The sequence below is a fragment of the Brevundimonas naejangsanensis genome (genome assembly GCF_000635915.2).
Classification (GTDB): domain Bacteria; phylum Pseudomonadota; class Alphaproteobacteria; order Caulobacterales; family Caulobacteraceae; genus Brevundimonas; species Brevundimonas sanguinis.
The window spans coordinates 1990736-2211018 of sequence record NZ_CP015614.1; the positions used below are offsets into that span (position 1 = coordinate 1990736).

The 220283-nt window shown below is 68.4% G+C and carries 220 protein-coding genes, 3 tRNA genes and 1 pseudogene (2 of these 224 running past the window's edge); 94 read left to right on the top strand and 130 right to left on the bottom strand.

What is annotated here, in order from left to right:
- A protein-coding gene (locus DA69_RS09460) for a hypothetical protein (protein ID WP_025978480.1) crosses the window boundary here: on the bottom strand, positions 1-2228 show its 5' portion. The gene continues 601 nt to the left of window position 1, outside the view; the window shows 2228 of its 2829 coding nt (coding positions 1-2228); it begins with the start codon at positions 2226-2228; its stop codon lies beyond the left edge, outside the window.
- 147 nt (positions 2229-2375) lie between these two features.
- Here DA69_RS09460 and DA69_RS09465 point away from each other — a divergent pair, with 147 nt between their 5' ends.
- Complete coding sequence (locus tag DA69_RS09465; protein WP_025978481.1) at positions 2376-2828, top strand: DUF983 domain-containing protein; 453 nt, start codon at positions 2376-2378, stop codon at positions 2826-2828.
- Between the two features lie 56 nt (positions 2829-2884).
- Here DA69_RS09465 and DA69_RS09470 read toward each other — a convergent pair whose 3' ends face one another.
- The 4 genes from DA69_RS09470 to DA69_RS09485 all read right to left on the bottom strand — a co-directional run bounded on the left by DA69_RS09470 (position 2885) and on the right by DA69_RS09485 (position 6785).
- Positions 2885-5260 carry a TonB-dependent receptor gene (locus DA69_RS09470; protein WP_025978482.1) on the bottom strand — a complete coding sequence of 792 codons (2376 nt, stop codon included), beginning with the start codon at positions 5258-5260 and terminating at the stop codon, positions 2885-2887.
- 117 nt (positions 5261-5377) lie between these two features.
- A complete protein-coding gene (locus tag DA69_RS09475) occupies positions 5378-5611 on the bottom strand; it encodes a hypothetical protein (protein ID WP_025978483.1) in 234 nt (77 codons plus the stop codon).
- 37 nt (positions 5612-5648) lie between these two features.
- Positions 5649-6137, bottom strand: a complete 489-nt coding sequence (locus tag DA69_RS09480) for a hypothetical protein (protein WP_025978484.1) — start codon at positions 6135-6137, stop codon at positions 5649-5651.
- A gap of 78 nt (positions 6138-6215) precedes the next feature.
- Positions 6216-6785: a helix-turn-helix domain-containing protein gene (locus DA69_RS09485; protein WP_025978485.1), complete on the bottom strand. Its 570-nt coding sequence runs from the start codon at positions 6783-6785 to the stop codon at positions 6216-6218.
- 87 nt (positions 6786-6872) lie between these two features.
- On the opposite strand from DA69_RS09485, the gene DA69_RS09490 reads away from it, so the two are divergent.
- On the top strand, positions 6873-7661 hold the full coding sequence (locus DA69_RS09490; protein ID WP_025978486.1) for a prepilin peptidase: 789 nt from the start codon (positions 6873-6875) through the stop codon (positions 7659-7661).
- Here DA69_RS09490 and DA69_RS15025 read toward each other — a convergent pair.
- Positions 7658-8539 (bottom strand): hypothetical protein, encoded by an 882-nt coding sequence (locus DA69_RS15025; protein ID WP_025978487.1) that lies wholly within the window; start codon positions 8537-8539, stop codon positions 7658-7660. The two genes, DA69_RS09490 and DA69_RS15025, sit on opposite strands and share 4 nt — an antisense overlap.
- A 293-nt stretch (positions 8540-8832) precedes the next feature.
- On the opposite strand from DA69_RS15025, the gene DA69_RS09500 reads away from it, so the two are divergent.
- A complete protein-coding gene (locus DA69_RS09500; RefSeq protein WP_082891526.1) occupies positions 8833-9393 on the top strand; it encodes an OmpA family protein in 561 nt (186 codons plus the stop codon).
- 222 nt (positions 9394-9615) lie between these two features.
- Here the strand turns inward: DA69_RS09500 and cueR are convergent, their stop codons facing one another.
- The 3 genes from cueR to DA69_RS09515 form a co-directional block, all read right to left on the bottom strand.
- Positions 9616-10020: a Cu(I)-responsive transcriptional regulator gene (gene cueR / locus DA69_RS09505; RefSeq protein WP_025978489.1), complete on the bottom strand. Its 405-nt coding sequence runs from the start codon at positions 10018-10020 to the stop codon at positions 9616-9618.
- Positions 10017-12509, bottom strand: a complete 2493-nt coding sequence (locus DA69_RS09510) for a heavy metal translocating P-type ATPase (RefSeq protein WP_025978490.1) — start codon at positions 12507-12509, stop codon at positions 10017-10019. Before DA69_RS09510 ends, cueR begins: the two co-directional genes overlap by 4 nt.
- Positions 12510-12905: 396 nt before the next feature.
- Positions 12906-12982, bottom strand: a tRNA-Arg gene (locus DA69_RS09515).
- Positions 12983-13266: 284 nt separating this feature from the next.
- On the opposite strand from DA69_RS09515, the gene DA69_RS09520 reads away from it, so the two are divergent.
- Entirely contained in the window at positions 13267-15792 is a 2526-nt protein-coding gene (locus DA69_RS09520) for a helicase-related protein (RefSeq protein WP_025978491.1), read from the top strand.
- On the top strand, positions 15789-16064 hold the full coding sequence (locus DA69_RS09525; protein WP_025978492.1) for an RNA-binding S4 domain-containing protein: 276 nt from the start codon (positions 15789-15791) through the stop codon (positions 16062-16064). The genes DA69_RS09520 and DA69_RS09525 overlap by 4 nt, the downstream gene beginning before the upstream one ends.
- A 33-nt stretch (positions 16065-16097) precedes the next feature.
- Here the strand turns inward: DA69_RS09525 and DA69_RS09530 are convergent, their stop codons facing one another.
- Entirely contained in the window at positions 16098-16748 is a 651-nt protein-coding gene (locus DA69_RS09530) for a YceI family protein (RefSeq protein WP_025978493.1), read from the bottom strand.
- A 168-nt stretch (positions 16749-16916) separates the two neighbouring features.
- Here DA69_RS09530 and fdxA point away from each other — a divergent pair, with 168 nt between their 5' ends.
- Positions 16917-17258 (top strand): ferredoxin FdxA, encoded by a 342-nt coding sequence (gene fdxA, locus DA69_RS09535; protein ID WP_003166185.1) that lies wholly within the window; start codon positions 16917-16919, stop codon positions 17256-17258.
- A gap of 308 nt (positions 17259-17566) precedes the next feature.
- Positions 17567-18109 carry a CarD family transcriptional regulator gene (locus DA69_RS09540; protein WP_025978494.1) on the top strand — a complete coding sequence of 181 codons (543 nt, stop codon included), beginning with the start codon at positions 17567-17569 and terminating at the stop codon, positions 18107-18109.
- Between the two features lie 75 nt (positions 18110-18184).
- Here DA69_RS09540 and DA69_RS09545 read toward each other — a convergent pair whose 3' ends face one another.
- A complete protein-coding gene (locus DA69_RS09545) occupies positions 18185-18670 on the bottom strand; it encodes a DUF3617 domain-containing protein (protein ID WP_235599143.1) in 486 nt (161 codons plus the stop codon).
- Between the two features lie 228 nt (positions 18671-18898).
- On the opposite strand from DA69_RS09545, the gene rpmB reads away from it, so the two are divergent.
- The 3 genes from rpmB to DA69_RS09560 all read left to right on the top strand — a co-directional run bounded on the left by rpmB (position 18899) and on the right by DA69_RS09560 (position 24388).
- A complete protein-coding gene (rpmB, locus tag DA69_RS09550) occupies positions 18899-19195 on the top strand; it encodes a 50S ribosomal protein L28 (protein WP_003170390.1) in 297 nt (98 codons plus the stop codon).
- Between the two features lie 105 nt (positions 19196-19300).
- Positions 19301-20998, top strand: a complete 1698-nt coding sequence (locus DA69_RS09555; protein ID WP_025978496.1) for a M1 family metallopeptidase — start codon at positions 19301-19303, stop codon at positions 20996-20998.
- 510 nt (positions 20999-21508) lie between these two features.
- On the top strand, positions 21509-24388 hold the full coding sequence (locus DA69_RS09560; RefSeq protein WP_235599144.1) for a TonB-dependent receptor domain-containing protein: 2880 nt from the start codon (positions 21509-21511) through the stop codon (positions 24386-24388).
- 107 nt (positions 24389-24495) lie between these two features.
- Here DA69_RS09560 and DA69_RS09565 read toward each other — a convergent pair whose 3' ends face one another.
- From DA69_RS09565 to DA69_RS09580, 4 genes are all read right to left on the bottom strand, one after another.
- Positions 24496-25068 (bottom strand): HNH endonuclease, encoded by a 573-nt coding sequence (locus tag DA69_RS09565; protein WP_201105680.1) that lies wholly within the window; start codon positions 25066-25068, stop codon positions 24496-24498.
- A 137-nt stretch (positions 25069-25205) separates the two neighbouring features.
- Positions 25206-25604: an ASCH domain-containing protein gene (locus DA69_RS09570; protein ID WP_025978499.1), complete on the bottom strand. Its 399-nt coding sequence runs from the start codon at positions 25602-25604 to the stop codon at positions 25206-25208.
- A 21-nt stretch (positions 25605-25625) separates the two neighbouring features.
- The gene (locus DA69_RS09575; protein ID WP_025978500.1) at positions 25626-26288 is read right to left on the bottom strand and encodes a trimeric intracellular cation channel family protein; all 663 of its coding nucleotides are present in this window, start codon (positions 26286-26288) and stop codon (positions 25626-25628) included.
- A 60-nt stretch (positions 26289-26348) separates the two neighbouring features.
- Complete coding sequence (locus tag DA69_RS09580) at positions 26349-27002, bottom strand: DNA-3-methyladenine glycosylase family protein (RefSeq protein ID WP_025978501.1); 654 nt, start codon at positions 27000-27002, stop codon at positions 26349-26351.
- Positions 27003-27046: 44 nt separating this feature from the next.
- On the opposite strand from DA69_RS09580, the gene DA69_RS09585 reads away from it, so the two are divergent.
- Both DA69_RS09585 and gluQRS read left to right on the top strand, forming a co-directional pair.
- On the top strand, positions 27047-28180 hold the full coding sequence (locus tag DA69_RS09585) for a JmjC domain-containing protein (protein ID WP_025978502.1): 1134 nt from the start codon (positions 27047-27049) through the stop codon (positions 28178-28180).
- 17 nt (positions 28181-28197) lie between these two features.
- Complete coding sequence (gene gluQRS, locus DA69_RS09590) at positions 28198-29046, top strand: tRNA glutamyl-Q(34) synthetase GluQRS (RefSeq protein ID WP_025978503.1); 849 nt, start codon at positions 28198-28200, stop codon at positions 29044-29046.
- Positions 29047-29126: 80 nt separating this feature from the next.
- Here the strand turns inward: gluQRS and DA69_RS09595 are convergent, their stop codons facing one another.
- Positions 29127-29330, bottom strand: coding sequence for a cold-shock protein (locus DA69_RS09595; RefSeq protein WP_003170380.1), 204 nt, complete (start codon positions 29328-29330; stop codon positions 29127-29129).
- A 198-nt stretch (positions 29331-29528) separates the two neighbouring features.
- Positions 29529-30326 carry an extensin family protein gene (locus DA69_RS09600; protein ID WP_064108288.1) on the bottom strand — a complete coding sequence of 266 codons (798 nt, stop codon included), beginning with the start codon at positions 30324-30326 and terminating at the stop codon, positions 29529-29531.
- Positions 30327-30418: 92 nt separating this feature from the next.
- Here DA69_RS09600 and ppk2 point away from each other — a divergent pair, with 92 nt between their 5' ends.
- Entirely contained in the window at positions 30419-31162 is a 744-nt protein-coding gene (gene ppk2 / locus DA69_RS09605) for a polyphosphate kinase 2 (protein WP_025978505.1), read from the top strand.
- 6 nt (positions 31163-31168) lie between these two features.
- Here ppk2 and DA69_RS09610 read toward each other — a convergent pair whose 3' ends face one another.
- Positions 31169-31807 carry a hypothetical protein gene (locus DA69_RS09610; protein WP_051582138.1) on the bottom strand — a complete coding sequence of 213 codons (639 nt, stop codon included), beginning with the start codon at positions 31805-31807 and terminating at the stop codon, positions 31169-31171.
- A 174-nt stretch (positions 31808-31981) separates the two neighbouring features.
- Between DA69_RS09610 and DA69_RS09615 the strand changes: the two genes are divergently transcribed.
- Both DA69_RS09615 and DA69_RS09620 read left to right on the top strand, forming a co-directional pair.
- A complete protein-coding gene (locus DA69_RS09615; RefSeq protein ID WP_025978507.1) occupies positions 31982-33001 on the top strand; it encodes a UbiA family prenyltransferase in 1020 nt (339 codons plus the stop codon).
- A gap of 25 nt (positions 33002-33026) precedes the next feature.
- Positions 33027-33869, top strand: a complete 843-nt coding sequence (locus DA69_RS09620; RefSeq protein WP_025978508.1) for a DUF3298 and DUF4163 domain-containing protein — start codon at positions 33027-33029, stop codon at positions 33867-33869.
- Between the two features lie 159 nt (positions 33870-34028).
- On the opposite strand, the gene DA69_RS09625 is transcribed toward DA69_RS09620, so the two are convergent.
- Together DA69_RS09625 and DA69_RS09630 are read right to left on the bottom strand one after the other, a co-directional pair.
- On the bottom strand, positions 34029-34226 hold the full coding sequence (locus DA69_RS09625) for a helix-turn-helix transcriptional regulator (RefSeq protein WP_025978509.1): 198 nt from the start codon (positions 34224-34226) through the stop codon (positions 34029-34031).
- Positions 34226-34633: a hypothetical protein gene (locus DA69_RS09630; protein WP_025978510.1), complete on the bottom strand. Its 408-nt coding sequence runs from the start codon at positions 34631-34633 to the stop codon at positions 34226-34228. The genes DA69_RS09625 and DA69_RS09630 overlap by 1 nt, the downstream gene beginning before the upstream one ends.
- A 124-nt stretch (positions 34634-34757) precedes the next feature.
- Here DA69_RS09630 and DA69_RS09635 point away from each other — a divergent pair, with 124 nt between their 5' ends.
- Together DA69_RS09635 and DA69_RS09640 are read left to right on the top strand one after the other, a co-directional pair.
- The gene (locus DA69_RS09635) at positions 34758-35330 is read left to right on the top strand and encodes a hypothetical protein (protein ID WP_134582389.1); all 573 of its coding nucleotides are present in this window, start codon (positions 34758-34760) and stop codon (positions 35328-35330) included.
- Entirely contained in the window at positions 35317-35982 is a 666-nt protein-coding gene (locus DA69_RS09640) for a class I SAM-dependent methyltransferase (RefSeq protein ID WP_025978512.1), read from the top strand. Before DA69_RS09635 ends, DA69_RS09640 begins: the two co-directional genes overlap by 14 nt.
- Positions 35983-35989: 7 nt before the next feature.
- Here DA69_RS09640 and DA69_RS09645 read toward each other — a convergent pair whose 3' ends face one another.
- A complete protein-coding gene (locus DA69_RS09645) occupies positions 35990-36562 on the bottom strand; it encodes an NADPH-dependent FMN reductase (RefSeq protein ID WP_025978513.1) in 573 nt (190 codons plus the stop codon).
- A 77-nt stretch (positions 36563-36639) separates the two neighbouring features.
- Complete coding sequence (gene pncB, locus DA69_RS09650; protein ID WP_025978514.1) at positions 36640-37950, bottom strand: nicotinate phosphoribosyltransferase; 1311 nt, start codon at positions 37948-37950, stop codon at positions 36640-36642.
- A 242-nt stretch (positions 37951-38192) separates the two neighbouring features.
- Here pncB and DA69_RS09655 point away from each other — a divergent pair, with 242 nt between their 5' ends.
- The 3 genes from DA69_RS09655 (at position 38193) to DA69_RS09665 (ending at position 41776) form a co-directional block, all read left to right on the top strand.
- Positions 38193-38606: a CBS domain-containing protein gene (locus DA69_RS09655; RefSeq protein WP_025978515.1), complete on the top strand. Its 414-nt coding sequence runs from the start codon at positions 38193-38195 to the stop codon at positions 38604-38606.
- Positions 38607-38695: 89 nt separating this feature from the next.
- Complete coding sequence (locus DA69_RS09660; RefSeq protein ID WP_025978516.1) at positions 38696-39286, top strand: hypothetical protein; 591 nt, start codon at positions 38696-38698, stop codon at positions 39284-39286.
- A 102-nt stretch (positions 39287-39388) separates the two neighbouring features.
- Complete coding sequence (locus tag DA69_RS09665) at positions 39389-41776, top strand: ATP-binding protein (RefSeq protein WP_025978517.1); 2388 nt, start codon at positions 39389-39391, stop codon at positions 41774-41776.
- Here the strand turns inward: DA69_RS09665 and DA69_RS09670 are convergent.
- From DA69_RS09670 to DA69_RS09735, 14 genes are all read right to left on the bottom strand, one after another.
- The gene (locus DA69_RS09670) at positions 41761-42294 is read right to left on the bottom strand and encodes a periplasmic heavy metal sensor (RefSeq protein ID WP_025978518.1); all 534 of its coding nucleotides are present in this window, start codon (positions 42292-42294) and stop codon (positions 41761-41763) included. The genes DA69_RS09665 and DA69_RS09670 overlap by 16 nt on opposite strands.
- 2 nt (positions 42295-42296) lie before the next feature.
- The gene (locus tag DA69_RS09675; RefSeq protein ID WP_029972722.1) at positions 42297-42737 is read right to left on the bottom strand and encodes a hypothetical protein; all 441 of its coding nucleotides are present in this window, start codon (positions 42735-42737) and stop codon (positions 42297-42299) included.
- A gap of 9 nt (positions 42738-42746) precedes the next feature.
- Complete coding sequence (locus tag DA69_RS09680) at positions 42747-43322, bottom strand: RNA polymerase sigma factor (RefSeq protein ID WP_025978520.1); 576 nt, start codon at positions 43320-43322, stop codon at positions 42747-42749.
- 62 nt (positions 43323-43384) lie between these two features.
- Positions 43385-44038 (bottom strand): hypothetical protein, encoded by a 654-nt coding sequence (locus tag DA69_RS09685; protein WP_025978521.1) that lies wholly within the window; start codon positions 44036-44038, stop codon positions 43385-43387.
- A gap of 67 nt (positions 44039-44105) precedes the next feature.
- Complete coding sequence (locus DA69_RS09690; protein ID WP_025978522.1) at positions 44106-46991, bottom strand: bifunctional [glutamine synthetase] adenylyltransferase/[glutamine synthetase]-adenylyl-L-tyrosine phosphorylase; 2886 nt, start codon at positions 46989-46991, stop codon at positions 44106-44108.
- Positions 46988-48403 carry a sensor histidine kinase gene (locus DA69_RS09695; protein WP_025978523.1) on the bottom strand — a complete coding sequence of 472 codons (1416 nt, stop codon included), beginning with the start codon at positions 48401-48403 and terminating at the stop codon, positions 46988-46990. Before DA69_RS09695 ends, DA69_RS09690 begins: the two co-directional genes overlap by 4 nt.
- Positions 48400-48798 (bottom strand): endonuclease domain-containing protein, encoded by a 399-nt coding sequence (locus tag DA69_RS09700; protein ID WP_025978524.1) that lies wholly within the window; start codon positions 48796-48798, stop codon positions 48400-48402. The genes DA69_RS09695 and DA69_RS09700 overlap by 4 nt, the downstream gene beginning before the upstream one ends.
- Positions 48799-48875: 77 nt before the next feature.
- Positions 48876-49547 carry a response regulator transcription factor gene (locus DA69_RS09705; protein WP_025978525.1) on the bottom strand — a complete coding sequence of 224 codons (672 nt, stop codon included), beginning with the start codon at positions 49545-49547 and terminating at the stop codon, positions 48876-48878.
- A gap of 65 nt (positions 49548-49612) precedes the next feature.
- The gene (locus DA69_RS09710) at positions 49613-51160 is read right to left on the bottom strand and encodes a Do family serine endopeptidase (RefSeq protein WP_025978526.1); all 1548 of its coding nucleotides are present in this window, start codon (positions 51158-51160) and stop codon (positions 49613-49615) included.
- 170 nt (positions 51161-51330) lie between these two features.
- A complete protein-coding gene (locus DA69_RS09715) occupies positions 51331-51810 on the bottom strand; it encodes a cytochrome c-type biogenesis protein (protein WP_025978527.1) in 480 nt (159 codons plus the stop codon).
- Complete coding sequence (locus tag DA69_RS09720) at positions 51807-53816, bottom strand: heme lyase CcmF/NrfE family subunit (protein ID WP_025978528.1); 2010 nt, start codon at positions 53814-53816, stop codon at positions 51807-51809. Before DA69_RS09720 ends, DA69_RS09715 begins: the two co-directional genes overlap by 4 nt.
- Positions 53817-53819: 3 nt before the next feature.
- Positions 53820-54311 carry a cytochrome c maturation protein CcmE gene (gene ccmE, locus DA69_RS09725; protein ID WP_025978529.1) on the bottom strand — a complete coding sequence of 164 codons (492 nt, stop codon included), beginning with the start codon at positions 54309-54311 and terminating at the stop codon, positions 53820-53822.
- 66 nt (positions 54312-54377) lie between these two features.
- Positions 54378-55196 carry a c-type cytochrome biogenesis protein CcmI gene (gene ccmI, locus DA69_RS09730; protein WP_025978530.1) on the bottom strand — a complete coding sequence of 273 codons (819 nt, stop codon included), beginning with the start codon at positions 55194-55196 and terminating at the stop codon, positions 54378-54380.
- A gap of 18 nt (positions 55197-55214) precedes the next feature.
- Positions 55215-56558 (bottom strand): hypothetical protein, encoded by a 1344-nt coding sequence (locus tag DA69_RS09735; protein WP_025978531.1) that lies wholly within the window; start codon positions 56556-56558, stop codon positions 55215-55217.
- A 318-nt stretch (positions 56559-56876) separates the two neighbouring features.
- Here DA69_RS09735 and DA69_RS14400 point away from each other — a divergent pair, with 318 nt between their 5' ends.
- Complete coding sequence (locus DA69_RS14400; protein ID WP_082891484.1) at positions 56877-57329, top strand: GNAT family N-acetyltransferase; 453 nt, start codon at positions 56877-56879, stop codon at positions 57327-57329.
- 113 nt (positions 57330-57442) lie between these two features.
- Here DA69_RS14400 and DA69_RS09740 read toward each other — a convergent pair whose 3' ends face one another.
- Genes DA69_RS09740 through DA69_RS09750 form a run of 3 tightly spaced genes read right to left on the bottom strand, consistent with a single transcriptional unit; the run spans position 57443 to position 59957 of the window.
- Positions 57443-58915 carry a sensor histidine kinase gene (locus DA69_RS09740; protein WP_025978532.1) on the bottom strand — a complete coding sequence of 491 codons (1473 nt, stop codon included), beginning with the start codon at positions 58913-58915 and terminating at the stop codon, positions 57443-57445.
- A 10-nt stretch (positions 58916-58925) separates the two neighbouring features.
- Positions 58926-59606: a response regulator transcription factor gene (locus DA69_RS09745; RefSeq protein ID WP_003169901.1), complete on the bottom strand. Its 681-nt coding sequence runs from the start codon at positions 59604-59606 to the stop codon at positions 58926-58928.
- A complete protein-coding gene (locus DA69_RS09750; RefSeq protein ID WP_025978533.1) occupies positions 59607-59957 on the bottom strand; it encodes a hypothetical protein in 351 nt (116 codons plus the stop codon).
- A 265-nt stretch (positions 59958-60222) separates the two neighbouring features.
- Between DA69_RS09750 and DA69_RS09755 the strand changes: the two genes are divergently transcribed.
- Entirely contained in the window at positions 60223-60597 is a 375-nt protein-coding gene (locus DA69_RS09755) for a hypothetical protein (RefSeq protein ID WP_025978534.1), read from the top strand.
- Positions 60598-60677: 80 nt separating this feature from the next.
- On the opposite strand, the gene DA69_RS09760 is transcribed toward DA69_RS09755, so the two are convergent.
- Genes DA69_RS09760 through DA69_RS09770 form a run of 3 tightly spaced genes read right to left on the bottom strand, consistent with a single transcriptional unit; the run spans position 60678 to position 62433 of the window.
- Positions 60678-61277 carry a nucleotidyltransferase family protein gene (locus tag DA69_RS09760; protein ID WP_029972725.1) on the bottom strand — a complete coding sequence of 200 codons (600 nt, stop codon included), beginning with the start codon at positions 61275-61277 and terminating at the stop codon, positions 60678-60680.
- A complete protein-coding gene (thiD, locus tag DA69_RS09765; RefSeq protein WP_029972727.1) occupies positions 61274-62092 on the bottom strand; it encodes a bifunctional hydroxymethylpyrimidine kinase/phosphomethylpyrimidine kinase in 819 nt (272 codons plus the stop codon). The genes DA69_RS09760 and thiD overlap by 4 nt, the downstream gene beginning before the upstream one ends.
- Positions 62092-62433 (bottom strand): DMT family transporter, encoded by a 342-nt coding sequence (locus DA69_RS09770; RefSeq protein WP_025978537.1) that lies wholly within the window; start codon positions 62431-62433, stop codon positions 62092-62094. Before DA69_RS09770 ends, thiD begins: the two co-directional genes overlap by 1 nt.
- A 283-nt stretch (positions 62434-62716) precedes the next feature.
- Between DA69_RS09770 and DA69_RS09775 the strand changes: the two genes are divergently transcribed.
- On the top strand, positions 62717-63163 hold the full coding sequence (locus DA69_RS09775; protein WP_051582139.1) for an SRPBCC domain-containing protein: 447 nt from the start codon (positions 62717-62719) through the stop codon (positions 63161-63163).
- Positions 63164-63166: 3 nt separating this feature from the next.
- Here the strand turns inward: DA69_RS09775 and folP are convergent, their stop codons facing one another.
- Entirely contained in the window at positions 63167-63997 is an 831-nt protein-coding gene (gene folP / locus DA69_RS09780; RefSeq protein WP_025978539.1) for a dihydropteroate synthase, read from the bottom strand.
- A 261-nt stretch (positions 63998-64258) separates the two neighbouring features.
- Here folP and DA69_RS14740 point away from each other — a divergent pair, with 261 nt between their 5' ends.
- Both DA69_RS14740 and rnk read left to right on the top strand, forming a co-directional pair.
- The gene (locus DA69_RS14740; RefSeq protein WP_167309529.1) at positions 64259-64426 is read left to right on the top strand and encodes a hypothetical protein; all 168 of its coding nucleotides are present in this window, start codon (positions 64259-64261) and stop codon (positions 64424-64426) included.
- 41 nt (positions 64427-64467) lie between these two features.
- Positions 64468-64875 (top strand): nucleoside diphosphate kinase regulator, encoded by a 408-nt coding sequence (gene rnk / locus DA69_RS09785; RefSeq protein WP_025978540.1) that lies wholly within the window; start codon positions 64468-64470, stop codon positions 64873-64875.
- A 71-nt stretch (positions 64876-64946) separates the two neighbouring features.
- Here rnk and ftsH read toward each other — a convergent pair whose 3' ends face one another.
- From ftsH to DA69_RS09870, 17 genes are all read right to left on the bottom strand, one after another.
- Positions 64947-66881 (bottom strand): ATP-dependent zinc metalloprotease FtsH, encoded by a 1935-nt coding sequence (gene ftsH / locus DA69_RS09790; protein ID WP_025978541.1) that lies wholly within the window; start codon positions 66879-66881, stop codon positions 64947-64949.
- A gap of 42 nt (positions 66882-66923) precedes the next feature.
- Positions 66924-68315 carry a tRNA lysidine(34) synthetase TilS gene (tilS, locus tag DA69_RS14790; RefSeq protein ID WP_025978542.1) on the bottom strand — a complete coding sequence of 464 codons (1392 nt, stop codon included), beginning with the start codon at positions 68313-68315 and terminating at the stop codon, positions 66924-66926.
- Entirely contained in the window at positions 68315-69163 is an 849-nt protein-coding gene (locus DA69_RS09800; RefSeq protein WP_025978543.1) for a tol-pal system protein, read from the bottom strand. The genes tilS and DA69_RS09800 overlap by 1 nt, the downstream gene beginning before the upstream one ends.
- A 43-nt stretch (positions 69164-69206) precedes the next feature.
- Positions 69207-70355, bottom strand: a complete 1149-nt coding sequence (locus DA69_RS09805) for a DUF3667 domain-containing protein (RefSeq protein ID WP_025978544.1) — start codon at positions 70353-70355, stop codon at positions 69207-69209.
- A gap of 107 nt (positions 70356-70462) precedes the next feature.
- A complete protein-coding gene (pal, locus tag DA69_RS09810; RefSeq protein ID WP_025978545.1) occupies positions 70463-71017 on the bottom strand; it encodes a peptidoglycan-associated lipoprotein Pal in 555 nt (184 codons plus the stop codon).
- 151 nt (positions 71018-71168) lie between these two features.
- Positions 71169-72551: a Tol-Pal system beta propeller repeat protein TolB gene (gene tolB / locus DA69_RS09815; protein WP_025978546.1), complete on the bottom strand. Its 1383-nt coding sequence runs from the start codon at positions 72549-72551 to the stop codon at positions 71169-71171.
- A gap of 124 nt (positions 72552-72675) precedes the next feature.
- The gene (locus DA69_RS14745; protein WP_025978547.1) at positions 72676-73542 is read right to left on the bottom strand and encodes a hypothetical protein; all 867 of its coding nucleotides are present in this window, start codon (positions 73540-73542) and stop codon (positions 72676-72678) included.
- A 6-nt stretch (positions 73543-73548) separates the two neighbouring features.
- Entirely contained in the window at positions 73549-74013 is a 465-nt protein-coding gene (locus tag DA69_RS09825; RefSeq protein WP_025978548.1) for an ExbD/TolR family protein, read from the bottom strand.
- 3 nt (positions 74014-74016) lie between these two features.
- A complete protein-coding gene (gene tolQ, locus DA69_RS09830) occupies positions 74017-74772 on the bottom strand; it encodes a protein TolQ (RefSeq protein ID WP_025978549.1) in 756 nt (251 codons plus the stop codon).
- Positions 74773-75074: 302 nt separating this feature from the next.
- Positions 75075-75524 (bottom strand): tol-pal system-associated acyl-CoA thioesterase, encoded by a 450-nt coding sequence (gene ybgC / locus DA69_RS09835; protein WP_025978550.1) that lies wholly within the window; start codon positions 75522-75524, stop codon positions 75075-75077.
- Between the two features lie 6 nt (positions 75525-75530).
- A complete protein-coding gene (locus DA69_RS09840; protein ID WP_227157509.1) occupies positions 75531-75881 on the bottom strand; it encodes a hypothetical protein in 351 nt (116 codons plus the stop codon).
- 104 nt (positions 75882-75985) lie between these two features.
- Positions 75986-77017, bottom strand: coding sequence for a Holliday junction branch migration DNA helicase RuvB (ruvB, locus tag DA69_RS09845; RefSeq protein WP_025978551.1), 1032 nt, complete (start codon positions 77015-77017; stop codon positions 75986-75988).
- Positions 77018-77198: 181 nt separating this feature from the next.
- Positions 77199-77825 (bottom strand): Holliday junction branch migration protein RuvA, encoded by a 627-nt coding sequence (ruvA, locus tag DA69_RS09850; protein WP_025978552.1) that lies wholly within the window; start codon positions 77823-77825, stop codon positions 77199-77201.
- Complete coding sequence (gene ruvC / locus DA69_RS09855; RefSeq protein ID WP_025978553.1) at positions 77822-78334, bottom strand: crossover junction endodeoxyribonuclease RuvC; 513 nt, start codon at positions 78332-78334, stop codon at positions 77822-77824. Before ruvC ends, ruvA begins: the two co-directional genes overlap by 4 nt.
- Positions 78335-78404: 70 nt before the next feature.
- The gene (locus DA69_RS09860; RefSeq protein ID WP_025978554.1) at positions 78405-79127 is read right to left on the bottom strand and encodes an MgtC/SapB family protein; all 723 of its coding nucleotides are present in this window, start codon (positions 79125-79127) and stop codon (positions 78405-78407) included.
- Positions 79128-79186: 59 nt separating this feature from the next.
- Entirely contained in the window at positions 79187-79888 is a 702-nt protein-coding gene (locus DA69_RS09865; protein ID WP_025978555.1) for an MgtC/SapB family protein, read from the bottom strand.
- The gene (locus DA69_RS09870) at positions 79881-80399 is read right to left on the bottom strand and encodes a hemerythrin domain-containing protein (protein ID WP_025978556.1); all 519 of its coding nucleotides are present in this window, start codon (positions 80397-80399) and stop codon (positions 79881-79883) included. The genes DA69_RS09865 and DA69_RS09870 overlap by 8 nt, the downstream gene beginning before the upstream one ends.
- 238 nt (positions 80400-80637) lie before the next feature.
- Here DA69_RS09870 and DA69_RS09875 point away from each other — a divergent pair, with 238 nt between their 5' ends.
- Positions 80638-81225, top strand: coding sequence for a hypothetical protein (locus tag DA69_RS09875; protein WP_145915921.1), 588 nt, complete (start codon positions 80638-80640; stop codon positions 81223-81225).
- Between the two features lie 3 nt (positions 81226-81228).
- Here DA69_RS09875 and DA69_RS09880 read toward each other — a convergent pair whose 3' ends face one another.
- On the bottom strand, positions 81229-82002 hold the full coding sequence (locus DA69_RS09880) for a YebC/PmpR family DNA-binding transcriptional regulator (protein ID WP_025978558.1): 774 nt from the start codon (positions 82000-82002) through the stop codon (positions 81229-81231).
- A 125-nt stretch (positions 82003-82127) separates the two neighbouring features.
- Between DA69_RS09880 and DA69_RS09885 the strand changes: the two genes are divergently transcribed.
- The gene (locus tag DA69_RS09885; protein ID WP_025978559.1) at positions 82128-82337 is read left to right on the top strand and encodes a hypothetical protein; all 210 of its coding nucleotides are present in this window, start codon (positions 82128-82130) and stop codon (positions 82335-82337) included.
- Between the two features lie 178 nt (positions 82338-82515).
- Here DA69_RS09885 and DA69_RS09890 read toward each other — a convergent pair whose 3' ends face one another.
- The 3 genes from DA69_RS09890 to DA69_RS09900 are packed head-to-tail and all read right to left on the bottom strand — an operon-like array spanning position 82516 to position 85377.
- A complete protein-coding gene (locus DA69_RS09890) occupies positions 82516-83361 on the bottom strand; it encodes a ribokinase (protein ID WP_025978560.1) in 846 nt (281 codons plus the stop codon).
- The gene (locus DA69_RS09895) at positions 83358-84293 is read right to left on the bottom strand and encodes a nucleoside hydrolase (protein ID WP_025978561.1); all 936 of its coding nucleotides are present in this window, start codon (positions 84291-84293) and stop codon (positions 83358-83360) included. Before DA69_RS09895 ends, DA69_RS09890 begins: the two co-directional genes overlap by 4 nt.
- A gap of 52 nt (positions 84294-84345) precedes the next feature.
- Positions 84346-85377, bottom strand: a complete 1032-nt coding sequence (locus DA69_RS09900; protein ID WP_025978562.1) for a S1/P1 Nuclease — start codon at positions 85375-85377, stop codon at positions 84346-84348.
- A 394-nt stretch (positions 85378-85771) separates the two neighbouring features.
- On the opposite strand from DA69_RS09900, the gene DA69_RS09905 reads away from it, so the two are divergent.
- Positions 85772-86335, top strand: a complete 564-nt coding sequence (locus tag DA69_RS09905) for a 3D domain-containing protein (protein WP_025978563.1) — start codon at positions 85772-85774, stop codon at positions 86333-86335.
- 224 nt (positions 86336-86559) lie between these two features.
- On the opposite strand, the gene DA69_RS09910 is transcribed toward DA69_RS09905, so the two are convergent.
- The 3 genes from DA69_RS09910 to DA69_RS09920 all read right to left on the bottom strand — a co-directional run bounded on the left by DA69_RS09910 (position 86560) and on the right by DA69_RS09920 (position 89921).
- Positions 86560-86880: an Mpo1-like protein gene (locus DA69_RS09910; RefSeq protein ID WP_025978564.1), complete on the bottom strand. Its 321-nt coding sequence runs from the start codon at positions 86878-86880 to the stop codon at positions 86560-86562.
- 180 nt (positions 86881-87060) lie between these two features.
- The gene (locus tag DA69_RS09915) at positions 87061-89058 is read right to left on the bottom strand and encodes a DEAD/DEAH box helicase (protein WP_025978565.1); all 1998 of its coding nucleotides are present in this window, start codon (positions 89056-89058) and stop codon (positions 87061-87063) included.
- A 173-nt stretch (positions 89059-89231) separates the two neighbouring features.
- Complete coding sequence (locus DA69_RS09920; RefSeq protein ID WP_025978566.1) at positions 89232-89921, bottom strand: winged helix-turn-helix transcriptional regulator; 690 nt, start codon at positions 89919-89921, stop codon at positions 89232-89234.
- A 93-nt stretch (positions 89922-90014) separates the two neighbouring features.
- On the opposite strand from DA69_RS09920, the gene DA69_RS09925 reads away from it, so the two are divergent.
- The 4 genes from DA69_RS09925 to DA69_RS09940 all read left to right on the top strand — a co-directional run bounded on the left by DA69_RS09925 (position 90015) and on the right by DA69_RS09940 (position 91983).
- On the top strand, positions 90015-90458 hold the full coding sequence (locus DA69_RS09925; RefSeq protein ID WP_025978567.1) for a VOC family protein: 444 nt from the start codon (positions 90015-90017) through the stop codon (positions 90456-90458).
- A gap of 3 nt (positions 90459-90461) precedes the next feature.
- Positions 90462-90938 carry an SRPBCC family protein gene (locus DA69_RS09930; protein WP_025978568.1) on the top strand — a complete coding sequence of 159 codons (477 nt, stop codon included), beginning with the start codon at positions 90462-90464 and terminating at the stop codon, positions 90936-90938.
- The gene (locus tag DA69_RS09935; RefSeq protein WP_025978569.1) at positions 90935-91429 is read left to right on the top strand and encodes a VOC family protein; all 495 of its coding nucleotides are present in this window, start codon (positions 90935-90937) and stop codon (positions 91427-91429) included. Before DA69_RS09930 ends, DA69_RS09935 begins: the two co-directional genes overlap by 4 nt.
- Before the next feature lie 200 nt (positions 91430-91629).
- Positions 91630-91983 carry a DUF1428 domain-containing protein gene (locus tag DA69_RS09940; protein ID WP_024353667.1) on the top strand — a complete coding sequence of 118 codons (354 nt, stop codon included), beginning with the start codon at positions 91630-91632 and terminating at the stop codon, positions 91981-91983.
- A 213-nt stretch (positions 91984-92196) separates the two neighbouring features.
- Here the strand turns inward: DA69_RS09940 and rpoD are convergent, their stop codons facing one another.
- Entirely contained in the window at positions 92197-94119 is a 1923-nt protein-coding gene (gene rpoD, locus DA69_RS09945; RefSeq protein WP_024353668.1) for an RNA polymerase sigma factor RpoD, read from the bottom strand.
- A 75-nt stretch (positions 94120-94194) separates the two neighbouring features.
- The gene (gene dnaG, locus DA69_RS09950) at positions 94195-96069 is read right to left on the bottom strand and encodes a DNA primase (protein ID WP_025978570.1); all 1875 of its coding nucleotides are present in this window, start codon (positions 96067-96069) and stop codon (positions 94195-94197) included.
- A gap of 172 nt (positions 96070-96241) precedes the next feature.
- On the opposite strand from dnaG, the gene DA69_RS09955 reads away from it, so the two are divergent.
- Together DA69_RS09955 and DA69_RS09960 are read left to right on the top strand one after the other, a co-directional pair.
- Complete coding sequence (locus tag DA69_RS09955) at positions 96242-97453, top strand: patatin-like phospholipase family protein (protein ID WP_025978571.1); 1212 nt, start codon at positions 96242-96244, stop codon at positions 97451-97453.
- Positions 97454-97639: 186 nt separating this feature from the next.
- Entirely contained in the window at positions 97640-97903 is a 264-nt protein-coding gene (locus DA69_RS09960) for a hypothetical protein (RefSeq protein WP_025978572.1), read from the top strand.
- 6 nt (positions 97904-97909) lie between these two features.
- Here the strand turns inward: DA69_RS09960 and DA69_RS09965 are convergent, their stop codons facing one another.
- The 4 genes from DA69_RS09965 to DA69_RS09980 form a co-directional block, all read right to left on the bottom strand.
- Complete coding sequence (locus DA69_RS09965) at positions 97910-98878, bottom strand: hypothetical protein (protein WP_025978573.1); 969 nt, start codon at positions 98876-98878, stop codon at positions 97910-97912.
- Positions 98879-100039 carry a glutamine-hydrolyzing carbamoyl-phosphate synthase small subunit gene (gene carA / locus DA69_RS09970; RefSeq protein WP_025978574.1) on the bottom strand — a complete coding sequence of 387 codons (1161 nt, stop codon included), beginning with the start codon at positions 100037-100039 and terminating at the stop codon, positions 98879-98881.
- A gap of 86 nt (positions 100040-100125) precedes the next feature.
- Positions 100126-101433, bottom strand: coding sequence for an amino acid permease (locus DA69_RS09975; RefSeq protein WP_025978575.1), 1308 nt, complete (start codon positions 101431-101433; stop codon positions 100126-100128).
- 9 nt (positions 101434-101442) lie between these two features.
- Positions 101443-102156, bottom strand: a complete 714-nt coding sequence (locus DA69_RS09980) for an SDR family NAD(P)-dependent oxidoreductase (protein WP_025978576.1) — start codon at positions 102154-102156, stop codon at positions 101443-101445.
- Between the two features lie 133 nt (positions 102157-102289).
- Between DA69_RS09980 and DA69_RS09985 the strand changes: the two genes are divergently transcribed.
- From DA69_RS09985 to trxB, 11 genes are all read left to right on the top strand, one after another.
- Positions 102290-102988 (top strand): HAD family hydrolase, encoded by a 699-nt coding sequence (locus DA69_RS09985; protein ID WP_025978577.1) that lies wholly within the window; start codon positions 102290-102292, stop codon positions 102986-102988.
- A gap of 223 nt (positions 102989-103211) precedes the next feature.
- Complete coding sequence (locus DA69_RS09990; RefSeq protein ID WP_025978578.1) at positions 103212-106571, top strand: TonB-dependent receptor domain-containing protein; 3360 nt, start codon at positions 103212-103214, stop codon at positions 106569-106571.
- Positions 106572-106744: 173 nt separating this feature from the next.
- Positions 106745-107065, top strand: coding sequence for a ribonuclease E inhibitor RraB (locus DA69_RS09995; protein WP_003166071.1), 321 nt, complete (start codon positions 106745-106747; stop codon positions 107063-107065).
- A 10-nt stretch (positions 107066-107075) separates the two neighbouring features.
- Positions 107076-110375: a carbamoyl-phosphate synthase large subunit gene (gene carB, locus DA69_RS10000; RefSeq protein WP_025978579.1), complete on the top strand. Its 3300-nt coding sequence runs from the start codon at positions 107076-107078 to the stop codon at positions 110373-110375.
- Between the two features lie 385 nt (positions 110376-110760).
- Positions 110761-112077 (top strand): amidohydrolase, encoded by a 1317-nt coding sequence (locus DA69_RS10010; RefSeq protein WP_025978581.1) that lies wholly within the window; start codon positions 110761-110763, stop codon positions 112075-112077.
- A 70-nt stretch (positions 112078-112147) separates the two neighbouring features.
- The gene (locus DA69_RS10015) at positions 112148-112354 is read left to right on the top strand and encodes a hypothetical protein (RefSeq protein ID WP_025978582.1); all 207 of its coding nucleotides are present in this window, start codon (positions 112148-112150) and stop codon (positions 112352-112354) included.
- 42 nt (positions 112355-112396) lie between these two features.
- Positions 112397-112597, top strand: coding sequence for a hypothetical protein (locus DA69_RS10020; RefSeq protein ID WP_025978583.1), 201 nt, complete (start codon positions 112397-112399; stop codon positions 112595-112597).
- A gap of 189 nt (positions 112598-112786) precedes the next feature.
- Positions 112787-113260: a transcription elongation factor GreA gene (gene greA, locus DA69_RS10025; RefSeq protein WP_003170051.1), complete on the top strand. Its 474-nt coding sequence runs from the start codon at positions 112787-112789 to the stop codon at positions 113258-113260.
- Between the two features lie 157 nt (positions 113261-113417).
- Positions 113418-114395, top strand: a complete 978-nt coding sequence (locus DA69_RS10030) for a mitochondrial fission ELM1 family protein (protein WP_025978584.1) — start codon at positions 113418-113420, stop codon at positions 114393-114395.
- A 158-nt stretch (positions 114396-114553) separates the two neighbouring features.
- Positions 114554-114895 carry a hypothetical protein gene (locus DA69_RS10035; protein WP_134582324.1) on the top strand — a complete coding sequence of 114 codons (342 nt, stop codon included), beginning with the start codon at positions 114554-114556 and terminating at the stop codon, positions 114893-114895.
- A gap of 76 nt (positions 114896-114971) precedes the next feature.
- Entirely contained in the window at positions 114972-115979 is a 1008-nt protein-coding gene (gene trxB / locus DA69_RS10040; RefSeq protein ID WP_025978586.1) for a thioredoxin-disulfide reductase, read from the top strand.
- 9 nt (positions 115980-115988) lie between these two features.
- Here the strand turns inward: trxB and DA69_RS10045 are convergent, their stop codons facing one another.
- The 4 genes from DA69_RS10045 to DA69_RS10060 form a co-directional block, all read right to left on the bottom strand.
- Positions 115989-117236 (bottom strand): cell wall hydrolase, encoded by a 1248-nt coding sequence (locus DA69_RS10045; protein ID WP_227157434.1) that lies wholly within the window; start codon positions 117234-117236, stop codon positions 115989-115991.
- Between the two features lie 72 nt (positions 117237-117308).
- Complete coding sequence (locus DA69_RS10050) at positions 117309-117785, bottom strand: Dps family protein (RefSeq protein ID WP_025978588.1); 477 nt, start codon at positions 117783-117785, stop codon at positions 117309-117311.
- Positions 117786-117953: 168 nt separating this feature from the next.
- Positions 117954-118316 carry a DUF6481 family protein gene (locus DA69_RS10055; protein ID WP_025978589.1) on the bottom strand — a complete coding sequence of 121 codons (363 nt, stop codon included), beginning with the start codon at positions 118314-118316 and terminating at the stop codon, positions 117954-117956.
- A gap of 221 nt (positions 118317-118537) precedes the next feature.
- On the bottom strand, positions 118538-118735 hold the full coding sequence (locus DA69_RS10060; protein ID WP_025978590.1) for a hypothetical protein: 198 nt from the start codon (positions 118733-118735) through the stop codon (positions 118538-118540).
- 427 nt (positions 118736-119162) lie between these two features.
- On the opposite strand from DA69_RS10060, the gene DA69_RS10065 reads away from it, so the two are divergent.
- Entirely contained in the window at positions 119163-120245 is a 1083-nt protein-coding gene (locus DA69_RS10065) for a cell wall hydrolase (RefSeq protein WP_025978591.1), read from the top strand.
- Positions 120246-120251: 6 nt separating this feature from the next.
- On the opposite strand, the gene DA69_RS10070 is transcribed toward DA69_RS10065, so the two are convergent.
- From DA69_RS10070 to DA69_RS10115, 10 genes are all read right to left on the bottom strand, one after another.
- Positions 120252-120461, bottom strand: a complete 210-nt coding sequence (locus tag DA69_RS10070; protein WP_029972735.1) for a hypothetical protein — start codon at positions 120459-120461, stop codon at positions 120252-120254.
- 90 nt (positions 120462-120551) lie between these two features.
- On the bottom strand, positions 120552-121427 hold the full coding sequence (gene nadC / locus DA69_RS10075) for a carboxylating nicotinate-nucleotide diphosphorylase (protein ID WP_029972737.1): 876 nt from the start codon (positions 121425-121427) through the stop codon (positions 120552-120554).
- On the bottom strand, positions 121428-123008 hold the full coding sequence (locus tag DA69_RS10080; RefSeq protein WP_025978593.1) for an L-aspartate oxidase: 1581 nt from the start codon (positions 123006-123008) through the stop codon (positions 121428-121430).
- 3 nt (positions 123009-123011) lie between these two features.
- A complete protein-coding gene (locus DA69_RS10085) occupies positions 123012-123866 on the bottom strand; it encodes a metalloprotease (protein WP_025978594.1) in 855 nt (284 codons plus the stop codon).
- Between the two features lie 160 nt (positions 123867-124026).
- Positions 124027-125106: a quinolinate synthase NadA gene (gene nadA, locus DA69_RS10090; protein ID WP_025978595.1), complete on the bottom strand. Its 1080-nt coding sequence runs from the start codon at positions 125104-125106 to the stop codon at positions 124027-124029.
- A gap of 166 nt (positions 125107-125272) precedes the next feature.
- Entirely contained in the window at positions 125273-125899 is a 627-nt protein-coding gene (gene pgsA, locus DA69_RS10095; RefSeq protein WP_025978596.1) for a CDP-diacylglycerol--glycerol-3-phosphate 3-phosphatidyltransferase, read from the bottom strand.
- A gap of 79 nt (positions 125900-125978) precedes the next feature.
- Positions 125979-126593 (bottom strand): carbonic anhydrase, encoded by a 615-nt coding sequence (locus DA69_RS10100; protein ID WP_029972740.1) that lies wholly within the window; start codon positions 126591-126593, stop codon positions 125979-125981.
- Positions 126594-126647: 54 nt separating this feature from the next.
- Complete coding sequence (uvrC, locus tag DA69_RS10105; RefSeq protein WP_025978598.1) at positions 126648-128546, bottom strand: excinuclease ABC subunit UvrC; 1899 nt, start codon at positions 128544-128546, stop codon at positions 126648-126650.
- Positions 128547-128562: 16 nt separating this feature from the next.
- Positions 128563-129009 carry a DMT family transporter gene (locus tag DA69_RS10110; RefSeq protein WP_025978599.1) on the bottom strand — a complete coding sequence of 149 codons (447 nt, stop codon included), beginning with the start codon at positions 129007-129009 and terminating at the stop codon, positions 128563-128565.
- An 8-nt stretch (positions 129010-129017) separates the two neighbouring features.
- Entirely contained in the window at positions 129018-129491 is a 474-nt protein-coding gene (locus tag DA69_RS10115) for an NUDIX domain-containing protein (RefSeq protein ID WP_025978600.1), read from the bottom strand.
- Between the two features lie 154 nt (positions 129492-129645).
- Between DA69_RS10115 and DA69_RS10120 the strand changes: the two genes are divergently transcribed.
- From DA69_RS10120 to DA69_RS10145, 6 genes are all read left to right on the top strand, one after another.
- Complete coding sequence (locus DA69_RS10120) at positions 129646-130434, top strand: SDR family oxidoreductase (protein ID WP_025978601.1); 789 nt, start codon at positions 129646-129648, stop codon at positions 130432-130434.
- Between the two features lie 90 nt (positions 130435-130524).
- Positions 130525-131061, top strand: coding sequence for a 6-pyruvoyl trahydropterin synthase family protein (locus DA69_RS10125; protein WP_025978602.1), 537 nt, complete (start codon positions 130525-130527; stop codon positions 131059-131061).
- The gene (locus DA69_RS10130; RefSeq protein ID WP_025978603.1) at positions 131058-131447 is read left to right on the top strand and encodes a dihydroneopterin aldolase; all 390 of its coding nucleotides are present in this window, start codon (positions 131058-131060) and stop codon (positions 131445-131447) included. The genes DA69_RS10125 and DA69_RS10130 overlap by 4 nt, the downstream gene beginning before the upstream one ends.
- Before the next feature lie 57 nt (positions 131448-131504).
- A complete protein-coding gene (locus tag DA69_RS10135) occupies positions 131505-131879 on the top strand; it encodes a serine/threonine protein kinase (RefSeq protein ID WP_025978604.1) in 375 nt (124 codons plus the stop codon).
- Positions 131880-131892: 13 nt separating this feature from the next.
- Positions 131893-132267 carry a membrane protein gene (locus DA69_RS10140; protein ID WP_025978605.1) on the top strand — a complete coding sequence of 125 codons (375 nt, stop codon included), beginning with the start codon at positions 131893-131895 and terminating at the stop codon, positions 132265-132267.
- 26 nt (positions 132268-132293) lie between these two features.
- Positions 132294-132584: a GNAT family N-acetyltransferase gene (locus DA69_RS10145; RefSeq protein ID WP_025978606.1), complete on the top strand. Its 291-nt coding sequence runs from the start codon at positions 132294-132296 to the stop codon at positions 132582-132584.
- 101 nt (positions 132585-132685) lie between these two features.
- On the opposite strand, the gene DA69_RS10150 is transcribed toward DA69_RS10145, so the two are convergent.
- Positions 132686-133012 (bottom strand): hypothetical protein, encoded by a 327-nt coding sequence (locus DA69_RS10150; RefSeq protein ID WP_025978607.1) that lies wholly within the window; start codon positions 133010-133012, stop codon positions 132686-132688.
- 197 nt (positions 133013-133209) lie between these two features.
- Between DA69_RS10150 and DA69_RS10155 the strand changes: the two genes are divergently transcribed.
- Positions 133210-133428 carry a hypothetical protein gene (locus DA69_RS10155; protein WP_025978608.1) on the top strand — a complete coding sequence of 73 codons (219 nt, stop codon included), beginning with the start codon at positions 133210-133212 and terminating at the stop codon, positions 133426-133428.
- A 6-nt stretch (positions 133429-133434) separates the two neighbouring features.
- Here DA69_RS10155 and DA69_RS10160 read toward each other — a convergent pair whose 3' ends face one another.
- The 4 genes from DA69_RS10160 to DA69_RS10175 all read right to left on the bottom strand — a co-directional run bounded on the left by DA69_RS10160 (position 133435) and on the right by DA69_RS10175 (position 137500).
- Positions 133435-134655 carry a dicarboxylate/amino acid:cation symporter gene (locus DA69_RS10160; protein ID WP_235599145.1) on the bottom strand — a complete coding sequence of 407 codons (1221 nt, stop codon included), beginning with the start codon at positions 134653-134655 and terminating at the stop codon, positions 133435-133437.
- A 102-nt stretch (positions 134656-134757) separates the two neighbouring features.
- The gene (locus DA69_RS10165) at positions 134758-135687 is read right to left on the bottom strand and encodes a DUF6999 family protein (protein ID WP_025978610.1); all 930 of its coding nucleotides are present in this window, start codon (positions 135685-135687) and stop codon (positions 134758-134760) included.
- Positions 135684-136424 (bottom strand): iron-containing redox enzyme family protein, encoded by a 741-nt coding sequence (locus DA69_RS10170; RefSeq protein WP_145915922.1) that lies wholly within the window; start codon positions 136422-136424, stop codon positions 135684-135686. Before DA69_RS10170 ends, DA69_RS10165 begins: the two co-directional genes overlap by 4 nt.
- Positions 136364-137500: a beta-ketoacyl-ACP synthase III gene (locus tag DA69_RS10175; protein WP_025978612.1), complete on the bottom strand. Its 1137-nt coding sequence runs from the start codon at positions 137498-137500 to the stop codon at positions 136364-136366. Before DA69_RS10175 ends, DA69_RS10170 begins: the two co-directional genes overlap by 61 nt.
- A gap of 129 nt (positions 137501-137629) precedes the next feature.
- On the opposite strand from DA69_RS10175, the gene uvrB reads away from it, so the two are divergent.
- On the top strand, positions 137630-139957 hold the full coding sequence (gene uvrB, locus DA69_RS10180; RefSeq protein ID WP_025978613.1) for an excinuclease ABC subunit UvrB: 2328 nt from the start codon (positions 137630-137632) through the stop codon (positions 139955-139957).
- Positions 139958-139978: 21 nt separating this feature from the next.
- Here the strand turns inward: uvrB and DA69_RS10185 are convergent, their stop codons facing one another.
- Complete coding sequence (locus DA69_RS10185) at positions 139979-142609, bottom strand: M14 family metallopeptidase (protein ID WP_025978614.1); 2631 nt, start codon at positions 142607-142609, stop codon at positions 139979-139981.
- Between the two features lie 92 nt (positions 142610-142701).
- Here DA69_RS10185 and DA69_RS10190 point away from each other — a divergent pair.
- The 5 genes and pseudogenes from DA69_RS10190 to DA69_RS10210 all read left to right on the top strand — a co-directional run bounded on the left by DA69_RS10190 (position 142702) and on the right by DA69_RS10210 (position 146390).
- A pseudogene (locus tag DA69_RS10190) lies at positions 142702-143078 on the top strand (PadR family transcriptional regulator).
- 19 nt (positions 143079-143097) lie between these two features.
- Entirely contained in the window at positions 143098-144225 is a 1128-nt protein-coding gene (locus DA69_RS10195) for a hypothetical protein (protein ID WP_025978616.1), read from the top strand.
- 72 nt (positions 144226-144297) lie between these two features.
- Positions 144298-145404, top strand: a complete 1107-nt coding sequence (locus DA69_RS10200) for a bifunctional transcriptional activator/DNA repair enzyme AdaA (RefSeq protein WP_025978617.1) — start codon at positions 144298-144300, stop codon at positions 145402-145404.
- Positions 145385-145948 carry a methylated-DNA--[protein]-cysteine S-methyltransferase gene (locus DA69_RS10205; RefSeq protein WP_025978618.1) on the top strand — a complete coding sequence of 188 codons (564 nt, stop codon included), beginning with the start codon at positions 145385-145387 and terminating at the stop codon, positions 145946-145948. The genes DA69_RS10200 and DA69_RS10205 overlap by 20 nt, the downstream gene beginning before the upstream one ends.
- 40 nt (positions 145949-145988) lie before the next feature.
- Entirely contained in the window at positions 145989-146390 is a 402-nt protein-coding gene (locus tag DA69_RS10210) for a host attachment family protein (RefSeq protein ID WP_025978619.1), read from the top strand.
- A gap of 128 nt (positions 146391-146518) precedes the next feature.
- Here DA69_RS10210 and ilvA read toward each other — a convergent pair whose 3' ends face one another.
- The 4 genes from ilvA to DA69_RS10230 all read right to left on the bottom strand — a co-directional run bounded on the left by ilvA (position 146519) and on the right by DA69_RS10230 (position 153098).
- On the bottom strand, positions 146519-148039 hold the full coding sequence (gene ilvA / locus DA69_RS10215; protein ID WP_327020088.1) for a threonine ammonia-lyase, biosynthetic: 1521 nt from the start codon (positions 148037-148039) through the stop codon (positions 146519-146521).
- 96 nt (positions 148040-148135) lie between these two features.
- A complete protein-coding gene (locus DA69_RS10220; protein WP_025978621.1) occupies positions 148136-148663 on the bottom strand; it encodes a GNAT family N-acetyltransferase in 528 nt (175 codons plus the stop codon).
- Positions 148660-150744 carry a S46 family peptidase gene (locus tag DA69_RS10225; protein WP_025978622.1) on the bottom strand — a complete coding sequence of 695 codons (2085 nt, stop codon included), beginning with the start codon at positions 150742-150744 and terminating at the stop codon, positions 148660-148662. Before DA69_RS10225 ends, DA69_RS10220 begins: the two co-directional genes overlap by 4 nt.
- A 260-nt stretch (positions 150745-151004) precedes the next feature.
- Positions 151005-153098 (bottom strand): S46 family peptidase, encoded by a 2094-nt coding sequence (locus DA69_RS10230; RefSeq protein WP_025978623.1) that lies wholly within the window; start codon positions 153096-153098, stop codon positions 151005-151007.
- 183 nt (positions 153099-153281) lie between these two features.
- Between DA69_RS10230 and DA69_RS10235 the strand changes: the two genes are divergently transcribed.
- Genes DA69_RS10235 through DA69_RS10245 form a run of 3 tightly spaced genes read left to right on the top strand, consistent with a single transcriptional unit; the run spans position 153282 to position 156258 of the window.
- Positions 153282-154454: an ABC transporter permease gene (locus tag DA69_RS10235; protein ID WP_025978624.1), complete on the top strand. Its 1173-nt coding sequence runs from the start codon at positions 153282-153284 to the stop codon at positions 154452-154454.
- Positions 154451-155218, top strand: a complete 768-nt coding sequence (locus DA69_RS10240) for an ABC transporter ATP-binding protein (protein ID WP_025978625.1) — start codon at positions 154451-154453, stop codon at positions 155216-155218. Before DA69_RS10235 ends, DA69_RS10240 begins: the two co-directional genes overlap by 4 nt.
- Positions 155219-155241: 23 nt before the next feature.
- Positions 155242-156258 carry an HlyD family secretion protein gene (locus tag DA69_RS10245; protein ID WP_024353724.1) on the top strand — a complete coding sequence of 339 codons (1017 nt, stop codon included), beginning with the start codon at positions 155242-155244 and terminating at the stop codon, positions 156256-156258.
- A 198-nt stretch (positions 156259-156456) separates the two neighbouring features.
- Here the strand turns inward: DA69_RS10245 and DA69_RS10250 are convergent, their stop codons facing one another.
- On the bottom strand, positions 156457-157254 hold the full coding sequence (locus DA69_RS10250) for a crotonase/enoyl-CoA hydratase family protein (RefSeq protein ID WP_025978626.1): 798 nt from the start codon (positions 157252-157254) through the stop codon (positions 156457-156459).
- A 126-nt stretch (positions 157255-157380) separates the two neighbouring features.
- On the bottom strand, positions 157381-157542 hold the full coding sequence (locus DA69_RS14750; protein WP_167309526.1) for a hypothetical protein: 162 nt from the start codon (positions 157540-157542) through the stop codon (positions 157381-157383).
- Positions 157543-157708: 166 nt separating this feature from the next.
- On the opposite strand from DA69_RS14750, the gene DA69_RS10255 reads away from it, so the two are divergent.
- Together DA69_RS10255 and DA69_RS10260 are read left to right on the top strand one after the other, a co-directional pair.
- Positions 157709-157927, top strand: coding sequence for a DUF1289 domain-containing protein (locus tag DA69_RS10255; RefSeq protein ID WP_025978627.1), 219 nt, complete (start codon positions 157709-157711; stop codon positions 157925-157927).
- An 88-nt stretch (positions 157928-158015) separates the two neighbouring features.
- On the top strand, positions 158016-158507 hold the full coding sequence (locus DA69_RS10260; RefSeq protein ID WP_025978628.1) for a retropepsin-like aspartic protease family protein: 492 nt from the start codon (positions 158016-158018) through the stop codon (positions 158505-158507).
- Between the two features lie 21 nt (positions 158508-158528).
- On the opposite strand, the gene DA69_RS10265 is transcribed toward DA69_RS10260, so the two are convergent.
- Positions 158529-159368: an LD-carboxypeptidase gene (locus DA69_RS10265; RefSeq protein WP_025978629.1), complete on the bottom strand. Its 840-nt coding sequence runs from the start codon at positions 159366-159368 to the stop codon at positions 158529-158531.
- 76 nt (positions 159369-159444) lie between these two features.
- On the opposite strand from DA69_RS10265, the gene DA69_RS10270 reads away from it, so the two are divergent.
- Both DA69_RS10270 and DA69_RS10275 read left to right on the top strand, forming a co-directional pair.
- On the top strand, positions 159445-160833 hold the full coding sequence (locus DA69_RS10270) for a UDP-N-acetylmuramate--L-alanine ligase (protein ID WP_025978630.1): 1389 nt from the start codon (positions 159445-159447) through the stop codon (positions 160831-160833).
- A gap of 118 nt (positions 160834-160951) precedes the next feature.
- Positions 160952-162553, top strand: coding sequence for an ATP-binding protein (locus DA69_RS10275; protein ID WP_025978631.1), 1602 nt, complete (start codon positions 160952-160954; stop codon positions 162551-162553).
- Between the two features lie 13 nt (positions 162554-162566).
- On the opposite strand, the gene DA69_RS10280 is transcribed toward DA69_RS10275, so the two are convergent.
- The 4 genes from DA69_RS10280 to DA69_RS10295 all read right to left on the bottom strand — a co-directional run bounded on the left by DA69_RS10280 (position 162567) and on the right by DA69_RS10295 (position 167417).
- Positions 162567-163244: a Fe2+-dependent dioxygenase gene (locus tag DA69_RS10280; RefSeq protein WP_025978632.1), complete on the bottom strand. Its 678-nt coding sequence runs from the start codon at positions 163242-163244 to the stop codon at positions 162567-162569.
- Between the two features lie 82 nt (positions 163245-163326).
- A complete protein-coding gene (locus DA69_RS10285; protein WP_025978633.1) occupies positions 163327-165624 on the bottom strand; it encodes a TonB-dependent receptor in 2298 nt (765 codons plus the stop codon).
- A gap of 112 nt (positions 165625-165736) precedes the next feature.
- Positions 165737-166951, bottom strand: coding sequence for an NAD(P)/FAD-dependent oxidoreductase (locus tag DA69_RS10290; protein ID WP_025978634.1), 1215 nt, complete (start codon positions 166949-166951; stop codon positions 165737-165739).
- A 112-nt stretch (positions 166952-167063) separates the two neighbouring features.
- Positions 167064-167417 carry an endonuclease domain-containing protein gene (locus DA69_RS10295; RefSeq protein WP_025978635.1) on the bottom strand — a complete coding sequence of 118 codons (354 nt, stop codon included), beginning with the start codon at positions 167415-167417 and terminating at the stop codon, positions 167064-167066.
- A 98-nt stretch (positions 167418-167515) separates the two neighbouring features.
- Between DA69_RS10295 and DA69_RS10300 the strand changes: the two genes are divergently transcribed.
- The 13 genes from DA69_RS10300 (at position 167516) to DA69_RS10360 (ending at position 180283) form a co-directional block, all read left to right on the top strand.
- Positions 167516-167812, top strand: coding sequence for a YerC/YecD family TrpR-related protein (locus DA69_RS10300; protein ID WP_025978636.1), 297 nt, complete (start codon positions 167516-167518; stop codon positions 167810-167812).
- Positions 167813-167821: 9 nt separating this feature from the next.
- Complete coding sequence (hisG, locus tag DA69_RS10305; RefSeq protein WP_025978637.1) at positions 167822-168703, top strand: ATP phosphoribosyltransferase; 882 nt, start codon at positions 167822-167824, stop codon at positions 168701-168703.
- Positions 168703-170010: a histidinol dehydrogenase gene (hisD, locus tag DA69_RS10310; protein WP_064108290.1), complete on the top strand. Its 1308-nt coding sequence runs from the start codon at positions 168703-168705 to the stop codon at positions 170008-170010. Before hisG ends, hisD begins: the two co-directional genes overlap by 1 nt.
- 160 nt (positions 170011-170170) lie before the next feature.
- On the top strand, positions 170171-171604 hold the full coding sequence (hisB, locus tag DA69_RS10315) for an imidazoleglycerol-phosphate dehydratase HisB (RefSeq protein ID WP_025976216.1): 1434 nt from the start codon (positions 170171-170173) through the stop codon (positions 171602-171604).
- Positions 171605-171788: 184 nt separating this feature from the next.
- The gene (gene hisH / locus DA69_RS10320; RefSeq protein WP_025976215.1) at positions 171789-172388 is read left to right on the top strand and encodes an imidazole glycerol phosphate synthase subunit HisH; all 600 of its coding nucleotides are present in this window, start codon (positions 171789-171791) and stop codon (positions 172386-172388) included.
- Positions 172385-173119 carry a 1-(5-phosphoribosyl)-5-[(5-phosphoribosylamino)methylideneamino]imidazole-4-carboxamide isomerase gene (gene hisA, locus DA69_RS10325; RefSeq protein ID WP_025976214.1) on the top strand — a complete coding sequence of 245 codons (735 nt, stop codon included), beginning with the start codon at positions 172385-172387 and terminating at the stop codon, positions 173117-173119. The genes hisH and hisA overlap by 4 nt, the downstream gene beginning before the upstream one ends.
- A 28-nt stretch (positions 173120-173147) precedes the next feature.
- Positions 173148-173915 carry an imidazole glycerol phosphate synthase subunit HisF gene (gene hisF / locus DA69_RS10330; protein ID WP_025976213.1) on the top strand — a complete coding sequence of 256 codons (768 nt, stop codon included), beginning with the start codon at positions 173148-173150 and terminating at the stop codon, positions 173913-173915.
- A gap of 160 nt (positions 173916-174075) precedes the next feature.
- Positions 174076-174702: a bifunctional phosphoribosyl-AMP cyclohydrolase/phosphoribosyl-ATP diphosphatase HisIE gene (hisIE, locus tag DA69_RS10335; RefSeq protein WP_025976212.1), complete on the top strand. Its 627-nt coding sequence runs from the start codon at positions 174076-174078 to the stop codon at positions 174700-174702.
- A gap of 41 nt (positions 174703-174743) precedes the next feature.
- Positions 174744-176198: a glucose-6-phosphate dehydrogenase gene (gene zwf / locus DA69_RS10340; protein ID WP_025976211.1), complete on the top strand. Its 1455-nt coding sequence runs from the start codon at positions 174744-174746 to the stop codon at positions 176196-176198.
- Positions 176199-176370: 172 nt separating this feature from the next.
- Entirely contained in the window at positions 176371-177072 is a 702-nt protein-coding gene (gene pgl, locus DA69_RS10345) for a 6-phosphogluconolactonase (RefSeq protein ID WP_025976210.1), read from the top strand.
- Positions 177072-178961, top strand: coding sequence for a phosphogluconate dehydratase (gene edd, locus DA69_RS10350; RefSeq protein ID WP_025976209.1), 1890 nt, complete (start codon positions 177072-177074; stop codon positions 178959-178961). The genes pgl and edd overlap by 1 nt, the downstream gene beginning before the upstream one ends.
- Before the next feature lie 11 nt (positions 178962-178972).
- Positions 178973-179941: a glucokinase gene (glk, locus tag DA69_RS10355; protein ID WP_029972284.1), complete on the top strand. Its 969-nt coding sequence runs from the start codon at positions 178973-178975 to the stop codon at positions 179939-179941.
- A 72-nt stretch (positions 179942-180013) separates the two neighbouring features.
- Complete coding sequence (locus DA69_RS10360) at positions 180014-180283, top strand: hypothetical protein (protein WP_025976207.1); 270 nt, start codon at positions 180014-180016, stop codon at positions 180281-180283.
- 84 nt (positions 180284-180367) lie between these two features.
- Here the strand turns inward: DA69_RS10360 and hmgA are convergent, their stop codons facing one another.
- The 3 genes from hmgA to DA69_RS10375 all read right to left on the bottom strand — a co-directional run bounded on the left by hmgA (position 180368) and on the right by DA69_RS10375 (position 185313).
- On the bottom strand, positions 180368-181663 hold the full coding sequence (gene hmgA / locus DA69_RS10365) for a homogentisate 1,2-dioxygenase (RefSeq protein WP_025976206.1): 1296 nt from the start codon (positions 181661-181663) through the stop codon (positions 180368-180370).
- A gap of 135 nt (positions 181664-181798) precedes the next feature.
- Positions 181799-183607 carry a translation elongation factor 4 gene (gene lepA / locus DA69_RS10370; RefSeq protein ID WP_025976205.1) on the bottom strand — a complete coding sequence of 603 codons (1809 nt, stop codon included), beginning with the start codon at positions 183605-183607 and terminating at the stop codon, positions 181799-181801.
- 176 nt (positions 183608-183783) lie between these two features.
- Positions 183784-185313 (bottom strand): S10 family peptidase, encoded by a 1530-nt coding sequence (locus tag DA69_RS10375; RefSeq protein WP_025976204.1) that lies wholly within the window; start codon positions 185311-185313, stop codon positions 183784-183786.
- 529 nt (positions 185314-185842) lie between these two features.
- Here DA69_RS10375 and DA69_RS10380 point away from each other — a divergent pair.
- Positions 185843-186025 carry a hypothetical protein gene (locus DA69_RS10380; RefSeq protein ID WP_025976203.1) on the top strand — a complete coding sequence of 61 codons (183 nt, stop codon included), beginning with the start codon at positions 185843-185845 and terminating at the stop codon, positions 186023-186025.
- 140 nt (positions 186026-186165) lie between these two features.
- Complete coding sequence (locus DA69_RS10385; RefSeq protein WP_025976202.1) at positions 186166-186543, top strand: hypothetical protein; 378 nt, start codon at positions 186166-186168, stop codon at positions 186541-186543.
- 229 nt (positions 186544-186772) lie between these two features.
- Here the strand turns inward: DA69_RS10385 and DA69_RS15115 are convergent, their stop codons facing one another.
- Together DA69_RS15115 and DA69_RS15120 are read right to left on the bottom strand one after the other, a co-directional pair.
- Positions 186773-187219 (bottom strand): IPTL-CTERM sorting domain-containing protein, encoded by a 447-nt coding sequence (locus DA69_RS15115; RefSeq protein WP_419177571.1) that lies wholly within the window; start codon positions 187217-187219, stop codon positions 186773-186775.
- Positions 187220-187375: 156 nt separating this feature from the next.
- Positions 187376-187831 (bottom strand): IPTL-CTERM sorting domain-containing protein, encoded by a 456-nt coding sequence (locus DA69_RS15120; RefSeq protein WP_082891488.1) that lies wholly within the window; start codon positions 187829-187831, stop codon positions 187376-187378.
- Positions 187832-187922: 91 nt separating this feature from the next.
- Between DA69_RS15120 and DA69_RS10400 the strand changes: the two genes are divergently transcribed.
- From DA69_RS10400 to DA69_RS14605, 4 genes are all read left to right on the top strand, one after another.
- Positions 187923-188174: a peptidoglycan-binding domain-containing protein gene (locus tag DA69_RS10400; protein ID WP_025976199.1), complete on the top strand. Its 252-nt coding sequence runs from the start codon at positions 187923-187925 to the stop codon at positions 188172-188174.
- A 303-nt stretch (positions 188175-188477) separates the two neighbouring features.
- Entirely contained in the window at positions 188478-188861 is a 384-nt protein-coding gene (locus tag DA69_RS10405; protein ID WP_025976198.1) for a hypothetical protein, read from the top strand.
- 400 nt (positions 188862-189261) lie between these two features.
- A complete protein-coding gene (locus DA69_RS10410; RefSeq protein ID WP_025976197.1) occupies positions 189262-189831 on the top strand; it encodes a hypothetical protein in 570 nt (189 codons plus the stop codon).
- A 462-nt stretch (positions 189832-190293) separates the two neighbouring features.
- Positions 190294-190992, top strand: a complete 699-nt coding sequence (locus tag DA69_RS14605) for a DUF6624 domain-containing protein (RefSeq protein WP_145915924.1) — start codon at positions 190294-190296, stop codon at positions 190990-190992.
- Between the two features lie 82 nt (positions 190993-191074).
- Here the strand turns inward: DA69_RS14605 and DA69_RS10415 are convergent, their stop codons facing one another.
- The 5 genes from DA69_RS10415 to cpdR all read right to left on the bottom strand — a co-directional run bounded on the left by DA69_RS10415 (position 191075) and on the right by cpdR (position 193059).
- The gene (locus tag DA69_RS10415; protein ID WP_025976196.1) at positions 191075-191452 is read right to left on the bottom strand and encodes a hypothetical protein; all 378 of its coding nucleotides are present in this window, start codon (positions 191450-191452) and stop codon (positions 191075-191077) included.
- A gap of 358 nt (positions 191453-191810) precedes the next feature.
- Positions 191811-192002: a hypothetical protein gene (locus DA69_RS10420; RefSeq protein WP_025976195.1), complete on the bottom strand. Its 192-nt coding sequence runs from the start codon at positions 192000-192002 to the stop codon at positions 191811-191813.
- Between the two features lie 84 nt (positions 192003-192086).
- Positions 192087-192359, bottom strand: a complete 273-nt coding sequence (locus DA69_RS10425) for a hypothetical protein (protein ID WP_025976194.1) — start codon at positions 192357-192359, stop codon at positions 192087-192089.
- A gap of 153 nt (positions 192360-192512) precedes the next feature.
- Positions 192513-192587, bottom strand: a tRNA-Val gene (locus DA69_RS10430).
- A gap of 115 nt (positions 192588-192702) precedes the next feature.
- The gene (gene cpdR / locus DA69_RS10435) at positions 192703-193059 is read right to left on the bottom strand and encodes a cell cycle two-component system response regulator CpdR (protein ID WP_025976193.1); all 357 of its coding nucleotides are present in this window, start codon (positions 193057-193059) and stop codon (positions 192703-192705) included.
- 122 nt (positions 193060-193181) lie between these two features.
- Between cpdR and DA69_RS10440 the strand changes: the two genes are divergently transcribed.
- The gene (locus DA69_RS10440) at positions 193182-194003 is read left to right on the top strand and encodes an N-formylglutamate amidohydrolase (RefSeq protein ID WP_025976192.1); all 822 of its coding nucleotides are present in this window, start codon (positions 193182-193184) and stop codon (positions 194001-194003) included.
- A gap of 240 nt (positions 194004-194243) precedes the next feature.
- Here DA69_RS10440 and DA69_RS10445 read toward each other — a convergent pair whose 3' ends face one another.
- Positions 194244-194930: a DUF599 domain-containing protein gene (locus DA69_RS10445; RefSeq protein ID WP_025976191.1), complete on the bottom strand. Its 687-nt coding sequence runs from the start codon at positions 194928-194930 to the stop codon at positions 194244-194246.
- A 126-nt stretch (positions 194931-195056) separates the two neighbouring features.
- Here DA69_RS10445 and ppa point away from each other — a divergent pair, with 126 nt between their 5' ends.
- The gene (gene ppa / locus DA69_RS10450; RefSeq protein WP_025976190.1) at positions 195057-195614 is read left to right on the top strand and encodes an inorganic diphosphatase; all 558 of its coding nucleotides are present in this window, start codon (positions 195057-195059) and stop codon (positions 195612-195614) included.
- Between the two features lie 272 nt (positions 195615-195886).
- On the opposite strand, the gene DA69_RS10455 is transcribed toward ppa, so the two are convergent.
- Together DA69_RS10455 and DA69_RS10460 are read right to left on the bottom strand one after the other, a co-directional pair.
- On the bottom strand, positions 195887-196561 hold the full coding sequence (locus tag DA69_RS10455; protein ID WP_025976189.1) for a bifunctional 4-hydroxy-2-oxoglutarate aldolase/2-dehydro-3-deoxy-phosphogluconate aldolase: 675 nt from the start codon (positions 196559-196561) through the stop codon (positions 195887-195889).
- Positions 196562-196592: 31 nt separating this feature from the next.
- Positions 196593-197432, bottom strand: coding sequence for an alpha/beta hydrolase (locus DA69_RS10460; RefSeq protein ID WP_025976188.1), 840 nt, complete (start codon positions 197430-197432; stop codon positions 196593-196595).
- A 50-nt stretch (positions 197433-197482) separates the two neighbouring features.
- Between DA69_RS10460 and DA69_RS10465 the strand changes: the two genes are divergently transcribed.
- From DA69_RS10465 to DA69_RS10485, 5 genes are all read left to right on the top strand, one after another.
- Positions 197483-197743, top strand: a complete 261-nt coding sequence (locus DA69_RS10465; protein WP_003167792.1) for an Lrp/AsnC ligand binding domain-containing protein — start codon at positions 197483-197485, stop codon at positions 197741-197743.
- A 112-nt stretch (positions 197744-197855) separates the two neighbouring features.
- On the top strand, positions 197856-200723 hold the full coding sequence (locus DA69_RS10470; protein WP_025976187.1) for a M16 family metallopeptidase: 2868 nt from the start codon (positions 197856-197858) through the stop codon (positions 200721-200723).
- Between the two features lie 125 nt (positions 200724-200848).
- Positions 200849-201598 (top strand): NYN domain-containing protein, encoded by a 750-nt coding sequence (locus DA69_RS10475; RefSeq protein ID WP_029972282.1) that lies wholly within the window; start codon positions 200849-200851, stop codon positions 201596-201598.
- Positions 201599-201645: 47 nt separating this feature from the next.
- Entirely contained in the window at positions 201646-203526 is a 1881-nt protein-coding gene (gene cobT / locus DA69_RS10480) for a cobaltochelatase subunit CobT (RefSeq protein WP_025976185.1), read from the top strand.
- Positions 203523-204491, top strand: coding sequence for an esterase-like activity of phytase family protein (locus tag DA69_RS10485; protein ID WP_025976184.1), 969 nt, complete (start codon positions 203523-203525; stop codon positions 204489-204491). Before cobT ends, DA69_RS10485 begins: the two co-directional genes overlap by 4 nt.
- Positions 204492-204644: 153 nt before the next feature.
- Here the strand turns inward: DA69_RS10485 and queG are convergent, their stop codons facing one another.
- From queG to DA69_RS10500, 3 genes are all read right to left on the bottom strand, one after another.
- Positions 204645-205760, bottom strand: a complete 1116-nt coding sequence (gene queG / locus DA69_RS10490; protein WP_025976183.1) for a tRNA epoxyqueuosine(34) reductase QueG — start codon at positions 205758-205760, stop codon at positions 204645-204647.
- 25 nt (positions 205761-205785) lie between these two features.
- Positions 205786-206472: a glutathione S-transferase family protein gene (locus tag DA69_RS10495; RefSeq protein WP_025976182.1), complete on the bottom strand. Its 687-nt coding sequence runs from the start codon at positions 206470-206472 to the stop codon at positions 205786-205788.
- Positions 206473-206536: 64 nt separating this feature from the next.
- Complete coding sequence (locus DA69_RS10500) at positions 206537-207586, bottom strand: cation diffusion facilitator family transporter (RefSeq protein ID WP_025976181.1); 1050 nt, start codon at positions 207584-207586, stop codon at positions 206537-206539.
- A 130-nt stretch (positions 207587-207716) separates the two neighbouring features.
- Here DA69_RS10500 and DA69_RS10505 point away from each other — a divergent pair, with 130 nt between their 5' ends.
- Complete coding sequence (locus DA69_RS10505; protein WP_025976180.1) at positions 207717-208523, top strand: undecaprenyl-diphosphate phosphatase; 807 nt, start codon at positions 207717-207719, stop codon at positions 208521-208523.
- A gap of 163 nt (positions 208524-208686) precedes the next feature.
- Here DA69_RS10505 and DA69_RS10510 read toward each other — a convergent pair whose 3' ends face one another.
- Positions 208687-209658 carry a complex I NDUFA9 subunit family protein gene (locus tag DA69_RS10510; RefSeq protein WP_025976179.1) on the bottom strand — a complete coding sequence of 324 codons (972 nt, stop codon included), beginning with the start codon at positions 209656-209658 and terminating at the stop codon, positions 208687-208689.
- Positions 209659-209785: 127 nt separating this feature from the next.
- Positions 209786-211453 carry an amidohydrolase gene (locus tag DA69_RS10515; RefSeq protein WP_025976178.1) on the bottom strand — a complete coding sequence of 556 codons (1668 nt, stop codon included), beginning with the start codon at positions 211451-211453 and terminating at the stop codon, positions 209786-209788.
- A gap of 74 nt (positions 211454-211527) precedes the next feature.
- On the opposite strand from DA69_RS10515, the gene DA69_RS10520 reads away from it, so the two are divergent.
- Positions 211528-211959 carry a DUF488 family protein gene (locus DA69_RS10520; protein ID WP_025976177.1) on the top strand — a complete coding sequence of 144 codons (432 nt, stop codon included), beginning with the start codon at positions 211528-211530 and terminating at the stop codon, positions 211957-211959.
- A gap of 1 nt (position 211960) precedes the next feature.
- Here the strand turns inward: DA69_RS10520 and DA69_RS10525 are convergent, their stop codons facing one another.
- From DA69_RS10525 to DA69_RS10560, 8 genes are all read right to left on the bottom strand, one after another.
- On the bottom strand, positions 211961-213925 hold the full coding sequence (locus tag DA69_RS10525) for a M1 family metallopeptidase (RefSeq protein WP_025976176.1): 1965 nt from the start codon (positions 213923-213925) through the stop codon (positions 211961-211963).
- A gap of 52 nt (positions 213926-213977) precedes the next feature.
- Positions 213978-215237, bottom strand: coding sequence for a multidrug effflux MFS transporter (locus DA69_RS10530; protein ID WP_025976175.1), 1260 nt, complete (start codon positions 215235-215237; stop codon positions 213978-213980).
- A 111-nt stretch (positions 215238-215348) separates the two neighbouring features.
- Positions 215349-216458 (bottom strand): HlyD family secretion protein, encoded by a 1110-nt coding sequence (locus DA69_RS10535; protein WP_029972280.1) that lies wholly within the window; start codon positions 216456-216458, stop codon positions 215349-215351.
- A 13-nt stretch (positions 216459-216471) separates the two neighbouring features.
- Complete coding sequence (locus tag DA69_RS10540; protein WP_025976173.1) at positions 216472-218172, bottom strand: MFS transporter; 1701 nt, start codon at positions 218170-218172, stop codon at positions 216472-216474.
- Positions 218169-218729, bottom strand: coding sequence for a TetR family transcriptional regulator (locus DA69_RS10545; protein ID WP_025976172.1), 561 nt, complete (start codon positions 218727-218729; stop codon positions 218169-218171). The genes DA69_RS10540 and DA69_RS10545 overlap by 4 nt, the downstream gene beginning before the upstream one ends.
- A 138-nt stretch (positions 218730-218867) precedes the next feature.
- Positions 218868-218952 (bottom strand) — tRNA-Leu (locus DA69_RS10550).
- An 89-nt stretch (positions 218953-219041) separates the two neighbouring features.
- Complete coding sequence (locus tag DA69_RS10555; RefSeq protein WP_025976171.1) at positions 219042-220049, bottom strand: fumarylacetoacetate hydrolase family protein; 1008 nt, start codon at positions 220047-220049, stop codon at positions 219042-219044.
- Between the two features lie 59 nt (positions 220050-220108).
- On the bottom strand, positions 220109-220283 hold the 3' portion of the coding sequence (locus tag DA69_RS10560) for a hypothetical protein (protein ID WP_025976170.1). The gene runs 125 nt beyond the window's last position; only the last 175 of its 300 coding nucleotides appear in the window; its start codon lies off the right edge, out of view — the gene reads right to left on this strand; its stop codon occupies positions 220109-220111.

The following is a 220283-nucleotide window of genomic DNA, read 5'->3' on the forward strand; positions in this document are numbered from 1 at the left end:
CCGTCCAGCCGGTTCTCGGCCTGATACTTCAGCAGCTCCGCCGCCTGATCCAGCAGGTCGACGTCGATCAGGCGCCGCGCCAGCCGGCGCACCATTTCGTCGCCGTCGGCGCCGACGGGCGTCAGTTCTCGGAAGTCGAAGAACAGGGCCAGCGCCTGCACCGGCTGCAGACCGTCCGCCGCGCCTTCCAGGAACAAGGCGCGGAAGGCGTTGTCGAGATCAGCCTGAAGCCGGTCGCCGCCCGGCAGGGTGACGATCTTCGGCCCCGCCGTCTTCAGCGTGGTCAGAGCCTCGCGATAGCGGCCCTGCGAGAGATAAAGCTCGCCCAGAGTGCGGATCACCGCCAGCTCGGTCGCATCTCCGCGCCAGCGCCATTTCAGCGCCTCCAGCTGGGCGGCGGCGGCGTCCGCCTTCAGCGTCCCCTTGGCCATCTCCAGCTTGATGACGCCCAGGCGCGCGGGCGTGGCGACGCCGTCCAGCGGGGCGCGCGCCACCGCCTTGTACACCGCCAGAGCCCGGTCGGGCTTCTCGTCCAGTTCGAACAGGCGCGCCTGCACCAGGCGGGCGGTCAGTTGACCGGGGGCCGAGACGTTCGGCTGGCTGAAGACATAGGCCAGCAATTCGCGCGCGGCGTCGGCGTCGCCGGTCTCGACCGCCGCCATCGCATGGGCGGCGCCGAAGCGCGCGCGCCATTCGGGAGCGAAGCCGTCGACCACCCCTGCGCCGGCCGCGAACAGCCGCCGCGCATTGGTCCAGTCGCCCTGCTGGGCCGCGATATAGCCCTGCCACACCTTGGTCGAGGGATCGCCCGCCAGGGCGCCGGACGAGAAGTCGGCCTCCGCCTCGTTAAACCGGCCGATGGAGGCGCGGGCGGCGCCGCGCAGGCCGCGCACCTCGGCCACGCCCTGCATGGCGGGCGTCTGTTTGATCAGGGCGTTCAGCACCCCGACCGCTTCGAACCCCAGACCATGCCCGACCAGGAAGCGGGCATAGGCCAGCCGCGCCTCGATCGGGGCGCGCGGGTCTTCGACGGCGCGGCCGCTTTCGCGTTCGGCGGCGTCCTGCAGCGCGCGGTGGCGGGCGATGAAGCCCCCCTCGCCCGCATCGGCGGACCAGTCGGCCGGGATCAGCGCCGGACGAGACGCCGCGCGCGGCGCGTCGGCGCCTTCAGCCGCCCGTTCCAGCCCGGCGGTCGGCGAGGACAGCGTCAGGCCGCGCGGCCTTGTCACCGTCACCAGATCGCCGTCGGCGGTGACGCTCAGATCGTCGGTCGGGGTCTCGACCGCCAGGCCGTGGGCGGTCGGGAGGAAGCCGGCGTCCACCGTACGCCGTCCGGTCTTCAGCCCCTTGCCCGGGGCCAGGGCGGTGACGGCGGCGAAGCGGTCGCCGATCATCGGGTCGGTCAGCCAGACGGTGCGGGTCGCCCCGGCCATGCGGGCGGTCAGCGACGCCTTGACCGCGTCGTCGCGCTCGATGTCCACGCCGCTGGGCGCAGGGGCGGTTCCGCCGATGGTCACGACCCAGGTCGAGCCCTCGGCGCGGGCGGCCACGGCCTGACCCGGCTCGACCGGAATGCGCACGGCGGTGAAGTCAGGCCCGGCGGCCCAGCGGGCGCCGTTCAGGCCCTCGCCCTTCATCTGCATGCGGGCGGCGTGGTCGAACACGGCCCAGACCGCCTCGCCGCGCCGGAAGACGGCGGCGCCGACCGGCCCGTTCCAGGCGAAACGCATCACCGTCTGCTGGCCTTTGACCTCGGCCGCCACCGGCACCGCCCCGCCGATCGGCACCGGCGAGCGGCGCAGACCGTCGCCGTCCTTGGCCGGCGCATAGAGGTTCAGCCAGACGGCGCCGTCCGCGGACCCGCTGGTCGCGCCCGCCCCCTCGGCCAGGATCAGGACCAGTTCGGTCGCGCCCTGGGCGGCGCGGGTCTCGATCTTCTCCAGCCCCTTGGGCGGATCGACGCGCAGGCGGCTGACGTCGGGAGCGGCGGTCGTGCCGATGCGGACCACGACCGTGCGGCCGTCCCGACGCACCCGTGCGCGCGCCCCGACGACCCCGGCGAACTCGATCCTGGTGAAGCCCGCATTGGCGCCGATGCGTATCTCGACTGGAGCGCCCGCCTGGGCCAGCGACGGCGCCGGAGCCAGAGGCGCGAAGACGACGACGCCCGCCGCGGCGGCCGCCACGGTCGTCTGCAGAACGCGCTTCTTGGCGGGGGCCCCGGACATATCGCGCGCATGCTCGCGCGAAGGGCTTTAATCGTCGTTAACGGGGCCTGACGCGAGGGTCTGTCGCGGATAGGACAAAACACCCGCTTGCTTCCCTGTGACGAACGGCCGACATCATGGACATCGTTCGCCGCAGGAACAGCTTTAGTGTCCGATCCCGTCTATCCTCCGATCAGCCCCGTGAAGACCGGCGTTCGCGCCCGCTGCCCCCGCTGCGGCCAGGGTCCCGTGTTCAAGGGCTATCTGAGCCTGCGCGAGTCTTGCCCCGAATGCGGGCTGGACTACAAGTTCGCCGATCCGGCGGACGGCCCGGCCTTCTTCGTCATGTGCGCCGTCGGCGTCGTCGGCATGATCGCCTTCATGATCTTCGAGTTCACCGTTCATCCGCCGGTCTGGGTCCACTTCCTGGTGACCTTCCCGGTGCTGGCGGCCATGTGCCTGTCGGTGCTGCGCCCCTTCAAGGGCTGGATGGTGTCCGAGCAGTATTTCCACAAGGCTGAGGAGGCGACCTTCGTCAGCGTCGGCAAACATGGCGAAGGCTATGGCTGGCGCGGCCAGGCCGAGCGCGCGGCCAAGGCTGCGGCCCGCGACAAGGACTGATCCGACCGAGAATTTAAAAAGGACGCCAGCATCGCCGGCGTCCTTTTTTCATGGCCTCAGCGCATGACCCGCAGAGTCACGCCCACCGTGCGCGGCGCGCCCAGGAAGGCGCCCAGGGTGCCCGTCTGGAACGGGGCGCCGAAGGCCACCTGGCGATAGTCCTGATCGAACAGATTGCGGCCCCACAGCTCGACGCTCCACGCATCGTCCCGCGCCAGGGCGACGCGGCCGTCCACCAGCCAGAAGCCCGGCTGGCTCTTGGCCGGATCGAGGTCCGAGCCGGTGTTGTATTCCGACGAATATTTGGCCGCCAACGTCACCCGTCCGGTCAAGCCGGCCGTCACCGGCCGCTCATAGGTTCCGGCCAGCGATCCGCTCCACAGGGGAGCGAAGTTCATCCGCTTGCCCGCCAGCAGCGGCAGGCCCGGCACGGCGTCGTCGCCATACTCCGTCTGGGCGTAGGTCAGGCCGCCCTGCAGCGACAGACCCTCGAACGGCAGGAACATGAAGTCCGCCTCGACGCCCTTGGCCCGCACCTCGGGGATGGAGCGGACCAGGAAGGTCGTGCCCAGGAAGGTGTTCAGCTGGAAGTCGTCATAGGTCTGGCGGAAGGCGGCGGCCGAGACCAGCAGGCGCCGGTCCAGCATCACGCTCTTGATCCCCGCTTCGAAGGCGTCGGCGCTCTCGGCCGGGAAGGCGCGCGAGGCGTCGGGGACCAGATTGGTCTGTCCCCGGTCCAGGTTGAAGCCGCCGTTCTTACGCCCTCGCGACCAGGAGGCGTAGAGGCGCGTTCCTTCGGCCGCCTTGAACTCGGCGCGGGCCATGCCGGTCCAGGCCTCGTCCTTGACCGTCTCGGACTGGCTCAGGCCGTTGAAGGCGGGGTTCGACCACGGCAGGCACAGGATGGCGTTGCGGACGCCGTTGGCCAGGGCGGCGGCGCAGGCGCGCCCGCCGTCGGTGTTGTGATAGGCGGCCGTCATCTCCTTGGTCTCATGGGTGCGGCGCAGGCCCCCGGTCAGGGTCAGGCGGTCGGTCACGGCGTAGGAGACCTGGCCGAACAGGGCGGCGCTGCGGGCCGTCTGCCAATAGCGGTCCAGCTGACCCTCGCCCTCGACGAAGCTTTGGCCGACGGGAAGCCCCGTGATGCCGGACACGAAGGCCGGGTCGCCCAGCGGGTTCGACGCCGAGCGCGACAGCAGGCGGCTGACATAGCCTTCGTAATCGGCGCCGTAGAACAGGCTGTCGCGACGGGTCAGCTTCTCATCGGCGAAGAAGGCGCCGGCCGACCAGTCCAGCTTTCCGTTCTGGCCCGACAGGCGGAACTCCTGCGTCAGGGTGCGGAAGCGGTTCGACCAGCTGCCGTCGTCCGGGCGATAGGCCAGGTCGGCCGAGGTGAAGTCCCAGTCCTGACTGATGACGCCGCGCCAGTCGCGCACCGCCGAGGTGCTTTCCAACGTCGCCCAGCCCAGATCGGCGTTCAGGTGCAGCGCCAGCCCCTTGTCGCGGATGCGGGTGTTGGTGTCGCGGTTCGAATAAGCCACGCGATCCCACGGCTTCGGCGTCGCCGCCACGCCGCCGTCGGGCGCAAAGGTCGCCAGCAGGGGCGCCGTCGCGCCTGTCACCAGCTGAACGCCGACGCAGCAGCGCTCGTCCCGCTCGGTCCAGTCTGCGGTCAGGCGGGCGGTCAGGTCCGGCGTGGCGCGCCACAGCAGCTGACCGCGCACGGTGTCATAGTGTTCGCTCTGATCGTCGGTCGAGGTGCGCGGCCCCTCCCCCGTCTTCACGTCATAGAGGCCGTCGCGGCGACGCGCGGCGGCATACAGCCGCCCGGCCAGAACCTCGTCCACGATCGGGCCGGTCAGGGAGACGGAGCCGCCGTGCGTTCCATAGTCGCCGAAGGTCGCCTCGCCCGCCATGCGCGCGTCGAACGACGGGGCGGCGGTGACGACGTTGATGACGCCCGCCGAGGTGTTCTTGCCGAACAGGGTCGCCTGCGGACCCTTGAGCACCTCGATGCGCTCGACCTCGCCCAGATCGCCCAGCGCCGCCCCGTTGCGCGGGCGGTAAACGCCGTCGATCATGACGCCGACCGAGCTCTCCACGCCCGGATTGTCGCCTACCGTGCCGACGCCGCGGATGCGGGCGGTGGTGAAGGTCTGGTTCGAGGTCGAGGCCACGATCAGGCCCGGCGCCAGGATCTGCAGATCCTTGATGTCGCGCACGCCGACGCCGTCCAGCAGGGGCTGGCTCGCCACCGTCAGCGACAACGGCGTCGCCGCCAGCGGCGCCTCGCGGCGCTCGGCCGTCACCACGATCTCGGACACCTGGGTCGGGCCGGTGTCTATAGGCGCTTCGGCCAGAACAGGCGCGGCGAAAGCAAGCACGGACAGAGAGGCGGACGCGAGAGACGCGGCGCGAACGGCGAAATTCATGGGAGGAAAAACCGCTTTGCGGAGCGACGGCGCAAGGCTTCGTCGCGGACTGTCAACGGCTGTAACAGTCCGGTCGGCAGGACGAAACCCTGGCCGACCATCATCAAATGATGACTTTTAGGCGCGCCCCGCCAGCGGTCCCGAGGCGCGCGGAGCGAAGCTGTGCTCCACCCGGCTGCGATGGGCGTCGACGTCGTTACGAACCCCGCCGCCGATGCGGCACAGCTGCTCCAGCCCGCGCCCGCCGCCGCTTTCGTGTGATGTGATCAGGTCCAGAAGGCGCTCCGCCTCGGCCAGGGTCTCAGGCCGCTGCTCCAGCAGCCAGACCTCAAGCGCCCCCAGTTCAGCCATCAGCCCCCCCGCACGAACGGAGGCCTCAAGCCGTTTGTCATTCCATTGACGAAGCAGCGCGCGGGCCGCCTCCATCGTCCACTGTTGAGCCATGTCGCCCCCCAAAGGCGAAGCGTCGGGCGGCTTCGATTTCCCAGACGCCGAAGAAAAATGTCAGTGACGTCAGGAACCAGAGGACCCAGATCAACGTCATCGCGGCCCAGGCCAGACTGGTCGAGGTCAAGAACGGCGCGACGTAGACCAAGGTCGACACCAGGTGCAGCGCAGCGGCCATCACGATCCACCACCGCCCCGCCCGCTCGGCGATCAACCACAGGGCGAGGAAGGCCGTCGTATCGATGATGACCACGCCGAACTCAAACCCCTGCGGGCTCGCGTCATCGACCGCGTAGGACAAGGTCAGAGCCATCAGGACGACGCCGGCGGCCGCACGGTCCCAGGTCCTTCCCCGCCAGAGCAGCAGGAAAAGGCCCGCCAGACTGAACGCCAGCAATGCGAACTGCAGTGCGAGCTGCACAGGGGTCATCGACGTCTCCGCTCGGCCCGATCAGTCGTCAGGCGCTTAAATCCCTTTGATCATGCGCATCTCCGCCCATCATAAGCGTCAGCGCAGGCTATGGATCATCTCCAGGACGGGAGGAATTAAACTGATCGCAGCGGCTGCGAGCAGAATCCACGCCAGCGCCCCGCCCAGGATCAACAGCAGAACAGAGCCGCCGACCGTGCGTGGCCGACGCCAGCGCCCCAGGCCTACATAGCTCCCATAGAAGGGAACCGGCCAGGGTGTCTTCCCGTCCTCGACACGTTCGGAACCTGCAAGGACGCCATGTTCTGAGCCCAGAAACGGCTCGGACGACAGGGGCGGCGATTGCCGTGAGTAGGAATTACTCAGCAGGCGGGCCGCCTGCTGGCGGTCGGAAACGCCCAGCTTCTCATAGGCGCGATGCAGGTGGTTCTGAACGGTGCGGGGCGACAGGTTCAGTTGCTGGGCGATCTCCTTGTCGCCCAGACGTTCCGCTACGAGCAGAAGAATTTCCCGTTCGCGCGGCGTCAATTTGTCGATCGCCGAAACTATGGTCACAAAACCCGAATATCCATTTGAAAGGTCGCGCGTCCAGTCTTCAGCGACGCCCGCGACGGATAGGTCGTTAGGTGTCGCCGCGATGCGACACAACCTTTGCGTTTCAGCATTTCCATTGCATGTCGTCGGAGGATCGCCGCACTAGGAGCCGAGACTGGATAAGAAGACAGAGGGAAGCGCATGCTGGCGACGTTGATGGGCGGCCTGGGACTGATCGTGGGCAGCTTTCTGGGCCTGGTCAGCCTGCGTCTGCCCAAGGGCCAGGATGTCGTCGTGCAGCGCTCCCGTTGCGGGTCATGCGAGCGCCCCCTGAAGCCCTGGCGGCTGATCCCGGTCGTCAGTTGGGCGATGACGCGCGGGAAGTGCAGCGACTGCGGCGCGGCCATTCCTGTGCGCTATCCCCTGATCGAGCTGGCCGCCGCCGCCATCGGCGTCTGGGCGGCGCTGCGCTTCGACGATCCCGCCTGGGCGCTGGCGGGCGCGGTGTTGGGCTGGCAGCTGCTGCTGATCGCCATCATCGACGCCGAGCATTTCTGGCTGCCGGACGCCCTGACTCTGCCGCTGTTTCTCAGCGGCCTGTTCGCGGCTGTGGCGCTGGACCCCGCCAATGTGCAGAGCGGCCTGCAATGGTCGCTGGTCGGCCCGCTGAAGACGCCCTTGATCGGGGCGGCGGCGGGCTTCGGCGGCCTATGGCTGCTGGCCTTTATCTATAAGCGCCTGCGCGGTCGCGACGGGCTGGGCGGGGGCGATCCTTTCCTGTTGGGCGCGATCGGCGCCTGGGTCGGCTGGATGGGCCTGCCCAGCGTGCTGCTGTGGGCGTCCTTGAGCGGCCTGAGCCTCGTCGCGGCCAAGGTCGTCCTGCGCCGCCCCGTCGCCGGAACCGACCGCCTGCCGTTCGGCGTCTTTCTGGCCATCGGCGCCTGGCTGACCTGGCTTTACGGCCCCCTCGGGCTCGGCGTGACCGGCTAGAGGGACAGCAGGTCGGACCAGCGCCAGCGCCCGCCGCTACCCAGCGCCACGCGCGGCGCGCCCGGCTGGTCGCTGAGCGTCAGCAATACATAGCCGTTCACGGTCTCGGCCTTACAGGCGCGCGGCGAGAAACCGACCGTGACGGCGATGGCCTGTCGCACCCCGGCCAGCCCCTTGCCTGCCTCGCCGGGGCTTTGCAGCCAGTCGCCGTTCCACATCAGGATCGCCCGGCCCGAGGCGCCGGAGGTGCGATAGGCCTGTCCGATCGCGGCGTTGATCCGCGCATCATTGCGCAGGGCGTTCTGGATGCGCTTGACCATGTCGCACCCCTGCCCTGAACCGCCCCCTGCGCCTGAACCGGAGCCGCCGCCCGAGCCGCCCGACCCGGAGCCCGCCCCGCCGCCTCCGCCCGTCCCCTGCCCCGCGGTCAAGGCGCCGCTGAGCGCGCCGTCTCCCAACAGCACGAAGGACACGCTGGGTTCCGGCGCCGAGATCGGCAGCGGCTCGACCTGCGGCGCCACAGGCGTCGGACGAGGGGGGCGAGGCGTCGGCGGCGTCGGGGCAGCGGCCCGCGCCTTCTGGGGCGTTTTCGCCGGAACCGGAACGGGCGTCGCAACCGCGGGGGCGGCAGGCGCCGGTTCAGGCTGAGGCGCGGGCGCGGCCTCGGCGCCTCCCGCCGGCGCATCGCCCGGCGCCGGCTCTGAAGGCGCGGGCGGGGGCGGCTCGACCAGGATCACCTCGACCGGCGGCGGCGGCGGCGGCGCGACGACGGGCTTGACCGGAGCCGTCATCATCATCGCCAGGATCAGGCCATGCGCCGCGATGCTGGCCGCAACCGGCAGGACCCCGGACCGTTTACGCCTCGACGCCCGCCTCACTACCTGGCGCCTGTTCCGCTGCAGGTTCCGCGAACGCCCGATGGTGACATTTGCAACAAGGCTCCTCGCCGTTCAGATCGCGAGAAACTGATCACCTGAGAACGTCAGGAAAAAGGCGTCAGGCGAGGAAGGGAGAATAACAAGAACGTCGGTTCTTTATATTTTTTTACAGTCAAGCTGAACCTTTTCACTTCTTCGCGCGTCTTTGCTCCGCCGTTTTGCAACCGACATCGGTGCGGCGCGTAACATCCCCGGAGTTGGGCCGGGCACGAAGGAGACTTGATTTGATCAATTTGGCATCTAGGACCGCTGTTATCGGCGCCGTCGCCGTTCTCGGCATCGCCGTCAGCGGCTGCGCCAGCCATCGGTTCGTCCGCGACAACGTCCAGGTCGTGAACGAGCGCGTAGACGGCGTCGACGCTCATCTGACGCAGGTCGAAGGCACGGCGGGCGAAGCCCTTGCCCGCGCCAACGCCGCGCACAAACTGGCCCAAGGCAAATTCCTGTACGAAGTCGTTCTGTCGGACGACTCGGTGAAATTCCCGGTCAACCACACCGAACTGTCGCCGGAAGCCGAACAGCGCCTGGCCGAACTGGTCCAGCGCCTGCGCGCCGAGAACGCCAACGTGTACCTGGAGATCCAGGGCCACACCGACTCGACCGGCACCGACCAGATCAACGAGCGTCTTGGCCAAGAACGCGCCGAAGCGGTGCGTCGCTTCCTGAGCGATCAGGGCATCGCCCTGAACCGCATGGCGACCATCTCCTACGGCGCCTCAAAGCCGGTGGCTCCCAACAACACCCGTGAAGGCCGCGCCCAGAACCGCCGCGTCGCCATCATGGTTCTGGCCTAACAGCCAAGAGCGAAATCGGCTGAGTTGGACGCATGCCCAACTCAACTCAGATATTTGCTCCAAGTAGTTCTGGACCCTTGTTCCGGGTGCGGTCGATTCCGACTGACCCGCAAAGGGTCTAGCCATTCGCTCCGGCCTCCTGCCCCGGCTGGAACGAGAAACGGCGGCGTCCCGCGAGGGGCGCCGCCGTTGTCATTCTGACGTTCAGCTTCAGTCCGCGCGCTATTGCTGACCGGCGGATCCGCCCGCCAGATCCGACAGGATGGGACAGTCCGGACGTTCGTCCCCGGCGCAGCATTGGGCCAGGTAGCGCAGGGTGTCGGCCATCTCGCGCATTTCGCGGATGCGGGCGTCCAGATCCTCCAGATGTTTCTGCGCCATCGCCTTGACCTCGCGGCTGGGCCGGGCCTCGTCGCGCCACAGGGACAGCAGGCGGCTGATCTCCTCAATTGAAAAGCCCAGCCCCCGCGCCCGGCGGATGAAGCGCAGGTCGTTCAGGTCGCGCTCTGAAAAGTCGCGGTAATTCCCCTCGGTGCGGTCCGCAGGGCGGATCAGCCCTTGCGCCTCATAATAGCGGATCATCTTGGCCGAGACGCCGGTCGCCTCAGCAGCCTTGCCGATGTTCATCGCGCGGCTCCCTTCGCGCTGCCGATATGGGGTTTGAAGGCGCGCAGGCGCAGGGCGTTCAGCACCACGCTGACGCTGGACAGGGCCATGGCCCCCGCCGCCAGCATGGGCGACAGCATCAGGCCGAAGACCGGATACAGCACCCCCGCCGCCACCGGGATCAGCAGCACGTTGTAGCCGAAGGCCCAGGCCAGGTTCTGGCGGATGTTGTTCATCGTCGCCCGCGACAGGCCGATGGCGCTGACCGCGCCGCGCAGGTCGCCGCCGGTCAGGACCACGTCCGCGCTCTCGATCGCCACGTCCGAGCCGCCCCCGACCGCAAGACCAACGTCCGCCGCCGCCAGAGCCGGGGCGTCGTTCACCCCGTCGCCGACGAAGGCGACCCTGCGCCCGCCCTTTTTAAGCGCCTCGATCACCGCCACCTTGCCGTCCGGCATGACCTCGGCGTGGACTTCGTCAATGCCCAGACGACGCGACACGGCGGCGGCGGTGCGGCTGTTGTCGCCGCTGATGACCGCCACCTTCAGCCCCAGCTCATGCAGGGCGGCGATCGCCTCGGCCGTCGTCGCCTTGACCGGGTCGGCCACGGCGATGATGGCGGCCAGTCGACCGTCCACGGCGGCGTAGAGCGGCGTCTTGCCCTCGTCGCCCAGACGGGCCGCCGCCTCGGCGAACAGGGCAACGTCGCAGCCCAACTCGGCCATGTAGCGGTCGGCGCCGACCGCGACGCGCGCCCCGTCAACCAGACCCGTCACGCCTTTGCCGGGGATGGAGGCGAAGTCCAGCGGCCGGGCCACCGTCGCGCCGCGCGCCTCGGCCGCAGCGACCAGGGCGCGGGCCACCGGGTGCTCAGACAGGCTTTCCAGCGCCGCCACCTGGGCCAGCACCGTCGCCTCGTCAAAGCCCTCGGCCGTGACCAGATCGGTCAATGTCGGCTTGCCCTCGGTCAGGGTGCCGGTCTTGTCGAAGGCGACGACGTCCACGCCCTGCAGGGCCTGAAGCGCCTCGCCCTTGCGGAACAGCACGCCCAGCTCGGCCGCTCGGCCCACGCCCACCATGATGGAGGTCGGCGTCGCCAGCCCCATGGCGCACGGACAGGCGATGATCAGCACGGCCACCGCGCTGACCAGCGCCATGCCCAGCGACGGCGACGGCCCGAACAGGAACCACGCCAAGAAGGTCAGGGCGGCGATGGCCATGACGGCGGGCACGAACCAGCCCGTCACCTTGTCCACCAGCGCCTGGATCGGCAGCTTGGCCCCTTGGGCGGCCTCGACCATCTTGACGATCTGGGCCAGCACGGTCTGGGCGCCGACCTGACGCGCCTCGAAACGGAAGGCGCCGGTGGTGTTCAGCGTGCCGCCCGTGACCTTGCCGCCGGCGGTCTTCTCGACTGGGATCGGCTCGCCCGTCAGCATGGATTCATCGACAAAGGAGGCCCCGTCCGTGACCACGCCGTCGACCGGCACTCGCTCACCGGGGCGCACCACGACCACGTCGCCGACCTTGACCGCATCGACGGCCACGTCCTGCTCGACGCCGTCGCGCACCACGCGCGCAGTCTTGGCCTGAAGCGACATCAGGCGGCGGATCGCCTGGCCCGTGCGGCCCTTGGCCCGCGCCTCGATCCAGCGCCCGACCAGGATCAGGGTGACGATCACCGCCGCCGCTTCGAAATAGATGTTGGCCGTGCCCGCAGGCAGCCACTGCGGGGCAAACGTAGCCACCGTCGAGAAGGTCCACGCCGCCGTCGCGCCCAGCACGACGAGGGAGTTCATGTCCGGCGCCCAGCGCAGCAGGGCGGGCACGCCCTTGCGGTAGAAGATGATCCCCGGAACGAACAGCACGAAGGTCGCCAGCACGAAGCTGATGACCTTCCAGTTGAAGGCGCCGATCGTCTCGCCGATCCAGTGGTGCATCCCCGGCACGAAGTGCGAGCCCATCTCCAGCACGAACAGCGGCAGGGTCGCCGCGCCCGCGATCAGCACCGCCCGGCCCAGCTTCCTGATCTCGGCGTCGCGAGCGGCCTGTTCGCGGTCGCTGGCGTCCGGCCCGGCGTTCTCGGGCGTGTCCAGCACATAGCCGGCCTGTTCCACGGCGGCGGCCAGATCCTGAAACGTCGTCGTCCCCGACAGGAAGCGCACGGTCGCCCGCTCGGTCGCCAGATTGACGCTGGCCGACAGCACCCCCGGCACGGCGGCCAGCGCCTTTTCCACGCGGCCGACACAGGACGCGCACGTCATGCCCCGCACAGGATAGGCGACCTCCTCCTGCATCGGCTCATAGCCTGCGCTCTTGATCGCGGCGGCCACGGCGGCGGCGGAACCGTCAGGCGACAGCGACACCTGCGCCCGCTCGGCGGCCAGATTGACCTGCGCGTGCGTGACGCCCGGCACGGCGCGGATGGCCTTTTCGACCCGGCCCACGCAGCTGGCGCAGGTCATGCCCAGCACGGGTATATCCAGTGTTCTGAAGCCTTCGGCGGCCATGGCGTCGTCCTCGCAAACCTTTGACGACGACACTGCTAAACCTTCCCATCAAGGGAAGGTCAACAGTCAGGAAACCCGCCGCGGAGGCTGGGGTTAGAGAGGCCCCGGAGTGCGCCATAACGTTCACCCGCGTCTCATAAGGGACAAGCGGATCGCCGATCGCCGCATGACGCACGAAGCCGATGATATGGGCGGCGATGTCAGCGTTGCGCGCGCCCGACCATAAGGCACCGAAGCCTCAACGAGGTCGCTCGCCACACCCGCGAAGCAAGCCAAGTCGCCCTCGCCGATGACGCCATGACGATGCTTGAAAAGGCCGAAACGACTACAAGCGGTGTCTAACCAGTTAGACACCTCGCCCTATGTACCTGATTTAACACACGAAAAAGCGAGGGGTGGCGACCCCGGGAGGACTCCAACCTCCGACCTCGGCTTTAGGAAAGCCTTGCTCTATGCAGCTGAGCTACGGGGCCACGCGCGTCTGCCTAAAGGAGGTTGAGGCGTCAGGGAAGCCCCTGCGAAAACGGAGCGCTCGGCGACGATCGCGCGAGGGTTCGGCGTTGTGGTTAAGGCGCGTTAAGCTACTATCCCTAGTAGGGAACAAAGCCTGAATCGGTGAACGTCGCCGATTCGGTCATGATTCGTTTCGCCCGTGTTCCAGGGCGCGGTAAGGTTCCGCTTACCATTCCTCGCTTCCGCTTTCTTCCTGTCGGTCCCGCTTGTGCAAGCGGGCGGGGTTCGCCACCTTGGGCGGGTCATGAGCGATCGGTCCGCAGGCATGGCTCCATCGCGCGTCACGGCGATCCTGGGCCCCACCAACACTGGCAAGACCCACTTGGCGGTGGAGCGGATGCTGGGCCATGGCTCGGGCATGATCGGCCTGCCGCTGCGGCTGCTGGCGCGCGAGATCTATGAGCGGATCGTCAGGCGGCGCGGGGCGGCCTGCGTCGCCCTGATCACTGGCGAGGAGAAGATCGTCCCGCCGCGCCCCGCCTTCTTCGTCTGTACGGTCGAGGCCATGCCGCTGGAGCGGTCGGTCGACTTCCTGGCGGTGGACGAGATCCAGCTGGTCGCCGACCCCGAGCGGGGCCACGTCTTCACGCAAAGGCTGCTGCACGCGCGCGGCCGGTTCGAGACCATGTTCCTGGGCGCCGGGACGATGGCGCCGCTGATGCGGTCGCTGGTTCCGGATGCGGAGATCGTGACCCGCGACCGTCTGTCGACGCTGTCTTACGCCGGGTCGAAGAAGCTGACCCGCCTGCCTCGCCGCAGCGCCGTCGTCGCCTTTTCGACCGAGCAGGTCTACGCCATCGCCGAGTTGCTGCGCCGTCAGAGGGGCGGGGCGGCCGTAGTCATGGGCTCGCTGTCCCCCCGCACCCGCAACGCCCAAGTCGAGCTGTTCCAGTCTGGCGAGGTGGACTTCCTGGTCGCCACCGACGCCATCGGCATGGGGCTGAACATGGACGTGGACCATGTGGCCTTTGCGGGCCTGCGGAAGTTCGACGGGCGGCGCACGCGCTGGCTGCACGCCGCCGAGATCGGCCAGATCGCGGGGCGGGCCGGGCGGCACCTGCGCGACGGGACCTTCGGCGTCACGGGCGAGGCGGAAGAGCTGGACGAGGACCTGGTCGAACAGGTGGTCGAGCATCGCTTCGATCCGGTCGAGGCGGCCGAGTGGCGCAGCGGACGGCTGGATTTCGACACCCTGCCCGACCTGCTGCGCTCGCTTACGGTGACGCCGGATCGTCATGGGTTGCGGCTGACGGCGCAGGCGCTGGACGAGACCCTGCTGCGGCGCTTTGCGGTCGATGAGGACGTCAGGAAGATCGCCCGCTCGCGCGGCGCTCTGATGCGTTTGTGGGAGGCGTGCCAGCTGCCGGACTTCCAGAAGACGACGCTGGACGAGCACGCCCGCCTGTCGAAGGAGATCTTCACCGCCCTGACCAGCCGACGCGGGCGGCTGACCGAGGACTGGGTGGCGCCGCGTTTCAACGACCTGGACCGCGACGACGGCCAGATCGACCAGCTTTCGGCGCGGCTGTCGGGGGTGCGGACGCTGAGCTACATCGCCAACCGGCCCGACTGGATGGCGGGCGCGCAGGAGTGGCGCGACAAGACCAAGGCGCTGGAGGAGCGGCTCAGCGACGTGCTGCACGAGCGGCTGACGGCGCGCTTCGTCGACCGGCGCACGGCGGCCCTGATGCGAGCGCTGCATGTGCGCTCGGACGTGCTGGCGGGCGTGGCCGACGACGGCGAGGTGACGGTCGAGGGCGAGGTGGTCGGCCATCTGGACGGGGTGCGCTTCACCGTCGACGCGGGCGGCTCGGCCCTGGCCGACCGGGCGCTGCGACAGGCCGCGACGCGCGCCGTCGGGCCCGAGGTGGCGCGGCGGCTGGGACGACTGGCGGCGGACGAGGACGCGGCCTTCGGCGTCACGCCCGACGGCGGAGTTCTGTGGACCGGGGCCCTGACCGGCCGCATCGTCAACGAAGACCCCTTCTCGCCACGCGTGCGGCTGCTGGGCGAGCTGGGGCCGGCGCCGGCGCGCGAGCGGGCCGAGCGGCGCATGGAGGCCTGGCTGGCGGGCGAGGCCGGACGCGCGCTGAAGCCGCTGAAACGGCTGCGCCATGCGATCGAGAGCGGCGCCCTGACCGGCCTGCCGCGCGGCCTGGCCTTCCGCCTGATCGAGGCGGGCGGCCTGATCCCCCGACGCGAGGTCGAGCGCGACCTGGCGGCGCTGAGCCAGCATGAGCGGCGCACGCTGAAGACCTTCGCCATCCGCGTCGGCGCCCATTCGGTCTGGCTGCCGGGCGTGACGAAGCCGCGCGGCGCGGCGCTGGCCCAGGCCTTTCTGCCCCGCGAGGCGGCCAACGGCCTGGCAGGCGAGGGCCTGCTGCCCCTGCCGGAGCCGGCGCCCTCGGCGCGCGCTCTGTCCGCCTTCGGCCGACGCGCGGTCGACCGCTGGACAGCGCCGGTCGAGGCGCTGGAAGCTCTCGCTGACGCGGCGCGGGCGGCGGGCAAGGAGCCGCTGTCAGCAGAAGCGCTGGATGCGCTCGGCTGGACGGCGGATCAGGCCAAGGCGATCCAGGCCGCCCTGCGTACGCCGCGCGCCGAGCGGGCGCCGCGCCCCGGCACGCCCACGCCGCCGCCCAAGGATTCGCCCTTCGCCGCCCTCGCCCAGCTGACCCAGCTGGCGCGCCCGGCCCCCTCAGCCACGCCCAAGACGGCGCGCAGACCCCGGCGACGCCCCCGCAGAGCGGCGGCCGGCAAGACCGCCGAATGAGCGTGGAGAGCTGTCGCATCGACCTCTGGCTGTGGCGGGCGCGCTTCGCCAAGACCCGCAGCCTGGCCGCCTCTATGGTCGAGAAGGGCGCGATCCGCCTCACGCACAACGGCGTCCAGACGCGCCTCGACAAGCCGAGCCGCAGCGTTCACCCCGGCGACGAGGTGCTGTTCGCCCAGGGCGGGCGGCTGGTCGCCGTGCGCGTGGTGCAGACGGGCGAAAGGCGCGGCCCGCCAGAGGAAGCGCGCGCCCTGTATGAGGCGCTGGACTAACCCCTCTCCTCCCCCTGCAATGGGGAGGAGAACTCAGCCCTGCGGCTTCACGAACTCGCCTTCGATGTGCAGCTTCACCTCGTCGCCCAGCGCGGGCAGGCCGAAGTTGATGCCGAAGTCGGACCGCTTGATCGTCGCCTCGCCGTCGAACCCGGCCTTGTAGCCGCCGCGCGTCGGACCGGCCTGATTGAACTCGACCTCCATCACGACCGAACGGGTCACGCCGCGCAACGTCAGATCGCCGTGAACCGTCGCCTCGCCGGGCTCGTTGGCGTCGATCACGATCCGCGTCGAGCGGAAGGTGGCGACCGGATGGTTGGCGGTGTCGAAGAAATCCGCCGTCTGCAGGTGTTTGTTCAGGCCGTCGGAGTTGGACGCCACGTCCGTCAGCGGAATGGTGGCGGTCAGGGTGCTGGCGGACGGATTGGCGGGATCCAGCTTCAGCTCGGCCTGCACGTTCACGAACTGACCGACATAGGTCGAGAAGCCCAGATGATCGACCGACCAGGTGATCTTGCCGTGCGCGGAATCCAGCTTGTAGTCGCCAGCCTGCACTTCGGCCGGGACCTTGGTCATGGCGGCCTGGGCTACGACCGCGCCGCCTGTCAGCAGGCTAAGCGCAACGCCGGCGGCGCCGATGCGGCCGAGAGCCGAGCGAGGGATGAAACCTTGATTGAAAGTCATAGGGCTGCCTCCAGGAAGACGATGATTCGGCGTTGGCGAAAGGAAGCGCGGCCCGGCGCCGTCGGGCCTGAACAGCGTTGCAACAGCGCCGTCGGTTGACAGTTGGTTCCGTCGGGGCCATGTGCCCGCCCTCGACCTCCTCGCTGCCACAGGCCCGCCCGAAACGCCATGACCTACATCGTCACCGACGCCTGCGTGAAATGTAAGTTCATGGACTGCGTCGAGGTGTGTCCGGTGGACTGCTTCTACGAGGGCGAGAACTTCCTGGTTATCGCGCCCGACGAATGCATCGACTGCGGCGTGTGCGAGCCCGAGTGCCCCGTCGACGCCATCGTCCCCGACACCGAGGACGAGCCGGATGGCAAGTGGCTGCAGGTCAACGCCGAATACGCCAAGGTCTGGCCCAACATCACGGTCAAGGGCGTCCCCCCGGCGGACCGCGAGCAGTACGAACGCGAAACGGGCAAGTTCGAGAAGTATTTCAGCCCCAAGCCGGGCAAAGGCTCCTAAGAACGCGCCACATTGCAGTCACAATGTGCCAGTCGTCGCCGACGGCCCTGTGGATGTTTTGAGATTTCCTAATTTTATGATAGGTTCCTCCCTATTCGAAACGGGCGGTACCGCAAGTCTGCGCGCCGCCCGCATTTACGACAGAACCTCGCCGCGAGGACGGGGTCGGCCAGAGGTTCGGTGATCCTTTTTCGCGTCTGACAATACCACCTCCGCTCAACCGCCTGGCTCCCTGCCCGGCGGCCGGGCGGATTTTGCTTTGAAAGACACGGCGGAGATCTCGCCCTTCGGTTCGGGAAAGGAATGACATGACGAGCAAGACCGGTCTGGAATTCAAGGTTGGCGATGCGGTGGTCTATCCCGCGCACGGCGTCGGCAAGGTCGCCGCGATCGAGACTCAGGAAGTCGCCGGCATGGCGCTCGAGGTCTACGTCGTGACCTTCGAGCACGAAAAAATGACCCTGCGCGTCCCGACCAAAAAGGCCAAGACCGCCGGTCTGCGCACCCTGGCCGCCGACGACACCGTGTCCAAGGCCCTGACGACCCTGAAGGGCCGCGCCCGCGTCAAGCGCACCATGTGGTCGCGTCGCGCCCAGGAATATGAAGCCAAGATCAACTCGGGCGACCTGATCTCGATCGCCGAAGTGGTCCGCGATCTGCACCGCGCCGACACCCAGCCGGAACAGTCCTATTCGGAGCGTCAGCTCTATGAATCGGCTCTGGACCGCATGGCCCGTGAAGTCGCCGCTGCGAACAAGATCGACAAGGACGCCGCCATGGCTCTGCTGGGCAAGTCGCTCAGCGCCAAGAAGCCGGTGGCTCCTGCGGCCGAAGAGGCTGAAGCCGCCTGATCCAAGGCGCCCGCCGATAATGAAAAAGGCCCGGCTGCGACGCCGGGCCTTTTGTTTTGGGTCGAACCGCTGAGTTTAGAAATACTCCGCACCGGCCGGGCATTGGGCGGCCAGCCGCCGCGCCGTGATGCTGGCGGGGATGTAGGGCGTCCCGCGCGCCAGCTGGGCGCCGCCGTTGAAGCGGAAGGCCTGCTCCTCATAGGTCCCGTTCAGACGCACGTTGATGCGCCGGCCCTTGCGATCCTGACAGCTGCCTTCAAAGCGGGCCTTGCCGTCGCCGACCTCGCGCGTGGGGTAGGTGCAGCGCCATTTACGCGTCGACAGGCCGCCGAAGAAGCGGTTGATCTCGCTGGGACGAACGCATTTCTGCTCGGTGTCGCGAGCGCCCATCACGCTCGTAGTGTATTCCCAATAACCGGGCAGGACCTCGGATTGGGCGGCCGACTGGGCTTGGGGCGCCGACGCGGGCGCGGCCAGCATAACAGCGCCCGCGACCATGGGGGCGGCGACGGCCATCAGCTTGGCCAGGTTGGGCAGGGTCTTCATGGATTTGCCGTTCATGGGACTCATCATGGGGTCTCTATATAGTCAGGGCTTGAACGGCTGCTGAACGAAGGTGATCCCTCGCCTTCACAATGACTCGACGCGTACTGCGCCACGACTCCGGCCTTGACGCCCGATGATTCATTCCTCTATACGGCCACCTCTCGCGTAGGCCTCCTTGGCTTGCCGCGCCCCTGTTTCATGCGTCCGCGCCGGTATTGCGGATGTGACCTTGAGGATCTTCAGATGTCGCGTCGCTGCGAACTCACCGGTATCGGCCCCATGGTCGGCAATCACGTGAGCCACTCCAACATCAAGACCAAGCGTCGTTTCCTGCCGTCGTTGAAGACGGTCAAGGTTCAGTCGGACGCTCTGGGCCAAACCTTCTCGCTGCGTATCTCGAACGCCGCGCTTCGCACCCTGGACTTCAAGGGCGGCCTGGACGCCTTCATCGTCAAGGCGCGCGACGAGCAGCTGTCGATCGCCGCCCTGCGCATCAAGCGTCAGGTCCGCGCCAAGCTGGCCGAGCAAGCCGCCGCCTGATTGGCGTCAGCTGACGGATTTTGAAGAGGCCGGTGGAAACACCGGCCTTTTTCTTTTGAGCGCGCTCCCGCTACCCTCACGGCTCGTCCAGCCGGAGCCTCAGCCTTGCGCCCCCTCGCCGCCCTCTGCCTGACCACGGCCCTATTGTCGTCCCCAGCCTTCGCACAGGAGGCCGCGCGCGAAACCTCCGCCTTCACCCTGTCCAGCGGCACGCCGCGCACGGCGGAGCAACTGGCCCTGCGTTTCGACAAGGCTGACCTGTCCTTCAAACTGCTGCCCGAGACGCAGTCGCTGGAAGGCGTCGCCGTTCTAGACTTCACCGCCACAGCGTCGACAGCGGCGGTCGTGGTCGAGTTGGACGCCGTCTTCGCCATCGCCGCCGTCACCGTGGACGGTCAGGCGGTCGCCGACTGGTCCAACCCCGAGGGGCGGCTGACCATCCCCCTGCCCCGCCCTCTTAAGACCGGGGAGACGGCCAGCGTCCGCATCGTTTACGCCGGCCGCCCGCATCAGGCCAAGCGCGCACCCTGGGACGGCGGCTTCGTCTGGACGACCACGCCCGACGGCCAGCCGTGGATCGCCAGCGCGGTTCAGGGCGAGGGCTGCGATCTGTTCTGGCCCTGCATCGATCATCCGCAGGGCGAGCCGGAGCAGGTGGATCTGCACATCACCATCCCCTCGACCCTCAGCGCCCCCGCCAACGGGCGCTTTCTGGGCAAGAGCGACAATGGCGACGGCACGACGACCTGGAACTGGACGACGCGCCAGCCCGACACCTACGCCATCAGCCTGAACGTCGGCCCCTATGTGGAGATGGCCGCCGACTATCACAGCCGGTTCGGCAATGTGATTCCCTTGCGCTTCTGGCGCCTGGCATCCGCTGATCCGGCCAAGGCGCAGCGCCTGTTCGACGAATTCCCGCAGATACTCGATTTCTATGAGGCGACCATCGGCCCCTTCCCCTTCGGCGACGAGAAGATGGGGGTGGTCGAGACCCCGCACCTGGGCATGGAGCACCAGACCATCAACGCCTATGGCAACGGCTATAAGCTGGACGGCAAGGGCTACGACTGGCTGCTGCAGCACGAACTGGCGCACGAATGGTTCGGAAATCAGCTGACCAACGCCGACTGGGACGACATGTGGCTGCACGAAGGGTTCGGCACATACATGCAGCCCCTCTACGCCCGCTGGCTGAACGGCGAGCGGGCCATGCAGGCCGAACTTCAGACCATGCGGCTGACCCTGGCGAACCGCTTCCCGGTCGTGTCCGGCCAGTCGCAGGACGCGGCGACCGTCTATCACGACAAGACCGGCCCGGCGCTGGATCTCTACTATAAGGGCGCGCTGATCGCCCACACCCTGCGCCTCTACATCCGCGACGACGCCTTCTATGAGAGCCTGCGCCGCCTGGTGTACGGCCGCGCCGACCCCAAGCCGGGGAACTTCCAGCCGCGCTACGCCACGACCCGCGAGTATATGGCCATCGTCAATGAGGTGACCGGCCGCGACCTGGGCTGGTTCTTCGACGCCTACCTCTATCAGGCCGCCCTGCCCGACCTTGTCATGTCGCGGCAGGACGACCAGGTCACTCTGGAGTGGAAGACCGGAAACGGCCGCCCCTTCCCCCTGCCGGTCGAGGTCGAGGTGGACGGCGAGCCGCTCGCCTTGCCCATGACCAACGGCCGCGCGACCTTCACCGCCCCCGAAAGCGCGCACATCCTGCTGGACCCCGGCTCGAAATTACTGAGACGGTTAGAATATCTGGAGGCGTGGAAAGCCTCGCAGGCGAAGACGAACTAGCGCCTGCGCGACACTCGCACCGGCCAGGGCGCCCGTTGCCCTATGCCTTGAGCAAGACCTCTAGGCGCGCCAGGCTAGCTGCGCCCGCTTTGTCGAAAGACGGCGGATGTGAGTTCCCATCGTCCCCAATCCCACGACAGGCTCGACGCAAGCCTGTCGCCTCCAGGCAGTTTACCGGGGCTAGAGCGATCCGTCCTTCTTGCGCCGCCGCACGGGCCGCCACCCGCGCGGGCCGCCCGAATGTGGCAAATGTGTCAAAGCGACGAAAATAAAGCGCAAAAAAGGCAAGACTCGACTTCTGGACCTAAACATGGCTTTTTCCGGGCGCTGTCATATGGCTATAGCTAAGCTCACGTCGACGATTGTGACGTACGGTAGCGGCCCAGGCTGGGGAAGAACCTTCAGCAATAATGGGCGCGCGTTCTTCAATGGGGGCCTCTTTTGAAAAAGAGATTTATGCGCGAGCAGTTGCTCGCAACGACAATAATCGGGGGAGCTGCGCTGGGCTTCATGGCGGCCACGCCTGTCATGGCGCAATCTGTCAGCGAGGAAGTGTCCGAGGTCAGCGCGATCGTCGTGACCGGCTCGCGCATCCGCCAGCCGGGCTATGAGGCGGCCAGCCCGATCTCATCGGTAGGGGCCGAAGAGATCGCCCTGGAGCAACCGGTCGCGGTCGAAGAACTGGTCAAGGACCTGCCGGCCGCCGTTCCGGCTGTCGGTTCGGCCACCAACAACGGCTCGGGCGGCGGCGCGACCATCAACCTGCGCGGCCTGGGCACCAACCGTACGCTGGTGCTGATCAACGGCCGCCGCGTTGTGCCGTTCAACCTGGCCGGCGTCGTCGACACCAACACCATCCCGGTGGCGCTGGTCGAGCGCATCGACGTCGTCTCGGGCGGCGCCTCGGCCGTGTACGGCGCTGACGCCGTCGCCGGCGTCGTCAACTTCATCCTCAAGGACAACTTCGAAGGGGTGGAGTTTGCTTCATCCTACGGCATGTCCGAAGAAAACGACGCCATCCGTCGTAAAGTCGACCTGACCATCGGCGGCAACTTCGCCGACGACCGCGGCAACGCCGTCGTCAGCTTCGGCTACACCAAGACCGACCCGCTGTATCAGGATCAGCGTCCGTGGGGCCTGGTCGCGCGCTCGTCGAACACTGGCGCTCCGCTCGGTTCGGGCACCTCGGTCCCCGGCCGCTTTGGCGTGACGCCCGTCGCTGGCGGGACCCCGCTGCCGTCCGGCGCCGAAATCAATCCGGCCACTGGCGCCCTGATCGGCGCGGGCTCGCCCGGCTACAACTCGGCGGGTTATAACTACAACCCGTTCAACCTGTATCAGACGCCGCTGAGCCGTTATCAGATCAACGCCCTGGGATCCTACAAGATCAGCCCGGCGGCCGAGGTCTACAGCCACCTGACCTACGTCCAGAGCAACGTCTCGCTGGACAACGCTCCGACCGGGACGTTCGGCAACACCTACAGCGTGCCGATCGGCAACCCGCTCATCCCTGAACCGATGCGCCAGCAGCTCTGCGCGGCGCGCGGCATCCCGGCCGCCAGCTGCGTCCCCGGCGCCGCCGGTTCCACCATCGTTCCGCTGACCATCAACCGTCGCTTCACCGAGATGGGCAGCCGCCCGGTGGACTATGAGAACAAGACGGTTCAACTGCTGGCCGGCATCCGCGGCGACATCGGCGCCAGCTGGAACTACGACGTCTACGCCTCGCACGGCGAGACCGAGCAGCTGGTGACGCGTCGTGACTGGGGCTCGCTCTCCAAGCTGCGCAATGCGCTGAACACGACCTCGGCCACCCAGTGTATCGCTCCGGGCACCACCACCCCGGTGGCCGGCTGCGTGCCGATCAACGTCTTCGGCGCCGAAGGCTCGATCACCCAAGCGATGATCGACTACATCAACCTGGCCTCGATCAATAAGACCTCGATCGACCAGGACGTGATCTCGGGCTCGATCTCGGGCGTCCTGCCTGAGCAGCTGAGCAGCCCGTGGGCCGCCCGCCCGATCGCGACGGCCTTCGGCCTGGAATGGCGTCGTTCCGGCGCCGCCACGCGCGCCGATGCTCCGTCCCAGATCAACGGCGAAGTCCTGGGCACCGGGGCCCCGGTTCCGGATCGTGAAGGCCAGTTCGAAATGCGCGAAGCCTTCGCCGAACTGTCGATCCCGCTGGTCGAGAACCTGCCCTTCGTCCAGAGCCTGAACCTGGAAGCGGGCTACCGCTACACCGAGTTTGAAGCCTCGGGCGCCAAGACCGACTACGGCAGCTACAAGATCGGCGGCGACTGGTCGCCGATCGAGGACGTCCGCGTCCGCGCCATGTTCCAGCGCGCCACCCGCGCCCCGAACATCGGCGAGTTGTTCAACCCGCAGGTCACCGGCCTGAGCAACCTGGCCGTCGACCCCTGCCAAGGCGCCAGCATCAACGCGGGCCAAGCCACCGCGGCCGGCACGCTCAGCAATCTGTGCCGTCTGACGGGCGTTCCGACCGCAGCCGTCGGCTTCGTCGCGCCGCCGAACTCGGGCCAGGTCAACGTGCTCACCGGCGGCAACCCGAACCTGGGGCCGGAAGAAGCCGACACCTGGACCATCGGCGCCGTCTGGCAACCGGCCTTCGTGCCGAGCCTGCGTCTGAGCCTGGACTACTACGACATCAAGATCGACAAGACCGTCAGCAGCAACAGCGTCAATGACGTCATCCAGGGCTGCTACAGCACGGCTTTGAACCCGAGCTTGACGTTCAACGAGTTCTGTCAGCTCATCGGCCGCAACACGGCCAACGGCACGCTGAACGGCGTTGAATCCCCGGGCGTGGCCCTGCTGCTGTCCAACCTGGGCAATGAGCGGGTGTCGGGCTTCGACCTGGCGGCCAACTATCGCGTCGAACTGTCGGACTACGGCTTCGGCGACGTCGGCCGGATCGACCTGAGCGTCAACGGCAACATCGTCACCAAGAACGAGAGCCAGGCCACCCCGTCGTCGATCCTGCGCGACTGCGTCGGCTTCTACTCGACCTCGTGCGGCGAGCCGCGCCTGAAGCAGCGTTGGACCAGCCGTGCGACCTGGTCGCTGGGCGACTACGCCGCCTCGCTGCAGTGGCGTCACCTGGACGGCGCCGTGGTCGAACCGGGCACCGGCAACTGGTACGCCCCCTACGCCAAGATCGACGCCTACAACTACTTCGATCTGACCGCGCGTTGGGACCTCACCGAAACCGTGCGCTTCACGGCGACGGTCAACAACCTGCTGAACGAGGCGCCCCCCGAGGTCGGCTCGAACATCGGCACCACGGCGTCCAACAACGGGAACACCTTCCCGCAGACCTATGATGCGATTGGCCGCTACTACACCTTCGGCCTGCGTCTGAAGTTCTAATCGGAACGAAGGTCAAACAGGGCGACGGGAAGCATTCGCTTTCCGTCGCTTCTGGAGCTGAAAACTTCAAGGCTCGCCTCGGCGGGCCTTTTTTCATGCCGCCCGGCCTAGGGTTCCAGCTCGATGTCCCAGTAGAGATAGTCGAGCCAGCTCTGGTGCAGGAAGTGCGGCGGGAAACGACGTCCCGCCTGTTGCAGCTGCCAGGCGCTGGGTTGGTGGGCGGTGCGGCGCAGGGGCATCTGCGCCTGGCCGGGCGTGCGGCCGCCCTTCTTCAGGTTGCAGGGTCCGCAAGCGGCGACGATGTTCTGCCACGTCGTGCGCCCGCCGCGCGAGCGCGGGATGACGTGATCGAAGGTCAGGTCCTGGGACGTGCCCGGCTCGCCGCAGTACTGACAGGCGAAACCGTCGCGCAGGAAGACGTTGAAACGGGTGAAGGCCGGCTTGCGGTCCTGGTCCACATAGGACTTCAGGCAGACCACGCTGGGCAGCTGCATCTCCAGCGAGGGGCTTCGCACGACCTTGTCATAGGTGGCGACCACGTCGACGCGGTCCTGCCACACGGCCTTGACCACCTCTTCCCAGGGCCAAAGCGACAAAGGGAAGTAGGACAAGGGCCTGAAATCGGCGTTCAGCACCAGGGCTGGAAAGCCGGACGGCGGACGGGTCAGGACCTGCATCAGGCCCTCCCGCAGATACGGGGGGTTATCGACGCGACAGGACTGAAGACACGTCTCCTTCCTTGGTCTGATGGCGAAACCCTACGCCTGATTCTCCCGCATCGCCATGACAGATACGGCGCGTTTTCGTGACGCGGCGGTCAGAACTCCTCGACCAGTTCAAAGCGTTCGCAGACCACCTTCATGCCCGGCGCCCAGGTGCCTTCGCGGCGGAAATAGGCCTCATGGGCGTGGTGCCACCATTCGTAGCTCAGGTCGCCCTCCCCCTCGGCCCGGGCGAAGTCCTCGCTAACCTGCTCGAAGGGCATGATCTCGACCTCGGTCGTACGGATCGCGCAGCGAGGAACGCCGGCGCCGTCCAGAATGACGCTGACCTCGCCCACGGTCGGCATGATGTCGGCCTCGCACGACGCCAGCGACGAACAGGTCGCGCGCTTGCCGCCGGCCAGCACCAGGGCCAGCAATTCATCAGCCAGTTCAGGGCTGTCGCCAAAGGGCCAACGGGGCGCGGCTGCATAGGCGGCAGGAAGGTCGTTCATCTGCGTTCTCGTCAGTTGGGTTCAATATCGCGAAGCGGCGGTTGGGAAGGCGGGCAGGCTCCAGCCCCATTTCAGAGCGCCGGCCCGCACGCCGAACCCGGCCACGACAGCCACCGCCACAGCGGGCCATGTGGGAAGGCTCACGGCCTTCAGCCCGACGAACAGGGCCGCCGAGACCAGGGCGGCGGTGATGTTCAGCTCGCGCCGCAGCAGGATGGAGGGCTGGTGCGCCAGCACGTCGCGCACAATGCCGCCGAAACAGGCTGTCAGCACGCCCATGACGATGCAGATCAACGGCGTCACGCCATAGGACGCCGCCTTGGCCGCCCCCATGACGCCATAGGCCGCCAGCCCGACCGCATCCAGCCACAGCAAGGCCCGGAACCGCCACGAGCGCGCGCCCAGCAGCCAGAAGCCGACGGCCACCGCCACACAAACCGCCACATAGACCCAGTCCTGCACCCAGAAGACCGGCGCCCCGATCAACAGGTCGCGCAGGGTGCCCCCGCCCATGCCGGTGACGGCGGCGAAAAAGGCAAAGGTCAGAACATCGTGCTTGGCCCGGGACGCCGCCAGGGCGCCGGTGGCGGCGAACACGGCCACGCCCGCGAAATCCAGCAGCGGCAGCACCGCAGCCGGACGAACCAGGTCTGCGCCCGCGATCGGCTCCAACATCGTCATCATCCCCAGGGCGCCGCCGGGCGCCGTCTTCGGGGTCGCCCCCAGCCTTCATGAAGACGAGGATCAGGCGCCCTCGTCCAGCGCGATTTCGCCGCGCCGAACGCCACCATACCACCCCCAGAGCAAATGCGCCGCCACCGCGCGATGCGGCCGCCAGATCTCGGCCCGGGCGTAGGCCTGTTTCTCATTTGGACGGTCCTCGGCGCGGTCCGCCCAGCGCATGGCCTCCTGCAGGGCCACGTCGCCGCCGGGGAAGACGTCCTGTCGCCCCTCGCAGAACATCAGGAAGGTCTCGGCCGTCCACCGCCCCACCCCCTTGATGGCCACAAGGGCGGCGATGGCCTCGGCGTCGTCCAACCGCTCCAGATGGTCGAAGTCGATATGACCCTCGGTCTGGGCGCGGGCGATCTCATGGCCGTACTTCGCCTTCTGGCCGGACAAGCCGAAGCTCCGCAGCGTCTCGACATCGCGCGCCAGAACCGCCTCGGGCGTCACCTGCCCGTCCAGCCCCTCGACCACCCGTCTCCAGATCGAGGCGGCGGCCGCCACCGAAACCTGCTGCTCGACAATCATGCGGAACAGGCCCTCATAGCCGCCGGGCCTCAACCGCCATTCAAACACGGGCGTCGAGGCGTGGGCGCGCGCCAGGGCCGGATCGGCGGCGGCCAGAGCCTCGCGGGCGGCGGCGACGGAGGCGGGAGACGGAGCAAGGGCCATGGGATCGTATCGACAGAAAAACGGCGCCGCTTTAGCATCGCGCCATGCGTACCTTGGACGATCTTCTCCACCCGATCACGCCTGATCGTTTCTTCGCCGAATTCCACGGCCGAAAACCGCTGCATATCCCCGCGGAAGCAGGCGCCGCCAAGCGGGCCCTGCTGGACTGGTCGACGTTCAACGGCCTGCTGAACCAGCCCTCGATCTGGACGGCCCAGAGCCTGAAACTGGTGCAGAACACCCAGCCCGTGCCGCCCGAACGCTATTGCCGCACCGTCCAGACCCAATCCGGGCCGGCCTTCCGCCCCGATCCGGCCAAGGTGGCGCTGTTCGTCGCCGAGGGGGCCAGCCTGATCGCCGGCGACGTGCAGGATCTGACCCAGCCGATCGCCGAACTGTCCTCGATCCTCGGCCGCACCTTCGCCGCCAGTGCGGGCGCCAATATCTATTGCTCGTTCAAGGGGGTGCAGGCTTTCGGCGCCCATTTCGACCTGACGGATGTCTTCGCCGTTCAGACCGAGGGCGAGAAACTGTGGCGCATCTATGAGAACCGCGCCGACGCCCCGGTCGAGATGCCGTCCGACGTCGGCGACATGCGCCGCTGGTTCGACCAGACCAAGGGCCGCCTGCTGGCCGAGGTGATGATGCGGCCGGGCGACGTGCTTTACCTGCCGCGCGGCTGCTACCACGACGCCCTGGCCCAGGACGCGGCGTCGCTGCACATCACCTTCTCCATCGCCGCCTTGCATGGCCGCATCCTTTTCAACCTGCTGGAACAGGCCGCCATGCAGGACCCCGCCTTCCGGGCCTATCTGCCGCCATCCGGTCAGGACGGCGGCCGCGCCCTGCAACAGCACCTGGCGGGCCTGGGGCAGCGGCTGGCGCAACTGGCCGCCTCATCCGCCTTCCGCGATGAGATCGCCATGGCGCAGGAACGGCTGACGCCGCGCGCCCATCGCTTCACCCTGCCCCATCGCGAAGCGCTGACCCGCTACAGCCGCACCGCCATGACGGCCCCCGCCTACGCCGGGCCTGTGGCCCACGCCATGCACTGGGCGCTGTCGCAGCACGTCTTCAGCCTTGAAGACCTGATCGCCCAGTTCGACTTCGTGTCCGAGGTCGACATCCGCGCCGCCGTGGATCAGGCGGAGAAAGCAGGAGCGTTGAAGCGGGTCTGACCCGTTTCGCCGACGCCATGTTCGTCACCCGTTTCGCGCCTTCACCTACCGGCCGTCTGCACAAGGGCCATGCCTTCTCGGCCCTGACGGCCTGGCGGGCGGCGAAGGATGCGGGCGGGCGCTTCCTGCTGCGGATCGAGGACATCGACCCGACGCGATGTCGGCCCGAGTTCGAGGTCGGGATCTTCGAGGATCTGGCCTGGCTGGGGCTGGATTGGGAGACGCCGGTGCGGCGCCAGTCCGATCACCTGGCCGACTACGCCGCCGTGGTCGAGGCGCTGGAGCGGCGAGGCCTGCTCTACCGCTGTTTCCGCACCCGCAAGGAGATATTGGACGCCATCGGCGATGCGCCTCACGGCCCCGCCGAGGCCGCCCGGCCCGGCCCGCACCCGGCCGACGAGGAGGCGCGCCTGCTGGCTGAAGGGCGCCCCTTCGCCTGGCGGCTGTCGCTGGATCGCGCCAGGGAGGCGCTGGGCGGCGCCGCCTGGGACGGCTTGAACTTCATCGAGGAAGGCTCAGGCCCCGACGGCGAAAGCGGGCGCATCAAGGCGCGGCCGGAGACGGCGGGCGACGTCGTGCTGGCCCGCAAGGACGCGGGAACGGCCTATCACCTGGCGGTGACGCACGACGACGCCCTGCAGAAGGTCAGCCATGTCATTCGCGGCCAGGACCTGTTCGAAGCGACCCATATCCAGCGGTTGATCCAGGCCCTGATGGGCTGGCCCGCGCCCGTTTATCGCCACCACCGCCTCCTGGCCGGACCGGACGGCCGCCGCTACGCCAAGCGCGACCGCTCCGTCACCCTGGCCGAGTTGCGGGCGAGCGGCCTGACGCCGGATCGCCTGCGGGCGGAGCTGACGCCATGAGTTCACGGCAAGCGCCCAACAAAAAAGACGCGGAGGTCGCCCTCCGCGTCTCTTCGTAGAATCCTTTAGGATTCTTGGCCTTAGAGAACCTTGAGGTCCACAGCCGAGGTCTTGCCGCGCTGGGTTTCCAGCTCGTATTCGACCTTGGCGTTTTCATCGAGGCCCACCAGACCAGCCTTCTGAACGGCGGTGATGTGGACGAAAACGTCCGAGCCGCCGGTGTCGGGTTGAATGAAGCCGAAGCCCTTGGTGGGGTTGAACCACTTGACCGTGCCGGTCGCCATATTGCGTCTCCGTAAACGCGCTTTTCCAGGCGGACGTCCTTGCAGGATCGCCCGTCAGCCCATCTGGACAAGCTCGTTCAGGCGAAGGAGCAAGACGCGGGTTTGGACCCCACGTGAAATCCGGACTGCGCCGATGTTGTCACCCGACTATCCACAGCGGTCAACTGTAAAGCGAATCTGGAACGACGGCCTTTACAGTTAATCTCGGGTCCTTGCGCACACGCCTGTGGCGGCGGCGTCTAGATGAAAGTGGTCCCGATGCGCAGCATTATAGTCCGGCGTCAGGACATTTTTGAACAACTTGCACCCGCCGTCGCGCAGACGCCGAAGAAAGATTGCGCCTTCGCGTCCTGTCGGCCCCAAACCGTCCCAATCCTCCGCCACCGACACCCGGCGGCCATCCGAAAGCCTTACCCCGCTGACGTCCAGGGCGTTGGCGCGCGCATGCTGGCTGGGCCGCGCGGCCGCATCGCGCGAGCCATAGACTCGGCGGCAGGCGAAGGTCCCCAGGTTGTCGATCCGCGTCGCCTGCGACCCAAGGATGTCGCGCGACGCCGGCTGCACTATCTCGCGATCCCACAGAAACAGACGCGCGGCCATGGGGCAGCGCATGACCACCCCCGCCGGATTGAGCGGCGTCTGCTCGCCGCCGGAAATCCTGATCGCGCCGCGCACCACGCAGAAGCCGCCGTCATCCTGATCCGGGACCCGCGACGCGGTCACGCCGGCTTGCCGCAGCAGGGTCAGGCATTGAGCCGTCAGTTGATCGGCGCGTTGCGCCGTGTCCGCGTCGGACACCTCCAACGCCGCGAGCTTGGCGGCGGTCGCCGCGCCGATCGGCTGACGCAGGTCCAGAGGCTTCCAGGGGAGGTCCTGAGCCGGCGCGAAGGCGTCCACGAGCGCGAACAAGCCGCAGGCGGCCAGGATCGCCGCCCATAGTCCGCTCCACAGATCCGCAACAGGGGTCGCACGCGTCGCCATAGGGGGCCAATGCATCGAACCGCGCGTTGATCCTTCAAGCCGGCCGCCTCTGGCGCGTCCGGCGAAATAGCCGCAAGGTCGATACATCACGACACGGGGACACGCCGATGGCCAAGGACGACTATGCCGACATCCTCGAAGCCCTGCAGATCCAGATGGTCGAGACCCAGGCCTGGGCCATCGAACAGGGGTTGAAGGTCGTCATCGTCTTCGAAGGGCGCGACGCCGCCGGCAAGGACGGGGCGATCAAGCGGATGACCGAGTATATGGCGCCGCGCCAGACGCGGGTGGTCGCCCTGCCCAAGCCGACCGAGCGCGAGACGACCCAATGGTATTTCCAGCGCTACGCCGCCCATCTGCCGGCGGCGGGGGAAATCGTGATCTTCAACCGCTCCTGGTACAACCGGGCCGGGGTCGAGCCGGTCATGGGTTTCTGCACGCCCGCGCAGCACGAGCGCTTTTTGCACGACGCTCCGCACTTCGAGCGGATGCTGACCCAGTCGGGGACCCTGCTGATCAAGCTGTGGCTGGACATCAGCCGCGACGAACAAGCCCGCCGTCTGGAGGAGCGCGTCGACCATCCGCTGAAACGCTTCAAGGTCTCAGCCCTGGACGCCGAGGCTCAGGCCCGCTGGAGCGCCTATTCCGCCGCCCGCGATGAAATGCTGAATCGCACCCATGTCGACTATGCCCCCTGGACCGTAGTGGCGACTGACAAGAAGAAGACAGCGCGGCTGAACATCATGCGCCACGTCCTGCGCCGTCTGGACCGGCCCGGTCTGGAATGCCGCGAACCGGACCCTGCGGTCGTCTTTTCCGCCGATGCGGCGCAGGGGCGACTGGCGCAATAGGCGTCGTCAGCCGCCGAACAGACGCCGGTTCCTGTCGACGAAGGCGCGCATGGCCCGCACCAGCGGCCCGCCTTCGCGCCCTTTCAGATAGGCCCAGCCGGCGCCCGCCCCGATCAGGGCGCCGATGGCGTCGACGATCAGGTCCCACATGGTGTCGACCAGGCCGGACTTCTGGGTGTTGAGGCCGAACACTTGGTCCAGCATGAACTCCCAGATCTCCCACAGGGCGCCGATGGTCACGGCGAAGCAGAAGGCGAAGAAGGCCACCGTCAGGGACGCCGCCTTCAGCTGGCTTCCCTGCACCAGCATCAGCATCAGCAGGGCGCCGACCAGGCCGAAGGCCACGGCCGAACCGCCGTGCAGCACCACGTCCCACCACCAGTAGCGCTCGTAGAAATCGCCCAGTTCGCCCAGGAACAGGGTGGCGCACAGGAAGACGGCGATGGCGGTGACGAAGCCGATCGGCAGATTCAGCCCCACGCGCGGCGCCAGCCAGAAGGGAACCAGGGTCAGCAGAAAGGTCCCGACGCCGACGAAGGTGACGCTGAACTCCCCCGTCAGAAAGCCCCCGACGGCCGCCCCCAGCAGCACCATCCAGGTCAAAAGCAGCAGCCACGGTAAAGGAGCTCTTGTGCGCGTCGTCATCCGTCCTGTCCGCCCGGCTGCTGTTCCCGATCACGACCCTGATCTGGACGGCTCGGGCGCGCAAGCCCGGCCTCTCCGATCCCCTCGCCTGTCTGGCCGGTGAAAGACCTTATGCAACGGCGATCTGATGCAGCCTCTTCACCCCGCGCCGCCTTGGGGGCTAAGACCAGAGGCATGAACACAGCCCCGCTTCCCGACGCCGCTGGCCAGAACTGGGTCGATCGGCATGCGCCCGAGCGTCTGAAGCCCTGGCTGAAGCTGGGCCGCTTCGACCGGCCGATCGGGACGTGGCTGCTGCTGCTGCCTGGATGGCAGGGGATCATGCTGGCGCTGAACCAGTACGACCGGCCGTTCGGCGGCTATGAGCTGTGGCTGGTCGTCGGCTTCGCCATCGGCGCCGCCCTGATGCGCGGGGCGGGCTGTGCGGTGAACGACATCGTCGACCGCGACTTCGACGCCCAGGTCGCGCGCACCGCTTTGCGGCCTATTCCGGCAGGCCAGATCAGCGTCAAGCAGGCGTGGGCCTTCGTCGGCGGCCTCAGCCTCATCAGCCTGTGCATCCTGCTGACGATGAACCTGATGTCGGTGCTGCTGGGCGCCCTGTCGCTGGGGCTGGTGGCGGCCTATCCCTTCATGAAGCGCATCACCTGGTGGCCGCAGGCCTGGCTAGGCCTGACCTTCAACTGGGGCGCCCTGCTGGGCTTCGCCGCCGCGACGGGCGGGCTGTTCGCGCTCGGCTGGCTCTATGTGCTGCAGGTCAAGCTCAGCGGCGACAGCTACTGGATGGCCGAGGGTCTGAACCGCATGGGGAACCTGGCCCTGTCGGCGGGGCTGCTCTATGCGGGCGGGCTGTTCTGGACCCTGGGTTACGACACCATCTATGCGCTTCAGGACATCGAGGACGACGTCATGGCCGGGGTAAAGTCCTCGGCACGAGCGCTGGGCGGCAAGGTGAAGGAAGGCGTGGCCGTCTTTTACATCCTGGCCGTGGCCCTGGCGGGGGCGGCGGGCTACGTCGCGGGCCTGGCGCCGGTCTTCTATGTCGGTCTGGCGCTCTACGCCCTGCATTTCGTCTGGCAGGTGCGGCGGTTGCGGCCGGACGATCCGAAGCTGTCCCTGCGTCTTTTCAAATCAAATCGCGATGCGGGGTTGATCCTTCTGGCCGCCATAGCGTTCAACGGCCTAGCTTTCTGATCGAACCGTTCCAAAGGAGCCCGGCATGATCCCTTCGCGCCCCCTTCGCGTCCTTCTCGTCACCGCCGCCGTCGCGGCCTCGCTCGCCGCGTGCCAGCGCAATGAGAAGAAGGAGGCCCCGGCCGCGCCGGCCGCCTCCGCCCACGCCGTCGAAGGGCCGCTGAAGTACGACAGCGCCACGCCCTACGCCAAGGTCAGCCTGAGCCTGCCGGAGGCCGTGCTGTCCTATCCGGCGCTGTACACTCCGCTGTACCGCGACGAGGTGGCCAAGCTGAAGGAATACGCCGAGGGCGCCCAGGCCGACCGCACCGAGGCCGGCTCGCCCGAAGGCATGCCCCCCTATGAGAAGACCATCGTCTACGGCGCCCCGATCGAGACCGGCCGCCTGTTCAGCCTGATGCGGACCGACTTCGACTATTCGGGCGGCGCCCACCCGAACACGGTCGCCACCGGCCTGCTGTGGGACAAGAGCGAAGGCCGCCGCATCGCCGCCGCCGACCTGTTCGCCGACAAGGCCGACAAGACCAATCTGGAGCGCGCCCTGTGCCAGGCGGTGAACACCGCCAAGACCAAACGCCCCGGCGCCACGCCCGTCTCGACCACCAGCGGAACGTGGACCTGTCCCAAGCTGAAGGACGTGGCCGTGACGCTGGCTCCGGGCTCCACGCCGGGCAAGGCGGGCGGCCTGACCTTCCTGCTGGACGCCTATGCGGTCGGTCCCTATGTCGAGGGCGCCTACTACCTGACCTTGCCGCTGTCGGCCTTCCAGAGCGCCCTGTCGCCGGAGTATGCAGCCGAGTTCGCAGGCGCTCCGACCAAGGCAGGCGACGTGACCGAGGACTTGCGCCTGAAAGCGCCGGCCGCCTGATCAGGGCGCCCAATCGTTCCGGTTGGTCGATCATGATGAAGCGCCGGGCGTCGTCGACGCGTTTCAGCGTCACGCCCGGCGCCGTCGCCGTGCGCCCACGTCTCCCCCGGTGACGGTGACGCGGGCGATTATGAAGTAAGGTTATCCTGACTTGACGCGTCAGGCATGCGGGTTCTCGAAGATGTCCTCGACCGGCTGTTCGAACAGGGCGGCGATGCGATAGGCCAAGTCCAGCGAAGGGTCGTGCTTTTCAGTCTCCAAAGCATTGACCGCCTGGCGCGACACGCCCAGCGCCTGACCCAGTTGCTCCTGGGTCCAGTTCCTCTCGGCGCGCAGCAGTTTCAGCTTGTTCTTCATCAGTTCGATGACCGGATGAAGGACGAGACCAGGCCGAACGCAGCCCAGAACAGCGGATAGATCAGCCAGGCCGGCAGATGCGGCGCCCCGGCGAAACTCTCGCCGAAGCCCCAGAAGGTCGCCGCCGCCATCGCCAGCCCCGAGGCGATGATGAACTGCTTGGCCGTGACCATGCGCACGAACTCGTCGCTGTCGCGCATCAGGGCCAGGGTGGCCCAGATTTGCCCCACCACGGGGGCGACGACCATAGCGGCGAGCGCCCAACCGACAGGCCTGCCGATGACGCCATCGAACAGGTCCGTGGTCATCATCGCCACGCAGATCGCCACATAGGCCGCCATAAAGCCGAACGTGCGCAGGACGTAGCGGCGTCCCGCCGGAACGTGTTGCTTAGAAAGGGCCGGCATAGCAGGTGCTCCTGACTTTATGTCACGAAAACCTGACACCAGCCTTATGTCATGTCAACCTGACTTTTTATCAGCCTGTGCTGACTTTATTGCCAGAGGCTTCGGCGCCCCCTAGCTTGCCCTCATGCGTAGTCTCCTCGCCCTCGTCGCCGCTTTCCTGTCGACAGCCGCGCCGCTTTCAGCGGTCGCCTCCGCCCCCGCGCCATTTCACGCGGAAGACGTGCGCGGCGCACGCGACTACAGGGACCTGCCGCGCCTCGACGGGGCGCGCATTCGCGCCTGGCGGCAGTTGTCGGTGGCCGAGATCACCTTGCCGACCGCCGCCGTGGCCGAAGGCGCCGCTTCTGAAGGCGCCCTTCGCATGCAGGGCCAGATCAGCCACCTGGACTATGTGGTGCGCCCTGCCGTCGCGCCGATCGACATGGCGCGGCATTATGAAGACGCCCTGCGCGAGGGCGGTTATGAGACCGTCTTCGCCTGCACCGGCATCGCCCGCTGCGGTTCCGGCATGAGCGCCTTAATCCTTCTGAGCGACACCGTGGCCCCGGCCGGGTTCGCCGACGGCGTGTTCAACGATCAGGTCAGAGTGATCGTGGCGCGCAAGGGTTCGACCTGGGTGCTGCTGCACATGACGCGCGGGCCGGACCGGTCGCTGGTCTATCAGGCCGTCGTCGAGGGCGCCCGTGAGCTCGACTAGGCGCATCGCCGACCCTGCCCGTTTCATTCGCGACAACACCCGTCTTCAGCCCGTCTCGCACACGCCCGAAATCGCCCTGTGGCTGGCAGACGAGGTCACGCCCATCTGGCGCCTGACGGAAGAAGAGCTTGGCGAGATGGGCCTGCCGCCTCCGTTCTGGGCCTTCGCCTGGGCGGGCGGACAGGCGTTGGCGCGCTGGCTGCTGGACCATCCGGAGGCTGTAGCGGGGCGCCGGGTGCTGGACCTGGCCGCTGGATCGGGCCTCGTCGGGATCGCGGCGATGAAGGCCGGCGCCGCCTCGGTCCTGGCCGCCGACATCGACCCCTTCTGCGCCGCCGCCGTGGCCGCGAACGCGCAGGCCAACGGCGTCCAGATCGCCTTCACCGCCGACAATCTGCTGGAGGCGCCGTCTGCGTCGTTCGACCTGATCTGCGCCGGGGACGTCTTCTATGAGGGGCCGATGGCGCAGACGATGCTGGCATGGCTGAAGCAGGCGCGCTCAGCCGGAACAAGCGTGTTGGTCGGCGACCCCGGCCGCACCTATTTCCCTAAGGAAGGGCTCAGCCTGCTGGCGGAATACCGGGTGCCCACGACGCGCGAGCTGGAGGAGCAGGAGGTCAAGCGCACGCGGGTCTGGTCGCTGGACGCCTGACGCCCCCTCAGGCGCCGCGCGGCAGGACGGTCAGCACCCGCGCCATATGCTGGTGGAAGGCTTCCATATAGTCGCGCAGGAACTGTTCGGTGCCGGGGACGCTGACGTTTCCGTCATCGTCGATCAGGTCCGGCTTGAACTGGATGTAGGCCTCGACCGCGTTCATCTGCGGGGCCTGGAGGAAGCCCAGGATCGGGCGCAGGGCCTGTTGACCGACCGCCGTGCCGATGGCGCCGGGCGAGGCGCCGATGACCGCCGTCGGCTTGTTCTTGAAGACATTGGTCCCATAGGGCCGGCTGGCCCAGTCCAGCGCGTTCTTCAGCCCGCCGGGGATGGAGCGGTTGTATTCCGGCGTGACGATCAGGATGGCGTCGGAGCCCTTGATCGCCGCCTTGAAGTCGTTGGCGACGGCCGGATAGTCGGCGTCGTAGTCAGAGGAATAGAGCGGCAGGTCGGCGAAGCTGATCTCGCTCATGTTCAGCTTGTCCGGCGCCAATCGAACCAGCGCCTTGGCCAGTTTGCGGTTGATCGAGCCCTTGGCCAGGCTGCCGATGATGTAGCCGACGTTATAGGTGGTCATGACAGGCGTCCTGCTGGGTAAGGGCCGCGTCCACGGCCGCTGGCGAGTCAATGCCCAGCCAAGCTTGGCGGTTCCGTTCAGACGCGCACGGCCTGCCGCCCCCGTCCCGCCTCGCCGAAGACGCGCAGATAGCGTTCGATCTCGGCGCGGTCGCCGGTGGCCTTTTCGACATTGTCCGACAGCTTGACGGCCGGGCGGCCCGCCGCCTGCGTCACCTTGCACACCAGCGACAGGGGCAGAAGTTCAGGCGCCTCGACCGGCGCGCAGTCGCGGAAGTCGTTGGTCAGATTGGTGCCCCAGCCGAAGCTGGTGCGCACCCGGCCCTTGAAGTGGGCGTGGGCCGCCTCGATGCCGTCCACGTCCAGCCCATCGGCCAGGACCAGCAGTCGTTCGCGCGGGTCGCGGCCCTTGGACGCCCACCACTTCATGATGATCTCGCCGCCCTCGATCGGCGGAGCGGAATCGGGGCGGAAGCCCTTCCAGTCGGCCAGCCAGTCGGGCGCGTCGTTCAGAAACGCCTGCGTGCCGAAAGCGTCCGGCAGCGCGATCAGCAGATTGCCGTCATAGGCGGCGCGCCATTCCTCCAGCACCCGATAGGGCGCGGCGCGCAGAGCCGCCTCGTCCTCGCCCGCCATCGCCGCCAGCACCATCGGCAGTTCGTGGCCGTTGGTGCCGATGGCCTCAAGGTCGTTGTTCATGGCCAGCAGGACGTTGGAGGTGCCGATGAAGGCGCTTCCCAGCCCCTCCTTCAGCGCTTCGACGCACCAGCCCTGCCACAGGAAGCCGTGGCGGCGGCGCGTTCCGAAGTCGGACAGGGACAGCGGCTCCAGCTGTCGCAGGCGCTCGATCTTGCTCCACAGCTTGGTCTTGGCGCGCGAATAGAGGATGTCCAGTTCGAACCGGCCCATTCGGCGCAAGGCCCGGCGGCTGCGCAGCTCGTTCAGGATCGACAGGGCGGGGATTTCCCACAGGGTGACATCGGCCCAGCTTCCCGAAAACTCGAGCCGGTACTGACCGTCGGCGCTGCGCGAGAGGTCGTATTCCGGCAGACGATATTCGGCCAGCCACGCCAGAAAGTCCGGGCTGAAGATCGACTTCACCCCGTAGAAGGTGTTGCCGCCCAGCCAGATCAGCTCGCGGTTGGTGAAGCGCAAGGAGCGGGCGTGGTCCAGCTGGGCGCGCAGTTCGGCCTCGTCCACCTCTTCGGCCAGGCGCACCGAAGTCGTGCGGTTGATGACCGAGAACGTCACCGGCACGTCGCGGAACCGCCGCCAGATCAGCTGCAGCATCAGCAGCTTGTAGAAGTCGGTGTCCAGCAGGCTGCGGACGATGGGGTCCAGGCGCCAGCCGTGATCATAGGCCCGCTTGGCCAGGTCGATGTTCGCCATGCCCGATCAATCCGCCTTTTATTTCACCGGTTCGCCTGACGCAGGGCGCGTCGCCCCCCTGCCTATCACACACAAGCTCGGCCGCCAGGCTGCGCCTCCGCTAACATATTGGGCGCGCCGCGATCGATTACGATGGCGGGCGTCCTGGCGAACGTCGCCAACACGCCTGCGGTGGAACTGCACGCCTCGCGCGCGGGTTTCCCCGCAGGGCCGCCACGAGCCCCTTTCACCGGGAGAACGCCATGAAGATTCGCGACGTGATGAGCAAGGACGTGCAGGTCGCCCGCCCCGAAGACACCCTGCAGGCCGTCGCCGGACGCATGGCGGCGGGCGACTTCGGCTTTATCCCCGTGGCCGACGGCGACCGGCTGATCGGCGCCCTGACCGACCGCGATATCGTCGTGCGCGGCGTAGCCTCTGGGGCCGGGCCGAACGCGCGGGTGCTGGACGTGCTGTCGCGCGACGCCCTTGTGGTGCGGGCCGACGATGATTTGAAGGTCGCCCTGGACCTGATGTCGTCGCGTCAGATCCGCCGCTTGCCGGTGGTGGACAAGGACGGCCGCCTGGTCGGGGTGGTGTCGCTAGGCGACCTGTCCACACGGGTCAAGGAACGCTACGCCGGAGAGGCGCTGGAAGAGATTTCCCGCCCCGGCTGACGGCTTTAAGGCCCGCTAACCATGTCGCGGAACCCCGCGATAACAGCTGACGCGCCATGCTGCCTCTTTGATTTTCAGGAGAGACCGGCATGGCGCGCGCCCAGTTCCAGAAGGGCCAGAAGGTCTGGGTCGAAAGCGTCGGCGTCTGGGCCCAGGTCGAGAAGGTCAATCCGGTCTGGGCCAAGGGCTTCGACGAGCCCGTCCGCATCACCTACGACGTGGGTCTGGGGCGTGAATTCGCCGGCGCCGAGCTGCAACTGCCCGCTGAGGACCGCGCGGCCACAGCCATAGGCGACTGGCGCATCCTGCGCGCGCGCAACAAGTGGCAGGACGCCGCCGATTGCGCCCACCATCCCTTCCCCGGCAGCTATCCGGTCGTGGTCACCGACAAGGCCGACTGGGGCGGCTGGCGCGTGCCCGGCGCCGAATACGACCGCGATCCTCAGCGCATCGAGTTCCAGTCCCGCCTGATCGCCGCCGCGCCTGACCTGATGGATCTGGCGCGCGAACTGCTGGCGTCGGTGGCCGAGGCCCCGGAAGACGCCCCGCCCGAGACCGTGCGCCTGGCGCGCCGGGCCCAGACGGTGCTGCGTCGGATCACCGACGTGCTCGCCCCTCCGCACGAAGCCGCGCGAACCGGGCCCGGCGAGGCCGCCCCGCCTTTCGAAACCGAGGCTTAGCGGCCAAGCGCAGCCTTGAGGCCCCCTCCCGGCCGCCGACCCTCGACAGGAGTCGGCGACACAGCCTAGATTCTTCGCTGAATCGGCACAGGAGGTCGCCTTTTGCAGGGCATAGAGCGGCGCAGCTATGGGCCGGGCCGCAGGGCCACGGACCGACAGGGCGCGCGATCCGCTCCCTGGGCGCGCATCCTTGCGCTCGCCGTCGCCATTGCGCTTGTGGCTTACGCCCTGCTGGTCCTGCGCGAAGCCGACCGGCCCCGCCGCGAAGCCGAGGCCGCCCGCATCGAAGCCCTCAGCCTGGAAGCCCGCCTGGCCGCCTCGCAGGTCGAGGCCCAGGCCAACCGCGCCGCCCTGGCCCTGCGCGCAGGCGCCCGCGCCCTGAACCAGACGCCCGCTCAGCCCGCCGCCGCCCTTGATCATGCGCGCGGTCTGGCGCCCGAAGCCGCCTTCATGATCGTGGACCCGCAGGGCCAGATTCTGGCCGCCAGCGGCGCGCGCCTGTCCGCCCCCGCCGCCGCTATCTCCGCCGTCCAGCTGGGCGAGGACGGCATGACCCAGAGCGTCACGGCGGGCGGCGGCGCGATCCTGCTGGCCCGCACGCCCCTGCCTGAACTCAAGCCCAGCCTGAGGGACGTGACCCTGTCGGTCATGCCGGCGGGCCATACCCCGGCCGAGCCGGGCCGCGCGGTCAAGGGACCGGACGGACAGGCGCGCTCGGCCGCCGTCGCGCCCATCGGCGACACCGGGCTGGCCGTGGTGGCCGCCCTGCCCCGCGCCCACGGCCTGGCCGCCTGGCTGGAAGACGCCTGGATGCTGGCCGGGCCCTTGCTGCTCGTGGTGCTGATGCTGGCCGTCATCGCCGTTCAGAACAGCCGCCAGATGCGGGCAGGCCGTCGCTGGGCCGAGACCGAGCGGCGCTTCCGCGTGGCGGTCGAGGCCGCTCGTTGCGGCATATGGGAGTGGGACATCAGTCGCGGCGAGATGGTCCTGTCCGACTATATGGCCGCCCTTCTGGAGGTCGAGGAGGGCACGCGGCTGACGACGCAGGCTCTGATCGAGCGCGTCCACCCCTCCTATCGCGACGTGCTGCATCAGGCCCTGGACGAAGCGGCCGTCAGCGGCGCGTTCGAGGCCGCCTTCCCGATTCCGCTGAAATCGGGCGGCGTCCGGTGGATCGACGCGCGCGGCCAGTCGCGCCAGCCCCGCCGCGACGGCGCCTTCGTCAGCCTGATGGGCGTGGCGCTGGACGTGACCGACGCGCGCCGCACCAAGGCGCAGGCCCAGGCCGCCGAGGGTCGGTTGCGCGACGCGATCGAGAGCGTGTCGGACGCATTCGTCCTGTTCGACCGACGCGGCCGTCTGATCCTGTGGAATCAGGGCTTTCAGGACGCCTTCGCCTTTCCGCCCGGCGTCGTTCGGCGCGGCGCGCTGAAGGACGAGCTCAACCGCATCGCCGCCGACGCCATCAAGTCCGAGCGTCCCTCCGTCGAAGGCCGCGCAGGCGTACGCGAGGTCGAGCTGAAGGATGGCCGCTGGCTGCAGATGGCTGAGCGCTTCACCGGCGACGGGGGCACGGTGGTGATCTGCGCCGACATCACCGTCGTCCGCCGCCAGGAGGCCGAGCGCCGCCGCGCCGCCGATGAACTGCGCGCCATGGTCGAAGAGCTGGAGGCCAGCCAGGACAAGCTGTCCCTGCTCGCGCGCAAATATGAGGTCGCCATGACCCGCGCCGAAGACGCCAACCGCGCCAAGTCCGAGTTCTTGGCCAATATGAGCCATGAACTGCGCACGCCGCTGAACGCCATCAACGGCTTCTCGGAGATCATGGCGGGCGAGATGTTCGGGCCGCTGGGCGACCCTCGTTACAAGGGTTACGCCGCCGACATCCACGCCTCGGGCCAGCACTTGCTCAGCCTGATCAACGACATCCTCGACATGGCCAAGATCGAGGCGGGCAAGCTGACCCTGCACTATGAGGCGGTGGCGCTGGACGTGCTGTGCGGCGAGGCGGTGCGGCTGATGCGCGGCAAGGCCCTGGAGTCCCAGTTGCGGCTGGCCCTATCCTGTCCGGACGGCCTGCGCGTCGAGGCCGATCAGCGAGGCCTGAAACAGGTCCTGCTGAACCTGATCTCAAACGCCGTGAAGTTCACGCCCGAGGGCGGGGCGGTCCGGGTCAGCGTGGTTCCCCGAGACGATGAGACGGTGCGCATCGCCGTGGCCGACACCGGCATCGGCATCTCGGCGGACGACCTGGCGCGCCTGGCCCAGCCGTTCGAACAGGTCGAAGGCCAGCATTCCAAATCGACGCAGGGCACGGGTCTTGGCCTGGCCCTGACCAAGTCGCTGATCGAGCTGCATCGCGGCCGGATGACGATCGACAGCGAGCCGGGACGCGGCACCACCGTCTGGTTCGACCTGCCCGTCAAAGCCCCGCAAGGCGCCATGAAGCCTGTGGACGGCCCGGTTCAGCGGGTTCAGCGCGCGGCCTGATCCCCCGCCGCATCGCCCGCCTTGTGCGCCGGATGCTGCGTCTCGGACGCCGCGCCCTTGTCGCGCGCTTTCGACTTATGACGCGACAGGATCGGCGCCAGGGCCTTTCTATCGGCCGCCGACAGCCGCCCCAGAGTCTCGACGGCCCCGGCTTCCAGCCGCGCCCGCCCGCGCATCTCCGACGCGCGCGAGCGTTCCAGCAGGGCGGCGACCGCCACGGCGTCAAAGCCGTCCGACGCCGTCATGGCGATGGCCTCGCGCCGCGCGGCGCGAGCGTCCTCGAAGTCTGGCCGCGCCTCAAGGGCGCTGGCGCGCAGCTCGCCCTTGACCTGATCGCGCACGGCGGGCGGCAAGGCCTCGACCACGGCCCAGACGGGCTCGCTGCGGCCCGGCCGGCGCCCTTCCGCCGCCTGCTCCTGCGCCTTGCGCGACAGCACCCAAGCGGTGCCCCCGCCGACAACGGCGAAGATGTTGAGCGCGACCGAGGCCGCCAGGGCGATCTTCAGACCCTTGTTCATACCTATCCCCCCAGGCCAGCGGCCAGGATCTCCGCGTCGTCCGGCGCCGTCAGACTGGCCTGATACAAGACGGTGTCGGCCCTGATTTCCGCCGTCATCTGACTGGTCAGCACCATGCCGAAAGCCACGCCCGCACAGGCGGCGGCGGCCCAGCCTGCGCCCGACATCCACGCGAACGGCCCCAACAGCCCTCGGCGCCGCCCAAGATGGGCGCCCGCCGCATCAGCGATGACCCGCTCGCGCAGGGCGTGCGACGGCGCCGGACGCGGCGCGGCATCCAGAAAAGCGTCCAGCAAGTCCGCCTCGCCCAGAACCCGCCCTGCGCGCGGATCGGCGACCAACAACCGGCGCGCGGCCTCGCGCTCCGCTTCGGGCCAGCGGCGCAGGTCCGCGCCATAGGCGTCGGCCAGATGCTCAAAACGTTCCAGGTCCATCGTCGTCATCTTCAGCCCTTATCTCCCCGTCGCCTTCACGACGCCCTGCGGCGCGATGTCCGCCAGCGCCGTCCGCAAGGCCCGCCGCCCGCGTGACAACAGGCTTTCCAGCGCCTCCACGCTGATCTCCATCAGGGCGGCGGCCTCGATATTGCCCAGCTCCTGATAGTGGCACAGGACGATGGCCTCGCGCTGGCGCGGGGGCAGGCGCGACAGGGCCGCCTGAACCTGGGCGCCCGTCTCCGCGGCCAGCAGGCCCCGGTCCGGCGCCGGGCCGTCGTCGATATGGTCAGGCATGACGTCCGTCGCGATCTCGCGGCGGCGGCGCAGGCGGTCGTAACAGAGGTTGAGGGCCACGCGATGCAGCCAGGTGTCGAAGCGCGCCTGACCGGGCGTCCAGCGCGGCGCCTGTTTCCAGGCTCTGAGCATCGCCTCCTGAGCCACGTCCTCAGCCTCCGCCGCGTCGCCCAGCATCCGCTGAGCGAGCGACAACATGCGCGGCAGCTTGCGCGCGACCATGGCCTGAACGGCGGCAGGATCGCCCGCGCCCACGCGCTTCACCAGGTCCTCGTCGGGGTCGGCGACCTTCGCCAATCACGCCTCTTTGCTTGGCTGCAACAAGGGCGAGCGGTCCAGCCGCCGTCCCCGACATCACCTTACTCCGAAACGGGCGCCGAAGGCGACGCCGTCCCCTGCGGGCGCTCGGCCGACGGACGCTGCATCCGGCGCATCTCGCGCTTCTGACGCATCTCGGCGCGGCCCGCCTGCATGGCGGCGCGGCGTTCGTCGACGCTCAGCATCCCGTCGCGGTTCGCATCCATGCGGGTGAAGCTTTCCGTCGCCTTGCGCTCCGCTTCGGCGATGACGATGGGAAAGCGGTCCGCGCCGCCGCGCGCGGCGTGGCCCCCCATGCGCCCCTGCTTCATGCCGCCTCGTGCATGGCCCCAGCGGCCGGCGGCCATCCGGCCTTCTCCGCGCGCCTGCTGGCGCGGCGCCTCGAACTCGGCGCGGCTGATGGAGCCGTCCTTATCGGCGTCCAGGCGATCGAACTGGGCGGCGCGACGTTCGGCGCGGCGGGCCTGAGCATGGGCGCGCATTTCCTCGGCCGTCACCTGACCGTCTCCGTTGGCGTCGGCGGCCCGCAACCGCTCGACGCGGCGCTGAACAAAGTCAGCCTGACTGATCGGCTGACCCGCAGACTGGGCCATGCGCGCCTGGCGTCCCGTTTCCGGCGTGGTCTGCGCCGCAGCGGCGCCGCCCAGCGTCAGCATGAGGGCGGATACGGCGGCGGCGGCGAATATGGTCTTCATCTCGATGGTCTCCTGGGGCGAAGCCGCCCCGAAAGCATCCCTGTCGAGAGATAGAACGGCGACCGGATCAGTTTCCGTCGCTGATCGGCGGCAGAACCGAATCAAAGGCCCGCCGCGCGCGTAGCCGCAGATCGATCAGCTGCGCCTTCAGCGTGTCGAAATCCGGCGCCCCGACCGCTGCGGCCAGACGCTGCTGAAAGCCTGGCGGCTCCTCATCGGGGTCGTTTTTATCTTCAAAGGCGCAGGCGGTCAGTTGCGACAGCTGCTGATGCATGCGCCAGCTGTCGGCCAGCACGGGGTCGTCCTTCAGCGCCTCCAGCGTCGAGACGGTCAGGGGCCGGCCCGCCGCCCCCGCCATCAGCTGGCGGTACTGGCCGACGAACTCGGCGTCCACCTGAGCCCCCGCCGACAGCTTCAGATCCCAGAACCCCTTAGCCGCCCGTTCGCGCTCCATCAGATCGCGCATGGCCCGCACTTCGCGCGCGGTTTGCACCGCGTCCCTGGGCCGCCGCAAGGCCTCCTCCAGCGCCGCCGTGACCTCGGCGCCGAATGCCTCATCGCTGGCCCAGACCACGCGCGCGCGGGTCAGGGCCATGAACTCCCAGGTGTCGGCCTCTTCGGCGTAATAGGCGCGCAGGGTCTCCAGCCGCACCGACACCGGCCCCTTAGAGCCCGTAGGGCGCAGGCGCATGTCGACCTCATACAGGCCGCCCTCGGCGGTGTGGGCGGACAGGGCGGCGATGAACCGCTGGGTGAAGCGGCCGTAAAAGGCCTCGGCGCTCCAGCCGCGCCCGGCGGATGCGGCCTCAGGCGGCGCCGCATAGACGGTCATCAGGTCCAGGTCCGAGCCCGCCGACATCTCGCGCGAGCCCGCCTTGCCCAGGGCGACGACGGCGGCCGCGCCGTCCAGCGCCCCGCCGAGGCGCTCGGCCTCCTTCAAGGCCGCCGGGGCCAGCGCCCGCATACAGGCGTCGGCCAGATCGGTGTTGGCGCGCCCGGCCTCCTCCGGCCCCGCGCGGCCGGTGATGGTGTGCATGCCGATGCGAAAGACCTGCTCGCGATGCTGGCGACGCACGACGTTCATCGCCTCCTCGAAATCGCTCGCGGCGGCGGCCTCGGCCAGAAGCTGGGCGACGACGCCCGAGTCGGTGTCCAGATCCGTCAGGAAGCGCGCGTCCAGCACGCCGTCCAGCGCCTGCGGACGCCGCCCCAGCATCCGGGCCAGCCGTGGCGCAAAGGCCATCACCTCGACCACCAGTTCGAACAGCTTGGGCTGGTTCAGGAACAGGGCCTGCACCTGCACACCCGCACTCAGCCCTGCGAAGAAGACGGCGAACCGGCGGAAGGCCGCGTCCGGCGCCCCCGTCTTGGCCACCGCCGTCAGCAGTTGCGGCGCCAGCCGGGTGAACAGCTCGCGTCCGCGCGCCGTCCGGGTCGCCTGAATGCGGCCGTGGTGCCAGCTGCGGATCGTGTCGGACACGCTGGCGGGCTCGGAAAAGCCCATGCGGGCCAACGTCGCCAGCGTGCCGGGGTCGTTCTCCACCCCGGTGAAGACGAGGCTGCCATAGGGCGAGGACAGGTCTTCACCGCCTTCGAACAGTTCGCCATAGCGGGCGTTGACGCGCATCAGCAGGCGCTCGATCCCGGCGTCGAAGGCCGCCAGATCGCCCTGTCCGGTCAGAGCCGCCACATCGGCGCGGCGGTCGGGATCGACGGGCAGGATATGCGTCTGTTCGTCCGCCAGCATCTGGGCCCGATGCTCCAGCGCGCGCAAGGTCACATAGGCGGCGCGCAGTTCATCGCGCGCCTCAGGGCTGACGTGCCCCGCCTTGGTCAGGGCGTCCAGCGCCTCCAGCGTGCGCGGCGAGCGCAAGGCCCGGTTGCGGCCTCCCAGGATCAGCTGCTGAGTCTGGACGTAGAACTCGATCTCTCGGATGCCGCCGCGACCCAGCTTCAGGTTGGCGCCCGCCGCCTCCAGCCCCTCGCCGGTCTTGTGGACGTGGATCTGCTTCTTGATCGACTGGATGTCGAGCACCGCCTGATAGTCCAGACTGCGGCGCCAGATGTAGGGGACCAGCGCCTTCAGGAAACCGGCGCCCTCGGCCGCGTCGCCGGCGCAGACGCGGGCCTTGATGAAGGCCGCTCGCTCCCAGTTCTGGCCGACGGATTCATAGTAGGCCAGGGCCATCGGCGCCGCGACCGCCGGCGGGGTCGACGACGGGTCGGGCCGCAGCCGCAGATCGACCCTGAAGACGTAACCGTCCGCCGTCCGCTCGCTCAGAAGGGCGGTCAGCCCCTGCGCCAGACGGTTGACGAAGCCCTGCATTTCGACGCCCTCGGACAGGGCGGCCTCCAATACCTCCGGCTCGTAGAAGAGCGACAGGTCGATGTCCGAGGAATAGTTCAGCTCGAAGGCCCCGCCCTTGCCCATCGCCAGGACGAACAGGCCCGGAACCGGCCCGCGCGGGTCGTCGGGCGCCGAGATCAGCCGCCCGCGCCTGCGCCAGTCGTCGGCCAGTATTCTGAGCGCCGCGCGCGCCGCCGCGTCGGCGAACCGCGACAGGGCGCCCGTCACCTGATCCAGATCCCAGACTCCGCCCAGATCGCACAGGGCCGTCAGCAGATGCAGTTCCGCCTTCAGATGACGCAGCGGCGCCTTGGCCTCGTCCGGCGCGCCGGTCAGGGCTTCCATCGCCGCCAGAATTTCCGCCAGCCGCGCCTCGGGGTCGCTGTCCAGCGTCCGCCGCAACCGATCCGGCCAGCGCCGCGCCAGCCCGGCCAGATAGGGCGAGGCGGCGAACACCGGCAGCAAGGCCCCCCACGCCGCATCCAGCGTCGCGCGCCAGCCATCGGCGCCCGCCGCCTCGATCAGTCGTTCATGCAGGCGCGCCGCCGCCTGTGCGTCGCGGACGGGGCCGCAGGGCTGCAACCGCGCCGCCAGACCTTGGCTCACGCCTCGGCCTCGGGCGGGCGCGTCGCTGGGGGCAGGATCAGGGCCACGCGCAGGCCCGGCCCGCGTCCGTCATAGACGCCCGGGCCTTCGTCCAGCTGGATGCGGCCGCCGTGCGCCTCGGCCACCGCTGTCACCAGCGACAGGCCCAGGCCCGACCCCGGCTCGGTGCGGCTGTTGTCCAGGCGCACGAAGCGTTGCAGCACCCGTTCGCGATCCTCGTCCGGCACGCCCGGCCCGTTGTCGGTGACGGAAAACTCTACATCGCCGGACGAGCGCCGCCGCGCGCGGAACATCACAGCCCCGCCCTCGGGCGTATATTTGATGGCGTTGTCGATCAGATTCGCCAGGGCCTGGGCCAGGAAGGGCTGGTTGCCCTCGATCAACAGCCCCTTCTCGATCTCGGCGGCGAACTCCAGCCCCTTGTCCTCGCCCGCCGGTTCGTAAAGCTCGGCCATGTCGGCAGCCAGATCGGCGGCGTCGAACACACTCGGCTCGGGCGAACCGCCCGACTGAAGGCGGGCGATGGCCAGGACGGTGTTGAAGGTCTTGAGCAGGGCGTCCGCCTCGTCCAGCGCCACGCTGAGGGCGTCGACGCCCGAGGTCCGCCCCGCCTCGGCGTCAATCAGGGCCACCTCCATCTTGGCCTTCATCCGGTTCAGCGGCGTGCGCAGGTCGTGGGCGATGGCGTCGCCGGCATGGCGGATCGAGGCCATCGAGCCTTCCAGCCGATCCAGCATGCCGTTCAGACCCTCGGCCAACTCGTCCAATTCGTCGCCGGAATGGCGGATCGGCACGCGCGCCTTCAGGTCGCCCTCCTGCACCGCCGTGACCACGCGGTTCAGCCCGGCCATGACCCGCTCGACCCTGCGGCTGATCCACAGCCCGCCGCCCACGCCCAGCAACAGCACCATGACCATCGCCCCCCACAGGGCTTGGGTCAGCCGCGCCAGATAGGCCTCGATGTCGCCGATGTCCTCGCCCACGAACAGGTGTTCGCCGCCCGACAGCGGGGTGTCGATGCCGATCGATTGGCGGCGCCGGACGCGACCGTCTTCATCCGTGTCGGTCAGGCGGAAACTGTCCCACTGCCCCGGCTTCACCCCGTCGGGCACGTCGGTGATGTTGGCGGTGATGATGCGGCCCTCGGCGTCCTTGAAGACGTAGAGATACGGCCCGTTGCGGATCGCCCGTTCGACCAGCGCCTGATTGAGGGCGTCTCGGCCGCGTGTGCGATAGATGGCGGTCAGGCTGTCGATCTCGCCCTGAACGCTGGCCTCCGCCCGCATCCGCGCCTCTGACGCCGAGGCGAAATAGACATAGGCCAGCACCGCGCTGGCCGTCGCCACGAACAGCGCCAGAAACAGCAGCGTCAGCCGAAAGGGCGTGCGGCGGAAAAGGGAGGGCAGTTTCACTTTGGCTTATCTCCCTCCCCTTCATGGGGAGGGTGGTCGCGCAGCGACCGGGTGGGGGGGGCCTCAAGCGCGCCCATTATGCCCCCCATCACGCCGTCCAGATCATCGCGAACGGCGGCGTTGTCGAACCTCAGCGTCGTGAACCCTTCGCCTGCCAGCACGGCGTTCCTCATCTTGTCCCTGTTCGCCCGCGCCTCGACCGTGTGGGTGACGCCGTCCACCTCTATGACCAAGCGCCGGTCGAAACAGACGAAGTCGAGATAATAGCCGCGAAACGGCGCCTGCCGCCGAAAATGAAACCCTTGAGTGCGCAACAACTTCAACTGCACCCACAAGCGCGCCTCGGGCGGCGTCAGGGCCTTTCGCATGGCGCGGGCTCGAGCAATGATCGCCATGATCTGCAAGCCCTCCCCACCCGACCGGCTGCGCCGGCCACCCTCCCCATCAAGGGGAGGGAGAAAGATTGCGCGCCTTACGCCTCCAGCCGGTACCCTGCGCCGCGCACGGTCTGCAGCATGGCCCTGTCGAAACCCTTGTCGATCTTGGAGCGCAGGCGGCTGATGTGCACGTCGATGACGTTGGTCTGAGGGTCGAAGTGGTATTCCCAGACCTTCTCCAGCAGCATGGTGCGCGTCACCGACTGGCCCGCGTGGCGCATCAGGAACTCCAGCAGCTGGAACTCGCGCGGCTGCAGGTCGATCTCCTGGCCGTCGCGGTGGACGGTGCGGGCGATCAGATTCATCTCCAGGTCGCCGACCTTGAGCACGGTCTGGACCCCGCCGGTCTCGCGTCGGCGCGACAGGGCCTCGACCCGGGCGACCAGTTCGGCCAGGGCGTAGGGTTTGACCAGATAGTCGTCGCCGCCGGCCTTCAGGCCCGTCACGCGGTCCTCGACCTCGCCCAGAGCGGACAGGAACAGCACCGGCGTCTGGTCGCCGCCCTTGCGGATGGTTTCGACCATGCCGACGCCGTCCAGGCGCGGCATCATGCGGTCCACGACATAGACGTCGTAGCCGCCTTTCTGCGATTCCAGCAGGCCGAAGGCGCCGTCCACGGCGTGGGTGACCTCGTGCCCGGCCTCGCTCAGGCCGCGCACCATGGCGGTCGCGGCTTCAGCATCGTCCTCAACCACCAGAATACGCATGCAGCCTCCCAAAAAAGATTCGGCGGCGATGTTAGCGCATCGCCGCCGATCCCGTGAGTTACGCCTTATTCAGACTTGGCGAAGGGCAGAACCACCGATGAGTTGGTTCCCTGCACCCGGATGAGCAGGAAGACTCCCGGCCGTCCCGCCGAGCGCGCCTCGTCCACGGCCGCCTTGAAGTCGGCGTCGGAACGGACCACGCGGTTGTTGGCGCGCTGGATGACCGTGCCGACGGGCATACGCATCTTGCCCGCTTCCGAACGCGGGGCCACGGCGGTGACCACTACGCCCTGCATGTCGTCGGGGATGGAGTAGCGCTGACGCAGAGCCGAGGTGATCGGCGTGACTGTCAGGCCCTCGATCGATTGACCGACAGCCGCGCCGTCTTCGCCGGGTTGCTGGGCGCTTGAACCCTGATCGCCGTTCAGCTCGGCTTCCGACGGACGGGTGCCCGCGCGAATGTTCAGCGTCTGGCGTTTGCCGTCCCGCAGGACTTCAAGCCGCAGCGTATCGCCAGGCTTGGCGCGGGCGACGCGACGGGTCAGCTCGGTCGAGCTATCGACCGCCTCGCCGTTGACGCTGACGACCACGTCGCCGATCTGCATCCCGCCGCGCTCGCCCGGCGCGCCGGCCGTGACCTCGGCGACATAGGCGCCCTTGACGTCTTCGTTCAGGCCCAGGGCGGCGGCCGCCTCCTTGGACAGGGTCTGGATCTGCACGCCCAGATAGCCGCGCTGGACCGTCTCGCCGCGCATCAGCTTGTCGGTGACGGCCTTGGCCGTGGTCGCGGGAATGGCGAAGCCGATGCCGACCGAGCCGCCCGACGGCGAGAAGATCGCCGTGTTCACGCCGATGACGCGGCCGTAGATGTCGAAGGTCGGACCGCCGGAGTTGCCGCGGTTGATGGCCGCGTCGATCTGCAGATATTCGTTGTAGCCGATCGGATCGATGTCGCGCGACTTGGCCGAGACGATGCCGGCCGTCGCCGTGCCGCCCAGGCCGAAGGGGTTGCCCACGGCGATGACCCAGTCGCCGACGCGCGGCTCGGCGGCTTCTTCAAAGCTGACGAAGGGGAAGGCCGAACCTTCGACCTTGATGACGGCCAGGTCTGTGCCTTCGTCGCGGCCGATCAGCTTGGCCTTGAGTTCGCGGCCGTCGCTGAGCTTGACCGAGATCTCCTCGGCGTTCTCCACCACGTGATTGTTGGTGACGATGAAGCCGTCGGCCGAGATGAAGAAGCCCGAACCCGCGCCGGCGGCTAGCTGAGTGTTGTCTTCCTCGCCTTCACCCGAGCCGCCCGGCGCGCCGGGGATCGGCACGGCGCCGAAGCCGGGGATCTGGAACACGCCGCGCGGGCGCTGGACGCGGGTCTTGACGTCGATCTGCACAACGGCGGGGGCGACCTGCTGGAAGATGTCGGCGAAGCTGAGCGGTGCGCCCTGCGGCGGGGCGAACGCCAACGCTCCGGCCCCGGCCGAGGGAACCAGCTGTCCGACCTTGGCTGCCGGCGCCGCCTCGGCGCCCGGCCAGGTGATGACCCCGCCCGCCGTCGCGGCGGCGGCGAAGGTCAGGCCGACAGCGGCCCCCAGAATGAACTCCTTGCGTTTCAGCATCGTCGTCCTTGCAGTCTTTTACTGGCGTTCACGGAAAGCTCCGTTCGCCCATGGATATAGGGCGTCAAGGCTCAAGCCAATGCACGCCGTCGCAATGATTGACTTTGATCATCGTTCCGCATGTGGCGCGTCTGCGTCAGGAAGGCGGCGAAGGCTTTCCAAACGGATAGCTAGGCCTTTTCGTCGTCGCCCGTCAGGGCGGCCAGGGCGCGCTCTTCTTCAGGCGTCAGCGGCGCGGCTTCCGCAGTCTCGCTACGGCGTGCGCGCAGGACCAGCACGACGCCCGCCCCCGCCGCTAGCGCAAACGGGCCGAACCACAACAGCCAGGTGCCGATCCGAACCGGCGGCTGGAACAGCACGTAATCGCCATAGCGCCGGATCAGGTCGTCCTTGATCTGGGCGTCGGTCTTTCCCGCCGCGATCTGCTCGCGCACCAGACCGCGCAGGTCCGCGGCGATGCCTGCCGGGCTGTCGGCGATCGATTCATGCTGACAGACGACGCAGCGGATGTCGCCGAACAGGGCGCGGGCGCGGGCTTCCTGCGCCGGGTCCGTCAGCGGCCGGTCAGGCGCCGGCGGCGGCTCGGCCAGAGCCGGCGCAGTTGCACTGGCCAGCAGGGCCGCGGCGAACAGGGCGGCGGCGCGCCTCATGCCTGCGCCTCCACGGGCTCGGCCGGCTTGGCGGCCTTCTTGACGCGCGAACCCGCCCCGACGCGCAGGCGACGGTCCAGCAGGGAGATCAGCCCGCCTAGCGCCATCAGCGCCGGTCCCAGAAAGATCAGCCGCGCCCACGGATTGTAGTAGATGCGCACGATCCAGGCGCGTTCTCCCGTCTCCGTCGCCGCCCGGTCGCCCATGACGGCGTAGACGTCGTCCAGCCCGCGGAAGTCGAGGCCGACCTCGGTCGTCGTCTGGCCGCCCGCCGGGAAGAAGCGACGCTCGGCGGTGATGACGCGCTCAGGCGCGCGGCCGTCGACGGACATGATGGTCAGGCGGCCTTGCTCAGCCAGATAGTTCGGCCCCTCGATGACCTGCACCGCGTCCAGCCGCGCCTTCCACGGCCCGGCGGCGACTTCCCCGCCCAGCGGCAGGGCGGCGGCGGCCTCGGCCTTGAAGCTGGTCTCGACGACGGCGCCCAGGATGAAAACGCCCAGACCCGCGTGGGCCAACGCCATGCCCCAGGCGCCCAGCGGCAGGCCCTTGGCGCGGCGCAGAGTCTCGCTCAAGGGCGCGCCCAGGGCCTTGGTCCGCACGCCCAGTTCGGCCAGCGCGCCGAGGATCAGCCACGCCCCGACGCCCAGCCCTGCGGCGGCCAGCGCCTTCTTGGGCTCGAACAGGAAGAAGGCGGCGACGGCGGCGGCCAAGGCCAAGCCAGCGGCCAGCCAAAGGCGCTGCAGGGCGCCCTTCAGATCGCCTCGCTTCCACGCCAGCAGCGGCCCGGCGGGCAGGATCAGGCAGGCGACGATCATCAGCGGATTGAAGACGGCGTTGAAATAGGGCGGGCCGACCGAGATGGTCGCGTCGGTCACGGCCTCCAGGATCAGCGGATAAAGTGTGCCCAGCAGCACCGTCGCCGCCGCCGCCGTCAGGAACAGGTTGTTCAGCACCAGCGCGCCTTCGCGGCTGATCGGCGCGAAGGCCGCGCCCGACCGGATCGCCGGGGCGCGAAGGGCGAACAGGATGAAGGCCGCGCCCGCCGCCAGCCCCAGAATGGCCAGCAGCATCATCCCCCGCTGGGGATCGACGGCGAAGGCGTGAACGCTGGTCAACACGCCCGAGCGCACCAGAAACGCGCCCAGCATGGAGAAGGTGAAGGCCAGAATGGCGAGGAACACCGTCCAGCCCGCCAGCGCCCCGCGCCGCTCGGTGACGATGGCCGAGTGCAGCAGAGCCGCGCCCGCCAGCCACGGCATGAAGCTGGCGTTCTCGACCGGATCCCAGAACCACCAGCCGCCCCAGCCCAGCTCGTAATAGGCCCAGAAAGAGCCCAGCGCGATGCCGACCGTCAGCAAGGCCCAGGACGCCAGCGCCCACGGCCGCACCCAGCGCCCCCACGCCGGATCGACCCGCTTCTCGATCAGGGCGGCGACCGCCAGCGAGAAGCAGACGGAAAAGCCGACATAGCCGCCGTACAGCAGCGGCGGATGCACGGCCAAGGCTGGGTCCTGCAGCAGGGGGTTCAGCGACGCGCCCTGCACCGGGGCCGGGTCCAGCCGGAAGAAGGGGTTGGAGGTGAAGGCGGCGAAGGCCAGAAACAGGCTCGACAGGCCCGCCTGCACGGCCACGGCCGAGGTCTTCAGCCCGAACGGCAGGCCGCGCGCCAGGGCCAGCGCCCCGCCGAAGACCGTCATCACCAGACACCACAGCAGCAGGGAGCCTTCATGGCTGCCCCAGGCGGCGGCGACCTTGTAGAAGACCGGCTTGTCGGTGTGGCTGTTCATGGCCACGTTCGACACCGAGAAGTCCGACACCACGAAGGCGTAGATCAGGGCGCCGAAGGCCAACAGGATCGCCCCGGCCGAGGCCAGCATGGCGCCGCCGCCGGCGCCCGCCAGCACGGGGCTGAGCCGCAGCCGCCCCGCCGTGGTCAGCGCCAGGCTGAGGACCGACAGCGCCAGCGCCAGGATCAGGGCGAAGGCGCCCAGTTCGACGATCAAGGCTTAAGTCCCCTGCTGCGCGGCGACGGCGGGCGCCGCCGCATCGTCAGGCCGCCACTCGCCCTTTTCCTTCAGCCGGTCGGCGACTTCGCGCGGCATGTAGGTCTCGTCGTGTTTGGCCAGCACCTGGCTGGCCTCGAACACGCGGTCGGGGCGGAACGACCCTTGCGCCACGATGCCCTGCCCCTCGCGGAACAGGTCGGGCAGGTCGCCCTGATAGATCACCTGCGCCGTCGCCCCGTTGTCGGTGACGACGAAGACGACCGAGCCGTCGGCGGCCTTCTGCACGCTGCCGGCCTCGACCAGACCGCCCAGACGGATCATCTGCCCGGCAGGCACCTTCTGCGGCGTCACTTCCGAGGGGGAGTAGAAGAAGGTCACATTGTCCTTCATCGCCCACAGCGACAGGCCGACGGCCAGGGCCAGCACGGGCGCCGCGGCGATGACGACCCACAGGCGACGGCGCGCCTTGGGCGATTTGGGCAACCAGCTCATGTCAACGATCCGAGTGCGGCGAAAAAGCCGTCGCATATAGGGCGAGGTTCAGGGCGGGCCAAAGCGTCATCGCGCGGCCTCGGTCAGGCGTTTCTGCAGATCCGCCCGGCGCGGGTCGGACGGCGCCAGCGCGGCGATCAGCGGCGACCACATGGCCTCGGCCTCAGCCACGTCGCCGCGCGCCAGGGCGGCGTCGCCCAGATAGAAGCGCGCCCCCAACTGATCCGGGTCCAGCTTGACCGCCTGACGGAAGGCCGCCTCGGCGTCGCCGTCGACCGCGCCGTCATTGGCCCGCACCAGGCTCTCGCCCAGGCGCGCCCAGCTTTGGGCGTCGTCCGGCTGGATGGCCAGGGCGCGGCGGAAGGCCGAGGCCGCGCCGATGGGGTCGCCCGCCTCGAACCGGGCAGCGCCCAGCATGGTCAGGGCCAGACGGTCGTCGGGCCGGTCCTTGACCACCTGCCCCAGCACGGCCGCGACCTGAGCCGGCTCCAGCGCCTCGGGCGTCGAGGCCCATTCGCGCACGCGGGTCTCATAGGCCTGATCCTTCATTCCCGGCGCGCCGAAGACGGCATAAAGGCCCAGCGACGCGGCGGCCGCGGCTCCGATCCCGCCCAGCACCCAATAGCGGTCGGCCGGGCACGACACCGGACGGCGATCCGCGCGCTGAGCGGCCAGCAGGCGACGGCCCGCTTCGGCTCGCGCGGCGGTCCAACTCGCCTCGTCCAGCAGGCCCCGCGCCTTCAGCCGGTCCAGCTCGGCCAGTTCGCGTGCGCCCGCGTCGCGGTCGGCCACGCTCTCAGCCTGCGCCCCGCGCCGGGCGGCGGACAGCACGGCCAGCCCCGCCAGGGCGGTCACAAGCGCCGTCATGATCCAGAAGATCGTCATGGCCGCCGCTGTAGCGGATCAGGCGGCCGGAGGCGAGGCGCGCGACGACGCACCCGTGTTTGATCTGGCGATAGCCAGCCGCCGCCGCACGGTGCGCGACGCGTCTTTAGCGCCCAGCAGGCCCAGCAGTTCGGCGGTCAGGCCGATCCGTTTGCGCGCCACGCCTTCGTCGCGCGTCTGGCCGTCGTTCAGTTGCTCGATCGCCTCATCAGCCCAGGTCGCCAGCCGTCCCGTCAGGGCCTCGGCGGTCTGACGGCGCTCGGCCTCGCAGCCGAAGACGGTCGCCATGGGCCGCACCTGACCCGTCAGCGTCAGCAGGACCCGCGCCCGCGCCGCCGCCGCCGCATCCGGCAGTTGGCTCAACAGAGGGGTCGGCCGCGTCATCCGTCCCACCAGAGGCGTGCGCTGAACCGGCAGGACCGCGTCCAGCGCCTTCTCGGCCGCATCGAAATGCTCAGACAGACGAAGCGCAATCCTCAGGCGCGCCTGACGCACGGCCTTAGCCCAGGCGCTGTCGGGCCGCAGCGGCAGGACGGCGTCGATTTCCGTCAGGATTTCGGCGCACCAGGTCAGGGCCGCCGTCAGCCGCCTGCCCTGGGCGTCGTCCTCAAGGCTCTGGGCGGCGATGTCGGCCGCGCGATGGGCCAGCGCCGATATGATGCGGTCGATCAGCAGATCAGCCTCGTCGCGGCCCGGCGTCGCCTCGCGCCCCGACGCTCCGATCAGGGCCAGCACCCGCAGCATCATCCGCGCTTCGACCATATGGGCGAAAAGGATCTCCAGCAGCCGCTCGACCCCGCCCGGCCCGGCCGACGAGGCCTGCCGCAGGGCCAGCTTCAGCTCCGCCAGTTCGGCGCCGCTGGGCCGCCCGGTCCAGGCCGACAGATGCGGCAACGCCCGCCGCGCCACCGGCGCCAGGTCCAGACACGCCGCCAACGCCTCGATCCGGTCGGGCGCGGCGCCGGGCCACACGGCCTCGGGCGCATCTCGCAGCACCACGGCGGCGCTGTGGCACAGGCGGTCGGCGACCATGCGCGACAGGTCGTCGTCACGGTCCAGTTGCGGCAACAGCTCCGGCTCGCCTCGCGTCGCCACGCGCCATAGCCGTGCGGGCAGGCCGGCAGGAAAACTCAGCCCCTCCAGCGCATCGGCGCGCGCCCGGAACAGCGGCGCCAGCGGACCGAAGGCGACCTCGCGGCGGCGGCGATCCAACTGCTCGACCTCGACCAGTTCGCGCAGGGCGGCCGCCCGATCCCCCGCCATCGTGCCCGCCAGCCCCAGCAACTGAGGCAGGGCCCGGTCCGGACACCGTTCGATCAAATGAGCCAGAGCGGCCCGCTGGGCGACCGACAGGTCCGCCATCCACGCATCCTCCGGCCCCACTCAAATACCGGCCAAGACCCCAAGAGTGGCCCGACGCGGGTTAACAAGGGCTTTTGAGGATGAATGTCGAACGCGTCCTATCTGCGAGCCGAAATCGGCCCTCGGCGCCTAAGTCGGGGACTGTAATCGACCCATTGCCGCCATTGACCAAGTGCGCGCAGCAACCTTAGAACCCAATATATATCAGAAGGAGATTTATGCTCAGGGGCTTACAATCCTGACCGCAAATAGCGGTCTCGCGTCGGCGCCATAGGATGGTCGCCGTGCCTCTTTGCATATCTATTCTTCGGAGTTCTCATGAAGAACGATGACGTCGTGATCCGGCCATATGTGCCAGAAGACGATCTTAAAAAGCTGTCGCGCATTTGGCTTGATGCTTCCCTATTGGCTCATCCTTTTATCGGCGAACAGCGCTTGCGTGATCAACAAGCTCTTATCGAAAACGAGTATCTGCCTAATGCCGAGACTTGGGTAGCGTGCGTTGAAGATGATCCTAGCGGCTTTATAAGCCTGATGGATACTTTTATCGGGGGAATCTTCGTTTCTCCCGCCCAGCAAGGGCGCGGTATAGGCCGTCAGCTCATAACCCACGCTCTGAACCTTGCTGGTGAGCTCGAGCTTGAGGTTTACACCGACAATCAGCAGGCCATGAATTTCTACGCCAGCATCGGCTTTCAGGAGTTGTCACGCCGTGCTTGTGATGATGATGGCCATGCTTTTGAAAATGCTCGTCTTCGCCTAGTCGGATAAGAGTGAGTCGGGCGGCAAGAACTGCCGCCCGACGATCATTCTGGACTTTAGAATACCCAAGCGGCCTGTCTGGAAACCCCCGACGCAGACCTGCGCAACAGCCGCCTTGTCCCTCACCCCTCGGCGGCGGGCAACTCCAGCACCACCTTCAGCCCGCCCAGGCTGCTGTCGCCCAAGGTGACGCGGCCGCCGTAGGCGCGGGTCAGTTCGTCAACGATCGACAGGCCCAGCCCCGTGCCGGGGGTGTCCTCGTCCATGCGGGTGCCGCGTTTCAGGGCGGTGTCGCGCTGGTCGGCGGGCAGGCCGGGGCCGTCGTCCTCGACCACGGCGATCAGTTGGCCTGGCATGGAGGGACCGGCCGAGACCCGCACCCGGCGGCGGCACCATTTGGCGGCGTTCTCCAGCAGGTTGCCGAAGATTTCCTGCAGGTCCTGGCGCTCGCCCAGGAAGGCCAGATCGTCAGGAGCGCGCCAGTCGATCTCGACGCCTTTCTGTTCGAACACCCGCTCCAGCATGACCGCCATCTCGTCCAGCACCTCGCTGACGTCGGTGCGTTCGCCCAGGCCGTGGGCGGCGCGGGCGGCGGCGCGAGCGCGGCGCAAGTGATGGTCGACCTGGTCCTGCATCACCTTCGTCTGCTTGCGCACCATGTCGGGCAGCACGCCCTCCTGGGTCCCGGCCTCGGCCAGCATGACGGCCAGCGGCGTCTTCAACGCATGGGCCAGGTTGCCGACGTGGGTGCGCTGGCGTTCAACCGTCTCCTGATTGTGCGCCAGCAGGCGGTTGACCTGTTCGGCCAGGGGCTGGATTTCCAGCGGATAACCGCCCTCGACCCGGTGCGAGCGGCCTTGTCGCACATTGGAAATCTCGTCGCCCAGATCGAACAGGGGGCGCAGGCCCACCCGCACCTGAATGAACACCGCCGCGACGAGGCCGGCGCCCAAGAGCAACATGGCGATCCAGGTCACGGTGGCGAACTGGCGCGTGTCGGCGTCAACGTCGGACCGGTCGATCCCGGCGAAGAAGACGACCGGCTGCTGGCGGCCGGGCAGTTGTTTCATGCTGGCGGCGATGCGCAGCGGCTCGCCCTTGGGGCCGTCTTCGGCGTTGTAGCTGATAGTCTGACCGAAAGCGCTGCGCAGGCGGTCAGACAGGTCGGGGGCGTACTCCAGGTCGGCATTGGCCAGCGACGCAGAGCGCGCCAGCACATGCAGCGCGCCTTGAGGCCCCGGCTCGGCGACCATCCAGTATTTTCCCGACAGCAGGCGCTGGGTGCGGGCGTCCCGTATTTCGCCCACGAACACCTCGCGCTCGGGCGTGATGACGGAGGCGACGACGGTCTCGTCGATGGTGTCGCTCAGGGTGTTGCCGAGGCGGCGCAGGGCCGATTCCTGGAACACGGCCGTCAGCACCACCGCCGCCGCCGCCAAGCCGACCAGGATCCAGGCGGCGGCCAGCCAGATCAGACGCCGCGTCAGCGAACGGCCGGGCCGCCCGAACCACCGACCCCATTCGCGCCGGGCCGACGAACGCTCGGCGCCATCGGCCCCAGACTCGATCTCGGCCTCGGTGATCGGCTCGGTCATCAGCGAGCGATCAGGCCGCGTCGCTCTCGCCGGCCAGCGGCGACAGGCGATAACCCAGCCCGCGCACGGTCTCGATACGGTCCGCGCCGATCTTCTTTCTCAGGCGGCCGACGAAGACCTCAATGGTGTTCGAGTCGCGGTCGAAATCCTGATCGTACAGGTGTTCGACCAGTTCGGTGCGGCTGATGACCCGGCCCTGATGCATCATCAGATAGTGCAGCAGCCGGTATTCCAGCGAGGTCAACCGCAGCGGTTCCCCGTTGACCGTAGCGCGCGCTGCGCGCGGGTCCAGCCTCAGCCCCCCGCAGGTCAGGGTCGCCGCCGCATGGCCGGCCGAGCGGCGCAGCAGGGCGCGCAGGCGGGCCAGCAGCTCCTCGGTGTGGAAGGGCTTGGTCAGATAGTCGTCGGCCCCGGCGTCGAAGCCCGCCACCTTGTCCGACCAGGCGCCGCGCGCGGTCAGGATCAGCACCGGCGTCGCCTTGCCTTCGCGGCGCCAGCGCTCCAGCACGGACACGCCGTCGATCTTGGGCAGGCCTAGGTCCAGCACCACCACGTCATAGGGTTCGGTGTCGCCCAGGAACCAGGCTTCCTCGCCGTCCGGCGCATGGTCGACGGCGTAGCCGGCGTCGGTCAGGGCGGTCTTCAACTGGCGCGACAGATCGACGTCGTCCTCGACAAGCAGCACCCGCATTCAGTCGTCTCCGCGAACCCGGCCGGATCGGCCGTCAACCTGTATGTCCGACACGCGTCCGCCGGGATACTCCCAGCGCACCACATAGTCGCCGCCGCGCTCCTGCACGCCCAGCATGCGGCCGGGGCGGCCCGACTGGACGCGACGGGCGACGTCGCCGGGGTTGGCGCGCGGGCTCGACCGGGGCTCATCACGCAGCCCCTGACCCGGATAGTTGCGGGGCGCCTCGCGACGATCCTGAGAACGGCTTTCGTCGCGGTCCCGATCACGGCCGCGCGACTGGGCCGCCGCGTCCGTCAGGGGGACGATGGCGATCAGACCGGCCAGAAGGAGGGCTCGAATACGCATCATGCTCGTCTTCTAGACAGGGGCCTCTGAACGGCGGCTGAACGTGCAGTCTATCGCTGTTCCTCTGAACAAGGAACGCGCGCCCGAGGAATCTCCGTCGCTGTCGCCCTCGCGCCTGATCAGAAGCGCTCCCGCCCGAGAAGGTGACAAAGTTCTCATGCTGATGAACGCCGACTGAAACGCGCCGTTCAGGCGGGGATCAGGCTCAGGGTGGTCTTGTGAGGTCAACGCAGCCCGATCGGTTGCGAAGACCCGAAGGAGTTCGATCATGAAGACCCTGCTGATCCCCGTCCTGGCCGCCACGGTCGCCGCGACCGCCCTGCCCGCCGCGGCGCAATCCTATGATCGTCACGGCCCCTCGCGCGGTCCCGCCTATGAGCAGAACTATGGCGGCTGGCAGTCGGTCAGCCAGCGCAAATACAACCTGGACCGCCGCATCGACCAGGGCGTCCGCACCCGCCAGCTGAGCTCACGCGAAGCCTCGCGCCTCAAGGATGAGTTGGACGGCCTGGTCCGTCTTGAGCGTAACTATACCCGTGGCGGCCTGACCCGCTGGGAGCGCCAGGACCTGGATCGTCGCTATGACCGCCTGTCGGCCAAGATCCGGCTGGAGCGCCGCGACCACAACAACCGTCACTACTGAGACGGTTCAGCATCAGGGCCTCATCCCTCCCTGTCAGGGGCTCTGCCGAGGGCGCGATCCGAAAGGGTCGCGCCCTTATTCTATGCCGGTTCGATCACCGTGATTTCGGGCCAGCGCCCGCGCGCATTGGCGATCACCCGGTCCCAGCCCTTGGCCAGGCCTCGCGTGGGATTGGGCCGGATCACCATATCGAACACGTCCTGCAGGCCGAAGGGGGCGACGACGCTGATCGCATCGTCCTTCTCCAGCCGCACCCCCAGGGCGAAGGCCGGGGCGACAAAGCGGGCCGGGGCGTCGTCGGTGCAGGTCAGCGGCTCATATGTTTCGCCGAACTTGCCCTCGAACCACAGATGGACTCGCGCCTGGTTGCGGACCTCGACGATGTCGCGAAACTCCGGCGCGAACGCCGCTGCGACCCGCTTGATGATCACGTCCTCGGCGTCCCAGGAGGTGTCGCGGTCGAAATAGCCGATGTCGTAATCCTTGACGCCATAGCCCGGCGCCCGGCCGGTCCGCTCATTCCACACCGACTGGTAGACCGCCCCCGAAAACAGCCGCCAGTCCGGCAGGTCCAGGTCGCGCATCACGCCCAGCACATGCATCAAGCCCGCATTGGCGCGGACGATCTCGGTCAGGCGGGTCTCTAGCTCCGCAGCCGTCGTCACCCCCTCTACGCTCATCGCAGGGGCCATCCGTGATCCAGCGGGCCGTGACCCTGACCCAGTCCCGGCGCGCGGCGGATGGCTTCGGCGACATAGGCCCAGGCTTCAGCCACCGCCGTCGTCAGGGGCAGGCCCTTGGCTATGCCCGCCGCGCAGGCGCTGGCCAGGGTGCAGCCGGTGCCGTGGGTATGGCGGGTCTGCACCCGCTCGCTTTCCAACACCGTCTCGCCGTCGGCGGTCAGCAGCAGGTCGGTCACCGTCTCGCCGGGCACATGGCCGCCCTTCATCAACACCGCGCGAGCGCCCATCGCCAGCAAGGCTTCGCCCGCGCGGCGCTGACCATCCAGATCGAGGACCGCGATCCCGGTCAGAGCCTCGGCCTCGGGCGCATTGGGGGTCAGCAGGGCCGCGCGCGGGACCATCAAGCGCCGCACCGCCTCGACCGCCGCCTCGGCCAGCAGAGGCGAGCCGCCCTTGGCGATCATCACCGGATCGACCACGGCTGGCACGCCGCCCGCATAGTCGATCAGACCGGCGACCGTTTCGACCACCTCAACCGAGCCCAGCATGCCGGTCTTCAGGGCGTCCGCGCCGATATCGTCCAGGACCGCCCTGGCCTGCGCCTCGATCACGTCCAGCGGCACAGGATGCACGCCGTGAACGCCCAGGGTGTTCTGAACGGTGATGGCGGTGATCGCCGTGGCGGCGAACCCGCCCAGCATGGTTACGGCTTTGATATCCGCCTGTATGCCCGCGCCGCCGCCGGAGTCCGATCCCGCCAGGATCAGCACCCGGCCCAGCGGCTTCGTCGCCGCTTCGACGAGAGAGGTCATCAGTGGGCCCCCGAAAACAGCTTCAACCCGACAATGCCCGCCACGATCAGCAGGATGCAGACGGCCCGCACCGCCGTCGCCGGCTCGCCATAGACGGCGATCCCGACCGCCGCCGCCCCGACCGCGCCGATGCCGGTCCAGACCGCATAGGCCGTGCCTACCGGCAGCTTCTGGGTCGCCGCCCACAGGCCGATCATGCTCGCCGCCAGGGCGAGCGCCACGCCCAGCGAAACCAACGGTCGCTGAAGGCCGACGTACTTGACGCCGGACGCCCACCCCACCTCGAAAAGCCCCGCCACGACGAGGACCAACCAGGGATTCAGGGACAGCAACCAGGACATGACGGCTGCATGGCTGATGGCGAAGCGTCAGACAAGGGATCACGCATCGAAAGGCTCCGCACTTTCAGCTCAGGCGGCCAGGATGGAAAGGTTGTGCTAAAACAACGTGCAAATGAACGATGCTACCCAGAAAGCAAGTGAGCGCACAAAGTTATTGCAACGTTCTGTGGGGTTTTTGGCAAAATCTGGTAAAATTTCCGCAACAACTGCAGCCGCATAAGCGTTGCCATGCCGGAATTATGATAGAGAGGGCTTTATGGAAGCTCCTGTGGTGAAGACTGGGATGTTGATCCGTCGGCCCGCCGACGAAGTCTACCAGGCCTTTACCGAGCCGGGCGTGACTTCGTGGTTCTGGTTCACCCACGCAGATCGACGGATGTCGCCCGGCGCCCAGTTGACCTGGACCTGGGGCATGTACGGCGTCGCCACGCGCGTTCTGGTAAAGGCGCTCGAGCCCAATCGCCGCATCCTGATCGACTGGAATCTGGACGACGATCCGACCGAAGTGGAATGGACGTTCGAAGAGCGCGGCCCGGCGACCTGGGTCGAGGTTTCGAACCGCGGCTTTCCCGCCTCCGACGCAGGGGTAAAGGCGGCGCTCGAAGCGATGGAAGGCTTCACCCTGGCGCTGGCGGGCGCCAAGATATGGCTGGAGCGCGCCATCGAGCCGACCTTCATCCTGGACCGGTTCCCTGATCAGGTCCTGCCGAGCTGGAAGCCTAAACTCTAAGCCCTAACTTCCAGCCGCGCCCTCGACCGCCGCCTGAAGCTGCAAGGCCTGAACCGTCTCGCGCACGTCGTGGACGCGCACCATCCGTGCGCCGCGCCGCGCCGCCGCCAGCGCCAGCGCCAGCGAACCGCCCAGCCGATCCGCCGCATCCAGCGCCGTCGCGTCCACTCCCTGGATCATCCGTTTGCGGCTGGCCGCGTAAAGGATCGGAAAGCCCAGCGCGACCAAAGCCTCCAATCGCGCCGTCAGCGTCAGATTATGCGCCGTCGTCTTGGCGAAGCCGAGGCCGGGGTCCAGCCAGATCCTGTCGCGCGCCACGCCCGCCGCCACCGCCGCTTCGGCGCGAGCGGCCAGATGGGCCGTGACCTCGGCGACCACATCGTCATAGCGAGGGTCGTCCTGCATGGTCTTGGGCGCGCCCTTCATATGCATCAGCACCACCTCGCAGCCCAGTTCGGCCGCTGTGGATAGACTGTCCGGCCCATGGCCGAGCGCCGAGACGTCGTTCCACATCGTCGCCCCGGCGGCGACGGCGGCGCGGGCCACGGCCGGCTTCATCGTGTCGATGCTGATCGGCCCGTCCCAGTGCGCGCGCAGGGCGACGATCAAGGGCAGGGTGCGGGCCGCCTCTTCGTCCTCGCCGACGGGATCAGAGCCCGGCCGAGTGCTTTCGCCGCCGATGTCGAGCACGTCAGCGCCCTGCGCGATCAATCGCAGGGCGTGCTCAAGCGCGGACTCCAGCGTCGTCAGCCGCCCCCCGTCGGAAAAACTGTCGGGCGTGACGTTGACGATGCCCATGACCAGGGGCCGCTTCACGGGGGATTGAAGGCTCATGCGACGATGACTCCGCGAGCGCCGGTTTGACTTTCGCTGCGCTGGGGTTCAGCCTCTAACGGCAATGAAACGCTTCGTCAGCCAGGCTCGACGCCTCACCCACGCGGGACGCCGCGTCGAAGGCTCTTAACCCGTAGCGGTCTGCCACGCGCGCGCCCGCGCCGGGCGCCCGCTACGGGACCCCGTTGCACGCTTTCGGTTCCCTTTTTTTATCATCGCAGAAACAGGCCGGTCGGCGACCGGACCAAGAGACTTTGCGCCATGACCACCGAAATTCATAACCACAGCCTGCCGGCTGCACCTCAGCCCGACGCCGGCGGGGCCGAGATTATTCCTTTCCGGCGCCCTAGCGCGCCCGACAGCGGGCCGCCGCTCGCGCCGGATCCTGACGACCATCAACCCGACGACGACGGCCCCTCAGCCGCCTGAGCGCGTCGGCCCTATCGCTTTTTTCGAGAACGAGACGTTCCATGACCACCCCTCGCAAGGGCGCCCTGCCCGCCATCACGCTTCGCAGCGACGACTTCGACGCCCTGGACCGCCTGGTCGGCGACCTGCCCGGCTCAGGCCCCGCCGGCTTGCTGCAACAGGAGTTGGACCGCGCCAAGGTGTGCGAACCCAAGGCCATGCCCAAGAACGTCGTGACCCTGAACCGCTGGCTGCACTATTCGGACGACCACAGCCCCGAAGTGCGGCGTGTCCAGTTGGTCCTGCCCAAGGAAGCCGACATCGACGCCGGGCGCGTCTCCATCCTGTCCTACGTCGGCGCGGGCCTGATCGGCCTGAAGGAAGGCCAGTCCATCACGTGGCCTGATCCGTCCGGCGCTGCGCGCAAGCTGACCCTGGTCAAGCTGGAAGACCCCGAGCCAGCGAACTAAGTCGAGGCCTGAATTAAAGAAGGGGCGCGCCCATCGGACGCGCCCCTTTTTCGTGGCTGCTATATCGCCGTTCAGACCGCGGGAGCCGGTTCAGCCGGCGCCGCAGGCTCGTCCTCCGGCGTGGCTGGGACGGACAGCGACGGGCCGGCGACCGTGTCGTTTTCCTCATCCCGCTTGGGCGGCTGGCCCTTTTCCAGCAGGTCCCGGATCTCGTCGCCCGACAGAGTCTCGTACTCCAACAGGGCCTGCGACAGCTTCTCGTGGTCGCTCGCCTTGTCGGTCAGGATGCGGCGCGCCTCTTCCCAGCCTTCGGTGACGATGCGGCGGACCTCTTCGTCGATGATGCGGGCCGTCTCTTCAGAGACGTTCTGGCTGCGCGAGACCGAGTGGCCCAGGAAAACCTCCTCCTGGTTCTCACCATAGGCCACCGTGCCCAGACGCTCCGAGAAGCCCCAGCGCGTGACCATGGCGCGCGCCAGCTTCGTGGCCTGCTCGATGTCCGAGCTGGCGCCCGAGGTGATGCTCTCCGGCCCGAAGATCAACTCTTCGGCGACGCGGCCGCCGGCCATGATGGCGATGCGGTCGATCATCTGCTGGAACTTCATGGAGTAGCGGTCGCCTTCCGGCAACTGCATCACCATGCCGAGCGCCCGGCCGCGCGGGACGATGGTCGCCTTGTGCACCGGGTCGGCCATCTTGACGTTGATGGCGACGATGGCGTGGCCGGCCTCGTGATAGGCGGTCAGGCGGCGCTCTTCCTCGTTCATGGCCATGGACTTCCGCTCGGAGCCCATCATGACCTTGTCCTTGGCGTCCTCGAAGTCGCGGTGCGTGACCATGCGACGGTCCTTGCGGGCCGCCATCAGGGCCGCCTCGTTGACCAGATTGGCCAGGTCGGCGCCCGAGAAGCCCGGCGTGCCGCGCGCCAGCGTCTTGACGTTGACGTCGGCGGCCAGGGGCACGTCCTTCATGTGGACGCGCAGGATGCGCTCGCGGCCCGAGACGTCGGGATTGGGCACCACGACCTGACGGTCGAAGCGGCCCGGACGCAGCAGGGCCGGGTCCAGCACGTCGGGACGGTTGGTCGCGGCGATCAGGATGATGTTCTCAGACGCCTCGAAGCCGTCCATCTCGACCAGCAGCTGATTCAGGGTCTGCTCGCGCTCGTCGTTGCCGCCGCCCAGGCCCGCGCCGCGGTGACGACCGACGGCGTCGATCTCATCGATGAAGATGATGCAGGGGGCATTCTTCTTGGCCTGTTCGAACATGTCGCGCACGCGGCTGGCGCCGACGCCGACGAACATTTCCACGAAGTCCGAACCCGAGATCGAGAAGAAGGGCACGCCCGCCTCGCCCGCCACCGCGCGCGCCAGCAGGGTCTTGCCGGTGCCCGGAGGGCCGACCAGCAGGGCGCCCTTGGGAATCTTGCCGCCCAGACGCTGGAACTTGGCCGGGTCCTTCAGGAAGTCGACGACCTCTTGCAGTTCGTCCTTGGCCTCGTCCACGCCGGCGACGTCGTCGAAGGTCTTGCGGCCCTTGTGCTCGGTCAGCAGCTTGGCCTTGGACTTGCCGAAGCCCATGGCGCCCTTCGCCCCGCCCTGCATGCGGTTCATGATGAACAGCCAGAAGGCGACGATCAGGGCCACCGGCAGCAACAGGCCCAGCAGGCCCGACCACCACGGCTGGCGGGTGCTCTTGACCTCGACGTCGCCGCCGCTGGTGCGGATCTGGTTCAGCAGGTCGACGTTCGGCACCGGCGTCACGGCGTTGAACTTGACGCCGTCCTTCTTCTCGCCGGTCATGGCGTCGCCGCGCACGACCACGGATTTGATCTGCTGCGCCTCGACGGCGGTCATCAGCTCCGAATAGGTCAGGGTCTCAGGGCGTCCGGCGGCGCCGTCCTTGGCGCCGGGCATGGCCGGGCCGCCGTTCTGGCTGATCGCGGCGTAGACGCTCACCAGTCCCAACAGGATCACGGCCCAGATGGCGAAATTGCGCAGGTTCATTCGGTCCTCGGTTCCTCGACAGGGCCGCGCTGGGCTCGTCGATCAGCAGTCTTCGCCTGAAAATAGGTCAGACGGCGGCGTTTCGCCATGAAGGGTTTGAAAGAGTCCGGCTTCCTGCGTCGTTTCGCCCTCGGCAGGAGGCAGAGCCAAGGCCAATCGGCGCAGGCCCAGCGCCCTGACCTGCGCCGCGCGCCAGGCCAGCCGCGCCCGCCCCGCGCCGTCAATCAGCACCGGTGCGGCGGCCCGGGCGGCGGGCGGCAGACCAGACAAAGCCGCCCGCTCCTGGTCCGACAGTTGCGCCAACCGCCCGGCCGCCGCGTCCACGCGCAGACCGGGCTGATCGGTCGTGATCTCAAAGCGCCCGTCCCAGACGGCGGCGACGCCCGGCGTCAGGTCGAGCGGCGCGACTGGACGACGCCGCCATTCGCCCGGCTCGCGCATCGCTCGAACGCGGGCGCCGGACGCCTCGATGCGGGCGCCGCACAGCACGGCGGTGAAATCCTCTCCGGACGCCAGCCGGGATTGAAGAACCGCCAGCCGGTCCCCGCGCGGCGGCGTCGCGCCTCCGCCTGCACAGAGCAGGACGGCGGCCAGCGCCGAGGCGGATGCGTCGCGCGACAGAGGCAAAACCCCGGCCCATGCCGGATCGCTGTCACTCCCCCTTCCCCCTTGAGGAGCAAAGGGCCGGGGATGGGGGTGGGCGCGCGACGCCTGGGAAGGAGCCTCAAGAGACGGCGCCGTCACCCGCGCCTGAGCGGAAGGCACAGCGTCCACACCCCCGCCCCCCTCTCCCCCCTCGAGGGGGAGGGCTTTAGAAAGGGCCGCCCGCGCCCGGCCTCGTCCATAGCGCACGTCGGCGTTGGCCGGGTCTTCCAGCCACGACAGTCCGCGCGCGCGCAGATGATCACGCAACGCCTCGCGTCGCTCCTCCAGCACCGGACGCAGCAGCATCAGCCCGCGCCCCTGCGGCCAGGCGGGCGACGGCGACCAGCGGCGCAGGCGCCCCAGCGTCGCGCCCTCGGCCCGCATCCACTCGCCCTCGGCGACGTCATCGGCGGTGTGGCCGGTCAGGATGACGCGCGCCCCCGCATCCCGCGCCGCCTCGGCCAGCAGGGCCTGGCGCGCCGCCCGCGCCCGCGCCGGAAGCCCGGCGCCGCCTCGCGCCTGCGCCCAGACCAGACCGCGCCAGTCGGCGCCCGCCGCGCGCGCTGCCTCGGCGGCGAACCGCGTCCAGGCCGCGCTGTCGGGATTGAGGTTGTGATCGACCGTCAAGGCCAGCAGCCCCCGCCCCCTCGCGCGCGCCCATTCGGCGGCGAGGTCCAGCAAAGCCATGGAGTCGCCCCCGCCCGACAGGGCAAGGGCGACCGGCTCAGGTCCAATGTGGTTCAGACGCGCGTCCAGCCGGGCGAAGACCCGACTGGCCAGATCGCTCATCAGCTGCAGCTGGCGCGCGTCCGCAGCTGGGTCGCGCGGGTCTTCTGCGCCGCCGTGGCCGCCTCGGCGTAGCGGCGGCCGAACTCGGTCAGGGCGCCGCAGGCCTGGGTCGCGCGATCGGTGGCGCGCAGGGCCTCGGCCAGCTTCAGCGTCGTCTCGGGCGCCCACGGCGTGCGCGGCCAGCCGTTCAGAGCCGCGGCATAGGCCTGAACCGCCGCGGCGTTGTCGCGCGCGGCGACGTGCAGGTCGCCCAGACGGCTGTTGGCTTCGCGCGCCTGGGGCGTGTTCGGCCAGGTGACGATGACGGTCTCCAGCGCGCGGCCGCCACGCACGGCGTCCTCGCCCGCCAGACGCATGGCGGCCTGCAGGTCCTGCGCCGCGTCGCCGGTCGGCGAGTTGGCGACCACCGGGCCGTTCAGTTCAGCGGCTTCCTCAGCAGCCTTCTCGGCGCGCTCGACCCGGCCTTCAAGATCGCGCAGGCGACGGCTCAACTGCGTATTCTCGCGCGTCGCCTCGTCAAGTTGGAACGTCAGCCGCTCGCTGTCGGCGTTCATGCGCTGGAACGTCTGTTCCACGTCGCCCAGACGGCGCTCTAGAATCGAGACCTGCCCCTGCAGGGCCACGACCTCGGGGTCCAGCTCGACCAGAACCGGCTCTCCGGCGGCGTTGCGCTGGGTCAGGGCGCGCTCAAGACGGCGGACGTTGCGATCCAGCTGGTCCAGGCGGCGCTTGTCCCACTGGATCGGCTCCATCGGCTGGACCTGGGCGACGACGGCGCCCCCGATCAACGTCAGGCCGATCGCCGTCAGGACGGCGGGTTTCGTAAGGCGGAAAGGCGTCTTCAGCATGGCTCTGTCGTCCCACCGATTTGCGGCGACGGCAAGGCCCAGATCAATGTCCGAAGCCTAGATAAAGGATGGAGACGATGAACAGCGTCGCCGCGATCTCGCAGAAGATCAGCAGCACCACCGTCCGCCACAGGGTCGAGAAGACCGACAGGCTGTAGGCGCCCTTCAGCTGGGCGAACATGTGCACCGGCACGATCAGGGCCGCGATGACGCCGACGGCTCCGCCCGCCCCCTTCAGCGTCGTCGCCACGACGACGACCGCCATCAACAAGAGCGACATGAAGGTCAGGGAGTAAAGCACGAAGACCCCATGGTCGTAGAGCGTGAAGCCTCGCTTCCACAGGAACATCAGGGCCACGAACGGGATCGACAACGGCACCAGCAGGAAGGCGAATTTGTAGATGGTCTGCTGCAGCTTGTAGAGCGCCAGGTCAGGGTTCTTCAGCTTCTTGGCGATCGTCTTGGTCAGGCCGCCGGTCTTGCCGTCCTCTCCGGCGCTCGCGGCCATGTCAGCCACCTGAGCCTGCCAGCTTCCCGGAGCCAGACCGTCCTTGCGCCCCTCGACGGCGTCCTTCTGCAGGCGCTCAAGTCTCGCCTTCTCGTTGATCAGCCCCGCTTCGGCCGCAGCCAGCACGCCGGCGGCCACCCCGGCCCGAGCGCCGCTGTCGACAGGCGGGGGCGATCCGTCAACGGGCTGCGAAGCCGTCTGTGCGAGGTCCGCCTCTTTCCGCGCGGCGGCGACGGCCGCTTCGGCGGCGGTCACAGCCTCTTTCTGAGCCTCGATCTGCTGGGGCAGGGACGCCAACGGCACCTCCCGCTCGGGCATGAAGCTGAGCGCGAAGAACATGACGAAAAGGGTAAACAGAAACATCGCCAGCGGCGACACATAGCGCGTCCGCCTGCCTTCAACCCACTCGCGCGTCAGCCGCCCAGGGTTGACGATCAGCAGCGGCAGGGTCCGCCACAGCCGGCCGTCGAAATGCATGACCCCGTGCAGCAGCTCTTCGCCCAGATGCAGCAGGGTGCGGTGGACGTGGGCCGGCTGACCGCAGTTGGAGCAAAACCGGCCCGTGACCTCTGCGCCGCAGTCGGCGCACACGCTACGAGGCTGACCCGCTTGGCCGATCGGCTTCTCGATCGCTCCAGCGATGACGCCTGCCGTCATGGCCCCGCCTGCCGCCTCCAGATCCATACCGCGCCTCCCCCCGTTTCAAGGCGGACTTTGATCCTCACTGGGCGCAAAGAAAAGAGGCGCCGGCTTGCGCCGACGCCTCGATCCCTCAGTTCTTCGCCTGCGGCTTAGCGCGGGGCGCCCGACACGATGGCCGTGCGGCCGTTGCGGTTCTGGGCCCAGGCCGCCTCATTGGAGCCTTCAGCGATCGGACGTTCCTTGCCGAAGCTGATGGTGTCGATGCGGCTGGCGGCGACGCCGCGGCTGATCAGGTAAGAGCGAATGGCCTCGGCGCGACGGGCGCCCAGGGCCAGGTTGTATTCGCGCGTGCCGCGCTCGTCGGCGTTGCCTTCGATGCGGACGGTCACCTGCGGGTAGCGGGCCAGCCAGGCGGCCTGCGCGTCCAGACGCGGCTGGGCCTCGGAACGCACCGAATAGGAGTCCAGGTCGAAGTAGACGCGGTCGCCGACGTTGACGACGAAGTCCTGTTCCGAGCCCGGCGCGGCGGCGCCGACGTTGCCGCCGGTGACCGGGGTGCTCGGCGCGGTCGGATACTGCGGCCCGGTGGCGGGCGGAGGGGTTTCGGTCGGGACGGCGGGCTCGACCTTGGGCTTGGTGCAGGCGGCCAGCGAGGTCACGGCCACGCCGACGGCGGCGAGCCGGATCAGGGTGGAGGCGTTCATGTAATTCTCCTTCTCATTCGGTTCGAGGCCGATGCCTCTAGCTTAGCTGTATTTCACGGCTGCTACAGCGCTATGCAGCGGTACGCTAGCGGTGATAACGCACAGTTTATGGCAATGGCTCCGCTACCGACGCAGCGACGGCGAATCCGCGTTACGCCGGGCAGGAATCCGGGCCTTGACCGATGCCCAGATTGACCGGCGGCGCATCCAGCAGCCCCGACCAGGCGGGGTCGGAACCGCGCCCGTCATAGCCCGCCTGAGACACGACGCGGCCCGACAGATCCACCGTCCACAGACGGGTGTCGCCGCCCGGGCTCTGACGCGCGAAGGCGATATAGCGGCCGTTCGGCGCCCACGACGGACCTTCCTCGAAATAGGAGGACGACAGGATGCGCTCGCCGGTGCCGTCGGACTTCATCACGCCGATGTGGAAACGGCCGCCCTGCTGCTTGGTGAAGGCGATCAGGTCGCCGCGCGGGCTCCAGGCCGGGGCGGTGTAGAGGCCGCCGCCACGGCTGATCGGGCGCTGGCCCGAGCCGTCGGCCCGCATGGTGTAGAGGCGCGCCGAGCCCGAACGGTCCGAGGTGAAGACGATCTGATTGCCGTCGGGGCTGAACGACGGCGAGGTGTCGATGCCCGGATCGGTCGTCAGGCGAGACAGCTGACGGCTGCGCAGGTTCATCACATAAACGTCGGTGTTGCCGCCCCGGATGATCGAGAAGGCCATCTTCGATCCGTCGTTCGAGAAGCGCGGCGCCAACACCTGGCCGTCGAACTCGCCCAGGCTTTCGCGGCGGCCGGTCGACAGATTGTAGAGGTAGATGCGGCTGTAGTCCCTGCCCAGGGCCACATAGGTCACTTCATCGGGGTTCGAGGCCGAGAAGCGCGGCGACATGATCACCTCGTCGCCCTGGGTCAGGAAGACGGGGTTGTAGCCGTCCTGATCCACGATGGTCAGGCGCGACAGCTTGTTCAGCTGGGTGCCGCTTTCCGAAACGAACAGGACGCGCGAATCGAAGAAGCCCGCCTCGCCCGTCAGGCGCTGATAGACCACGTCCGAGATCTTGTGCGCGATGCGGCGCCACTGCTCCGACGTGGCGGTGAACTGGTAGGAAACCAGCTGGCACTGGCGGTAGGGGTCGTACAGACGGAAGCCCACGTCGATCCGACCGTCCGCGCGCGGCGTCACGCCGCCGTACAGCACCGCCTGGGCGCCGATGGAGGTCCACTGCGGAAAGTTCGGCGCATTGGCCAGGGTCAGGCCCGTCTCGACAAAGCTGGCCGGGTTCAGCGGATCGAAGAAGCCCGACCGCTTCAGATTGCCGCTGATGACGCCCGAAATCTGCGACCCGTTCTGGCCGGTGAAAGGCACGACGGCGATCTGCAGCGGGCGCAGGACGCCCTCATCGACCACCACGTCCTGCATCGGCGCCGACGAGGGGGCCGTCGACTGGGCCTGCACCGATCCGCCCAGCGCCAGAGGGGCGGTCAACGCCAACGCAGCGGCCGAGGCGAGAAAACGGTTCAGGCGCATGGGTCATTCCTTCGCAGATCGTGACAGGGTCGGGCCCGGTCGCCCCTCATAGCATCGGCGCGACCGACAATCGCCAGCTTCACAAGGATTTGGGCGACTTTGGGGTGATAGACGGCCTTAGCCCCTAACGGTTCCCGCATTGGCGCTTGGTTTCAAAGCGGAACGGCACGTCCTGGGCCTGGAAACCGTTCGGCACGGTGAAGGGCGAGGTCGCTCGCAAGGCCCGCTGCATGGCGTCGGACGCCGCCCGCCAGGTCGGATCGTTCTGCACGTCCTGAAGGCGCGGCGTGCCGATGATCTGGCCGTCGGCGCTCAGGCGCACGGTGACGCGGATGACCAGATCGTCCATGCCCGGCATGTCGCAGTTGATGTTCCAGTTCGGCGTCACCTGGGCGCCCAGGGCGGCCAATTGCGGGCCGGTGGCGCGCGGCGCGGCGCCCGCTCCCTGCTGGCCCGCGGCCGGACGGCCGGAATTCTGGGTCGGCCGCGGCGGTCCAGCCAGGGCGTCCAGGTCCAGACCCGGCACCGGGCGTGCCGGGCGCGCCGGCGTCGCGGGCGCCTTCTTTTCGGGCGGAGCAGGCGTAGGCCGAGGCGGCGAGGTCGGCGCCTTTTTTTCCGGCGGATTCGGCGTCGGGCGCGGAGTCGGCGCCGGCGTCGGAGCCTTCTTTTGCGGCGGCGTCGGCGTCGGGCGCGGCGCGGGCGGCGTCGGGCGCGGCTGCGGCTGCGGCGCTGGCGGGGTCGGCTCAGGTTCCGGCGGCGTCGGTTCCGGCAAGGTCTCGACCGGCGCGGTCTCCCCGTCGTCAGGCGAGGGTTCTTCCTGCGGATTGTCGGCCGGGGCGGCGGCGATCTCGATGTCCGAGACGATCGACACCGGCACCGAGTTCACCAGCGGCTTCAGCTCGTCCTTCGACGACCACGATACGAGGGCAAGCGCCACCACCCCCGCGTGCAGGGCGATGGAGCCGAGGATGGCGGGACTGGGGCGGCGCAAGGTCCGTCAGCCCTCCGTCGGCTCGTCGGCGGCGGTGTCGGTGATCAGGTTCAGCTTGGTGAAGCCCGAGGCCGACAGGCGGGCCATCACCCGCGCCACGGCCTGATACGGCGCGCGGCCGTCGGCGCGGATGAAGATCGGCTTCTCGCGCGCCTTGTCGCCGCCTTCTTCAGCCACGCGCAGGGCCAGCTGCTCCCAGCGGACCTCGCCCTCGCCGATGAAGATGGCGCCGTTCTGGTCGATGCTGACCGTGACGGGCTTGTCGGTCGTCTCGACCGCGCTGGCCTCGGTCTTGGGCAGTTCCAGCGGCACCCCGACCGTCAGCAGCGGCGCCGAGATCATGAAGATGATCAACAGCACCAGCATGACGTCCACCAGAGGCGTGACGTTGATCTCGCTCAGCGGCCGTTTCCGGCTACGGCGACGGCCGCGTCCGCGCGCTTCTCCGCCGCCTCCTCCACCCAGGGCCATGGATCAGGCGCCCCGGCGCAGGTTCAGGTCCGCAGACGGCGGCGGGGGCGGAGGCGGCGGGGTCGCAGGCGCGCCCAGACGACGGGCGATGGCCGATTGCAGATCGTCCGCAAAGGCTTCCAGACGCCCGGTGAACTTGCCCGCCGACACCGAGAAGGCGTTGAAGGCGATATAGGCCGGAATCGCCGCCGCCAGACCGATGGCCGTGGCGAACAGGGCTTCGGCGATGGCCGGGGCCACGGTGGTCAGATTGGTGTTGCCCGCCGCCGCAATGCTGTCGAAGGCGTTCATGATCCCCCACACCGTCCCGAACAGGCCGATGAAGGGCGAAGCGGTGGCGACCACCGACAGCACGCCCAGGCCGTTCTCGATCTTCTGGCTCTCGCGGGCGATGACGGAATCCAGGGCGCGGTCGATGCGGGCGATCAGCATGGAGCCTTGCGTGTCGGTCATGGCGCCGCGCGCGCGCGCCTCGCGCCAGTCCTGCAGCGTCAGCACCAGCATGCGCGGCAGCGGGTCGGCCGGCTGCGGCCCGGCCTGGGCGGCGACCTCTTCCAGCGAGCGGCCGCCTTCAACCTGCTTTTCGAACTCGGTCGCGCGGGCGTTCATGCGCGAGAAACGCACCGCCTTGTCGATGATGATGGTCCAGGACCAGACCGAAGCCACGGCCAGGCCGATCATCACCGTCTTCACCACCCAGTCGGCGGTCATGAACAGCTCGATGGGGTTCAGCAGAGAGGCGTCGACGGGCGGTGTCATGCGTGGTCCTTGGCGAAGGGTCCGATCAGTCCGCCAGTTGCACCGGGCGGACATGGCGGTTTCATGGCGGCGGTCTAACCGGCGTCGCGCCCGGCGTCATCAGGCGAAAGGGTGACAACCTCGTTATTGAGGAAACAAGCGCTCCCCCTCTCCCTCCCCTTCATGGGGAGGGTGGTCGCGCAGCGACCGGGCGGGGAGGGCCGGGTGGTCTTAGCCTCAGCGTCTGAATAGCCTCGCCGCCCCCACCCGGCTTCGGCTTCGCCTCAGCCACCCTCCCCATGAGGGGGAGGGAGAAGTTGCGCCTATTCCGTCCCTGAGAGCCAGGGCGTGACCAGTTCCACCAGCCGCTTCGTCGGCCGCCGAGGCCGTCCGTCCAGGTGGATGCAGACGGCGACGACATCCGCCCGGCATAAGGCCTCTCCGTCCCGCTCGACCGTCTGGCGGATGATCAGGCGCGGTCCCTTGATCGCCTCATAGCGGGTGCGCACCACCAGGGCGTCGTCGATGCGCGCCGGCTTCAGATATTTGATCGTCAGGTCCGAGACGACGAAGGCCAGCGGCTCATCCTGCTCCAGCAGGTCCGCATGGCCCACCCCGGCCAGACGCAAAAAGTCCGACCGTCCCCGCTCGAAATAGCGGACATAGTTGGCGTGGTAGACCAGGCCGGTGAAGTCCGTGTCCTCATAATAAACGCGCACGGGCAACAGGTGGTCGCGGCCGTCGAAACGGCCTGCGCTGGGTTGATCGGTCATGGTCGGTCAGCTCTTGCCAGCGGCGGGAACAGGGGCGTCGAACCCCGGACAATAGCGCGATTTCAGCGTCGCGAACTCGCCGGTCAGCGGATCGTGGCTCATCAGGATGCGGTTGGGCCGCGAGACGAAGGCCACCGCCTCCTTGCGGCCCTTCAGCCCGGCGTAGCCGCAGGCCGCCCGGCCGCGCCCGGCCTCGACATAGCGCACCTCGGCCTCCGCCCCCATCTGCTCGCGCACCTGAGACAAAGCCCGCTCCGCCGGCGTCGTCTGACGCGGCCCGAAGCGCGCGCCCTGATTGACGGCATAGAGGCTGAACCCGCCCAGCACCACGACAGCCGCGCCAAGCGCGACGATCATCCGGTTCATCCTGCGAGGGTGGGCCAAAACCGCCTCCTTCTGGGAAAACGGAGGATGACCGGCTTCGCCGCCGAGGTGAAGCCCTGTTGCGAAAGAGTCGCGGCTTATTTGCCGAACAGGTCCGGGGCGGCGGCGGGCGGCGCGGCGGGCGTCTCCAGCCCAAGGTGCTCATAGGCCCTGGCGCAGGCCATCCGGCCTCGCGGCGTGCGCTGGATGAAGCCCTGTTGCAGCAGATAGGGTTCGATCACGTCCTCGACCGCGTCGCGCGCCTCGGCGATGGCGGCCGCCAGCGTGTCCATGCCGACCGGCCCGCCGCCATAGTTTTCGATCAGGGCCTTGAGGAAGCGGCGGTCCAGGCTGTCCAGTCCGGCCTCGTCCACCTCCAGCCGCGCCAGCGCCCGCGCCGCCGCCAGTTGGTCGATGGGGGTCCCTTCCGCATCGGCGAAGTCCCGCACCCGGCGCAGCAGGCGCCCGGCGATGCGCGGCGTGCCCCGCGCCCGGCGCGCGATCTCCATAGCCCCGTCCTCGGTGATGGCCGCGCCCATCTTGCGCGCCGCGCCCCGGATCACCGCGGTCAGCTCGTCCGGGGTGTAGAATTCCAGCCGAAGGGGGATTCCGAATCGGTCGCGCAGAGGCGTCGCCAGCAGGCCCGCCCGCGTCGTCGCCCCGACCAGGGTGAAGGGCGCCAGATCGATGCGCACGCTGCGCGCCGACGGCCCTTCGCCGATGATCAGGTCCAGCACATGGTCTTCCATCGCCGGATAAAGGATTTCCTCCACCTGCGGGGCCATGCGGTGGATCTCGTCGATGAACAGGACGTCGCGCGGTTCGAGGTTGGTCAGGATCGCCGCCAGATCCCCCGCCTTGGCCAGAATGGGGCCGGAGGTGGCGCGGAAACCCACGCCCAGCTCGCGCGCCACGATCTGCGCCAGCGTCGTCTTGCCCAGCCCCGGAGGCCCGAACAGCAGAACGTGGTCCAGCGCCTCCGAGCGGCCGCGCGCCGCGTCGATGAAGACCTTCAGATTGCCCTTGGCCGCCGACTGGCCGACGAACTCGGACAGGGTCTGGGGCCTCAGGGCGCGGTCGTACTGTTCGCCGGGCGCGGGCGCGGGCGAGATGATGCGGTCGTCGGTCATAGGCGCCGTCCTCCCTTCTCCCTTGAGGGGAGAAGGTGGCTCGCGCAGCGAGACGGATGAGGGTGAGGCCCGACACGGGCGCAACCTTTTCCGGAAGAGCGCGCGGACACAGCACCCTCATCCGAGCGCCTCCGGCGCCCCCCTTCTCCCCTCAAGGGAGAAGGAAGCGAGAGGGCGGCCCTCATCGTCCCAGCTCCTGCAGGGCCGTGCGGATGACCAGCGGCAGTTCGGCCTCCTCGCCCAACTTGATCAGGGCGTGATCGACGGCGCGGCGGGCGTTGACCTCGGCGATGCCCAGGCCCAGCAGGGCGGCGACCGCCTCGCCCGTGACGCTGGGCGGCGGCGGGGCGGCGACGGCGGCTTCGGCGTGGACGCCGGGCGCGGTCGGGGCGAAGACGCCGTCGGTCAGGCTCTTGCCCTTCAGTTCGGTAACGATGCGCAGGGCCAGCTTGGGCCCCACGCCGTTGGCGCGGCCCACGGCGGCCTTGTCTTCGCGCGCGACGGCGGCGGCCAGCTCGGCGGGCGGCAGCACGTCCAGCACGCCCAGCGCCGCCTTCGGCCCCACCCCCTGGATGGTCTGCAACAGGGTGAAGACCTTGCGCTCGTCGCGGGTCAGGAAACCATAGAGGCGCGGTCCCTGATCCTGGCTCCACTGGCTATGGATGAACAGGGTGGTCTCGTCGCCCGGCGCCGGCAGGCGGCCCAGCGTCCGCGCCCCGCAGGTTGCGACATAACCCACCCCCCCGCAGTCGATCAGGCATTCCGCCTCCCCGACTTCGGCCAGAATCCCACGCAGACGACCGATCATGCCGCCCCTCTCACTGCTATCGTCTTGAACCGCCGATGGTGGGCGTGGGTGACGGCCACGGCCAGCGCATCGGCGGCGTCGGCCTTCACTTCGCCGGAAGCGGGCAGCAGCCGCTTCACCATGAAAGCGATCTGGCTCTTGTCCGCCTGGCCGGCCCCCACCACCGCCTTCTTGATCAGGGTCGGGGCGTACTCAGCGACCGAAAGGCCCGCCCGCGCCGGGGCCAGCATGACCGCCGCCCGCGCATGGCCCAGCTTCAGCGTCGAGGCCGGATTGACGTTGACGAAGACCTCTTCGATCGCCGCCTCGTCGCAGTCATAGGCGGCGCAGACCTCGCCGACCTGCTCCAGCAGATGCAGCAGCCGTTCGGAGAAGGGCGCCTTCTCGCTGGGCGCGACGACGCCGTGCGCGATCCAGCGCAGGCGGCTGCCCTCGCTTTCGATGACGCCCCAGCCGGTGCGGCGCAGGCCGGGGTCGAGCCCCAGGATCCGAGTCGTTTCGTTCGCCATCCGTTCCTATTGCCCCAAAGAGGGTTAGCGAACAATGACCGGGCGTTTTGTCAGAAGGTCGCTCGTCCGCTCAGTCGTCTCGGGGCATGACTGAAAAGCCCGCCAGGCCTGCCTGTTCGGCCAGGACGCTGGACAGGGCGTCGACCTGCAGCGGCATGGGTCCGCGCGCCTTGACGTGGTGTTCATGGATCAGGCCGTCGGGGCTGACGACGTGACCGATGCGGGTCGGTCTCAACCCCTTGTCGGCCAGCAAGGCGCGTAGCACCTTCTCGTCCGGAGCCGCGCCGCGCGTCCAGCGCAGGGTGACGTCCATCACGCCGACATGCGGCAGGCGCGCATCCAGAAAGCGCAGGATGGCCAGCACCAGCAGGGTCGCCCCCGCCGCAATCAGCCCCAGCTTCCACAGGCCGACGCCGAACATGACCCCGATGGCCGAGGTGGTCCACAGCGAGGCCGCCGTGGTCAGGCCGTGCACCGAGAAGCGCTCGCGGAAGATGACCCCGGCGCACAGAAAGCCGATGCCGGTCAGGATGCCGTGCGCCATGCGCGTCGGGTCGATCACCAGACGCTGCTCCGGCAGGGCGACGAACCCCCAGCTGGCTTGGTGCATGGCCGCCAGCATCAGCACACAAGACGTCATGCACACCAGGATATGGGTGCGGAACCCCGCCGGATGGCCGTGATAGGTCCGCTCGATCCCGATCAGGCCGCCTGCGATCATGGCGGCCGCCGCCGGCGCCAGCAGGCTCAGATCCTCGACGCCCCAATGCGTCACGCCCCAGTCAATCTGCATGTCACAACCGCTCCCAACGACCGTTCAGGTTGAACCGCGCCGGGGCGCCGGGCAAGTCGTCAGTCGGCGCGCGGATCCAGCACATAGCCGCAGACGGAAGGCAGGGCCGACAGCCGCGCCGCCAAGGCCTTCAGCGCGCCTTCGCCCTCGATGCGGACGCGCCAGCTGCGGCGCACCACGGCGCCCTCGTCGATCAGTTCGAAGCGATCGGGGGCAGGCGCCGGGTCCAAGGCGCGCAGGGCGGCCTCGACCTCCGCCTCCGGCGAGGGGGCGTCGCGGCGCCATCGTACCTCCACGTCCGCCAGGGTGCGATCCGGCAGGCGAGCGTTCACCACCCTGAGCGAGATCAGGATCAGGCCCGTAATCACCGTCCCTGCCGCGCCCAGACCGAACAGCCCCGCCCCGAACAGCAGGCCGATGGCCGAGGTGATCCACAACGACGCCGCCGTCGTCAGACCGTGAATGGAGAAGCCCGTGCGGAAGATGACGCCTGCGCACAGGAAACCGATCCCAGTCAGCACCCCGTGGGCCATGCGGGTGGGATCAGTGACGATGTTCTCGTCCGGCAGGGCCCGGAAGGCCCAATCGGCTTGCGTCATGGCCGCCAGCATCAACAGGCACGACGCCAGGCTGACCAGGATGTGGGTGCGGAACCCCGCCGCCCGGCCCCGCCACTCGCGTTCAAAGCCGATCGCGCCGCCGGCGACCAGCGCCCCGGCGATGGGCAGGACGATCGTTTCCAGCCAGGCCGCGTCAACCATGCTGTTCGACGTAGGCTTCGGGGTCCTTGTTGACCGGCTTGACCCCGGTGATGTGACGCGCCTGGAAGGCGGCGTAGCGCACGCCGAGCTCATGACGCGTCTTCAGGTCGGCGTTGATGCGGAAATCCGTCAGCCCCTGACGCTCTTCCTCGCCCATGTGCTTGGAGTTGACGACGTTGGCCTCGCCCACCGCCTCGAACCAGGCCTTGCTGCCGACCTTGTGCTGGGCCACGGCCTTGACCGCGTCGCGCAGTTTGTTGTGATCTTCGATGGCGTCCTCGGTCTCGCCCTCGACCGTCCCGTCCTCGGCGTCGTTGGCCCCCTCGCCCAGCTTCAGCAACTGGGGATAGAAATGCTGTTCCTCGGCCTCGGCGTGGGCGTCCAGGAACGCCGACAGCCGCCCCCACACCGCCTCCAGCGCCTCTACGTCCTTGCCGTCGATCTGCTCGATGAGCGAGAAGAGACGCCGCTGTTCGGCGTGGTCGTCGAGGATCAGCTGGGTGATATCCATGGCGTAAAGCTCCCTAGCGGCCAGGCTTGACCCTCTAGAAGCCGTGGTGACGCTTGTGAGTTCCCGGCTCCCGCGACGGCGAGAATTGAGGCATAATGGCGGCTTGGAACAACGTCGGAGCCGTCCCATGTCTCCTCGTATCCCTCGCTTGCTTGTCATCGCCGGTCTGAGCCTGGCGGCCGCAGCGAGCGCCACCGCGTCCGCCGCCTCATTCCCCCAAGATGCTCGCGCCGACTTCATGAGCCGCTGCCGCGAGCGCGCCCTGGCGCAGAATCCTGGCGTCGACTGGGCCGACTCCTACTGCGCCGAAACCTGGCCGGCAGTGACGCGCTCCAATCCCCTGGTCGACGCCATCCTGGCCCCGTTCGTCGAGGGAACGCCCGCCGCGCTGGATCCCGCCGACGTGAAGGCGCGGACCACCGCCGTGCGCTGGCTGCCCGCCCGCCCTGGCGCCCAGGCGTTCGAAGGCGCGATCGGACCGGTGAAGGCCGTGGCGCGTCGCGCACCGGGCGCTGTGCTGGAGTTGAGCTGGACCGCCGTCGGCGAACCCGTGCCCTATGAGGTCGTGGAGGCCTTGCGGACGCGCGGCGCTGTCGTCGTCCCGGTCGGGTGCTACGCCTTCGGCGCCGGCGAATCCAACACCGTCTACAGCGTCGAGGCGGCGGGACACGTCCCCTTCGCCATGACCGTCTATCGACGCGAGGCGCCGACAGGCGCCGCTTGGTCCACCCTGACGATCACGGCGGACGCGGAACGACGCATCCCGACGCTCGACGGCCTCAGGGCCGCCGAGCCCGATTCAGATTGGTCTGCGGACTGCAGCTAGGGATCAGCCCGCGTATTTGGCTGCGTCTTCGTCCGAGATGTTCTCGTTGGAATAGACCTGCTGCACGTCGTCCTCGGCGTCCAGCGCGTCCAGAAGCTTGAACAGGACGCCCACGGAGTCGCCCGCCAGGTCGATTTCCGATTGCGGCTTCCAGACGATGGAGGTCGATTTGGGGTCGCCCAGAACCTTGGACATGGCCTCCGCGACCTCGTTCAGGTCCTCGAAGGCGGTCCAGATGGTGTGGCCCGGCGCGTCCTCATAGATGTCCGGCTTGACCAGGTCGCTCTCGACATCCTGGGCGCCGGCCTCGATGGCGGCTTCCATGACGGCGTCCTCGGTGCCCGCTTCAGCGGGGTAATGGATCTTGCCCACCCGGTCCCACATGAAGGTGACCGAGCCGCTCTCGCCCAACGCCCCGCCGTTCTTGGCGAAGGCCGAGCGCACGCCCGAAGCGGCGCGGTTGCGGTTGTCGGTCAGGACTTCGACGATGACCTGGACGCCGCCGGGGCCGCGGCCCTCGTAGCGGATCTCCTCCATCGCATCGACTTCGCCGCCCGAGGCCTTCTTGATGGCGCGCTCGATGTTGTCCTTCGGCATCGATTCGGCCTTGGCGTTGTTCACCGCCAGGCGCAGCCGGGGGTTCATCGCCGGGTCGGGCATGCCCGACTTGGCCGCCACGGTGATTTCCCGTGACAGGCGCGAAAAGAGCTTGGAGCGCACGGCATCGGCGCGCCCCTTGCGGTGCATAATGTTCTTGAATTTCGAATGGCCGGCCATGGTCTCACCCGACAGGAATTTGTAAGTTGGGGCAGGTCCTTTAATGGACAGGCTCCCTTCTGTCACCTGAGGGGAACCGCCGAACCGCGCCGGGGATTAAGCGCGGGCATGATTGGGAGACGCCGATGGCCGCCGCTGACGACACCTATCTGGACGACGCCTATGACGAAGGCATCGACCACGCCCATGCCGGCGAGATCGTACAATGGTACGCAAAGCGCCCGGTGACGGTCTCCACCGCCGCCGCCACCAGCTCCCTGGTCGGCGCCTTCGCCCTGGGGGTTCTGACCACCATCGGCGCCCTGGCCGTCATGCGTCTGTACGACCGGGACTAAGGCTCAGATTTCTTCGTCCCCGTCTCGGGGCGGGTGGCTGAGGCCGTCAGGTCGAAGCGGGGTGGGGGCGGCTTGGTGATGAGGGCGCGCGACTGAATAGCCAAGCCCTCCCCACCCGGTCTCCGCTTCGCTGCGACCACCCTCCCCGGGACGGGGAGGGAGAAAGGCGGCGCTTGTTTTATTTCCCCATCAGGGCCTCGACTTCAGCGCGGTCGCCCAGCGACGGCTGCGCGCCCGGTCGGGTCGCCGCCAGCGCCCCGGCCGCACAGGCGAAATGCAGCGCGTCGTTCGGCGTCATGCCCTCCAGCAGCGCGACCGTGATCGCTCCGACAAAGGCGTCGCCCGCCCCTACCGCATCGACAGCCTTGATGCGCGGCGGCGTGGCCCAGGCCATCTCGACCCCGCGTCGATACATGACCGCCCCGCGCGCGCCTTTGGTCACCACCACCATGCCCCCGCCGACGTGCAGGGCGTCGCCGTAGAAGGCGGCCTCCGTCTCATTGACCACCAGCAGGTCGGCCCGGCGCAGCAGCGCCTCCGACACCGGCGCGGCCGGCGCCAGGTTGACGCAGACGAAGTCCGTCGCCCGCCCGACCGCCGCCTCGACCGTCTCGATCGGCAGCTCAAGCTGGGCGATCAGCGGGCATTCGATGCGCGCAGGCAGTTGTTCCGGCGTGGCGAAGTGGTTGGCGCCGGCGGCCACGGTGATCTGGTTCTCGCCGGTCGGATCGACGGTGATCAGCGCCACCCCGGTGGGGGCCGCAATGTCCGTCTCCACCCCCGACAGGTCGACGCCATGCGCCAGCACCAGGGCGACCGCCGCGCCGGACATCTCGTCATCGCCCACGCGTCCGATCAGCCTGACCTCCGCGCCCAGCCGGCGCGCCGCCAGCGCCTGATTGGCGCCCTTGCCGCCGGGATGGCGGGACAGGCTGGCTCCCGTCACCGTCTCGCCCGGCGCGGGCAGAGACGGCGCGGCCGCCACGAAGTCCAGATTGATCGAGCCGACGACGGTGATCCTCATGCGCCTTCTCCCAAACGCTGCTTGATCAGGGCGAAGATTCCGGCCGCATCGGCCTTGGTCGCCCAGAAGTGGTTGGCGTTCGCCGCCTCGACGCGGAACTCGACCGCCGTGTGGCCGCGGGTCAGCTCGCTTTCGGTCTCCACCGCGATTCGGCAGGGGGCCAGTTCGAACAGCTCCGGCTTCAGCAGCCAGGCCACCGTGCAGGGGTCATGCAGAGGCCCGGCGTCCCAGCCGACGATCTGACGCTCCACCCGCTGGGAGAAGCGCAGCATGGCCGCAGCCGTCCTCGCCGAGGCCGTGGGCAGGGCCTCTATGGCCGCGATCCGTTCCTCCGTCGCGCGCACCTGGTGGGTGGCGTCCAGCCCCATGACGATCATGCGGCAGCCGGAGGCGAAGACCTCGGCCGCCGCGTCCGGGTCGGCCCAGATGTTGAACTCGGCCGAGGCGGTGATGTTGCCGCCCTCGGCGCGCGCCCCGCCCATGGCCACCACCGGTCCCAGATGCGCCGCCAGCGCCGGTTCGGCCTGCATGGCCAGCGCCAGATTGGTCATCGGCCCCATGACCGCCACGGCCACGGAGCCCGCCGGACGCGCCATCACCTGCTGCACGATGGCGCCCGCCGCCGTCCCCTCGGCGACCGGGGCCACGGGTTCGAACGGCGTCAGGTCGCCGAGCCCCTCAGCTCCATGAAACTCGCCCGCCCCGGCCGGGGCGCGGCGCAGGGGCCGTTCGGCGCCGGCATAGACCGGCACGTCCTCGCGCCCGGCGATCTGGCGCAGGATCCGGGCGTTGCGGGCGGTCTTGGCGGCGCTGACGTTGCCGCCGACCGTGGTCACGGCCAGCAGGTCGAGGTCAGGCGAGGCGAAGGCGGTCAGCAACCCGGTGGCGTCGTCCACGCCCGGGTCGCAATCAATGATCAGGCTCTGTTTCACCGGCCTGATGTGCCGCCTGCCGCGGCGCGAATCAATCGCGCTTCGCCTGAGATCAGTCTTCGCCGACCATCGAGGTCCAGGGATCGACGCGTCCAGCCTCGACCTCGGCGACCTTGACGGCGGGCCAGCCGATGCTGCTGCTGGCCGACACGCGCCAGGCGGCCGACACGAAGTCGCGCAGTTCCGACGCGCCCGCCGCCAGCCGCTCGGTGACGAAGACCGCGCCGCGCGGGTCCGTGTCCTTGAACGCGCCCGCCTTTTCCATGCGATAGAAGGGGATGACCGTCGCCAGGGTGGCGTTCAGGTGCGAGGCCGTGCGGGCCCGCACGTCGAAGCCTTCGATGCTCATCGGGATCATGGCCGCCTCAACCGCATCCTGACGCAGGGTTCGGCTGGTGAAGGCGCCTTCAAAGTCGCCGTGGGTGCTGCGCGAGGTGGTGAAACGCTCCGGATTGGTCTCGCCGGCCCAGCCGTTGAAGTGGATGGTCGTGTGGTGCGGCTGGGCCGCGTCGCCGACGAAGTGGCTCAACACCCCGATGTCGCGCAGGATCAACTGCTCGCGGCGCTGACGGTCGGCGCGGTACCAGGCCTGTTTGGCCAGGTCCGGCTCGCGCGCCTCGGCGGCGCTCAGCACGCGCCAATAGGCGAAGTCGCGCTCCAGGTTCTGCCAGGCGTCCATGATGGCGTAGGGCAGATAGCCCGCCTTATCCACGTCCAGACCGGCGCGGATCAGGGCGGCGTCGTATTCCGATTTCAGGCGCGGCAGATCGGCCATGGTCATACCGCGCGCGTCCATCACCCGGCCCTGATCGTCCATGTCGACGAAATGGGCGGTGTCGCGCTCGCGGTCGTGGGGCTGGCCGGCGCCCTTCCAGCGATCCGGCTCGCGCGAATATTCGCCGACGTCGGCGGCGGCCCCGGCCGTGCGCAGGAAGGCGGGCAGATCGCCCGGCAGGTGGCGCATCGCCGCCACGCCGATCACCCGATGGCCCGAACTGCCCCACGCCTCGACCTGAACGGCGGGCGCCGCGACCAGCATCAGGGCGGCGGCGGAAATCATCAGTCGTTTGACTTGTCGGTTCATGGGGCGACGCCATCGGAAATTTCAGAAGGGGAAACGACGGCTTATCCCATTCCCGCGCCCGCCTCTACCCGCCCCGGGCGACAGCCGAAGCGCCCATCACGCCGCCGTTATCTTGTCGTTATCGCCAGCTTTTCTTGCCAATAAAGTGTTAGCGAGAACGATCAAGTCGTTAACGACGCAGACGCTCGTCAAAGTATAGAACTTAAATCGGGTCAATACTGATATGATATAGTCATGATAGTCTGAGACCGACCGGCGATAGACTAGCCCCATTTGCGCCTTATCCACTATCGATACAGCCACTGATCTCATTCGCCGCAATTGCGCCGTAATTGGCCGTCAAAAACCGCCGTGCCGGAGCGTGTCGGGACCGGTGCTGCGTGAAGTTTGAACGATGTTGAGCACGGCCGCCGCGCTTGCCATGTTGTGGACCATGGCCTTCTCCGGGTCCGGAGAGCCTGTCCCGTACGAAACCGCCGTCGTCCGCGACGCCGCAATCGTAGAAGCCGCCGCGACGGCCCCTGGTTCCATCAAACCCGTCGAAACGGCGGATTTGTCGGCCGAACAGCTTGAGCTGATGGCCGGCGATCCCGACTGGCGCGCCTCGGCCCGCCTCTATCACGCCGGCGGCGGCGGAGCGACGGGCAACGATTCCCTGGGCTGCCGACCGATTCCGATGCGCACGGTCGCGGTCGACCCGCGCGTCATCCCGCGCCGCACCAAGCTGTTCATCCGCGAGACCGTGGGTCTGCGCATGAGCGACGGCACGGTGCACGACGGCTACTGGTATGCGTCCGACACCGGCGGCGCGATCAAGGGCGCCAAGGTCGACCTCTACACCGGCCACGGCCGCGGCTCGATGCAGCAGGCCCGGACCCTGAACATGAAGACCCTGACCATCGCCGACGCGGGCGATTTCGACGGCTGCCCCCCGGCGTGGGAAACGGCCTCGAACTAAGGCCTTTGAGCCTGACGACAAAAAGGGCGGCCGGATCGAACCGGCCGCCCTTTTTCGTTCTCCTCCCTACGCAGTGGGGAGATGGCGCGGCGCCGAAGGCGACGTGACGGAGGGGCTGCTTGGTTCCGCGACCTAAAAACTGACCGCCTGCACAGGACTCGCCGTCCCGGCCCCTCCACCGCTTCGCGGTCCCCCTCCCCATTGCATGGGGAGGAAAGCGTCAGTCAGAACTTCCGCTTGCCGCTGACCGTCTCGAGGAACAGACGGAAATCGCCCATCAGGCTCCACAGCGGATATTTGAACGTCGCCGGCCGGTTCTTCTCGAAGAAGAAATGTCCGACCCAGGCGAAGCCGTAGCCGACCAGCGGCATGGCCAGCAGCCACCAGGCGTTGCGCGTCGCCACAAACGCCACGAACGCCGCGATCACCAGCCCCGTCCCGACCACATGGATGCGGCGGCACGTCCGGTTGGAATGCTCATGAATATAATAGGGGTAGAAGGCCTCGAACGAGGCGTACCGCCCTTGGGGTTGCTCGATGCTCATGGCCCCAGCCTGCCCCCGGATCGCGCCGGGGGCAAGAGAGCCCCTCTTCCGGTCATCCCGGAAGCGGCGCCGCCGCTATCCGGGACGGCTCGGAATACGAACATCAGCCCCCTGGGCGGTCCCCGGCCTACGCCTCGCCAGAGAGGCTTCGGCCGGGATGGCGGAAACAACCGCGGGTGTTTAAGCCCGCTTGCCCTTCGGCCCCTTGGCGAAAGGCTTGGCGCCCGCCTTGAAGTCCGGTTTGCCCTTGAAGCCCGGCTTGGGCGTGAACGGCTTCTTGTCGTTCCTGTCCTTGAAGCTCGGCTTCTTGCTGAAACCGCCTTCGCCCGGCGTCGCATCCGCGCGGGGCGCATAGGGCTTCTTCTTGAAGGGGCGTTCGCCATCCGCGCTGCGGGCCGCGTCGCCGTCAGGGCTCCACGGCTTCTTCTTGAACGGCGGGCGGCTCTGGCCGTCCTCGTCGCGGCGGAAGGGCTTCTTGGCGTAGGGGCGAGCGTCGCCGTCCCGTTCAGCATTGCGGTTGCGCGCGCCCTTCATCGACCCGGGCGTGGGCGCCTCGGACGGGGTGATGCGGGCCTCTTCCTTGCTCATCTCAGCCAAGCGGGCGAAGGCGTCGGCGTGGCTCAGAGCGATCTCAAACCGCGTTTCCTCCGGGAAGGTGCGGATCGAGCCGATCTGCTGCTTGGTCACGCCGCCGATGCGGCAGATCAGCGGGATCAGCCATTTCGGGTCGGCGTTGCGGTTGCGGCCGATGTCCAGGCGGAACCAGCGGACCTCGTCCGGTTGCAGGCGGTCGCCCGGCCAGGGGGCGGGGGCGTAGTCGTCGCCGCCCGCCGCATCGCGTTCGCGGCGCGGCTTGCGCTGCGGGCCTTCGCCCGGATCGCTCAGATCTTCGGGCGCCGGCAGGTTCTTGCGCAGCAGCACCAGCAGGGCGCGGGCCAGATCGTCCGGCGTGCGCTCCTTGACCAGCGTCTCGATCAGGCCAGCATCCTCGTCCGAGCCTTCCTCGGCGAAGACGGGCGCGGCCAGCAGGCGCTGTTCGTCCTGAGCGCGGATCTCCTCGGCGGTCGGCGCGCCGGACCAGACGGCCTCGACCCCGGCCGAACCCAGCAGCATCTCGGCCTTGCGGCGACGGCTGTGCGGGACCAGCAGGACGGAGATCCCCTTCTTGCCCGCACGGCCGGTGCGGCCCGAACGGTGCAGCATGGTCGCCTTGTTGATCGGCAGTTCGGCGTGGATCACCAGACCCAGATCGGGCAGGTCCAGGCCGCGCGCGGCCACGTCGGTGGCGACGCAGACGCGGGCGCGGCGATCACGCAAAGCCTGCAGCGCCTCATTGCGCTCGCGCTGGCCCATCTCGCCCGACAGCGACACCGAGGCGAAGCCGCGCTCGACCAGCGAGGCCTGAAGGTGACGCACCGAATCCCGCGTCGAGCAGAAGACCAGCACGCCCGGCGCCTCGAAATAGCGCAGCACGTTGACCACGGCGCGCTCGATCTCGTTCGGCGCGATGCGCATGGCGCGATATTCGATGTCGTTGTGCGGCTGGCTGCGGTCGACGGTGTCGATACGCACCGCGTCCTTCTGATAGCGTTTGGCCAGGATCGCGATATCGCGGGCGATGGTGGCCGAGAACAACAGGGTCCGGCGCTCCTCCGGCGCCTGCTCGAGGATGTATTCCAGGTCCTCGCGGAAGCCCATGTCCAGCATTTCGTCGGCTTCATCCAGCACGACGACACGGGCGGCCGACAGGTCCAGCGCCCCGCGATCGATGTGGTCCTTCAGACGGCCCGGCGTGCCGACCACGACGTGGGCGCCGTGGTTCAGGGCGCGGGCTTCCTTGCGGGCGTCCATGCCGCCGACGCAGGTGACGATCTTGGCGCCCGCCTCGGCATAGAGCCATTCCAGCTCGGCCGCGACCTGCAGCGCCAGTTCGCGCGTCGGGGCGATGGCCAGCATCAGCGGCGTATCCGCCTGACCGAACCGCTCAGCCTCGCCCAGCAGGGTCGGCGCCGCGGCCAGGCCGAAGGCCACCGTCTTGCCCGACCCGGTCTGGGCCGAGACCAGCAGATCCGCCTCGCCATGGCCTTCCAGCACGGCCGCCTGGACCGGCGTGGGCTCAAGATAGCCCTTGTTCAGCAAGGCGCGGTCAAGCGCGGGATGGATCGCGGGAAAGGGCATGAAGGGCCTGGAAATTCAGATGAGGCGACCGTTAAACGGCCGCGCCCGGCGAGGCGTCGCAGCCTGCCGGGCGTCGGGGAAGGCGCTCCCTATACACGAATAAGGGCGCCGGTGGGGCCGATTTTCACAAATCGACCGACGTTCACCACCGGATTGGGAAACAGGTCAGCCCCCTACCCGGCCTTGGCCGGCAGGTGGAAGAAGTCTACGAACCGCTCGAACATCGCCCGATCGCCCTCGATCGCCATCGTCCCCTCGCCTTCCAGAACCACCAGCGGCGCCTTGCCGTAAACGGCGGCCGCAACCGCCTGGGCCGGGGCGCGCACCACCACGTCGCAAGCCTCGACCTCGCCGCGCCGAGCGTCGATGACCCCGTCCGCGACAGTCACGACCATACGATCCTCGCCCAGCACAAAACCCAGCCGCATCTTCGCATCCAGCGCGCGCACAGGATCGAACATCGTCTTGAACGACTGCATGATGGAGACGGCGCTGATCGGCAGGGTCGGGTCGTGCTGGGGCGAGCGCGCGGCCCAGCGGCCCAGCACCATGAAGACCGGTTCGATCTCATAGCCCCAGTCGGTCAGCTCATAGACCTGAACCGAGGCGGGCGGCGGCAGCTTGCGGCGCTGGATCACGCCCGAGGCCTCCAGCCCCTCCAGCCTCTGGGTCAGCACATTGGCCGACAGGCCGCACAGATCTTTTCGCAGGTCGCTGAAACGGCGCGGCCCCATCATGAGTTCTCTGATGACCAGCAAGGCCCACCGCTCGCCCACCAGATCCAGCCCGTGCGCCGCGCCGCAGGCGTCGTGATAGCGCCGGGATCGGGATTCGGACTTATTGGTTACTTTTTCTAACTTCATGGTTGACTAACATAACATCAAGGCGCAGAACGACCAACATCATAGAGCAGGCCGTCCAGGGAGGGAGGGCCGCGCAAGGGAGGACCACCGCCGATGCCCAAGCTGATCTTCATCAACCTGCCCGTCGCCGACCTGGCGCGCTCCGTCGCCTTCTATGAGGCGGTGGGGGCGAAGAAGAACCCGATGTTCTCGGACGAGACGGCGGCCTGCATGGTCTTTTCCGACACCATCCACGCCATGCTGCTGACGCATGAGAAGTGGGCCACCTTCACCGACCGCGCCATCCCCGACGCCCACAAGACGGCCCAGGTGCTGCTCTGCCTGTCCGAGGACAGCCGCGAGGCCGTCGACGCCGTCGTTGATCGCGCAGCCAAGGCCGGCGGCCAGGCCGACCCCAGCGCCAAACAGGACTACGGCTTCATGTACGGCCGCAGCTACGCCGACCCCGACGGCCACATCTGGGAGATCATGTGGATGGACCCGGAAGCCGCCGCGCAAGGTCCGGAAGGCTTCGCCGCTCAGGTCGGCGGGGGCTGAGCCGTGAGCGGCCTCTACGAACTCGCCGTCAGCCGCTTCATCAAGGCCCCGCCAGAGAGGGTGTGGCGCGCCTGGACCCGGCACGGGACCGAATGGTTCACGCCTCGCCCGTGGCGCACGGTGTCGGTCGACCATGACTTGCGCCCCGGCGGCCGCGCCGATGTCGTCATGGAGTCGCCCGAGGGCGAGCGGCATGAGTATCGCGGCGTGGTGCTGCAGGTGGAGACGGGCCGCCGCCTGGTGACGACCAGCGCCTTCACCGAGGGCTGGATTCCGCAGCCCGGCGACATGAACTTCGTCCGCATCGACACGTTCGAGCCCGAGGGCGACGGCACGCGCTACACCGCCCGCGCCCGCCACTGGAGCGAGCAAGCCATGCTGACCCACCGCGACATGGGTTTCGAGACCGGGTGGGGCGCCGCCGCCGACCAACTGGCTCAGGTCGCCGAAAACCTCACCCCGCAGGAGAGCGCGTCATGAACGACAAGATCATTCCCTGTATCTGGTACGATCTCGGCCAGGCGAAGAAGGCGGCCGAGTTCTACGTCTCGCTCGGCCTGCCCGACAGCCGCATCGACCGCGTCGTCGCCAGCCCGGCTGACAATCCCTCCAATCCTGAAGGCGCCGAACTGGTGGTCGAGTTCACCCTGGCCGACAGGCGCTACATGGGGCTGAACGGCGGCCCGATCTTCCCCCAGACCGAGGCCGTGTCTTTCATGATCATGACCGATGATCAGGCCGAGACCGACCGCCTGTGGGACGCCATCGTCGGCAACGGCGGGGCCGAAAGCGCCTGCGGCTGGTGCAAGGACCGCTGGGGCGTGAACTGGCAGATCACGCCGCGTCGCCTGATGGCCTTCTACGACGATCCCAACCCCGCCCGCGCCAAGGCCGCCTTCGAGGCGATGATGACCATGCACAAGATCGACATCGCCGCCCTGGACGCCGCCGCAGACGCGGCTTCTTCCTAGTGGGCCGCGGTCAGAAGGCTCCGCCTTCTCGACCCGACGCGGCCTGTTCTAGTGGGCCGCGGTCAGAAGGCTCCGCCTTCTCGACCCGACGCGGCCTGAATGATCAGTTGCTTCCCGCCACGACACGACCGCCCCGCCCCTCAAGCAGCGAGCCGCCGCGCGGCGAGCGATAGGGGCCAACCTCCGAAGGAGAAACCAAGATGACCTACATCACCGGCTTCCTGACCCCCGTGAAGGTCGAGAACAAGGACCGCTACATCGAGTCCGCCCGCGTCGCCTGGCCGCTGTTCAAGGGCTACGGCGCTCTGGCCCATGTCGAGAACTGGGGCGTAGACGTGCCCGACGGCAAGGTCACCAGCTTCCCCATGTCGGTGAAGCTGGAGGACGGCGAGGTCGTCGTCTTCTCCTGGCTGATCTGGCCCGACAAGAAGACCGCCGACGACGCCTGGGCCAAGATGCAGGACGACCCCGCCATGGCGAATATGGACATGCCCTTCGACGGCAAGCGCATGATGTGGGGCGGCTTCGAGACCATCTTCGACGAGAAGCAGTAAAGCGGCGCTCTCCTCCCCACATCGTGGGGAGGAGGACCACGACCCGAAGGGCGGCGCGGAGCTGCCAAGTGGTGGAGGGGCTTGCGACAGCGGAAGCCATCGGCCCCTCCGTCTCGACGGCTACGCCGCCGATCCACCTCCCCATTTCATGGGGAGGAGAAACAAAAAAGGGCGGCTCCGACGGAGCCGCCCTTTTGATCTTCATCGTCTCGTTTAGGAGTCCAGGAAGCTCCGCAGCTTCCGCGACCGGCTGGGGTGCTTCAGCTTGCGCAGGGCCTTGGCCTCGATCTGACGGATGCGCTCGCGCGTGACCGAGAACTGCTGGCCGACCTCTTCCAGGGTGTGGTCGGTGTTCATGCCGATGCCGAAGCGCATCCGCAGGACGCGCTCTTCGCGCGGGGTCAGCGAGGCCAGGACGCGGGTCGTCGTTTCACGCAGGTTCGACTGGATCGCGGCGTCGATCGGCAGGATGGCGTTCTTGTCCTCGATGAAGTCGCCCAGGTGGCTGTCTTCCTCGTCGCCGATGGGCGTCTCAAGGCTGATCGGCTCCTTGGCGATCTTCAGCACCTTGCGGACCTTTTCCAGCGGCATGGCCAGACGTTCGGCCAGCTCTTCCGGGGTCGCCTCGCGGCCGATCTCATGCAGCATCTGACGCTGGGTTCGGACGATCTTGTTGATCGTCTCGATCATGTGCACCGGGATGCGGATGGTGCGGGCCTGGTCGGCGATCGAGCGGGTGATCGCCTGACGGATCCACCAGGTGGCGTAGGTCGAGAACTTGTAGCCGCGGCGGTACTCGAATTTGTCGACCGCCTTCATCAGGCCGATGTTGCCCTCCTGGATCAGGTCCAGGAACTGCAGGCCGCGGTTGGTGTATTTCTTGGCGATGGAAATCACGAGGCGAAGGTTGGCCTCGACCATTTCCTTCTTGGCCTGACGGGCCTCGCGCTCGCCCTTCTGAACCATCTGGACGATGCGGCGATAGTCGTCGATCGGCACCCCGGCCTCGGACGCCACAGCGGCGATCCGGCTGCGGATGTCGCCGATCTGGCTGGTCTCGTTTTCGCTGAACTTGGTCCAGCGGACGCCCATCTCCTTGATGCGCTCGGCCCAGTTGGGGTCGGTCTCCGAGCCGAAATAGGCCTTGAGGAATTCCGGACGCGAGATGCCGTAGCCGTCAGCCAGACGCAGAAGGCGACCTTCCAGACCGATCAGACGCTTGTTGATGGCGTAGAGCTGCTCGACCAGCGCCTCGATGCGGGCGTTGTTCAGCTTCATCGTCTTCAGACGGTCCGAGATCGCCGTCGACAGGGACTCATAGGTCTTCTGGTCCTTGGCGGTCAGGACATCGCCCTTCAGGCGCGCCTCGACCAACTTGTCCTGCAGCTTGCGGAACTCGCCGAAGTCCGAGGCGATGGCGTCCAGCACCTCCATGACGCCGTCGCGCAGTTCGGCTTCCAGCGCCGAGATCGACATGGCGCCGCCGTCGTCGAAGTCCTCGTCGTCGTCCTCTTCGCCGTCGCCGTCCGGCTCGCCGGTCGGCTGGGCCGGGGCGGGCTGGTTATGCGGCAGGGACGAGGGGTTCAGGATGCCGTAGGTGGCGTCCAGGTCGATGACTTCGCGCAGCAGGATGCGGTTGTTGGCCAGTTCCTCGCGCCACACCATGATGGCTTCGAACGTCAGGGCGCTTTCGCACAGCCCCGAGATCATCGCGTCGCGGCCGGCCTCGATGCGTTTGGCGATGGCGATTTCGCCCTCGCGGCTCAGCAGCTCGACCGTGCCCATTTCACGCAGATACATCCGCACCGGGTCGTCGGTGCGGTCATAGGCGGACTTGGCGGGCGCTTCGGCGACCGAGGTCTCGGCGGCGGCGGCGACGTCGGTGCCGGTCGCCTCGGCGGCGTCCTCTTCGGCTTCGACGACGTTGACGCCCATCTCCGACAGCATGGCCAGGATGTCTTCGATCTGGTCCGGCGTGACTTCTTCGGACGGCAGGACCTTGTTCAGCTCCTCCATCGTGACATAGCCGCGCGTCTTGGCCTGGCGGATGAACTTCTTCACCCCGGCGTCGGTGAGATCGAGCAGGGGCCCGTCGGTGTTGGTTTCGGCGTCCTGCGTCTCGGTCTGCGCGCTCATTCAGTCTGTCTCCACGGCCGACGGGGGGTGATCAGGCCCCTGCGGCGAAAATACAACGCCCGACAACTTCGTTCACTACGAAGAAGCCGAGTCTTCCCAAATCGTTCCGGTCTTGATGGCCCGTCGCAACGCATCGCGCTCGGCCTTCACCAGAGCGAAAGCCGAGGTGTCGAAAGCCTTGTGGGCCTCCGACTTTGCCGAAGCGAGCGCCTCGTCCAACGCCGCTGCGCGGGTCAGAGCGTCGAACGCCTGCGACCACCGGGTCCTCGCCTCGCCGAGGGGCTTGTCTGTAGCCAGGAATGGCGCGCCGGACTTCGCCGCCGCCTTCTCGACCTCGCGCAACATGGCGTCATGACCCGATTGGGCCAGATGGCGGCGCAGGGCGGCGGAGTCAAGGGTCCGGCCCGAGAAACGCAGACGCACCATCTCCTGCGCCAGCCCGTCCAACGCCGGATCGCCGAAGCCGTAGCGGGCCACCGCCTCCATGTGGTCGTCCAGCCGCTCCGGGTCGTCCAGCGCCCCGTGGGCCAGAGCCGCCGCGATCGGCTCTATGGAGCGGAACAGGGCCTGCATGGCCTGGGCGCCCTCCGCCGTCTGCCCCTGCAGCGGCGGCGGGCCGCGCCAGCGCCCGCCCGGCCCCGGTCGACCGCCCTGCGGCTGCGGGCGCGGCTGGCGCGGAAACAGGGCGTCGAAACGGTCGAACAAGTCGCGGCGATATTGCTCCGCCAGATCCTTGTCCTGCACAGCATTGGCCGCCTGTCGCAGCCGCCCCTTCAGCCCCGCCTTGCGCTCGGGCGTATCCAGCGGTTCAGCCTCGACTTCGCGGCGAAACAGCACCTCGGCGAAGGACCGCGTGGACGCCATGGCCTGACGCAAGGCCGGCGCCCCCTTGTCCCTCAGGATATCATCCGGATCCTGCCCGCCCTCCAGCAGAGCGAAGCGGAAGGACTTGCCAGACTTCAGCAGCGGCAGGGCCCGCTCGATCGAGCGATAGGCGGCGCGCAGGCCCGCCGCGTCGCCGTCAAAGCTCAGCACCGGCTCGGACGACACGCGCCAAAGCACCGCCATCTGCTCTTCGGTCAGGGCCGTGCCCATCGGCGACACAGCCGGCAGCCCCGCCCGGTGACAGGCGATGACGTCCATATAGCCCTCGACGACGATGATCCCCTGCTCGCCCCGGCTCTCGGCCCCCATGATCCGCCGCGCCTCGGGCAAGCCGTAGAGGGTCGCCCCCTTGTGAAACAGCGACGTCTCCGGCCCGTTCAGATATTTGGCCCGGTCGTCGGGGTTCATCGCCCGGCCGCCGAAGCTGACGATGCGCCCGCGCGCGTCCAGGATCGGGAAAATCAGCCGGTCGCGGAATCGGTCGTAGGGCTGCCCCCCGCCCTCGGGTGCGATCAGCAGCCCGGCCTCGACCAGATCGCCCGGCCGCGCCCCGCGCTGGACCAATGCCTGTTTCAGCCCCTCGCGGTCGTTGGGCGCATAGCCCAGGCCGAAGCGCTCCCACTGGTCCTCGGGCAGGCCGCGCTTTTCCAGATACTCGCGCGCCGCCTTGCCGACGTTGCGGCGCAGATTGGCGGCGAACCACTTCTGGGCCAGGTCCATCCAGTCGGCGAGGCCCTGACGCTTCTGTTCGCGCTCGGCGGCGTGGGGGTCTTCGGCAGGAAGCTGCATCCCGGCCTCGCCCGCCAGTCGGCTGACCGCCTCGACGAAGCTGAGCCGCTCCGTCTCCTGCAGAAAGGTGATGACGTCGCCGTGCTTGCCAGAGCTGAAGTCGTGGAAGAAGCCCTTGTCGTCATTGACGAAGAAGCTCGGCGACTTCTCCTTCGAGAAGGGGCTCAGGCCGACGAACTCGCGTCCCTGACGCTTGAGCTTCACCGTCCGCCCGATGATGTCGGACGGCCGAAGGCGGGCCTTCAGCTCTTCAATGAACCGCTCGTCAAATCGCACCTTGGACCTATGCCGTCCGATGGCGGGCGAAAGCCAGCCCCCGCCGCTGCGCCGACCGGACGGCCCCCGAGCAAAACCTCGCCTGGGGATAAGTGCGGGGACAACCGCTGACTTCCTTCGGGCGAGCGTCTGGGCTTTAACTCATTCAAGCCTCGCCGGAGCCTTTGCGACCATGCGCCGTCTTCGTCTTCTGATCCTGATGCTCTCGCCGGCGGTTCTGCTGACGCTCGGCGCCTGCCAGACGATCCCGCGCCCGGCCTTCGACGCCGCCGATCTGGCCGCCGCCAGCCCGCCGTGGCGCTACGACTTCCTGACGGCAGAGGCGCGCGACCGCTTCGTGCGCGAGACGGTCAGGGCCCAGAACGCAGCGACGGACGGGACGTTCGACATCCTGGCCCTGTCAGGCGGCGGAGCCAACGGCGCCTATGGCGCTGGCGTCATGGTCGGCTGGAGCCAGGCCGGCGACCGGCCCCAGTTCGAGGTGGTGACCGGGGTCTCCACCGGCGCCCTGATCGCCCCCTTCGTCTTCGCCGGCCCTCGGTTCGACGCGGCGCTGGAGCACGCCTACACCAGCGGACAGACGGACGACCTGCTGAAATCGCGCGGCCTGTTGGCCCTGACGTTGCCGGGCGTGTTCAAGCCCGAGCCTCTGACCAATCTGGTGCTGAACAACATCTCGCCCGAGCTGTTGACCGCCATCGCCGAGGAGCATCGCAAGGGCCGTCGCCTCTACGTCTCGACCACCAGCCTGGACACCCAGACCCAGGTCGTCTGGGACATGGGCGCCATCGCCCAGCAAAACGACGAGGCCTCGCGTCTGCTGTTCGTCAATGTGCTGATCGCCTCGGCCAGCATCCCCGGCGCCTTTCCGCCCGTGCTGTTGAATGTCGAGCATCAGGGGCGCCGCATTCAGGAGTTGCACGTGGACGGCGGCACGGTGTCCAGCTTCCTGGTGGTGCCCCAGGCCCTGCTGCTGGACGCGCCGAACGTCCGCCCGCTGGACGACGCTCGCATCTGGATCGTGGTCAACGGCAAGTGGGACCCGCGCTTCGAGGTCTCGCGCATCTCGGCCATCAGCATCGCCGCCCGCAGCTTCGACACCATGATGAAGGCCTTGCAACGCTCGGATCTGACGGCCATCACCCAGTTCGCGCGCCGCTATGATCTGACGCTGGCGGTCGCCGCCATCCCTGACCACGCCGAGGCCAACACCCTGGATTTCACACAGGCTCATATGACCGCGCTGTTCCAGACGGGCGAGGCGGAAGCCCTGGCCGGCCGCGCCTTCGACCGGCGCGTCGACCCGTCCGAACCGCACCCTACAGGCCGTCGATCCGGCGAGCAGGCGCCGGCCACGGTGGTCCTTGCTCCGCCGAGACATTAGGACTTCATTAATCATATTGACCGCAATGCGACCACAACCATCTGATTACGAACAATATTTCTCGTATAACAGCGGAACTATCCACAGCATCTGTGGATTCTTCTAACGTCTCCGAGAAACGGAGACGCTTGCCGGACGGCCCCGTCGCGGACCGCGACCACCGCCGTTTTCAGATGGGTATTCTCCATGTTCATCGCCATCGCCCGCCCGGCGGTGGAGCCCCAAGGCCCCGACGCCGTCGCCGTCCCCGGCTCTCCCGCTGTTCCCCTGCTCAACCCGCGCGCGCTACACGCCCGCCTGCTGGCCAACGCCGCCCTGCGCCGTCAGCGCGGCTTGCTCAGGCGTCAGGAGAACCGCAGCGAGGACGCCGACTACTGGCTGCATGCGGCCTGCGTCGCCGTCAGCAAGGCCGCCGCCCTGCGTCGCGCCGAACCGGCCTTCCTGCCCTAGGACGCCTCAGCGCAGCTCCGGCAGGCGTCGCGCGACGGAATCTCTGAGCTTGCGCCCCCGCTCGGACAGGCTCTTGCCCCGACGTCGCTCGCGCGCCTCGAAACCCTGCCCCCAGCGCTCGTGCATGGCGGCCATCAGCGCCGGGTGGCGATCATACTGGTGCACGATTGGACTGACCCCGCCGTCCGGGTTCACGATCCGGCCCGTCCCGTCCAGCGACAGCGCGTCGCCGGGCGTCAGGCCGACGGTGGCGATGCGGCCGTAGTTGGGCCGCGTCTCTCCCTCGATCAGGCCCAGGTGCAGAGCGATGTTGCACGCCGCCTGATCCGCTCCGAAGGCGCCGCCGATCTCCGACCGGGGGATGGCCGCCAGCATCAACAAGGTGCGGCAAAAACGGATCATGCACGCGCGCGGCCCCACGACAGTGCCGACACAGACGCATGGCTTGTCCGCCAAAGCGCGCGCCACGGCCTCGCCACCGACGCCGCGCAGATATTTCATGTTGAAGGCATGCCCCTTCAGCCCGCCGTCATACTCGACGAAGAACTCGAGCTTCTGGGGCGGCGGATCGAACGGCGGCGCCTGAAAGACCACGTCGCGCACGTCCGTCAGCAACACCTGGCGCGCCCAGGGCCGCTCGCTCATCAGGGCGTCGAAGGCGGCGAAGCGCTGCATTACGGGATGCGGACGCCAGACGCCGTTGCAGGCCGAAGGCGGCGGCGCAGACTCCACGCCATGCTGCGCCAGAAAGTCCAGAAGCGCCGGCTCCTGATCCGTCACCAGCACGACGGGCCCGGCGTAGACCGCCCGCAAGGAACGCACAAAGACCGCCACATCGGCCGCTTCATAGCCGGTGGCGTAGCCCAGGATCAGATCATGCTCAGCCGCCGCAAAGGTCGGAGAGGCCCCCCTCTCGCCCGCGATCGCGGCGGTTACCCAGCCCAGATAGGCCGACTTCGCCGCCGGTGAAGCCATTTACGCCCTCATGGAATCCACGAAACGCTTGAACAGATAGAGGCTGTCGGTCGGACCCGACGAGGCCTCCGGGTGATGCTGCACGCTGAACACCGGACGGTCCTTCATCGCGATGCCGCAGTTTGTGCCATCGAAAAGCGACACATGTGTTTCAACCACCGCCTCGGGCAGGCTGGCGCCGTCGACCGAGAACTCGTGGTTCATCGACACGATCTCGACCTTGCCCGTGGTCAGGTCCTTGACCGGGTGGTTGGCGCCGTGATGGCCCTGTTCCATCTTCAGCGTCTTGGCGCCGAGCGCGATGGCCAGCATCTGGTGGCCCAGGCAGATGCCCATCAAGGGCTTGCCGCTATCCAGCAGCTTCTTGATCTCGGGCACTGCGTATTCGCCGGTCGCGGCCGGATCGCCCGGACCGTTCGACAGGACCACGCCGTCAGGATTGCGGGCCAGGATGTCCTCGGCCGTGGTCGAGGCGGGGACCACGGTGATCTTCACCCCGGTCGAGGCCAGGGCGCGCAGGATGTTGCGCTTGACGCCATAGTCGACGACGACCACCGACTTGTCGCCGGCCTCAGGCTTGGCGTAGCCGGTCGGCCATTCCCAGGCGCCCTCGGTCCATTCGAAGGCCTGGGTCGTCGAGGCGTCCTTGGCCAGGTCCAGGCCGACCAGGCCCTTCCAGTCGCGAGCCTGGGCCGTCAGGGCCTCCAGGTCGAACCGGCCTTCCGGGTCGTGGGCGATGACGGCGTGCGGGGCGCCCTTCTCGCGGATCAGCTGGGTCAGGGCGCGGGTGTCCACGCCGGCCAGACCAATGACGCCGCGCGACGCCATCCAGCCATCCAGGCTTCCAGTGGCGCGCCAGTTGGCCGGCTCAGTCGGCACGTCGCGCAGGATGACGCCGCGCGCGGCGCGCTCAGGCGCCTCGCCGATCTGCTCGACGTCTTCCAGGTTCACGCCGACGTTGCCGATGTGCGGAAAGGTGAAGGCCAGGATCTGGCTCATGTACGAAGGATCGGTCAGGATTTCCTGATAGCCCGACATGGCGGTGTTGAAGACGACTTCACCCACGGCCGATCCGGTCGCCCCGACGCCGATTCCCGACAGCACCGTTCCGTCTGCGAGCACGAGGACGCCGGTGGCGCCGGACAGGATTTGAGTCGTCATGGCGCAGGGCTCCTAGCAGTGAATACGGGCGGACAAACGGCGGGGTCGCTAAAGAGATGAAAGGGCCGTGTCAACACGGCCTGCGATTATGCCGTCTGGAAGCGCCCCTGGCGCTTGCGAACCCACAACCAGGCCAGGCTGGTCACGGCGAAGAAGCCGACGCTGGGCCAGATGTACCCGCCCGCCGCCGCCGCGACCGCAAAGGCCGAGAACACCGCCCCGCCGACGGCCAGCAGGCGCCAGCCCGGCTTGGTCGTCAGCTTCCACAACGTCACCGAACACAGGGCGTACAGGCACAGCGTCAGCACCGAGGTCACGCCGATCAGCACGCCGAACTGCTGGCCCAGCGTCGGCTGGGCGCTGGCGATCACCATGGCGCTCATGATGACGCCGTTGATCAGGGGGTTGGACAGGGGCGTCTTGCCCTTCTGCGCTCCGCCGAACCAGCGCGGCAGCCAGCCGGCCTCGGCCGAGGCGCGCGCCGTCTCGCCGCCCATCATGGTCCAGCCCGCGATGGTGCCGGTCGCCTTGATGACGGCGCAGGCCGCCACCAGGCCGGCCACCGAGGCTCCCATGACCCGCGCCACCAGATCGGCGTAGGGGCTGGTGGAATGGGCCAGGACATCGGCCGGGATGACGCCGAACACCGCCACGCTGGCCGCCACATAGACGACGAAGGCCAGCAAAACCCCGCCCAGCGAGGCGCGGCCGACATCGGTCGCCGGATTCTTCACCTGGCTGGACAGGGCCGCCGCGCTCTCGACGCCCAGGAAGGCCCAGAAGATCACGGCCAGCGACGCCGGAACCGTCTTCATCAGCGGGTCGCCCGCCGGGCTCCACGACGCTGCGAAGGTGTCGCCGCTGAAGGCGATGACGCCGGCGATGATGGCCAGGCCGATGGGGATCAGCCCCAACACCAGGGTGATCGCCCCGAAGCGCGCCGCCGTCTTCGACCCGGCCGCATAGGCCGCCGTGGTCAGCCAGATCAGCGCCAGATTGCTGAGCGCGCCCCACAGCGGCTCCTTCAGCGCCGGAAAAAAGAAGGCCAGATAGCCGGTCCCCGCCACCGCCACGGCGACATTGCCGGTCAGACAGGCCGCCCAATAGGCCAGTCCCGTCTGATAGCCCAGGAACCGCCCCAGACCGCGCCGGGCGAAATCCGACAGGCCGTCGGCCTCGGGCTGCATTCGCCCCAGACCGCCGAACACCAGCGCCAGGGTCACGGCCCCGACGCCGCAGACGATCCAGCCGATCAGGCTGCTGCTGCCGGTCGGCGCTAAGGTGGCGGGCAGAAGATAGACGCCCGATCCGATCATATTGCCGGCCACCACCAGGGCGGCCAGACCCCAGCCGATGCGGCGCGACGGTTCAGGCAGGACGTCCAGTTGGCTCATACGCGCCCTTTACTCGGGAATTCGCGCGCTGTCCCATGCGAATACGCCGCCGCTGTCGGCCGGCGTCAGCCCCTCGATCACCGTCAGCAGGCTGGCGGCGGAAAAGGCGGGCGAGAATAGCTTCTCGGGCTTGACCCCGCGCTGGAAGGGCGCGCTCAGGGCCGTGTCCACCGTGCCCGGATGCAGGCCCGCGACCACCGCCTGCGGATGGGTGCGCGCCAGTTCCACCGACAGGGTCTTCAGGATCATGTTCAGCGCCGCCTTGGACGCGCGATAGCTGTGCCAGCCGCCCAGCCGGTTATCGCCGATTGACCCGACCCGCGCCGACAGGGCCGCGAACACCGCCCGCTCGTCGCGCGGCAGCAAGGGCAAGAAGTGACGCGCCGCCAAAGCCGGCCCCACGGCGTTGATCCGATAGTCGCGCATCAGATGCTCCGCCGACAACTCGCGCCAGCTCCGTTCGGGCGTCTGGCCGGAGTGCAGCACCCCGGTCGCCACGATGACCAGGGTCGGCGCAGGACCCCCGGCGATGCGCGCGGCGGCGGCGGCCATGCTGGCCTCGTCCTCCAGATCCAGATAGCCGTGCGTCACGCCCTCGATGGGCGCCGCCGGCGTACGCGACAGGCCGTGCACCACGCGGTCGCCCGCCTGACCCAGCTGCTGCGCCAGCGCCCTCCCCACGCCGCCCGACACCCCCACGATGATCGCCGAACCCGTCCTCATGTCTTTCGCCTTTCGCGCGCGCCTGTCTCCGGAAATACGCCGCTGAACCGTCTCTGGACCGATGACGCCCTACCTTCGCCATCCACGCGGGTTTAGGAAGCAGGCAGCCCCCTCGCGCCTGGACGACGCCCCCATGAGCATCACCACGGTCGGCCTCGATGCCGACGACACCCTCTGGCACAATGAGACTCTCTTCCGCCTCAGCCAGAAGCGGTTCGCCGAACTGCTGGCCGACCATGCCGAAGAGCCGGTGATGATGGACCGCCTGGCGCAGGTCGAACGGCGCAACCTTCGTCTTTACGGCTACGGCGTGAAGGGCTTCACCCTGTCGATGCTGGAGACGGCGATGGAGCTGTGCGACGGCTCGGCCCCGCCCCACATCGTGCGGGAAATCCTGGCCGCCGGGCGCGAAATGCTGGTCCACCCGGTCGAGACCCTGCCTGGCGTCGCCGAGACGGTCGCCGATCTGTCGACGCGCTACCGCCTCATTCTGATCACGAAGGGCGACCTGATGGACCAGGAACGCAAGCTCGCCGCCTCAAGACTGGGCGACTACTTCTCGGGCGTCGAAATTGTGTCGGAAAAGGACCGGGGAACTTACCAAACTGTATTTTCCCGTCACGGCGTCGCCCCCGCCGACGCCGCAATGGTCGGCAATTCCATTCGATCGGACGTGTTGCCCGCCATCGAGGCCGGCGCCTGGGGAATCCATATCCCATACCCGATCACATGGGCGCACGAGCTGGCCGAAGCCCCCGAAGGCCATCCTCGTTTCGTCAGCCTGAGCCGTTTCGATGAAGTGTCAGACTGGCTTCAGACAGTCGACCCATAACCAGGTTACCCGGCCCACTTTCAAACATAGTTCGCCCCATTTGTTACAACAACGTGCCGCTATCTCGTCATTATTGGACAGATTTCGTCCCAAATTTGCAACACGGCAACATTACCGTCGTACTTCGGCCCTCATGCGAGCGATGCAACTTGACCTCATCTGGTTGAGGCAATCCTGTGGCGGATCATGGTTCGTACCGTGTCGCAATGTGAGGCTTAACTGTATGCGTATTACCCGCTCCCGTTTGCTGGGCAGCACTGTTCTGATCAGCGCCATCGCCGCCGCTGGCGTTGCTTCGGCCCAGGTCGCTGAACAGCCCGCGTCGGACGCCCAAGCCACTGAAGTCGGCGAAATCGTCGTCACCGGTTCGCGTATCCGTCGTAGCGCCGCCAACGCGCCGACCCCGATCATCCAGGTTACGCAGGAAGAGATCCTGTCGACCGGCCAGACCAGCCTGATCGACTACCTGGCCACCATCCCGGCTCTGCAGAACTCGACGGTGCCGTCCGACACCACCGGCTCCAGCCTGAACACCGGCGGCCTGTCGCTGGCCAACCTGCGCTCGCTGGGCGCCAACCGCACCCTGACGCTGGTCGACGGTCGTCGCCACGTCGGCTCTTCGGGCGGCGAACTGTCGGTCGACGTCGACGCCATCCCGCGTCTGCTGATCCAGAACGTCGAGATCATCACCGGCGGCGCTTCGTCGGTCTACGGCGCCGACGCCGTTTCGGGCGTGCTGAACTTCATCCTCAAGAAGGATTTCGAAGGCCTGGAGATCGACGCCAACTACGGCCAGATCAACGACAACGGCGAAGCCACCCGCCGCATCTCGGGCCTGATCGGCAAGAACTTCTTCGACGACCGTCTGAACGTCTATGCTCACGCCGAGTATGAGAAGATCGACAACGTCGACTCGATGGACATCGACTGGATCCGTCGCGGCCCGGCCCGCCTGGCCATCGACGCCGACCCGACGAACAATTCGTATGACGGCCGTCTGGACGCGCAGGTCTTCTACGGCCTGAACCGCCTGGACATCCTGCCGTGGGGTCAGACCACCCTGGCAAACCTGCAGCGTCCCAGCGACCTGACCAACCCGAACGTCCCGTACCAGAACTGCTTCTCGGACGGCGACTTCACCTACGCCGCCAACTGCTACGGCATCATGCCGGGCAAGACCTTCGTCTATGACGGCGGCGCGGCCCGTGAAGCCAACTTCGGTCAACGCGTCGGCAACGTCGGCATCAACCGCCCGTACAACATCGGCGGCGACGGCATGCCGATCGGCGAAGTCGCCGGCTACAGCCGCATTCCGGCCTCGGAATCGCAGCGCTATCAGGTCGGGACCAACTTCAAGGTCACCGACTCGATCAACTTCCACGCCTCGGCCAAATACATCACCGAGGAAACCTTCATGCGCGGCCAGCCGACGTTCTTCGACGTCGACCTGGACAACGATTCCTATGGGGCCGGCGAGACGAACTCGATCTGGGCCACCTCGGCCTTCGACCTGCGCTGGGACGACAACGCCTTCCTGCCGCAGTCGATGAAGAGCGCGATCGCCAACAACAAGATCGACATCTACGCCCCGCCGACGGCCCAGAACGCCGGCGAGCTGATCGGTTCGCAAGCCCTGCCGATCGCGCGTCACAGCTTCTTCGGTCCCGAGCGTTCGCAGAAGAACACCCGCGACCTGCAGCGCTACGTCGTCGGCTTCGACGGCGACCACGGCCCGATCGGCTTCGCCAAGTCCCTGTCGTGGGATCTGGGCTACACCTACGGCAAGGTCGAGATCGAAAACATCGAGCGTGGCGTGGACGTGCAGCGCATGGCCCTGGCCGCTGACGCCGTGGTCGACACGACGGGCCTGCTGGGCTCCGCCGGCGCCGTCGTCTGCCGTTCGGCCCTGCTGAATGCGCGCGGCGTGCCGATGCGTGAGGTCAACGAAAAGGGCCAGGTCATCCAGGCTGGTCTGTATGACCCGGTCCGTGGCGGCGACCTGCGTGAAACCGAGTATGGCCGCAACGCCATCGCCCAGTGCACCCCGCTGAACATCTTCGGCGCCGGCAACCAGTCGGCCGAAGCTCTGGACTACGTGGACGCCTTCGTCCGCGTCGAGGAAATGAACGAGCAGCACCAGCTCCTCGGCTCGATCTCGACCGAGCTGTGGGACTTCTGGGGTGCCGGCAACCTGGGCTTCGCCTTCGGCGGCGAATGGCGCAAGGAAACCACCTCGGCCGTCGGCCGCAGCTCCACGGCCGGCGACCGCCTGCTGTTCCTGAACACCGGCGCCGACTTCCCGGAAGTCAGCTATGAGTCCAAGGAACTGTTCGCGGAAGTCTCCGTGCCGCTGTTCCGCGACTCCTTCATGGGCGAATACGCTGAGCTGAGCGGCTCGTACCGCTGGGCCGACTATTCGACCGTCGGCAACGTCGACGTTTACGGCGTGAACCTGGTTTACCGTCCGATCCGCGATCTGACCTTCAAGACCAGCTTCAACACTTCGGTCCGCGTGCCGAACCTGGGTGAGAACTACTCGCCCTACGGCCAGACGTTCGCCAACAACTTCAGCGACCCCTGCGCCACGGCCAACATCGCGAATCTGGACGACCAGGAGATCAAGGCCAACCGCGTGAAGAACTGTACGGCCCTGGCCGCACAGCAGGGCCTGTCGTTCGACTTCGCCGGCGCAACCGCCACCAACACCGACGACTTCCGTCCGAACTACACCTCGGGCATCGCCGGCGTCTCGGGCGGCAACCCGGACCTGAAGCCGGAAGAGTCGGAATCCTTCACCTTCTCGACCGTCTATCAGCCGAGCTACGTCCCGGGCCTGACCCTGTCGCTGGATTACTATGAAATCCGCATCGACAAGGTCATCGCCGCCGTGTCGGCCGCCGGCATCGCCGCCAACTGCGTGAGCGGCGCCGAACTGAACATGGACGCCTGTAACTCGATCTTCCGCAACAACCCGAACATTCCGTTCGGCATGGGCGCCCCCTCGGGCGATCCCATCGGCGGCTTCATCGAGCGTTCGTTCAACTACGCGGCCCTGGAAACCCGCGGTCTGGACTTCGGCGCCAACTATTCGTGGGACACTGCGGATTGGGGCAAGAACTGGGGCTCCTTCGACTGGCGTCTGCAAGGCTCGTGGCTGATCGAGCAGAAGCAGTACCTGAACGAGGCGGATCCGTCGGACTACAACGAACTGGCGGCCAGCATCGGCCTGAGCGGCACCAACGCCTACCCGCGCGTCCGCATGGCCTCGTCGCTGTCCTGGCGTCCGAACGACATCTGGAACGTGAACTGGACCGCCGACTGGCAGTCCGCCACCAACATCGTCCGCGCCCGCGACTTCGTGAACAACGCGGACTCGCGTCTGGCCGACCAGATGGACACCGGCAACTTCGTCCGTCACGATCTGACCGTGCGTTACAACGTGCGTGAAGACCTGACGCTGCGCGCCGGCGTGGTGAACCTGTTTGACGCCGAACAGCGCGACATCCTGGGCACCACCATCTACTCCAACTTCGACCCGTACGGCCGTCGCTTCTTCGTCGGCCTGAACTTCCGTCCCTTCTAAAGGACGGACGAGGTTTGAAACTCTGGGGGCGGTCCTTACGGGCCGCCCCTTTTTCTTGTGCGCTCGGGGGGATAAGCCCTTGCCCCCCGGCCCCCTCCTCTCTAAACGGGCCGCTTAACCGACAACCCGAACGGATCGGCCGCGACAGCGCTCGCGCCCGGCCGTCTGCGCGCGTGGAGACCGCCGCCCTGACCAGTCATGAAGAAAAGGACGCCATGGTGCGCGCCGCGCTCGCAGAGCAGGGCGACAGCGGGATCACCCCGCGCCATACGCTGTTCTACTTCTACGGCGAGGAAGAGGCGCACGGCGACCTGTGCGAGGTGGCCCGCCGTGCGGGCTTCCTGACGCGGGGCCAGGGCGACATGACCGTCCTGGAGACCACCATGCCGGTCGACGAGGCGTCGTTTTCGCCTGTGTCGGCCATGATGCAAACCTGGGCCGCGGCCTTCCAGCTCGACTACGACGGCTGGGAGTGCGCGGTCGTGACGAACTGAGTAGACGCCGATGCCCAAGCGCACAGACATCAAGTCCATCCTGATCATCGGTGCCGGTCCGATCGTCATCGGCCAGGCGTGTGAGTTCGACTATTCGGGCGTTCAGGCCTGTAAGGCGCTGAAGGCCGAGGGCTACCGGGTCATCCTGGTCAACTCGAACCCCGCCACCATCATGACCGACCCGGAGGTGGCCGACGCCACCTATATCGAGCCAATCACGCCCGAGATGGTCGAGAAGATCATCGCCAAGGAGAAGCCGGACGCGCTTCTGCCCACCATGGGCGGCCAGACGGCGCTGAACACCGCCCTGGCCCTGAACGCCTCCGGCGCCCTGGCCCGTCACGGCGTCGAGATGATCGGCGCCAAGGCCGAGGTCATCGACAAGGCCGAGGACCGTCAGAAGTTCCGCGACGCGATGGACAAGCTGGGCCTGGAATCGCCCCGCTCGCGCGCCATCCACCACATTGAAGAAGCCGACGACGCCCTGGCCTTCGTGGGCCTGCCCGCCATCATCCGCCCGTCGTTCACCCTCGCCGGCACCGGCGGCGGCATCGCCTACAACGTCGAGGAATTCCACGAGATCGTGGAGCGCGGCCTGGACCTGTCGCCGACCACCGAAGTCCTGATCGAAGAGTCGGTGCTGGGCTGGAAGGAATATGAGATGGAGGTCGTCCGCGATCATGCGGACAACTGCATCATCATCTGCTCGATCGAGAACATCGACCCGATGGGCGTCCACACCGGCGACAGCATCACCGTCGCCCCGGCCATGACGCTGACGGACAAGGAATATCAGATGATGCGCGCGGCCTCGATCGCCGTGCTGCGCGAGATCGGGGTCGAGACGGGCGGCTCGAACGTCCAGTTCGCGGTCAATCCCAAGGACGGCCGTCTGGTCGTCATCGAGATGAACCCGCGCGTGTCGCGCTCCTCGGCGCTGGCGTCCAAGGCCACCGGCTTCCCGATCGCCAAGATCGCCGCCAAGCTGGCCGTCGGCTATACGCTGGACGAGCTGAAGAACGACATCACCATGGTGACCCCGGCCAGCTTCGAGCCGGCCATCGACTATGTCGTCACCAAGATCCCGCGCTTCGCCTTCGAGAAATATCCGGGCTCCGAGCCGTCGCTGACCACGGCGATGAAGTCGGTCGGCGAGGTCATGGCCATCGGCCGCACCTTCCAGGAATCCATGCAGAAGGCCCTGCGCGGCCTGGAGACCGGCCTCAACGGCTTCGACGACATCGAGATCGACGGCGTGACCGGCGCTGAGGACGACGCCTCGGTCAAGGCGGCGGTGATCCGCGCCCTGGGCCTGCCGACGCCCGACCGCATCCGCGTCATCGCCCAGGCCTTCCGCCACGGCCTGACGGTCGAGGAGGTCCACGCCGCCTGTTCGTATGAACCGTGGTTCCTGCGCCAGATCGCCGACATCGTGCGCACCGAGGGCCATGTCCGCGTCCAGGGCCTGCCGACCGAGGCGGCCGACTTCCGCAAACTGAAGGCCAAGGGCTTCTCCGACGCCCGCCTGGGCGCCCTGACCGGCAAGACCGAGGGCGAGGTCCGCAAGGCCCGCCGCGCCCTGGACGTGCGCCCGGTGTTCAAGCGCATCGACACCTGCGCCGCCGAGTTCGCCTCGGCCACCGCCTATATGTATTCGACCTATGAGACCGGCGCCCTGGGCCAAGTCCCGGCCTGCGAGGCCGCCCCCTCGGATCGCAAGAAGGCGGTCATCCTGGGCGGCGGTCCGAACCGCATCGGTCAGGGCATCGAGTTCGACTACTGCTGCTGCCACGCAGCCTTCGCTTTCGCCGACATCGACGTCGAGAGCATCATGGTCAACTGCAACCCCGAGACGGTCTCGACCGACTACGACACCTCTGACCGCCTGTATTTCGAGCCGCTGACGGCCGAGGACGTGCTGGAGCTGATCGACGTCGAGCGCTCTAAGGGCGAGCTGATCGGCGTGGTCGTCCAGTTCGGCGGCCAGACCCCGCTGAAGCTGGCCCATGCGCTGCAGGAAGACGGCGTGCCGATCCTGGGCACCAGCGTCGACTCCATCGACCTGGCCGAGGACCGCGAGCGTTTCCAGCAGATGCTGAACGAGATCGGCCTGATCCAACCGCCGAACGGCCTGGCACGCTCGGCCGAGGAAGCCGCCCAGAAGGCCGAGGAAGTCGGCTATCCGGTCGTCCTGCGCCCGTCCTATGTGCTTGGCGGCCGCGGCATGATGATCGTCCACGACCGCGAGCAGCTGGACCGCTACGTCCATGAGGCCATGCGCGTCTCGGGCGACGACCCCGTGCTGATCGATCACTACCTGAACCGCGCCACCGAGGTGGACGTCGACGCCCTGTGCGACGACGAGACCGTCTTCGTCGCCGGCGTGCTGGAGCATATCGAGGAAGCAGGCGTCCACTCGGGCGACAGCGCCTGCTCCATGCCGCCCTTCTCCCTGCGCCCCGAGACCGTGGCCGAGCTGAAGCGCCAGACCGCCGCCATGGCCAAGGCCCTGAAGGTCCGCGGCCTGATGAACGTGCAGTTCGCCATCGAGGAGCCGCACAGCGAGAACCCGCGCATCTTCGTGCTCGAGGTCAACCCGCGCGCCAGCCGCACGGCGCCCTTCGTCGCCAAGACCATCGGCCAGCCGGTCGCCGCCATCGCCGCCAAGGTCATGGCCGGGGTTCCGCTGGCGTCCTTCGGCCTGGTCGACAAGGAACTGGACCATATCGCCGTCAAGGAAGCCGTCTTCCCCTTCGCCCGCTTCGCCGGGGTCGACACCATCCTGGGCCCGGAAATGCGCTCGACCGGCGAGGTGATGGGCCTGGACTGGAAGCGTGAGGGCGAGGCCGATCTGGCCCCCGCCTTCGCCCGGGCCTTCGCCAAGTCGCAGACCGGCGGCGGCACCATCCTGCCGACCGAGGGCACGGCCTTCGTCTCGGTCAAGGACGCCGACAAGCCCTTCATCGTCGAGGCGGTGAAGACGCTGCTGGCCCAGGGCTTCGCCGTCATCGCTACCGGCGGCACCCACGCCTATCTGAGCGAGCAGGGCCTGAACGTCGGCCTGGTCAAGAAGGTGCTGGAAGGCCGCCCGAACATCGTCGACGCCATGAAGAACGGCGAGGTCCAGCTGGTCTTCAACACCACGGACGGCAAGCAGGCCCTGGCCGACAGCTTCTCGATCCGCCGCACGGCCCTGATGATGAAGATCCCCTACTACACCACCGCCGCCGGTTCGCTGGCCGCGGCCCAGGGCATCGCCGCCGTCCGCCACGGCGAAATGGATGTGCGTCCGATCCAGAGCTACAACTGAGATCAGGCTCAGTCCTGAACCAGAAAGCCCCCGCCGAGCGATCGTCGGGGGCCTTTTCCTTTCCTCCCCATTTCATGGGGAGGGGGACCGCGAAGCGGTGGAGGGGCGGCTTCACGCGCTTCCCCCCACCGCCTTCCGCCTTCCGCCTTCCGCCTTCCGCCTTCCGCCTTCCGCCTTCCGCTTTCCGCTTTCCGCTTTCCGCCGTCATCCTCGGGCTTGACCCGAGGATCCAGTGCAGCGCCGCGCTCTTCCTTGCCGACTTCATGCAGGCGGACGGCTGGATCCTCGGGTCAAGCCCGAGGATGACGGCGGGGAACGCCCTTCCCCGGTTGCCCGATCCCCACCAGCGGCTAAGGTCGTGCGTGACATTGGAGGGGACGCCATCATGAAGAAGACCACGCTCACCGCCGTTATGGCCGCCGTTCTGGCCGCAGGCGCCGCGCCCGCCGTGGCGCAGGACGCCGCCCTGAAGGCTGCCGTCAAGGCCGACTACGACGCCAACCTCGGCGCCCTGTTCGACCACTTCCACCGCAACCCCGAGCTGTCGGGTCTCGAAGTCCAGACTGCGGCCCGCATGGCGCAGGAGTTGCGCGCTCTCGGCTATGAGGTCGCCACCGGCGTCGGCGGCACGGGCGTGGTCGCCGTCCTGCGCAACGGCCCCGGCCCCACGGTCATGATCCGCGCCGACATGGACGGCCTGCCGGTCGAGGAGAAGTCGGGCCTCGCCAACGCCTCCACCGCCCGTCAGGTCGACACCGACGGGGTGGAGAAGCCCGTCATGCACGCCTGCGGCCACGACGTGCACATCACCGCCCTGGTCGGCACGGCGCGCCAGATGCAGGCGCGCAAGGCCAACTGGTCCGGCACTTTGGTCCTGGTCGCCCAGCCGGCCGAGGAACGCATCTTCGGCGCCCGCGCCATGGTGCAGGACGGCCTCTACTCCCGCTTCCCCAAGCCGGACTACGCCCTGGCCTTCCACGTCTCGTCCGACACGCCGACGGGCCGGATCGGCGTGCCGCTGGGCATCACCTCGTCCAGTTCGGACAGCGTGGACATCGCCGTGCACGGCGTCGCCACCCACGGCGCCTCCCCGCACCTGGGGGTCGATCCGATCTTGGTCGCCTCGCATATCGTGGTCGCGCTGCAATCCCTGCGCAGCCGCGAGACCAGCCCGCTGGAGGGCGCCGTGGTCACGGTCGGCGCCATCAAGGGCGGCATCAAGCACAACATCATCTCCGACCGCGTCGACATGCAGCTGACCGTACGCTCGGACAGCCCCGAAGTTCGCGCCAAGCTGCTGGACGGCATCGACCGCATCTCGGCGAACACCGCCCGCGCCCTGGGCGTGCCCGAAGACAAGCTGCCGACCGTCGTGCGATCGCCGCTGGAAAACACGCCGCCCACCATCAATGACGCCGAGACGGCCGCCCGCGTCCGCGAGGCCCTGACGGCGGGTCTGGGCGATGGCGTCCTGATCGACAATCCGCGCACCGGCATGGGCGCCGAGGACTTCGCCGAGTTCGTCACCCCGGAACTGGGGGTGAAGGGCGTCTACTTCCGCGTCGGCGGCACTCCGGCCGATCAGGTCAAAGGCGCGCCGGGCCACCACTCAGGCCTGTTCCGCATCACGCCCGAGCCCGCCGTCACCCTGGGCGTCGAGGGCTCGGTCCTGGCCGCCGAGGCCCTGATGCCGAAACGGTAAAGGCTGATGAACCGGGCAGCGTCCTGGTCGTTGAGGCAGGAACATTCCCTTTACGTCCGGAGACGCGCCCATGTTCCTGCCTAGCCTGCCGACCCTGGTGAGCAGTCTGCTGTTGTCGCGTCGCGGCCGCGCGATGATGGGCCGCCACATGGGCAAGATCGCTCTGGCGGGGATAGCCTGGCAGTTGTGGAAGCGCCGTCGCGGCTCCGTTGAAGACGCGCCTGCGGTCAAGGCGGCCCCCGCGTCGCGTCGTCGATCACGCAAGCCCCGGCGCTGACCTCAGTCGCAACCCGGCGATCCGTGAGGCGTTAACATCCCCATGCGCCTGTCTGTAATCCAAGTGATCGCGGCCCTGTTTTCGGCCGTCTGTTTCGTCATCGCCTTTATCGCGACGGGCGTCGCCGTCGTCTCCGGCGCCTTCATGCTCCTGGCGCTGGCGGCGCTGGGCTTTATCGCCTGGACCGCCCTGCGCCGCGCCTTCGGCAAGGATCGTCTGCCACGGCCGCCGTCTAGCGAATAGAAGGGGCGGCGAAGCGCGGCTTGCGCTTTCCCGCCGCGACGAACAACGTCCAGCGACCTGCCTGGCCCATCTTGAGTTTGGGCGCGTGGCGCCCTACCTTCTTTGGCCGGTCACGCGACGCCCCCGTGGCCGCGGTGCACCAAACCGTCTCTCATCTGTCTTCGGGCGTAGCAAGAAACTCACGACACAATGGAAAAAGTGCCGATGACGGCCGAGGGTTATCGCGCCCTCGACGACCAACTCAAGCAATTGAAGTCGGTGGAGCGACCCAGCGTGATCGCCGCCATCGCGGAAGCCCGCGAGCATGGCGATCTGTCTGAAAACGCCGAATATCACGCCGCCAAGGAGCGTCAGGGCTGGATCGAGGGCTCGATCGCCGAGATCGAGGACAAGCTGTCCCGCGCCCAGGTCATCGACGTGTCCAAACTGTCGGGCGACCAGGTCAAGTTCGGCGCCACCGTCACCTTCGTGGATGAGGACACCGAGGAAGAAGGCGTCTACCAGATCGTCGGCGAACACGAGGCCGACGTGAAGCTGGGCAAGATTTCCATCGCCTCCCCGATCGCCCGCGCCCTGATCTCCAAGGAGGTCGGCGACGTGGTCGAGGTCAACACGCCCGGCGGCGTGAAGGCCTATGAGATCCTCAAGGTCGAGTGGAAGTAACACAAAGCCTCTCCCTCCCCGTCCCGGGGAGGGTGGCTGAGCCGCAGGCGAGGCCGGGTGGGGGCGGCTTGGCTATTCAAGCGCCGCGTTCGTATCACCCGGCCCTCCCCACCCGGTCGCTGCGCGACCACCCTCCCCGGGACGGGGAGGGAGAGGGGTGAGCGCCCCTCTTGCCATCTGGGTCGTCTCCGACGGGCGAACCGGCATCCAGAACCAGGCCCTGGGCCTGGCCGAGGCCGTCGCCCGCATGACCCCCGCGCAGATCGAGACCAAGCAGGTCCGCTGGCGCCCCGCCTTCGACCGGTGGCCGTCGGCGCTGAAGACCCCCGCCATGCTGGCGCCGGGGTCTTTCGATCCCCGCACCGTGACCCAGTGGCCGGACCTGTGGATCGCCACGGGCCGCGCCAGCCTGCCCCTGTCGGCGCGCGTGCGCGACTGGAGCGGCGGCAAGACCTTCGTCGTCCAGACCCAGGATCCGCGCTGGCGCAACGACCGCTATGACCTGATCGTCGCCCCCGCCCATGACGGCCTCAGCGGCCCCAACGTCCTGTCGATCACCGGCAGCCCCCACCGCATCACGCGCGCAAGACTGGCCGAGGCGGCGCCCGCCTTCGCCGCGCGCATCGCCCCCCTGCCCCATCCGCGCGTGGCGGTGATGGTCGGCGGAACCTCCTCCGCCTTCGACCTGCCGCCTGCTCACGCCGCCGATCTGGCCGAGCGCATCGCCGAGGCCGTCGCCGCTGCGAAGGGCTCCCTGTTGCTGACCTATTCGCGCCGCACGCCGGAAGCCGCCAAGGCGGCGATGACCGAGCGCCTGTCGGCCCTGCCCGGCTGGATCTGGGACGGCGAGGGCGACAACCCCCTGTTCGCCATGCTCGACGCCGCCGACCACATCCTCGTCACTGAGGACAGCGCCAACATGGCCGCCGAGGCCGCCTCGACCGGCAAGCCCGTCCACATCCTTCCCATGGTCGCGAAGAAGGCGCCCGGCAAGTTCGCCCGCCTGCACGCCGACCTTCAGGCGCGCGGCGCCGCCCGCCCCTTCGACGGGGCGCTGACGCCGTGGACCTATGCGCCGTTGGATGAGACCGAACGCGCCGCCCGCGCCATCCTGGCGGCCCTGCAGACCCGCTGAGTCTGGGGACCCGCCCGGCTAGGGTGGCGAAACGCCCTCGCCATCCCCATATGTAGGCATCAAGGCAAAACCCGGCCCCTATCCGACGGCGGAACCGCCGGGCGGCCGAGCGCGCCTTGAACTCTGTGGCTCTTTTTCCACCGAAAGGACGCTTCGAATTGATCGTAGAAAACTTCATCCGGATGTACGCCCACGACTTCAGCCAGATGGCTGGCCGCGCCGAGTTGGGACAGGATGTCGATGATGCTCTGGCCCGGCGTCTGCGAGACGCCGACAACCACGCCCAAGTCATGGACCAACATAAGGGCAAGGGACACCTCGCCGCACTGGTGGCCCGAATCCGCGAAGAGGCCGCCGTTTTCAACGGCCGCGTCATGCGCAACGGCACCGACCCCGCCGAAGCGGCCGCGCGGCGTGAGGCGTTCCTGTCCGACGTCGCGGACACCTTGGAGAACCTGCGCGCCGCCCGCAGTTCTGAGGGCCAGCTGGCGCACGCCTGACGCCCTCTGGGCGCCGCAGGGCGTGAAATGTCGAACCGGGATCGCGCTTCAGGGAATCAGCGCCTAAATAGGCGCCATGACCCAAGCTCGTAACGTCCGCGTCGCCATCATCGGTTCCGGCCCCGCCGGCTGGACCGCAGCCATCTACGCCGCCCGCGCCTCGCTGAACCCGGTGATGATCGCCGGGCTTCAGCCTGGCGGCCAGCTCACTATCACCACGGACGTCGAGAACTACCCCGGGTTCGCCGAGACCATCCAGGGCCCCTGGCTGATGCAGCAGATGCAGGCCCAGGCTGAACATGTCGGCACGGAAGTCCTGCATGACATCGTGACCCAGGCCGACCTGTCCCAGCGCCCCTTCCGCCTGACGCTCGATTCAGGCGCGGAAATCCTGGCCGAAACGGTCATCATCTCCACCGGCGCCCAGGCCAAGTGGCTGGGGCTGGAGAGCGAGCAAAAATATCAGGGCTTCGGCGTGTCCGCCTGCGCCACCTGCGACGGCTTCTTCTATCGCGGCAAGCAGGTGGTGGTCGTCGGCGGCGGCAATACCGCGGTCGAGGAAGCCCTGTTCCTGACCAACTTCGCCGAGACCGTGACCGTGGTGCACCGCCGAGACGAGTTCCGCGCCGAAAAGATCCTGCAGGAGCGCCTGTTCGCCCACCCCAAGATCAAGGTGATCTGGGACTCGGCCGTTGAGGAGATTGTCGGGGTCGTGGACGGCGTCGCCCGCAACGTCACCGGCGTGCGCCTGAAGAACGTCAAGACCGGCGAGAGCAGCGAAATCCCCGCCGACGGCGTCTTCATCGCCATCGGCCACGCGCCCTCGTCAGAGCTGTTCCAGGGTCAGTTGGAGACCAAGGCCGGCGGGTATCTTGTCGTCAAGCCGGGCACGGCGGCGACGGCCATCGAGGGCGTCTGGGCCGCCGGCGACGTGACAGACGACGTTTATCGCCAGGCGGTGACGGCGGCGGGCATGGGCTGCATGGCTGCGCTGGAGGCCGCCCGCTTCCTGGCCGAGGAAGACCACAAGGCCGCCCAGAATCCCATCAGTCACAAAGAAGCCGAGAAGATCGGCGCCTGGTGAACCACGCTCTCACCCCTGCGGCTTGCCGACCTCTTCGACGGCCATGGGGGTGACGCCGGCGGGCGGCGGGGCGGTTACGGTCACGCTGGGGACGGCGCCGCTTTCAAAGGCCTTCAGCCGCTCGTTGATGGCGGCGATCTCGTCCTTACTGGCCTGCCGACGGCCGCCGAGGCTGGCGATCCCCACCACGCGGGTCTGGCCGTCGATCTCGACCGTGCGCAGTTCGCCGGACTTGGCGCCGGCCAGAGCCTCCTCGACGCTGTCCGCCGCCGTGGCCAGCAAAACGCGCGACTGGGCGAAGCGCGCCTCGTCGATCGACGGCTCCCGGCCCGCATAGGCGTTGACGAAGGCGGCCGTCTCTCCGGCCGCGCCCTTCCAGCGATAGAAGATGTGCGCCCCGACCTGAGTGATCTTGGCCAGGGTCGGCGACCACCAGGGGTGGACGTAATCGGCGTGGTAGTGCGTGGCCGTGCCCACGCGCTCGGCCACATGGCCGTTCAGAGCGCGAGCCGCGACCCGCTCGGCTCGGTCCCAGGCCCAGCGCACCGGCCCGCGCGCCAGGGAGCCGTCGCAGGTGAAGCTGAACTGGCAACCCGTGGTCCGCTCGGCGCCCTGATAGACGACGCCGCAGACGCTGGAGGGATAGTTGGGATCGCGCACCCGGTTCAGCACGACCTGGGCCACGCCCTCCTGCCCCTCGGTCGGCTCCAAGGCCGCCTCATAATAGACCGCCTGGGTCAGGCAGCGCAGGGCGCGCCGGCGCGACGCCTCATCGGCGGGGCGGAAGACAAAGGGCCGCGCGGGCTGGAGCGCGCCTAGGGCGTTGGGCATGGCGGCGTTCAACTGCTGGGCGGCGACGCCGGCCACGCCCTGATCCAGGCTGGGCTTGCCGCCCAAGGTCAGGCTCTCCCAGCCGGGCGTCAGGCCATACAGTTCGGGCAGGCCCAGCGCCGGGTCGTGCCGTCGCGCCACGGCCAGCTGCCCCGCGTCCATGCGCGCCATCACGGCCGCCAGACCGTTCGGGCCCAGGTCGCCGCCGGTGGCGTGGGCCAGGGCCTCGGCCGTGCGGTCGATGTCGGGGCGGGGCGTCGAGCTGGCCGACATGGCCACGCCCATCGCCGCCAGGGTCACGGCCATGGCGGCGGGCGCCGCAGCCAGGGCGCGGCGTCCAGTCGTCTTCAGCGGCGTGAGGCGGCCGAGGATCATGCGCTGTCCGTATAGCGACGCCTGACGGCGCCGGAAACCAGCGATCTGCATGACCGCTCAATCCGGCGCTTTTCAGACGCGAAGATTACCGTTCCGTGAGGCGGCCCGGCGATCCGTCAGCCGCTATCGGTCGCCGAGGCTGGAGCGCAGCATCCAGGCGGCCTTTTCGTGCGCGGCCAGACGCACCGTCATCAGGTCGACCGAGGCTTCGTCCCCGACCTCGTCGGCGGCGTCGAGCGCGGCGCGAGCGGTGGCGATGACCACGCCGTGGTCCTTGACCAACTCCTTGAGCATGGCTGCGGAATCCTTCTCAGGATCGCCGTCCTTGATCGAGGTCAGATTGGCGAAGGCCGCGGCGCTCTGCGGCGCCAGCTCGCCCAGGGCGCGGATGCGCTCGGCGATCTCGTCCAGCGCGGCCCAGATCTCGCGGTACTGTTCTTCCAGCAGGTTGTGCAGGCTGAAGAACTCCGGCCCGCGCACGTTCCAGTGATAGCCGTGCGTCTTCAGATAGAGGGCGTAGCTGTCGGCCAGAACCTTGGACAGTTCGCGCGCGACGTCGGCGCGTTCCTTGGGCTTCAGACCGGTGTCGATGGCGTTCATGACGGCTCCTGTTCGCATGGCTGGGGAAGATCAGCCTTGCAGTTAGGTCGTCTGGCCCGCGTTCCAAGGGGCCGGCGGCGTCACATCGCAGGAATCTTCGCGCCTGTCATGTCAGAGCGGCGTCAGCGTCGCCCCTTCCCGGTCAGGAAGGGGCACGAACCGTCATAGTCAGCGATTGCGCGCCTTGCGGGCGGCGTAACGGGCGTCGCGAGCAGCCTTCTGCTCTTCCTTGGTCAGTTGCTTGCGCTCCTTGCGAGCGGCGCGCTTGGCGGCGTCCACCTCTTCCTGAGCGGCCATGTCGGCGGCCAGGCGGGCGGCGTCCTTCTCGGCCTTCTCACGGCGCTGTTCGGCCTTGGCGAGTTCGTGTTGCTGGCGAAGGGCCTCCTTCTCGGCGGCGCGCTTGGCGGCCAGCTTTTCGAACTCGGGGTCCTGAACCATCGGCTTTGGCTTGAACCGGGCCAGCAGGGCTTGTTTGGCGTCTTTCTGGGCGGACAGGCGGTCGTTGAAGCCGGTGTTCTTGAGGTCGCGCATGCTGAGAGGCGGGTGTCCTTGATAGCGAATGGAAACGGCGAATGGGGCCGATCGGAGAAGCGACGGCCGCAAGACGGGGCGATGAGCGCGTTTCGGCACGCTCGGCCCGGCGGGAGGGCAAAGCCGAATTTCGCGCCGAAATCAAGCTCTACAGCCCGATTTCATGGGATTTAATGCGACTGACGCCTCTCGACCACGGTTCGCGACGAAGAGGCGCGTCGTTAGTGCGGTTTTTGAGCGTGGCCCACCGCAGCGCCTGCAGCGCCGCCGACAGCCGCGCCGACCGGACCGCCGACCACGGCCCCTGCCACGGCGCCGGTCGCCGCCTTCTGTTCCACCGTATGGCCGCAGGCCGACAGGGCCAGGGCGCCGGCGCCGATCAGGGTCAGAAAGGCCAGACGAGATACGATGCGGGTCATGGGGTCAACTCCTTGAAATAGCTCAGCTTGGAACGCGAAAATTACCGCCCGGTTCCCATCTAAGGCACGACTCTGTCATCCAAGATGTCACACCCCCTTAAATAGCTTATTCGACAATCCGATGCCGCCCACCAAATCTTCAGTCAACATCTCAATACGGTATTCGCAAGAAGGTCTGGCGCGCAATTTCGTCATGATTTAAAACAGTGAAAATAATGACTTTCAGAGAATTTCTGGATGCTGCAGAAATTGTGATTCTAGCGAATCAGTCACATTGAGGCCATAAACCAATGGATAAAGGCCCGCCTTCGAGGGCCGGCGTTCAGTCGGCGTTCACCCGACCCGCTTGAAGCGCGACGCGTCCTTGTCGCCAGGGTTCGGGAACTACGGGGGCGGCATCCTCGCCCTGTTGTACAGGACTACGCCTTTGTCTTTCTCCTCGCAGACGCGCGCGCTGATGCACGCCGCCCGCTCATTCCGCCTGCGCCCCACGACGGCGGCGGCGGCGTTCGGCGGCGTGGTCGGCCTCGCAGTCGGAGGGGCCTATCTGGGCGGCCTGGCCGCCCAGGCCTCGACCGTGCGCCAACAGGCCGAGCGCCTGCAGGGCGCCTATACTCAGGAAGCCTTGGCCGAAGCGGCCGGCGGACTGGACGCCAGCGCCCTTGCCATCGCCCACCGCCACGACCCCTACTCCGTCGCCGGCTCGGCCCAACGCGACCGCCAGGCCGAGCTGCTGACCGCCCGCCTGGAACAGCTTGAAGGCCAGGACGGCCTGCGCCGGGCCAACCTGCAAACCGCCGGCGCGACCAAGATGTCCGCCGCCCGCCCCTTCCGCCTCGACGGCGCGCTGGACCAATCGCGCGACCTGGAATGCCTGACCCAGGCCGTCTATTATGAAGCGCGCGGCGAAGGCCGCGACGGCATGAAGGCGGTGGCCCAGGTGGTGCTGAACCGCGCCCGCCACCCCGCCTTCCCCAAGACGGTCTGCGCCGTCGTCTATCAGGGCGCAAACCGCGGCACGGGTTGCCAGTTCAGCTTCACCTGCAACGGCGCCATGCGCGGCGCCGTCAACCGCAGCGCCTGGAACCGCGCCCGCGAAGTGGCGACCAAGGCCCTGTCCGGCCAGGTATTCAGCGCCGTGGGCAACGCCACCCACTTCCACACCACCGCCGTCTCGCCGTCATGGCGCAACAATCTGATCCGCGTGAATCAGGTCGGCGATCACCTGTTCTATCGCTTCGGCGGTCGTTCGGGCGCCAGCCAGGCCTTCGCCTACAACCCGCGTCCGTCGGGTCCGGCCGAGGCCGCACCCCGCCTGGTGCAGGCCAGCCTCGATCCGGTCGAAGCCGCCCGCAACGCTTCGGGCGCCGTGGCCTACACCGCCGTCGTGGCGCGCGAGGTCTTGGCATCCGGCAAGGCCGAGACTCCGCCGCCGACGCCGTCCAGCTCGGGGAGCGCTGCGCCGTCGCCCAAGCCGGGCGCTCCGGTCTCGGTCAGCGCCGAGGCTTGATCCCTCCTACGGATGGCTCATGCGGCGGGTGGTCAGGTTCTGATGCAGATTGCCGAAGCGCCCCTGCTGGCCCAGATTGACGTCGGCGTCGCCGGGTTTGTCGGACTGCACGCCTTCCGCCCTGTGGCGTCGTCCAGCTGCGGCTTCAACCATCGGCCGATGGCCGCGGTCGGCAAAGCTGCGCTGCTCCGGGGGCGGATGTGGAACCTTGGTCATGGCGTCGCTCCTTCGAGGTCGCGCCCTCCCGCCGCATGAGAACGGCCCCCCGCGGGGCCCGTTCCCCGAAAAACCCCGGTCCGTGTCCGCTCAATCGGCGTCCAGGCCGATATCCAGCTGCATCACCGAATGGGTCAACGCGCCCACGGAGATGACGTCCACGCCGGTCGCAGCGATGCCCGCGACCGTGGTCAGGTTCACCCCGCCTGACGCCTCCAGCACCACCGGCCCGAAGGCGCTGTCCCGCACCCGCCGCACCGCCTCGGCCATGTCGTCCAAGCTGAAATTGTCCAGCATGATCACGTCGGGCCGCTCGGGCAGCACCTCGTCCAGCTGATCCAGGCCGTCGACCTCGACCTCGACCTTCATCAGGTGCGGGGCGAAGGCTTTGGCGCGGCGCACCGCCTCGCCCGCCCCGCCGCAGACGGCGACGTGGTTGTCCTTGATCAGGATGGCGTCATCCAGGCCGAAGCGATGGTTCAGCCCGCCGCCGCAGGCCACCGCATGCTTCTCCAGCGCGCGCAGGCCCGGCGTGGTCTTGCGGGTGTCGGCGATGCGCGCGTGCGTCCCTGCGACCGCCTGCACATAGGTCCGCGTCAGGGCAGCGATGCCGCACATCCGGCCCAGCAGGTTCAGCGCCGTCCGCTCGGCCGCCAGCAGGGCGCGGGCGTTCGCCTCGACCGCGACCAGCACGGCCCCCGCCTCGAACGCCTCGCCGTCGGCGACCTTGACCGTCACCGTCGCCTGAGGGTCGAGCGCATGGACGGCGATCCGCACCACCGCCCCGCCCGCCATCACCCCGGCCTGGCGCGCCGCGAAGACGGCGCCGAAGCGGGCGTCCTCGGGGATGCAGGCCTGCGCCGTCACATCGCCCGTGCGCCCCAGATCCTCGGCCAGCGCCATGCGCACCACGGGCTCGATCAGCAGGTCCGGCAGGGTTCGGGTCACGGAAACGTCCTTCGTCATTCAGATCACGGCCGCCAGGGCGGCGAGCGTCGCCGCCTCGGCCTCTTCGTCGCGCGCCGGCGCCGGCGCTGCGCGCATCCGCGTGTGCTCGGCCCTCGGCAGACTGTCGGGGAAGTCGCGGCGATAGTGGCCGCCCCGGCTCTCGCGCCGGTTCAGCGCCCCTTCGGCGACCAGCCGCGCCGCCGCCAGGCACGCCGCCGTCGGATGGGCCTTCGCCAGGTCGTCGATCAGGGCCAGCAGCGCCGTCAGCCCCGCCTCGTCCCGCACCACGCCCGCATAGCGCGTCATGGCGGCGCGCAAGGTCGCTAAGGCCTCGGGCGGCAGATCCGTCGTCGCCTGCACCGCCGCCAGAGGCCGCCGCTCGGGCTGGACCTCGGCCGCCGCCGCCCGGCCCGCGCGCCGTCCGAAGGCGCCCGCTTCCAGCAGGGAGTTGGACGCCAGCCGGTTGGCCCCATGCACCCCCGTCGCCGCGCACTCGCCGATGGCGAACAGGCCGGGGACCGAGGTGCGCCCCTCGTCGTCGGCGACGATGCCGCCCATGTGATAGTGGGCCGCCGCCGCCACCGGAATCGGGCTGACGCGCGGGTCCAGCCCCGCCCTCATGCAGGCGGCGAAGACGGCCGGAAACTCATGCGGAAAGGCCTCGCCCACCGCCTTGGTCGCGTCGAGGAAGGCGCCGCGCCCCTCGATGCGCGCCGCGTGCACCGCCCGCGCCACGATGTCCCGCGGCGCCAGATCAGCGTCGGGATGATCGCCCAGCAGGAAGACGCCGCGCCCATCGACCAGCCGCGCCCCCTCGCCGCGCAGGGCCTCGGTCGCCAGCGGCGCCGGGTCCAGCCCCACGTCGATGGCCGTCGGGTGGAACTGCACGAACTCGGGGTCCAGAATCTCGGCTCCCGCCAGATAGGCCAGCGCCAGCCCCTCGCCGCGCAGGGCCGAGGGGTTGGTGGTCGCCTCGAACAGGCCGCCTATCCCGCCGGTCGCCAGGACCACGGCCGGTGCGAAGACTTCGTCCAGCCTTCCATGTCCCTGGCCGCCGCGCCGCTCGATCACCGCGCCACGCACCCGGCCGTCGACGTCGCGGATCAGGCCGCGCAGCCGCCCGTCCTCCCAGATCTCGATGCCCTTCACCGCCCGCGCGGCGGCGACCACAGCCGACAGGATGGCCCGGCCCGCGCCGTCGCCGCCGACCCGCGCCACGCGCGGCAGGCTGTGGGCCGCCTCCAGGCTGACGGAAAAGCCGCCGTCGGCGTCGCGGTCGAAGGGCGCGCCCAGCGCCGCCAGCCACTCGACCGTCTCGCGCCCCCGCATCGTCAGGGCGCGCGCCGCCTCAGCCTCGACCAGACCGGCGCCCGCCCCCTCGGTGTCCTTGGCGTGCAAGGCCGCGCTGTCGTGCGGCGAGAGGGCCGCCGCCATCCCGCCCTGCGCCCAGGCCGACGAACAGGCGTTCAGCAAGGGCTCCGGCGTCACCACCAGCACCTTGCCGTTCGGACCGAGCGCCTCGGCCGCCTCCAGCGCCGCCGACAGGCCCGCCAGCCCGCCGCCGATGATCAGGGGCCCGTCATGACGGATGCGCGCCATGGCCTAGCGGCCTCCCACCCCGAAGAAACGCAGCCCCATCTCGAAGGCCGGCTCGACCGCCCCGCCCGTCAGGGGCAGCAGGGCGCCGATCGCCGCCGCCGCGCAGACCACCGCCGTCAGCAGATAGAGGGCCAGGCTTCGCCCCGCCTCGGGCCAGCTCAGCTGTCCCCAGGCCGCCCGCCACACGCCGCGCTTCAGATGGCCGATCACCGCCAGCCCCAGGAAGACGGCGAGGATCAGCCGCCCCGTCGACAGCCCCCACCACACCGCCAGTCCGCCGACGGCCAGCAGGGCGACCTGCTCCAGCCGCGGATGCACCCGGGTCAGCACCGGCCCCAGCGCCTTGGACCCGTCCAGCGGCGGCGCGGGCAGCAGGTTCAACAGGTTGATCATGGCGATGAAGAAGGCGCCCATCAGCCATTCCGGCGACTTCATCGTCACGCCCACGGCCACAAAGGGGATCATCGCCAGCAGGCCGAACGCCGGCCCCGCCAGCGACACCAGCACCCCGTGCCATTCGCTCTTCGGCGCGCGCTGGCCCTTCGCCAGTCCGCCCAGGAACGGAATGATATAGATGCGCGCCGGGCCCATGCCGACGCGGTTCATCGCCAGCACATGGCCGTACTCATGCACGAACAGGCCGAACAGGACCGCCCCCGCCACGACCCAGCTGCCGGTCAGGAACCACAGGAAACCCGCCATCAACAGGGTGGAGACCACCGCCCAGACCGGGTGCTGCCCCTTGTCTTCGCGCGGCGTGTCGTGACGCGCGCTGTAGCGCGGAGTCTCGCGCTCCGGCGTTCGCACAGGCGGGGGCGTCGACCCGTCGCGCGCCCCCCAAGGCCCCTGAACGCTCATCCTTCTCCCCTCGGGGGAGAAGGTGGACGGCGAAGCCGGACGGACGAGGGGGACGCTCGCCACCCCTTCGACGTCCAGCATGTATCAGGCAGCCCCCTCATCCGAGGCGCTGCGCGCCCCACCTTCTCCCCCGAGGGGAGAAGGATTGCGGATAGGGCCATCAGATCAACTCCACGTCGACGTGATGCCGCGCCTTGACCAGGTCATAGCGCGCAGGCTTCGACGGCGGCGGCAGATCGATCATCCGCTGCACCGCCAGAGCGGCGCGCTCGGCCATCTCGGGCGCCACCGTCACCTCGAACTTCATGTCGCGCAGGCAGTCGCGGATGTTCTCCAGGGTGATGCGCTTCATGTGCGGGCACAGGTTGCACGGGCCGATGAAGTCGACGCCGGGCACGTCGCCCTTGACGTTCGAGGCCATGGAGCACTCGGTGATCATCACCACCTGCTTCGGCTTGCGCGCCGCGACATAGTCGATCATCGCCGCCGTCGACCCGGCGAAGTCCGACGCCGCCAGCACCTCTTCCGGGCATTCCGGGTGGGCCAGGATCTCAGCCCCCGGATAGGCGGCGCGCATCTCCTTGATGTCGTCTGCGGTGAAGCGCTCGTGCACCTCGCAGCGGCCCGCCCAGGCGATGATGCCCACGGTCGTCTGGGCCGCGACGTTGCGCGCCAGATATTCGTCGGGGATCAGGATGACCTTGTCGACGCCCCACTCCTTGGCCGCCCATTCGACGACCTGGACGGCGTTGGCGCTGGTGCAGCAGATGTCGGTCTCGGCCTTCACATCGGCCGTGGTGTTCACATAGGTGACGACCGGCAGGCCCGGGTGCCGCTCCTTGATCAGCCGCACGTCCGCCCCCGTGATCGAGGAAGCCAGCGAACAGCCCGCGCGCAGGTCGGGGATCAGCACCGTCTTGTCCGGCGACAGGATCTTGGACGTCTCGGCCATGAAGTGAACGCCCGCCTGAACGATCACCTTGGCGTCCGAGCGCGCGGCCTCTTTGGCCAGCCCCAGGCTGTCGCCGACATAGTCGCCCACCCCGTGAAAGATCTCGGGCGTCATGTAGTTGTGGGCCAGGATGACCGCGTCGCGTTCGCGTTTCAGCCGGTTGATCTCGCTGATCAGCCGCGCCTGCTGCGGCCATTCCAGCGGGGTGACGAAGTCCTTGACCTTGTCCCACACCGGAGCGGTCTCTTCCGCCAGTTCCCTCGACAGACCGAAAGCGCCGTCCGCCATCATCCCTACTCCTGCAACGGCCGTCTGCGCGGCCCCGACTTATGCTCAAACTTAGCATAAGCAGGAACAATGTAGGCCGTTCCGCCCACGGCGCAAGGGAAAAGGACGCCGCCGCCTGATGAGCGGGCGAAAGCTTGGCTTGCCTTAGGTGGAGAGACTGGGCGGCTTAGAGGTCGCGCATCTGCTTTTGCGCCGCGCTGAAATACTGCCAGCCGGTCCACAGGGTGACGATAGCGGCCAGCCAGATCAGGGCGTCCGAAAACAGCTGGAAGGCCGGCAGGTAGTCGAACGGCAAGCCCCAACCGTCCCAGTTGCGGGCGAACAGCTGGCACCCCAGAGCCACCATCTGCAGCGTCGTCTTCCACTTGGCGGCCAGGGTGACCGGCAGCTTGATGCGGCCGGCCATCGTTTCGCGCAGGGCCGATACGGCGAACTCGCGGAACAGGATCAGGCCGCAGGGGATGATGATCTGCTGCACCGAACCGCTCGTCAGCACGCCCAGCACGGCGCCGGTGACCAGGATCTTGTCGGCGATGGGGTCCAGAATGGCGCCCCAGCGCGTCTCGGCGTTCCAGCGGCGAGCCAGGTAGCCGTCGATCCAGTCGGTCGAGGCGGCGATGACGAAGATCCAGAACCCCGTCCGGTACATGGCGAACTGGTCGTCAGGGCTCAGCCAGGCCGAGACGAAGGGGAAGCCGCTGGTCGCCCCCGCCAGCAGCAAGAACATGAGGATCCCCGCCCCCAGCCGCAGGCCGGTCAGGATGTTGGGGATGGCTTTGTAGGCAGGGGCCATGACGTCTTCCGTTGCAACACGCCCGGTGTGCCATGGTTCGCGGCCAGAGGCGAGGGCGGGGTAAGCCGCGGGGCTGGCGTCAGTCCAGCCGCTCGAACCGTCCCGGCCCCGTCAGCTTGGACAGAATGCCCAACGCGATGCCGAAGTGCAGGCCGCTGAGCTTCAGTTCGCCCGCCGCCTCCTTCTCCGCGATCCAGGGGAAGGTGCGCAGGTTGTCAAGCGACAGGCGCACCACGGCTTCCTCGGCCGCGCATTCGACCTGGTCGTCGGGCAGGGCCTGGACTGCGCGCCGCACGCTGGGGGCGGCCTGTTCGACCCAGGGGGCGACAAAGTCCTGACAGTTGGCGGGGGCGCCGTTCAGCATGGCGTTCACCCCGCCGCATGAGGCGTGACCCATGACGACGACGTGCCGGACCTTCAGCACATTGACGCCAAACTCCAGCGCCGCCGAGACGCCGTGCAGCTTTCCGTCCGGCTCATAGGGCGGGACCAGGTTGGCGACGTTGCGCACCACGAACAGCTCGCCCGGGGCCGTGTCGAAGATCAGGGCCGGGTCGGCGCGGCTGTCGGAACAGGCCACGACCAGGGTGTGCGGCTTCTGGCCGTTGGCGGCCAGGGCCTCGTATTCAGCGTGTTCGGACGGCCACCTGTTCGCGCGGAAGCGATGGTAGCCCTTGGTCAGCTCGGAGATCATGAGATCGTTCCTAAACCCGCAACGCTCGGTCGCTCAACCCGGAATCTTCGTCTCTCATGACTTGTGAAAGAAGCCGTGGATGCGTTCGGCCAGAGCGTGGCTGACCCCGTCCACCTTGGCCAGGTCGGCGACAGAGGCGCGGCTGACCCCCTTGGCCGAGCCGAAGGCGTGCAGCAAAGCCTTCTTGCGTCCCGGTCCGACGCCCTCGATCTCGTCCAGCGGATTCTTCTTGATGTCCATCGAGCGGCGCTTGGCGTGGGCGCCGTTGGCGAAGCGGTGCGCCTCGTCGCGCAGGCGTTGCAGGTAGTAGAGGGCCGGGCTTTTCAGCGGCAGCATGAAGGGCGCCTTGCCGGGCATGAAGAACTTCTCCAGGCCTGCGTCGCGGTCCGGTCCCTTGGCTACGCCGACCACGGCGATGTCGTCGACGCCCAGATCGGCCATGACGGCCAGCACCTCGGCCAGTTGGCCCGCCCCGCCGTCGATCAGCAGCAGGTCGGGGCGCTCGACCGCCTCGCCGGCTTCCTCGTCCTTCACCAGCCGTCCGAAACGGCGGCGCATGACCTCGCGCATCATGCCGTAATCGTCGCCGGGTGTCAGGTCTTCGCCCTTGATGTTGAACTTGCGGTACTGATTCTTGCGGAAGCCGTCCGGCCCCGCGACGATCATGCCGCCGACGGCGTTGGTCCCCTGGATGTGAGCGTTGTCGTAGACCTCGATCCGCTCGGGCCGCGCGTCCAGGCCGAAAGCCTCGCACACTTCGTCCAGAATTTTCGACTGGGCGGAGTTCTCGGCCAGTTTGCGGCCCAGCGCCTCACGGGCGTTGGTCAGGGCGTGGTCGACCAGACTGGCCTTGCCGCCGCGCAAGGGGCGGGCGATCTCGACGCGGCGCTCGGCCTTCATGCTGAAGGCCTCCTCGAGCAACTCCAGCTCGTGCGGGCGGACGTTGGACAGGATCAGGCGCGGAATCGGCTTGTCCTCATAAAACTGGCCCAGGAAGGCGGCGAGGATTTCCGGGTCGCTGTCGCTCTTGTCCACCCGCGGGAAATAGGCGCGCCCGCCCCAGTTCTGGCCCGCGCGATAGAAGAAGACCTGGACGCAGGCCTGGCCGCCCTCGGAATGCAGGGCGAAGACATCGGCCTCGGCCACGCCGTCTGCGTTGATGCTGCTCTCCATCGCAATCGCCGACAGGGCGCGGATCCGGTCGCGCACGCGGGCGGCGGTCTCGAAGTCCAGGTCGTCCGAGGCCGCCTGCATCTCCTGCGACAGACGGCCGATGACGGCGCGCGACTTGCCGCGCAGGAACTGTTCGGCCTCAGTGACCAGATCGCCGTAATCCTCAAGCGAGATCAGGCCGGTGCAGGGCGCCGAGCACCGCTTGATCTGGTGCAGCATGCAGGGGCGGGTGCGGGTCTCATAGACGCTGTCCGAGCAGGACCGCAGCAGGAAGGCCTTCTGCAGGGTGTTCAGCGTGTGGTTCACCGCCCACGTCGAGGCGAAGGGGCCGAAATAGTCGCCGGGTATCGTATGGGCGCCGCGGTGCTTGCGGACCTGGGGCGCGCGGTGGTCGCGCCGGATCATCAGCTCGGCGAAGGACTTGTCGTCGCGCAGCACGACGTTGAAGCGCGGCTTCAGCTTCTTGATGAAGTTGGATTCGAGCAGCAGGGCCTCGGTCTCGGACGCCGTGACCACGAGTTCCATCGAGCGGGTCAGCGACACCATCAGGCCGATGCGCTGGGTATGAAACCGCCCTTGCGCATATTGAACCACGCGCTTCTTCAGCGACTTGGCCTTGCCCACGTAGAGGCAGGCGCCGTCCTCGCCGTACATGCGATAGACGCCGGGCTTGTCGGGCGCGCGCCGGGCCTCGTCCGCGATCAGCTCGGCGGCCTGAAGCGGAAGGGCGTTCGCCTGCGAGTTGGGCGTTTCCGGAGTATCGGGCGTCGGATCGGTCATCAGCCGGGATATAGGCTCAGCCGCGCCGGACCAGAAGCACCCCGCCGATCACCAGCGCCACCCCGGCGATTCGGGTCAGGCTGAGCGGCTGCTGGGGCACGCCCATGACGCCGAAGTGGTCGAGGATCAGGCTCAGCGCCAGCTGGCCCGCCACCATCAGGGTGATCGTCAGGGCCACGCCGATCTTCGGCACGCCCCAGGCGGCGGCCACCACGAAGACGCAGCCGTACAGACCGCCCATCCAGGCCCAGGCGGGCAGAGCCTTCATCGCCTGCACGTCCGGCCGCGTCTGCAACGCCATCGCCAGCAGCCCCAGCGCCACCGTACCGACGAAGAAGGAGACGAAGGCCGCATTGACCGGCGACCCGACCGCGCTGGCCAGCCGCGCATTGGTCGGCCCCTGCAGGGCGGTGGCGGCGCCGCCTAGCACCATGGCCAGCAGGGCGAGGACGGGAAGCTGCATCGGCTGTCTCACCAGTTCGGGTCGGGCGCGGCGCCGCCGAAGATCTCGGCCAGGCGGGCGCGAGTGGCGCGGGTGGCGTCGTCGGGCAGAGCGTGGGGATGGAACCAGCCGATCTGGGCGATCTCGCCGTGGCTGGTCCGCTCGGTCAGGTCGAAGGCGTCGATGCGGAAGACCAGCACATGGTCCCCCGGAAAGAACCGTTCATTGGAGTGGACCGACAGCAGGCGCGGCTCGCCCCTGACGATCAGCCCGGCCTCTTCGCGCAGTTCGCGGATGACGGCGGCCTGCGTCGTCTCGCCCTTGTCCACCCCGCCCCCGGGCAGCCACCACCCCTCCAGATAGGTGTGCTTGACCAGCAGCACCCGTCCCTCTGGGTCGACCGCCGCGCCGCGCACGCCCAGCGTCATGCCCCGGCTCATACGCGACCAGGCGAAGAACAAAGGCCGGGTGAAGGGTTCGATGCGCGTGCGCCAGTTCGCCATGCGCGCACGATAGGCTGCGGTCGGGCGGCTTGAACAGGGGCGCGCTTGCCCCTATTCGGGGACAAAATCAGGAGCTGCACCATGCTGGCCATCGCCACCATCTTCGTTTTCATCGCCGTCATCGCCGCCGTCAACTATTACGAGTTCGGCCGGGTTGACTGACTCCGGGCGCGCTGACGCCCCTTCGCCGCCCTCGTCGAGAGGCGCTGCGCTGGTCACCGCCGCCTCGGGCCGGATCGGGGCGGTGCTGGCCAAGGCGGCCGCTCAGGCGGGCTATGACGTCGTCGTCCACTATCGTTCCGACGCGGACGGCGCGCAGGGCGTGGTTCAGGCGATCGAGGGCCTGGGACAGCGCGCGGTCGCCGTTCACGCCGAGCTGACGGACCCCGGCGCGCGCGCCGCCCTGATGGATCAGGCCTTCGCCTTCGGGCCGTTGCGGGTGCTGGTCAACAACGCCTCCCTGTTCGTCTATGATCAGCTGAAGACCTTTCAGGAGGCGGATCTGCGCCTTCATCACGAGGTCAACGTCCTGGCGCCGCTGGCCCTGATCCGCGACTTCGCCGCGCGCCTGCCCGAGACGGACGAAGGCGTGGTGGTCAATATGCTGGACTATAAGGTCACGGCGCCGAACCCCGACTTCTTCTCCTATACCGTCAGCCGCGTCGGCATCGCCCACATGACCGGCGCCCTGGCGCTGGCCCTGGCGCCGCGCATCCGCGTCTGCGGCATAGCGCCGGGCCTGACCCTGCCCTCGGCCGGGTGGCCCGAGGCCGACTATCAGGCCGGGGCCGAGGCCACGCCGCTGAAACGGCCCGTCCCGGTCGAGGATCTGGCCGCCGCCCTGACCTTCATCCTGACCGCGCGCAGCCTGACCGGACAGAATCTGGTGGTCGACGCCGGGGCGTCCCTGACCCGCCGCGAGCGCGACCTGGAGTTCGCCTGAGCCGTCAGCGGCGGCGTCGTTCGCCGCCACATGACCTTTATTTGCCGATAGGTTGGTGCTTTAGCTGCCGCCGTTCATCCTGAGACCTTCATGCCCGCTGTCCGTTTCACTCGCCGCTTCTCGATGGCGCACCGGCTGATCGCCGATGCGGGGTCGAAGTGCGCCGTGCCGCATGGGCACAACGAGTTCGTGACCGTGACGCTGGAGCCGACGGCCGAGATCGATTTCGGCGGCGCCAACTATGCGGCCTCCTTCGAGCGGCTGAAGGCGCGCTGGCACGGCTTCGTCGACCGCAGCCTGGACCACGCCTTCCAGCTGAACCGCGCCGATCCCCTGCTGGCCTGGTTCCAGCAGCACGAGCCGCACCGCTTGAACCAGGTGCTGACCGTGGACGGCGATCCGACGACCGAGGCCCTGGTCATCGCCCTGTGGCGCAAGCTGGAGGCCATCCTGGCCGCCGAGGGCCTGCCGTTCCGCCTGGCCGAGCTGGCCATCGAGGAAACGCCGACCAACACCGTCCTGACGCGCGGCCTGACTGAGGCGGAGCGGGCGTGGGCGCTGGGCGCCTGGTGCGACCGGGCCGATTTCAGCATCAATGATCTTCTGCCGCCGGAGACCTGGTCTTGAGCGCCGTCGTCACCCCCCTGCCCTCCGCCGAGCCGCGCCGCCTGGGCCTGAAGGTCATGGTGCGGGCGCTGAAGGTCGAAGCCTCCATCGGCTTCTATGACCACGAGCACGGACGCCTGCAGCCGCTGTCGGTCGACGTCGAGCTGGACCTGGGCGACTCGCCGGTCGAGCGGTTGGCCGACACCCTGGATTACGACGGCGTCGCCCGCATCGTGCGCGAACTGGCGGCGGGGCCGCACATCGCTCTGATCGAAACCTTCGCCGAACGCACGGCGGTCGCCTGCCTGGCCGATCCCCGCGTGCTGGGCGTCATCGTGCGGGTCGAAAAGCCAGGCGCCATTCCCGACGCCGCGGCCGCCGCCTGCGAAGTCGCCTATTCGCGCTGAGGCTGGTTGCGCGGGGCCGTCCGTCCCGCCATCATCTCGCTCTGACAAGAGGTTCCGATGGTCCAGTCCGGCGATTACAACAGCAACAGCGGCGGCGAGGTTTCGGCTGACCTGTCCGGGCTCTATGTCGGCTATGCGCTGATCCTGCTGGCGGCGCCGACCTTCGGCGTGGCGGCGGCGGTCGGACTGCTGCGGGTCTGGCGCCGTGCCGCGCCGGTCGATCCGATTCTGCGCAGCCATTTCATCTTTCAGCAGCGCACCCTTTTCGCCGCCGTCTGCGCCATCATCGCCGGCGCGGTGTTGATCCTGGTCAACGTCGGCGTCTTCGTCCTGTTCATCATGGCCGTGTGGACCATCGTGCGCGGCGCTCTGGGGCTGAAGGACCTGCTGAACGGACGCCCTATCGCTGAGCCCCGCCGCCTCTTCTACTGAAAGGACCGCCTTCATGAGCGAGCAGAACCCGGCCGCCCCCATTGCGGGCCGCGACGGCGCCATCGTGGCGTGGATTCTCTACATCCTGTCGATCCCCAGCGCGAACGTGCTGGTGCTGGTCGGTCTGGTGGTGGCCTACATCACGCGCGGCTCGGCCACGGGTCTGGCGGCCCAGCATGTCGAGGCGCAGATCAAGCTGTTCTGGTCGGTGTTCTGGATCAGCGCCATCCTGTGGGTGCTGGTGGCCGTCAGCGCCGTGGCTTCGGCCTTCCTGATCGGCATTCCGTTCCTTCTGCTGTTCGGACTTCTTTTGCTGCTGGTGTCGATCTGGTTCACGGTGAAAAGCGTTCTGGGTCTGCTGGCCCTGTTGAACGATCGGCCGGCCTGATCTGACCCCTTCAGGAGGAGCCTTTCGTGTCCGCCTTCAAAGACCACGCCGCCGACCACCGCTTCCAGCAGACATTCGCCGATTCTGACGGGACCGAGCATCCCGTCTGGGCCGAATACGCCGTGCGCGGTCACGCCCGCATCATCCTGCACGTCGAGGCCCACCCGGCCCTGCGCGGCACGGGCGCCGCCGGCCGCTTCATGCAGGCGCTGGCCGAACACGCCCGCGCCGAAAAGCTGACTCTGATTCCGCACTGCAGCTACGCCGTCGCCTGGCTGAAACGCCATCCTGAGTACGAAGACGTACTCGGTTCTTAGTGGGCTGCGTCAGAAGGCTCCGCCTTCTCGACCCGACGCAGCCTGGCGCTTCGCGCGCTCAAGCAGCGAGCCGCCGCGCGGCGAGCGGTAGCGCCCTTAGATCAAGGATGACTCTTGGCGACGATGGCCTTCATCGTCTCGGCCTTGGAAGGCAGGTCCGCGACCAGGCGGGCGGCCAATTCGCGGGCGCCGACCGGATAGGCGTCGCCGCCGTCGGCGATCTCCTTGGCCATGTCGGCGGCCTTGCACAGGGCGGCTTCGAGCGCCTCGACCTGTTCAAGGGCGAGGGCGCGGGCTTCGGCCTGCAGGCGCTTGACCCGTTCGGCGGTGGTTTCGGGCGCGCGCATCAGGTCATAGACCTCGGCTTCCGGCGAGGAGACCACGCGCAGGGCGGCGCGGGCGTCGGATTCATTGCTGGACTTGGTCATCGCATATTCTCCTGGCGACAGCATGCCTCATTTTCGCCTTAGGGTCGCATCCCATCTGCAGCCAAGCTGCAAGGACGGCGCCGCATGTTGCGCCAAGGCCGCATCAATCACGACCGCCGCCAACGGTTCCGCTTGTGTTACGCTCTTTGACACTGTGGTCCAGCCGCGCTTTGCTGTCGCCGCACAGGGAGACGCTGATGAGACAGACCGTTCCGCCGCCGAAGCCGCCTCAGGGAGAAGCAGGCGAGTGGACCCTTCTGCAAAGCCGGCTCGACCGCACCTTCTGGCAGTGGGACCGACGTCCTGAACCCGCCGCCCCCGTCCTGACCCGCTTCGTCATCGTGCGCCCGCCCGAACGCCTCGACTACGACACATTCGATGAGGCCGAGGCCATGTTTGAGGCGATGGAAGAATAGGGGCGTTCAGTCCGACGCCGCCTCGCCGCCCTGAACAATGCGGACCACGGCCAGGTCGGCGGTGACGTTGCCCAGGGTGCGGAAGATGTCGGGCACGACCTCGACCGCCAACAGCAGCGGCAGCAGCTCCAGCGGCACGCCCATGGCGATGCAGATGGGGGCGATGGAGGCGAAGAAGCTGGCCTGACCGGGCAGGCCCACGGTGCCGATCGAGATCAGCACCGCTGTCAGCATGGCCGCGAACAGCTGGCCCGCCGAGGGCTCCAGCCCGAACAGGTGGGCGCAGTAGATGGCGACCCCCAGGTTGGCGACCGGGCTGGTGATGCGGAACACCGCCACCGCCAGCGGCAGGACCAGACCCGCCGTCGCCCGCTTGACGCCCAGCTCGTCGACCGCCCGCTCGACCATGACCGGCAGGCTGGCCAGCGACGACTGGGTCGAGAAGGCCACCACCTGCGCCGGCGCCGCCGCCCGGGCGAACCGGCCCAGCGACACCCGGCCGAAGATGACCGCCAGCGGATAGAAGATCAGGCCGATGCCGATGCAGGCGATGGAGATCAGCGCCACATAGTGCAGCAGCACCCCCGCCGCGCTGGCGCCCGCCGTCAGCCCCACCCCGATCGACAGGGCGAAGACGCCCAGCGGCGCGACGCTCAGCACCCAGCGGACGATGACGATCATCGTCTCGCCTACCGCCTCGAAGAAGGTGATCAGAGGCACGCGCAGCCGCTCGGGCAGCCCCGAGGCCGCAAAGCCGAAGAAGACGGCGAACACCACCATGCCCAGAATGGCGTCCTCGGCGGCCGCGCGGATCGGGTTGGACGGGGCGATGGTCTTCAGAAACTCGCTGAACGGCGCCCCGGCGCCCAGGCCTTCGGCCCCTTCCGGCTTGATGGCCAGCAGCAGGCGCGCGCCTTCCGGGTCGATCGGCCACAGGGCGTGCAGCCCATAGGCCGCCGCGACGGCGTACATGGTCGCAAAGACGATCAGCCCCCCGAACCAGGCCACCGCCTTCAGCGCCAGACGCCCGGTCCGCGCCGCATCGGCGATGGAGGCGATGCCCGTCACCAGCAGGCTGAACACCAGGGGGATGATCGTCATCCTCAGCGCATTGAGCCACAGCTGGCCCAGCGCCTGGATGAGGTCGGCCGTCACATGCCCGCCCGGCAGGCCCCAGCGCTGCGCCGCCGCCCCGGCGACCAGGCCCAGCACGAGCGACAGCAACACAAGCGTGCTGAGAGAGGTCAGAAAGGAACGCGCCGATTTCATCCGGCCACGCTAGCAGCCGCCGCGCCGTGCGCCAGCGGAAATCGGCGACCGCCTCCTGCCTTAATGCGGCGTGCCTGAATTGGCCGGGTCCAGCGGCAGGCCCGCCGCCTGACGCGCCTTCATCACCCGCAGCCAGCCGTGCATGGCCTCTGAATCCAGCCCGTGCATCATAAGCCGATAGCCCGCCTGCAGCGTCGACAGCGCCACCAGCGGATGGCCGTTCTTGACGAAGGCCATGTGGTAGCTCGTGCCCAGGATGCGGGCGATGTAGATGGCGATCACTTCATCCAGCTGCAGCGAACTGGACGCCCGCACGAAGTCGTCCCTCGGCAGCATCAGGGCGTAGATCGGGGTGTAGAACTCCACCGCCGTCTGCACGTCGACGAAGTTGTGCCATTTGCGCGGAAACTCCTCGAAGGGCGGGAATTCGTCCGAGATCATGGAGAAGTCGATGCGTTCGGGCGGCGTCAGCTCTCGCCCCTCGGCGCGCAGGGCGGCGTTCAGCTCGATGACGAAGTTGAAGATGTTCAGATCGTGCTGAAGGAACAGGTCCGGCTCGATGTCCTTCAGCCGCGTCGGCGTCAGCGGCCACTTCGTCACCTTGTCGCCCACGCCCGCATTCTCCCGCACGAAGGCGGTCAGCTCGGACCCGACATGGAAGTGGCGCAGGATCACCCGGTTGGCCTCGGGCGTGGCGAAGGTGCGCAGGCCCCAGTGGATGGTCTTGTGCAGCAGGCCGTTCAGGTTCGGGTATTTCGGCGAAATGACCCGCAGCACCTTCACCAGACAGAAGAACAGGAACACCAGCGGCCGCGCCACCGGGAACAGCCAGCGCCGCGAGCGCGACCGCGCCCCCAGCAGCAGGTCGCGCTTGGCCCCGTCGTCGATCGGCAGGCTGTGATCGAGATACAGCGCCATCCACGGGTCGGGATCCCTGGGGTCGAACCGCGCGGGGTCGAACGGGTCCTCGTGCGGCTTATAGTATCTCACGCCGCGATCTCCTCGATCTGCAGGGCGTAGAGGCGGGCCGTCACCCTGGCCGTCGTGACGATGCGTTCGGCGATGAAGGGATCGGGCAGGACCATGCCCAGCATCTCCTCGAACTCCTTCATGTGCTCGGCGTCGTTGTCGCCGTGATACAGCAGGAAGCGCACCGCCTCGTCGGGCAGGGCCAGCCGCTCCTGCACCTTCAGGCCCCACGGCCGCGCCTTGATCGAGCCCAGCCCCTCGATGATGAACATGGCGCCCAGCAGGCCGAAGGGATCGGGCTTGGACGCCTCATGGAACATCCACGCCGACAGGGCCTCGGACCCCACATTCTTCGGCGCCGACTGAATATCCTCCAGCGCCCCGCCCGAGGCTGTGAAGTCGGCCTCCAGCAGGCGGAAATCGCGATGCTCCGTCACCGCATGGCGCATCAGGGTCGAGCGCAGCTCCAGATGATCCTCGCCGATGTTCGACGCCGCCCGGCTCATCCACAGCGCCCCGTCCTTCACCTGCTGGCGCAGGTTGATCAGGAAGGCGTGGTAGTCGGCGACCTCGAACCGCCCGCGCGTCAGCCTGCGGATCAGGGGCGTCGCCTCCAGCCGCTGCTCGAAGTCGGCGAAGACGACCGCCAGCTTCCGTAAGGTCTCGGCCACCGCCGCCTCGGCTTCGCGTTCCGCCATCACACAATCTCCAGCATCATGAAGCCGATCATCGCCCGCCCGCTCTCGGGCACGATGCACAACACCCTGTCTCCGCGCTTTCCGCGTCCCGACTTCAGGAAGGCGTCCAGCATGACCCAGATCGAGGCCGAGCCGACATTGCCGCTGTCGGCCAACGTCGTGAACCACTTCTCCTCCGGGATCATCGCCGCCGTGCTTTCCAGCAGGCCGACAATCTCCTGACGTAGCGACCGCGCGGAGTAGTGACACAGCAGATGGTCGACCTGATCCGGCACGATCCGCCCGGCGTCCACCTTCTCCAGCCAGACGCCGATCCAGGCGCGAATGACGATCTTCAGCAGTTCGAAGTCCTGCAGCAGGGCCACCGCCCCCGCCGCATGGGCCGCCGCCGGGCCTGCGTGGCTCCAGGCGCTGGTCATGTCGGCGCGCGCTTCCGGCGTCGATCCGGCCCACATGCAGGGATCGAAGCGCCCGGCCAGCGACGTCATGTCGATCCACTCGACCTTCAGGCTCAGGCCGTCGGGCTTGGGCCTCGGCTCCATCACCACGGCGCCGGCCCCGTCCGACAGGGTGAAGCGCAGGAAATCCGCCTCGATCCGCGCCCGGCCCTTCTCGTCCACCAGCGCCGTGCCCTCATAGAAGGCGGGTCGGAACCAGCGTGAGGAAAACTCGCCGGCGCAGGCGGCGGCGACATCCGCCTCGCCCGCGCGCACGCTCAGCCACGCGCCCTTGGCCGCCATCAGGGCGCTGGCGCAGACCGACTGATAGCTGAACGCCTCCAGCGGCCCCGCGCCCAGCTCGGCCTGAACCGCGCTGGCGTGGCCGGGCACCAGATAGTCCCCCTGCGTCGCCGCCGCGCCCAGATGCTGCAGGTCGCCAAGGCTCAGCCCCGCTGCGTCTAGCGCCGCCCGCACCGCCTCGGCGCACATGGAGGCGTTGGAGTGCAACGGCGCCCCGTCTTCGTTCAGGGCGTAGTGCCGCCCTTCGATCCCGTTCCAGCGCAGGGCGCGGCGCCCGACAGCGGAGGGCCGCCCGCCGATCCGGCCGATGAAATCCTCCATCCGATCGTTGCCGATCCGCTCGCCGGGCAGGACGGCGCCGGTCCCGGTGATGAAGACGTCGCGAAGCTCACTCATGGCGCGGACCTTGGCGATACGGCCCGAATCGCACAACCGGGAAATCGCCGTTTCAGACGCCGCCCTTTATCGGAATCGCCGTTCCGCGCGCCCTAGCGTCGCGCAGGCGCAGGCATTACCTTGATGTTCATGGCCCGTTCTCCCGCGACACCGTCCCCGAAGCTGACCAAGCCCGTCCACACGCCCAATCCCGGTCTCAGCGAGGCGCCCGTCGCCTTCGATCACGGTCGTGCGCCGATGTTCGCGCCGGTGAGCGGTCCGCGCCTGACGCCCGAGGAAGCGCCCGCCGCGCCCGCCGACTGGGTCCCTCACCGCCCCGACCGGCCGACCAACAAGAAGCGCATCCCGTTCCGGCTGGAGACGAAATACCAGCCCGCGGGGGACCAGCCATCCGCCATCGCCGAACTGGTCGCCCAGGCGAACGACGGGGAACGCGAACAGGTGCTGCTGGGCGTCACCGGCTCGGGCAAGACCTTCACCATGGCTAAGGTGATCGAACAGACCCAGCGCCCGGCCCTGATCCTGGCCCACAACAAGACGTTGGCGGCCCAGCTCTATTCCGAGTTCAAGGCCTTCTTCCCCGACAATGCCGTCGAGTATTTCGTCAGCTACTACGACTACTACCAGCCCGAGGCCTACGTCCCGCGCACCGACACCTACATCGAGAAGGACTCGTCGATCAACGAGCAGATCGACCGGATGCGCCACGCCGCCACCCGCGCGATCCTGGAGCGGGACGACGTCATCGTCGTCGCCTCGGTCAGCTGCATCTACGGCATCGGCTCGGTCGAGACCTACACCGCCATGACCTTCAACCTGAAGGTCGGCGACCAGATCGACGAGGCCAAGCTGCGCGCCGACCTGATCGCCCTGCAGTACAAGCGCAACGACCTGCATTTCGAGCGCGGCATGTTCCGCAAGCGCGGCGACACCCTCGAAATCTTCCCGGTCCACCTTGAGGACCGCGCCTGGCGCATCAGCCTGTTCGGCGACGAGATCGAGGCCATCGACGAGTTCGACCCCCTGACCGGCAAGAAGACCAATGCGCTGGACGAAGTCACCGTCTACGCCGCCAGCCACTACGTCACCCCGCGCCCGACGCTCAATCAGGCGATCACCGGCATCAAGGCCGAGTTGAAGGAGACGCTCGACTGGATGGTCGAGAACGGCAAGCTGCTGGAGGCCCAGCGGCTGGAGCAGCGCACCCGCTTCGATCTGGAGATGATGGAGGCCACCGGCTCCTGCGCCGGGATCGAGAACTACAGCCGCTGGCTGACCGGCCGGGCGCCGGGCGAGCCGCCGCCGACCTTCTTCGAATATATCCCCGACAACGCCCTGCTATTCGTGGACGAGAGCCACGTCACCGTGGGCCAGATCGGCGCCATGTACCGCGGCGACTACCGCCGCAAGTCGACCCTGGCCGAATACGGCTTCCGCCTGCCGTCAGCCATCGACAACCGGCCGCTGAAGTTCGAGGAATGGGACGCCATGCGGCCCCAGACCGTCTTCGTCTCGGCCACCCCCGGCGCCTGGGAGCTGGACAAGACCGGCGGCGTCTTCGTCGAACAGGTCATCCGCCCCACCGGCCTGATCGACCCCCCGGTCGAGATCCGCCCCGTGTCCGGCGCGACCCGCAACCAGGTCGACGACGTCATCGACGAGGTGAAGGCCACCAGCCGCGCGGGCTACCGTTCCCTGGTCACCACCCTGACCAAGAAGATGGCCGAGGACCTGACCGAATACATGCACGAACAGGGGGTGCGCGTCCGCTACATGCACTCCGACGTCGACACCCTGGAGCGCATCGAGATCCTGCGCGACCTGCGCCTGGGCTCGTTCGACTGCCTGATCGGCATCAACCTGCTGCGCGAGGGCCTCGACATCCCCGAGTGCGGCCTGGTCGCCATCCTCGACGCGGACAAGGAGGGCTTCCTGCGCTCCGAGACCTCCCTGATCCAGACCATCGGCCGCGCCGCGCGCAACGTCGACGGCCGCGTCATCCTCTACGCCGACCGCATGACCGGCTCGATGGAGCGCGCCATCGCCGAGACCGACCGCCGCCGCGAGAAGCAGCAGGCCTACAACCTCGAACACGGCATCACGCCCGAGACGGTCAAGCGCGACATCAAGGAGATCCTCGACAGCCCCTATGAGTCGCGCGACCTGGACCGCCTGACCCGCCCCGGCGTCGCCGAGGAAGCCAAGCCCTTCATCGGCTCCAACTTCCAGGCCGCGCTCAAGGATCTGGAAGGCCGGATGCGCGAAGCCGCCGCCAACCTCGAGTTCGAGGAAGCCGCCCGCCTGCGCGACGAGATCAAGAAGATGAAGCTCCTCGACCTCGAGTTCGCCAACGAAGCCCTCACCGGCGCGGGCGAGGAGGTCGACAAGTCCGCCCCCAAACGCTGGCGCAGGGAAGCGGCGGCCGAAAAGGCCGAGGCGTTCAGGAAGGGGCGCTGACGCCCCTCCCCTTCATCCGCTTCAGTTCCCCTTGGTCCCGGAGGTGTGGGCCGGGCCGCGGAAGACGGCGTTCAGGAACAGCGGCTTCAGCCCTTCGAGGAAGGCGCGCATGGTGACGTCCTGGGTGAAGGCGACGACCTGGCCGCGCCCGACTTCGGACGCCATGGCGACGGGCTTGTAGGCCAGCTGGCGGCGGTTCTCGGCCCACAGCTGGCCGGACGCCAGCACCTGATCCGGTCCGGCCAGACGCACGACGTTGGTCCCCTGATCGCGGGCCAGCGGGCTGTAGATGTCCGAGCCGCGCACCATGACGCTGAGGGTCGGGGCGACGCCTGCGCCGAGCCAGTGTTCGTTGTCCACCACGGCGCTGGCCAGGACGCCCGCGACCGGATCGGGGGCGCCGCCGTGGTGGCCGGTCAGGGCCAGGTATTCGGCGTCGGTGGCGATCTCGCTGCCGCCGTCCTTCTTGTTCTTGTCGCCGTCGCCGGAGACAGCGCTCTCGCGGCGGCTCTCCAGCAGCTTGGAGTCGGGGTCGGTCAGCAGGCGGCTGGCCGAGCCGACGCCGATCAGGACGCCGCCCGCCTGGACCCAGGCGCGCAGATTGGCGACGCCGCTCTCGCCGAGGATCTGCTTATAGTCGCCGCCCGAGGGCAGGATCAGCACCTGGTAGCGGGACAGGTCGGCGTTCGCCAGGCGGCGGGTGCGCACGGCCGTGACCGGCCAGCCGTATTCTCGCTCCAGCACATGGCGGATGGATCCGGCCGATTCCGGCTCGGTCGGGTCGTCCCAGGCCATGGCGACGCGCGGGGCGGCGATGAGCGTCGCCTTATCCGAGCCGACGCTGGGACCGCGGGAGACCCACGATGTCGCCAGAGGCGTCACCTGGGCGCCGCTGCCGGCGGCCAGGCGGCGGACGCGCTCGTCCAGGTCGGCAGGCGAGCCGGCGCGCGGGACGATGAAGGTGCCGCCCGGATAGGCGCGGCCGTCCAGGGTGAAGGGCTCCTCGACCGAGCGGACCGGCACCTTGTCGTTCAGGGCGGCGGTCAGGAAGCGCATTCCCGCCGTGCCCGGATGGATGGCGTAGCCGTAGGTCGCGTCGCCGGACGCCACGGCGGCCGGGCGGATCAGTTCGGGGCCGACGGCGGCCGTCTGCACCGACGGAGCGCCGGCGCAGCGCTGGCTCGGCACGTTGAACAGCAGGGGCAGGGACCAGCCGGTCAGGTCATAGATCTCATCGCCCAGACCGCGCGCGCGGCGGGCCTCCTGCTCGGCCAGGAATTTCGGGTCCAGCGGCACGTCCTTGGCCAGCAGGGTCTCGGCCATGCGGCGCTGCGGCTGGGACAGATTCACGATGTAATCGCCCGCCTGATAGGTCTGGCCGCAGGCGGAGAAGGATGCGGTCGCCCGTCCGACCTCCAGTCCCGAACGCACCAGCAGGCCCGCCAGCTTGTCGGCGGCGGCCGGGTCGGCCGCGGCGGAGCGCGACAGGACATAGGCGCCGCGTCCGCCCGAAATCCCGTCGCGGTGGAAGGCGTAGAAGTCGCTGAGCAGCTTCTCGCGGTCGCGGGCGGCGGTCTCGATGGTCGACAGGGTGGCGGTCAGGTGGCCCTTGACCGTGTCGGCGTAGGTCAGCATTTCGCCCGACGAGCGGCGCGCGAGCAACCCGCGCGACGAGCCCTGCTCATAGGTCATGGAGACGGCGCCGAAATAGGCGGGCCAGCCGTCGCCGTAACCGGGATAGAAGGCGTCGAAGGTCTCGCGCGTGAAATAGTCCAGCCCGGCCTGGTCGAAGCGTCCGGCGGTGTTGCGGCCGAACCGCTCGCGCGCGTCCAGGATCGGCAGATAGATCCACGGGTTCAGCGGCTGGGCCTCGGGCGGGAAGAAGAAGCTCGAATCCGTGCCCATCTCGTGGGAATCGACCACCACCTGCGGACGCCATTCGCGGATCAGGGCCGAGTGCCCTTGCGTCTCCGGCTGGGACTGGATGAACCAGTCGCGGTTCAGGTCGAACAGATTGTGGTTGAAGCGGCCGGACGGCCAGGGCTCGGCCCGCTCGGCCGACAGGGGATCGCCGTTGGGCTGGGCGCCCAGGCCCGCCTCGAAGCTGTTGATGAAGCGCTCGCGCCCGTCGGGGTTCTGGGTCGGCACGAAGACGACCACGACGTTCTCCAGCCAGCCTTGCGCCTCGCCGTCGAGGCTGTCGGTCAGGCGGCGCGCGGCGGCCAGGGCGGCGTCGGCGGGGCTGATCTCATTGCCGTGGACCGAATAGGCCATCCAGACGATGGCCGGGGTGTCGTTGATCAGGGCGCGGGCCTGCTCGGGCGAGGTCTTGCGCGGATCGGCCAGGGCGTTGGTCGCGGCCTTGATCGCATCCAGCCGGGCGATGTTGCGCGGCGAGCCGACGGCGGCCCAGAACAGGGGGCGGCCCTCCCACGACTGGGCGTAGTCGCCCATGACCATGCGGTCGGGATTGGCGGCGCGCAGCGCCTCGAAATAGCGGCGCACATCAGCCGAGCGTGTGATGCGCTCGCCGCTGTCATGGCCGACGACGGCCTGAAGCGCGGGCGGCGTCTGTTGCGCCAGTGCAGGCGCGGCGCCCAGGGCCAGGCTGAGCGCCAGCAAGGAACAGGCGACGCGGCGACGATACGACATTCAGAATACTCCCCCTACGGAGCGGCCAACTTAGCCTTGCGGCTGCCGTGAAGGAAGCGGCTGGACATCCTGTATTGACTATGGCGCACAGTATGTCGCATACACTGTGCGTCACACACTATGTGGCGACAGGTGAGGCGACGGCGTGGATCGGGAACTGTTCGAGACGATGCGGCTGGAGCTGCGGCGCGGGACGCTGGTCCTGGCGGTGCTCGCCTGCCTGCGGACCGAACGCTACGGCTACACCCTGCGTCAGGCGCTGGCGGCCGATGGGCTGGAGATGGAGGAATCCACCCTCTACCCCCTGCTGCGGCGGCTGGAGGGGCAAGGGCTGCTGACCAGCGAATGGCGCGAGGAGGAGAAGCGAAAGAAGCGTTTCTATGTCCTGTCGCCGGGGGGCGAGGCCATGCTGGCCGCCCTGACCGATGAATGGCGCGGCATCAACGCCTCGCTGGAACGAATTCTCTGAAGGGACGGGAGAGGGCGCGATGGACATCATCGAACGCTATTTGGAGGCCGTGGCGGCGCAACTGCCGACCGAGGACCGCGAGGACATCGTCGCTGAGCTGCGCGACCTGATCCTGAGCCGCGTCGAGGCCCGCGAGGAGGAGCTGGGCCGCGCCCTGAGCGACGAGGAGAAGGAGGCGATCCTGCACGAGATCGGCCATCCGCTGATCGTCGCCGCCCGCTATCGCAAGGGGCCGGACAGCCTGATCGGGCCGGAACTGTTTCCCTATTGGCTGTTCGGCGCCAAGGCGGGGCTGATCGTCATTGCGGCCGTTCAGGCGCTGGGGCTGTTTGTCAGCGTGCTGGGCGCTCCGGCTGATTTCGGACGCGCGATCAGCCAGGCCTTCCACGGCTTCTTCTCCGGGGGGCTGACCCTGCTGGGAGCGCTGACCCTGGCCGGCGCGATCCTGGAGCATTATGACATCAAGCCGACCTGGCTGACGAAATGGCGGGTGCGCGACCTGTCGGCCTTCGGCCTGGCCGATCCGGCGAAGTGGGGCGCCTCGCTGTCGGGCTCTGAGAAGGCCAAGGCGGAGTGGTTGCCGAAGGGCGCCCGCGTCTGGGGCGTGACGGCGAACGACAAGCCGGGGCTGGAGGCGCTGGCCTCGCTGATCGTCGGAGGCGTCTTCGTGATGTGGTGGATCGGCGTGATCCGCTTTCCGGGCCTGGGCGAGTTCTCCTTGAGAAGCGGCGCGGTCGGGATCGAGGCGGCGCCGGTGTGGGCGGCCCTCTACGGCCCCATCCTGGCCCTGGCCGTCGGCGGCATGGCGGTGGACGCGGTCAGCCTGATCCGCGGGCGCGAGGGGCGGTTGACCTTGCTGCTGAAGATCCCGCTGGCGGGCGCGGCGCTCTGGGTGCTGTGGCGACTGTTTGATGCGGGCTGGTGGCTCACCCTCACCCAGGGCGCGGCGAGCGCCCGCGTCGAGGGCGGGGCGACGAACATCAGCCTGGACGCCCTGCGCGCGGTGAACGATGCGGGCCGCGATCTGGAGGGGACGGCCCTGACGCTGGGCACGGTGCTGACCTGGGTGTTCGCGGTGATGGCGATCAGTTTCGTCGTCAACATCGCGACCTATGTCTGGCGGCTCGCGACGACGCGCAAGGGGTGATCTGCCGAGCTGCGGCGCCGTCATGTCCGAAAACCGCGAGACACGTTGGCGCTGCGGGCGCATGTTGCGGGCATGGACAACGCCCGCGACACGCTGGATCAGGAGGCCTGCTATCGGGCGGTCCTGACGCGCGACCCGCGCTTCGACGGGCGCTTCTTCACCTGCGTGAAGTCTACCGGAATCTATTGCCGCCCGGTCTGCCCGGCGCGGACGCCCAGGCGTGAGAACATGCGCTTCGTCATCAGCGCGGCGGCGGCCGAGGAGGCGGGCTTCCGCGCCTGCCTGCGCTGTCGGCCGGAAACCGCGCCCGATATGGGCGCGTGGCGGGGGACGTCCAACACTGTCAGCCGGGCGCTGAATCTGATCGAGGCGGGGGCGCTAGATAAGGGCGACGTCGACGCCCTGGCCGCGCGGCTGGGGGTGGGCGAGCGACACCTGCGCCGCCTGTTCCGCCAGCACCTGGGGGCCGCCCCGGTCGGCGTGGCCCAGACGCGCCGCGTGCTGCTGGCCAAGGCCCTGATCCACCAGACCGACCTGCCGATGGCCGAGGTGGCGATGGCGTCCGGCTTCGGCAGCGTGCGCCGCTTCAACGAGACGTTTCAGGCCCTGTATGGGCGGCCCCCGTCGGCGCTGCGGGCGCGGACCGAGCGGCCTTGGGATGGGGGCGTGCGGCTGAGCCTGCCCTATCGCCCGCCCTATGAGGTCGAGGCCATGCTGGCGGCCCTGAAAGCGAGCGGCGAGACGGTCGAGGAGCGCCTCTGGCGGCGCGTCCTGACGCCCGCGACGGACGGGGCGACGGGTGAGGTCTCGGCCCGGTTCGAGGACGGGAACCGCCTGGCGGTCACGGCGGCGCTGCACGACCTCAAGGCCCTGCCAGGCGTGCTGGCGCGGGTGCGGCGGCTGTTCGACCTGCCAGCCGACCCCGAGGCCATCCGGCGCGACCTGTCGCTCGACCCTGTTCTGGCGCCCTTGGTCGCGGCGCGGCCCGGCCTGCGCCTGCCGGGCGCCTGGATCGACGATGAGGGCGACATGGCCAGCGACCGGCTTGAAGATCACAGGCTCGCGGCGCGGGCCGAGCGATGGCGACCCTGGCGGGCCTATGGCGCGCTGCACCTGCGCGAGGCAGGCGTAGACGGCGCGGCGATCATGGAGAGCGACGATGAAAAAGACGCAGCTTGAAGCCTTTACGCTGGACCGCATCGCCACGCCGGTGGGCGAGGTGCTGCTGGTCACGGACGCGGAGGGGGCCGTGCGCGCTTTCGACTTCACCGACTATGAGGCGCGGATGATGGCGCTGCTGGCCCGTCATTACGGCGAGGTTCAGCTGACGCCCGGCCGCGCGCCTGAGGGGGTGCGGGACGCCGTCGCCGCCTATTTCGACGGCGACCTGACGGCGCTGGACAGCCTCGCCGTGAAGACCGGCGGCACCGACTTCCAGCGCGCGGTCTGGGCGGCGCTGCGCACCATTCCGGCGGGACGGACCTGGAGCTACGGCCAACTGGCGAAGGCCATCGGCAAGCCCGCGGCGGTGCGCGCCGTGGGGCTGGCCAACGGAGCCAATCCGATCGGGGTCATCGTGCCCTGCCACCGCGTCGTCGGCGCCAAGGGAACCCTGACCGGTTACGCAGGCGGGCTGGAGCGCAAGCGCTGGCTGCTGGCGCACGAAGCGTCGCAGCCTGGCCCTGATGATGGAACGGGACAGGGGGCGTTTGCGCTGGACTGACAGCGCCCTTTCCTTTCGGCGCTCATATGTGGAGTCTGATATGAACCTGCCCAACGGGGCTCTGGTCGCCGTCGCCGACGGCGAGAAGCTGAGCCTGTTCCGCAACACCGGCCACAACCTCGACATCCAGCTCAAGCCGATGGCGACTCCCGAAATCCCCGAACGCCTGTCCGGCGCGCCGGGCCGCCGCTCCAGCGACGCCAACCCCGACAACGACACCCAGGCCGAGGACGGCTTCGCCATGGGCGTGGCCGAGGCGCTGAACCACATGGCCCTGACCAACAAGTTCGAGGCCCTGGCCGTCGTCGCCGCGCCCAAGACCCTGGGCCAGTTGCGCAAGCATTGGCACAAGACGCTGGAGGGCCTGCTGGTCGGCGAAATCGCCAAGGACCTGACCGGCCGCCCGGCGGATGAGGTGGCCGAGGCGATCAGCCGGGCGTGACATAACGCCCGTCATCCCGGCTGCGGCCGCGCTGGCGAGGCGGAGAGCCGGGACCTCCCAGACCTCGCCGTTCGCCTCTCTGGCGGTCCCGGACAGCGGCTGCGCCGCTTCCGGGACGGCGCCGGGGTTCAGGCCGCCCCATCCAGGAACAGGCGGCAGGCCGGGTTGTCCGTCTCGTCGACGTACGGATAGCCCAGGTCGTCCAGCGCCGTCGTCAGGGCCGCCGCCTGATCCGGCGGGACGCTGACGCCCGCCAGCACCCGGCCCGCGTCGTCGCCGTGGTTGCGATAGTGGAACAGGGTCAGGGCCCAGGCGGGCTGAAGACTGTTGAGGAAGCGCAGGAAGGCGCCCGGCCGCTCGGGGAACTCGAAGCGCAGCAGCCGCTCATGCGGCAGGCCGATGGTGCGTCCGCCGACCATGTGGCGCACGTGCAGCTTGGCGGTCTCGTTGTCGCTCATGTCGACGACGGCATAGCCGTCGGCGGTCAGGCGACGCAGAAGGCTTTCACGCTCGGCGGCGCCGTCGCGCAGGGCTACGCCGACAAAGATCTGCGCCGTGCCGTCGCCGGACCAGCGATAATTGAATTCCGTGATCGAGCGGCCGTCCAGGCTGCGCAGGAAGCGGTGATAGTCCTCGCGCCGATCGGGCATGGAGACCGCGAACAGGGCTTCGGCGCCCTCGCCGATCTCGGCCCGCTCGGCGACGTGGCGCAGGCGGTCGAAGTTGACGTTGGCGCCCGAGTTGATCGCGACCAGCGCCCCCGATCCGGGATTGCGCGCGGCCCAGGCCTTGAGGCCGGCAAGCGCCACGGCGCCCGACGGCTCGGCTACCGCGCGCACGTCGTCGAAGATGTCCTTCACGGCGGCGCAGATGGCGTCGGTGTCGACCAGGACGATCTCGTCCAGCAGATCGCGGCACAGGCGGAAGGTCTCGTCGCCCGCGCGGCGCACGGCCACCCCGTCGGCGAACAGGCCGACCTGATCCAGATCAACGACGCGCCCGGCCTCAATGGCGCTTTTCATCGTCGGCGCCTCGGCCGGTTCGACGCCGATCAGGCGCGTCTCAGGCCGCAGGAAGCGGACGATGGCCGCCACCCCCGCCGCCAGCCCGCCGCCGCCGATGGGGATGAACACGGCGTCGATCGGATCGGCGTGCTGGCGCAGGATCTCCAGCCCCACCGTGCCTTGCCCGGCGATGACGTCGGGATCGTCGAAGGGGTGGACGAAGGCGGCGCCGGTCTGCTTCTCCAACTCGCGGGCGTGGGCGTAGGCGTCGTCAAAGCTTTCGCCATGCAGCACGACCCGGCCGCCCAGCCCCTGGACCGCCGCCACCTTGATGCCGGGCGTGGTGGTCGGCATGACGATGGTGGCCGCCGCGCCGCGTTTCGCCGCCGCCAGCGCCACCCCTTGCGCATGATTGCCCGCCGAGGCGCAGATGACGCCGCGCGCCAACTCCGCCTGGCTCAGGGCGGCGATCTTGTTGTAGGCGCCGCGGATCTTGAACGAGAAGACCGGCTGCAGGTCCTCGCGCTTCAGCAGGGCGGTCCGGCCGAGGCGGGCCGACAGCCGCTTGAGCGGATCGAGGGGGGTCTCCTCGGCCACGTCATAGACGCGGGCGGTCAGGATGCGGCGGACGGTGTCTTGCACGATGATCTCGGTCAGGCGTCAAAAAAAGAAACGAAGCGTGTGCTCGTCTAGGCCAGACCAACCCTTATGAGAACGAAAATTGCGCCCTTCCCTCCTGATCTAAAGCGCCTTCTCCAGAACCACGAAGGCCAGGTCGCGCGTGCGGGGCAGGCCGAAGCGGGGGTCGTCCAGCGGGAAGGGGCGGGTTTCGCCGGTCAGGCGATAGCCGCGCCGTTCGTACCAGGCGATCAGTTCGACGCGCTGGCGGATGACGGTCATCTCCATGCGCGTGGCGGCGAAGCGGGCGGCGGCTTCCGCCTCGGCGGCGTCGATCAGGCGGCGCCCCAGACCGCCCGCCTGACGCGCCGGATCGACGGTCAGCAGGCCCAGATAAGCCAGACCCTCGCCCTGATCCGCAACCTGGACGCAGCCGATCAGGGCGCCGTCGATCTCGGCCAGCAGCAGAAGCCGCGAGGCGTCGGCCAGGATGTCGCGCAACTCCGCCTCGTCGGTGCGCTGACCCTCCAGCAGGTCGGCTTCATGGGTCCAGCCAGCCTTGGCGCTGTCGCCGCGATAGGCGCTTTCGATCAGGGCGCGCAGCGCCGGAACATCGTCCGGCGCCGCAGGGCGGAAGACCGGGTCGCTCACTGGACGCCCAACTCCTGGATCAGGTGATCCATGCCGTAAACGTCGCGCAGGGCCGTGGTCACGGCCTGGGTGGTGACGATGACGCTGCGGTTGACGTTGCGGTCATAGCCGTAGGCGTTGCGCTGGGTCAGGACGGTGGAGTCGAAGTTGGCGCCGATGATCTCTCCCTTGGCGTTGACGGCGGGCGAGCCCGACGAGCCGCCGATGGTGTCGGACGAGACCGCCATGTTCATCACCGCGTTGGGGTCGATGCGGTCCTTGGCGGCCAGCAGCTTGGGCGCGACGTTGAACGGCTCGGCGCCGGTCGCCCGGTCCCACAGGCCGGCGAAGGTGGTGAAGGCGGGGATGCGCTGGCCCGGCACGTCGGTCCCCTCGACCCGGCCGTAGGTCAGGCGCAGGGTGCCCGTGGCGTCCGGATAGACGGCGTCGCCGAAGACGGCGAAGCGGGCGGCGGACAGCTGTTCCGAGGCGCGGTCGGTCGGCGCCTTGACCTTGTTGTCCCAGTCAGCGCGCACGGCGCGGGCGTCGGCGTCGATGGCCAGGACGTACTGGATCAGCGGATCGGTCGAGGCCTGGACGGCGGGCAGACCGCCTTCCCACAGGGCGCGGCGCACGGCCGGATCGGCCAGCTTGGTGCCTTCGACCAGACGGGCGGCCAGGCCTTCGGGGCTCTCCTTGCCCAGCAGGGTGCGGACATAAGGGCTGTCGACGGTCAGCCATTCGCGCGTCTTGGACAGCCACCATTCCAGCCGGATCTGCTCCAGCTCCGGATAGGTCGGGCGGGCGGCGAACAGGCTGGACTGGACGCCCGGCAGGCGGCTGTCGGCGAACTCGGGCAGGCGCTGATCCGACGGCTTGGCGCGCTCCTGCGCCCCGCGCACGATGGCTCGCGCCCAGCTGAACAGGGGCGAGCCGCCCGCCACCGAGGTGGTGCCCATGCCGGTGCCGCCTTCCAGCAGGGCCATCGGGGCGTAGAGCTCGCGTGCGATCGGCTGGACCTGCGCCAAAACGGCCCAGGGATCGCCGACCTCGGCCGACAGGGCCTCGTTCTCGGCCACGCCGCGACGGAAAACCGTTTCCTGGCCGGCCAGTTGATCCATGAAGGCCGGGTCGATCAGAGCGGCCATCCGGCCGCGCCCGCGCTTATAGGTGTTCTCGACGCCCGACAGCGGGTCCATGGCGATGAAGGCCTGATCCTCGCCCTCTTCCGAATAGCGGATCAGACGCCCGCGCAGCTCGGAGGCGATCAGCTGGTCCAGCGGCAGGACCACGTCGCGGATGGTCATCAGCTGGGCCTGCGTCAGCAGACGCTGGGTCGAGCCGGGGTTGCCGGTGACGAAGACGGGCTCGCCCTCGGTCGGCTTGTTCGGGTTCCAGGTGAAGTGGGTCGGGGTCGCAGCGGGCTTGCCGTCTTCATACAGGCGGATGAAGGCGGCATCGATGGCGAAGCGCGGGAAGGAGAAGTTGTCCAGATCGCCACCGAAGGTCGCGGCGCGGTCTTCCGGCGCCCAGGCCAGACGCACGTCGGAGTATTTGCGGAACTTGTAGAGTTTGAACTGGCCGCCGCGATACAGGCTGACGACCTGACAGCGGATCTTGGCGTCGTCGCCGCAGGCTTCGGTTTCGATGCGGCCGGCCTCGGCCTCGCGCGCCTGGGTGTAGGCCTGGCCGTCCAGCCCGGCGCCCGCCTTCTGGACCCGCGCGGTGACGTCGGTGATGTCGGTCAGGATTTCCGCAGAGGCGCCGGGGCATTGCAGCTCTTCCTCGCGGCTCTTGGGGGTGAAGCCGGTCTCATTATACTGAAGCTGGGGCGTCGACAGGTTGGCGACGCAGGACGAGACGCAGTGGTTGTTGGTCATCACCAGCCCCTCGGCCGAGATGACGCCCGCCGAGCAGCCGCCGAACTTCACCGACGACAGGCGCACGCGGTCCAGCCAGGCCTGATCGATATTGGTGCCCAAGGTCTGATTGGCGCGGGGGATGGGGAAGTTGTCATAGGTCCACATGCCCTCCTCTGCCTTGGCGGAAGAGGCGGCGGCGAAGGCCAGGACGGCGGCCGAGGCGAACAGCATGTGACGCATGAGAAGCTCCTGATTCAGACTCCGGCGAGGAAAAAACAGAGTCTAATTCGTCTGAATAGTCTGAAATCGGCAGGAAGAAAGCTAGCAGGCCGATGCGTCAGAGGGGGGCGTAACTTTTCCTCCCTATCGCATGGCGATGGGGAGGTGGATCGGCGGCGAAGCCGACGAGACGGAGGGGCTGCTTGGTTCTGCTGTCGCAGGCCCCTCCACCACTTCGTGGTCCCCCTCCCCACGATGTGGGGAGGAGAAAGTCGCCTTATTTAGCGACGCACGCCCAGTTCGCGCAGGAGGCGCGGCTGGTTGTAGACGTTGCGCAGGGCCTCGGTGACGGCGGCGGTCGAGACCGACACCGTGCGGTTCAGCTCGCCGTCGTAGCCGAACGAGCCGCCCAACGAGTGGATGTTGCCGTCGAAGGCGGCGCCGATCACTTCGCCCTTGGCGTTGATAACCGGCGAGCCGGAGTTGCCGCCGATGATGTCGTTGGTCGAGACGAAGTCGTAGACGACATCCTTGTTGATCCGGTCCTTGGCCGCCAGGAAGCGCTCGGAGGCGTTGAACGGCTCGGCGCCGGTGGCGCGCTCGTACAGGCCGCCCATGTAGGTGAAGGACGGCACCGTGACGCCGCGATAGGTCCAGCCCTTCACCTGGCCGTAGGACAGGCGCAAGGAGAAGGTGGCGTCGGGATATAGGTTGTCGCCGTAGACGGCGAAGCGGGCCTGGGCGACCTTTTCCGCGGCGCGGGCGGTCGGGGCGTTGACGCCGGCGTCCCATTGGGTGCGGACGGCCTGTGCGGCGTCGTCGTTGGCCAGGACGAAGGCGATCATCGGGTCGCCCGAGGCGGCCAGCTGCTCCGGCGTCATGGCCAGGGCCTGCGCGCGGAAGGCCGGGTCGATCAGGCGGCTCTGCACCAGACGGGCGGCGATGGTTTCGGGGCTTTCGGCGCCCAGCATGGCCTTCACATCGGCGCTGTCGACCGTCAGGTATTCGCGGGTCTTCAACATCCAGTGCGACAGCTGGATTTCCTCGACGCCGACCGGGATCGGGGCGTCCGAGGCCAGACGGCGGCCCAGGGCGGCGATGTCGCTGTCGGCATAGCCGGCGCGGCGTTCGGCGACCGGCTTGGCGCGTTCCTTCGACGCGCGGACGATGGCGCGGGCGTAGGAATACAGGGTCGAGCCGCCGCCGGCGTTCGCCTCAAGCTGGCGATAGGGCAGATAGAGGTCGCGGGCGGTCGCCTGCACCTTTTCCAGATCGGCCCACGGGTCGCCGATGCGCTCGGCCACGGCCGGGTCGGCGGCGACGCGCTGGCGCAGTTCGGCCTCTTCCTGGCGCTTCTTGGCCATGAAGGCGGGGTCCGTCAGGGCGCCCTGCTGGCCGTAGTAGACCTTGAAGCTGTTCTCCAGACCGAAGATGGGGTCGAGAGCGACCCGCTTCTCTTCCTCGCCCAGGGTCGAATATTCGACCAGACGGCCGCGCAGTTCGGCGCTCTGGATCAGGGTGATGGGGATCTGCTGGTCGCGCAGGCGCTCCAGCTGGCTCATGGTCAGCAGGCGCGAGGTCGAGCCGGGGTTGCCCGCCACAAAGGTGGCCTCGCCGTCGGTCGGAGCGTTGGGGTTCCACTTCAGGTGGTTGGGCGAGGCGACCGGCTTGCCGTCCTCATAGGCGCGCAGGAAGGCCGCATCGAGGGCGTAGCGCGGGAAGTTGAAGTTGTCCGGATCGCCGCCGAAGAAGGCCGCCTGGAACTCCGGCGCGAAGGCCAGACGCACGTCTTCATACTTGCGGAACTTGTACAGGGCGTATTTGCCGCCGCGATAGAAGCTGATGACCTGACACGTCAGCTTGCGGTCGTCGCCGCAGGCCTCCTTCTGGATCGCGTCGATCTCCGCCGAACGGGCGGCGACGAAGGCCGCGCCTTCCAGACCCGAACCCGCGCCCAGCACGCGATCGGTGACGTCGGTGATGTCGGTCAGGACCTCGGCCGTCTGGCCGGGGCAGGTCTTCTCTTCCTCGCGCGTGGCGGGCATCCAGCCGTTCTTGACGTAGTCGTTCTGGGCCGTCGACAGGTCCTGGACGCACGAGATGACGCAGTGGTGGTTGGTCAGGATCAGGCCTTCACCCGACACGAACGAGGCCGAGCAGCCCTGCAGGCGCACGGCGGCGTTGCGGACGCGGTCCAGCCAGGCCTGATCGATGCGCGTGCCGTACTTCTCATTGACCGTCTGGATCGGGAAGCTGTCGAAGGTCCACATCCCCTCGTCGGCGCGCGCGGCCGAAGCGGGGGCGTTGACCACCACGGCGGCCATGCCGAGGGCGGCCAGCGAAGCGGTGAAGGAAAGGGTGCGGCGAAGCGACATGGGCGTCTCCGTGAGGCGGGACACCACGCCCACGCCTTGCTGTCCGCCGTCACTAGACCCGCAAGGGCCGCGCCCTCAAGCCCCGTAACAAATCCGGCGCAGCCAGCCTTACCCCGATTTAACTTGGCCCAGCGCCCGCAGGCGGTCAGATAACAGCGCAAGTCAGGGGAATGAATACGCGTCATGTCGCTCGCGCTGTCCACGCTGCTCTTCGAGTGGCGCCGCTATATGGCCGCCGTCATGGCGCTGGCCCTTTCGGGGTTGCTGGTGCTGGCCATGACCGGGGTCTTCATCGGCATCGGCAAGGGATTCACCGCCGCCATCGAGCGCTCCAGCGCCGATATCTTCATCATGCAGCCGGGCGCCAAGGCCCTGTTCAGCGGGCCGATGGGCATGCCGCGACGCTTTGTCCCGCTGGCCTATAACCACCCCGAGGTGGTCGAGGTGAAGACCCTCGACATGTCGGGCGGCAATTTCCAGAACATCAAGAACGTCGACCCGACCGCCACGGCCGCCGACCGCGCCAAGCAGGGCGCGCCGCGCCAGAAGAGCGTGCTGGTCAACATCATCGACACGGCGCCCGGCTCGGTGACCATTCCGCGCGACTATTCCGACGAACTGGTCGAGGCCCTGCGCCAGCCCTTCACCGTGGCTGTGGACGAGACGGCGCTGACGCCGCTGGGCGTCAAACTGGGCGACAAGGCCCTGTTCAACGGCCAGACCGTAACCGTGGTGGGGGTGCTGCGCGGCTATCCCAACATGATGCAGCCGACCATCGTCATGTCGCGCGACAGCCTGCGGATGCTGGGCCAGGCCTTTGAGGGGCCGCGTGTCGGCCCGCTGATGCTCAAGATCAAGGACCCGGCCCGCGCCGAGGTCGTGGTCGCCCAGCTGAACGCCATGGGCAACGGCCAATGGAAGGCCTGGACCCGTCAGCAGCTGGCCGACGCCAACGCCGGCGCCATGTTCGAGGAAGGCATTCTGGTCATCATCATCGGCGGCTGCGTGGTGCTGGGGATCATCATCGGCGTGGCCATCACCTGGCAGACCCTGCGCGGCGCCATCATGGCCAACATCAAGGAGTTCGCCTCCCTGCGCGCCCTGGGCGTCGGCATGGGCAGCCTGCGCCGCATCGTCATGGAGCTGAGCTTCTGGGTCGGAATGGTGGGGGTCGGCGCGGCCATCCTGCTGACCTGGCTGCTGTCGCTGCTGGCCCTGTCCAACGCCGTCATCATCTCCATGCCGCCGATGCTGCTGATCGTGGTCGGGGGCGGGCTGATCGCCATCTCCATGCTGTCGGGCCTGCTGTCGATGGGCATTCTGAAGAAGAGCCAACCTGCGGACCTGCTGCGATGAACACTATAGCTTCTGGGCACACCAAGGTTCACGGCAAGCACGGCGAGTTTGCCCTGGAAGCCAAGGGACTGGTCAAACGGTTCAAGTCCGGCCGGTCCTATGTCGAGGTGCTGAAGGGCGTGGATTTCGACGCCCGCCACGGCGACCTGACCATGGTCATGGGGCCGTCGGGCTCGGGCAAGTCGACGCTGATCGCCGCCCTGTCCGGCCTGCTGCGGCCCGAGGAAGGACGCGTCGACGCCCTGGACGTGGACGACCTGTGGAAACTGTCGGGCGGCAGGATCGACAAGTTCCGGCTGGATCACTGCGGCTTCATCTTCCAGGGCTTCAACCTGTTCCCGGCGCTCAGCGCCCTGCAGCAGGTGACGACGGTGCTGAAATATCAGGGCCTGTCGCCGGAGAAGGCCAAGAAGCGCGCCGCGCTCGCTCTGGAGGAGGTCGGTCTGGGCCATCGCCTGCATCAGCGCCCGGCCGCCCTGTCCGGCGGCGAGAAGCAGCGCGTCGCCATCGCCCGCGCCCTGGCCAAGGACCCGCAGATCCTGTTCGCCGATGAACCGACCTCGGCGCTGGACGGCGAGAACGGCCAGGTGGTCATCAGACTGCTGCGCCGGGCGGCCACCGAACACGGCGCGGCCGTCATCTGCGTGACCCACGACCCGCGCCTGGAAGCCTGGGCCGACCGGGTCATCCACATCGAAGACGGCGTGATCATCGACGATCAGCGCCGCACCCCCAATCCCGAAGCCATCCTGGCGTCGCACTGACCCCGATCCCCTTGAGGACCCCCATGCCCGCATTCCTGAAAAACAAATGGCTCTGGATCGGCCTGGCGCTGCTGGTCGCCGTCGTCATCGGCCTGAGCCTGATGCAGAAGGCCGGCGCCGCCAAGAAGGCCGAGCTGGCCGAGGCGGCCGAGAAGAAGGTGGAAAGCCCCTATTCGGCCATCGCCAACGGCAAGATCGACATCGAGGGCGGCATCATCCAGATCGCTGCGCGGCGCGGCGGCGTGGTGCGTGACGTCCTGGTTCAGGAAGGGGACCTGGTGAAGGCCGGTCAGATCCTGGCCCGTCAGGAAGACGACGAGCCGCGCCTGTCGCTGCAGACGGCGACCGCCGATCTGGCCCAGGCCGAAAGCCAGCTGCGCATGATCAACGTCGACATCGCCACGGCCCAGCGCGAGCACGACCGGCTGCAGAAACTGGTCGCCACCAACTTCGTCGCCGCCCAGCGCATGGATCAGGCCCGCGACGCCATCGCCCAGGCCCAGGCCCGCCTCGCCTCGCAACAGGCCGCCGTCCAGACCGCCCGCGCCCGCCGCGATCAGGCCGCCTATAATGTCGAGCTGACGGTGATCCGCTCGCCCGCCGACGGCCGCATCGTGCGCCGCTACGCCAACCCCGGCGCCGGCGCCTCGACCCTGAACGTGTCGAACATGTTCGACCTGGAGCCCGCCGCCCCGCGCATCGCCCGCGCCGAGATCGTCGAGGCCGACATCCCCAACGTCAGCGTCGATCAGGCCGTCGAGATCACCCCCGAAGGCGATCCGTCCAAGGTCTATGTCGGCAAGGTGCTGCGCCGCGCCGCCGTCTTCGGCGCCCGCAAACTGGCCTCGGACGACCCGTCGCAACGCACCGACGAGCGCGTGGTCGAGGTGGTGGTCGCCGTCGACGAGGCCCCGCTGCTGATCGGCCAGCGCGTGCTGGTCAAGTTCATGAAGCCGGGCGAGACGGCGGGCGCCAAGCGCGACAACGCCTCGACCGGCGTGCCCGCTACGCGCGCCATGAAGGCGCCCGCACGGACGTAAGGGCGGATCGGGATGAAAACGGAAAGGGGCCTCATGCGAGGCCCTTTTTTGTTAGCCTCTCGCCCTCCTCTCCGCTCATCCCGGCGGACGCCGGGACCCAGTGTTTTGGCCTCACTTGCGGAGGCGGAATGGGCAGGCGCGGTGCACGCGGCTCTCACTGGGCCCCGGCGTCCGCCGGGGTGAGCGGAAGAGAGGAACTCAGTTTCCCGTAAATTCTCCTGTCCGCTTTTCCAGCACCGCGCTCACGCCCTCGATGTGGTCGTCGGTCAGGTGGGCCAGGGCCTGCATGGCGGCGGACAGTTCCAGCATCTGATCGAAATTCATGTCGCGGCCCTGACGCAGCAGGCTCTTGGCCATGCGCAGGGCCTGGGGCGGCTGGGCGGCGATCTGGTCCGCCGTCTGCATCGCCTCGTCCATCAGCGCTTCATGCGGGACGACGCGGTTGACCAGGCCCCACTGCTCGGCCGTCGCCGCGTCGATCGAGCGGGCGGTGAACAGCAGTTCGGCGGCGCGGGCGTAGCCCACGTTGCGCGGCAGCAGCCAGGAGCCGCCGTCGCCGGGAATGATGCCCAGCTTCATGAAGGGCACGCCGAAGCTGGCGCGCTCGGAAGCGATGCGGATGTCGCCCAAACCGGCGATGTCGCAGCCCAGCCCCATGGCCGGGCCGTTGACCGCGCTGATCAACGGCACCTCCAGCCCATAGAGGGCGCGCACGATGCGGTGGACGACCCGGCGATAGCGTTCGCGGATGGCGGCGCCCGAGCCCTCGAACAGGTCGCGGCGGTCCTTCATCGCCTTCAGGTCGCCGCCCGCCGAGAAGGCGCGTCCGGCGCCCGTCATCACCACGCAGCGGATCGAGGAGTCGGCGTTGACGGCGTCGCATGCGGCGGCGAAGGCCTCGCCGTCCTCAAGGTCCGGCAGGGCGTTCAGCCGGTCGGGCCGGTCCAGCGTCCAGACCATGACCGCGCCTTTGCGCTGTTGGACGATCAGACTCATGACGGGCTTCCTCCTTGCCGGTGAAGCCGCCGGTTTCGGCCAGGGCGCGCGGCGATGGCAAGGGCGGAATTGAAAAACCCCGGTCGTTCTGACCGGGGCTTCTGTCTGGATCATCCAGTCTCGCGACTACGCGCGCGGCCGTTTGATCGTTATGGGTACGAAGTTGGAGGGGTGGCTGACCACGCGGTCGCCGGCGCCGTTCATCTGCTTCGTGTTGACCAGCATCCCGCCGAATAGGGCGAAGGACATCATGGCGTGCTGGAGATTACGCTCTTTGTTTTCGTTCATTTTTGGCGTCTCCTTTCGTTGAACGATGAAAGAAGACACGTCGTGCTTTTTGGGACTCTCACCCTGTCAGTCGTTTCGCGTCGACGGTGAATATAGCCGCCTGGCGCGAAAAGTCAAGAAATTATAATCCGTCCTCGGACTCATTGTTGCGATACCGTCACGAACCATGTCCGACGCCTCCGCCCCCTCCCCGCCCCGCGCCATCGCCAGTCCGTGCGTCATGGTCTGCACCGTCGACGGCGCCTCGGGCCTGTGCTTGGGCTGTCTGCGCACGCTGCAGGAGATCGCCACCTGGAGCCGGATGACCGACGAGGGCCGCGCCGACGTCATGGCCGACCTGCCGGGGCGCAAGAGCCGGATCGACCCCAAGCTGCTGGGCGAGTGAGCCGGCGGCGATCAGCGGTCCGCCGTCAACCTTTCGTTCGCCACGTCGCTTCACCGCATGGGAAGACCCCGGCGGCATAGTCGCTTCCATGATCCGCTTTGACCCGCGCTCTGCTGTCGTTTTCGCCGCCGCCCTGGCGTCGGCCTGCGCCTGCGCCGGCGCCCTGATGTGGTGGGAGGGGCCGGCCAAGGCCTACGCCGCCGTGGCGCTGAAGGAGGCGCCGTCGGTGACGCGCGCGGCCGATGGTCACTACTGGGCCGAGGCGACCGTCGAAGGGCGGCCGATGCGGATGCTGGTCGACACCGGCGCCAGCGCGGTGACGCTGAGCCGCGCCGACGCCGAGCGGCTGGGCGTGCGGCTGAAGCCGCATGACTTCAACCAGACCCTGAACACCGCCTCGGGCCAGACGCCCGCCGCGCGGGTGCTGCTGACGTCCGTGTCGGTGGCGGGCGTCGAGCTGACCTCGGTCGAGGCCCTGGTGATCGACCGCGACATGCCCGCCGCCCTGCTGGGGATGAGCTTCCTGGGCCGGCTGTCGGCCTTTGAGGCGCGGCCCGATGGGCTGATCCTGAAGGGCTGATCCCGAAAGGCAGCTTGGGCCTCAGCCGCGCGGGCCGAACGGCACGACCTTGTTGTCACGGTCATGGCCGATGTCGGCGGCGCCCAGATAGGGGATGCCGGAGCGCACGCACCAGTGGCGCACGATCTCTTCGGCCGTCAGGCCGAACTCGGGATCATTGGCCGTCACGTCCGACACCCGGCCCAGACGGATGCCGGCGATGCGGCGGATCGAGGCCTGGCCGGTCAGGTGGAACATCATCCGATCGACGCGGTAAAGCGCCTCGGACACCTCTTCCAGCATGACGACGTGGCCGGTCAGATCCGGCTCGATCGCCGTGCCGACCAGTTCGTTGAGGATGGTCAGGTTGAAGCCGACGGCGGGCCGCGGGTCGCTCAGAAGGGACGGCTCCAGCGAGGCCGGGTCGCCGTGCCTCAGCCAGTTCACGGCGCGCAGGCCCGTGGCGTCATGGCGCGACCCGTCCGAGGCCATCGGCCCGTGCGCCACGTGGGGAAACCCTGCGCGATACAGCGCCGCCAGCAGGCTGCCGGCGTCCGAATAGCCGATATAGCGCTTGGCCCAGGCGTGGGCGGTCAGCTCGGGGATCACCGCCTCGGCGATGCGGCAGGCGCCGTAACCGCCGCGCGCGAACCAGACGGCGTCGATGTCGGGGTCGTTGGCCGTCTCGACCAAGGCGCGGGCGCGGGTGGCGTCGTCGCCGCCGAAATGACCGTGGACGTCATAGAGGGCCGGGTGCAGGACCAGTTCGACTGCGCCGTCCGGCCACTGGGCCGCCGCCCAGGCCCGGATCGCCTCGCCCCGCGCCGGTTCGAGACGGGAGCTGGCGTTGACGACGCCGATTCGGAACGGTCTGGTCTGCATGGACGGGATGGCCTTGAGCGTCTTGCGTGCTAGTCAGGCCGGACCTTCCCCGGTTTCCCGCATTGAAATCAAGCCGATGAACAAAGACTACTTCTTCTGCGGCGTCGGCGGCTCCGGCATGATGCCGCTGGCCATGATCGTTCAGGCGCAGGGCGGCCGCATCTCAGGCTCCGACCGGGCGCTGGATCAGGGACGCACGCCCGAGAAGTTCGACTGGCTGCGCGCCCACGGCGTCGCCCTTCACCCACAGGACGGATCGGGCGTGGTCAGCGCCGATCAGGTGGTGGTCGCCACCGGGGCGGTCGAGGACACCGTGCCCGACATCGGCGCGGCCCGGCGGGTCGGCGCCGTCATCAAGACCCGGCCCCAACTGCTCAGCGAACTGTTCAACGCGGCCCCGACCTCGATCGGCGTGGCGGGCACCAGCGGCAAGTCGACCATCACCGGCATGATCGCCTGGATCCTGGATCAGGCCGGGCGCGCGCCCACCGTGGTCAACGGGGCGGTGATGAAGAACTTCGCCACGCCCGACCAGCCCTTCGCCAGCGCCCTGGTCGGCGGTCCCGATCTGTTCGTGGCCGAGGTGGACGAGAGCGACGGCTCCATCGCCCGCTATGACCCCACGGTCGCCGTGGTCTCGAACATCTCGCTGGACCACAAGTCGATGGAGGAGTTGCGCGAGCTGTTCGGCGGCTTCGTCGGCCGAGCGGCGACGGCGGTGCTGAACCTGGACAATCCCGAGACGGCGGCGCTGGCGCAGACGCTGGCGCCCGGCAAGGCGATCACCTTTGCGCTGGGCGAGGAAGAGGCGGACCTGTCGGCGCACGACCTTCAGCCTCTGCCGACCGGCATGACCTTCGAGCTGCGCGTGCGCGGCGAGGCGGCGCGGTCGGTGACGCTGACCGTGCCGGGCGCGCACAATGTCGCCAATGCTCTGGCGGCGCTGGGCGCGGTTCGGGCGCTGGGCGTCGGTCTGGATCAGGCGGTCGCGGCGCTGGAGACCTTCAGCGGCATCCGGCGGCGGCTGGAGGTGGTGGGAACGCAGGGCGGCGTCACCGTGATCGACGACTTCGCTCACAACCCGGACAAGATCGCCGCCACCCTGAAGACCCTTCACGCCTTTGACGGGCGGCTGCTGATCCTGTTCCAGCCGCACGGCTTCGGTCCGCTGAAGCTGATGCAGCAGGAGTTCATCGAGGGCTTCGCCGGGCTGATGCGGCATGACGACGTGCTGCTGATGCCCGAGCCGGTCTATTACGGCGGCACCACCGACCGCAGCGTCGGCAGCGAGGACATCGCGGCCGGCGTGCGCGCGGCGGGACGTCGGGCGCAGGCGCTGGCGACCCGCGCCGACTGCGGCGACCGCATCGTGGACATGGCCCGGCCCGGCGACCGGGTGGTGGTCATGGGCGCGCGCGACGACAGCCTGTCGACCTTTGCGGCCGAGCTGCTGGCGCGGATCTGACTGTCCGCCGTCGGACCATCCGTCAAATTAGCCTTGCAAAACATTCATTTCCAGCAAAGCGGCTGTTAAGCCGCCTCGCCTAACCCTGCTCCGGCAAGAAGCAGGAGACGGCTGGGAAATGGCCCGGATAGGAGATTTCGTGGACGCCTCGGCGCCGATGGCGCCCGACGCCCTGGGCGCAGAGGCTCTGGCCCGGTTCGAGGCCGAGCCGGAAACCCTGGTCATCGCCGTGGCCGACGCCGAGGGGCGCCCCGTCGGCCTGATCGAGCGCAACGCCTTCACCCTGAAGCTGGCGGCCGAGTTCGGACGCGCCCTGTATGTCCGGCGCCCGATCTCGGCGCTGATGGACGCGGCGCCGATGGTGGTGGAGGCCGACGCCTCGGCCGACATGCTGTTCCAGTCGATGGACGCGGCCGGGCTGGGCGCGCTGTTGAAAGGCTTTATCGTCGTCTCGCGCGGCCGTTACGTCGGCGTGGGGGCGGGCCTGCACGTGCTCCAGGCCGGGGTGGCCATCCACAAACGCCGCGCCGAGGCCATGGCTGATCTGGCCCAGGACCTGGTGAGGGCCGAGGCCGAGGCCCGCGCCTCCAGCCGGGCCAAGTCCGAATTCCTGGCCGTGATGAGCCACGAGATCCGCACGCCCCTGAACGGCGTTCTGGGGGTCGCCGCCCTGATGGAGCGGCAGCTGACGCAGGACGACCTGCGGCCCCACGTCCGCACCATCCTCGATTCGGGCGCCAGCCTGCTGCGGCTGCTGACCGACGCGCTGGATATGTCACGGGCCGAGGCGGGGATGTTGACGCTGGAGCCCGCACCGCTGGACCTGCAGTCGGTGGCCGCAGACCTGTCGGCCCTGTGGAGCCCGCGCGCCGAGGAGAAGGCGCTGGAGCTGCAGGTCGAGGCGGAGCTGACGGCCGCGCGATGGGTCGTGGGCGATGAGACGCGGCTCAAACAGCTATTGAACAATCTGATCGGCAACGCCCTGAAGTTCACCGAGGCCGGATCGGTCGCGGTGCGGCTGGCGACGGCGCTGGATGATGGACGAGTGCGCCTGTCCGCGACCGTGGACGACAGCGGCCCGGGCGTCAGCGACGAGGCGGCGCGCGCCATTTTCGAGCCCTTCAACACCGGCCAGGCGGGGCGACAGGGCGCCGGCGCCGGGCTGGGCCTGGCCATCTGCCGCCAGATCGTGGAGCGGATGGACGGCGCGCTGACCGTGGAGCGTTCGCCCCAGGGCGGGGCGCGCTTCGGCTTCGAACTGCATCTGCCGCTGGCGGAGCGCGACGCCCGCCGCGCCGAGGATCGTCAGGCGTCCCCGACGCTGCATGAGACCCTGCACGTGCTGGTGGTGGACGACCACGCCGCCAACCGCTTCGTCGCCGGCAAGGTGCTGGAGCTGTTCGGCTGCACTCACGAGACCGCCGAGAACGGGCGCCAGGCGGTGGAGCGCGCGGCCGCCGCGCCGTTCGACCTGATCCTGATGGATGTGAAGATGCCGGTGATGGACGGGGTGGCGGCGACGCGGGCGATCCGCGCCCTGCCCGGCCCCGCCGCCGCCCTGCCCATTCTGGCCCTCACCGCCAACGCCGATCCGCGCGACGAAGCGGCCTATCTGGCGGCGGGGATGGACGGGGTGGTGCAGAAGCCGATCCAGCCCGACGCCCTGCTGAACGCGATCCGGCTGGCGCTGTCGCGCGGCGAGGCGGCGAAGGCGGCCTGAGCGCGCCGAGGCGTCACACCTCCGACCAGCGGCGCAGCAGGTTGTGATAGACGCCGGTCAGTTCGATCACGGCAGCATCCTTGGGCCCCTTGTCCAGGTTCACGCGCTGAATCGCCACGTCGAGGCGGAACAGGCTTTCGCGGTCGGCGTCGTCGCGGATCAGGCTCTGCAGCCACATGAAGCTGGAGACGCGGGCGCCGCGCGTGACCGGCGTCACCCGGTGCAGGCTCTTGGACGGATACAGGACCAGGTCGCCCGCCGGCAGCTTGATCGACTGGGCGCCGTACATCTCCTCGATGATCAGTTCGCCGCCGTCATAGTCCTCGGGCTCGGAGAGGAAGAGGGTGGCCGACAGGTCGCTGCGGATGCGGTGCTCGCCCCGCTGTCGGATGGCGTTGTCGACGTGGGTGCCGAACTCGCCGCCGCCCTCATAGCGATTGAACAGGGGCGGAAAGATCGTGTGCGGCAGGGCGGCCGAGACGAACATCGGATTGGCGTTCAGCGCCTGCACCACGAGGGCCGAGACCTCGCGCGCCTGGGGGCTGTCCTCGGGCAGTTGCTGGTTCTTCTTAGCGCTCGCCGACTGATGGCCCGAGGTCATGTTGCCGTCGGCCCAGGGACCGGCGTCCAGCGTCTGACGCAGCGCCTTCACCTCGGCCTTGGTGAAGACTTCGGGGATGTGCAGCAGCATGGTTCTCTCACCGTCTGGAAACGCATCGGCCCCGCTGCTGGCGAAAGCGCGGGGCCGACAGGATGACGCGAAACGCGGCCTCTTAGTAGCGGACGTTCAGCGTCAGGATCGCCTGGCGCGCCGGGGCGACGTCGGCGTGGTGCACGCCGTTGGTGCGGATGATGTAGTCCTCATCACCGGCGTTCTGGACGTTCAGCTGCAGCGAGGCGCGCTCGCTGATGTCGTAGGACGCGAACAGGTCGACGCGCGTGTAGTCCGGCGCATAGACGCGATTGGCGCCGCCGCCGGCCCCGCCCTGGTTGCCGCCCCAGGACTTGGACACGTAGTAGACGCCGCCGCCCAGGCTGAGCTTCGGCAGGACGCGATAGGTGGTGAACAGGCTGGCGCTGTGCTCGGGCGTATTGGCCAGGGCGTCGCCCAGATTGATGCTGTTATAGGCGCCGCGCACCAGCTCGGAGTCCATCCAGGTGTAGCCGCCGAACACCTGCCACTTGTCGGTGATGTTGCCCGAGACGCCCAGCTCCAGACCCTGCACCCTGGCCTCGCCCGCCTGCTCATAGCGGTCCGGCGCCACAAGAATGGCGGCGTTCTTGCGGGTCAGGTGGAAGAGGGCGCCGCTGAGCGCCAGACGGTCGCCGAACAGATTGGCCTTGGCGCCGATCTCGAAGCTCTCGGTCTCCTCAGGGTCGAGAACGGTGGCGACGAAGTTGGCGCTGCCGTTGGTCGTGCCCGTGTTCTGATCGCCGGCCGAGATGGTCGGCGGCGTCGAGGCCGTCGACCAGGAGGCGTAGACGCTGCTATTCGCCGTCGGCTTATAGACCAGGCCGAGCTGATAGTTGACGAAGTCCCAGTCGCCGCGCGTGGCGGTATAGACCGGCGCCGTCACCGTGCCCGAGGCGTTCAGCCCCTCGACCGAATAGTCGTCCCAGCGCAGGCCCAGATTCACGATCAGCCGGTCGCTCAGGTGAATGGCGTCGAAGGCGTAGACGCCCACGGAATCGGTGTCGGCCCGGCTGACCAGACCGCGCGTCTTAGTGCCCGTCCACGGGTCGTTCGGATTGGGCGCATAGACGGGGGTGCAGTCCAGCCCCGTCAGCGGCGCCGGGCAGGCCGTGCCGGTCAGGGTCGTGACCGTATAGGAGGCGTTGCGGTTCTTCTCGCGCGACACCTCCACGCCGACGTCGAAGTCGTGCTTGATCGAACCGGTCAGGAAGGACCCGTGCAGGTCGGTGACGTTGGCCAGGGTCTCGGCCGGGTTCCAGCGCGACTTCAGGCCCCGCTTCATCCACCAGACGCCGTCGACCAGCTGGGCCGCGCCGCCGTCGCCGGGGTTGGTGACGACATAGTCGTTCAGCGTCTGCGAGTAGCGGGTGACGTTGCGCAGGGCCAGATTGTCGCTGAAGTGGTGCTCGATCTCCAGCGTCAGGCTGTCGACCGTGTTGTTCAGATAGTCGCGCGCCTTCAGGCCGTAGAAGCTGTCGTAGGGCACATCCAGCACGCCCGAGGCGTCAGGACGCGGCGCGGTCGCCCCGCCCAGCTTGGTGTAGAGCGGGACGCCGTAGTCAGGCAGCTGATTGCTGTCGAGGTGGTAGTAGCTGGCGGTGACGGTCGTCGGCGTGCCCAGACCCGCCGCGATCGACGCGCCGACGCCCCATTTGTCGAAATCCGCCCCGTTGCGGCCCGGCACGTCGCCTTGCGAAGCCATGAGGTTCAACCGCATGGCGGCGGTCGGCCCGACCTGCCAGTTGGCGTCCGCCGTGCCGCGCAGATAGTCGTCCGTACCGGCCCCGACCGAGCCGTTGACGAAGTTGGTCAGGCGCGGCGCCTTGGACGACAGATTGATGCTGCCGCCGCCCGAGCCCCGGCCGGAATAGACGGAATCGGCGCCCTTGATGACTTCGACCTGCTCCAGGTTGAAGACCTCGCGCTGCTGGCCGCCGGTGTCGCGCACGCCGTCGACGAAGATGTTGTTGCCCGAGGCCTGGCCCCGGATGAACGGCCGGTCGGCCAGCGGCTGGCCGCCCTCGCCCGCGCCGAAGGTGATGCCCGGCGAGGTGCGCAGGATGTCTTGAAGCGAGGTGGCGGCCGTCTGTTCGATGATCTGCTGCGGGATCACCGTGACCGTGCGCGGGGTGTCGACCAGGGGGGCGACGAACTGCGGGTCCTTCGGCTCGCGCTTCACGCGGTGGCCGTGCACGTCCACCGTGCCCAGGTGGGTCGCGTCCTGGCTGATCACGCCGTCCGAGGGCGCAGCCTCATCGGCGACCGTCGCCATCGCGGGGGCGGCGCACAACATGCCGGCGGCGCTGGACGCGAACAGAAGCGCCTTGAGAGCGGCGGAGCGGGCGTCAGGGCGAGCGTCGGGGCGGACGTCGGACATGGGGGAGGAACCGATCTATTATTGAGACCGGCTCGCATTAGCACCTTTTCCGGGTGCGACAATCTGACTCTTGCGACTAAATCTCAATTGCGAAGCGAGTGTCGCACGCAGGTCACACCTGGGGCTTGGCCACCGCCTTGATCGACACCGCCGGGTCGGCCAGCAAGGCGTCGTCGACCGGCGCCGCCTTACCAATCAGCAGCCGTCCGCCCATGAAGTCGGCGGGGGCGTTGACCGCCTCCACCGCCACGATCCGCTCCCCCGCCAGATGGAAGACGGAGAAGGCGCCGCTGGCCGGATCGCCGCGCACCAGTTGGCGGTCGGCGTCGAAGGGCACGCCCGCGATCTGCAGTTTGACGTCATACTGGTCGGACCAGAACCAGGGGACCTCGGGCGCCGGAGCCGCGCGGCCGACGATGGCGCTGGCCGCCTGCTTGGCCTGTTCAAGGGCGTTGGGCACGCTCTCCAGCCGGTGCATGACCCCGCCGTGGACCGGGATGGGCCGCCGCGTCACGTCGCCGATGGCGTAGATGTTCGGGTCGCGGGTGCGGGCGGTCTCCTCCACCACCACGCCGTTTTCGCACGCCAGTCCCGCCGTGCGCGCCAGGGCCTCGCAGGCGAAGGCGCCGACGCCGACCAGCACCGCATCCGCCGCGATCAGCGTCCCATCCGCCAGCCGCACGCCCGCATCCTCGAACCCCGCGACCTCCACGCCGGTCAGGATCTCGACGCCGTGCTTCTTGTGCAGGTCAGTGAAGAAGGCCGACAGGGGTTGCGAGGCCACGCGCGCCAGCACCCGGTTCATGCGCTCGATCACCACCGCCTCGGCGCCCAGGGCGCGAGCCGAGGCCGCCGCCTCCAGCCCGACATAGCCGCCCCCGACCACCGCCAGCTTCTTGCCCGGCGCCAGAACCGCCTTCAGCCGCTCGGCGTCCTCCAGCGTGCGCAGCTCCAGCAGGTCCGGCCGATCCGCGCCGGGGATGGCCAGCTTGCGCGCCGTCGAGCCGGTGGCCAGGATCAGCACGTCGTAAGCTTCGACCGTCCCGTCAGCGAAGGTCACGGTCTTGGCGCCCGCGTCGATGGCGGTCGCGGTGACGCCCGTGCGCAAGTCGATGGCCTGCTCGGCGTAGAAGCTTTCGGGGCGCAGCAGCAGGTCTTCCAGACCCGCCTCGCCTTTCAGCCAGGCCTTCGACAGGGGCGGTCGCTGATAGGGCGGCGCGCTCTCCTGCCCCGCCAGGACGATCTCGCCCTCGAAGCCATATTGCCTCAGCAGCGCCGCCGCCGAGCCCCCCGCGTGTCCCGCGCCGATGATCAGAACCTTGGTCATGGCGGACAGATAGAGCGGCGAGCGGCGAGTGGCGAGTGGCGGTCAGGCTTTTCCTCCTCATGACAATGGGGAGGGGGACCACGAAGTGGTGGAGTGGCTGTTTGTAACCCGCCTACCGTCCTGTCGCGTGTCGGAGGATCGACGCCAGCACGCCATCCAGATGATCTCGAACATCGGTTGCGCGCACCCACAGCACTTCCACGCTCTGCGTGGCTAGCCATCGTGTTCGCCGCTCGTCGTGAGCGATCTGCTCCGGGTCGTCATGCGCCGCGCCGTCGACTTCAACCGCCAGCCGCGCGGCAGGGCAGTAGAAGTCGAGGATGTAGGGGCCGATGGGATGCTGACGCCTGAACTTCAAACCTTCCAGGCCGCCGGCTTTGAGGCAGGCCCACAGCCGCGCCTCGGGCGGCGTCAGGGAGCGACGCATTCCTGCCGCGCGGCGATAGATTTCGAAATGCGGCGGCATAGCCCCTCCACCACTTCGTGGTCCCCCTCCCCACAGGTGGGGAGGAAAAAGAGGTAACGTCAACTCGAGGCGCTTGACCGTTCCATTGTTACAGCATAATGGAACGCGCCATGAGCACCGACGCCGCCAAGACCGCCCTGCTGGACGCCTTGCTCTCGCTGAAGACGCGGGAGGAGGCCGACGCCTTTCTGGCCGACCTGTGCACCCCGGCCGAGCTGCGCGCCATGGCCGAGCGGTGGCAGGTGGCGCGGATGCTGGACGCCGGGGACCGGACCTATCGCGAGATCGCCGCCCAGGCCCCGGCCAGCCCGACAACCGTGGTGCGCGTCGCGCGTTCCCTGAAGGACATGCCGCACCAGGGCTATCGCCTGGTGCTGGACAGACTGAAAGCCTGAGACGACATCATGAGCACGGTTCAGGGGCGGCTGCGCATCGCCGTCCAGAAATCCGGCCGCCTGGCCGAACGCAGCCTCGACCTGGTCCGCGACGCGGGCCTGCGCGTGGTGAAGGGCAACAACGACCTGCTGTATCGGATCGAGAACTATCCGATCGACCTGCTGCGGGTGCGCGACGACGACATCCCGACCTTCGTCGCCGACGGCGTCTGCGACCTAGGCATCGTCGGCGAGAATGTGCTGGATGAGGTCAGGAACGGCGGGCCGAATGCCGAGGTCGTCATGCCGCTGGGCTTCGGCCGCTGCACGCTGAAGATCGCCACGCCGCCGGGGCTGGACTACGCCGGGCCGTCGTCGCTGCAGGGCTTAAGGATCGCCACCTCCTACCCGAAGATTCTGCGCCGTTTTCTGGATGAGGCGGGGGTGGACGCCGACATCGTCACCATGCGCGGCGCCGTCGAGGTGGCTCCGCGGCTGAAGCTGGCCGCCGCCATCTGCGATCTGGTGTCGACCGGGGCGACGCTGGAGGCCAATGGCCTTATGGCGCGCGAGACCGTGCTGGACAGTCAGGCGGTGCTGATCAAGGCGCCGACGCCGCCCGAGGCGGGGCTTCAACACCTGCTGGACTCCATCGTCGAGCGGATGGCCGGCGTGGTGTCCTCGCAAGGCGCCAAATACGTGATGCTGAACGCGCCGCGCGCGGCGCTGGACCGGATCACCGCCCTGTTGCCCGGCGCCGGATCGCCGACGGTCATGCCCCTGTCGGGGCGCGACGACGCCGTGGCCGTCCACGCCGTCTGCCAGGAGGCCGTCTTCTGGGAGACGCTGGAGAAACTGAAGGCCGAAGGGGCGTCGGCCATCCTGGTCCTGCCCATCGAGAAGATGATGTGATGAAGCGTATCGACTGGAACCAATTGGACGCCGCCGGGCGCAAGGCCGCCCTGGCCCGCCCGCAGCGCCGCACCGAGAGCTTTGTCGCCAGCGTGGTGCGCGAGATCTTCGACGACGTGCAGGCGCGCGGCGGCGAGGCCGTGACCGACTGGGCCACGCGTCTGGACGGCGCCGCGCCGCGCCGGATCGAAATCACGGAAGCCGCTGCGACCAAGGCGCGCCGCGACCTGCCGCCCGCCGCCGCCCGCGCCCTGCGGGTCGCCGCCGACAATGTGCGCGTCTTCCATCAGGCGACGAAGCCCGAGGACACGCCCTTCATCGAGACGACGCCCGGCGTGAAGTCGAAGCTGGTCTGGCGGCCGATCGGCTCGGCGGGCCTCTATGTTCCGGGCGGGACGGCGCCGCTGTTCTCGTCGCTGCTGATGCTGGCCATACCGGCGGGCGTGGCTGGCGTGGCGCGGCGCGTCGCCGTCACCCCGCCGTCCAAGGACGGCTCGGTCCACCCCGCCATGATCGCCGCCGCCGCCGAGGCGGGGCTGGAGGAGTTATGGCTGCTGGGCGGGGCGCAGGCCATCGCCGCCCTGACCTTCGGCGCCGAACTGGAGGACGGCGTCATCGCCCCCGTCGACAAGCTGTTCGGCCCCGGAAACGCCTATGTCGCCGAGGCCAAGCGCTACGCCGCGTCCCTGCCCGGCGGACCGGCGCAGGACCTGCCGGCGGGTCCGTCGGAACTGCTGGTCATCGCCGACCGCGACGCCGATTTCGAGATCGTCGCGGCGGACCTGCTCAGCCAGGCCGAGCATGACGCCGACGCCCAGGTGATCCTGGTGTCCGACAGCGGCACGGCCCTGAGCGAGATCATGGCCGAGGTCGAACGACAGATCGAAAGCCTGCCGCGCGCCGCCATCGCCCGCGCGTCGCTGGCCGAGGCCCGCGCCATCCGGGTGCGCGACATGGCCGAGGCGTGCGCGGTCGCGAACCTCTACGGTCCCGAACACCTGTCGATCCAGACGGAGGAAGCCGAACGGCTGGTTGAGCGGATCAGCGCCGCGGGCGCCGTCTTCGTCGGGCGCTGGGCGGCCGAGACGCTGGGCGACTACGCCGCCGGACCCAGCCACGTCCTGCCGACCGACGGCGCGGCGCGGACGCTGGGCGGCGTCGTCACCGCCAGCTTCATGACTGCGATGTCGGTGCAGACCGTCACCGAACAAGGCGCCGCCGCCCTGGCCCCCGTCGCCGCCGCCCTGGCGCGGCTCGAGGGGCTGGAGGCCCACGCGCGCGCCGCCGATCTAAGGAGCGCGGGATGACCCACAATCTCTTCCTTCTCCCCTTGAGGGAGAAGGTGGCCTGCGGAGCAGGTCGGATGAGGGGGACGTTGGCTTCGCCCTCATCCGTCTCGCGCGTGGACACAGCCCCCTCATCCGAGCGCCTCCGGCGCCCACCTTCTCCCACGAGGGGAGAAGGGTCATGAGCTTGCCCGCCCCCTATCCGCCGCTCGTCTCGGGCGGCGACGGCCTGGAGCGTTATCCGGCCGCGCCGACCGCGCTGGCGGCCCGCATGGCCGCCCTCTACGGCGTCGACGCCGATCAGGTGCTGCCGACGCGCGGCCTGACGCACGGGCTGGAGCTGATCTGGCGCCTGGCCGCGCGCGACGGGCTGAAGGTGCAGGCGCCCGACGCCGAGCCCTATACGCAACTGGCCGCCCTCTACGCCCGCTCGGCTGAAGACGCCGAGACCGCCGCCGTGGTCATTCGCGCCCTCGGCTCGCCCGAGGCCGCAGCCGAGATGGCCGAGCGCGTCGCTCCCGCCCTGCTGGTCGTCGATGAAGGGATGGTCGAGTTCGCCGAGGCGCCGTCCGCCGCGCTCCTGGTCAACGACCACGCCAATCTGATCGTGCTGCGCAGCCTGTCGCTGGCCTATGGCCTGGCCGGGGCGCGGGTCGGGGCGGCGGTCGCGCAGGCGCAGACGCTGGCCCATCTGGCCGGCGTCCTGGAGCCCTACGCCCTGCCCGAAGTCTCGGTGCGGCTGGCGATGCAGGCGCTGGACCCGTCGCGGATGATGGAGACGGCCGAACGCATCAGCGCCGTGCGCCGCGAGCGCGTCCGCGTCGCCGAGGCCCTGTCGCGCATCATGGCGCTGGAGGCCGGGGTGGGGCCGGTGATCGTCGCCAGACCCTCCGATCCGGAGGGCGCGCTCGAGGCCCTGCGCCGCTACGGATTGCGCGCCGATCTCGCGGGCGAGCGGGTGCGCCTGCCCGTCTCGCTGAAGCCCGAGGTCAACGACCGCCTGCTGACCGCGCTGGACGCCCCCACCCCCGGCGCGCGGCGCAACCGCACCGGTCAGGCCATCCGCGACACCAAGGAGACGCGCATCGTCTGCGCCGTCGATCTGGACAGCGCCGGGCCGGTGAAAATCGAAACCGGCGTCGGCTTCTTCGACCACATGATCGAACAGGTGGCGGCGCACGGGGGGTTCGCGATCCGTCTGGCGTGCGAAGGCGACCTGCACATCGATCCGCACCACACCATCGAGGACTGCGCCATCGCCCTGGGCCAGGCGCTGAAACAGGCGCTGGGCGAGCGGCGCGGCATCGGCCGCTACGGCTTCGTCCTGCCGATGGACGAGGCCGAGGCGTCGGTCTCCATCGACCTGTCGGGACGGCCCTATCCGGTGTTCGAGGGGACGTTCGCCACGCCGATGCTGGGCGACTATCGCACCGATCTGACAGCGCATGTCGTGCGCTCCCTGGCCGAAAACCTGGGCGCGGCGGTCCATGTCCGCGTCACCGGCGACGACGACCACCACAAGACCGAGGCCGTGTTCAAGGCCCTGGGCCGCGCCCTGCGTCAGGCGATCCGGGTCGAGGGCGATGTGGTGCCCAGCACCAAGGGGGTGCTGTGATGGCGGCCGCCGCTTTCCTTCTCCCCTTGGGGGAGAAGGTGGCTCGCGGAGCGAGACGGATGAGGGGGACGTCGACGTCACCCTCCGCCCTGTCGCCTGCGGACGCAGCCCCCTCATCCGAGCGCCTCCCGCGCCCACCTTCTCCCCCGAGGGGAGAAGGGAAATACGGCGGGGGAGAAGGGCGATGAACGTCACCCTGATCGGTTATGGGGCGGGCAATGTCGCCTCGGTGCGGTTCGCGCTGGAGCGGCTGGGCGCGCGGGTGCGGATCACCGACGATCCGGCCGATGTGGACGAGGCCGAGCGGGTCATCCTGCCGGGCGTCGGCGCGGCGGGCTATGCGATGCAGCGGCTGAAAGCGCTGGGTCTGGTCGAGGCCTTGCGGGCTTTTCCTCGCCCCCTGCTGGGCGTCTGTCTGGGCCAGCAGCTCTTGTTCGAGACCAGCGCCGAGGACGGGGGCGCCGACCTGTTGGGCCTGATCCCCGGCCGGGTGGGGGCGATCGCGCCCGCGCCGTCGCGTCCTTCGCCCCACATGGGCTGGAGCCGGCTGAGCCTCCGTCGGCCTGATCCGCTGCTGGAAGGGATCGAGGACGGCGACTGGGCCTATTTCGTCCACGGCTATGTCTGCCCTGACGGCCCCGCCACCATCGCCGCAGCCGACTACGGCCTGCCCGTGCCCGCCGTGGTCAACAGCGCCAACCGCTGGGGCTGCCAGTTCCACCCCGAGCGCTCGGCGGCCGCCGGAGCGCGTATTCTGAAGAACTTCCTGGAGTTGCCCGCGTGATCATCTATCCCGCCATTGACCTGATCGACGGCCATGCGGTTCGCCTGCTGCACGGCGATTTCAATCACGTGACCCGTTACGATTCCCATCCCGCCAACCGGCTGGCGGCCTTCACCGCCGAAGGGGCCGAGTGGATCCACGTCATCGACCTGGACGGGGCGCAGGCGGGCGAGGCGCGTCAGTATGCGCTGATCGGCGACATGGCCCGGGCCGTGGATATCAAGGTCCAGTCCGGCGGCGGCGTCCGCTCGGAAAAGGATATCGAACACCTGCTGGAGGCCGGGATCAGCCGCGTCGTCGTCGGCTCGCTGGCCGTCACCGATACGGATCAGGTACTGAAGTGGCTGGAGCAGTTCGGCCCCGAAGCCATCGCCCTGGCCCTGGACGTCCGCTACGAGGACGGCCTGCCGGTGCCGGCCCTGAAGGGCTGGACGCAGTCGTCCGGCGTGGATCTGTGGAGCGTGCTGGAGCGCTATCCGGCGGGGCTGCTGCGCCACATCCTGATTACCGACGTCGGTCGCGACGGCGCCCTGACGGGCCTGAACCAGGGCCTTCTGTCCGAAGCCGTTCGCCGTCGGCCTGAGCTGGAGATCCAGGCCTCGGGCGGGGTGGCCGACCTGGACGACCTGAGGGCGGCCAAGGCCATCGGCTGCGCGGGGGCCATCACCGGCCGCGCCCTCTATACCGGCCGCTTCACCGTGGCCGAGGCGCTGAGGGCCGTCGCGGGATGACCGCCCATTTCTGCATAGGGGCGGTCCGATGACCGCCCGGCGCATCATCCCCTGCCTGGACGTCAAGGACGGCCGGGTGGTCAAGGGCGTGCGGTTCGAGGGCCACGTCGACATGGGCGACGCCGCCGAACTGGCCGCGCGCTATCGCGATCAGGGGGCCGACGAACTGGTCTTCTACGACATCACCGCCAGCCCTGAGGGACGCACGCTGGACTATGGCTGGGTGCAGGACATCGCCCGGCTGCTGGACATCCCCTTCTGCGTCGCCGGCGGCATCCGTAGCGTCGAGCAGGCGGCGCGCTGTCTCGACCACGGGGCGGACAAGGTGTCGATCAACTCCCCCGCGCTGGAGCGGCCCGAACTGATCGGCGAGCTGGCCGCGCGGCTGGGGCGACAATGCGTCGTCGTCGGCGTCGACAGCGCCTTTCAGGACGGCGAATGGCGGGTGCACAAATACACCGGCGATCCGAACGCGCGGCGCGGCGCCGGGCGGCTGACCATGGACTGGATCGTCGAGGCGCAGGGTCTGGGCGCGGGCGAGATCGTGCTGAACTGCATTGATCAGGACGGGGTGCGCAAAGGGTATGACGTGGCTCAGCTGGCCGAGGCGCGGCGGCGGCTGACCGTTCCGCTGGTGGCCTCGGGCGGGGCCGGGGCGGTGGAGCATTTCAGGGACGTGTTCGTGGAGGCGGACGTGTCGGGCGCGCTGGCGGCGAGCGTTTTCCACTCGGGCGCGATCTCGATCCCGGATTTGAAGCGTTATCTGGACGCGCAAGGCGTGGAGGTCAGGATATGACGACCATCGATTCCCTTCTCCCCTCGAGGGAGAAGGTGGCTCGCGCAGCGAGACGGATGAGGGGGCTGCCTGCCTCATCCTCCACCGTCTCGCATGCGGACACAGCCCCCTCATCCGAGCGCCTTCGGCGCCCACCTTCTCCCACGAGGGGAGAAGGAAAATGACAGTCGATCTCTCCCAGATCGACTTCGCCAAGGGAAACGGCCTGATCCCCGCCGTGGTGCAGGACGCCGACACGCTGCAGGTGCTGACGCTGGCCTATATGGACAAGGCGGCGCTGAGGGAGACGCTGGACAGCGGGCAAGCCACCTTCTTTTCGCGCTCGCGCGGCGGGCGGTGGAGGAAGGGCGAGACGTCGGGCGACTTCCTCAACGTCGTCTCGGTGACGCCTGATTGCGACGGCGACGCCGTGGTGGTGAAGGTGCGCCCGGTCGGAAACGCCTGCCACCTGAACCGCATCAGCTGCTTCGGCGAGGAGGACGCGCCCGGCCTGGGCCGCATCGGGCGGCTGGAGCGCACCATCCATGTCCGCGCGAAGGCCGATCCCAACGACAGCTGGACCGCCCGCCTGATCGCGCAAGGCCCCAAACGCGCGGCGCAAAAGGTCGGCGAAGAAGGCGTCGAGACGGCTCTGGCCGGGGCGGCGGGAGATAATGCGGAACTCGCCAGCGAGGCGGCGGATTTGATCTATCACCTGCTGGTGCTTCTGCACGCCCGTGACATGGTGTTCCAGGACGTGCTGGACGTTCTGACCCGACGGGCGGAACCGGCTGAAGATCAAGGCTGACGGCCCGCTGTGCGGGTCGGCCTGAAGCGAAGGAGACCTGAATGGCGGCGCTGATACTGTTCGGAGGCGGGGGCGACCTCGCCCTGCGTATGCTGCTGCCGTCGCTGTACTTCCTCGATCACGACGGCCTGCTGCCGGACGGGCTGAAGATCATCGCCGCCGCGCGCACCGAAGAGACGACCGAGGCCTATCTGAAAAAGGTGCGCGAGGCGGTGCAGCCGCGCGCCGAAGCCGACAACGCCTGGCGCGAAGACAGCTGGCGGCGATTGACTGAGCGGCTGGAATACATGGCCGTAGACGCCACCGACGCTGACAGCCTGAAGCCGCTGAAGGCCCGCGCCGGCGAGGGCGCGATCACGGCTTTTCTGGCGGTGTCGCCGTCGCTGTACGGCCGCATCGTCACGGCGATGAAAACGGCCGGTCTGGCCGGGCCCGACGACCGCATCGTGCTGGAAAAGCCGGTCGGGCGCGACCTGGAGAGCTTCCGCGAAATCGACGACGCCGTGGCCGACGCCTTTGACGAGCGGCAGGTGTTCCGCATCGATCACTACCTGGGCAAGGAGACGGTGCAGAACCTGATCGCCCTGCGCTTCGGCAACGCCATCTTCGAGCCGCTGTGGAACAATCTGACCATCGACCATGTGCAGATCACGGTCGGGGAGACGGTCGGCGTCGGCGACCGCTGGCCCTATTACGACGAATACGGCGCCCTGCGGGACATGGTGCAGAACCATATGCTGCAGCTGCTGTGTCTGGTGGCGATGGAGCCGCCCAGCGACCTGGACCCGGACTCCGTGCGCAATGAGAAGGTGAAGGTGCTGCGCTCGCTGCGCCCCATCATGGCCGAGGACGCCGAACGCGTCACGGTGCGCGGCCAGTATAGGGCTGGAGATATCGAGGGCCGGTCGGTCGAGAGCTATGAAGCCGAGCGCGGCCAGCCGTCGGACACGGAGACCTTCGTCGCCCTGCGCGCCGATATCGACAACTGGCGCTGGGCCGGCGTGCCCTTCTTCATGCGCACCGGCAAGCGGCTGGCCGAGAAACGCACCGAGATCGTCATCCAGTTCAAGCCGGTGCCCCACTCCATCTTCGGCCACGGAGAGCGGGGCGACATCTATGACAACCGGCTGGTGATCGAGCTGCAGCCGGACGAGGACATCTCCCTGTCGGTGATGAACAAGAAGCCGGGGCTGGAGCAGCGGATGCAGCTTCAGCCGATCCAGATGAGCCTGTCGTGGGGGCAGGATGGGAAGGACGGCGCGGCTCCGCGTCGCCGCATCGCCTATGAGCGGCTGCTGCTGGACGCCCTGCACGGCGACTCCACCCTGTTCGTGCGCCGAGATGAAGCCGAGCAGGCCTGGAAATGGGTGGACGAGGTGGCGGACGCCTGGTCGTGCCGGGAGTGTCGGCCGCTGGACTATGACGCGGGAAGCTGGGGGCCGGAGGCGGCGGACCTGCTGCTGTCGCGCACTGGGCGGAAGTGGAACGTGCGATGAAGAAGCTCAACTTCTCTCCTTCTCCCTTCGAGGGAGAAGGTGACCTGCGAAGCAGGACGGATGAGGGGGCTGTGTTATCACGCAAGACGGCGGAGTGTGGGGCTAACGTCCCCCTCATCCGAGCCACGCTGCGGCCCACCTTCTCCCCCGAGCGGAGAAGGAGCGTGACGGCATGATCCGGAACTTTCCCACCCGCCAGGCCTGGGCCGAGGCCGCCGCAGACCGGCTGGCCGAAGCGCTGGCGGAGGCGCTTGCGGCCGACGGGCGCGCCCTGTTCGCGGGGTCAGGCGGGTCGACCCCCTCGCCCATCTATGCACGGTTGGCGCAGGCCGATCTCGACTGGACCAAGGTCACGGCGACCTTGGTGGATGAACGCTATGTGCCTGAAGCTTCACCCGCCTCGAACGCGGCCCTGTTGAAGCGCGCCCTTCTGACCGGCCCCGCCGCCGCGGCGCGGTTCATCCCGCTCTACAGTCCCGCCGTGACGGTGGATCGGGCGGCCGCTCTCGCATCGCAGACGCTGGCCGCAGACGGCCGCCCGCTGGACGCGGTCCTACTGGGCATGGGCGAGGACGGGCATATCTGTTCCATGTTCCCCGGCAGCCCGACGCTGACCACCCTTCTGACGCCCAGCCTGAAACCCGCCGTCTACGGCGTGCCGGCCGGGCGTGACGGCGCGGCGCCGCCGCAGGAGCGACTGACGCTCAACCTGCCGTGGCTGGTCACGGCGCGCTGCGTGGTGCTGGCCCTGACCGGTGCCAAGAAGCGCGCCGTGTTCAAGCGTGAGGCGGCGGGCGATCCGGCCGTCAGCCCCATCGCCGCCCTGGTCGCGGCGAACGCCCCCCTTGAAGTAATCTGGACGGAGGCCGACTGATGGCGCTCAATCCTGTGGTGGCCGAGGTCACCGCCCGCATCGTCGAACGCAGCCGCAAGACCCGCGCCGACTATCTGCGCCGCATGGACACGGCGACGGGATCGGGGTCGGGACGGGCCAAGCTGTCCTGCGCCAACTGGGCCCACGCCTTCGCCGGGCAGACGGTAGCAGACAAGCTGACCGCGATGACGGGCGCCCAGCCCAACCTCGGCGTCGTCACCGCCTATAACGACATGCTGTCGGCGCATCAGCCGTTCGAGCGCTTTCCGGAGATCATCCGCAAGGCCGCCCGCGAGGTCGGCGCCACGGCGCAGGTGGCGGGCGGAACCCCGGCCATGTGCGACGGCGTCACCCAAGGCCGCCCGGGCATGGAGCTGAGCCTGTTCAGCCGCGATGTGATCGCCATGTCCACAGGGGTGGCCCTGGCCCACGACGCCTTCGACGCCGCCCTGATGCTGGGGGTGTGCGACAAGATCGTGCCGGGCCTGTTCATGGGGGCGCTGGCGTTCGGCCATCTGCCCGTCGTCTTCGCCCCGGCCGGGCCGATGCCCAGCGGCATCCCCAACGCCGAGAAGGCCCGCGTTCGGGCTGAATACGCGCAAGGGCTGATCGACCGCGCCGAACTGCTGAAGAGCGAGATCGCCAGCTACCACTCTCCCGGCACCTGCACCTTCTACGGCACGGCCAACTCCAATCAGATGATGATGGAGGTCGCCGGACTGCATATGCCGTCGACGGCCTTCGTCCACCCGGACACCGGCCTGCGCGACGCCCTGACGGCGGCGGCGGCGAAGCGGGCGATCGAGCTGGCGCGCGAGGGGCGCGGCCGGATGGCCGACGTCGTGTCGGAAAAGACCATCGTCAACATGATCGTCGCCCTGCTGGCCACCGGCGGGTCGACCAATCACGCCATCCACCTTGTGGCCATGGCCCGGTCTGCGGGGGTGCTGATCGACTGGACCGACATGGACCAGCTGTCGTCGGTCACGCCGCTGCTGGCGCGGGTCTATCCGAACGGCTCGGCCGATGTGAACGCCTTTCAGGCGGCGGGCGGGGTGGCCTTCGTCACCCGCGAGCTGGTCGAGGCGGGGAACCTGCATCCCGACGTGACGACCATCATGGGCCAGGGGCTGGAGGCCTATTTCAAGGAGCCTCGGCTGGAGGACGACGAACTGGTCTGGCGCGACACGGTGCGTGAGAGCCTGGACCTGACCATCCTGCGGCCCGCCACGGACCCGTTCGACCGCGAGGGGGGTTTGCGGCTGGTGCAGGGCGACCTCGGCCGGGCGGTGATCAAGATCTCGGCGGTCAAGCCTGAGAACCGCATCGTCGAGGCCCCCGCCGCCGTGTTCGAGACCCAGGAAGACGCGCTGCAGGCCTTCAAGGATGGAAAGCTGGACCGCGACGTGGTGGTGGTGCTGCGCTTTCAGGGGCCGCGCGCCAATGGGATGCCGGAACTGCACAGCCTGTCGCCCGCGCTCAGCGTGCTGCAGGACAAGGGCTTCAAGGTCGCCTTCGTCACCGACGGCCGCATGTCGGGCGCCAGCGGCAAGACGCCCGCCGCCATCCATGTCAGCCCCGAGGCGCTGGCCGGCGGGCCGCTGGCCCATGTGCGCGACGGCGACGTGATCCGGCTGGACCCCGAGGCGGGGGTGCTGACCACCGTCGGCGCCGGCGACCTGAAGGCCCGTCCTGCGGCCGCCCGCTCACGCGTCCACGCAGAGGGCTCGTCATGGGGTTATGGACGCGAGCTGTTCGGCGCCTTCCGCCAGGCGGTGTCCACGGCCGAGCAAGGCGCCAGCGTCTGTTTCAGCGCCCCCATCGGCGCCAACGGCCATGACGACGGCCCGCCCGATCCGAACCTGGTCGATCGCGCGGTGGACGCATGACGCAGGAAAGCATGACCTCTGCCCCGCTTCTGGTCGGCGACGTCGGCGGCACCAACGCCCGGTTCGCCCTGGCCCGCACCGTCGAGGGCCGCACCGTGCTGGAGCATTTCGACAGCTTTCCCGCCCGGACCTATCCGACCTTTCTGGAGGGCGTGGCCGCCTATCTGGACGGGTGCGAGGTTCGGCCCAGCGGCGGGGTGATCGCCGTGGCGGGGCCGGTCGCGCACGGCGCCATCGACATGACCAACTCGACCTGGCGGGTGTCGGAGCAAGAGCTGCAGACGCTGGGCCTCGATCCGGTGCGGCTGATCAACGACTTCGAGGCCCAGGCCTGGGGCGCGCCGGTCGTGCCGCCGGATCAGCTGGCGTCCCTCGGAGGGCCGGACGAGGGCGATCCACACGCGACCATCGCCGTGGTCGGGCCCGGCACGGGCTTTGGCGTATCGGCCCTGGCGCGCGACGCCCAGGGGCGCGAGACGGCCCTCGCGGGTGAAGGCGGCCACGCCTGTTTCGCCCCCGGCGACGCGGTCGAGGACGAAGTGCTGCGCATCCTGCGCCGCCGCTATGAACGGGTGTCGATCGAGCGGCTGATCTGCGGGCCCGGCCTGCTGAACCTGCATCGCGCCCTGGCCGAGATCGACGGCCGCGAGACCCATATCGACGACCCCGCCCAGATCACCGCCCAGGCCCTGGACGACCCGAACAGCCCGTGCGGCGCCACCCTGGCCCGCTTCTGCGCCATGCTGGGGGCCGTGGCGGGCGACATCGCCCTGACCACCGGCGCGCGCGGCGGGGTCTATATCGCCGGGGGCATCGTCCCGCGCATCCTGCCCTTCATTCAGGCCAGCCCCTTCCGGCGCCGGTTCGAGCGTAAGGGGCGGTTTGAGGGCTATATGGCCGCCATACCGACGAAGGTGATCCTGCACGAACACGCCGCCCTGCTGGGGGCCGCGCGCGTCGCGCTCGCACAAGAGCGATAAAAATGATCACAGGGGCGTGAACCGAATGTGAGGACGAGGCGTTACTCGGGCCTCAACCTTTGGAGGAACACCATGCGTAAACTCGTTCTGACCGCCGTCTCCATCGCCGCCTTCGCCGGCCTGGCCGCCTGCGGCGAAAGCGCCGCCGACCGGGCTGCGGAACAGAAGGCCGACGCCCTGGAAGCTCAGGCCGCCGCCACGCCGAATGAAGCCGAAGAGCGCGCCCTGAACGCCGAGGCCGACCGCATCGAGCAACAAGCGGGCAACGCCGACGGCGGCATGACCACCGAGAATACGCCGAACACCTCGCCGAGCACCAATCCGCCGGCCCCGTCGAACTAAGAGACGGTCCAGAATGATCAAGCCCCCACCGCGCTGGCGATGGGGGCTTTTTCTTGCCTGGAGTTCAGGCTGGACCGCCAGGCCTCAGCCGGCCGCGCCCTTCTGGAACCCGGTCCAGCAGTCGTCGTAATCGAGCTGCATCAGCGGCGTCTGTTCAGCCCACTGGGTCGTGCGGATCGGCATCCGGGTCTCGAACATGAAGGCCAGGGTGTTCTCGATCTTGTGCGGCTTCAGCTCCGCCTTGGTCGCGCCGTCCCAGCTAGCCTGGTCGGGGCCGTGGCCGCTCATGCGGTTGTGCAAGGAGGCGCCGCCCGGCGCGAAGCCGCCCGCCTTGGCGTCATACTCGCCGAAGATCAGCCCCATGAACTCGCTCATGACGTTGCGGTGGAACCACGGCGGGCGGAAGGTGTCTTCGGCCACCATCCAGCGCGGCGGGAAGATGACGAAGTCGCAGTTGGCGGTGCCTGGCGTATCGCTGGGCGAGGTCAGGACGGTGAAGATCGACGGGTCCGGGTGGTCGAAGCTGACCGTGCCGATGGTGTTGAACCGCGCCGTGTCATAGCGGCAGGGGGCGTAGTTGCCGTGCCAGGCGACCACGTCCAGCGGGCTGTGATCGAAGGTCGTGGCCCACAGCTGGCCGCCGTATTTCTGAACGCACTGCGTCGGACGGTCCACGTCCTCGAACCAGGCGACGGGCGTCTCGAAGTCGCGCGGATTGGCCAAGCCGTTGGAGCCGATGGGGCCCAGGTCCGGCAGGCGGAAGGGCGCGCCGTAATTTTCGCAGACATAGCCGCGCGCCTCACCGTCCACCTCGACGCGGAAGCGGACGCCGCGCGGAATGACGACAATGTGGCCCGGCGCCGCCTCGATGAGGCCCATCTCGGTGACGAAACGCTGCGTCCCCTGCTGCGGCACGATCAGCAGTTCGCCGTCGGCCGAATAGAAGACGCGGTCGACCATCGAGCGGTTGGCGACATAGAGATGAACGCCCACCCCCGTGCCGGAATCGGCGCAACCGTTGCCGCCATAGGTGGTCAGCCCCTCGACCCAGTCGGTCGGCTGGTCCGGCATGGGCAGCGGGTCCCAACGCATCCGGTTGGGATTGGGCGGCGTTTCGGTGAAGGGGCCGGACCGCACCCGGCCCTGCGCGAACGGCTGATACGGCCCGTGCTGGGCCGAGGGCCGCAGGCGATACAGCCAGCTGCGCAGATTGTGATCGCGCGGCGCGGTGAAGGCGGTGCCCGACAGCTGTTCGGCATAGAGGCCCAGCGCCGGGCGCTGCGGCGAGTTGCGCCCGACCGGCAGGGCGCCGTCCACGGCCTCCGTAGCGAAGTGATTGGCGAAGCCACTCTGATAGGCGGGCGCGTTGGATCGCGTCATATCGTTTCTCCCTTGGCGAGAGATGTAAGCGATCCGCATCGCAGCGTCACCCCGAGGGGGATGACTTTGCCTTGGATCAAACCCGCCCCGGCATCATCCTTGTGCGAACAGGGATGAAGACGACGGGCTCGGCCGTCAATCCTCGTCCATCTTCAGGGCGGCGATGAAGGCTTCCTGCGGGATCTCGACCTTGCCGAACTGGCGCATCCGCTTCTTGCCCGCCTTCTGCTTCTCCAGCAGCTTCTTCTTGCGGGTGGCGTCGCCGCCGTAGCACTTGCTCGTCACGTCCTTGCGCAGGGCGCGCACTGTCTCGCGGGCGATGATCTTGCCCCCGATGGCCGCCTGGATCGGGATGGTGAACATGTGCGGAGGGATCAGCTCCTTCATCTTCTCGACCATGCCGCGGCCGCGCGTCTCGGCGCGGGCGCGGTGCACCAGCATCGACAGGGCGTCCACCGGCTCGGCGTTGACCAGGATCGACATCTTCACCAGGTCGCCGACCTTGTAGTCGGTGATCTCATAGTCGAACGAGGCGTACCCCTTCGAGATCGACTTCAGCCGGTCGTAGAAGTCGAACACCACCTCGTTCAGCGGCAGCTCGTAGACCACAAGCGCGCGGCTGCCGACATAGGACAGCTCGATCTGGCTGCCGCGACGGTCCTGGCACAGCTTGATCACGCCGCCGAGGTATTCGTCGGGGGTCAGGATGGTGGCCTTGATCCACGGCTCGCTGATCGTCTCGATCTGCATGACGTCCGGCAGGTCGGCCGGGTTGTGCAGGTCGATCTCGGTCCCGTCGCGCAGGCCGATCTTGTAGACGACCGAGGGCGCCGTCGCGATCAGGTCGAGGTTGAACTCGCGGCTCAGGCGCTCCTGAATGATCTCCAGGTGCAGCAGGCCCAGGAAGCCGCAGCGGAAGCCGAAGCCCAGGGCGGCCGAGCTCTCCATCTCATAGGTGAAGCTGGCGTCGTTCAGGCGCAGCTTGCCGATGGCGGCGCGCAGGTCCTCGAAGTCGGCGGCGTCGACCGGGAACAGGCCGCAGAAGACCACCGACTGGACTTCCTTAAAGCCCTTCAGGGCTTCGGCGGTCGGCTTCTTCTCGTCGGTGATGGTGTCGCCGACGGCGGCGTGGGCGACTTCCTTGATCTGGGCGGTGATGAAGCCGACCTCGCCGGGGCCAAGCTGCTCGACGGGCGTGTTCTTGGGCAGGAAGACGCCGACGCGATCGACCAGATGGGTCGAGCCGGTCTGCATCATCTTGACGCGCATCCCCGCCTTCAGCACGCCGTCGAACACGCGTACCAGCAGCACCACGCCCAGGTAGGGGTCGTACCAGGCGTCGACCAGCATGGCCTTCAGCGGAGCGTTGATGTCGCCCTTGGGCGCCGGCAGGCGCGCGACGATGCCTTCCAGCACGTCTTCGATGCCCAGACCCGACTTGGCCGAGCATTCGATGGCGTCCGAGGCGTCCAGGCCGATGACGTCCTCGATCTGGGCCTTGACCCGCTCCGGCTCGGCGGCGGGCAGGTCGATCTTGTTCAGGACCGGGACGATCTCATGGTTGTTGTCGATGGCCTGATAGACGTTGGCCAGCGTCTGGGCCTCGACCCCTTGCGAGGCGTCCACCACCAGGATCGAGCCTTCACAGGCCGCCAGAGAGCGCGACACCTCATAGGCGAAGTCGACGTGGCCCGGCGTATCCATCAGGTTCAGGACGTAGTCGTGCCCGTCCTTGGCCTTGTAGTTCAGGCGCACGGTCTGCGCCTTGATGGTGATGCCGCGCTCCTTCTCGATGTCCATGTTGTCGAGCACCTGCTCGGACATTTCGCGCGCGGTCAGGCCGCCCGTGAACTGGATCAGGCGGTCGGACAGGGTCGACTTGCCGTGGTCGATGTGGGCGACCACCGAGAAATTGCGGATGCGTTCGATAGGGGGCGTCGTCATGGTCCGGCGCGCGTAGCACGGCGCGCGACTTTGCGCCACGACGCTGACGCGCAAGGAGCCCAAGATCAGACCGCAAGGCCCACAGGCCCTGGAGCTTCCGCTCGGGAGCCGACAAAAAACGCCGCCCGCCCCTGCATCAGGAACGGGCGGCGTCTTCTGCCTTGGCGGACGCTGGGTTAGCGCGCGCGGATGAAGGAGCGGATGTCGCTGGACAGCTTCTTCAGGTCGTCTTCACGCACGTACATCATGTGGCCCGAGTGGTAGTAGTGCCACTCGATGCGGCCGTCGGTCGGGAAGCCCGGACGGTTCAGCGAATATTCGGCGCCGAAGAAGGGCGTGGCGAAGTCGTAGTAGCCCTGCCCCACCCAGACGCGCAGGGCGCTGTTCTCGCGCAGGGCGCGGCCGATATAGGGGGCCACGTTCAGATACTCGGCGCCGCCGCGCCCGGCGGTCGGCAGGTTCCAGTCCCAGTTGCGGGTGCCGCCGATCGAGGAATAGACCACGTCAGGCGAATACTTCAGCCCTTCGCGCGCCCAGGCGTTCATGGCGGCGGTATAGGCGCCGTCGATGCCGTAGAAGCTGGGGTCGTTGTCCGGGCGGTCGCCGGCGTTGTCGTAGTCGACGCCGGTGTAGCGGGTGTCCAGACGGCCGATGGTCAGGCCGCGATCCCGCAGCAGCTCCTTGTAGAAGCGGCTGGGCGACAGGCGCAGGTTGGCGTTGCTCAGATAGGCCTGGGACACGCCGGTGTAGCGCGACAGCTGCGGCAGGATGGCCGCCCGCTCCTGGGCCGTCAGGTCGTTGCCTTTCAGCAGGGCCGTGGCGTAGGGGCCGATGGCCCAGGCCCGGGCCTCGGCGACGAACTCCTCCACCGTGGCGGGCTTGTTCGGCACCTTGTCGTGATACCAGGCCGTGGCCGCCATCGACGGCAGATTGGTGACGAAGCCCAGCTCGTTGCCCTGCGCATCGGCGGCCAGGCTGAAGTCCAGGATCGACGAGATCAGCAGGATGCCGTTGATCGAAACGTCGGTGTAGCTGCCTTCCAGTTCATTGATGACGGCGGCCGAACGGGTGGTGCCGTAGCTTTCGCCGCCGATGAACTTGGGCGCGTTCCAGCGCTCATGCGTGTTCAGCCACATGCGGATGAACTCGGCGATCGACTTGGCGTCCTTGGTCACGCCCCAGTAGTCGGCCGGATCGGTCTTGCCCAGGGCGCGGCTGAAGCCGGTGCCGATCGGGTCGATGAAGACGATGTCGGTGACGTCCAGCAGGGACTCAGGGTTGTCGATGATCGGAAACGGCGCCGCGCCGTCATCCTTGGCGTCCGAGGGCACGACCACGCGCTTGGGCCCGAAGGCGCCCATGTGCAGCCACAGCGAGCCCGAGCCGGGGCCGCCGTTCCACAGGAAGGTGACCGGACGGTTCGGATCCTTCGGACCTTCCTTGATATAGCTGTAAGACACCATGGCCGCGAGCGGCTTGCCGTCCTTGTCCTTCAGATAGGTCTCGCCGGCGATGGCGCGATAGGCGATGCGCTGCCCGCCGAAGACGCCGGTGTGGCGGGTCTCGGACATCACGGGCGGCGGAATGGCCGCCTCGCCGCGCTCACGCGCCGCGTCCGAGCGCGCCCCGGCCGGCGCCGCGTCCTGGGCCATGACCGGCCCGGCCAGAGCCAGCGCCGACACTGCGGCGACAAGCAGTTTCTTCATCCTCAACCCCCAATAAGCGTCACGGCTCCCCTCGAGAGCCAGGCGCGCGGACAAGCGTCGCCCAATGGGGGATTGGGCGGCAAGCTGAGCCGAATGTAAACCGGGCGGCAGCGCAATAATCCCGGACGGGTCAATGAGTCCCGGGGCAATCCCCGAAGAAAACACGGCGCGAGAGAGCAAGAGATTCTGAGCTGGCGAACAACCCGCCGCAGGCCGCCAGAGGCGAATCACGCTTCAGCGAAGCAAGCCTCGCGCCGCTCAGGCCATCCAACGGCTTGTAAAGAATGGCGGCGGGCAGGGATTGAACCTTTGCCCCCCCACGATGAAAATCCGGGCGCTCTATGAGTTTTCCGTAGCTTGTCGGCGCCGAAAGCGTCCGAAGCGCCTTCGTCCAGCACTGATAACCGCAGGCGGCCCCGCGCAAGAGTCCGGCTTCGGGCAGAGCCCCGGTGCGATGGTTCAAGCTTCAATAACGATCGCCGGCTGGGTCCGTAGGTCTACGCGCTGCTGCACAGCGTGCACGCTGCCCATGCGGGCCGAGGACAACTGGAACATCCAGACCACGGCGGCGCAGGTGCTCCAGGTGCTGGCGGCGATGACGGCGCACGCGTCGGCCCTGCTGTTCCACGGCGGGGCGCTGAAGTCGCAGGTGCGGGCGGCCGCCGATCCGGCCTCTGTCGACTGGATGATCGGCTGGCCCGGCGATGTTTGACCGCCTGATCCTCGAAGTCGGCCTGATCGCGGGCCTGATCCTGCTGGCGGTGTTCGCCGCTGGCGTTGCGACCGGGCGGCTTACCCGGCGCTGACGAACCCGGTTCGTCTCTTCTCCAAACCCATCGCGTAGGAGCCCGCATGTCCGCAGGCGACGAGATCATTACTCCGGTGACCAAGCCGGAGGCCGTCAGCATGGCCGAAATTCATGCCATGCGCGGTCTGACCGACGCGGTGTCAGCCCTTGGCCGTCAGGTCGAGCGGATGAACGCCAAGGTCGATGACGTGCGCGAGCGGGTCATCAAGCTGGAGGCGCGCGAGTACGAGCGCCAGATCAAGGCCCTGAACGACCGCCTGTCGGCCGCTTTCAAGCGCATCGACGATCTGGAGGGGACGCGGGATCAGCAGAAGGGCGCCAAGGCCCTGGTCGATTGGCTGCGTCAGACCGCGCCGTGGCTGCTGGCCGGCATCGCCGCCTTCGTCGCGGGCATCAGCATCAAGAACGGAGCCGGAGCATGAGGCGCAAACCGCCCCGCTGGTGGCCTCAGGTGATCAACCTGCCGCGCACCACGACGATCCTCGCCCTCGGCTTCCTGGCCGGCAACCTGCTGTTCCTGCCGATGATCGCCTGGCTGGGCGACATGGTGGCCGAGCGCTATGCCGACGCTGTCATGCTGGTGGCGTCGATGTTCAAGGACGGGATGCTGCTGATCCTCGGCTTCTACTTCGGGCGCAACCAGAGTGGGGATCAGGCCGCCGGACGCCGCCGCTGGATCATCAGCGCCGCACCGCCAGCCAGCAAGACGCCCAGCAAAATCATCGCCCATTCGGACATGGTGGGAATGGCGGTGGGAGCGACATATCCAGGAAGAAGGAAAGTGTGGCCGTCACACTGAAATGAGTCCTGGCCCTGAAATGTCATCTTACTCAAGACGCCAGGAGGGCTCGGGAGGAATGTCAAATAATTCTTGCCGGTTATGTTGTTAACACTGATATTATATCTAGTTAAATCTCTATCGACGCCGTCAATAGTAGCTAATAATACAGAAGGTGAAGAAGAAGATAGAGATTTAAATGAGCATGTTGGCCAAACATTACTCCAAGAAATCTCCCACTGTGTACCGTCATGACTTGCAACGCCCTGATATGTTCCTGCTGCAGCTGCCCCTACGCACGACAGTAGCCCAGCAATCATGACAGTCGTCGCAAACAGCTTCTTCAAATCGCCTCTCCCCTAAGTAGACGAATCGCCTAACCGCGATTGTCGGAAAGAGCAAATCCAAACATCACAATCTGAACTGGAGACCGCGATGAGCATCCGCATCGTGCAAGAGCAGCTGCGCCTTTGCTTCTAAGCCGCCCGCCGCCGCTGGATCGTCAGGGCCGCACCGCCAGCCAACATCACGCCCAGCAGGATCATCGCCCATTCGGAGAGGGTGGGGACGGGGGCCGGAGCGGCGGCAACCTGCACACTATAAGTCTGTTTGGTCGAGGCGGGCAGTAAGCAAGGCACGGGGTTGTATGGAAAGACCGCGCTGGGGCACATGGATGCGGCCATGCCTGAGACGTCGACGGTGAAATTGTAGGTTCCCGCGACTGACGGGGTTCCGACCAGCGTCGCCCCTGCCACGGATAGCCCCGGAGGCGCGGAGGGGGTTACGTAGTTGGCTGTGCTATAGCCGGATGGCGTCGTAAGCGCCGCCGAATACGGTGCGCCGACTTGTCCTGACGGCAGTACGATTTGAGCTGTCGCCGTTCCCGCGATCAGAACGGTCGCGGCCGCCGCCGTTGCGAATAGCTTTTTCATGACACGCCCCAGACTTCTAAAGCTGATGGCGTACCGACGTTGTTCTTAAATCACAACCCACACCATCACAATCTGAACTGGAGACCTCGCCATGAGCACCATGAGCGACGACGACTTCGTGCGCCTCTTCCAGCGCACCTTCGGCCTGAAGGAAGACGGCTGGGCTGGGCGCGATACGGAAGCCAAGCTGTGGGAGCTTGCGGCGCTGGCGGGTGTAAAGGTCCCGTCCGTGCCAGCCAGCGAGATCCCGGCCGCCTACTGGCCCATGCTGTCGCGCATCGAGAGTGGCGACCGACCCTATGTCCGGGCGCCGACATCGACGGCCTCTATCAGTTCATCCTGAAAAGTTGGGTCGGAGAAGGCGGCTCCTGGGGCAAGGACGCCAAAGGCGAGTACATCCGGCGCCCGGCCTTTGGCGGCCTGAAGCCTTCGCCCGAGGAGCATTTGGCCCGGGCCAAGACCTTCACCGCTCGAAACGCCGCGGTGTTGAAGGCCAAGGGCATCCCGATCAACCGGGCCTCGCTCTATGCAGCACACTTCTCCGGCGCAGGCATGGCCGCCCTGAAGCGACCAAGGCCAACCCGGCCATTCTCCAGAACAATACGGTCGGCCAGTTCTTGACCTGGCTGCACAAGAAGACCGGGGAATGGGCGCGATGATCCGCCTGCGCGACATCACCACCACCGGCTGGCTCGCCTTCGTCTGTCTCGCCCTCGCCCTGATCCTGCTGACCATGTGCGTCGCCGATGACCGCCAGAAGGCCGCTGACCGGGCCCGACAGGCCGAAGCGGGCAAGAGCCTGGCCGAGGGGCGCACGGCCGTTGCACGCGACGCCAGCGCCATTCGGGACCGCGCCGACGCGCGAGACCGCTCTACCGCCTCCATCGTCACCCAGGCTGAAAAGGAAATCCGCCATGCGCCTGATCGCAATGCTGCCGCTGATGCTGCTCGCCGCAGGGTGTGCCAGCTCTCCGATTACCGTGACCCACAGTGCGCCGTGTTCCGCGCTGATCCCGGCCGGGTGGACTGAGCCTGTCCCGTCCGCCGCCCTTCCGACGGAGCCCACCGACGAGCGGGATTGGATGGCATTCGGGGTGGCGCAGACCGGCGCCCTGCGGACCGCCAACGGCCGGACGGCGGACGTGATCGGGATCGTGCGGGCCTGCGAGGCGAGGGACGCGGAGGCCGTCGAGCGAATAGGGCGGCCGTGGTGGGCTCGCTTGAGGCCGGGCTGATCATTTCGGCGACGCCACCAATATGATCCAGCGTCGAGCCTCAGGCTCCGCAACACGCCCCGTCGGCCTTCACCGGGTGGCGGGGCTTCTTCGTTTTCCGGGCGCGAGTTCTGGAGGAACTAGGTTCGCTCATTGGATGAGCCAGAAATTCCGTTATGAGTGATGGGTGCCGGGTTAAGTCCGCGGGGGGAGAACATGTCGCTGAACGAGTTCGTGCTGGCTTTCTCCGGCGTAATCATAGGGCTCGGCGTCGCGGATCTTCTCACCAGCCTACACAGGTTGTTGCGGGCCGGCCGACGTGTGAGGTGGGACTGGCTCACACTTGTTTATGCAGGCTACATGCTTTTCGGCCTGATCATCTTTTGGTGGTGGCAGTTCGGCTATCCCCCCAAAGGGCAGGCCCTCACCATCCTCCAGTTCCTGCCGAATCTCTTCTTCCTGGCGCTTGGCTTCCTCATGGTGGCTTCCGCTCTTCCCGATGATGTGCCAGCCAGCGGTATCGACCTGCGGGCCTTCTATGCGGAAACCATCACACACAGGTGGGGCCTGCTGGCGGCCAGCCTCGCATGCAACCTGATCACCCTGATATGGGGAGCAATAGCGGCAGGACAGCCGCAATGGCTGCCGATCCTTATCGTGTCTGGGGCTTTGGCGGCCGCCGGGGCGGCCTTGCTTTGGCGATCGCGCTGGGTTCACGCCTGTTCTCTGTTGCTTCTCTTTTTCGCGTCCGGCTTCAGCAACCTTTTCGATTCCATAGGGCCGTGAGCGGAAGCTAAGGCGCTACCCTTCGTCGGGATGTCTGCGCTAGAAACGGTGCTGATCCGGGTCGGTTGAAGTCGATGGCTGTTTCACATTCGAGAGATCGAGTGGGCTATCGAGCTTGACGTAGAGCTGGGCGCAGAAAGCACGGGCGTCATCCTACCTATTTGTCATACGGATGCGTCATTCGAAGAGCCGGGCACTTTAGAGCTCGTTTTGGGTGTCCATACGGATGGTGAAAGCGATTTGGCGGTGGTGAAGAAGTGGAACGTATCTAAATATTCTGGTGACTGGGTAGCTCACCTTCAAGGCCCACTCTCTTCGGAGGGCGGGCCTTCTTCGTTTCCAAGCGTCGCGTTTCCGACAAGGAGCAGGCGGCCTGCTTTCGACCCATAGGCGACTTTTCATTGCCGCCGCCGACTAGTTGCGGATCAGCGCTCATGCTGACAGCTTTATGGACCGCTGGAGATGAAGACGATGATCCTATTGCTGCTGGCGCTGCTCACGACGCAATCGTCGCCTGCCCCGCCGTACAGATCGCTGGATCAGGCAAATCTGCTAGCTTGTCATGTGTCAGACGACGAATGTCTCGGGCGTGAGTTCGCGCTCCGCAAGGACGCGGATCAGGGAGTTCGCAGGGCTTCGGATGCTGAATTGGGTTGCCAAGAAGGAGATCAAACCTGTCTCGCTGCAGCCTGGAAGCGCGTCGACGACGATAATTTCTCCCGCCTACGCTCCATCGTTACGGCTCGCGGATGGCCCCCGTTGAAGGGCGAGGCAGCGCAGGGAGCATGGTTGATCGCTCAACATGCGAATCCGTCGCCTGGCAGCCCCAGCCGCGCTTTTCGCGACATGGTCCTCCCAATGGTGCGGAGCGAAGTCAGGGCTGGCCGTCTTATGCCGCAAGACTATGCCCGCATGGTTGATCGAAACGCGCTTGCCGAAGGGCAACATCAACCCTTTGGCACAAACCGGCCTTGTCGCGACGGGAGGTTCGATAGGTCGAGCATCGACTCGGTGGATGCCGTAGATCAACGACGTCGCGAGATCGGAATGGACATTTTGCTGCGGGAGTCCCTTTCACTTTTTGACAGCCTTTGCAAACGCGAAGCTCCCAGCGGCGCTGCGCAGACGCTGGCCGCGCCAAGCAGACTGCCCAGCCCCTGAAATCTAGATCGCGCTGGCCTTTTTTTTCAAAGTCCGCTTTCCACCCGTTGCGGACGTTCGCGCGCGGCATCGAAGCAGAGTCTTAGTTCTGCGTTTCGTACGTCGCCGTCACCAAGACCTGGACGCGGTCTAGCCTCTCGCCCGGCCGTTTCGCTCGACTGACAACCGCGGACAGGGACGGATCGGTCCGGTTCCGGAACGTGGTCGTCGCCATGTCTCGCCGCTCGGTCTGCCGAACCGCCTCCCAGCGGCTGGCGAAGTCTGCAGACGTCAGGACGGCTTCCACCACGGGCTGCAAATCGACATTTCCACCGCCGGTGATGTGGCACATGGGCGCCTGGTCCGAGACGACCAGGACATAGCCGGCGGTCTCTGTCGAATTGATGCGCCAGTAGCGGTTTCCGCGACGCAAGGCCGGAGGCGGAAGCGACGCCTCATCGACCTTGGCAACCAGCCCCATCGTGTCGCCCAGGCCTACCGTTGCGATGAAGGGAGCGGGGCCGTTGATCCAGCTTTCTGGATTTAGAATCCATTCCTCACAGCCACGCAGAGCGCCAGCGAATCCTTGCTCTAAAGCTGGTTGCGCGTTGGCAACCGAAGCAGAACACGCCGCGAGTGCTGCAATGGAGACTGCGAGGGGTGTGATGGCTGAAGACCGCATACCTCACCGTGCGGCGCTGAACTTCCGCTGTCCACCCCTAGCGGACGACCACGGCGACCGCTTTCCGGCCTGACAGCCAACGTCCGCTTTCGGCGCGGGAGCCCAGGATCGAAATCGACCCGTTGCTGACATCCAGAGAGTTCAGTCCCCGTGGGACTTACTGAGGTTGGTCGGTCGCTCCGAACCGCTTGACCAAGGTCAGCGTCGATTTGCCCGCTAGCAGCAGTCCGACCAAGCCGATGAGGACCGCCCAATCAGAGCCTGAAATCAGAGCAGAGACGATCAATGCCAGCCCCAGCGCGATGGCGATGAAGAAGGCCAGAGTCGGGGCTCGATCTATAATGCTCATGTATCAACGATACAGAGAGCCGATTCTGGGAGCAACTTCCGCCTTCCACCCTTGGCGGACATTTGGAGCCGCCGCTTTTGATCATCAGGCTCTAGCCTCCAGATCGCGATAGGGCGCCCCGAGCTCCCCCGCTTCAGCACGCGTCAGCACCTTCGTTTCCTGCTGCGATCCGACGTGGATCACGATCTCCCTGTGGCGCAGGCCGTCGTTCAGCGCCGCGCAAGTCGCGCGTACTGCCGACAGCACGTCCACCCAATGGCCGCTCTCCACTGTGATCAGGCCGGGCGCCAGGTTGGGGTCATCGCCTGCGGCTGCGGCCATAGCGTCGAGGGCGTGGTTCAGTTGGTCGGGTGTCATGGCGCAGCGGTGTAGCTGAGTCGCGCGATGAGCGCCTCGTGCTGTCCGTCAGGCCGCCATTCTGGAAACCATTCTGGCAACAAGACGAGGAACGAAGATCGCGCCACCGTGGCGCAAACCGCTTAGAGGCCTGATTCTAAAAGGAAAGGCAGATGGTGGACGCGACAGGGATTGAACCTGTGACCCCTACGATGTCAACGTAGTGCTCTCCCGCTGAGCTACGCGTCCGCCTGTTCTGCGGCCCCTCGGCGGTTGGGCCGGTGGGCGGGAAGGCGGCGTCTATAACCCGCAGTTTGCGCAGGCTGCAAGGGGGTTCGGCGCCTTTCTTCGACTTTTCTTTCGCTTAAGCCGCGATCATGCGCTCGACCTCGGTCACCAGGTCGCGCAGGTGGACGGGTTTGGACAGGACCTTGGCCTGGGGCGAGGCCTGTGCGGCGCTGAGGGCGACGGCGGCGAAGCCGGTGATGAACATGATGCGCAGGCCCGGCTGGCGGGCGGCGGCGACACGGGCGACCTCGATGCCGTCGGCGCCGGGCATGACGATGTCGGTCAGCAGCAGGTCGTAGGGACCCTGGTCCAGGGCGTCGATGGCGTCGTCGCCGTTCTCGCAGGCCACGACCTCATGGTCGGCCCGCTCAAGCGCGCGGGTCAGGAAGCCGCGGAGGGAGTTGTCGTCTTCGGCCAGAAGAATGCGCGCCATGATCGAGTCTAAACCGTTGGAATTCAGTCGCCAGACTAGGCGGGCCGGGTAAACCGGCGATGAAGACGAACGGCGGGCTCGCCGGACGCGCCTTTGCGCGCGAAGCAGGCTATGGGCGAAACATGGACGCGCCTCAGTCGCCCTTCTGGATCGCGCCGGCCGCCGCCGGGCGCGCGACGCCGCTGGTGTTCGCCTCGCCGCATTCGGGCGACGTGTATCCGGCGGACATGAACGCATCCGCCTCGGTCCGCGCCGTGCGCAGCGCCGAGGACGCGGCGGTGGACCAGTTGATCGACTGCGGACCCGAGCAAGGCGCGGCCGTGATCGCCGCGCGGTTCGGCCGGGCCTATGTCGATCTGAACCGGGCGCCGGACGAGTGGGATCCGGCCCTGATCATCGACGCGGACGACAGTCCCGCCACCGCCAAGGCTCTGGCCGGATACGGCGTGGTGGCGCGCCTGGCGGGGGACGGGACGCCTCTGTACGAGCGACGCCTGACCAAGAGCGAGGCCGGGGCGCGGGTGGCGCAGGTTCATGCGCCCTATCACGCGGCCCTGACGCAGATGATGCAGGCGACGCGATCGCACGCCGGACGGGCGGTGCTGGTCGACTGGCACTCCATGCCTGCGCGGGCGACAGGCGGCGCGGTGGACGTGGTGCTGGGCGACCGGCATGGGAGCAGCTGCGACGCAGCGTTGACGCGGCGGCTGCGGCGGCTGTTCGAGGCGCAGGGGCTGACGGTGGGGCTGAACCGGCCCTACGCCGGCGGCTATGCGACCCAGCGGTGGGGACGGCCGGACGAGGGCTTTGAGGCCATTCAGGTGGAGCTGAGCCGAGGGCTGTACTGGGATGAGGCCGCCTGGGCCCCCTCCCCCGGCTGGAACCGTTGCCGCTCCGCGCTGCGGCGGGTGATCGCCGAACTGTGCGCCGACTGGCGCGTCTGACTGCGGGTCCCAGGACAAAAAAAGAGCCGCGCCAAACGGCGCGGCTTTGAAAGTCTATAGGGAGGAAACGCCCAGGAAGGGCAAGACGCTCGAAAGCGTCGAAAAAGAAGTTAGTTTGCAGCGCACAAAAAAACAAGGGCCGTTTCGGCCTTATGCAATCACGGGATGTTACGGAGTTCACGGTCAGAGCGGAGCGCCGGATGGGTCGTCAGCGGCGCTTATCTCGCACCTGCGAGATAGCTAGGCCTGCTCCAGAAGACGCCGGGCCTGACGTATGGCGGAGGCGGCGGGCGAGGCCAGCTGGCGCCAGGCCAGCAGGGCGAACACCGACACTGCGCCGAGCAGCAGCCACAGCGGACCGAACAGCCAGGCCGCAGCGGCCAGGGCGAAATAATAGCCCCGCACGCCCTGATTGAAGTTGGCCAACGCAGGGTTCAGCACCCGCGCCACGGCCCGGCCATAGGCGACGCGGTCGGCTTCTTCATGGATTTCCGGCGCGGCGCCGATCAGGGCGACGGTGTAGTTCAGCTGGCGCAGCGCCCAGATGAAGTCGAGAAAGCCGCGCGCCAGGCACAGCAACACTAGGGCCAGCTTGGCCTCCATCAGGCGCGGCGTGACGGCCTCGGCGCCGACGGCGGCGAAACCGCGCAGGGCCGCCTCCCCCCCGAACAGCACGCCGGCCACGGCGGCGATCAGCAGCAGATTGGTCGAGGCGAAGAAGGAGCCCGAGTTGATCGAATGGCCCAGCAGCTGGCTGTCGATCAATCGCATCTCGCGGTGGGTCATGGCGCGCATCCAGGCGTCGCGCACCGACAGCATGTCCACGTTGAGCGAGCCGCTGCGGCGCGCTGTCAGACGCATCAGCGGGCCATAGCCCAACCAGGCGATGACGAAGACGAACAGGGCGATCCAATCAAACAGACTCATGCCTGATTGACGCCACGTCGGCCCGCGCAAGGCAAGCGTGATCGCCGCGACGCTTGCCGTAAAGACGCGCAAAGCTTATCACGCGCGTCAATTCTCCCCCGTTCGCACCTGCAATAAGAGCGTACCATGAACATCGACGCCATCCCGGTCGGCCCCAACGCGCCGTGGGACATCAACGTCATCATCGAGATCCCGCAGGGCGGCCTGCCGGTGAAGTATGAGATGGACAAGGACTCCGGCGCCCTGTTCGTCGACCGCTTCCTGCACACCGCCATGTACTATCCGGGCAACTACGGCTTCGTGCCGCACACCCTGTCGGACGATGGCGACCCCTGCGACGTGATCGTGCTGAACCCGACGCCGGTGGTGCCGGGCTGCGTCATCCGTTCGCGCCCGATCGGCGTGCTGAAGATGGTCGACGAGGCCGGCGGCGACGAAAAGATCCTGGCCGTGCCGGTCGACAAGCTGAACCCCTATTACACCGAGGTTTCCAGCTATCGTCAGCTGCCCGCCATCCTGATCGAGCAGATCGAGCACTTCTTCACCCGCTACAAGGATCTGGAGAAGGGCAAGTCGGTCAAGGTCAACGGCTGGGGCGACGCGGGCGAAGCCGCCGAGCTGATCGCCGCCGGCATGGCCGCTCACCAGGCCAAGCTGGCCGCCAAGAACGAAGCCGCCGCCTGATCGGCGAAGGCGTTTGAATAGAAGAGGCCCCGCTGGAAACGGCGGGGCCTTTTTTTGTGGGCTAGCGCTCGCCGCGCGGCGGCTCGCTGCTTGAGCGCAATATAGGCGCGACGCCTCTCCCTCCCCGTCCCGGGGAGGGTGGTCGGAGCGAAGCGGAGACCGGGTGGGGAGGGCCAGGCGATACTGGGCTCGGCGACTGAATGACCCAGCCGCCCCCACCCGGCTTCGCCTTTCAGGCTCAGCCACCCTCCCCGGGACGGGGAGGGAGAGGGTCAGCCTTTCTTCCGAAACGCCGCGATCGTCTGGACTGTCTGGCGCACCTGAGCCTCTATCCCGGCCCAGTCCTTCGCCTCGATGGCGGCCTTGGTGATCAGCTTGGACCCCATGCCCGCCGCGACGATACCCGCCCCGAACCAGTCGCGGATGGAGGCTTCGTCAGGCTCGACGCCGCCGGTCGGCATGATCTTGGTCCACGGCATCGGCCCCAGCACCGCCTTGACGAACTCCGCCCCGCCGACCGAGGCCCCGGGGAACAGTTTGACGATCTCGCAGCCCAGTTCTTGCGCCTCAGAGATATCGCGCACCGAACCGCAGCCCGGCGCATAGGCGACCATGCGGCGGTTGCAGACCTGCGCCACCTCGGGAACCAGACACGGGCTGACCACGAACCGCGCGCCCGAGGCCAGATAGAGGGCCGCCGTCGGCGCATCCAGAATCGAGCCGACGCCCAGGATGATGTCGGGGTCCGTGCGCGCGAACTCCTTTGACAGGGCGGTGAAGGTCTCCCAGGCGAAGTCGCCGCGATTGGTGAACTCCACCGCCCGCGCCCCGCCGCGCGCGCAGGCGCGGATCACCTGGGCGCAGACCTCGGCGTCGGGATGGTAGAAGACGGGCACCACCCCTTGCGTCTCGATGGCGGTCAGCACGGCGAGGCGGTCGTGACGCATGAAAACTCCTTACGGCCTAACGGATCGAAGCCTATTCGGCGGTCGCCAGTTCCACCAGACGCTTGACCATCGGACTGTCGGGATCGGCCAGAGGGTCCAGCACGGTGAAGTGGTCGGTGCCGTCGACGATCTCGACATGGGTGTCGGCGCCCTTGCCGCCCCAGGCGGCGGCCATCTCTCGGCTCTGGCGAACGAACTCATTGCTCTCGGCCCCGCCGACCCAGCAGTCCAGCGTCGTGCCGCCGGGCGTCGCCCCGTTCGGCGCGGGCCAGTGGATCGGCGACAGGGCGCGGGCGACCGGCGCGTCCAGGCCCAGAGCGTCGTTCAGCGAGGTGTGGACCAGCGGCTCCAGATCGAACACGCCCGAGATGGCCAGCGCCGCCCGCGCCCGGCCTTCGGACAACATGCCCGCCGCCATATGGCCGCCAACCGAATGGCCGAACACCAGCGGCCGCTTGCCGCTGCGGGCGCGGACGAACTCCGTAGCGTCGCGCATCTGGCTGATGATCTTGCCGACCGTGACGCCCGGCGCCAGATCATAGCCCGGCACGGCGACGCTGATGCCATGCTCCAGCAGGGCCGGCGCGACCCAGGCGAACCAGCCCCGGTCCAGCGCCTGCCAATAGCCGCCGTGCATGAAGACGGCGACGGGGGCGCCGGGCCCGGCGTCGAACCATTCCATCTTCTGGCGCTCGGACGGGCCGTACTCGATCGTCTCGGGGCGCCGGGCGTCGATCACCCGCAGCGACTCCTTGCGCCAGCGGTCCAGGATGGCGGGGTGGCCCGGCACGCGGGCGCGGTTGTTATAGGCCGCCTCATAGGCCGCGGCCCGTTCGTTCTGCGTCGCCTCGGGCGACAAAGCCTTACCCATGTCGTCTCCATCCGCTAGAGACCTCCGCTTGAACGGGAGGCTTGAAGGCCATGATGACCGCCATTTTCGTCTTCATCAAATGCGAGTTGGGCTTTGCGAACGATGTTGCGGCCGATCTGGTCGACAATGTCGAGAATGTGAGCGAGGTCTATTCGACATCGGGCCAGCACGACCTGCTGGCCAAGTTCCAGCTGCCCAAGGACGCCGACATCGGCACCTTCGTGACCAAGCAGGTGCAGACGCGTCCGCACATCCGCGACACCTTCACCGTCATCACCTTCTCGCCCTTCCTGCCAAGCAAGCGCGCCTGAGCGGCGTTCGCTTCGAACATGAACAATCGTTCATGTAACCATGTGCCGCGTTGCGGGGCGCGTTTAGGCGGCTAAGGTCCGGCCCAACATGATCCGTTGGGGACCAAACACCATGCGCCTTGCCGCCTCTTCCGTAGCCCTCGCCGCCCTTCTGGCCGTGAGCACGCCCGTTCTGGCCGCGCCCGTCGCGACCGCCGCCTCCGCGACTACAGCAACCCAGGCCCAATCCCAGGCCCAGCCTCTGCGCGGCGCGCCGGTGTCTGAGTTGATCGCCCGCGTCGACATTCCGTGGCAGCGCTTCCAGCTGGACAACGGCTTGACCGTGCTGGTGCACGAGGACCGCAAGGCGCCCGTGGTGGCGGTGTCCGTCTGGTACAACGTCGGGTCGAAGGACGAGCCCAAGGGCTCGACCGGCTTCGCCCACCTGTTCGAACACCTGATGTTCGGCGGGTCGGAGAACTCGCCCTCCAGCCACATCCAGACGATGAATGCGGCCGGCGCCACGGGCCTGAACGGCACGACCTGGTTCGACCGCACCAACTATTTCCAGACGGTGCCGACCCCGGCGCTGGAATACACGCTTTATCTGGAATCCGACCGCATGGGCTATCTGCTCGGCCAGGTCAGCCAGGAGGTGCTGGATCTGCAGCGCGGCGTCGTTCAGAACGAGAAGCGCCAGGGCGACAACCAGCCCTACGGCATGACCTATTACGCCACGCTGGAAGCCCTGTTCCCGGAGGGCCACCCCTATCGCCACTCGACCATCGGCTCGATGGACGACCTGGACTCCGCCAGCATGGAGACGGTGCGCGACTGGTTCCGCCAGAACTACGGCCCGAACAACGCCGTCCTGGTCCTGTCCGGCGACATCAATGAAGCCAAGGCCCGCGAACTGACGCAGAAGTATTTCGGCTCCATCGCGCGCGGCCCGGTCAACACCCCGGCGGCGGCCCCCGTGCCGACGCTGGCGGCGCCGGTCGAGCAGGTGCTGCACGACCGCGTGGCCCAGACCCGCATCAGCCGCACCTGGGCCGTGCCGGGCCTGGGCGATCCGGACTCCGTGCCGCTGAGCGTCGGCGCCTCGGTGCTGGGCGGCCTGGCCAGCTCGCGTCTGGACAACGTCCTGGTGCGCGACGAGCAGACGGCCTCGGGCGTCTCGGCCGGCAACCAGGTGTTCCAGCGCGTCGGCATGTTCAGCTATTCCGCCATGGTCAAGCCGGGCGCCGACGCCGACGCCGTGGCCAAGCGCATGGACGAGGTGCTGGCCGACCTGATCGCCAACGGCCCGACCCAGGACGAGATCGACCGGGTGGTCACGCGCTACGCCTCGCAGCGCATCCAGGGCCTGGAAATGGCCAACGGCAAGGCCTCGGTCCTGGCCGAGGGGCAGCTGTATGCCAACGATCCGGACTTCTACAAGAAGGAGCTGGCGGCCTATGCGGCGGTGACCCCGGCCCAGGTACAGGCGGCCATGAAGAAGTGGCTGAGCCGCCCCGTCTACAGCCAGATCGTCATGCCGGGCGAGCGTGAGGCCTATGTCGAGGCCGCCGCCGCCCCGTCGGGCGCGACCCCGACCCCGGCCGAGCCGATCCAGCGCGTCGCCCGCGATCCCGCCCCGGCCATCGGCCAGGTGTCCAACGTCGTCTTCCCGGCCGTGGAGCGCGCCGCCCTGTCGAACGGCGTCGAGATCGTCTACGCCCGCTCGACCACCGTGCCGGTGACGCGCGTGGCGCTGGAGTTCGACGCCGGGGTCGCCGCCGACCGCGCCGACCGCCTGGGCGCCCACACCCTGATGCTGAACGTCATGCAGGAAGGCACGACGACGCGCGACTCCAAGGCCCTGGCCGAGGCGCAGGAGCGTCTGGGCGCCAGCGTCTCCGTCGGCTCGTCGATGGATCGCACCGTGGCCAATCTGTCGGCGGTGACGACCAATCTGCAGCCGTCGCTGGCCCTGCTGTCGGACGTGGTGCGCAACCCGGCCTTCGCCCCGGCCGAGATCGAGCGCCTGCGCGCGACGCGCCTGGCCGGCCTGGCCAATGAGAAGACGCAACCGACCGCCATCGCCGGCCGCGCCCTGCCGCCGCTGCTCTTTGGCGAGACCCACCCCTATGGCCGCTCGTTCAGCGGCACGGGCGACGAAGCGGTGATCCGCAGCCTGACGCGCGACGACCTGATGGCCGAACACGCGCGCTGGATCCGTCCGGACAACGCCAAGCTGTTCGTGGTGTCCGACCTGCCGCTGGCCGAGCTGAAGCCGCAGCTGGAAGCCGCTTTCGGCAACTGGCGCGCGCCCTCGACGCCGAAGGGGACTAAAGCCTTCGACGCCGCCCTGCCCCAGACCTCGGCCCGCATCGTCCTGATCGACCGGCCGCAATCGCCGCAGTCGCTGATCTATGGCGGCCAGGTTCTGCCGGTGTCCGGCAGGGACGATCTGCTGACCCTGACCACAGCCAATACGGTCCTGGGCGCCGACTTCCTGTCGCGGATCAACGCCGACCTGCGCGAGACCAAGGGCTGGTCCTACGGGGTGCGCGGCTATGTCGTCGCCCAGGAGCAACGCTCGCCCTACATCGTCAACGCCCCGGTGCAGGCCAACCGCACCGGCGAGTCGATCGCGGCCCTGATCGGCCAGTACGAGCGCTTCCTGACCGCCGACGGCGTGACGGCGGCCGAGCGCGAGCGCACCGTCCTGGGCGACACGCGCGGCCTGTCGGGCAGCTATGAGACGTCGTTCCAGGTGCTGAACGCCCTGCGCTCGAACGCGCTGTACGGCCGTCCGGACAACTATCAGGAGACGCTCGCGGGCCGCATCAACGCCCTGACGGCCGAACAGATGGACGCCGCCGCCCGCGCCGCGATCAAGCCCGACAGCTTCGTCTGGGTGGTGGTCGGCGACGCTGCGGTGGTCAAGCCGCAGCTGGACGCCCTGGGCCTGCCGGTCGAGGTGCGCGCCGCCGAGGCGCCGAAGCCGGCCCAGTAAGCCGCTTCGATCCAGACCTGAACGAGACGGCCGGCGGGGCGACCCGCCGGCCGTTTTGCTTTGCGGTTGACCCGCAGGGCCGGGAGGGCGAGCCTTCCTCGTCCCCTCCCCTCGCCGGAGCCCCCATGCCGACCGACGCCCTGATCCCTTCCGCCCGCGCCCCGCGCCTGGCCGTGCTGATCGACGGCGAGAACGCCTCGGCCCGGATCGCCGAGGCGCTTTTTAGCGAGATCGCCACCCTGGGCGAGGCCTCGGCCCGGCGCATCTACGGCGATGCGGCCAACCCATCGCTGAAGGGCTGGATCGACGTCCTGCCGCGCTGGGCGATCCAGTGGCAGCAGAACTTCCAGAACACCAAGGGCAAGAACTCGGGCGACATCGCCCTGGTCATCGACGCGATGGACCTGCTGCATTCGGGACGGTTCGACGGCTTCTGCCTGGTGTCGTCAGACAGCGACTTCACCCGGCTGGCCGCGCGCATCCGCGAACAGGGCGTCCCGGTCTACGGCTTCGGCGAACAGAAGACGCCCGAGAGCTTCCGTCAGGCCTGCACCCGCTTCATCTATACGGAGAACCTGACGGTCCCGTCGCCCGAGACCAATGACGAGGCCGCGGCGACGCCCCCCGCCCCCGCTCGCCGCAAACCGTCCGAAGCCGGGCGTCTGATCGCCAAGGCCATCGCCGATATGGACGAGGACGGCGACGGCTGGGTGGCGATGGGCGGCATCGGCAGTCGGCTGCGCAACGCCTATCCCGACTTCGACCAGCGCACCTACGGCCATGTGAAACTGTCGGACCTGATCGGCGCCACCGGCCGTTTCGAGGTCAAGGCCGGCCCGAACGGCGCGATGAACGTCCGCGTGAAGGCCAAGTAGGGCGTCTCGCCTCTTCCCCCCGGCGCGGCATGGTCTATGTGTGGCGCATGGCCGCCGCAGAGACCCCCGTCGAGACCTTTAAACGCGCCCTGTCGCACGCGGCGCGAGCCTTGGCCGAACAGGCCGAGCTGGAGGTGCGCTTCGGCTCGGACGGGCCGAGGCTGTCCGGCGGCGTGCTGACCCTGCCGCACCCGCCACGCGATCCGCGCGGCCCCGAAAGCGCCGCCCTGCGCGGTCAGGCCGACCGGCTGGCGCTGCGCCTGGCCAATCACGACGCAGGCCTGGACGCGCGGCTGCGTCCGACCGATATGAACGCCGCCGAGGTGTTCGACGCCGTCGAACAGGCCCGCGTCGAAGCCGTCGGCGCGCGCGAGCTGAAGGGCGTGCGACGCAATCTGGACTCGGCGCTGCTGACCCGGCTGGAGAAGTCGGGCGCCCTGCGCGCCCAGGCGGAGCAGGTGCCGGTGGCCGAGGCCGCCGCCCTTCTGCTGCGCGAGCGGATGACGGGCGAGCCCGCGCCCGACGGCGCCAAGACCATGCTGGACCGGGTCCGCGCCGAGCTGGAGGCCAAGGCGGGGGCGGAACTGGACGCCCTGGCGGCGTCCGGCGACGATCAGGCGGCCTTCGGCGCGCGGCTGAAAGACCTTCTGCGGGCGCTGGACTTGGACCCCGGCGACGCCGACGGCGGCGAGTCGGAGGAAGACGGCGAGGACGACGCCGAAAAGCCGGATCAAGACCAGGCTGAACCGGACGAGCAGGAAGAACAGGACGGCGGCGACGGGGGCGATTCTCTGGACGGCTCGGCCGACGATCAGTCCGCCGACGACGAGCGCCCCGCCCGCCCCGACGGCGCGCCGGGCGAGACGGACGGCGAGGGCCAGGAAGAGGCCCCCGAACTGAGCGAAGGCGACCGCCCCAACCATCAGCAGACCCAGGACGACGGCCGCGCGGTCGAGGTCTATCACGCCTTCACCACCGCCTTCGACGAGGTCATCGACGCGGCCGACCTGTGCGACCCGATGGAGCTGGACCGGCTGCGCGCCCTGCTGGACGCCCAGCTGTCGACCCTGGGCAGCGTCGTGTCGCGCCTGGCCAACAAGCTGCAACGGCGCCTGCTGGCGCAACAGAACCGCAGCTGGATGTTCGACCTTGAGGAAGGGATGCTGGATACGGCGCGCCTGACCCGCGTCATCACGGATCCGACCAGCCCCCTGTCGTTCAAGATGGAGAGCGAAAGCCCGTTCCGCGACACGGTGGTGAGCCTGGTGCTGGACAACTCGGGTTCGATGCGCGGGCGGCCGATCATGGTGGCGGCGGTCTGCGCCGACATCCTGGCGCGGACGCTGGAACGGTGCGGGGTCAAGGTCGAGATCCTGGGCTTCACCACCCGCGCCTGGAAGGGCGGGCAGAGCCGCGAGGCCTGGATCAGCGCGGGCAAGCCCGCCAACCCCGGCCGCCTGAACGACCTGCGCCACATCATCTACAAGAGCGCCGACGCGCCGTGGCGCCGGTCCAAGAAGAACCTGGGCCTGATGATGCGCGAAGGCCTGCTGAAGGAAAACATCGACGGCGAGGCGCTGGAATGGGCGCACGACCGCCTGCTGGCCCGGCCCGAGGCGCGGCGGATCATGATGGTCATCTCGGACGGTTCGCCGGTCGATGACTCGACCCAGTCGGCCAATGCGGCCCTGTATCTGGACAAGCACCTGCGTCAGGTGATCGAGAAGATCGAGACGCGCAGCTCGGTCGAACTGCTGGCCATCGGCATCGGCCACGACGTGACCCGCTGGTATCGCCGCGCCCTGACCATCGTCGATGTGGAGCAGCTGGCGGGCGCCATGACCGAGAAACTGGCCGAGCTGTTCGAGGCCGAGCCCAAGGCTGTCAGCGCCAGGACGGGGCGGCCCTCGCACAAGCGCGCGGCGTGAACCGGCGCCTCTATGTCGCCGCCCTGATCTCCCTCGCCCTGGCCGCCTGCGCCGGGGCGGCGGCGACCTCCCATCCCTGGACGCCCGAAGCGACGGCCGACGGCTGGTCGCCCGCAGGCGGTTCGACGCGGCAGGTCGATCTGGGCTGGCCGGGCGGGGCCAGGCTGGCCAAGGGCGTGCGCTATGCGGGCGGGGTGCAGTTGGTCGCCGCGCCCGCCTCCACCCTGCACGGCCTGTCGGATCTGAAGCTGACGGGCGATGGCGGCTTCGTCGCCGTGTCGGATTCGGGCGATCTGGTGCGCGGGCGGCTGGAGCTGGATGCAGACGGCAGGCTGACGGGACTGCATGACCTGCGGGTGCGGCGACTGACGCTGACCGATGGCGCGCCGATCACTGAGAAACGCATGGGCGACGCCGAAGGGCTGGCCCTGACCGACGATGGCGAGGTGCTGGTCAGCTTCGAGCGCGAGCACCGCATCTGGAGCTACGGCCGGCTGGACGCCCTGCGCGCCCGGCCGCAAGCGCAGCCGCACCCGGCGGCGGACTTTCCGTTAAACGAAGGCATGGAGGCGCTGGCGAGCGCGCCCGGCGGCTGGCGCGTCGGGGGCGAAGGCGGCGGGGTGTGGGACTGTTCGCCGCAAGGCTGCCGCGTCGTGACCCGGCCGAGCCCGCCCGCCGACAGCTGGCGCCTGACGGGCCTTGAGCGCGATCCGCGCGGCGGCGGCTGGTTCGCGGTGGAACGCTCATGGCGCCCGCCCTTCGACGTGCGCGCCCGCGTGCGCCGCATGGACGCGGACGGGACGCTGGGGCCGGTGCTGGTCGAGCTGAAGCTGCCGGGGCTGACGGACAATTTCGAGGGGATCGCCGCCGAGGCAAGGGGCGACAACGTGCGCCTCTACATCCTGTCCGACGACAACGCCAACCCGGCGCAGAAGACGCTGCTGCTGGCGTTTGACGTTCAGTGATCTTCTCCCCTTGTGGGAGAAGGTGGGCGCCGCAAGGCGCTCGGATGAGGGGTGCCGACGGCGGCGTTCAGACGATGAGGTCAGGGCGTGGCCGACCTTCAGGCCGCCCGCAAACACCCCTCATCCGTCAGGCTACGCCTGCCACCTTCTCCCTCAAGGGGAGAAGGACCATTCCTGTTTGACCTCATCATCCGTTTCCTGCCGCAGCCGCGCCGCGCGCTCGGTCTCGAACCGTTCGGGCGCGAGTTGCGCCAGCGCCCAGATCGCCGCGCCGCGCACCACGGGGGCGGGGTCGTCCAGCAGGGCCTCGACCGGCGCGACCAGCGCAGCGTCCCCGGAATTGCCCGCCGCATAGAGGGCGTTGCGGATGAAGCGGTCGCGGCCGATGCGCTTGACCGGGCTCTTGGTGAACAGGGCGCGGAAGGCGGGATCGCCCAGCGCCAGCAGGTCGATCAGCGGCGGCGACTTCAGCGCGTCGCGCGCCTGCAGCCGGGCCTCCGACGCGCTTTGGGCGAACTTGTTCCACGGACAGGCGGCCAGACAGTCGTCGCAGCCGTAGATGCGGTTGCCGGTCGCGAGGCGGAACTCGCGCGGCCAGGCGCCTGCATATTCGATGGTCAGATAGGAGAGGCAGCGTCGGGCGTCGATCTGGAACGGCGCCGGAAAGGCCTTGGTCGGACAGGCGTCCAGACAGGCGGTGCAGCGGCCGCAGTGCTCGCTCTCGGCCGCGTCCGGCTCGATCTCGGCGGCGGTCAGGATGGTCCCCAGGAACAGCCAGTTGCCGTGGGTGCGGCTGAGCAGATTGGTGTGCTTGCCCTGCCAGCCTAGCCCCGCGCGCTGCGCCAGCGGCTTCTCCATCAGGGGGGCGGTGTCGACGAAGACCTTGACCTCCTGACCCAGCCGCGCGGCGATCTGACCGGCCAGGATCTTCAGCCGTCCCTTGATGACCTCGTGATAGTCGTCGCCGCGCGCATAGACGGAGATGTAGCCCGCCGACGCCTCCTGAAGCTCTGGCCGGGGGTCTTCGTCGGGGCCGTAGTTCATGCCCAGGACGATAGCGGTTCGGGCGCCGTCCCACATGGCGGTGGGGTGGGCGCGGCGTTCCAGCGTCGTCTCCATCCAGCCCATTTCGCCGTGACGGCCCGCATCGACGAAATAGGCCAGCCGTTCGCCCGCGCTCCACGGATCGCTGGCCGAGGCGAAGCGGCACACGCCGAAGCCCAGTTCGGCGGCGCGCTGTCGGATGAAGATGCGGGGGTCGGCCGCCATGAGGGCGCTTTAGCCCTCCCGGCCCTCAGAAGTCGAGGTCGGCGTACCAGGGCGCGGGGTGGACGCCGGGGAAGCGGTCGCCCAGCAGGGGGCGGAAACAGGGGCGCGACTTCAGCTTGGAATACCACAGCTTCAGCGAGGGCCAGGACGCCCAGGCGATCTCGCCGAAATAGTCGAGCACCGACAGATGGCCCGCCGCGATCAGGTCGGCCTGGCTGAGCCGGCGCCCCGCCAGCCACTCGCGGCCGGCCGCCAGCGGCTCCAGAACCGTCAGGTGGCCCTTCAGGAATTCGCGCCCCTCGCGCAGCATCCGGGCGTCGGGCGGCCCCATGCGCAACAGCGGCTTCTCCATCCGCTCATGCAGCAGGACGGCGTCGACCTCATCGGTGAAACGGCGGCTGAACCAGGTCGCCAGACGCCGGGCCTCGGCCCGCTCGGCCGGGTCGGACGGCAGCAGGAAGTCGCCCTTGGACCGGTCCTCCAGCCAGCCGAGAATGGCGTCCTGTTCGCACAGGGTCAGCCCCCTGCCCTTCTCGGTCACGCTCAGCACCGGCGGCATGCCCGAAGGGTTCATCTCGAACAGGGGGCAGTCGCCCTCCCACGGGCGGACCAACTCCTCGCTGTACTCGACCTTGGCCTCGCCCAGCGCCAGCCGCGCCGTGCGCGAAGCCGGGTGAAAGGCGAAGTGATACAGGACGGCGGGCGTGGACATTGTCCGCCTTCAATGCGCCCTCGCCCGTTAAGGCTCCGTTTACCGCGCGCGATTGTCGCAGGGCTCAGGACCAGGGGCCGACCCGCGCCGAGGGCGAGTCCGGCCCCTGGGGCGTACGCGATCCAGACGGGGACGCTTCGGTTGAGGGCCCTTCAGAGCGGGGCGATGGGAGCGCATCGCGATCCGGCGTTTCAGGCCGCGGCGAGGCGAAGGCGCCGCCGTGCGGCTCTGCCGCGCCCCGGGGGTCGGCGTGGATCAGAATGTCGGCGTGGGGAAAGGCCTGCAACACCCGCTTTTCGGCCTCCAGGGTGATGTCGTGCGCGGCCTTCAGGCTGAGATCAGGGTCCAGGTCGACGTGCATCTGCACCATCAGCGCCTGCCCGGCCATGCGGGTGCGAAGTTGGTGCACATTGGCGATGCGGGCGTCCTCAGTCACCGCAGCGACGATGGCGGCGCGCTCGGCGTCCGAGGCGGCCCGGTCCAGCAGGTGATCGGCCGCGCCCTTCAACAGATTCAACGCCCCCCAGGCCAGCCAGACCGCGACCACCAGACCCGCCGCCGCATCCAGCCCGGGCGCCTGCAGCAGGGCGCCGGAGACGACGCCGATCAGCACCACGACATTGGCGGCCAGATCGGCGGCGTAGTGGGCGCGGTCGCCCGCCACCGCCAGCGAGCCGGTCTTCTTCACCGCCTGCGTCTGCATCCACACCAGGCCGGCGGTGATGGCGATAGACAAGACGACCACGCCGATCGCCCATCCGCCCGAGGTGACGGGGCGCGGGTCGAAGATGCGCTGCACCGCCTCCCAGCCGATGAAGACGCTGGAGGCCAGCACCATGCCCGCCTGCACCAGGGAGGCCAGGCCCTCGGCCTTGCCGTGGCCATAGCGATGCGAATCGTCCGGCGGCAGGGCCGCCCAGCGCACGGCGACGAAGGTCGCCAGCGACGCGATCAGGTCCAGCGTCGAATCCGCCAGACTGGCCAGGATGGAGACCGAGCCGGACGCCCCCAGGGCGAAGGCCTTCATGACGATCAGCAGGACCGCCGTCGCCACCGACAGGGTGGTGATCCGGCGGGTGGTCTCGTGGGCGGCGTCGAGGGGAGAGACGGTCATTTCCCGACCTTGTCGCCTAAAACCGCGCCCGCGCCAATGGCGGCGCGATGCCCGGGACGCTAAGGAAGGCGGACGCGACGCCGCACGGCGCGACCCGACCCCCGACCCTGGCGAACAAGACGGAGAATTCATGGCGGACTGGCTGATGGCGATCCTTCTGGGTCTGGTCGAGGGATTGACCGAGTTCATTCCGGTGTCGTCCACCGGCCACCTGCTGCTGCTGGGGCATTTTCTTGGCTTTCAGAGCACCGGCAAGACGTTCGAGATCGTCATTCAGCTGGGCGCCCTGCTGGCCATCATCAGCGTCTATTTCAAGCGACTGTGGACGCTGGCGACGCGCTGGCCGTTCGACGCCGAGGCGCGGCGCTTTCTGATCGGCCTGCTGGTCGCCTTCGCCCCCGCCGTGGTGATCGGCTTTCTGGCCTACGGCTTCATCAAGACGGTGCTGTTCGAGACGCCGCTGGTCATCTGCGTCGCCCTGATCATCGGGGGCGTACTGCTGCTGTGGCTGGACCGGATGAACAAGATCCCGGCCTATCTGGACGCGGATCGTTATCCGTTCCGGGTCTATTTCCTGATCGGCCTGTTCCAGTGCCTGGCCATGATCCCCGGCGTGTCGCGCTCGGGCGCCACCATCGCGGGGGGGCTGCTGCTGGGCACGGACAAGCGGTCCGCGGCCGAGTTCAGCTTCTTCCTGGCCCTGCCGACCATGGGGGCGGCGGTGGCCTATGACCTGTTCAAGAACCGCGACGTGCTGGACTTCAGCGATTTCGGCCTGATCGCCATCGGCTTCATCGCCGCCTTCATCTCGGCCCTGGCCGTGGTGCGTTTCCTGCTCGACTTCGTGTCCAAGCGCGGCTTCGGCCCCTTCGCCTGGTGGCGGATCGCGGTCGGCGTCGTCGGCATCATCGGCCTGGCGGCGACGGGGGCGCTGTAGGCCATTTCCTCCCCACGCAGTGGGGAGGTGGATCGGCGGCGTAGACGCCGAGACGGAGGGGCGGCTTCGGGCCGGGCCGGGCCCTCCACCGCTTCGCGGTCCCCCTCCCCATTTCATGGGGAGGAAAAAAGGCGCGCGTCAGGCGCCGCCGAGGCGGTGGAAATCAGGCGGCGGGGCTTTCGGCGTACTGGCCGCCGGCGCGATAGCGCCACAGATAACCCGGGGCGATGGCCTCGATGCCCGAGGGCTCGACGCCGAGGTCGGCCAGGCCCTTGGCGCCCGGAGAGACGACGTTGTCCGTCTCCAGCAGCGTCACCTGATCCTTGGTCAGCTGCGGCGCCAGGCCGATCATGGCCGGGATCTGGGCCAGCGAGCCGATCATGCGCGCCACCGGGAAGGGCAGCGGCAGCAGGATGTTCCTGCGGTTGGTTTCGCGCAGGATGAACTTCAGGATGTCCTCAAAGGTCCAGACCGACGGTCCGCCCAGCTCATAGGTCTCGCCCACAGCCTCGGGGGCGACGGTGGCGCGGGCGATGGCCTCGGCGGCGTCGGCGACATAGACCGGCTGGAACTTGGTCTGGCCGCCGCCGATCAGCGGCAGGACCGGCGACCAGCTGGCCATGGCGGCGAAGCGGTTCAGGAACTGATCGCCCGAACCGAACACGATCGACGGGCGCACGATCACCGCGCCCGGGAAGGCGGCGCGCACGGCGGCCTCGGCCTCGCCCTTGGTGCGGGCGTAGTCGGCCTTGCCGTCGGCATCGGCGCCGATGGCCGAGATTTGCGTCAGGCGCTTGACGCCCGCCGCCGCAGCCGCCTCGGCGACGTTGGTCGCGCCCTGGACGTGCAGGGTCTGGAACTTGCGGCCGCCGGTCTCGAACAGGATGCCGACCAGGTTGATCACGGCGTCGGCGCCGCGCACGGCCTCGGCGACGGCGGCCTTGTCGGTGATGTCGCAGCGCACGACCTGAACCTGGCCGACGTCGCCGGCCATGTGCAGCACGGGCGCGCTCTTGGCGTTGCGGGCCGCGACGCGCACGCGCCAGCCGCGACGGGCCAGGGCGCGCACCACCTGGGTCCCGATGAAGCCCGAGCCTCCGAACACAGTGACCAGACCAGGGGCGAAATCAGCCATCTCAGACGCTCCAAACGCCAAGCCCCGGCCGCAGACCCGGCCGGAGATAAAATCCTATGCGCGGGGCTTAACCGAAGCGGCCCCGCCCCGCAACGAGAAGGGCGGGATTCCGAACGATCAATCCCTCCTAGTCGGCCCGGTGGACGATCTGTCCGTCGACCACCGTCAGCACCGCGCGCCCCTTGGGAATGTCGGCGGCGGGGACGGTCATCAGGTCGATGTCGAAGGCGGTGAAGTCGCCGCGCTTGCCGACCTCGATCGTGCCCAGCTCATTCTCGCGGAAGCTGGCGTAGGCGGGCCACAGAGTGAACATCTTCAGCGCCGTCGCCCGGTCCACCGCCTCGTTCGGGCGCCAGTCCGGCCCCTGGAAGCCGTTCAGGTCGCGGCGCGCCACGGCGGCGTAGAACTCGATCAGCGGGTCGCCGCGCTCGACCGGCGCGTCCGAGCCGCCGACCACGATCACGCCGCGGTCGACGAGGGTGTGCCAGGCGTAGGCCCCGTCCAGCCGCGCGTCTCCCAGACGGTCTGCGGCGAAATGTAGGTCGCCGATCGCGTGGCTGGGCTGCATGGAGGCGATGATCGGCAGGTCGTTGAAATAGTGATAGTCGGCCGGCCGGATGATCTGGGCGTGCTCGATGCGCCAGCGCGGATCGGCCAGCTTCCACTCGGATTTGGGCGTCGAGCGCAGGGCCTCTTCATACCAGGCGGCGACGTCGTGGTTGCCCTGGTCGCCGATGGCGTGGGTGGCGATCTGAATGCCCGTCCGCAGCGCCTGCTGATACAGCGGCATGACCTCTTCGCGCGAGGCCAGCATCAGGCCGGACGTCTCGGGCCGGTCTGCATAGGGCTCGAACAGCTTGGCCCCGCGCGAGCCCAGGGCGCCGTCGGCGTAGAATTTGATCGCCCGGGTGATGACGCGCCCGTCGCCCGCATCGCGCGGCCCGCCCGCCATCAGGGCGCGCGCATCGCCCATGTCGATAGCGTTGTAGACCCGCAGCGGCGCCTCGCCCGCCTCGGCCATCGCCTCCAGAAGGGGCACGTCCTTCCACGGCGCGCTCATGAAGTGAACGCCGGTCCAGCCATAGCGGGCATAGACGCCGAAGCCGGCGCGATAGGCCTCGCGCGTCGCCGCCGGGTCGGCCTCGGGCGTCAGGCCTTCGAGCAGGGTCATGGCGCCGTCGACCAGCAGGCCGGTCGGCTGTCCGTCCGCGCCCTTGAGGATTTCTCCGCCCGACGGGGTCGGCGTCGTCGCATCGATCCCAGCCGCCGCCAGGGCCGCGCTGGAGACCGCCCGCGCATGACCGTCGGCCCGGCTCAGCAGCACGACCCGGCCGGGCGCGGCGGCGTCGAGGTCGGCCGCGGTCAGGAAGCGCTTCTCGGGCCAGTGGGTCTCGATCCAGCCGCGGCCGACGATGACGCCTTCGGGATGCGCCTCGGCCCAGGCCGTCAGGCGCGCCATGGCCTCGGCGAGCGAGGCCGCGCCTTCGAGGTTCAGCGTCATCTCGCGCCAGCCGATGCCGTCCAGGTGGGCGTGGCCGTCGGTGAAGCCGGGGAACAGCGTCGCGCCCTTCAGATCGACGACCTCCAGCCCCTCGGCGGACGGCGCGCCGTTCGCCGCGCCGACATAGGCGATGCGCCCGTCGCGCACGACCACGACCTCGGCCGTCGGCTGGGCCTCGACGCCGGTATGGATAGTCCCGCCCCGGATCAACAGGTTCTGAGCGTAGGCCGCAGGCGCGGCGGCCAGCACCAGCGCGGCCGCCAGCGGCAGGGTCGTCTTCAGGGTTCGGGTCATCAGCGCCTCCAGTCGCGGCCAAGGGAGCCGCAGCCGCGCTTGGCGTCAAGCCGCCGCCGTCGCATGATCGGCGCATGAAACTGTTCACCATCGGCTACGAAGGCTCGACGCAAGCCCAGGTTCTCGACCGGCTGAAGGCCGCCGGGGTCGAGCTCGTGGCCGACGTGCGCGCCGTCGCCTCGTCCCGCATCGCCGGCTTCTCCAAGACCGTGCTGGGCGAAAGCCTGAAGGCGGAAGGGCTCGACTATCTGCAGCTGCGCGCCCTGGGCACGCCCAAGGCCGGGCGCGACGCGGCGCGCAAGGGCGACGTCGCGACCATGCAGGCGATCTTCAACGCCCATATGCAGGAGCCCGACGCCGAGGCGGCCTTCCAGCAACTGCGCCATGTCGCGGGCGAAAAGCGCGTCGCCCTGCTGTGCTTCGAGGCGGACGCCTGCGGCTGCCACCGCGCCGTCCTCGCCGGCCGGCTGGCCCGCGAAGACGGCGTCGAGGTGGTGAACCTCTAGCTTACGGGCGGCCCACCACCTGATCGACCGAGTTGCTGGTCACCGGGTGATACAGCGGCCGGGCCTTGGCGTAGATGCGCGTGGCGATCGGCCGGCCCCAGTCGCCTTCGGCCCACAGGGTCTGGAACAGGGGCAGGACGAATTTGCGTCGGCCCTGGCTGGTCAGGAAGCGGTCAGCCACAGCCGCCGCCGGCTCGTAGCGGTTGGCCAGGGCCGCCTGCAGCCAGGCGAAGGTCAGTTCGGCGTTGCCCTCGCTGTCCAGCTTCAGCGTGCGTTCCAGATCGGCCAGTTGCGCCCCGGTCAGCCAGTCGGCCCCCGCCGCCAGCCCCTGCGGGCGCCACGACAGGAAGCGCAGGCGCTGCTGGGTGTTCCAGTCCTTCCACGGCACGGCCGAGGCCGGGCCCTTGGCGACGTAGAAGGCCTCGGCCGCCGCATCCACGGGCTCGAAGGCCCGCGACACCGGCGCCTGAACGTTGGACGGCAGGCCGGGATCATAGACCCAGGCGTTCAGCTGCAGCCTTTGCTCCAGGCCCGCGTCGCCCTTGATCAGATGCGTGCGGATGTCCTCAAGGAATCGCTCCGACGTCATCGGCCGCCAGGCGTTGCGCTCGAAGTAGCCGCGCAGCCAGGCGTCGAACCGCTCGCGCCCGGCGATCTGCTCGATGGTGCGCAGGAAGGCGGCGCCCTTGTCATAGGCGATGGTGTTCATGCCCTCGTCGGGATCGCGGCCCGCCAGTTCGAGATGCAGGCGGGTGTCGGCGGCGTGCAGCGTCTTCAACTCGTCCTGCAGCCCGTCCCAGGCCAGCACCTGTTCCTGAACGGCGGCGTCGCGACCGTAGACGGCCTCCATGATCCGGTTCTCGAAATAGGAGGTGAAGCCTTCGTTCAGCCAGAAGTCGTCCCAGGTGGCGTTGGTCACCAGATTGCCCGACCAGGAGTGCGCCAGTTCGTGCGCCACCAGCGACACCAGCGAGCGATCCCCGGCGATGATGGTCGGCGTGGCGAAGGTCAGGCGCGGGTTCTCCATGCCGCCGAAGGGGAAGCTGGGCGGCAGGACCAGCAGGTCGTAGCGACCCCAGCGATAGGGGCCGTAAAGCGCCTCGGCCGCATCGACCATCTGGGCGGTCGGCTGAAGCTCATGCGCCGAGGCCTGAAGCTGGCTGGGCTCGGCCCAGACGCCGGTGCGGGCGTCGAAGGGGGCGAAGGCCAGGTCGCCGACCGCGACGGCGATCAGATAGGGCGGGATGGGGTTGTCCAGCTTGAAGCGCCAGGCCTTGGTCCCGGCGCCGGCCGCCTCGCCGTTCGGCGTCAGTTGCTCAGCGGCCATGACCACGGTCAGGTCGGCCGGGGCGGTGATCCGCGCGCTGTACGACTGACGAATCCCCGGGCTGTCCTGGGTCGGGATCCAGGTGCGGGTCAGGATCGCCTGGCCCTGACTGAACAGATAGGGTTTCTGGCCGCCCGCCGTCTGCTGCGGGCTGAGCCACTGCAAGGCCGAGGCGTCGGGGCGGGTGGAATAGGCGACGACGATCTTCTGCGTCTCGCCGCCGCGGAAGGCGGGAAAGCGCACGCTGAGCGGCTGACCCTTGATCGGATCTGCGGCGCCCATGCTCCAGTCCAGCGGACGGCCGGCGGCGTCGGTCACGGCCTTGATGTCCAGCATCTTGGCGTCCAGCACCACCTCGGTCGCGCCGGGACGGCCGGTCACGTCCAGCGTCGCCTTGCCCGACAGGGTCTTGGCGGCGAAGTCGGCAGCCAGGTCCAGGTCGACGTGCGTCACCCGCGCCTCGGCCGGCCGCGCGTAGGAGTGGGCGTCGTTGACGTAATCGCTCGGGGGGACCGACGCGGCGGGAACCAGAGGCGTCATCGGCACGGCGTCTCCGGTCGTGGCGCAGGCGCCCAGGGATGTGGCGAGGGCGGCGGCTATAGCGAGGGCGGAAACCCGCCCGACCAGCTTCAGGGTCATCGAACGCTCCGTATTCAGATGCGCCCGAAGAGGCTCCCTCGCGGCCGAAAGATCAAGTCTCGGCGACAACCGGCGGCAGATGGCGGGCTTTGAACAGCCGCCCCTGCTCGGCCGCCAGAACCAGCGCCAGAGCCGCCACGCCCAGCAGGGCGAAGCCGACCGTCATCGGCACCGTCGTGCCGTCGAACTGCTGGCCGATGGCGAAGCCCAGCAGGGCGCCGCCGATGGAGGAGATGAAGCCCTGGGCCGAAGAGGCCGTGCCGGCGATATGGCCCATCGGCTCCATGGCCATGGCGCCGAAGTTGCCGGCGATGAAGCCGAAGCAGAACATCTTGCAGGCCTGCATGGCGGCGAACATCCACAGGCTGTCATGGCCCAGCCAGGCGATCACGGCGTGCAGGACGCTGAAGCCGATGAAGCCGATCAGGGCGGCGTGGGCGATCAGGCGCGAGCCCAGCTTCTCGACCAGACGCGCGTTCAGGATCGAGGCCACAGCGATGCCCGCTGCCACCAGGGCGAAGACCACCGGGAACAGGCCGGGCGCCTTGAACACGTCGAAGAATATCTGCTGCGAGGAGTTGATGAAGCCGAACAGCGCCCCGCTGATGACGGTCATGGCCAGGGTGTAGCCCATGCCCTGACGGTGGGTGAAGGCGAAGCGGAAGGCGGCGGCGATCCGGCTGACGTCGATCGGCATCCGGTCTTCGGGATGCAGCGTCTCGGGCAGACGCAGGCCCGCCCAAATCAGGAAGGCCCCGCCCGACAGGGCGAAGACGCCGAAGATCCAAGGCCAGGGCGCCACCAGCATGACCAGCTGCCCCATCGCGGGCGCGATGATCGGCACGCCCAGAAAGACCAGGAAGCTGAGCGACATGACGCGCGCCATCGTCCGTCCGACATAGCGGTCGCGCACAATGGACACGGCCAGCACCCGCGTCGCCGCCGCGCCGATCCCCATGCCGATCCGCGACAGGATCAGCATGTCGAACGTATGGGCGAAGGCCGCCAGAATGCTGAAGACGACATAGACGCCGATGCCCGCGAACAGGGCCGGTCGCCGTCCATAACGGTCCGACAGCGGCCCATAGAACAGCTGAGCTACGCCGAAACCGAGCAGATAGGCGGTGATCACCCACTGGCGGCTGTTCTCATTGGTCACGCCCAGATCCTCGCCGATGTGGGGCAAGGCCGGCAGCATGGCGTCGATCGCCAAAGCGTTCAGCGCCATCATCACGGCGATCAGGCAGACGAATTCAGCGAAGCCCGGCCCCTTGGACGGAGTCTTGATCGCGGGAGAAGGGGCGCTGGTCATCGGCTCCAGATGCGGCCTGCGTCAGGCTGACGCAACCCCGGACCGGCGAAGTTTTCCGCACTGCAACAAAAAGTCAGGCGCTCCCTTTGCGCCGGATCTAACGCCCGCCGCCTAGGCCTTCACCTTGATCCGGGCCGTCACCGACATGCCGGGCGACAGGCGCTCGACGCCCTCCTGCCCCGGATCGACGGCGATGCGGACGGGGATGCGCTGGGCCACCTTGGTGAAATTGCCGGTGGCGTTGTCGGGGCGGATGACGCTGAACTCGGAGCCGGTCGCGGGCGAGATGCGCTCGACCTTGCCGGTCAGGACGCGACCGCCCAGGGCGTCGACGGTGATCTCGACAGGCTGGCCGACGCGCACGTCGCGCATCTGCGTCTCCTTCATATTGGCCGTGACCCAGACCACGTCGGGGACCAGCGCCATGAACTGCGTCCCGACCGCCGCCTGCTGGCCCTGACGCACGGTCACCTCGCCCAGCCGTCCGTCGCGCGGCGCGGTGATGCGCGTATTGTCCAGATCTATCTGCGCCAGACGCACCTGGGCGCGGGCGTTCTCGACGGCGGCCTCCAGCGAGCCTTTGCCGACCACGGCCGAGGTGACGCCGGTCTGGGCCACCTCCTCGGCGGCGCGGGCCTGCGCCAGCTGGGCCTCGGCGGCGCGCAGGGCGTTCTGGGCCGTGTCAACCTGCGCCTGGGCGACCCAGCCGCCCTCGAACAGGGTTCGGACCCGTGTCGCATCAGCGCGCGCCTTGGTCACGGCCGACTGGGCGGCGGCGATGGCGGCGCGCGTCTGGGCCACCGATCCGCGCGCCGAGGCCTGGCTCTGGGCCGAGTTGGCCAGCGCCGCCTCGGCCGCGTGCAGGGAGGCCTGCGCCTGCTCCAGCCGCTGCCGATAGATGCGATCGTCGATGGTCGCCAGAAGCTGCCCCTGCTTCACCGTCTGGAAGTCCTGCACCTCGACCGAGGTCACATAGCCGCTGACCTGGGGGCTGATGATGGTCACCTGACCGCGCACATAGGCGTTGTCCGTCGTCTGCGGCCCGCCCGAGAAGGGCGGCAGGCGCCAGGCGTGCAGGATCAGGCCGATCCCCACCAGCGCCATGGCGATCAGGGCCACGCTCCACATCACGCGACGACCGTTGGACGGCGGCGGCGCGGCGGGCGCAGGGGGCGCAGGAGGCGCGGCGGGAGCGGACGGCGAAGGGGCGGGGTCGGTCATGGTCTTGTCCGGTTCAATCGACGGCCGCCGCGACGGAGGCGGCGGCGTCGGAGGCTTGCGTCTGGGCCTGGCGGGCGGCGCGGCGCGCCTCCAGCCTGGGCCGATAGTGGTTCAGGGCGACCCAGGCGGCGCCGATCGCGGCGGCCCCCGAGATCAGCAGGAAGACGTCGTTGTAGGCCAGCACCTGGGCCTGCTGGCTGACCTGCTGCTGCAGCAGGCGCAGGGCCGCGCCCTGACGCTGGGCCGCGTCGCCGATGACGTGGGCGTAGGCGCCGCCCAACTGCTGCAGGCGCAGCACGGTCTCGGGATCGCCCAGGCCGATGCTCTCGGACAGTTGGCTGGAGTGAAACTTCTCGCGCAGGGTCTGGATCGTGCCGACCAGGGCCGAGCCCATCAGTCCGCCGACGTTCTGGCCGATCGAGAACAGGACAATGAAGCTGACCATGTTCTTGCCCCCGCCCTGCAGCACCTGGCCGAAGCCCAGGATCATCGTCGGGCCGATGAAGAAGGCGGCGGCGAAGGCCAGAAGCGCCTGGCTGAAGTAGAGCTGGGTCGGGCGCGTCAGCACGGTGGCGTGGCTGTCGATGAAGGCGCCGACGGCGATCATGACCAGGGCGATCGAGATCGGCTTCCACAGCTTCATCGGATTGAGGGTGAAGGCGCTGACCAGGGTCCCGGCCGCCGTGGCGACCAGCATGACCAGGAACAGGCCCTGCATCTGCTGCGGGACCACCCCCATCTGTTGCAGGAAGCCGACCGCGCCGGTGGTCTGTTCCGACAGGACGATCCGCACCAGCAGGATGGCCAGCAGCAGCCGCACCAGATCGCGGCCCGCCAGCCATTTGAGGTCGATCAGCGGGTTGGTCCGGTTGTATTCGATCAGGGCGGCGGCGGTCAGCAGCAGGATCGCTCCGACCAGGGCCCAGCCGATCCACGCCGCCTCGGTCCACCAGACGATGCGCCCCAGCCCCAGCACCGCCGTCAGCAGGGCCACGCCCGGCGCGAACAGGGCGAAGGTGACGAAGTCCAGTTTCTCAAACACGCGCACACGCTGCGACGGCGGCATCTTGAGGGCGAAGACGGCGGGCAGTGCGACCAGCACCAACCCCAGCTCGAACATGTAGAACGCCCGCCACTGATCCAGATCCAGCAGGCGCATGACGCCCAGCCGCGCCAGCGGAATGGCCAGACTGGACAGGCCGACGCCGATGATGATGCCCTTCAGCCGGTGCTGCGCTGGAAAGGCTTGGATGATGTAGAGGATGCCGAGGGTCGACATCCCCGCCGCCGCCATCCCGGCCACGCCGCGCACGACCAGGGTCGAGCCGAAATCCTCCAGGAACAGATGCGCCGCCGCCGTGGCCAGGAACACGACCAGGATGATCTCGGTGAACAGGCGCAGGCCGTACTGCATCCGGAACTTGACCAGCAGCAGGTTCATGCAGGCGTTGGTCATGACGAACACCACGGGCAGCCAGGCCGCCTCGGTCATGGTCACCCCCAGCGCCCCGGCCAGCTGCGGCAGGTCGGCCGTCACGGCCGCGTTGCCCAGACTGCCGGTCAGGGCCACCAGCACCCCGACGAAGGCGTAGGCCAGCCGCCAGGGCGTCGTGTGATCCGGCGTCGCGGGCGAACCGGGCAGGACCGGACGCTCGTGCGGCTTCAGGGTGGCGAGGTAATCCTCCCACGGCAGGTCCCAGTGACGGCGGCTCATGCGGCCTCGCCGCGCGGCCGCACCGCGTCCAGCACCAGGGCCAGGGACCGCAGGCTGAGCGCCTCGCGCGCCTTCGCCGGCGCCGTCCGCGACGGGGCGCCCAGCATCAGGGCCAGGACGCGGATATCCTCGACGCTCAGATCCGGCCGCACCCGCCCCGCCGCCTGGGACACGGCCAGGGCCTCGGCGCCGGCGGCCTTTAAACCCTGACGGATCGGGGCCAGAGCCTCGTCCTTCAGATCGCGGATCGCGCTGGACAGGCCCGCGCTGTCCAGCATCAGCCGGGTCATCTGCTCCAGGAACCAGATGAAGACGTCCGGATCGTCCAGCCGCGCGCGGGTGCGCCCGGCCAGGTCGTCGATCTGCTTCAGGAAAACCGCCAGGGCCAGCTCGGAGCGGTCGGCGAAGTTTCGATACAGGGTCGCACGCCCGACGCCCGCCTGCTCGGCGATCAGGTGCAGCGGCGCATCCAGCCCGTCGCGCGCAAAGGCGGCCTGCGCCGCCTGAAGCAGCTTCTCACGACGTTCTGCGGCGTCTTGTCGCAACGGACGAGTCATGGCGCGCTAAGTGGACACGGGTGTCCGGTTGTTCAAGGGCTGTCTTGCCTTGAATGCGCAAGTCGCGCGCAAGCTGCGCCGCGAACGCCTTTGCGACGGAACATTTGGATATTGTCTGGAAGCCGGCTCAGGGGCCGGTGGTGCCGGTGGTCGGACTCGAACCGACACTCCTTGCGGAACCGGATTTTGAGTCCGGCGCGTCTACCAATTCCACCACACCGGCACGGCCTGGCTCAAGGCGGCGCAATCTAGCGACGGCTGAGGTCGCGTCAATCGATGAAGCGCAGCCGTCGCCAGTTTTTATCGGGTTGCTCAGGCCGGCTCGACCGTCTGCTCGATGGCGCCGAAGACGGTGCGGTTCTTGTCGTCCAGCATTTCAATGCGGACGGTGTCGCCGTGCTTGAGGAAGGGCGTCTTGGCGGCGCCGGTCTGGATGGTCTCGACGGTGCGGATCTCGGCGATGCAGCTGTAGCCCAGACCGCCTTCGGACACCGGCTTGCCGGGGCCGCCGTCGGCGTCCTTGTTCGACACCGTGCCCGAGCCGATGACGGTTCCGGCGCCCAGAGCGCGGGTCTTGGCCAGGTGGGCGATCAGGGTGCCGAAGTCGAAGGTCATGTCGACGCCCGCGTCGGCGCGGCCGAAGTCCTGGCCGTTGACCTGGACCAGCAGGGCGCCGGACAGCTTGCCGTCCTTCCAGCGGTCGCCCAGCGCATCCGGCGTGACGAAGACCGGCGACAGGGCGCTGGCCGGCTTGGACTGGACGAAGCCGAAGCCCTTGGCCAGTTCGCCGGGGATCAGGTTGCGCAAGCTGACGTCGTTGACCAGGCCCACCAGGCGGATCGAGGCCAGGGCCTCTTCGCGCGTGGCGCCCAGGGCTACGTCGCCGGTCACGACCACGATCTCGGCCTCCAGGTCGCAGCCCCAGGCCTCGTCCTTCAGCGGGATGGCGTCGCGCGGCGACAGGAAGCCGTCGGAGCCGCCCTGATACATCAGCGGATCGGTCCAGAAGCTCTCAGGCATCTCGGCGCCGCGGGCTTTGCGCACCAGTTCCACGTGGTTCACATAGGCCGAGCCGTCGGCCCACTGATAGGCGCGCGGGAGGGGGGCGGCGGCCTCGTGCTCGCGGAAACGGCCGCGCGGCACGGCTTCATGCTCCAGGCTTTCGGCCAGGGCGCGCAGCAGCGGCTCGCACCGCTCCCAGTCGTCCAGCGCCGCCTGCAGGGTCGGCGCGATCAGGAAGGCGTCCGTGAACCAGTTCAGGTCATTCGAGACGACGACGAGGCGGCCGTCACGGCCGTGCTTGAGCGAGGCGAGTTTCATGAGCTGAAGCTAATCCGAAGCAGGGGCGGAGGGAAGTCTGCGCGAGGGCGGCAGGCGCGTCAGACGGTCTGGACGCCCGGCGGGCTGATGACGGCGCGCGCTTCGGCGCCGGTGCGCTTGGCCGGGTCGCGCACCTCGACCTCGATGATGATGGCGCCGACGGGGTCATGCGCCCACAGATAGCGACGCTCGACCTCGACCTCGCGGCCGGACGGGGCCATCCCCTCATAGGTG

Excerpts from the sequence above, each read along its gene's own strand:
- DA69_RS09470 (WP_025978482.1), bottom strand. The coding sequence starts at position 5,260 with ATGAATTTCGCCGTTCGCGCCGCGTCTCTCGCGTCCGCCTCTCTGTCC.
- DA69_RS09475 (WP_025978483.1), bottom strand. The coding sequence starts at position 5,611 with ATGGCTGAACTGGGGGCGCTTGAGGTCTGGCTGCTGGAGCAGCGGCCT.
- DA69_RS09480 (WP_025978484.1), bottom strand. The coding sequence starts at position 6,137 with ATGACCCCTGTGCAGCTCGCACTGCAGTTCGCATTGCTGGCGTTCAGT.
- DA69_RS09490 (WP_025978486.1), top strand. The coding sequence starts at position 6,873 with ATGCTGGCGACGTTGATGGGCGGCCTGGGACTGATCGTGGGCAGCTTT.
- cueR (WP_025978489.1), bottom strand. The coding sequence starts at position 10,020 with ATGAACATCGGCAAGGCTGCTGAGGCGACCGGCGTCTCGGCCAAGATG.
- DA69_RS09510 (WP_025978490.1), bottom strand. The coding sequence starts at position 12,509 with ATGGCCGCCGAAGGCTTCAGAACACTGGATATACCCGTGCTGGGCATG.
- DA69_RS09520 (WP_025978491.1), top strand. The coding sequence starts at position 13,267 with ATGAGCGATCGGTCCGCAGGCATGGCTCCATCGCGCGTCACGGCGATC.
- DA69_RS09525 (WP_025978492.1), top strand. The coding sequence starts at position 15,789 with ATGAGCGTGGAGAGCTGTCGCATCGACCTCTGGCTGTGGCGGGCGCGC.
- DA69_RS09530 (WP_025978493.1), bottom strand. The coding sequence starts at position 16,748 with ATGACTTTCAATCAAGGTTTCATCCCTCGCTCGGCTCTCGGCCGCATC.
- fdxA (WP_003166185.1), top strand. The coding sequence starts at position 16,917 with ATGACCTACATCGTCACCGACGCCTGCGTGAAATGTAAGTTCATGGAC.
- DA69_RS09540 (WP_025978494.1), top strand. The coding sequence starts at position 17,567 with ATGACGAGCAAGACCGGTCTGGAATTCAAGGTTGGCGATGCGGTGGTC.
- DA69_RS09545 (WP_235599143.1), bottom strand. The coding sequence starts at position 18,670 with ATGAACGGCAAATCCATGAAGACCCTGCCCAACCTGGCCAAGCTGATG.
- rpmB (WP_003170390.1), top strand. The coding sequence starts at position 18,899 with ATGTCGCGTCGCTGCGAACTCACCGGTATCGGCCCCATGGTCGGCAAT.
- DA69_RS09560 (WP_235599144.1), top strand. The coding sequence starts at position 21,509 with ATGGCGGCCACGCCTGTCATGGCGCAATCTGTCAGCGAGGAAGTGTCC.
- DA69_RS09570 (WP_025978499.1), bottom strand. The coding sequence starts at position 25,604 with ATGAACGACCTTCCTGCCGCCTATGCAGCCGCGCCCCGTTGGCCCTTT.
- DA69_RS09575 (WP_025978500.1), bottom strand. The coding sequence starts at position 26,288 with ATGATGACGATGTTGGAGCCGATCGCGGGCGCAGACCTGGTTCGTCCG.
- DA69_RS09580 (WP_025978501.1), bottom strand. The coding sequence starts at position 27,002 with ATGGCCCTTGCTCCGTCTCCCGCCTCCGTCGCCGCCGCCCGCGAGGCT.
- DA69_RS09585 (WP_025978502.1), top strand. The coding sequence starts at position 27,047 with ATGCGTACCTTGGACGATCTTCTCCACCCGATCACGCCTGATCGTTTC.
- gluQRS (WP_025978503.1), top strand. The coding sequence starts at position 28,198 with ATGTTCGTCACCCGTTTCGCGCCTTCACCTACCGGCCGTCTGCACAAG.
- DA69_RS09595 (WP_003170380.1), bottom strand. The coding sequence starts at position 29,330 with ATGGCGACCGGCACGGTCAAGTGGTTCAACCCCACCAAGGGCTTCGGC.
- DA69_RS09600 (WP_064108288.1), bottom strand. The coding sequence starts at position 30,326 with ATGCATTGGCCCCCTATGGCGACGCGTGCGACCCCTGTTGCGGATCTG.
- ppk2 (WP_025978505.1), top strand. The coding sequence starts at position 30,419 with ATGGCCAAGGACGACTATGCCGACATCCTCGAAGCCCTGCAGATCCAG.
- DA69_RS09610 (WP_051582138.1), bottom strand. The coding sequence starts at position 31,807 with ATGACGACGCGCACAAGAGCTCCTTTACCGTGGCTGCTGCTTTTGACC.
- DA69_RS09615 (WP_025978507.1), top strand. The coding sequence starts at position 31,982 with ATGAACACAGCCCCGCTTCCCGACGCCGCTGGCCAGAACTGGGTCGAT.
- DA69_RS09620 (WP_025978508.1), top strand. The coding sequence starts at position 33,027 with ATGATCCCTTCGCGCCCCCTTCGCGTCCTTCTCGTCACCGCCGCCGTC.
- DA69_RS09625 (WP_025978509.1), bottom strand. The coding sequence starts at position 34,226 with ATGAAGAACAAGCTGAAACTGCTGCGCGCCGAGAGGAACTGGACCCAG.
- DA69_RS09630 (WP_025978510.1), bottom strand. The coding sequence starts at position 34,633 with ATGCCGGCCCTTTCTAAGCAACACGTTCCGGCGGGACGCCGCTACGTC.
- DA69_RS09635 (WP_134582389.1), top strand. The coding sequence starts at position 34,758 with ATGCGTAGTCTCCTCGCCCTCGTCGCCGCTTTCCTGTCGACAGCCGCG.
- DA69_RS09645 (WP_025978513.1), bottom strand. The coding sequence starts at position 36,562 with ATGACCACCTATAACGTCGGCTACATCATCGGCAGCCTGGCCAAGGGC.
- pncB (WP_025978514.1), bottom strand. The coding sequence starts at position 37,950 with ATGGCGAACATCGACCTGGCCAAGCGGGCCTATGATCACGGCTGGCGC.
- DA69_RS09655 (WP_025978515.1), top strand. The coding sequence starts at position 38,193 with ATGAAGATTCGCGACGTGATGAGCAAGGACGTGCAGGTCGCCCGCCCC.
- DA69_RS09660 (WP_025978516.1), top strand. The coding sequence starts at position 38,696 with ATGGCGCGCGCCCAGTTCCAGAAGGGCCAGAAGGTCTGGGTCGAAAGC.
- DA69_RS09670 (WP_025978518.1), bottom strand. The coding sequence starts at position 42,294 with ATGAACAAGGGTCTGAAGATCGCCCTGGCGGCCTCGGTCGCGCTCAAC.
- DA69_RS09675 (WP_029972722.1), bottom strand. The coding sequence starts at position 42,737 with ATGACGACGATGGACCTGGAACGTTTTGAGCATCTGGCCGACGCCTAT.
- DA69_RS09685 (WP_025978521.1), bottom strand. The coding sequence starts at position 44,038 with ATGAAGACCATATTCGCCGCCGCCGCCGTATCCGCCCTCATGCTGACG.
- DA69_RS09700 (WP_025978524.1), bottom strand. The coding sequence starts at position 48,798 with ATGGCGATCATTGCTCGAGCCCGCGCCATGCGAAAGGCCCTGACGCCG.
- DA69_RS09705 (WP_025978525.1), bottom strand. The coding sequence starts at position 49,547 with ATGCGTATTCTGGTGGTTGAGGACGATGCTGAAGCCGCGACCGCCATG.
- DA69_RS09710 (WP_025978526.1), bottom strand. The coding sequence starts at position 51,160 with ATGCTGAAACGCAAGGAGTTCATTCTGGGGGCCGCTGTCGGCCTGACC.
- DA69_RS09715 (WP_025978527.1), bottom strand. The coding sequence starts at position 51,810 with ATGAGGCGCGCCGCCGCCCTGTTCGCCGCGGCCCTGCTGGCCAGTGCA.
- ccmE (WP_025978529.1), bottom strand. The coding sequence starts at position 54,311 with ATGAGCTGGTTGCCCAAATCGCCCAAGGCGCGCCGTCGCCTGTGGGTC.
- ccmI (WP_025978530.1), bottom strand. The coding sequence starts at position 55,196 with ATGACGATCTTCTGGATCATGACGGCGCTTGTGACCGCCCTGGCGGGG.
- DA69_RS09735 (WP_025978531.1), bottom strand. The coding sequence starts at position 56,558 with ATGGCGGACCTGTCGGTCGCCCAGCGGGCCGCTCTGGCTCATTTGATC.
- DA69_RS14400 (WP_082891484.1), top strand. The coding sequence starts at position 56,877 with ATGAAGAACGATGACGTCGTGATCCGGCCATATGTGCCAGAAGACGAT.
- DA69_RS09740 (WP_025978532.1), bottom strand. The coding sequence starts at position 58,915 with ATGACCGAGCCGATCACCGAGGCCGAGATCGAGTCTGGGGCCGATGGC.
- DA69_RS09745 (WP_003169901.1), bottom strand. The coding sequence starts at position 59,606 with ATGCGGGTGCTGCTTGTCGAGGACGACGTCGATCTGTCGCGCCAGTTG.
- DA69_RS09750 (WP_025978533.1), bottom strand. The coding sequence starts at position 59,957 with ATGATGCGTATTCGAGCCCTCCTTCTGGCCGGTCTGATCGCCATCGTC.
- DA69_RS09755 (WP_025978534.1), top strand. The coding sequence starts at position 60,223 with ATGAAGACCCTGCTGATCCCCGTCCTGGCCGCCACGGTCGCCGCGACC.
- DA69_RS09760 (WP_029972725.1), bottom strand. The coding sequence starts at position 61,277 with ATGAGCGTAGAGGGGGTGACGACGGCTGCGGAGCTAGAGACCCGCCTG.
- thiD (WP_029972727.1), bottom strand. The coding sequence starts at position 62,092 with ATGACCTCTCTCGTCGAAGCGGCGACGAAGCCGCTGGGCCGGGTGCTG.
- DA69_RS09770 (WP_025978537.1), bottom strand. The coding sequence starts at position 62,433 with ATGTCCTGGTTGCTGTCCCTGAATCCCTGGTTGGTCCTCGTCGTGGCG.
- DA69_RS09775 (WP_051582139.1), top strand. The coding sequence starts at position 62,717 with ATGTTGATCCGTCGGCCCGCCGACGAAGTCTACCAGGCCTTTACCGAG.
- folP (WP_025978539.1), bottom strand. The coding sequence starts at position 63,997 with ATGAGCCTTCAATCCCCCGTGAAGCGGCCCCTGGTCATGGGCATCGTC.
- DA69_RS14740 (WP_167309529.1), top strand. The coding sequence starts at position 64,259 with ATGACCACCGAAATTCATAACCACAGCCTGCCGGCTGCACCTCAGCCC.
- rnk (WP_025978540.1), top strand. The coding sequence starts at position 64,468 with ATGACCACCCCTCGCAAGGGCGCCCTGCCCGCCATCACGCTTCGCAGC.
- ftsH (WP_025978541.1), bottom strand. The coding sequence starts at position 66,881 with ATGAACCTGCGCAATTTCGCCATCTGGGCCGTGATCCTGTTGGGACTG.
- tilS (WP_025978542.1), bottom strand. The coding sequence starts at position 68,315 with ATGAGCGATCTGGCCAGTCGGGTCTTCGCCCGGCTGGACGCGCGTCTG.
- DA69_RS09800 (WP_025978543.1), bottom strand. The coding sequence starts at position 69,163 with ATGCTGAAGACGCCTTTCCGCCTTACGAAACCCGCCGTCCTGACGGCG.
- DA69_RS09805 (WP_025978544.1), bottom strand. The coding sequence starts at position 70,355 with ATGGATCTGGAGGCGGCAGGCGGGGCCATGACGGCAGGCGTCATCGCT.
- pal (WP_025978545.1), bottom strand. The coding sequence starts at position 71,017 with ATGAACGCCTCCACCCTGATCCGGCTCGCCGCCGTCGGCGTGGCCGTG.
- tolB (WP_025978546.1), bottom strand. The coding sequence starts at position 72,551 with ATGCGCCTGAACCGTTTTCTCGCCTCGGCCGCTGCGTTGGCGTTGACC.
- DA69_RS09825 (WP_025978548.1), bottom strand. The coding sequence starts at position 74,013 with ATGGCCCTGGGTGGAGGAGGCGGCGGAGAAGCGCGCGGACGCGGCCGT.
- tolQ (WP_025978549.1), bottom strand. The coding sequence starts at position 74,772 with ATGACACCGCCCGTCGACGCCTCTCTGCTGAACCCCATCGAGCTGTTC.
- ybgC (WP_025978550.1), bottom strand. The coding sequence starts at position 75,524 with ATGACCGATCAACCCAGCGCAGGCCGTTTCGACGGCCGCGACCACCTG.
- DA69_RS09840 (WP_227157509.1), bottom strand. The coding sequence starts at position 75,881 with ATGATCGTCGCGCTTGGCGCGGCTGTCGTGGTGCTGGGCGGGTTCAGC.
- ruvB (WP_025978551.1), bottom strand. The coding sequence starts at position 77,017 with ATGACCGACGACCGCATCATCTCGCCCGCGCCCGCGCCCGGCGAACAG.
- ruvA (WP_025978552.1), bottom strand. The coding sequence starts at position 77,825 with ATGATCGGTCGTCTGCGTGGGATTCTGGCCGAAGTCGGGGAGGCGGAA.
- ruvC (WP_025978553.1), bottom strand. The coding sequence starts at position 78,334 with ATGGCGAACGAAACGACTCGGATCCTGGGGCTCGACCCCGGCCTGCGC.
- DA69_RS09860 (WP_025978554.1), bottom strand. The coding sequence starts at position 79,127 with ATGCAGATTGACTGGGGCGTGACGCATTGGGGCGTCGAGGATCTGAGC.
- DA69_RS09865 (WP_025978555.1), bottom strand. The coding sequence starts at position 79,888 with ATGGTTGACGCGGCCTGGCTGGAAACGATCGTCCTGCCCATCGCCGGG.
- DA69_RS09870 (WP_025978556.1), bottom strand. The coding sequence starts at position 80,399 with ATGGATATCACCCAGCTGATCCTCGACGACCACGCCGAACAGCGGCGT.
- DA69_RS09875 (WP_145915921.1), top strand. The coding sequence starts at position 80,638 with ATGAGCCGCTGCCGCGAGCGCGCCCTGGCGCAGAATCCTGGCGTCGAC.
- DA69_RS09880 (WP_025978558.1), bottom strand. The coding sequence starts at position 82,002 with ATGGCCGGCCATTCGAAATTCAAGAACATTATGCACCGCAAGGGGCGC.
- DA69_RS09885 (WP_025978559.1), top strand. The coding sequence starts at position 82,128 with ATGGCCGCCGCTGACGACACCTATCTGGACGACGCCTATGACGAAGGC.
- DA69_RS09890 (WP_025978560.1), bottom strand. The coding sequence starts at position 83,361 with ATGAGGATCACCGTCGTCGGCTCGATCAATCTGGACTTCGTGGCGGCC.
- DA69_RS09900 (WP_025978562.1), bottom strand. The coding sequence starts at position 85,377 with ATGAACCGACAAGTCAAACGACTGATGATTTCCGCCGCCGCCCTGATG.
- DA69_RS09905 (WP_025978563.1), top strand. The coding sequence starts at position 85,772 with ATGTTGAGCACGGCCGCCGCGCTTGCCATGTTGTGGACCATGGCCTTC.
- DA69_RS09910 (WP_025978564.1), bottom strand. The coding sequence starts at position 86,880 with ATGAGCATCGAGCAACCCCAAGGGCGGTACGCCTCGTTCGAGGCCTTC.
- DA69_RS09915 (WP_025978565.1), bottom strand. The coding sequence starts at position 89,058 with ATGCCCTTTCCCGCGATCCATCCCGCGCTTGACCGCGCCTTGCTGAAC.
- DA69_RS09920 (WP_025978566.1), bottom strand. The coding sequence starts at position 89,921 with ATGAAGTTAGAAAAAGTAACCAATAAGTCCGAATCCCGATCCCGGCGC.
- DA69_RS09925 (WP_025978567.1), top strand. The coding sequence starts at position 90,015 with ATGCCCAAGCTGATCTTCATCAACCTGCCCGTCGCCGACCTGGCGCGC.
- DA69_RS09935 (WP_025978569.1), top strand. The coding sequence starts at position 90,935 with ATGAACGACAAGATCATTCCCTGTATCTGGTACGATCTCGGCCAGGCG.
- DA69_RS09940 (WP_024353667.1), top strand. The coding sequence starts at position 91,630 with ATGACCTACATCACCGGCTTCCTGACCCCCGTGAAGGTCGAGAACAAG.
- rpoD (WP_024353668.1), bottom strand. The coding sequence starts at position 94,119 with ATGAGCGCGCAGACCGAGACGCAGGACGCCGAAACCAACACCGACGGG.
- DA69_RS09955 (WP_025978571.1), top strand. The coding sequence starts at position 96,242 with ATGCGCCGTCTTCGTCTTCTGATCCTGATGCTCTCGCCGGCGGTTCTG.
- DA69_RS09960 (WP_025978572.1), top strand. The coding sequence starts at position 97,640 with ATGTTCATCGCCATCGCCCGCCCGGCGGTGGAGCCCCAAGGCCCCGAC.
- DA69_RS09965 (WP_025978573.1), bottom strand. The coding sequence starts at position 98,878 with ATGGCTTCACCGGCGGCGAAGTCGGCCTATCTGGGCTGGGTAACCGCC.
- carA (WP_025978574.1), bottom strand. The coding sequence starts at position 100,039 with ATGACGACTCAAATCCTGTCCGGCGCCACCGGCGTCCTCGTGCTCGCA.
- DA69_RS09975 (WP_025978575.1), bottom strand. The coding sequence starts at position 101,433 with ATGAGCCAACTGGACGTCCTGCCTGAACCGTCGCGCCGCATCGGCTGG.
- DA69_RS09980 (WP_025978576.1), bottom strand. The coding sequence starts at position 102,156 with ATGAGGACGGGTTCGGCGATCATCGTGGGGGTGTCGGGCGGCGTGGGG.
- DA69_RS09985 (WP_025978577.1), top strand. The coding sequence starts at position 102,290 with ATGAGCATCACCACGGTCGGCCTCGATGCCGACGACACCCTCTGGCAC.
- DA69_RS09990 (WP_025978578.1), top strand. The coding sequence starts at position 103,212 with ATGCGTATTACCCGCTCCCGTTTGCTGGGCAGCACTGTTCTGATCAGC.
- carB (WP_025978579.1), top strand. The coding sequence starts at position 107,076 with ATGCCCAAGCGCACAGACATCAAGTCCATCCTGATCATCGGTGCCGGT.
- DA69_RS10010 (WP_025978581.1), top strand. The coding sequence starts at position 110,761 with ATGAAGAAGACCACGCTCACCGCCGTTATGGCCGCCGTTCTGGCCGCA.
- DA69_RS10015 (WP_025978582.1), top strand. The coding sequence starts at position 112,148 with ATGTTCCTGCCTAGCCTGCCGACCCTGGTGAGCAGTCTGCTGTTGTCG.
- DA69_RS10020 (WP_025978583.1), top strand. The coding sequence starts at position 112,397 with ATGCGCCTGTCTGTAATCCAAGTGATCGCGGCCCTGTTTTCGGCCGTC.
- greA (WP_003170051.1), top strand. The coding sequence starts at position 112,787 with ATGGAAAAAGTGCCGATGACGGCCGAGGGTTATCGCGCCCTCGACGAC.
- trxB (WP_025978586.1), top strand. The coding sequence starts at position 114,972 with ATGACCCAAGCTCGTAACGTCCGCGTCGCCATCATCGGTTCCGGCCCC.
- DA69_RS10045 (WP_227157434.1), bottom strand. The coding sequence starts at position 117,236 with ATGCAGATCGCTGGTTTCCGGCGCCGTCAGGCGTCGCTATACGGACAG.
- DA69_RS10050 (WP_025978588.1), bottom strand. The coding sequence starts at position 117,785 with ATGAACGCCATCGACACCGGTCTGAAGCCCAAGGAACGCGCCGACGTC.
- DA69_RS10055 (WP_025978589.1), bottom strand. The coding sequence starts at position 118,316 with ATGCGCGACCTCAAGAACACCGGCTTCAACGACCGCCTGTCCGCCCAG.
- DA69_RS10060 (WP_025978590.1), bottom strand. The coding sequence starts at position 118,735 with ATGACCCGCATCGTATCTCGTCTGGCCTTTCTGACCCTGATCGGCGCC.
- DA69_RS10070 (WP_029972735.1), bottom strand. The coding sequence starts at position 120,461 with ATGACCAAGGTTCCACATCCGCCCCCGGAGCAGCGCAGCTTTGCCGAC.
- nadC (WP_029972737.1), bottom strand. The coding sequence starts at position 121,427 with ATGACGAAGGACGTTTCCGTGACCCGAACCCTGCCGGACCTGCTGATC.
- DA69_RS10080 (WP_025978593.1), bottom strand. The coding sequence starts at position 123,008 with ATGGCGCGCATCCGTCATGACGGGCCCCTGATCATCGGCGGCGGGCTG.
- DA69_RS10085 (WP_025978594.1), bottom strand. The coding sequence starts at position 123,866 with ATGAGCGTTCAGGGGCCTTGGGGGGCGCGCGACGGGTCGACGCCCCCG.
- nadA (WP_025978595.1), bottom strand. The coding sequence starts at position 125,106 with ATGGCGGACGGCGCTTTCGGTCTGTCGAGGGAACTGGCGGAAGAGACC.
- pgsA (WP_025978596.1), bottom strand. The coding sequence starts at position 125,899 with ATGGCCCCTGCCTACAAAGCCATCCCCAACATCCTGACCGGCCTGCGG.
- DA69_RS10100 (WP_029972740.1), bottom strand. The coding sequence starts at position 126,593 with ATGATCTCCGAGCTGACCAAGGGCTACCATCGCTTCCGCGCGAACAGG.
- uvrC (WP_025978598.1), bottom strand. The coding sequence starts at position 128,546 with ATGACCGATCCGACGCCCGATACTCCGGAAACGCCCAACTCGCAGGCG.
- DA69_RS10110 (WP_025978599.1), bottom strand. The coding sequence starts at position 129,009 with ATGCAGCTTCCCGTCCTCGCCCTGCTGGCCATGGTGCTAGGCGGCGCC.
- DA69_RS10115 (WP_025978600.1), bottom strand. The coding sequence starts at position 129,491 with ATGGCGAACTGGCGCACGCGCATCGAACCCTTCACCCGGCCTTTGTTC.
- DA69_RS10125 (WP_025978602.1), top strand. The coding sequence starts at position 130,525 with ATGCCCGCTGTCCGTTTCACTCGCCGCTTCTCGATGGCGCACCGGCTG.
- DA69_RS10135 (WP_025978604.1), top strand. The coding sequence starts at position 131,505 with ATGGTCCAGTCCGGCGATTACAACAGCAACAGCGGCGGCGAGGTTTCG.
- DA69_RS10140 (WP_025978605.1), top strand. The coding sequence starts at position 131,893 with ATGAGCGAGCAGAACCCGGCCGCCCCCATTGCGGGCCGCGACGGCGCC.
- DA69_RS10150 (WP_025978607.1), bottom strand. The coding sequence starts at position 133,012 with ATGACCAAGTCCAGCAATGAATCCGACGCCCGCGCCGCCCTGCGCGTG.
- DA69_RS10155 (WP_025978608.1), top strand. The coding sequence starts at position 133,210 with ATGAGACAGACCGTTCCGCCGCCGAAGCCGCCTCAGGGAGAAGCAGGC.
- DA69_RS10175 (WP_025978612.1), bottom strand. The coding sequence starts at position 137,500 with ATGAGTGAGCTTCGCGACGTCTTCATCACCGGGACCGGCGCCGTCCTG.
- uvrB (WP_025978613.1), top strand. The coding sequence starts at position 137,630 with ATGGCCCGTTCTCCCGCGACACCGTCCCCGAAGCTGACCAAGCCCGTC.
- DA69_RS10185 (WP_025978614.1), bottom strand. The coding sequence starts at position 142,609 with ATGTCGTATCGTCGCCGCGTCGCCTGTTCCTTGCTGGCGCTCAGCCTG.
- DA69_RS10195 (WP_025978616.1), top strand. The coding sequence starts at position 143,098 with ATGGACATCATCGAACGCTATTTGGAGGCCGTGGCGGCGCAACTGCCG.
- DA69_RS10200 (WP_025978617.1), top strand. The coding sequence starts at position 144,298 with ATGGACAACGCCCGCGACACGCTGGATCAGGAGGCCTGCTATCGGGCG.
- DA69_RS10205 (WP_025978618.1), top strand. The coding sequence starts at position 145,385 with ATGAAAAAGACGCAGCTTGAAGCCTTTACGCTGGACCGCATCGCCACG.
- DA69_RS10210 (WP_025978619.1), top strand. The coding sequence starts at position 145,989 with ATGAACCTGCCCAACGGGGCTCTGGTCGCCGTCGCCGACGGCGAGAAG.
- DA69_RS10225 (WP_025978622.1), bottom strand. The coding sequence starts at position 150,744 with ATGCGTCACATGCTGTTCGCCTCGGCCGCCGTCCTGGCCTTCGCCGCC.
- DA69_RS10230 (WP_025978623.1), bottom strand. The coding sequence starts at position 153,098 with ATGTCGCTTCGCCGCACCCTTTCCTTCACCGCTTCGCTGGCCGCCCTC.
- DA69_RS10235 (WP_025978624.1), top strand. The coding sequence starts at position 153,282 with ATGTCGCTCGCGCTGTCCACGCTGCTCTTCGAGTGGCGCCGCTATATG.
- DA69_RS10240 (WP_025978625.1), top strand. The coding sequence starts at position 154,451 with ATGAACACTATAGCTTCTGGGCACACCAAGGTTCACGGCAAGCACGGC.
- DA69_RS10245 (WP_024353724.1), top strand. The coding sequence starts at position 155,242 with ATGCCCGCATTCCTGAAAAACAAATGGCTCTGGATCGGCCTGGCGCTG.
- DA69_RS10250 (WP_025978626.1), bottom strand. The coding sequence starts at position 157,254 with ATGAGTCTGATCGTCCAACAGCGCAAAGGCGCGGTCATGGTCTGGACG.
- DA69_RS14750 (WP_167309526.1), bottom strand. The coding sequence starts at position 157,542 with ATGAACGAAAACAAAGAGCGTAATCTCCAGCACGCCATGATGTCCTTC.
- DA69_RS10255 (WP_025978627.1), top strand. The coding sequence starts at position 157,709 with ATGTCCGACGCCTCCGCCCCCTCCCCGCCCCGCGCCATCGCCAGTCCG.
- DA69_RS10260 (WP_025978628.1), top strand. The coding sequence starts at position 158,016 with ATGATCCGCTTTGACCCGCGCTCTGCTGTCGTTTTCGCCGCCGCCCTG.
- DA69_RS10265 (WP_025978629.1), bottom strand. The coding sequence starts at position 159,368 with ATGCAGACCAGACCGTTCCGAATCGGCGTCGTCAACGCCAGCTCCCGT.
- DA69_RS10270 (WP_025978630.1), top strand. The coding sequence starts at position 159,445 with ATGAACAAAGACTACTTCTTCTGCGGCGTCGGCGGCTCCGGCATGATG.
- DA69_RS10275 (WP_025978631.1), top strand. The coding sequence starts at position 160,952 with ATGGCCCGGATAGGAGATTTCGTGGACGCCTCGGCGCCGATGGCGCCC.
- DA69_RS10280 (WP_025978632.1), bottom strand. The coding sequence starts at position 163,244 with ATGCTGCTGCACATCCCCGAAGTCTTCACCAAGGCCGAGGTGAAGGCG.
- DA69_RS10285 (WP_025978633.1), bottom strand. The coding sequence starts at position 165,624 with ATGTCCGACGTCCGCCCCGACGCTCGCCCTGACGCCCGCTCCGCCGCT.
- DA69_RS10290 (WP_025978634.1), bottom strand. The coding sequence starts at position 166,951 with ATGACCAAGGTTCTGATCATCGGCGCGGGACACGCGGGGGGCTCGGCG.
- DA69_RS10295 (WP_025978635.1), bottom strand. The coding sequence starts at position 167,417 with ATGCCGCCGCATTTCGAAATCTATCGCCGCGCGGCAGGAATGCGTCGC.
- DA69_RS10300 (WP_025978636.1), top strand. The coding sequence starts at position 167,516 with ATGGAACGCGCCATGAGCACCGACGCCGCCAAGACCGCCCTGCTGGAC.
- hisG (WP_025978637.1), top strand. The coding sequence starts at position 167,822 with ATGAGCACGGTTCAGGGGCGGCTGCGCATCGCCGTCCAGAAATCCGGC.
- hisD (WP_064108290.1), top strand. The coding sequence starts at position 168,703 with ATGAAGCGTATCGACTGGAACCAATTGGACGCCGCCGGGCGCAAGGCC.
- hisB (WP_025976216.1), top strand. The coding sequence starts at position 170,171 with ATGAGCTTGCCCGCCCCCTATCCGCCGCTCGTCTCGGGCGGCGACGGC.
- hisH (WP_025976215.1), top strand. The coding sequence starts at position 171,789 with ATGAACGTCACCCTGATCGGTTATGGGGCGGGCAATGTCGCCTCGGTG.
- hisF (WP_025976213.1), top strand. The coding sequence starts at position 173,148 with ATGACCGCCCGGCGCATCATCCCCTGCCTGGACGTCAAGGACGGCCGG.
- hisIE (WP_025976212.1), top strand. The coding sequence starts at position 174,076 with ATGACAGTCGATCTCTCCCAGATCGACTTCGCCAAGGGAAACGGCCTG.
- zwf (WP_025976211.1), top strand. The coding sequence starts at position 174,744 with ATGGCGGCGCTGATACTGTTCGGAGGCGGGGGCGACCTCGCCCTGCGT.
- pgl (WP_025976210.1), top strand. The coding sequence starts at position 176,371 with ATGATCCGGAACTTTCCCACCCGCCAGGCCTGGGCCGAGGCCGCCGCA.
- edd (WP_025976209.1), top strand. The coding sequence starts at position 177,072 with ATGGCGCTCAATCCTGTGGTGGCCGAGGTCACCGCCCGCATCGTCGAA.
- glk (WP_029972284.1), top strand. The coding sequence starts at position 178,973 with ATGACCTCTGCCCCGCTTCTGGTCGGCGACGTCGGCGGCACCAACGCC.
- DA69_RS10360 (WP_025976207.1), top strand. The coding sequence starts at position 180,014 with ATGCGTAAACTCGTTCTGACCGCCGTCTCCATCGCCGCCTTCGCCGGC.
- hmgA (WP_025976206.1), bottom strand. The coding sequence starts at position 181,663 with ATGACGCGATCCAACGCGCCCGCCTATCAGAGTGGCTTCGCCAATCAC.
- lepA (WP_025976205.1), bottom strand. The coding sequence starts at position 183,607 with ATGACGACGCCCCCTATCGAACGCATCCGCAATTTCTCGGTGGTCGCC.
- DA69_RS10375 (WP_025976204.1), bottom strand. The coding sequence starts at position 185,313 with ATGAAGAAACTGCTTGTCGCCGCAGTGTCGGCGCTGGCTCTGGCCGGG.
- DA69_RS10380 (WP_025976203.1), top strand. The coding sequence starts at position 185,843 with ATGCGGGCCGAGGACAACTGGAACATCCAGACCACGGCGGCGCAGGTG.
- DA69_RS10385 (WP_025976202.1), top strand. The coding sequence starts at position 186,166 with ATGTCCGCAGGCGACGAGATCATTACTCCGGTGACCAAGCCGGAGGCC.
- DA69_RS15115 (WP_419177571.1), bottom strand. The coding sequence starts at position 187,219 with ATGATTGCTGGGCTACTGTCGTGCGTAGGGGCAGCTGCAGCAGGAACA.
- DA69_RS15120 (WP_082891488.1), bottom strand. The coding sequence starts at position 187,831 with ATGAAAAAGCTATTCGCAACGGCGGCGGCCGCGACCGTTCTGATCGCG.
- DA69_RS10400 (WP_025976199.1), top strand. The coding sequence starts at position 187,923 with ATGAGCACCATGAGCGACGACGACTTCGTGCGCCTCTTCCAGCGCACC.
- DA69_RS10405 (WP_025976198.1), top strand. The coding sequence starts at position 188,478 with ATGGGCGCGATGATCCGCCTGCGCGACATCACCACCACCGGCTGGCTC.
- DA69_RS10410 (WP_025976197.1), top strand. The coding sequence starts at position 189,262 with ATGTCGCTGAACGAGTTCGTGCTGGCTTTCTCCGGCGTAATCATAGGG.
- DA69_RS14605 (WP_145915924.1), top strand. The coding sequence starts at position 190,294 with ATGAAGACGATGATCCTATTGCTGCTGGCGCTGCTCACGACGCAATCG.
- DA69_RS10415 (WP_025976196.1), bottom strand. The coding sequence starts at position 191,452 with ATGGGGCTGGTTGCCAAGGTCGATGAGGCGTCGCTTCCGCCTCCGGCC.
- DA69_RS10420 (WP_025976195.1), bottom strand. The coding sequence starts at position 192,002 with ATGAGCATTATAGATCGAGCCCCGACTCTGGCCTTCTTCATCGCCATC.
- DA69_RS10425 (WP_025976194.1), bottom strand. The coding sequence starts at position 192,359 with ATGACACCCGACCAACTGAACCACGCCCTCGACGCTATGGCCGCAGCC.
- cpdR (WP_025976193.1), bottom strand. The coding sequence starts at position 193,059 with ATGGCGCGCATTCTTCTGGCCGAAGACGACAACTCCCTCCGCGGCTTC.
- DA69_RS10440 (WP_025976192.1), top strand. The coding sequence starts at position 193,182 with ATGGACGCGCCTCAGTCGCCCTTCTGGATCGCGCCGGCCGCCGCCGGG.
- DA69_RS10445 (WP_025976191.1), bottom strand. The coding sequence starts at position 194,930 with ATGAGTCTGTTTGATTGGATCGCCCTGTTCGTCTTCGTCATCGCCTGG.
- ppa (WP_025976190.1), top strand. The coding sequence starts at position 195,057 with ATGAACATCGACGCCATCCCGGTCGGCCCCAACGCGCCGTGGGACATC.
- DA69_RS10455 (WP_025976189.1), bottom strand. The coding sequence starts at position 196,561 with ATGCGTCACGACCGCCTCGCCGTGCTGACCGCCATCGAGACGCAAGGG.
- DA69_RS10460 (WP_025976188.1), bottom strand. The coding sequence starts at position 197,432 with ATGGGTAAGGCTTTGTCGCCCGAGGCGACGCAGAACGAACGGGCCGCG.
- DA69_RS10465 (WP_003167792.1), top strand. The coding sequence starts at position 197,483 with ATGATGACCGCCATTTTCGTCTTCATCAAATGCGAGTTGGGCTTTGCG.
- DA69_RS10470 (WP_025976187.1), top strand. The coding sequence starts at position 197,856 with ATGCGCCTTGCCGCCTCTTCCGTAGCCCTCGCCGCCCTTCTGGCCGTG.
- DA69_RS10475 (WP_029972282.1), top strand. The coding sequence starts at position 200,849 with ATGCCGACCGACGCCCTGATCCCTTCCGCCCGCGCCCCGCGCCTGGCC.
- cobT (WP_025976185.1), top strand. The coding sequence starts at position 201,646 with ATGGCCGCCGCAGAGACCCCCGTCGAGACCTTTAAACGCGCCCTGTCG.
- queG (WP_025976183.1), bottom strand. The coding sequence starts at position 205,760 with ATGGCGGCCGACCCCCGCATCTTCATCCGACAGCGCGCCGCCGAACTG.
- DA69_RS10495 (WP_025976182.1), bottom strand. The coding sequence starts at position 206,472 with ATGTCCACGCCCGCCGTCCTGTATCACTTCGCCTTTCACCCGGCTTCG.
- DA69_RS10500 (WP_025976181.1), bottom strand. The coding sequence starts at position 207,586 with ATGACCGTCTCTCCCCTCGACGCCGCCCACGAGACCACCCGCCGGATC.
- DA69_RS10505 (WP_025976180.1), top strand. The coding sequence starts at position 207,717 with ATGGCGGACTGGCTGATGGCGATCCTTCTGGGTCTGGTCGAGGGATTG.
- DA69_RS10510 (WP_025976179.1), bottom strand. The coding sequence starts at position 209,658 with ATGGCTGATTTCGCCCCTGGTCTGGTCACTGTGTTCGGAGGCTCGGGC.
- DA69_RS10515 (WP_025976178.1), bottom strand. The coding sequence starts at position 211,453 with ATGACCCGAACCCTGAAGACGACCCTGCCGCTGGCGGCCGCGCTGGTG.
- DA69_RS10520 (WP_025976177.1), top strand. The coding sequence starts at position 211,528 with ATGAAACTGTTCACCATCGGCTACGAAGGCTCGACGCAAGCCCAGGTT.
- DA69_RS10525 (WP_025976176.1), bottom strand. The coding sequence starts at position 213,925 with ATGACCCTGAAGCTGGTCGGGCGGGTTTCCGCCCTCGCTATAGCCGCC.
- DA69_RS10530 (WP_025976175.1), bottom strand. The coding sequence starts at position 215,237 with ATGACCAGCGCCCCTTCTCCCGCGATCAAGACTCCGTCCAAGGGGCCG.
- DA69_RS10535 (WP_029972280.1), bottom strand. The coding sequence starts at position 216,458 with ATGACCGACCCCGCCCCTTCGCCGTCCGCTCCCGCCGCGCCTCCTGCG.
- DA69_RS10540 (WP_025976173.1), bottom strand. The coding sequence starts at position 218,172 with ATGAGCCGCCGTCACTGGGACCTGCCGTGGGAGGATTACCTCGCCACC.
- DA69_RS10545 (WP_025976172.1), bottom strand. The coding sequence starts at position 218,729 with ATGACTCGTCCGTTGCGACAAGACGCCGCAGAACGTCGTGAGAAGCTG.
- DA69_RS10555 (WP_025976171.1), bottom strand. The coding sequence starts at position 220,049 with ATGAAACTCGCCTCGCTCAAGCACGGCCGTGACGGCCGCCTCGTCGTC.